The sequence below is a fragment of the Chryseobacterium sp. OV279 genome (assembly GCF_900128945.1).
In the GTDB taxonomy this organism is placed as follows: Bacteria; Bacteroidota; Bacteroidia; order Flavobacteriales; family Weeksellaceae; genus Chryseobacterium.
The window spans coordinates 519,043-749,728 of record NZ_FQUD01000003.1 but is presented as its reverse complement, the minus strand read 5'-3'; the positions used below and the strand labels follow the sequence as shown (position 1 = coordinate 749,728).

Here is a 230,686-nt window from a genome sequence, read left to right as displayed (position 1 = left end):
AAGAGGAAGCTGAATTCAATAACATTATTAAAGACATTGAAAAAGTGGATACTGACGGTATTAAAAAAGGAAAAGAAGTTAAGCAGGCAGCGGTGGGTTATTATGTTGTGCTGAAAGAACTTTTTATGTTTTCAAGAAAAGAAATTGAACAGGAAAAACTGATGCGCTACAGCAAGGATGAAAAAGTAATCCGTGCTTCACAGGACAAGATGCTTGAACTGGGTCGCGAAAAACAAAAACTCTATCAGAAGGTTTTCAAAGCAGATGAAAAACGCTTTACGCTACAGAGGCAGTTTGAATCTGAGAATCAGTTGAAATAGTTTAATCAGGCTGGAAGAGGGAAGAAAGGGGATGGAAGTTTATCCATGTTAAGGTTGAAATCCTTGACATGGATTTTTTTTGCTGTATTTTCGATGACAGTTAATAAAAAACTGTGTTGTAGCTATGTTTTGGACTCCAATAACTTCCCTCTTCCAGCTTCCAACTTCCTGACAATAATCAATCAAACCACTTTTGCTTTACGCACAATTCTGGCCAACAGACCTGGAAAAAATCTCTTCAGATAAGTTCCCATCACTTCCTGACCGCCAATAGCCGCCTGGTTTTTCTTTTTCTCTATTGCAGCAAGCATCTTTCCGGCAAAAACATCAGCAGGCATACCTTTTCCTGTAGCATCGTCCATTGTTCCCTGCAAAGAGCCGTCACCCGTCACTGCATTAACGGAAATATTAGTCTGTATAAAGCCTGGACAGATCAAAGTAACCAGAATTTTTTTGGTATATAATTCTGCACGCAGCGTATCAAAAAAACCATGAAGGGCATGTTTTGCCGCGGCATAACTGCTTCTCATCGGAGCTCCGAAAACGCCCATAAGGCTTGTTACCACAGCAATCTGACCACCATTATCCCTGATCATATAAGGAAGAACGGCTTTGGTAAGTGCTACAGTGCCTAAAAAATCAACATCCATCAGCCTTTTGTCTACTTCAATATCCGTTTCAATAGCAAGAGACCGTTGTGAAAGTCCAGCATTGTTGATCAGGATATCAATTTTTCCAAATGTCTCTATCGCTTCGGCTGCGATATCCAGCATTTTCTTATAATCTTCCAGATCCAATGGCAGTACCGCAAAACGGGAAGCATCCAGTCCTGCTTTTTTTGCAACGGCATACAGTTGTTCTTTATTTCTTGAGGAAAGAATCAATTTCGCACTGCTTTTGGCAGCCAGTTCATTCACCAGCGCTTCTCCAATTCCTGATGAAGCGCCTGTAATCCAAACGACTTTATGATCAAAATATCTGCTCATTGTATGGGTATTTAAAATCTTGGTTATTGGCTCGTGCTTCTTGAATCTATTATTCATCATTCATGTGCAAAGCAAAATTCATCATTGATATTTAACATTCGAATTCTCTAAAGTCCGGCAATATATTTCCCGGCTGTCATTCCTGAAAAGATACATCCGCCCAGAAATGTTCCTTCCAGTGCTCGGTAGCCATGCATTCCACCACCTCCGAAGCCTGCGGCTTCTCCCGCAGCATAAAGACCTTCAATAACACTGTCGTCTTCCCTTAAAACCTGTCCGTTGAGATTGGTCTTAATTCCTCCCAGAGTTTTCCGGGTAAGAATATTGAGACGGACAGCGATGAGAGGGCCATTTTCAGGGGCTAATATTTTATGCGGAGCGGCTACACGGCCTAATTTATCCCCTAAATAATTCCGTGTATTTCTGATGTAATTAACCTGGGTATCTTTTGAATACTTATTATCCAGCTCACGGTCTCTGGCTTCGATCTGTTCTTTAATTTTTTCATATTTCAAAAGATGCTCGCCAGACAGTTGGTTCATTCTTTCCACCAAATCTTTCAGGTCATTGGAAACAATAAAATCTTTTCCGTGCTCCTTAAAAGCTTCCACAGGTCCCGGTGCTTTTTTTCCAAAGATTCTTTTTAGAAACAAGCCATAATCTTTATTCGTAATATCCGGATTCTGTTCTGATCCGGACAGGGCAAATTCTTTCTTGATGATCTTCTGCGTCAGAATAAACCAGGAATAGGAAAATCCTGTATCCTGTATATGCTTCAGTGTTCCCAACGTATCAAATCCGGGCAGGAAAGGAGCGGGGAGACGGTTTCCTTTAGCATCAAACCATAATGAAGACGGGCCGGGTAATATTCTGATGCCGTGTTTGGGCCATATCGGGTTCCAGTTCTGTATGCCTTCCGTATAATGCCACATTCTGTCGGGATTGATAATGTGCGCTCCGGAATTTTCTGTAATCCCAATCATTTTACCATCCACATAAGCAGGGACACCACAAACCATATTTTCAGGCGCTTTTCCTAATCTTTCCGGCCAGTTTTTCCTTACCAATTCATGATTGGCACCTATTCCTCCGGATGCCACAATGATATGGGGAGCGTGATATTCAAATGCAGCGATCACATTTCTGCTGGTTTCAGCACCTCTTTCTTTGTTATCATTTTCAAGAATATCGCCTTTAAGACCTTTAATTTTACCGTTTTCTGTGATCAGTTCAGTCACTCTATGCCTGAATTTCATCTGTAGAAGACCTTTTTCTTTAGCCTCGTAAGCTTTATCCACAAAGGGTTTTATTACGCCCGTTCCGGTTCCCCAACTGACATGAAACCGGGGGACGGAATTCCCATGGCCGGTTGCTGATCCGTCACCACGTTCTGCCCAGCCTACCATAAACATAAGCTTGATCCCCAGTTTAGAAATGTAAGCGTACTTCTCATGGGCCGCGAATTTTAAATAAGCCTCTGCCCATTTTCGGGGCCAGTAATCTTCTTCACGGTCAAAACCAGCTGTGCCTTTCCAGTCCTGAAGGGCAAGTTCATAGGAATCCTTAATCCCCATCCTGCGCTGTTGTGGGGAATTGATCAGAAATAGTCCTCCGAATGACCAGAATGCCTGCCCACCGATGTTCTGTTCTGTTTCCTGATCCAGAAGAAGCACTTTTTTGCCAACATTGGTAATTTCCATAGCAGCCGTAAGTCCTGCCAATCCGGTTCCTATAATAATGACGTCAGGCTGGAAATTTTCTTCCATGGTATTGATTGGGTTTGATTGTACTTTGATGATATATCCTACAATAAATATATAAAATTTTTACGCTCAGATGGATTAAAACAGATCAAACTTCCTTATGCTTATCATAGAGCTGATGGCTAATTTTATATCTTTGTTAAAAATAGAAGAATGAAATATTTGTTTATCATGGCATTCATGGTCTGTTCCATGTTCAGCCAGTTTTCCGCACAGCAGACACAGGATCCGTGGAATGAAAGTCAACTGATGGATCCGGCACTTTTAGCCGCAAGAATCACAGAAAACAAAGCAAAAGATGTAGTAATCATTTCTGTAGGTCCTGAAGCTATTATCAAAGGCTCCGTGGATATTGGTCCGACACATGAACCTGAAAATCTTGAAAAATTAAGAAATTACCTTAAAAACATCCCTAAAGGAAAAGAAGTCGTGATTTATTGCGGATGCTGTCCTTTTGTGAAATGCCCGAATATCCGTCCTGCATTTAAACTGCTACAAGAAATGGGCTTCAAAAATGCCAAACTTTTAAACCTTCCAAAAAACATCAAAGTGGATTGGCTGGATAAAGATTATCCTACAAATGATTAATATGAGAGCTTTTCTTACTTTATTTTCTGTGCTCATTCTTACAGGATATACCGCTGCACAGCAATCTAAAATCGAGGTTGGAGAACAGGCTCCTGAAATTACCTTATCAAAACCGGACGACAGCTCATTTTCTCTTTCATCATTAAAGGGAAAAGTGGTCCTGATTGATTTCTGGGCGACCTGGTGTGCACCGTGTGTTGGTGAGCAGCCGGAACTTAAAACTTTATATAATACTTTTTCTGATCAGGTTAAAGGGCAAGAATTTGAAATACTGGGTGTTTCTTTAGATAAAAATAAAGAGAGCTGGCAAAAAGCGATTGACCGTTTCGGGATCAGCTGGATTCAGGTGAGTGATCTGAAATTCTGGAAAAGCCCGGTAGCTAAAGCATACAATATTGAGGAACTTCCTTTTAATGTTATTATTGATGGAGAGGGGAAGATTATGGCTAAAAACCTTCATGGGAAGGAGCTGGAGGAGTTTATTGGGAAATATTTTAATCAGAAAAAATAAAAGGATAATCAACTTGAATATAAAATTCCATAATTATTCTTTAATTGAATATGTTCTTTTGCCTTGAAGCAAAATGAACCAAAAGTTCAAGACTGGAAACTTTCGCTAAAAATGAAATCTACTCTCTAAAAACTCTAAAACTCGTGCGGCAACAATCTATGTTAAGATTCTATTTTTGTCCCGCACTCAGACATAAGAGTTTTCTTAACGTTCATAGAATTCATTTTCTTAACGCTAAAGTTTCCTAGGTCGCCTTTATTAGTAATAGCCTGATATTTTATAAAATTTATATCATCACAGAGCGGTCGTTGTACCGCTCTTTTTTATTTAGAGATTTTTTATGGGTTAATGAAAATATTCCATCAATATTGGTTTATATTTATGATTCAATATATGTAAAATGGATAGTCCAATATTTAAGCAGATTCTGAATGATTTTGAACTGAACCGCAGTTTAGAAAAGCCTGTTTTTCTTCAGCTTGCCGATCGTATTCTTTTCTTGATAAAGACGGGAAAAATTCAGTCCGGACAGAAGTTGCCCAGCTCAAGACAACTAGCTGACATATTAGCAATCAACAGGATTACCGTTTCCAAGGCTTATGATGAATTACAGACTCAGGGCTGGCTGGAAAGCTTTGTAGGAAAGGGAACATTTATCTCCTCCTATCTTCCAGAATACAAACCTGAAACTCTTAAGGAACCGCATCCGTTTATTTCACAAAAACAGGGAGGATTTAAGATTGATCAAAAGGATTATCTTGTAACCTTTTCTCCGGTCAAAGCAAAACTTCATCTGGACGATGGATTTCCGGATCCTACACTAGCTCCGCTTCATGAATTATACCGTGCCTACAGAAATCAGCTGACCCGAAGCGGGCTTTATGACAAATTCGGGAGCTACAGCTATCCGGATGGCTCCGTGTATTACAGAGAAGCCATTTCAAAATATCTGAATGAAACCAGAGGACTGAAAACGACGTTAAACAATATTCTTTCTGTACGGGGTACATTGATGGGCCTCAACACCGTCTGCAGCGGATTGATAGAACCAGGAGACGTTATTGTTTCCGGTTATCCGGGATGGGGAAGGGCAGAAGCGAATTTTGCCCATGCTAAAGCCAATCACATCATGATTCCTGTAGATGAACACGGTCTTGTAATAGATGAATTGAAAAAAATCTGCGAAAAACAACAGGTGAGAATGGTTTATGTAACACCACATCATCATTTTCCGACTACGGTTCCGCTCCGGATCGACAGAAGACTTGAGCTGCTGAGACTGGCAAAAGAATATCAGTTCATCATTTTTGAAGATGATTACGATTTCGATTTTCATTACAGTCATCGTCCCTTGCTGCCATTAGCCAGTGCAGACGAAAACGGGATGGTGATTTATTGCGGTTCATTCAGTAAAACCCTTTCTCCTGCTTTCAGAATGGGCTATCTGGTCGCTTCTGAAAATGTGATTGAATACCTTTCTAAAATACGCCTTCTGCTGGACCGTCAGGGAGATCATATTCTGGATAATGCAATGGGTGAGATTCTGAATGACGGAACAATACAGCGATACCTCAGAAAAACTTTGGTGGTCTACGAAGAAAGAAGAAATTTTTTCTGCCAGCAATTGAACGATGTGCTGAAAGATGTTGTTGAATTTACAGTACCCGCCGGAGGAATGTCTGTCTGGACAAAGTTTGACAGGTCAGTTGACCTTGAAAAATTAGCTAAAAAAGCTCTGGCAAAAGGATTGTACGTTTCGGACGGAAAAGCACACCGGTATCCTCAGTTTGATGAAAATGCCTTAAGACTGGGGTTTGCATCACCTTCTCTTGAAGAACTGGAAAAGAGTGTGGCTATTTTGAAGGAAGTCTTGTAAAATAAAATTGGTCTATCGGTTTTATTTATAATGGACTGTTTGTGGTAACCATTACAGGTTTAATTTTGTACCCGTTAAACCCATAAAATTTATATGATGAATTTTAATATTCAACCCATTTTAGAAAATGAAAAAGTACGTCTTCAGCCATTGGAGAAAGAAGATTTCGAAATACTGTACGCCTTAGCTTCCGATCCCAAAATATGGGAACAGCATCCTCAGAAAAACCGCTGGAAAAAAGAAGAATTCGACAAGTTCTTTGAAGGGGCGATGGTAAGCAAAGGTGCTTTTAAAATGATAGATAAAGAGACCGGTAAAATGATCGGAAGTACCCGTTTTTACGATTATAATGAAGAGGAAGACATTATATTCATCGGTTATACTTTTTTCACAACAGATTATTGGGGAACAGGAATTAATCCTTCGGTGAAATCGCTGATGATGAATTATATTTTACAATTTGTTTCCAAAGTGGGATTTCATGTAGGTGCCCATAATATACGCTCTCAGATAGCGGTAGGCCGCATTGGCGGGGAGAAAACAGCAGAGCAGGAAATAGCTTATTTTGGAGAAAGTCCCCAGATCAATTTCATTTATGAAATTACCAAAAGCAAGTGGGAGTCTATGAATTTATAAAATGTAAAATTCCAGATGTTCCGGTGAGAAGCTATTTCCTGCTGTTTACTGTTATTTTTAAGGATTACAATAATAGATTAAAGTGGTTTTTTACCCGAAATAATATTGTAAAGAACTACAATAATGGCAATAACCAACAGAACATGAACTAAATATCCGGTACTGATTCCCGGTACAATGTTTAACATTCCTAGAAGCCAAACGACAATACAAATGACAGCGACTAACCATAATAAATTTCTCATGACTTTAAATTTTTAATGTTATTTGCTTGATTTAATACACATTCTGTGCCTTTATAGATTAAAAGCTCAAAATGTGGTACCTATAATATTTTATTGATTAAAATTAAACAGGTTATTTTCTATTTTTTATAAATTATTAAAACATTAGCAACCAGTTTATTATAGTAGTCTATTAAAAACTAAAAGGGACAGAAGTGCATGTCTGCCCCTTTTTTCAAATTACTTCTTTCGATCCAGAGAATAGCTGTTATCTTCCTGTCTATTGATCAGAATGTAGAAGAATAAAGCGTAGATCATCTGTATTCCCATCGCTTCCCAGTTTTCAATAGTGCTGCTTCCGAAAAGCAGTGCAATGATGAGTCCTGCTCCCGCAAAATTGGCGATCCTGGTCTTAAAGCTGAGAATAAGCATTGCCCCGATCACAAATTCAAGGAAGGGAAGTGCTATGCTAAACAGGTGTACAAAAGGCTGTGGAAGCCAGCTTTTTTCAAAGCTTTTCTTCATTCCTTCTGCGAAAACAGAAAGTTTGGGGATTCTGGCCACGCCGTGACCCAGAAGGTTTACTCCCATAGATACACGGAGTAGGAAATAGGCTGTGTTTTTATTCATAATGGTTAAAATTTATTGGGATGGAAGCTGGATGATGGGAGAGGGAAGTCTATGGAGGCCGGAAAATCACTTGTAGTCTATTTGTATTTCAATGATGAGACGTAAATAATTCCAATCAAAAATCGGTCAGGTCATCATCGTCTGCCAGTAACCTCCATCTTCCATCTTCGTGCTCCCAAACCTTTAGTTATTATATTTCTCTTCACTGTTGTCCACCGGAGTTTCCGGATCATTCAAGACCATTTTTGCAATATCATCTTTTCGCATGAAAACAACGCCCTGTTTTTCTTTGGTATATTGGATGAATTCTTCCATTGCATGCACCATTGCCGGAGTTCCGCCAATTCTGTCGTGAAAACTGATGCTCATCATTCTTCTTTTTGAACTGCCTTCTTCATACAGACGGTCAAATTCAAATTTCAACTGGTTGAGAAACTGATCCGGACTCCAGTGTTTTCCTTCTATATTGACAATATCATTATTTCGGAGCGTGTAAGGCATGACCACAAAGTTTTTCCCGCTTACTTTGGTGATAAAAGGTTCATCACGGCTAAGATCGTCGATGTGATAAAGAAAGCCAAGTTCCTGCAGTACTTTTAAGGTATTGGGGCTTCTTCTGAGCCAGTTGCAGTTATAACCTACTGCTTTTTGTCCCGTAATTTTTTCGACCACATCCACCCCATCTTTCACGAAACGCAGTTCATCTGCATAATTTTTATTCCACTGGTTATCCCAGGCAATTCCGTGGCCAGCGATCTCATGTCCTCCCGCAGCAATGGCTTTTGCCACATCAGGATATTTTTCGGCAGCAGTTCCTACAACGTGGGAAGTGACTTTGATATCATATTTTTTCCAGAGATCCAGCATGCGGTAAATTCCTTCATTGGCTCCGTAGCGGTACCAGCTTTCTGCCGGCAGATCGGGCTGTCCTTTGGGAAGGGGAGTTCCGCTGAACGGACTTTCTGCCCCTTCCGGCTGTCCACCCGTTTCAAACTGCATCGAAACTGAAATGACCAACTGTGCGCCGTTTGGCCAGTGTTTTTTAGACTTAGTTTCAGGTTTAACAGATGGTGCTGCCTGATTTTTTTTATTTTGATCAAAGCAGGACATCAGGAATACTGCGGAAGCGATCAGTAAAGCAGATTGTTTTAAATATTTCATTTTGAATGGTTTTGTTCTGCAAAATTGTTCAATAAATGAGTGATATCTATTGTAATAATTTATGCTAAATTTGTAAAAATCCATGTTTCATGAAACGTATTGTTAATTTCAGTTCCTTCAACGTATTCAGTATTGAGAAAGAGGTTTGGGACATTGAATACCATAACCATAATTTCTACGAACTGATCGTGATTGAAAGCGGAAAAGGGACACACCATCTGAACGGCGTTACATTTGCCTATAAAAAAGGGGATATTTTTCTGCTTCGGCCCAGTGATGCCCACGAATTTTCTATAAAAAGTACAACCAGATTCATTTATATCAAATTTACAGAACAGCATATCTGGGAAAGTCTGCAGACCGATAAAAAAAGAGAATTGGGTAAGGTTGTCCAAATGCTCATGGAAGACCGTTCTTTCGTCTATGAATCAGCGATAAAAAATAAGGCAGACAGGGAGCATCTTCTGCAGCTTGCCCGAATCCTTCTGCATGAATTCACGGATAAAAACCTGTACAATAAAGAGACGTGTGCAGATCTCTTTTCAGCGATGATGACTATTCTCATCAGAAATACGATGAACAGCGGAGGTTTGGAACAGATTACACAAGGTTTGAATCAGACGGAGAAAATTCTGTATTATATCAATGTGAATGCAATGAATCCGGATAAAATGAAACTGGAACATCTGGCAAAAGAATTCATGCTTTCCCCCAATTATATCAGTATCTACATCAAAAAGCAGACTGGATTTTCCGTACAACAGCATGTCATGCAGCATAAAATAAAAGCCGCCGAAAAGCTTCTGAAACAGAGTAATTATAACATCAACGAAATTGCAGATCAGCTTGGATTTAATGACGCCAGCCATTTTAATAAAATTTTTAAAAGCTATAAAAAAAGATCTCCTTCATCATTCCGCAAAAATGAAAAACCGGTCTGACCATTGATGAGTCTTTTAAAATAATGTATCTTAACGTAATGAAAACAAGTGCCGGTATTTTGCTGTTTAAAAGAGATCAGACTCATTTGTACTACTTTTTGGTGCATCCCGGAGGTCCTTTTTGGAAGCATAAGGATGAGGGGGCCTGGTCTATCCCGAAAGGCGAAATCTCAACCGATGAAGATCCACTCGAACGTGCGCTTATTGAATTTAAAGAAGAAACCGGTCAATCTGTGGAAGGAGAGTTTATCCCATTACAGCCTGTTAAGCAGAAAGGAGGAAAAACGGTGTATGCCTGGGCTTTGGAAAAAGACATGGAAACCTCCGGCCTTTATAGCAATACCGTAGAAATAGAATGGCCCCCTAGATCCTCTACAATGATCGAAATCCCGGAAGTAGATCAATGGGAATGGTTCACGTCGGAAGAGGCGCAAAAGAAGATCAATCTTGCACAGGCAGCATTTATTACAGAACTGGAAAAAATAGTGAAGGAAAAAGAGTAGGCTTTTATTTTTTGATTCCGATAGTCTTTAAAGCCTTAGCTGTTAAAAATATAGACTCAAAAACAGTAAGTGATTCTACATCATAAAACGCAGGCGAGATCAGATCACTTTTATTGAAAGAGAGTTCAATGCTCTGGTCATAAGAAGCTTCAATTCTTACCACAGAATAGCCATTATAGGCTACGATAAAACCATCAAACATACAATTTTGTTCTGCTTTCTGGTATTGGATATTTTCTTCAAATCCGGTTATGTCACTTCTTTTCCCGTCATTATGAGCAAGAGATTTCCAGGCGGAATAATTTTTCGGTTCTTTCAGTGCGTTTCCCTGTGCATCTACAGGAACAAACATTCCAAGACTTAGAGGTTTTCTCAGAAATTGGGCATAGTTTTTCATCAGGCTCAAGGTCTGAAGATCGGCGTATCCTTCGTTGGAGTAATACTCGATAACAAAATCCGTCATCGGAATCAGCTTATGGGAAGCTTCGGTGGGCATATTGGGTGTTTTCTTTTGTGAAAATAAAATTAGCATTTTTATTGGGTTCAAACAAGACTAAGGGTTAGATTAAAGCAGTGTTTCAACCAAATAGGGCTAATTTGTTTTGATTATTAATTGCAACAAAGTTGCGTTATTTAGTTTTTATCTCTACTTTTGCCATAGAATTACAATAAGAAATTTAAATCCCTTTATTTTATGAAATCGAAAATTCTTGATGCAGTTGGAATTTCTGCGGCAGTTCTGTGTCTTATTCATTGTATTGCTTTTCCTTTGTTAATGATCATTCCTTTGGGAATATCACACAATCCTTATATCGATCTGGCCTTCCTTGTGATTGGCGCTGTGGTAGTTTACAGCGTGACAAAACACATGACCAGCCGATGGCTGAAACTGTTGTTCTGGGCTTCCATCTTCCTGATCTCTGTTTCCGTTTTGGCCGACTTTATCTTTGAAGTTCATATTCCTTTGATTTATGCAGGGGCAGCAGGACTGATTGCAGGACATATTATCAATTTTAAAAACCATAAACACTAGATTGTGCGTGTTAGAACGTTAAAGATGTAGAGCAACCCTGTCAAGGTTCAAAACCTTGACAGGGTTTTCATTGATGGAAACTATTCAAAATTATCAACCAAAAGTAACTTCCTTCTTCCAGCTTCCATCCTCTTAATTTAAAATTCACAATTAATTAATGCAACAATATTTCAATAAATAAAATTACTCCCTAACTTACTCTACGAAATTGTATGATCATGGACAGACGTAAATTTTTAAAAGGTTCAGCATTACTGTCAGGCCTTCTTACTATAAACCCGGTTGATTTCTTTGCCAATAATTTGAAAGATATTCCGGATCCTAAGAAAAAAGCAAAGAATATTATTTTCATGGTCAGTGATGGGATGAGTTCCGGAACTTTAGCCATGGCCAATCTGTATTCTCAGAATATCTTGGGCAAAAACGGCAACTGGATGAATCTGTACCAGGAAAATAAAGTTTCACGGGCGCTTATGGATACAGCTTCGGCCAGTTCCATCGTTACAGACTCGGCAGCGGCCAGTTCTTCCTTTGGAGGTGGATTCCGGGTGAAAAACGGGGTCCTGAATGTAGGAGCTAATGGTGAAAAATATGTTCCCATCTGGCAAAAATTCAAAAAAGCAGGGAAGAAGACAGGCTGCGTAACAACGGTAACCATTACCCATGCAACCCCAGCAGGTTTCTGTGTAAATTCCGATAGCAGAAATGCAGAAAGTGAAATTGCGGAAATGTATGCAGAGATTGGTTTTGACGTTATGATGGGCGGTGGTGATGAATTTTTCAATCCTTTAAAAAGAGAAGACAAAAAAGATGTGTATGCTCTGTACAAACAGAAAGGATATCAGATTCTTAAAAATAAAACCGATCTGAAAAGTAGTGAAAAAGGGAAGAAGGTCTTAGGGATCTTCAATTCCGGCGCTTTACCCTATTCCATCGACAGAACTCATATTTCTGAGCTTCAGAGTACGCCCACTCTGGCTGAAATGGCGCAGACAGCCATCGATCAGATGAAAGATCATAAGGAAGGTTTCGTCTTACAGATCGAGGGTGGAAAAGTAGACTGGGCGGCTCACGCCAATGATATTGCGGCTTTAATTCACGACCAGCTTGCTTTTGATGAAGCGGTAAAAACAGCTATAGATTTTGCGGAGAAAGATGGAAATACTTTGGTCATCATCACTACGGACCATGGCAATGCGAATCCGGGAACCATTTATGGAGCGGATGCAACGAAGAATTTTAACAGCATTTCGAATTATAAATACACCAATGAATATATTCTGAATGCGATTCATCCGGATTTTAATCTTCAGAAAATGAAAGACTGGATCTACGAAACCAATACCATAAGTCTTGCTGATGATGATGCCAAGCATTTGCTAAGTTTCTATTCAGGACTCGAAAAGCAGGAAGCCGGAATTTACAATTATAAGAAATTGCCATTCAAAGCGTATTCCGATATTCAGAAGAAGCATAATTCTGTTGGCTGGATCAGTATGGATCATTCGGGAGATTATGTTGAAGTCGCAGTATATGGTCCTGGAAAAGAACTTTTGCCGGCGTTTATCAAAAATACAGATTTACATTATCTGATGTTGAAAGCCGCGCAGATCTAGACATATTTATTTATTCAATTTAATTACTCTTGAAGTTAAGATCTGGGTTTGCTGACATATTTGTTTCCTTTCACATAAAATCGCCACGGCAGCAATGCATCTTCCTGCGCATAGGCAACCCCGATACGTGGTCCTGCGATAATGTCTTCAGAAGTATATCTGATCCCGTGATCTTCAACCCAGATTTCGTTTTCAGTCAGATCTTTTTTGTTAAAAGAACGGTCAATACCTAAAGCCTTAGCCGCAGAACCGGGACCGGATGAGATCGCAACCTTCTCTGCGGGCATATTTCTTCTAAGCTCCATGATTTCCTGACCAACTAATGGTTCTATAGCACGTACCAGAACAGCATGAGGCTCACCATCCACTGAAGTTACCACATTAAACAAATGATGAATTCCGTAGCATAAATAAACATAGGAAATACCGCCCTGGCTGTATAATGTTTCAGTGCGCTCCGTCCGGCGCCCTCCATAGGCGTGGGAAGCTTTATCCACTACACCAAAATAGGCTTCGGTTTCTACAATAATACCTGCCGTAATATCGCCGTTTATTTCTGTGAAAAGTACTTTTCCCAAAAGATCTTTGGCCAGAAAAAGAACATCCTGATTCAGGTAATAGGAAAGGGGCAGCTTTGAATTCATCATTTTAAAATTAAACAAAAATAAACATCTTATAGGTGCTGTCAAAGTGTTTAATGGTTCTAATATATCTCAAACGTCCTTAGCGGCTTTTATTCCGAATTCAGTTTAAAATATATATTCCTTATGGATGAAAATTAATTAAAAAATTCATTAATTTCAAATCTGAATGATGTACTTTAGATACCTTATTGATATTTAAAAATAATTTAAAATTATGGGCAATTATCATTTTTCAGATACCCCGGAACCGGACAACAGTCCTTTTGGAGACAGGCTCGCCAATCTTGTTGCAGATCAATTACAGACAGGGGCAGTTCTGGCCTACGGTCACAGGGATTATTGTGGAATGGGCCTGAAAGTAAATGAAGATCAGAAGTTTATATACGGAGAAGTATATGACGGTGATTTTGATCCCCCAAGAATTTTTGAAACACGGGATTTATTTGTAACCTGGCTTTCCGCTCAGTCTACGGCCTCAATGTCACGATTGGATGATGACGCATTTTTCCAGGGAAATCAGGTGATTACCAAAAAACGCCTGCTCGATTTTATCAGCTGATTAAAATAATACTACAATCTAAACTTCTGTCATGGGAACATCCACTATTTCAACAAGAATAAGCGATATAAAAAGATTGAACAATAAGATTTCTTTTTTAAAAACAATTTCTGTTGTATTATTAACCATTCCAATTATAATTTCCTGTACGCCGGATGTTACAAAAAAGACTGAACAAAAAACAGAACCTCTTTGCTGGAAAGATATCCGGATCGGTGAACTTCCCCCGCAAGGAGCCTATGACGGCATCGACAGTCTGGTGAAAAAATGGAACTTATGTTATGAACGGATAGAAACCGGATGCGAAGTCAACGACAGTATTACCCGGTTACAGAGACAATCCGACCGTTCCAATAGGATGTATTTTAAAAGCCTGGAGAAAAAATTGGGTAAAAACTGGAAACAGCAGTTTGATAAGGAACTTCAGATTGCAGACAGCATTAACTGGATTAAAATTAACAGGGAAATAGACCTTTTAAACCGGTGATATTGGAGTTTTAGCTAAAATTAAATCCTAGAGGACGGAAGAGGAAAGTTCTTATTAGTCAATAACTTCCTCCTTCCAGCCTCTAGCTTGACTTCTTTATTATTTCGCTTTAGTATTAATAGCAGTATCAGCTATTTTACTTAACAACTGGTCACATTTCTTTTCTTCAGTTAATGTAGCCAGCAGATTTTTTAGACAGTCTTTTTCGTTAAGAACTTTAGCATAAGCAGCTAATGATCCGTAGGTTGCAATTTCATAATGCTCCACCTTTTGAGCAGCAGCAATGATACCTGCATCTCTTACCGCTCCCGGTTCAGTTTCTTCCATAATGCCTTTTCCTTCATCCAATAGTCCCTGCATGGCATCGCATTTTTTAGCCTGAGCCTTTTTTCCCAAGGCAGTAAAACATTCTTCCAGTCTTTTTACATGAACCTTAGTTTCATTATAATGTTTTTCAATAGCTATTTTCAGTTTTTTGTCTGTGGCATTTTTATGCATTTTAGGAAGAGCCTTTACGAGAGCTTTTTCTGCCCAGTAAATATCTTTCAATGAATCCTCAAACAAATCTTTCAACTGTTTGGCAGCATCTTTTTTAGCCGGAGTTTTACCTGTTTTTTTCGCCACAGTTTTCGACGTTGTCTTTTTTGCTGTTGTTTTGGTTGCCATAATAATTATAATTTAGTGATTAATACTTAGTGTGTACAATTATAAGACCAGCTTAGTGTTCCGGGTACTGATGTGGTATCTGGGAATATTGATCTTAGAAAAGAAAAGCGAAAACCGCATTTTCATTTACGACATAAATATCGGTTAGTGACTTTCCTCTTCCTTATTGAAGCTGACAACTTCGTACTCATCATTTGAGCAGTATTTTTTGCAGCTGCTGTTATTAAAATCATCAGGCTTTTTAGAAAAGTCTTCAATATACTTTGAACTTTCTCCTGTATCGGCAGGGACGATAATGATGTGATAGCTTTTCACTACAGATTCATCTGCTTTTTTCAAAGCTTCTTTTTTATGGGCTAAGGCTTCGCTGTATTTCATAAGATGTATTTTAGTTTTCAAAGATAAGTCTGCCGTCAAATGGTTCACTCCATTTTATAAAGATCCGGTCATTCAGTCTGGTAATATTGGCCTGTACGGTTTCGAATTCTCCATTTTCTTTTTTCCTTTCAATGGTTAAATTCGATCCCTCGCCGATTTCGTCTTTACCGTATTCCAGCTGATATTGATTTTCATTATTCAATACGAATTCTGCTTTTGTGAAATTTTTACTTAACATGGGACAATGGTTTTATTTTTATGCTTATGAATAAATTATGCCAATGCCAGTGTGATGTTTCATTAAGTAAAAAATAAAGTTTTTATTTGAAAATACCTTGCTGAACCTCAGTGGGATGGAATAATTATTGCCATCTGAAAATAGTCCACAATATCATTTAATCACCTTAAAATATGAAAATAGCAACCTATAACGTGAACGGGATCAATGCCCGGCTGCCCGTACTTTTGCGGTGGCTGGAAGAGGCCCAACCGGATATCGTTTGTCTTCAGGAATTAAAAGCACCCCAGGAGCGTTTTCCTTTTCAGGAAATCAATGCTGCAGGATACCAGGCTCTATGGAAGGGACAGAAAAGCTGGAATGGAGTAGCCATCCTGACCAAAGATCTTGAAATTACTGAAGTTCAGGATACACTGCCCGGAGATCCGGAAGATCTGCAAAGCCGTTATATTGAGGTCATTATTGATCAAATGGTGATATGCTGTCTGTATCTTCCCAATGGAAATCCTTATCCTGGACCCAAATTCGACTATAAACTAGACTGGATCAAGCGTTTAAAAAAGCGAACGAATGAACTGATCAAAATGGAACTTCCCGCCATACTCATCGGTGATTTCAATATTATACCGGAATCTGTAGATGTGTACAAACCGGAACGATGGGAAAATGATGCTTTATACAGAACGGAAGTAAGAAAAGCTTACAGAGAGCTGAAAAATAAAGGCTGGCTGGATTCTATCCGTACGCTGTATCCCGATGAAACAATTTATACTTTCTGGGACTACCTGTACAAAGCCTACGACAGGAATGCAGGAATAAGATTAGATCATATTCTGCTGAGTCCTTATCTGCATTCAGGTTTGAAGTCGGGTGGTGTGGACAGTCATGTCCGTGGATGGACGAAAAGTAGTGATCATGCACCGGTCTGGATTCAGCTGGAAAAATAAAGTGATTTCAGAATAATTTAATCACGACACTTCATGAACGAGCCTGAACGTAAGATTAATTCTTGGCTTCATAGACTTCACAGACTTTGCAATACGGTGTTCCCAATTTTGCTGAAGATCTCCTTTCATAATCAGCAGAGAGCCGTGCTGAAGCGGTAAGCTGTATTTATTCCTGTGATCATCCGCTTTCCGGAAATCGAAATTTCGGACCTGTCCCAAGCTTACGGAAGCAATGACGGGACGTTTCCCCAGTTCACTGTCCTTATCACGATGCCAGGCGACCGAATCATTTCCGTCACGGTATAAATTCAGCAATACGGAATTGAACTTGTGTCCTGATGTTTGCTCTATTTTTTGTTTTAAAGTAAGAAGTTCAGGCAGCCAGGGGTTAACGGTGAAATCATTTCCACTCATTTTGTAGGTTCTGTTTTCCTCTCCGTACCAGGCTGTCAGTCGGGGTGTAAGAACCGTTTTATCATACATTTTCTGTGTTCTCTGTTTCCAGGGAGCATTGCGGATCAGAAGCTCCTCGAGCTGAGAAGCCTCATCGTCCGGCAAAAAGTGTTCTGTATATTCCAGCAGCTCTTCCGGAAAACGGAAGAATTCTTCTGAATCAAATAAACTTAACTGATCCATGGTGCGCTGTGCATTAGAGTTATGAAGACTTTCGCCGTCCTGAAACTTTACGGTCCAGATCTTTGATATCCTGTTTCAGTTCGCGGAACATCTCTTTAAAATTATAGCTTTCATAATCCCCCGGTTCAAAGTCTTCCGGGAAAATTCCTGAAGCGTACTGCCAGATTTCTACAATCTCATTAAACGGAATGTCATAGGGCTCATAGAAAGAATTGTCAGCACTTACACAAACGGAATTTCCTTTTGTTTCTTTAAAACGTTTATACGTAATTCCATCATTTAACGTGATAAATACATACGTTTTCCCAGGTTTCAGCTCACTGATTCCTTCTACATATTTTCCTACGATATACGAACCGTTTCTGAATGGCGGCATAGAGTCCCCGTCTGCCGGAAAAGCCCTATATTTGCCGTTCGTAAGGAAGGGAAGAGCAATTCTCTGCAGACTTTCGATATAGCCGATGTCGCTGTAACCTTCAAGGTATCCCATGGATGCTTTCTGCGGAATGATTTCAATAGTATCATTTCCAAGGTCATCTACCGCTACCGGCAGGACAATTCTGTTGTCCGAAAGTTTCAGCATTTCTTCCATCGGGTATTTGTGGATGTCTACAGATACCAGCAGATCGATGCTGACGTGAAAATATTTGGACATTTTTACAAGCAGCTCAATAGGCGGTTCAGATATTCCGTTCTCATATTTGGAATAACGGACACGGGAAATCTCCAGTTCAGTGGCTACAGCCTGTTGGGAAAGGCTTCTTCGGCCTCTCAAAAAACGAATATTATTTGAAAAAATTGACATTGATACAAAATATATCAACAAAAGTACAAATTTTGATTCAAAATAAGCCTTCATTCTGAATAAATAAATCACACCAATCTATCATTAATGCTGGAAATTATCATACTTTGGGATTATGGAATCAGAACAGCTTATGCATCAGACTTATATTGTAATTTCAATCCAGTTGCCTTCAGGATCTTCTACAATACTTTCATAATATCCGTCTCCTGTAATTCGGGCTTCACCAGCAATTGTACGGCCATCCCTTCTGAATTTTTCAGTTAACAGATCAACGGCTTCCTTACTTCCTACAGAAAGGGCAATATGAGCATATCCCATCGTGTGACCTCTTGTGTTTTTATTTTCTGCAATATCAGGCCGTTTCATCAGTTCGAGTCTGGGAGAAAAAGGGTCTTCAAATGTCAGGAAGTAAGATTCATATTTCTTAGCCTGATTGATATATTTATCATTGCTGCTCATCCCGAAGGCATTCATGTAAAATGTTCTCATCAGTTCTAAATCCTGACACCAGATGGCATAGTGTTCAATTTTAATTTTCATTTAAAATGATTATTTTGAATTAATATTTTGCAAACTTATGCAATTTTGCGTAAATTTGCAAAATGAATATATCAAATGTCATTGACGGAAAGATTGTCAAAGCGAAAAGAGCGACTCAGTTTATATTTTTAGTTTGTGGTCTCGGAATAGCGAGTTGGGCACCTATGGTTCCATTGGCGAAAGACAGATTAGCATTAAATGAAGCGGATTTAGGATTACTTTTATTGCTGTTAGGATGCGGAGCTTTAGTAACGATGCCTTTATCAGGAATACTGATCAGTAAGTTGGGAACCAGGAAAGTGATTTTAGGGAGTGTATTATCAGCGGCTTTATTACTGCCTTGTCTACTGATTATTTCAGACGTTTATATCATGGGAGCCGCGCTTTTTGCTTTCGGATGCAGTATTGGAAGTATAGATGTCGCGATGAACGCTCACGGAGTTCAAGTGCAGAACAGCTATGGAAAACCAATCATGTCATCATTACACGGATTATTCAGTGTGGGAGGTCTGTTTGGTTCACTAGGATTGGGATTTTTAATCAAAGTGGGGCTTAATCCTGTTCATGCAGCCATTACGATCTCTGTTCTGCTGGTATTGCTATTGGTCCTTCAATATAGAAATCTTTTTAATTATCAGACAGAAAAGGAAATCACTCTGAAGTTTTCCCATGTTGATGAAGCTAAAGCTGTTTCCAGCCGTTTTCAATGGTTCAATTCCAGTGTATTGCTTTTAGGACTGATGTGCTTTATTGTTTTCCTTTCAGAAGGAGCTATGCTGGACTGGAGTGCTATATTTTTACGGGATAATAAGAATGTTCAGCCTGAATTTTCAGGAATCGGATATGCTGCTTTCTCTGTAGCCATGGCGGTAATGAGGCTCACAGGAGATGCGATTGTAAGCAAGTTCAGTAGCAAAACAGTGGTTATAGCAGGGAGTATCATCGCTTCATTGGGTATATTTATTTTAACATTAAGTCCCTGGATCGGGCTGTCTCTTGCCGGATTTATCCTGCTTGGTGTCGGGGCAGCCAATATAGTTCCTGTTTTCTTCACAGAAGGAGGGAAAATCAGGGGATTGTCTCCAGCCGTTACCATTCCGGTGATTACTACGATGGGTTATGCGGGCCAGTTGGCGGGTCCTGCACTGCTGGGTTTTATTGCCCATCATTTTTCTTTGACAATCGCTTTTGAAGCCATAGCTTTGCTGTTTATTGCGGTTGCTTTAATTTATAAATTCAGGAAATCATAAACGATCATGTTAAAAGAAGAGCGTTTCGAAATCATACTTAGCCAGTTAAAAGAAAAGAATAAGGTCAAATTTGAAGATTTGGCCTCACTGCTTCAGGTATCCGAAGATACAGTCCGTAGAGATATTGATCTTCTGCATCGCAACGGATTGCTGTCAAAAGCAAGGGGAGGAGCGATATCAAGAGAAAAAGACCCGCTTTCTTTTCATGACAGGCAGTCATTTCTTACCAAAGAAAAAGATATTATTGCTTTAAAAGCACAACCGTTTCTTAAAGATGGAATGACTGTTTTTATGGACGGAGGAACCACTGTTTGTGCCGTCGCCAGCTATATGCCATTGGATATACAGCTCAGAGTGATTACCAATAATTATTCACTTCCTTCTATCATCAGTAAGTTTAAAAATATAGAACTGGTTATGCTGGGCGGATTATACGATCATGAGCTGGCTGTAACCACAGGCGCAACAACCTGTAATGATGCCGCTCAATATATTGCCGATCTCTTTATCATGGGAACCTGTGCTGTAGATTCAAATTTCGGTGTCTCAGCGACATCCATTCCGGATGGAGAAACTAAAAAAGCAATGGTCCGGTCATCAAAAAAAATAATCGCATTAGCCAATCAGAATAAGCTCCGGCGTACAGAAACCTTTAAAATCTGTCCGATTGATGCGATTGACTGCCTGATTACAGATCTCGACTCAACGGATCCTGAACTTGAATCTTTCAGAAATACAAATATTCAGATTATATAAAATTTCGCATGCGAAACGCCTCTTAAACGATTGTTTTAGAGGTATTTTTTTGTGCTGAAATTCCTTTACTAGGATAGAAAGGTTTTAAAGTTAGAAGCTATTTCTTTCATGTCATATATGTAAAAAAACACCTTTGTCATTACGAACCGGTAGGTGAAGCAATCTCAGATTTATACCATAAAAAGTATTTTAAAGATTGCTTCGTCGCATAGCTCCTCGCAATGACATAATATAATTTTATCGGAGATAAAATCTTTGCACCTTAAAAAGAGTTTGATTTATAATTCCTTGCAACTTTGTGTGAAAAACAATGGTTAAGATAAATTCTAATTATATCTCACCTTAAGATCATAAAACAATTCTTCTCTGCCAGTTTCGAAAAGAATGATATTTAGCATATTTCCGATATTATAAGTGTTATTTAATGCATAGCTAATATTAAAATGATAAATTTAGGTAATTAAAGTTCCTGATTACGGCACTTATTTCAATAGGAATGGAGTGTTTTAGGAATTTTAATCCATTCTTAACGAAAGAATTTTTATCAAAATAAAATGACACATAAACCGTTACACAATTTCCATATTCCGGTGATGGGTCTGGCGTATACCATAGACAGCCCGATCCGTGTAGCCCAATATGGAATTTCTTCCGTTATTTCCATTATCGATGATGAGATCCTGGAAAAAATGAAAGGCTTTTATACCAAGAAATTCAATCTTGATTATTTAGGAATTTCAACCAAAACAGAAGATTACAGGGCAAAAAGAATTACGGCTTACCTGGATATGGTAGATGATATCGTGAATGAAAAATTTGAATCTTTCAAACAGGAAATCACTAAAAACAGGGAAGCTTTAAAAAACTTTATGGCCATACTGCCCAATACTTCGGATTTGAAAAGCGGGCTTCAGAATTTGGTCAGCCAAAAAGACAATTTAGGCTCAAACATCAAAAATTTCATTGAAACCAATTTAAAGCCGGGAAGTATCGATGTCAACATCATGACGAAAGTGGATAAAGACAACTATAAAAAAGATGAGCAGCTTCCGGTGATGTTCAATGATGCGCATGCTTCGCTTCGTGGTTTTGCTCAAAGTAAATTATCTTCTTCCATGGTGCTTTCTGCAGGGATGAATCCCCGTTTGTACAGCTATATTGAGGAGTTTGATGATTTCTTCCCAGATCAGAATGGGGTTCTGAAAAAGAAAATTATTCTTAAGGTAAGTGATTTCCGTTCAGCGATGATTCAGGGAAATTTCCTTGCTAAAAAAGGACTGTGGATCTCAGAATACAGGATAGAATCCGGACTGAACTGCGGAGGCCATGCTTTTGCTACGGAAGGGATGCTGCTTGGACCCATCATGGAAGAATTTAAGCAGAAAAAAAATGATCTGATTCAATCTGCCCATTCATTAATGATTGCTGCACTGGAACAAAAGGGGAAGCATTCTGTTTCTGAGCCTCTGGAAATGAAAATTACCGTTCAGGGCGGGGTAGGAACTTCTGAAGAACATGAATTTCTGCTTGACAATTATCAGGTGGACAGTGTAGGATGGGGATCTCCGTTTTTACTGGTTCCTGAAGCGACTTCTGTAGATACCGAAACCAGGAATCTGCTTTTAAAATCAGGAGAAAAAGATTTTTATCTCAGTAATATCTCACCTTTGGGCGTTCCTTTCAATACAGTAAGAGGAACCTCCAATGAGTTATTGAAAGAACAAAAGGAAGCCGCCGGAAAATACGGAAGCTCGTGTCCGAAAAAACTGCTGGCACTCAGCAAAGAATTTTCACCACAGGGAACATGTACTGCTTCTAAAAAGTATCAGGACATTAAATTAAAAGAACTTCAGGAGAATCTTGAAATCACGGTTGAAGAATTTAACAAAAGAAAAACAGAAATCACGGATAAAGCCTGTCTGTGTGTAGGTTTAGTGAATGCTGCCTATATGGAACAGGATCTGGAAATAAAAGGGGAGAAACAAGGCGTAGTGATATGTCCGGGACCTAATCTTGCCTTTTTTGATAAGGAAGTTTCGCTTTCTGAAATGGTACAGCATATTTATGGAAATACTAATATCCTTCCGGATAACCAGCGCCCGAATATGTTCATCAATGAACTGAAAATGTATGTGGATTATCTTAAAAAGGAAATCGCCAACTCTTCAGCACAGATCACCCATTCCCAAACGAAAAAATGGAATGCGTTCAAGAAAAATGTACTGGAAGGCATTGAATATTATCATCAACTGTTTAATACATCAACCTTCTTTAAAAGCGGGTTGAAAACCATAGACCTGCAACTGCAGGAATACAAACTGATGCTGACAGCCATTGAGGTTCCTCAGGTTGAAAAGTAACAGTATTTTTTTTAATTGATAGATCAAACAGCTTTCATGGTGGAAGCTGTTTTTTTATTTAATTCTGACAATATAAAACCTCTTTGTTAATGAAGTTGTTTAAACTTTTATTTTCCTTGAGATTGAAATAGGAAAAGTAATTCGTGTATTTATTCAATTGATATGTAAAGTTTCAAACCTTCATAATAGAGCCGTGAAACGATCCAGCTAAACATTTATGATATTCTTTATAGTTGGAAAAACGCAAAAGACGCAAAGGTTGAACAAAAACTGAGGATATTTTAAGACGCAAGAAAATCAGAGATTTTCAGCAAGTTTATTGGTGCTTATTGATCGGTCTACCATTTTATCGCAGATAAAATCCTAGCGCCTTACAACATAATCTGTTCAAATTTCTTTGCGACCTTTGCGCTTTTCCAACAAAAAAATTAAAAAACTTTAATGATAAAAAAGCAGTAATAATCAGCTTTTCCATTTATAATAACTATAAACCGTATGCTTATTTTGAATCTGGAATCCTCTCCGATATTCCTTACCTTAGATCCTTCTTAAATTTTTAATTAGAATTCATTTTTATGGAAAAAAGGAATATAAAAAACACCGATCTGTCTGTAGCACCTGTTAATTTTGGCGGGAATGTTTTCGGATGGACGCTTGATGAGAAACAGTCTTTTGATATATTGGATCAATTTACAGAGGCCGGATTCAACTTTATAGACACCGCAGATACTTATTCATGGTGGGTGAACGGAAGAGGAGGGCAGTCTGAGGAAATCATCGGAAAATGGATGAAAAGCCGTGGTAACCGTCAGAACATTGTGTTAGCGACAAAAGTAGGATCAGAAACAAAAGAGCACGGTTTTGATATCAGCAAAAAACATATCCTGAAATCGGTAGATGAGTCGTTACAGAGACTTCAGACCGATCATATTGACCTTTATTATACGCATTTTGATGATCATACAACTCCTGTTGAGGAAACACTTTCTGCTTATGATGAGATCATTAAAGCCGGAAAAGTACGGTATATAGCGGCTTCCAATCTTTCTCCAGAGCGTCTGAAAGCATCCTTTGAAGCGGCGGAAAAGAACAATCTTCCCAAATATGTGGCATTGCAGCCTCATTATAATTTAATGGAAAGAGAAGGTTTTGAAAAAAACTACGCTCCATTGGTAGAAGAATTTGATCTGAGCGTCTTTCCCTATTGGTCATTAGCGGCAGGTTTTCTTACCGGAAAATACCGTACAGAAGCTGATTTGGGCAAAAGTCAGAGAGGTGAAGGCGTAAGAAAATACCTGAATGACAAAGGACTTGAAGTGTTAAAAGCTTTGGATCAGGTGAGTGAAAAGCATCAGACGACACAGGGAACAGCTGCTTTGGCGTGGCTTTTAGCTAATCCTCTGATCACAGCACCGATTGTAAGCGCAACCAGTGCGTCTCAGCTGGATACTTTATTTAAGGCTCCGAAACTGGTACTGGATCAGGAAGATATAGAACTGCTTAATCAGGCCAGTAAGTAATTTTTTCTCAGAAACTTTATTTTAACTCAATAGAAAGATCCGTTCGGTAAGGTACTGAACGGATCTTTTGTTTGTGGAGATATCATAACAAAAACAATGATAACTGTATAGATGAATAACCTGTGAATGTACTGTTAAATCTAGGGAAATTAATTATTTTTTATTTCTCATTAATTGGATTTATTAATATATTTGCGCCCTTTAAATACTAAGAACAATGAAAAAAAAATTACTGCCACTCTTTCTTTTGGGAAGTATGCTGGCCTTATTTTCACTGCAGGGGTGTGCTCATGATGCATTAGAAACCGAAACTGAAACCGTGAAGCTTCAGGAAAATCCGCTTTCTTACATCAGAAAAGACTATGTAAAGGATATGGCCGTTATTTCGGGAAAGCAGATCGAATGGGAAAATGCCAGAACTTTCAAACATGAGAACAACGTTATTCTGATCTCGGTTCCGGTAAAAAATGAAAGTGAAAAACTGATTGAAGAACTGACATTCAGAATCGACGGTGACAAGGTTTCCGGACACTTATGGAAATTTGAAGCCAATGAAAAATTTTCTGCAGAAGATCACAGGCTTGGCGCTCATGAGATTATGAAAAAGATGACGGGAAATGTTACCTACATCGCACTGGAAGGTTCTATGAGATACCAAATCAAGGTGGTTGACGGAAAAATCATTTCAGACATTTCCTCTAAATTTTCAGGAGACGGAGATATGGATTCCTGTGGTAAAAAATGCCACGGTTCCATTGAAGAGGTCGTGATCACTGTGCCAAATCCGCCAACCAATCCACAGCCTCCGACAGGTCCGCCGATTCCTCCAATTACGGTCATTCCGCCTACCAATAATCCGAATGATCCCTGTACAAAAGCTCAGGCAGGATCGCAAAAAGCCACAGACAATTCTAAAACACAGAAATTCAGTGATGCGAAACAGGGAATTATGAATAATTTCAATCAAAACGGAAAAGAAAATGGAGTAGGTATGGGAAGAGACACTCCGAACGGTGAGCTTAAGGCAACCGGCGTGCAGGAACTAAATGCCAACAGCGGAAATATTAATAATCCTTACAATTATCCTGAAGCTGATATCCACAACCATCCGGGGAATACGCCGCCTTCTGCAGGAGATGTTTACAGCATGATCAGCTATCACAACAATTATCCAAGTTTTAACACCAGATATATTGTTACTCCCGGCGGTACAGTCTACGCACTGGTCGTTACCAATGCGAATTTATTTGAATCTTTTATATCGAATTATCCTCCAAGTCAGATTCCAGGTTTTGCCCCGAATTTTTCAGGAAGTATGTTTGACGATTATACAGATATTCCAAACAGAGAAACCGGACTGGCGCATGTACTGGATAAATACAATTCAGGGATTGCATTAACCAAGATGGATGCTAATGGTAACTTTAAGAAAATCAATGCCAAGCCGAACAGTAACGGTGGCTATTCTCAAACTCCGTGTCCTTAATCTTTAAATGACAGTTGAATACATAAAAAAAGCGGCCTGAAAAAGGCCGCTTTTGTATTTTAAGCTTTTAAATATCAATGATTAAAATAATTCATTCAATACTTTTGCCAGTCTCAGACCTCCGTAAAGAAGCTGTCTTTCAAGCGTATCATTGAATTTGTACTGATAATCGTAAGATAATTTCGAATCGTTTGGAGTCTGTGCGTAGATCTTGTTGGCGATTTTATGAGAATCGTACAACCAGTCTTCCAGTGTTCCGGTCTGAATCTGTGCCACTTCTTCTTTAGATTTGATGTCTAAAAGGTTAGCGTATTCTGTATAGCTGTATTTCTGAGAGTCTACCAGTTTCCCATCCCATACAGAATGAAGATTGGTTTTGTCCCCGAAATACGTTACATTGATTTTGTTTCCTCCAAGATCTTCTGCTCTTCCTACATGAAGAGGCTGTGCAAGGTCTCCCATAATGTGAATAAGGAAGATGAGAGCGATTTTTCTGTCTTTTGCAGACGTTTTCTCATCCTTGATCTGGCTGGATAACGTGTTCACCTGCGTATAAAGACTTGGACCTGCCTGCATTTTAAGAGTTTGGTCAAACGTTTTAAAATCAGCCATTGGATCTACGTTTACGTAATGCCATGATGAAGCCTGCTTCCATGCACCTGTGGTATCAGATTTGATAAAATCCGGCCAGTTGGCCCAATACGCCAGGCGTTCTTTACCCATTATTTTTTTGATCTCTCTTCTTGCTTTGCCCGACAGATGGTTTTCAGCGATCTCCGCGATCACACGGTGTCCCGTTAATCCCCATGCATAGGAATAAAGTGAAGATGAAATGAATGCTAAAATCAGAATTTTAGAATAAATACTTTTCATTATAAATAACATTTTACAAGGTGCAAAGATACGTTCCGGTTTCCGAACCTGTATCAATTATGACCAATTTCTTGTCAATGGGATGTTAATAAAAATTAATCTAAATAATAAAAGTGGAGTATAAATTTCTATAAATACCGGAAACAAGACATGTTTTGTATTATAAATGCTTATCCCTCAATGATAACCTTTAATTTTTAAATATTCAGCCTTACAGCCTCTACAGTGCAGTATTACCGTATTTTCACGGAATTTGTCACAGATAATTCCTTTTAATGCAGATAAATTAGTATTTTTAAAATAAAATTAGTGGCAAATTATTTTTTCAAACTTACGAGATATATTATCTTTACAAGTCATAATCACAGGAAACACTATGTATGAGAATAATATTGTAGACATGTATTACAATAAACTGCAGACCGACTTCAAAGCGGAAGCTGTAGCGGTGAATCTTTTGAAGTATCAGCGGGCGGTAAGTAATATATTTATAGAACGGATCGGGATCAACGACCGTGCTTACCTCAAGGATATCAAAAGTATTTCGAGCAGTTATTTAGGATTTGATGAAGAAGTCTTCACCATAGAAACGTATAGAGAAGGCATTTATGACTATCTCCCGGAAGGACTTTTCCATCCGCCGTCTTTGGGAGCTTCCAGAAAAAATGTAGATACCGTAGTCCGCGAAATCCGCAAGCAGAAGAAAGTGGAAGAGGATGCCCGGAAGTTTTTCCGTCCTTTTGAGCTGGAGATCTTTTTTACAGAGATCAGTTCCCTGCTTAAGGAATCGGAATTTGATATTTCAAGCAGCACAGATACGCTTTTGGATACCGTAAGTGAGCTCTGGCCGCTTATTAAAATGCTTGATGAGCAGAGCGCTTATATTTTCATCTATATTCTGCCGTTTTTCCACCAGATAAGAGGGGACAAGAGGTGGTTTGAAAGATGCATGACTGCTTTTCTGCAGGTGCCGGTAGAGGTTACTTTCGCACCGAATATCATCGACAGGATAGAGAGAAATGACGATTCTATGTTATTGGGGAATTCAAAATTAGGGGTTACCTATATTCCAAGCGGAAGACATATGGACGGGCAACGGAACTGGGTAGTCAACATAGGCCCGATTCCTTATGAGGATATGAAAAAGTATATTCCCGGAAGTCCGTTCAGAAATGTACTTCATGCTTTATATGATTATTTTCTTCCTGTAACGGTGGATGTGGAGGAGAATTTCATCACCGAGAAACTGGAATATTCATTCAGTCTGGAAGATGATGAAAGAAATGCGAGCCGTCTCGGATACTCTACATTCCTCTAAAATAATTTATTATATTTACAACGACCAACCAAGTATAAATTTGAAAAGAAACTAATGGAAATTTCTTCAGTAAAAGGTATTTTTTTAAGGTATATTTTAATGCCTTTAATCGCTGTGATCATGATGTTTATTCTGGGTATTATCAGAAGAAACAAGCCTGCTATCAAAATTAAGGTAATTATTATATACGTTCTTCTTTGCAGTTTATGTCTTGCACTGCCGGGAATTTTCGGTTTTGCAGGGAATCTTTTTAACCCGTACTGGTATCTTATTGCACAGGTTTTTTACCTTATTTTCGGGATTATTCATGTCAATTTACTGCACAGATATTTCAGAAAGCATATTGATTCTGTGGGGATGAGCATCTTATTTGAATCGATACTTTCTTTGACGTGTATTGCCTTCGGAGGATTTTTATTTACCTTAATCTTTAACTGGATCAGCAAAGGAACAGGATATGCCGTAATGGCTGCCACCAGTATAGTGATCTTTATTGTTCCGATGGTATTTTACTATTGCTACGTTCAGTTTATCAGCATTCCTTTTGATATCTATAAAACGTGGAGATATTCTCCGGATCAGAAGCTACCGGACTTTGAAGGGGCTGATTTTGATCGATTAATGGTATTGAATGTGGAATTGAGTAAAAACCTGGAAGATACAAACCGATTCAGGATCAAAGCTAAAACCTTACCGACCGGAGTCACTTTCGGAGATTGGTTCTATAGAGTAGTAGACGATTACAACCATAAAAATCCGAACTCGATTATTCACCTTTCGGATATGGAAAAAGAACCTTATTACTGGATTTTTTACACCAAAAAATCATTTTTCAGTTTTAGAAAATACCTTGATTTCGACCAGGATATCTCTACGAACGGCATTTCAGAAAATGAAGTGGTGATCTGCAAAAGAGTCATCCAGCATGAGGAAGAAGGACTATTGAAAAAATCATAATCACAGAAAATTTAAAAAGTATTACATATGATACAGCCTATTAAACATTTTGCGATCAATTGGGTTGATGGGATGAAAGTTTCCCAGAGACACCTTAATGATCAGGATAATTTTTTAATTGATACGATCAGAGATTCCAGTTCGCTTGGGATCAACACATATAATTACGGACTTCTGCCTATTTCAAACGAATTTACGGACAAAACTATTTTTGATGTCCATAATACCGCTACCAACGATGTACAGCTTGTTATCAAAAGATGCAGCGCTATCACAATGGCCGGTTACCGTATTGATTTAACAGATAGGAGAGTCAGTGTAAAATCTCTGGCCAGATCTATGAGTGAAGAGCAGGCAGATGGAGATTATTATATCCTGATCTCTGTCAATCCTTTTGATAAAGTGCCTTTCGGAGATATTGATCCTGAAGAAATTCCGCCCCGTCATCCAAGCGCACAGCCGAATCACCACATCGAACTGCTTCCTGTCACTTCACTGAACAGCAGCTATTCGGGAGGAAATTATCTGATCATCGGAAAAGTAGACCTGAAAGCGAATATCGCACAGGTAGATTCCAATTTTATTCCGCCGTGTACTTCTATTCAGAGTCATCCTGTTTTGCTGGATTATTATGGTAGCTATGCAAAATCTATAGGAAATCTGCAGCAGTACGCTTTTAAGATCATTCAGAAAGCATCCCATAAAAATCAAAATACAGCCCTTGCACAGAATGTAAAGTTTCTGTGTACCACTATGGTGAATACTTTTGGAGATATGTATTTCCAGTTCAGAAATATTATTCCATGGCAACCGCCTGTATTTTTGATTGAGGCTTTTGCAAAATTAGCCCTTCATCTATACAATTCTACCCAGCTTCTGGTACCTGCCGAACTGGAAGAAATGCTGAACTACAGTTTAGAGTGGAGTGAAATTGCGCCTCATACTTTACTAAATCAGCTTTCTATCGTGGCAGAAACCAATTATGATCATCACAACTGTGGAGAGCCGTTACTGTACATTCAGCAGATGCTTCGCAGCCTGGAAATTATTTTCTCTAAACTAAGCGAACTTGACTACATCGGTCAGAGAAAAGAAAATATCATCGTTAACGAACAGGAAGTGTCTTCAAACACCAATCCGAAGAGAGGTTGGAGCGTTTTAGATTAATGGAAACATTTTAATATATAAATCCCGGACGTTAATTTTCGGGATTTTTTATGTTTAAAAAGGGAGAATGAAACTGAAATACAAATCATCAATCAATTTTAAAACTAAGTAAAACATGGACCTACATATCATCAGACAGGATACTATTGGCTGTACAGATAAACTATTTTTAAACAGTGCCGGTGGCTCACTGATGCCGGAAATTGTGGTTAAAACAATGACCGATCATATCTATCTGGAACAGGAATACGGAGCCTATGGGGCGGCTGACAGGAATGAAGAAAAGATTCACCAATTTTATGAAGAAGCGGCTCAACTGATTAATGCTAAACCGGAAAATATGGCGTTTACAGTAAGTTCTACTGATGCGTATGCTAAAGCTTTATCAAGCATTCAGTTTGAAAATGGTGATGTTATTATTACAACGAATGATGATTATATCTCCAATCAGATTGCCTTTTTTTCATTACAGAAAAAATCAGGGGTTAAAGTGATCAGGGTTAAAAACCTTTCGGATCATGAATTGGATCTGGAAGATTTGGAAAACCTGGTTAAAAAGCATCATCCGAAACTTGTGGCGGTTACCCACATCCCAACCAATTCCGGACTGATTCAGAATGTAGAAGGAGCGGGGGAGATCTGCCGTCGTTATGATGTGCTGTATCTTGTGGACGCCTGTCAGTCGGTAGGACAGTTGGTGGTAGATGTTAACAAAATAGGCTGCGATTTTCTTACGGCTACAGGCCGGAAATTTATGCGAGGACCACGAGGAACTGGGTTTTTATATGTTTCAGACCGGGTTTTAGAAATGGAAATGGCTCCCGTTTTTTTAGATATGAATGGCGCAGAATGGACGGAATTCAATGATTATAAACTCCTTAAAACAGCCAAAAGATTTGAGCATTGGGAAACTTCCATCAGTTCTATTTTAGGATTTACCGAAGCTGCAAAATACGCAAATGGAATTGGTCTTCAGAATATTGAAATCTATAATAGAAAATTAGCAGAAAAGCTGAGAACAGGGCTTCAGAGCAATGGATTAAGAATACTGGACGAAGGGCGTAATTTAGCAAGTATCGTTACTTTCTGTGCTCCTGACGGAAGTACCGACGGGATTTATAAAATACTGAAAGAGAATAACGTCTATTTCTCGGTAAGCAATAAAAGTAATGCCCTGATTGATTCTACGTTAAAGAATCTGGATCGTGCTATCCGTCTGTCACCGCATTATTTTAATACTTCTGAGGAAATTGAGGAAGTGGTGAGAATGCTGGAGAGATAGGTTAAAGGTGGCTTCGAGTGCCTCAGCCACCCAGTAATTGTTGAGATAGCAGAACTAGAATAATCGTTCATTTCATAGCGTAACTGAACATTGTGGCTTCGGTAGCTTAGTCACCCAGTAATTTTTGGTGATAGCCGAACTAGAATAATCGTTCATTCTATAGCTTAACCGAAGCATTGGTGGCTGAAGCAACTTGAAGCCACCAATGAACCTCTATTTCTTCACTAATATCTTCTCAGTAGCCTTTCTGCTAAGGATTTCCTTATTGTCCCCAATTTCTATCGTCATCGATTTATCAAAATCTTCGATTTTAATCACCTTGATTTTCGTATTCAGGAGGAGTTTTCTTTCATTTAAATAGCTTAGGAATCCGTCGTCTGAAAGGGTAACGGAAGCAAAAATGACGGTTTCTCCGAGTTTACAGGCACTTAGTTTCTGCAGTTCCTGTGAAATAATATTTCCGTCTTTGTCAGGAATAGGCTCTCCATGAGGATCAAACTTAGGATAATCCAGGATTTCGTCCATTTTGTCAAAAAAGACCTGTGAATGAACGTGTTCCAGCTGTTCTGCGATCTCGTGGACATTTTCCCAGCCGAAGTTCATTTTTTTCACAAGGAACATTTCGGTGAGCCTGTGTTTACGGACTACCAGCGCGGCTTCCCGTTTTCCGCTTTCTGTAACTACCAGCGGCTTGTATGTTTCATAAACGACCCATTTTTTGTCGGCAAACTTCTTCATCATGTTATTCACACTCGGCATTTTTACATTTAAAAATTTGCTGAGCTCATTGATCGTTACTTTCCCTTCATTGTCAACTAAATGAAACAAAGCCTTCAGATAATTTTCTTCTGTTAATGTTGTTCTCAAAATGTTAGATGATTTTCAGTACAAATCTAACAAAATATTATGTAAAATCTGCTCTTGTTATTTTAACTTTTTTTAATTTTACTCTATGAAATTTTCTTTTAAAAACGATTATTCCGAGGGGTGTCACCCGAATATTCTACAAGCACTTATACAATCTAATTTGAATCAGCAGGCCGGATATGGCGAAGATGAATATTCTCTTCAGGCCAAAAAACTGATCAAAGAAAAAATTAAAAACGAGAATTCTGACGTTTATCTGGTTTCCGGAGGAACACAGGCGAACCTGATTGTAATTTCTTCCATCTTAAGGCCATATCAATGTGCGATCTCTGCAGCGCCTGGACATATTTTAAATAACGAAACAGGAGCCATTGAAGCAACAGGGCATAAAGTATTAAGCATTGAAACTGAAGACGGTAAACTGAGACCTTCGGATATTGTTCCGGTTCTGGATAGCCACACGAATGTTCCGCATCAGGTCATGCCGAAGCTGGTGTATATTTCAAATTCTACAGAGTTGGGAACGGTTTATCTGGCTCAGGAACTGGAAGAACTTTCAGCATTTTGCCGTCAGAATGGGCTGTATCTGTTTATGGATGGTGCCAGATTAGGACATGGACTGACTTCTGAGATCAGTGATCTGACGCTGGAAAGAGTGGCAGAACTGACAGATATTTTTTATCTGGGCGGTACAAAAAACGGAGCATTGATAGGAGAGGCTATTGTAATTAATAATAAAGATTTACAGCCGGATTTTGCTTTCAATATCAAACAGAAAGGTGCTTTACTGGCTAAAGGACGTCTTCTGGGCATCCAGTTTATGGAACTGATGAAAGATGATCTGTATTTTGATTTGGCGAAACATGCCAATATTCAGGCTATGAAAATTAAAAATGCGATGAAAGAAAGAGGAGTACAATTTCTTTCTGACACCTATACCAATCAGATTTTCCCGATTATCAGCAATGAACTGATTGAAATTCTGTCCGAACATTTTGAATTCTACGTTTGGAAAAAGATAGACGAACACTCTTCTGCGATCCGCCTTATTACCTCATGGAATACAGGTGATGTAGCGGTAGAGCGTTTTATCGAAATGATTAAAAAAGAACTTCAGTAAAAGATAGTAAAAAAGGTGGCCGAGAAATTCGAAGCCACCTTTTTATCTTGTTTGACAGTGATTATTTGTCTTCAGTCAGTATTTTTTTAATTCCCGCAATCACCTCGCTTTCAAATTTTTTGACCTTCTGTTTTTTCATCATCATATAAATGCCGATTGGAAAACAGAAAATAAGGTAAAGGACCGCTGAGTCCAAGCAGGTTTCCGTGCTTACTTTTCCTATTTCAGGATTCGTTGTAATTTTCACGTTTCCGGTTAGAGTAAATCCGCTGGTTCTTACCTGAAGTGCTCCAAAACCGGTCTGAATTTTATATTGAGGAAAAGTTTTCTTTAAGCTCTCCATAAATTCACTTTTTGAAAATGGCTGAAATTGAAAATGCTGCATAATACTACTTTATTGTTGTTTCTAGTGAGACATTTTTATAGCAAATACCATGCAGAGTATATCAAATAGCGGAGAATAATTGATTTTTAAATTATTTTAAAGCTCTTGTAACCACTTTGCAGTCTGCAGGCTCCAGTTTTTGTCCGTCCTTGTAGCTGATCTTTTTTTCATCGGCATATTTAGACTGGCCGTCTTCTTCCTTGTGATCACCAATTCCTTCCGTTAAAGTATTGTCTTTCTGAATAAAGAAAATATCTCTCTTGCTTTTTGTTCCTTCAGATTGGAATTCATACGTCAGTTTTAATGTATCTCCTGATTTAAACCCGGTTACATCTCCTTTTGAACTGTCTTTTTCATTGTTTTTATAGGCCAATTTTCCGGTAATCGTTCCCAGATTGTCATCGATGGATGCAAAGACGCTGTCTTTTCCTGTAACAGCCATATAGCAGAATGATTTTGGTCCCAGTGTATCTACCACAGGTTCAATCACCGCAGCTGTATCAACTTTAGCTGTTGGAGCCGGAGTTTCTGTTTTTTTATTACAGTTCATCAGTAAAACCGATACTGAACCCAGTAAGATTAATTTTTTCATACCCAATGTTGTTATATTAAATTCAAATTTCAATCTACTAAATTAGTAATAGTATTTAAATATGAAAGAAAATTAGATACAAATAGAAATAATTCTCCGTAAACATATTCTGTAATTTCTTCCAAATAAACAGGATTGATAATTTTTATTAAATTTTTTATATGAATCTAAAACCAACTTGGGCACGATAAATGATGACTATTAATCTTTTAATTTCACAGTTATGACACGATTATTTAAGATGGCAGTTTTGGGCTGGCTTGCTTTGGGTTTACAGCTTTTCACAGCACAAACGCCTCAGAATTATATTTACACTTCATCCGGAGACCTGAAAAACATTGAAAAAATGATTACCAGGAAAGATATTGGCGGAGTACAGATCGTGTATAGCTGGAGAGCCTTAGAAACCGCAAAAGATGTTTATGATTTTTCCAGAATTGAAAATGATCTGAACTATTTGTCAGGCCTGAATAGAAAATTATTCATCCAGCTTCAGGACCGCTTCTTTGAACCGGAAGCCAGATATGTCCCGGATTATATTTTAACCGAAAAAGAGTATAACGGAGGTTTGGTTCCTCAATATGATAATCCCGGTGAGAATAAACCTGTCGGAAATGGTTGGGTAACACAGCAGTGGAATCCTACTGTTCAACAGAGATATCAGAAGCTGATAGGAGAACTGGCGAAAAAATTTGATGGGAAAATTCAGGGAATCAATTTACCTGAAACTTCCATAGACATTGATATGAAAAAGGATAAAACGGGCTTCAGCTGTGACCTATATTTTCAGGCTGAACTTGATAATTTAAAGTACGCCAGAAATGCTTTTAAAACTTCCTATGTGCTGCAATATGTGAATTTTTTTCCATGTGAATGGGAGAATGATCATCAGTATATGTCGAGATTATTTGAATTTGCCTATAAAAATAACATCGCATTGGGCGGACCGGACATTGTTCCCAACAAAAATGCTCAGATGAAAAATTCCTATCCGTTTTTCAATCAATATAGAGGAAAACTATCTTTAGTAGCTATGGCGGTGCAGGAACCGACTTTAACGTATAAAAATCCAAAAACGAAGAAGCCTTTTACCAAGGAAGAGTTCGTGGATTATGCTGAGCATTATTTGGGTGTGAATATTATTTTTTGGAGTGTAGAATCGCCGTGGCTTAGAAAGGATTAATTTAATTGGGGCTCTGATAGATCGAGGCATATATTTTTAAGCTCCCGCAGATTTTACAGATTAAACAGATGTTCGCGCTTAATCAACTTAATAGCATGAAAAGAATCTGCATCATCAGCTTGATCTGCGAGAGCTTAAAATCAATATTTTAAAATAAAAGTTTTGAAGAATAATAAGAATCCGAACCTTGTTACACTTTCAACATTCCTCTAAAACCCCTCGCTGCATAATAAGAATCTGCACCATTATGATACATGAAAACCGTGTTGTACCGACGGTCACAGAAGACAGCGCCTCCCAATTCTCTTATGTTTTCGGGTGTTTTAACCCAGCTTGATGTTTTTAAATCAAATTTTCCCAGTTCCTGAAGTTGGCGGTATTGTTCCTCAGTCAGGAGTTCTATTCCCATTTCAGTGGCTTTATCAATGACATTGCTTTCGGGTTTATTGGCTTTGCGGGAGTCCCAGGCCTGGTAATCGTAGCATAGGCTTCTGCGTTTCGGGCTTTCGGCGGAACAATCGAAGAAGATGTATTCATCTGTTTTTTTGTCGTAATCTACTACATCCGGTTCACCTTCTGTTTCTTCCATTGCATTCAATGACCATAGCTTTTCAGGAGCTGCATCCAGTTTTGACTGTATTTTTTCCCAGCTCAGGCCTTTATGGCGGTTCATATTTTTCTCAAAACGGGTTTTTAAGACTTTTAAAAGTTCTCCGCTTTGTTCGGCTGTTAGTTTATTTTTGCTCATATTTTATGTATTAAAGTGATTGTATTTGATGTTTTTTAATCTCTGTTTAATTAAAAGTAGATATTTTTCGGTCTGCAGGTCTGAAATACCATGAAATACCGACTAAAATTAACAATAATAAAGCAGGAAAGGTTCGTCCCAAAGTATCACCAACAATGATGTGAGAGATAAAAGCGCCTGACATAACGAAGAAAAATCCGGCATATGCCCATTCTTTCAATAGCGGCCGTTTTGGGATAAGAACCGCGATGACACCCAGAAGTTTCCAAACGCCGATGATGGTCATCAGGTAAGCGGGGTAACCAAGAGTGGTGAAGTTGGCGAGTTCGTCTTTGTTTTTCATGAGCTGGACGATGGCGGTAGATACCATTCCAAGTGCCATCCAGATCGTGAAGATCCAATAAATGATTCTGTTTCTTTTTTGTGATTTGTTCTGTGTTTCCATAGTCGTTTTTATTATTATGTAAGGAAGTCAGAAGCTCGAAGCGGGAAGTTATTGAAGTCCAAAGATAGAATACAATCTGTTTTTATTAATCTTCTTGGAACTATTTCAAGACATTTAAAAGGAATTGTTAAATACTTACCGGCCAATAGTAACTTCCATCCTCCAGCTTTCATCTTCCTTCCTTTTAATTATAACTTCTTGTTCCGAACTCAGATTAAGTTAATCTTTCAGACCTTTTCCTGTAAGGATCTGAGGAATATATTTTTGAATTCTTTCTTCTCTTGTTTTTGATTGTTTTGCTGAAGAAAAATGGAGCAGGTAGGCTCTTTGTCTCCCGGGAGTAAGGGCTTCGAAAGCTTCCTTTAATTCCGAATTTTGATCTAATTTGTTTTGAAATTCTTCAGGCGTTTCGAAGTCTTTGGTTTTCTTCATCGGAACTTTTATCCCTGATTTTTCAGCTTCTACCGCTTCATACACATAGATTGGAATCACTTTTTCTAGATCAATGATTTCTTTCAGTACTGTAAAACGGATTTGTCGTGCAGCCTGTACATTTTCGGACTGCTGGATCAAAATATGATGGGTGTCATTAAGTAAAGCTCCTTTAAAAAAGAGTAGGGCACAGTATTCTTTAAATCCGTGGATCAGCACGATATTTTTGCCATGATAGGTATAGCATGGACAGCCCCATTTCAGTTCTTCTTCAAGACCTGTATTGAGAAGGATTGTTCTTAACCTTTTGAATTCTTTCTGCCATTGAGTGGCTTCATCGAAGAAAAAATTAACTTTTGGATTCATGGTGGTGAGTTTGAGGGTTTGTGTGTTTGAGAGTATTAGAGTGGGAGGGTTCGAGGGGATTTGAGTTTGAATGTATTAGATTTTGGGGGATGATTTAAAACTGCGACCTTCTAACATCTAATTTCTAATTTCTATTTTCTAAAAATTTCTTCCAATCTGTTATGCGCCATGTTCAGCCCCTGTGCGAAAGGTAGTTTCAGCATTTGATCTCTGACATCAACAGATTTGTAGATAGTTTGGATAGTGAGTTTACTGGTGTGATCTGTGAGTTTTTCAAATTCCAAAAAATCAAGCTGAACAGGGAAAGGGATGTTTTCCATCTGGAAAGTTCTTGTGATTTTCTGCTCGGGAACAAATTCGTGGATGGTTCCATTGGCCCGGAAAACCACATCGCCCTGAGGATTGGATGTTTCAAACTCATAGCCGCCATGTGGTTTGTTTTCAAGCTTCAGAACTTTAGTATTCATCCATTGTTCAACAATTTCTGTTTCGGTATAAGCTTTGAAAAGTAATTCTACCGGAAGATCAAATTCCCTTGTGATGAATATTTCCTGTTTGCCGTCTTCGGCGTGAATTTTTGTTTTGAGTTCCATATTTTGAGTTTGAGTGTTTGAGAGTAGTAGAGTGGGAGAGTGGGAGAGTTTGAGGATTGGTTGTGAAATATTACTTATTGCCCATTACTCATTACTTATCTTTTTCTGATAGGCTTTCATTACACTTTCCAGCTTATTGAACCGGTCGTCCCACATCTGGCGGAAAGGTTCAATAAAATCGGCTATTTCTTTCATTTTATTGGGATTTAGGTGATAGATAATTTCACGGCCGTTCTGTTCAGACCTTAGCAATTCACATTCTGTAAGGATCTGAAGATGTTTGGAAACGGTAGGTCTAGCGGTATCGAAATTGGAAGCGATGGCTCCGGCCGTCATGGACTGTGCGGCCACCAGCATCAGGATAGATCTTCTGGTAGGGTCTGCGATAGCCTGGAATACATCTCTTCTTAAATTCATTGTGTAGTTATTTGACTACAAATTTAAATGAAGTTATTTGACTACGCAAGTTTTTTTTGATAAATTGTTGATTTTAAACAAAGAAGCTCTAGAATAGATGATCCGAGAGCATGTTGTATAAAGGATTGAGCTGTTATTCTTATCTCCCGCAGATCTTGAAGATTGAGCGGATGCTTACGTTTAATTTTTAATAATTTGATATAAGATCGTAGTTAAAATATAATCTGTGTAATTCGTTTAATCTGCGTGAGATTAAATATGCATCCTGTTGGAAACGCAAAGTTTAAATTAATGCTGTTTATTTTAGGGGTGCAAAGAGGAGACAAGTGAACTTGTCTGATGAAGCGAAAGTTAAGCTGGCCGCCTTCGGCGGCCGAGCCTTTTCCCCTTAAATTTGAATGATCTTTTCCTTAGTAATGGATATATAAAGTGCCGTTTATTATTTTATCTTTTTCATCGCAAATATTTCATTCTCTTTTTTGCCTTTGATAGTGCCAGAAATCTCAGCAATTAGAGAATTTTTACTGATTTTTTTATAGGTAATGATTTGTGGAAAGTCGTTCTGTTGGTTTTCAAAGATTAGAGAAGTAGGTTTTGAGCCGGAAGTTGATACAAAATCAACGGGGATTTCATCATGCTGACCTTTTACAGTGACCATATAATGTAGCTTTTTGTCTTTTTCTACCAGCTTTACAAATTCAAACATGATGGTGTCTTTTTTGTTCAGATAATAGCTTTTTGCCTGGAATTCGGTATCGCTTTTTCTGGTCCAGGTTTCATAGAGGCTTCCTTTGGGCGTTTTGGTTTCCCATGTACCGATGAGCCATTCCAGTTTTTGGATTTCATTGTGCTGTAGAGTCCAGGCAGAGAGAATTGCCAGGATAATGGCGGAGAGAATCAGTTTTGTTTTCATTGTCTTGATTTTTATGATGAAGACAAAGTTCAGCATATGATTAAGCTTATAATTGTAAAAATGCGACAAGGTTAATCTGTGCCGAAAAAAAGGAAAGACATTTTCAGATTTTCACCGTAAAATTCTTTAGGAGTCAGTCCCGTGAATTCTTTGAAATCCTTTATAAAATGGGCTTGGTCATAGTATTCGGATTCGTGCGCTAAAGCCGTAAGTGTTGTAAATTCGTTATTGAGTAGGAGTTTCAGCGTTGTTTGCAGTCTTATTGTTTTGGAGAGCTGTTTAGGACTTAAACCTATGGCAGAAGAAAACTTTCGTTCGAGCTGTCTACGGTTGATATTGGTCTGTTTGGAAAGTTCACCGATTGAAATCTGACCATTAGCAGTAATAATAGTATCTATTGTAGAACGTACAATTTTGTCAATGGCACCGGCATCCAGTCTTTTGAGTAAAAAGTCTTCAACAACCTGTATTTTTTCTTCTGGTGTTTTGGTTTTTAGCATATTTTTCTCCAGCTCAATTCCGTCTTTTCCGAAGAGTTTATCGAGGGAAACGGCTTTATCATCCATTTCTTTAATGGGAATTGTGGCAAACGGAATAAAACCCTCATACTGAAAACGTACAGAAAACATTCCTGTAGTCCCCGTAGATTCTATAACCAATGGTTTGGTAAGCTGGCCGAAAACACAGCTCCTGGGCTGAACCACAGCCTGGCCATCATCCATATATTGTTTGTAAAGGTCACCATAATGAAAAATCATTTCCATACAACCGTCCGGAACAATGGTTTGCTGCTGAGGAACGTCTTCCTTAGGGCTTTCCAGGGTCCAATAGCACTTGATAAGAGCGGAGAGTTTAGGACTAGGTTGGAAGGTTTGATAATTCATTATTTAATCTTTTATTTTTCATCAGTCTGACTTTTAAAACTACTGAATAAAATCGAGATAGATAAATCACATAAAATATCACTAATTTGTGATTTATATTTGTTTCTAAAATTAAAAAACGCAGAAGTTTTATATCTTCTGCGTTTCGTTTAGATGGATTAGCTAGATTTTTTTCTCATTGAAATCAATGTCTGCAAAACAACCGAAGTAATAATCAGTGAAATGCCTATATAAAATGCCAGTCTAACTTCTTTGCTTTCCCCGAAAAATAAAAATGCCATAATGATCGCATAAACCGGTTCCAGATTGAACGTTAAATTTACAGTGAAGGCCGGAATTTTCTTTAAAACCTCTGCAAATGCCACATATAAACCAACTGTACAAAAAAGTGCTAAAATGCCCAAATAAGCCGTGTTTTTTAAGTCAGGGACTATGCTATCTGCCGGGAAAATGAGGAGATATATGGGCAAAAATGCTCCGAGGCCTAAAGTTCCGCCCATCATCTGATAAAAGTTGATGACTTTGGTATCAAAGTGTCTCACCAGCCAGTTATTATAAATGGTATAGAGGGCACCAAAAGCGGAAGAAATTACACCTAAAATAATTCCAAGCTGATAAGAAGTGTCGAAATGAAAAATCAGGCTGATCCCAAACAAAGTCAATGTACTGAGAAGCAATTCTGAAATTTTAAATTTTTCCTGATCAATCAAATTGAAATATTGGAGTATTTAATGCTGGCGTAGAAGAAAAGCCAGTGAAGTGTGATGAGCAGCCCAGCTTTCATTATACGTACTTTTTCCTGTGCAGAAATGCTGTAGGGGATTCTCAGCAGTTTTAAAATAACAAATAAAATGATGGACGAAAAGAAAAGTCTGTACCAGACGAGTAGTCCTTCATTTAAAGAGATGAGTTTTCCGAAAATGCCTGTAAAGCCGGCCAGGATAACGGCCAGATGCAATAATAAATATGATTTTTTCATTGAGAATGAACTGTAAAGATTTGTAATACTATTTTTTATCAGAATTTGAAGCATTCATATTTGTGCCGATAAAAATTTAACGGCATGAACATACTTCGAATGGAATTGAAAATATTAGAATCCTGGAGGAGGCAAACAGCTCGCGTGGTTCATATCTATTGTATTGAGATCAAATATAGGTAAAACAGACTAAAACACGATGATTAAGGTCTTAAAAATTATGTAATTTAGTACAGAAAAGAATTTTGTTTTAGATGATATGGAATTACGAAAGGAAATTGAGCCTGATTTTACGACTGCTGAAAAGCTTTATCCTGAGGTATTACGGCTTATTTTAGAATATACGGATTACTGTGATGAGCATGGTGATGAAGATCATTCAGCTTACCAAAAACTTGAGAATACGCTGCATGAAATGACAGGGAAGGAGATGTCCGGATTTAATCTCTGGGAATGGTGGGAAGAGGATGGAGCGGAGAATCTGGCCTTTGATATAGCTTTACCGGAACCTATCATCGTGGAAGGCATCATGAAAACTGAAGTTTCGGAGATCGTAAGACGGCTGAAAACTTTTGAAATACCTGATAAAGAAGATTTTAAATCGCTGTTTTACAGTCATGTATGCTTTGGGAATGGTTATTTTCATCAGTTTTTGAAGCTGAATTTCAGAACGTATAATGTAAAACTGTTCCAAAGAAATAAAGACAAAAACGGGAATTATTTTGAATACAGCCAGGAAGAAACAACGGAAAAGTTGTGGAATGACGGAAAATATTAGCCTGATTTTAAATCTGTTATAATTTCAATTTAACATAATGTATACGAAAATATTAGAAAAATTAAATGTTTTAGGTGCCAATACAGAACACGTACGTGCAGAAAAAACCTTTGCAGAAAACTGGCAAAGCATCCAATTCAGCTCTTATCTGTATGATAAAGAATGGGATGTGTATGGGATTGATGCATTTTACGAAAAGAATAAAGAGACGTATACCGACCATAATGAAAAATTCTACGAAGATTTGGTTGAGCATTATTTTTCAGAGCATGAGCAAACGTATGGACAGGATTTTTATAAAGACTGGCTGTTTACGCCCTTCAAAAAAGATTCAAAAGATGATGGTGAACTTGAGGGATTTGTAGAAGAAGCTGAAGTCAGAGAAACTGTACAGGGAACAGAAATGGATTTTATCTGTATTATCTATTCTTATGGATATCCGGATCATTACTTTGTTTGCTTAACGGATCCAAATCCAATGAACCCGACAGTTTACAGTACAGATCATGAAGTTTATTTCGAGGAGATTGAGAATGAAGGAAGCCTGGAAGACTTTCTGGACAGATACATGACCAAGGAAGAGTTTGTGAACGTTGTCAAAGACTATCTGGAAGAGAAATTCGGAAAGTAGCAGATATTGAATGTTTTTTAAGGTAAAACTCTGTAATTATATTTTGCCTATAATTTATATTATGTTAAATTGTATATTTTACCAGTTTTACATCTGAGATATTTTCCACTGTAAAAAAGAGATTATTAATGGTGAGTTTTATTCGTCAGTCCTATTGGTGGCAATTACTCTATTTTTTCTATTTTATCCTCTAACAGTTTGTATTCTTTAGTCTTATAATTTGCTGTCATTCTATAATAAGAAACCCAAACGTCTTTGTCGTTAATAGTATCCCAACCTTCTACAGATACCTTATAGTCTGTCGTTGAATTTTCAATTGGTGTCATATAATAAACCAGTCCATTGCCTTCTTTATCCATTTGATCATCTCTCTTCCTGATAAAGTCAACTTTGTCTAAAATTGCAGTAATTTGCTTTTCCTTTTCATATTCTTCCCCTATTTCTTTTTCAAATTGAGCATTCCAATTTTTGCCGTATTTCTTTTCAATGTTTTTATTGACTCTGTCATTTATAGTCTTTACACTGTCAACCAATTCTTTTGAAACCACACAACCTGCAACTGATTTGAATTTTATTGCCCACTTTTCGGCAATGATATTTCTTGAATTTTGTCTTTCCATATCAGGTAGTCCATACATCAATAAAGTGTAATCATTTTCTGTTTTCAATGCATCAACTTTTTTTTCTTGTTCGTTACAGGACTGAATTAATATTGTCAATACAATCAGTAAATAGTTCATCCTTATTTTTCTCATTTCGTGTCTTTTATAATGGCTGCCAACTTTCAAATCTACACAAAGTATCAATCTTCTCTATGAAGTTAAATATTGTTTTCCAGTTAATGTTGATGTTTAAAGATAATAATTCTCCTCTATATTTAGCTCTATAGATTAGATCTACTTTTTTCAGGCAAGCGTAATTTTTAAAGTTTCTTTTGACTACGCTGTTAATAGTTTAAATTCTTTATTTAGTGATTCATAATTAATTTTATTTATCTAATATTCAATTATAATTAAAAAAAATAATCAAAAATATTATTTCAATACATGGTGTATTATATTTTTTAGTATTTTTGAGCACTATCAAATTAATTTTAAAATATGAAAAAAGTATTTTTTTTGTCTTTTCTATCTTCTCTATCAATGATTTCATGTTCATTGGAAGGTTCTGAAGAAAACAAACTGACGAGTAACCCATTAGAAGGGCGTACTAACCAATCTATTCCGTCTAAAAGTCAAGCCATTGGTGACTTCAAAAAAGCATTAGCGGATGCCAATAACCCCACACTTGTTAAAGAAGAAATTGCAAACAATTCAGGAAGCCAGGGATTTGGCCCTTCAAGGAAAAAAATCTTATTGGAACCGGCAAAAATGGTTTTACTGTCAACAGGAATGACTAAAGATAAAGTCAATGGTTTAGAGGATGATGCCATTATTTCACAAGCCTTTATTTCAATTTCAAATGAACAAAAACCATAATACATCACATACAATATGAGAAAAATTCTTCCACTGCTTTTAGTTCTTTTAGCTGTCATTATTAAAGCTCAGCAATACCCGTTAGTCGTTTATAATTTCAGTCCTGTTGCTGTTGCTAAATTGAAAATTAAAGTCACAGACCCTACAACATGGCAATCTGATTGCCATCCGATTGCTTCAGGAGAGACATCAGGATTAATTCAACCTGGCACCACGGTTACTTATGATTTGATGAGTACGAGTGGATCAAAAACGCCACCAATAAATCAATGGGATATTATGTCACACTATATAGGTATTCCTGATGCCATATATAACGTAAGTGCCGGGGCATCCATACCAACTGCTATCACATCTATTATTAATTGGCAGAGTATTACAATCGTGTTTGTAAATGGCGAAACAATTGATGTAGGAAGAGGTTGTACACCGCCGGGTAATCCTACATACAATTCGGGAGCCACTCCATCAGGCAGAACCGCTGCTACTAATACTTTGGCTGCACCTGCCCAACAAATTCTTACAATATTCTAAGAATTTTTGATTCTGCCTATAAAAGAAATAGCCCTACAATTGTTTGTTGTAGGGCTATTTTTTAGGGTTTAAATGAAGACTCTGAAGTCTATTTCTTAACTATTTTAGTAAAAGTTGTATGGCCTTTTAACAGATAGTTTCCTGATGGATATCCGGTAAGGTCGATCTGGTTTTTCCCTTTACTTAAAGGTATATTTTTAATCATTTTACCGGTGCTGTCATATAGATAAGCATTTTCGTTTTCAGCAGACTCCACGGTGATCATTCCTGTTGTTGGATTAGGATAAGCCGGAGTTTTTAATTGTGCTGAAGTTTCCACGGTTGATAAACTTCCATTACAAGCAGCATTATACGTATCTCCAATAATGTTAAAACCTTTGTTTACCAATTGAGCTCTTGCCATAATGGCTTGCGGTGTAGAATAGGTCAACCCTGTTGCATCAATGGTTCCGGATGTTATTCCTGAGCTGGCCCATGTAGGATTATTAATGAGAGCAATTAGAAATTTATTATAATTGGTACATGATAAACGTGTATTTTTTAATCCGAAATAGATTGAATTCGAAAGAAAGTTTTGAAGCTTAATATTCCAGGTAGAAATATCCTGATTAAATTGCGAAGCACCATTTAACATATTAAATCCAATATTAATATTAACCTTACTAACATCCCAATTTCCAATAGGCTGATTAAAGGATGTAGCATTCGTAAACATCTGCTCAAAATCTTTTACATTACCTGTATTCCAATTGTTAAGTGGCTGATTAAAGGAGGTGGCATTAGCGAATACATAGCGGAAATTAGTAGCATTTGAGGTATTCCATGAATTTAATGGCTGGTTGAAAGCCACTGCAAATGTAAACATTGAAGAGAAATTGGTTCCGGACACCGTATTCCAGTTAGAAATATTTTGATTAAAAGAAGATGCCAACGCAAACATATCACTGAAATTTGTAACATTCGCCGTATTCCAGGTTCCAATAGGTTGATTAAATAATGTTGCCCTGCTAAACATTCCACTCATATTCGTAATGGTGCCTGTATTCCAGGTAGAAAATGAATTATTGCCAACCAAAGATGGACAATAAGAGAACATTTCAGATAAATTACTAATTTGTGTCAGATTTGGGGCATCTGTAGCAGTGACATCAAGGTTCGGACATCTTGAGAATCCCCTGTTGAATTGCTCCAGCCAAATGATATTTCCCCATTGATTAACTTCGGTGAGTTCCGGGTTTTCAGTGAGAACATTGATATTAGCCTTAAATCCATAAAATAATCCACTGCCATTAGACACCTTCACTTTGTAGGTGGCCTGAACCGGATTGGTGTTTAAAGAGGTGCCAAAAGAAATGATAGTAGGACTGCTGCTGCTGGATGTAACAGAACTGACTACTCCATTATGTTGAGGATATCCTACTTCCTCCCAGTTAATGGTGTAGCTGGTACCGGTACCGCCAAAAGATATGGCATTATCGATTGTACCCGTTACATTGGGTTTCCACGAAGTGATAAATTCAGTCTGTGCATAAGAACTGAAAAATAAAAATAGAAAAATGGTTATTAGCTGTTTTTTATACATAATTTAAAAAATTTCACAAAAATAAGAGTTATTTTAAAAAAAATAAGAAAGTATGGTTAATTTAAAATGAATTATTTCTCTTGCCTGACTGTCAGTTGGCTACCAGTACTCTCCTGTTTCGCCACAAGGATTGTTGGAATTAACTTCACATTCTGAATTTTCATAATCATTATTTTAAGGTTAAAATTAGGTTTGGTAAGACAATAATTTCCCGGGATTGTTTATCTTATCTCTCATACAAAGATATAGACGCACAACGACAGAACATGTCGCAATAAAATTATTACGACATTATTTTGAATATTTTTCGTTATGATATTTGATCAGATTATGATAAAAATAAATATTCATTAAAGGAATGTATTAATTACACTGTAAGCACTATTTTTCCGGCGGTACGGCGCGTTTCTACCTGTTGATGTGCTTCTGCCATAGAAGTAAAAGGGTAAGTTTTAGCAATGCCAGATCTTATCATATCTTTAAAAGTCTTCCTGTTATCGGTTTTTTAAATCTGTTTTCTCTATATAAAGTATGTCTATACTGTTATCTTCAAAACAGTGGATCGTGATAGGCATATTAACATACATTTCATGATAAGGAAGACTGGGTTTTATCACCATTGTTACAGACCAGGAATCTATAGATCTGTATTCTGTCTGGATATTGTATTTAAATCCCTTATTGGTCCAGTTTTTAGAGATGGACAAAATAACGGTATTAACGACCAGTTTATCTTCCCGCTTAAGGTTTTTAAAAGAATTTCTATAAAAAGGAATCACAAACCGGATGAGCAGAAATGTACAAAAAAAGATCATAGCAATGCAAAAATAAGTACCTCCGTCAGGGGTGCCGCTCATGATATCCTGAATGGCTGCGAAACCCATAAGTACGAAAGCCGGAAGAAGAATAGGAATGAAAATCAATCCAATAATCACTCTTGTTTTTAGGACAAACTTTAGTTTTTTCTTTTCTTCGGCGGTAAGGGGCTCTTTTAGTATATGTGTAAACATTATGGGTTACTTCTGTTTTTTGAGATGAATGATTTTATTTACTCTCATCGGATGATAGAGGTATTCTACCACAACTCCATCAACAGGCTGGTTGTGTTCTTTTAAATAATCCAGGACATTGCCATTGGGATCAGCCTGATTTAATTTAGCTATACCTATCAGTTTGCCGTTGGTATCATAACTTTCTACTACTTTGGCCGTAAAATAAGTCTCCTGTCGAATTCCATACCTCATTCCATCATAAATAATTTCCGCGACTAGTTCATCATTCATGCTCATCAAAATGATGTCATAATCCGGAGAGCCTTCAGGATCACCTTTATAATAATACATATCTGAGCTCATCTGTTTATCATTGACATACAAAGCGGTCCCTTTTTTTCTGCCGGTCTCATCAAAGGAATGGATCTTACCATTCAGGACTCCGTTTTTCAGCTCTGAGGATTCTATCAGGCGTCCGTTTTCTGCATAAAATTTAGCCACACCATCAAATTTTCTCTCCGTTTTAGAATTGGACAAAGCTTCAAAATAAAGTTTTCCGGATTTGTAATAATCTTGAAATAAGTACTTTTTCCCGACAGGCTTAGGCACTGGTGTGTAGTAAACCATTTCCTTTTTGGATACGGGCTGCCAGTTTTCGTCGAAATAGATAATCCCTGTCTGATCCGGGAAGCTTCCCAGATAAAGCAGTTTGAACAGGATTAAAAAAGGAATTGTAGGCATAGTAAAATCAGGTTATTGATTGTATTCCAGCACATCTGCAATCAGAAAAGAATTTCCGGAAGGAATTACTTTGATATCTCTTTTATAATTAATCTTAGCTTCCGTATCTGTAATAACAGTTTCAAACAGATACGCATCGCCGATCTTTTTGATGAAAACACAACGGGTCACTTCTATAAATCCGTAATCTGATCCGGAAACCAAATAACCATTACCTATGCCTGCATATTGACAGTTAAAATCTTTAGACCATTTTTTTTCGAATGCTTTCTTTGTCATACCTCCATCCATATCCACTTCTACAGCATCATCTTTATAGGCCATATATCGGGCAGTATAGATGGGTCTATGTTTTCCCTCTGCCTCTTCATTCGTATTTTCTGCCATACCGTTGGCTTTATTTAAAGTATTGGCAACCGTACGGGTGATCCAGGTCTTTGCTTTTTCAATTTCCTTAGCTTCTTTTGTTGCATTTTGCTGAACAACAGGCTTTGTAGCTGGTGCCTTTTTTTGTGCATATGCCTGATTCAGTGTATTTAATGATAGAATGACAGCTGTAATGATAATTTTTTTCATCTTTTTGGGTTGATTTAATGTATTGCAATGTAGTGATTATGGCAGAATTTATACCTGATCAGTAATCAATACAGTACCAATTATTTCCATCACTCTGTATAGTGATTCTGTCACCCGGGCCTTTGGTTCCGGCGGCACCGTTTCCAAGGACGTAAACCTGCGTAGAAGACATCACAGAGCCGTCATCATCTTTTGCATAAATAACAGGTTGGCTTAAAGTTAAACCATATTCTTTAAAAACCGTGAAATCACTGTTCCACTCACCGTGACCATTGGTGCCACCGTTCAGAGAAGTGATTTTGTAGATGCGTCCTTTGTATGTGGCCGGATCTGGTATCGTAAAAGTGACATGGCTTGCTTCGTCTTTTGATACCCCGGTGAAAATGACAGAATAATCTCTGTCGGTAAGGGTATAGTTGTTCTCAGTAGTGACTACAGGCATTGCTAATGATCCGTTTACCTGTAAAACACTGTTCGGAATTGTAGTGCCAATACCCAGATTTCCTCCTGGAGTGAGCACAACATCATTAGCTTGCTGGGCAAGTGTAGGAAGACCGTTTGCGTTGTTATCTTTTCCTCCATCGATGTGAAATGCGCCTTGAGGATTTTGAGTGTTGATACCTATCTGTGCATGTGTAGCGAAGCATACTGATAAAAAGAATGCTGTGAATAATTTGTTTTTCATAATTTTTTAAGATCCCATTTTGTTTTTTGTGCAAAAAGAAGACAAAGAACTGTCTTAATTGGCAATTTGGGCTTGACAAAAATCAAGAATTTGTAAAAAGAGTGTTTTCAGATTGTATGTGCTGAAGAAAATGAGCTGTTTTTTATATTGCAAAGTCAGAGATTCGCACAAAAAAACCGCTCTTTTCAGAGCGGTATAATTTTTAATTTTACTGGCTTGGATTAGCAAGTAGATCCACAAGAAAGGACCTGGATGTGTACAACACCGTTTACAACGCACTGTACCTGGCACAATGTATTCCCTACAAGAACACCTACACCGTTTACAGCACCTCCTACTGTATTGGTAACGCCACCTACAACGCCACCTACGATAGTACCTACACCACCTACTACTCCACCAACTACTCCACCTAGTCCTCCGATAACACCTCCGATGTTATCAAAGATTCCGTCACCTGAAATAGTTTTCAATTCGTTTCTGTTCAATTTTTTGAAATTTTTCATGAGTATAATTTTATGTTGTTATTACATCACTAAGATAAGAATAATTACAATATGTTTATATTATTTCGAAAAAAATAATCAAATATATTTATAACTTAATATTTGATTAATATAAATGATATTTAATGAATATATCATTATTTGAATTATCTTTCATATTTTCATGAAAATGAACAATTTACAGGGTATATTCATTAAAATGAATTTTTCCCCTGAATTTTAAATTCTTATTGAACCATATAATTATTTCTAATTTCTTTTAAAAATTACCACGGAATTCGCTACCCGATTCTCAATCCATTTTCTTTAAAATTGGGTTATTGAAAGAAAACAATCAGGGTTCATTTACGCTTATTGAATTATGTTTTTATTAAAAAATGTTATTTAATTTTTGTATATTTACAAAAATGTCTATTAATACTTTATAAAATAAGTTGTAAACATTCATAATTTTTAAATAAAATAAAATGAGAAATGTTTACCAAAACGAAAGTAATGGGCATAGCATCGGCAACATACCGAAGAAATCTATCACTATTGCGTACTTAATCTTAGTACATCGTTTACCGGACCAATTTAAACGTCTTTTCAAAGCCATTTACGATCCTGCCAACTTTTACCTTATCCATATCGATAAAAAAGCCAACCTGGAAATTGGTGAAGATGTTAATGTGTTTTTACAGAAATATCCGAATGTCCATATCCTTAAAAGTAAAAACGTCGTATGGGGAGGCTACAGCATGGTGCAGGCCGAGCTGGACGGAATGAAATATCTTTTGGAGATGAATATGAAGTGGGATTATTTCATCAATTTAAGCGGCCAGGATTATCCACTAAAATCGCAGGAGATCATCAAAGACTTTCTGTCAAAGAATAATGGAAAGAGCTATATAAAAATTGCTGATCAGAAAAAAAGCAGACCTGAGACCATGAACAGGATCGAGAATTATTTTGAAGAGGCTGATGATAAGATTTCGGAGAAAACCCATACAAGAGGGTTTATGAAAGATGTTATTCCTTATATAGGCGGGCAATGGATGATCCTCACCAGAAGCTGTTGTGAATTTATATGCAACAGTACCGAGGTGAAAAAGTTTGAAGACTATTATCTGAATACCTTAATTGCAGATGAATCTTTCTTCCAGACCGTGCTAATGAATACTTCTTTCGATGGTATTCTGGTAGATGATGACAAAAGAGCAATCATCTGGATTCCTGACGGTGATATTAAACTACGCCCAAAAACGTTTACGGAAACAGATCTGGATTTCCTACAGACCGGCAATCACCTGTTTGCCCGGAAATTTGATGATAATATTGATAAGCAAATCATCGAAGGGATTCAAATTCAATTTAACGAGCCCTTTAAAACATTAATAAAGATAAATGATATAAAAGATATCAGCAAAAGTTTCAACCATTTAAACTAAAATTCTTCATCAGAAACCCTTCATGGATGAATCAACCTTGTATGATTTTACTCTGAAGCGGTAGCTACTTCTGAAAGGTCAGTATTCCTGTACATATAATTTACAGGTGTACTGTCTTCTTTGGAGGAATTGTTTCCGGGCACTTCCATGCCTTTTATAAATCCGTCTTTTATACTTGTAAAATTGATCAGGGTTTCAGAAAATTTCCCACCTCTTGAAAAAGAATATTTATAGTCAAGGACACCTCTATTATTAATAAAAACAGCATAATAGGTATCCCAGTTATTTCCGCCTTCACGCCCTTCTATCGAAAAAGGCATCATGGCATCATCCAAATGATCATCATTTAAATCTCCGATAAGAATGGGCCGCTCCAGATCAAAAATAGATCCGTCCATCTTATTATTGCCATTAAAATCCAATTCTTGGCTAAAAAGTTTTGATTTTTTTGCTTCATTGAAAGCAGTCAATACCGCAGTGGTATCAATAACAGGTATTTTCATATCCGCCACAAGCGTATCCTTGTGCTTTACAGAAATCTTATCGATATGGACCGTATCGCTGGTTTTCTTATTTTTCAGATCTGTCTTTTCAGTGGGACTACAGCCTACCACTACGGCAGTGAAGAGTAATGGGAAGTATTTTTTATTTAAATACATCGTGAGAGGTTTAGGATCTAGATTTGTACCCATTTTTCAATTATTTCTTTTCATCTTCCCGATCAAGTTCTTCCTGAATTTCAACTGAAGCTTTGGCCTGAGGAGATTTTAAACTTCCATGTTTTTCTCCTTCATCCCAGGTTTTAAAAGCTTTCTCTTTCAAACCTAATGCATAATAATAGCTGCCTAATACAGTATATCCTTCAGGTTCTCCAAGTTCTATAATCCTATCGGACAGCAAGATCAATTCAGGATGGGGTTTCAGTTTTTTTGAGGCAATTTTTCCGGGATCAGTCAGAAGATCTGGCGTATATTCCATCATCTTCAATCCGAAAAGATTCATACAGGCTTTAGCCAAACCCTTTCCACAAAGCTTTTCATTAATATCATTCATTTTACCGGAAACCAAAGCATCCAAGTCAAGCCCTGATTTAGATGATGTTTTGGTCTGATCATAATATTCCGCTAAAAGCTCAGCCTTTTTTTTAGCCTTAATCGAATCGTAGAATTTTCCGGTCTCCGGTGCATCTTTTTGATGAGTCCAGCTTCCTTTTTTGACCCAATTGGAAAGACCGATGAGTTTATCTTTTTTAATTTTGAAAATGAATATGCTTTTATCGGGGTAAACAATCAAGCTGTCATTTCTGGTAAAATAATCCCCATAATTCATGTCCGCTATTAAAACTTTTCCATTTCCTTCGAAGCTAAAGCCGTCGTAAAGAGTTTCAGAATTATCAGATTTATAATAGCCATGAAAAGAATTGTCTGCCTTCTGTGCTGACAAAATGCAGCCTGATACAATGAATAATAATCGAAATAATTTGTTTTTCATCACCTGTTAAATTCTAATGTTTTTTCCTTTTGTTTCTACAAAATTATTAAATAGGAACGGATATTGGCTTGATAAATGTCAAGAGGTTTTATTAAATATAATTCTCAGATGATAAATCTAAATCCATACAACACAAACCTCTTTGCAATCCGTGGTTAATTCTATACCAATTATTTAAAACATTAAGATAAATGAAGAAAGTAAGGTTAAATCTTTATCATTTTAAAAATTAAAATTTCAAGAAGAATGAACAGAATTAATACAAATTGATGTAGCTTCGCTTGCTGACGATAAAAAAACACTTCCCGATGAACTTAGATTTCACAAGACTCTTCCTGATTATTTCCTTACTCTTAAGTTTAATCTTCTTTTTTGTGAGTTTGACAGGGTTTACCAATCCTCAGATGTTTAAGAGAAAAGCTTCCCTCAAAGTTCCAAACAGATTTCTTCTGTTATTTATTTTTCTATTGATTTCAATTGGCTTTCTTCTGGCGGCAGTAGGACTTTTTGCAACCCTTCTTCATAGACGGTAATGTGCCTAACCATTTTAAAATTTAATTCATGCATCATCTGGGCCATCTTGTTTTGTAAAACTGGGTGACTAAAGCAGCTCAGAGTCTTCCTAATTTTGTCCTCAGAAAAACAAGATTTATGCAAGATTCTTTTAATATCCCGCAATTACTTTTACGATATGCATTAGGGATTACCTTCTTAACGCCTGTTGCAGACCGCCTGGGAATACTGGGAGCTCCGGGAACCGGAAACATTGAATGGGGAAACTGGAACAACTTTATAGATTACACTTCTACTTTGATGCCGGTATTTGAAAGGCCCATCGTTAATGTCATGGGAAGTATCGCTACAGTCGCTGAATTATGGGTAGGCATTTGTCTTATTATAGGGTTTAAAACCAAATATGCTGCGATCGGTGCTTCACTTATTACCCTGACCTTTATTCTGTTTATGACTCTTTCGGTGGGAATTCAAAAACCCATCAATTACGGGGTATTTACAGCTTCGGCAGCCGGATTTCTACTCTCTTTTATCCCTAATTATAAATGGAGTATTGATCATCTGTTGAATAATAAAGCAAAGTAAATACATCCAAAACAAATACTAAAAATTAAACAAACACATCATACAATGTCAACAAGAATTAAAATGGATCAGGTAGAACCCAATGGCTATAAAGCGATCCTCGGCCTTGAAAAATTCATCGAAAGCACAACCATTTCAAGAACACATAAAGATTTGATCAAGATCAGAGCCTCACAGATCAACGGATGTGCTTTCTGTATCGATATGCACACCAAAGAAGCCAGAAAAGCCGGTGAAACAGAACAGCGGATTTACGCATTGAATGCATGGAGAGACACGCCTTTCTTTACAGAAGAAGAACGCGCTGTTTTAGCCCTCACGGAAGAGGTAACCCTAATCAGTAATCATGTAAAGGATGAAACTTATGCCACTGCAGAAAAGCTGCTGGGAGAAACCTATCTGGCGCAGGTGATTATGGCTATTATCACCATCAATGCATGGAACAGGATCGGAATTACAACGATGTTGGTTCCTGCTCAGTATTAATAAACTAATACCACAGCTGGAAGCCGCTACAGGACAATAATTTTCAACAATTTCTGTAAATATATCCTTGTCAAGGTTCAAAACCTTGACAAGGATAATAATTAATGTAGTTATAAAACCTCAATAGCTTGCCACCCGTTTTTTCAGTACTTCCCTTGATTACTATTTAATTTTGTTATAGATTTAATGAAACTCATAGTACATTTAAATAAACAATCCGGAATGCTGCCTTACAAATCATTAATACAACTGAAGAGAGATTCAAGTGTTGCGCTGTATATTCAGCTGTGTAACAGTTTTATCCATCTGATCACGAATGGAACGCTTCAGCCGTCAGATGTTTTGCCCAGCACCCGTTTGCTGTCAGAATTGACAGGTCTTAACCGGAATACCATAAAATTGGCCTATGAAGAACTGGTCAGCCAAGGCTGGGCAGAGTCTGTGGAAAGAAAAGGAATTTTTGTTTTATCTAAACTTCCGGCACTTCCTGAAAAGAAAAAAGCAGATTTTGAACAAACAATAAACATTAATGAAGAAGCATTTTCATGGACGAATCCTTTTAAGGAAATACAGATCAGTGAAAATTACCAGCAGTCTATGCTTACTATTGATGATGGTTTTCCTGATGTCCGTTTAACTCCGGTTGATCTTTTGATGAGAGAATACCGCAGCATTTCAAGAAAATTCTATGGAAAAAACTTTCTTAAATATGGATTCCCGAAAGGTTCGGAAAACCTGCGTTCAGCGCTATCCCGGTATTTATCTGATACCCGTGGATTAGTTGTACATCCGGACAACCTGCTTATTACCAAAGGAAGTCAGATGGGAATTTATCTGGCTTCACAGCTTTTACTCACCCAATCTGACAGTATTGCGGTAGGCGTATCCAATTACCGTTCTGCCGATGAGATATTCAGATATGTGGGAGCCCATCTTCTGCGTATTCCCGTGGATGAACATGGTATGGATATAGATTTTCTGGAAGACATTTTAAAGAAACAGGTCATCAAAGCAGTATACATCATCCCTCACCATCATTTTCCGACTACGGTAACCATGAGCATTGAGCGCAGATTAAAGCTTTTAAATTTGGCTAAGGAATATCGTTTCGCCATCATTGAAGACGATTACGACTTTGATTTTCATTATGATGCCAAACCCTATATTCCGCTTGCGAGCATTGATCATAACCGGAATGTCATTTATATAGGATCTGTTACCAAAACCTTTGCTCCCGCATTACGCATAGGATTTATGATTGCCCAGCCTGAATTTGTTCAGGCAGCAGCTTCGTTGCGTCAACTGATAGATAAACAGGGAGATTCACTTCTGGAGGAGGCTTTTTCTTCTCTGTTTGATAATGGAGAAATGGAAAGGCATTTTAGAAAATCCCTGAAAATATATAAAAAACGCAGAGACCTGTTTTGTGAGATTCTGCAAAGCAATTTCAGCGGTGTGATTGATTTTAAAATTCCCGAAGGCGGAATGGCCGTCTGGTCAGTTTTTGACCAGTCGGTAAGTCTCCCAAAACTGTCTTTAGATGCCGAAAAAAAGGGACTTAAGATTGCTGACGGATCTTTTTACAATAACGAAGTTTTTGTCCCGAATGGCCTCAGATTAGGTTTTGCATCACTCAATGAAACAGAGATTGTGAAATCACTTGAGCTATTAAGATCGGTCATTTAAAAGCTCCTTTTTTCGTATTAAAATAAAAATAATTATTTCCTAACTTTGTAGTTCCTAAATAATTATTGAACCGTAAATAAAAGACTATGTCTATAACCAATGAACAGGAATTGGCAGGAATGCAGAAAGCAAGTGAAGCTGTTGCCTACACTTTAAAAGAAATGATTCAGTACGCTCAACCCGGCATGACTACGAAAGATCTGGATGAATATGGCGCAAAGATTCTCTCCGGATTTGGAGCGAAATCGGCACCGCATCTCACCTACGGATTTCCCTGCTGGACCTGCATCAGTGTAGACAATGAATTTTGTCACGGAATTCCTACCGACAAAAGAGTTTTGAAAGAAGGAGATCTGATTAATATAGATGTTTCCGCAGAACTTGATGGATACTGGTCGGACAACGGCGGTTCTTTTGTGATCGGAAAAGATATTCATCAGCACCAAAAGCTGGTCAATGCTTCCAAAGAAATTTTACAGAAAGCAATCAACAATATTAAAGGCGGTGTAAAAATAGCAGACATCGGATTTCTAATGGAAACCGAAGCTAAAAAAAGAGGTTTTAAAGTCATCAGAAACCTTGCCGGACATGGCATCGGAAGAAGCCTGCATGAACAACCGGACGAACTGATGAATTACAGAAACCGTTATGATTCCAGAAGATTTAAAAAGAATTCCGTGGTGGCTATTGAAACCTTTATCTCTACAGATTCCAATATTGCAGTAGAACTGAATGACGGCTGGACGATGGTTGGCAACAAAGGCGGCTATATGGCGCAGCACGAACACACCATTGTGGTAACGGATGGAAAACCTATCATTTTAACTGAAATGAATGAGATCTTGAACTAGAGACTGGAAGATGGAAGAAGGATGAGGGAAGTTCTCAAGACATTCATATACTGACACATATTCCTGGAAGGCATCCTGTGTATTCAATAGCAGCGGGCTTCAGCCCGCTTACAGAATATGCGCATGGCAAAAGGCTTTAGCCAAAACTTAGAACTCAGGTTTACATAATAAAAAAGCATCTGTAAAATATACAGATGCTTTTTTATGTTTGTATAATCCGGTGTTATTTGCTTTCCAATTCTACGGTGTATGCTTTTGGAGAATATTTAGTCAGAGAACCTGTTGCAGCATCAATTCCAACGCCAATGGCTCCTCCAAGAAGGATATTAAGCAGGGTTACCGCATTAAAGTTTTTCACAAGCTTCACTTCTTTGGTAGTATAACCTTCTTTTTCGAAGGTAACCGTCTGCTTGCTTAATGACCTTGAAATATCAGCAGTACAAGGCGTAGTACATTTCTCTACACCCTTATGGAATACTTTAGCCCCTTCTGGCGATGATGTAAATGATATTGAATCTTTTGTTCCTGTAAAAATACTTGCACATGAAGTTGTGGAAAGGATAACACCAAAAGACAATACAGTCAATAATTTTTTTCTCATAAATTTTAACGTTAAATAGCGATGAACAGGCACTCTTATTTATTTTCCGTAGCCTATTTCACCGCGGCGCGAACTTACAAAAAAATAATATTAAAGAAAAGTAGGATTGGCAAATGGCTTGATTTTAGATTACAAATAACTAATTATCATTATCAATATTCATCAAAATTATGGATTTATGGAAAAGTTTAAAAAAATAATTTTGAAAATTCTAAAATGGACCGGAATTTCAATAGCAGCCATCTTATTTTTAATGTTTATCATTCCCATCCTTTTTCCGGGAACGATTTCTCAGCAGGTAAAAATATTTGCCAATCGGCATCTTGCGGGTAAACTCGATTATAAAAAGACGCATCTTACCTTCTTCCGCCACTTCCCTTCTCTTACGGTTTCTGTAGATGATCTCGTTTTACAGGGCTCAAAACCTTTTCAGAATGACACGTTACTGACGGCAAAAGAATTAGCAGTGGGAATCAATCTTAAAAATCTGATTTTCAATCGTGAAGTGAAGATTGATGAAATTTATGTTACCGATGCCAATGCCAATGTTTTTGTCAACAGTAAAGGAGAAGCGAATTATAATGTCTACGTCTCCAAACCTTCCGGAAAGCCTAAAGATACTACAGAAACAGGTGCTTCTATCAAACTGGACCTGATCAGACTTAAAAACTGGAATATCAGATACAACGATCATTCTGCAAGAGTTTTAGTAGATGCCAAAGGGCTGAATTATACAGGAAAAGGCGGATTGAGTGAGGATATTTTTGACCTTCAGACGAATCTTGATATTGATAAAGTGGATTTCAGCCTGAACAGAATTTATTACGCCAAACAAAAAACTTTACACGCAGACCTGATCACCAGAATTAATACCAATGCCTTAACTTTTGTCTTAAAAAAGAATGAGTTAAGAATTAATGATTTACCTCTAAGATTTATTGGATTTATGAGTATTCTAAAAGACGGGTACAATATGGACATCAAAGCAGCTTCGGAAAAAACTACAATCCGTGAGATGATTTCCGTGCTTCCTCCGCAATATCTCGACTGGGCAAAAAACACCAAAATAGAAGGTAACAGTGATCTGTATTTTCATATCAAAGGCAGGTTCAGTGATCCTAAAAATGTGAAACCGAGAGTCAAAGTACGTCTTTTGGTTAAAAACGGTTTTGTGTCTAATGGAAAAGCGCCCGTTCCGATGAACCATCTGAATATGGATCTGAATGTGGATTTACCGTCATTAGACACCAATCAGCTTGCCGTAGATTTGAAAAAGCTGAGTTTTGATCTGGGTCCGAATAATAATTTCCGGGCTTATGTGAAAACGAAAGGTTTGAACGAAATGCAGGTGGATGCCAATATAAAAGGCGCTGTAGACCTGAAGACGTTGAGCCAGGCTTTAGGGCTGAAAGATATTGATGTCCGGGGATTGATGGATACCAATATTAAAGCCAATGGAATTTTCAGTCTGGATAAAAAGCTGTTTCCAAAAACCAATGGCTATCTGAACCTTAAAAACGGTTTGGTCAAAACAAAATATTACCCCAACCCTATCCAAAATATCAATTTGGTAGCGAATATTATCAATACGGACGGGACTTTCAAAAGCCTTGGTGTAAAACTGGATCCCTTCAGCTTTGATTTTGAAGGAAATCCTGTTTTTGTGAATGCCGATTTAAAGAATTTCGAAGATCTGCTGTATAAAGTCCGCGCAAAAGGCGTATTGAATGTCGGAAGAATCTATAAAGTTTTTGCGAAAAAAGGATTCGATATCAGCGGATTAATCATGGCGGATCTATCGCTAAATGGCCGGCAGAGTTATGCTACAACCGGGCAGTACAGCAAGTTGGATAACAAAGGAACTTTAATTTTAAAAAACATTAAAGCCACCACAGAATACCTTCCTCAGTCATTTTTTATCAAAGAGGGAAATTTTCAGTTTGAAAATGAAAAAATGTGGTTCAGAAAATTCCTGGCTACCTACGGAAAATCTGATTTTGCACTGAACGGTTATCTCCTCAATACCATCAATTATTTTATTGAAAGAAAAGGAACGCTTCATGGGAAATTCACTTTAAATTCCAATTACATCCTGATCGATGAGTTTATGGCCCTTAAAAGTGGAGACAATACCGATAAATCCATTGAAGTGGAATATGCAAAAGTAGAAAACCCGAAAAGCAGCGGTGTGGTCATCATCCCGAAAAACCTGGATGTTTCCCTGGAAGCTAATGCCAAAAAGGTTGAATTTAAAGGATTGGCGCTTAATCACCTGAAAGGAAATGCTTCGGTGAATAAAGGAGAAGTGTATCTTAAAAACACCTCGTTTGACATTATCGGAAGCCGCATGAATATTGATGCGCGTTATCAGGATGAATCTCCGCTCACGGCTAATTATGATGTAGCCCTTAAAGTTCAGGATTTTGATGTTCAGAGAGCTTATAAAGAGATTGATATGGTTCGTGAAATGGCCACTGCAGCCAAAGATGTCAAAGGAATTGTATCTCTGGATTATAAACTGAAAGGGGATTTTGATAAAAACATGAGCCCGATTTATCCTTCACTGGAAGGCGGTGGAACAGTCAATCTCCGGGATGTTGAAGTGAAAAACCTGAAAATGCTTTCTGCTGTCGGAGATAATATTGGTGCAAAGGCTTTTGATAATCCTGATATGAAGGGCGTAACGATTGAAACCAATATCAAAAACAATTTGATCCACGTAGATAAATTCACCTTTAAAGTTTCCGTTCTGAGACCTTCTATCAGCGGAACAACGAGTTTCAACGGACTGCTGGATTTAAGAGTGAGAGTCGGTCTTCCTCCGGCTGGCTGGATTGGTTTTCCAATTGTAGTCACGGGAACTCACAGCAAACCGAAAATCAAAATTTTCAGTAAAACCGGACAAGGAATTGTAGATGCGCTGTACAATAAAAAGTCGAACAAAGTGATCCGTGAAGAAAAACGGGCTGAGAAAAAATCAAGAAGGCAGCAACGGAAGGAAAAAGAAGCTCAGGAAGAGAAAGCTAAAAATGCGGAAAAGCAGATCAATAAAGATCTTAAGGAGAAATAAAAAAATAAAGACTGCACATTCGGGCAGTCTTTATTTTTATAGTTTAAAACGATATATGATCTACTCCGCTTTATTCTTAAGCATCATCAGAAGGCCGTACGCTCCTTTTTGCACTATTTTTTTATCCTTTAAGAAATCTGCTTTCAGGATTTCCGTAAACTGGTCATCGGAGATTCCTGCTGTAACCGGAATCATCTTATAATTGCCTCTTCCATGGTCTTCAAAAACATAACTTCTGTTTTCAAAAGAAACGACGGACTCATTGGGAAGTCCCGGCGTATTTCTACCACTAATGCTTACTTCTGCATTAATATACATTCCTTTCACAAAATCTGAATTAGGAGAGGAAAGTTTAGCAACCGCCATCGCAGCGCCTCCGTTTTCAATGCTGGGAACTACGCTGACGATTTTCGCGTTCAGTTTAAGATCAGGATTTTCATTGCTGTAGACCAGAATGTCCTGTCCGGTTTTAATATCATTCACATCATTTTCAAAAACTTTAAGTTCGAGCAATAATCCGGCAGGATCAATCAGTTCAAATAAAGTATCAGCCGGATTGATATATTGTCCGTTATTGACCAGAATCTTGCTCACAAATCCATTGAAAGGCGCATAAATACTGATTCTGCTTCTGATATTTCCTGAGCTCAGTCCTTTTGCATTGATGCCTATGATTCTCAGTTTTTCTTCCAGTCCTTTTAAAGTGGCATTCAAAGTGGAATAATCAGCCTGTGCGGTCTGCAGGGTTTTATCGCTGCTGGCTTTGCTGATATTAAGATCTTTCTGACGGCTAAGATTCAGTCTTGCAGATTCCAGCTGAGCTCGGGTCACCAAATAATCCTGTTGTAGCTGTATAAACTGAGGATCTTCCACCACAGCCAGCACCTGACCTTTCTTAAAATGACTTCCACTGATGACATGAATCGACTTGATGTGTCCGCCCATAATGCTGGAAACCGAACTCATATGCGACGGCGCAATCTCTGCTTTTCCGTTTAGTCTGACCAGTTTGTCCATATTCCTGCTTTGAATAATGGTCGTGGTCACACCTACTGTCTGAAGCTGCTTTTCTGAAAGCTTTACCGTATTTTCTTTATTCTTCGCAAATTTTTTATTCTCGTAAATGGTTTTCTCCTCTTCTTTTTTTCCTGAACATGAAGATAAAACAAGAGCTAAACCAAGGCTGTATATAGATATTTTTTTGAATGACATTCCGCTATTATTTTGAAATTAAATAATTGAATTCTGCTGCAATCTGGTTAAGTTTTTCCAGATGATCGATGTAGTCTGCTTTCGTTTTCACAGCCTGATTGACCAATAAAACCCAGGTCATATAATCGATTTCTCCGGCATCCATCTGCTTCTGGGCAGCAGTTAGAATCGTTTCAGATTTCGGAAGCTGTTTCTTTTCATAATTGTCAATAATCTTCTTTTGATTCATGTAATTGCTGATCTGCTGTCCGATTCTGTTTTTAAGCTCAATCTCTTTACGCTGGTATTCATTTTCGGAAACAGCAATTTTAGCCTGAGCAGCTTTGGCCAATGCCCTCTGCCCTTTCGTGAACAACGGAATTCCCACACCGACCTGAACGGAATTAAAACGGTTATTATTGATGTTCTTCATGCTTTGATTCGTGTATCCCACAAGAAGTTCAGGAAGAAGTTTACTTTTTTCAAGCTGTACTTCAGCTTCATTGATTTTAATCTGCTGTTGTAAATACTGGAGTTCAGGATGCTGGCTGATGGTTTCCTCAAAGCGTTGCAGACTGATGTCCATGACAGACTGATCAGCTACAGGTTGATACGGCTTTTCAGACTGAAGCAGTAACTGGAATTGCAGTTTCGCGATATTCAGGTCATTTTCAAGCGTATTCAACTGGATGTCTGCCTGCTCTTTCTGGATGGAACCGGTAGATTCCTCCAGAATATTAGCCTCTCCTTTTTTCAGTCTTAAGCTTGCTTTATCGGCAAAATTCTGATACAGACGGCTGATGTATTCCAGTACTTTTTTCTTTTCCTGAAGAATTAAGATCCTGTAAAAAACATCTGAAACTTCCTTTCTGAGCTGTGCTTTGGTCAGGTTTTGATTCATCACACTAGCCGTCCATGAAGCGTCCAGCATTTGTTTTCTTTTCGAATATACTGTCGGAAAACTGAATCTTTGCGATACCGAGAATGAATTGTCGGTTTCCTGTCCCTGGATCTGTCCGATAGCGCCAGCCACTTCCAGTTGCGGAATATCAAGATAAGTTCCTTTCAGTTTTTCCTGATAATCAGAGATCAGTTTTGAATTTTTAAGCGTCCCGTTTTGTTGATAAGCCTTTTCCAAAGCCTGTTCATAAGTAATATTTTCCTGTGCACTGATTCCACTTACGGAAAGTAATAACAGAATCACCGACAGTTTTTTATAATTAAGTTTTTTAGAGAATTTCATTTTCTTTTTATTAATTCGTTCAAATAAGACATAGAGAATAGGAAGCACAAATAGGGTAAGTAAGGTGGCCAACATCAGTCCGCCAATAACTACCGTTGCCAAAGGCCTTTGTACTTCTGCCCCTGCACCACTGCTGAGTGCCATCGGAAGGAAACCTAATGAAGCAACAAAAGCGGTCATTAAAACCGGACGAAGCCTGATTCTTGTTCCCATCAGGACAATTCTGCTGGTGTTGGTTATCCCGTTCTTTTTTAACCGGTTAAACTCTGATATCAAAACAATTCCGTTAAGTACGGCAACTCCGAAAAGGGCAATAAATCCAACTCCTGCACTGATGCTGAAAGGCATGCCTCTCAACGCCATAAAATATACCCCGCCAATGGCTGATAAAGGAATCGCGGTGTAAATAATCAGACTGTGTTTTACAGAACCGAAAGCAAAGAATAGTAGTAAGAAAATCATCACCAGTGAAATTGGAACGGCAATTCCCAGTCTGGCTTTGGCTTCATTTAAATTCTCAAAGGCACCGCCATAGGAAATCGTATACCCGGAAGACAATTTTAAATCTTTATCCGTCTTCTTCTGAAGCTCTTCCACGATGCTCTGAACATCTCTCCCACGCACGTTAAATCCTACCACAATCCTTCTTTTAGTATCTTCCCTCTGAATCTGATTCGGACTGTTTTTTAATTCCACTTTAGCCAATTGAGATAACGGAATCTGTTCACCTGAAGCGGTAGGAACCAAAAGATTCCGGATGCTGGTGATATCTTTTTTATGTTCGTTATCCATACGGACCACAATATCAAATTTCCTTTCCCCTTCGTATAAAGCTCCTGCGGTTTGTCCTGCAAAAGCCATATTGATCACTCTGTTGATTTCTGCTACGGAAATACGGTGACGTGAAAGTTCTGCCCGGTTGTAATCAATCACCACCTGAGGCGCTCCCACAACAGGTTCCAGATAGAGATCCTGCGCACCTTTCACGGTATTAATGATACTGCCTAGCTTTTTTGCATACAGCGCAAGACTGTCCAGATCTTCACCATAAATTTTACAGACCACATCCTGTCTGGCTCCTGTCATCAGCTCATTGAAACGCATCTGCACAGGAAATTGGAAGCCTGTCGTCAATCCCGGAATGACTTTGAGGGATTCGCTCATCTTAGCTGAAAGTTCAGGAAATGATGTGGCGGATGTCCATTCTTTTTTAGGTTTTAAAACAATAATCATGTCTCCCGCATCCATCGGCATGGGTTCTGTAGGAATTTCCGCACTTCCGATCTTGGTAACTACTTTTTCTACTTCAGGAAACTGTTTCAGAAGAATTCCGGCAGCCTGACTGGTTACCTTTTTTGTTTCATTAATGTTACTTCCCTGCAGAATACGCATTTCAACAGCAAAATCGCCTTCTTCTAATGATGGAATGAATTCACCACCCATTCTGGAAAGAATCACCACAGCGCCTGCAAAAAGGACCAAAACAGTCAGAAGAATTGTTTTTCTGAATTTAAGAGCTTTCATCAGGAATTTCTGATGACCTGCTTCTACTTTGGCCATGACCCTGTCTGAAATATTGTCCTTCTCCTTTTTCTTTTTACTCAAAACAAGCGAGCTCATCATCGGAATATAAGTTAAGGAAAGCAGGAATGCTCCGACCAAAGCAAAAGCAACCGTTTGAGCCATAGGTTTGAACATTTTTCCTTCAATTCCCTGAAGCGTAAAAATCGGAAGGTACACGATCAGGATAATGATTTGCCCGAATACGGCACTGTTCACCATTTTTGAAGCAGAACCGGAAACCTGTTCATCCATTTCCTTCTTGCTGAGCATATTGTCTTTACCAAAATGCTTTTTATGAGCCAGCTGATGGAGAACAGCTTCCACGATAATAACGGCTCCGTCTACAATCAATCCGAAATCAAGGGCTCCGAGACTCATTAGGTTTCCTCCGACCCCAAAAATATTCATCATGATAATGGCAAACAGCATGGCTAAAGGAATCACCGATGCCACCAATAATCCTGCTCTGAAATTCCCAAGGAACAGAACAAGGATAAAAACGACGATCAAAGCTCCTTCCATCAGGTTGGTTTTTACGGTACTGATCGTATTATTCACCATTTTAGCACGGTCAAGGAACGGCTCTACGACAACCCCTTCAGGTAAAGACTCCTGGATTTTTTCAAGTCTCTGCTTTATATTTCCGATGACTTCATTGGCATTTTCACCTTTTAACATTAAAACAATGGCTCCTGATACTTCTCCGGTATCATTGTAAGTCATGGCTCCGTATCTTGTGGCAAAGCCGATCTTAACTGATGCGACATCCTTGATATGAACCGGAATTCCGTCTTTGGTATCGGCAACCTGGATATTTCCGATGTCTTCCACGCTACCTAAAAGGCCTTCACTTCGGATAAAAAGAACGGTTTCTTTCTTCTCGATATAGGCACCTCCGGTATTCTGGTTGTTCTTTTCCAGGGCAGCAAAAACATCATTAATATTAATGTTAAATGCTTGTAATTTATTAGGATTAATCGCTATTTCGTACTGTTTCAACTTCCCCCCGAAACTGCTGACATCTGCTACTCCTTTTGTTCCTAAAAGCTGGCGTCTGATTACCCAATCCTGAATGGTTCTGAGCTCAGTTTCATCATACACATTTTCGTAGCCTTTTTTAGCTCTTACCACATATTGAAAAATCTCTCCCAGTCCGGAAGAAATAGGTCCCAGCTCTGGTTTCCCGATGCCTTCAGGAATATTTTCCTGAACAAGCTGAAGGCGTTCCTGAACCTGTTGACGGGCCCAGTAGACATCCGTTTGATCATCAAAAACGACGGTCACAAGAGAAAGCCCGAAACGTGAAAAACTGCGGAGTTCAGTGATTCCGCTGATGTTGCTGGTAGCCTGTTCTATCGGAAAAGTAACAAGACGTTCGATGTCTGCTGCTCCATAAGAAGGCGCTGTGGTAATGATCTGAACCTGATTATTGGTAATATCCGGCTGGGCATCAATAGGAAGTTTGGTGGTTTCATAGATCCCAAGAAGGATCAGCCCTATGGTAAAAAGAGCGATGATGAGTTTATTCTTTACAGAAAACTCAATAATTTTATTTAACATGGAAAAATTATTAATTGATAAACAAGAAATTGACTGCTTCAGGGCAAAATCCTAAAGCATTAATCTTCAATTCAAAATCAATTAAGAGAGCCGCGGAGGCTGGAAAATACGGGAAAGATAAAGACTTGGAAAGTTTTTCTCCTGATAAGTGCTGTTTTTCTGCGGCACACTGATTTCTTTAGGTTTTTCTATCCGAAAACTGATATCAGGAAGCTGGGCATTCACCATCAGCACAATGGGTGGATTGATAAAAGGAAGTTTCTGGTCTGTAGCCCAATCTGAATCTTCTTTGTGGTTGTCATAGTGCTCCATGACAAACTCTGCGAAGTTTCCTTCATATTCCATAAGATGCTCCACAAACAACGGCACTTTAAGCACTTCCGCCGTATTGGTGGTAGCAAGCACATACATCATTGAACATATTATGGAAAGCCATTTTAACATTGCGGTGCAAATATAGGGCTTAAATTTTTTCTAAAACGGTTCTCTATATTAATTTTATGAGAATAATCCCTGTGTCAGAAGTCTTTCCCGTACATATGTGATATTTCAAAAGATGAATTGTTTTGTAAATAAGTAGAGATCAGCGAACTGATTTCCTCACTTCCGAAAATGTAGACTATCGTATTTTTACTGTTTTCAGGGAATTTTTTCTTTATAATTTCCACAATTTCCTCCGGTGTTAAGGGGTTAATGACATGCGATGTTAACGGAAAACTGTGATCAAGATCGGAAAATACTTCTTCTTTTCGTTCAGTATAAATAAAGCTATCGACTTTCTTACTTATGGCTAATGCCCTGTTGATCTCATACAGATAAGCCAGTGCTTTAACATCTCCGATCAGGAAATAATGACTCCCGGATTCATCTAAAATCAATTCATTAGAAAATTTCCTAAAAAAAATACTGTCGCCTTCCTGAACGGTTTCTATCCATTTTGAAGTCTGATTCATCACATCTGTATGGATGGCAAAATCTGCGGTATGAAAAACCGGTTCGTAATTCCAGAACGCGTACTCCCGGACTTCAGTCTCCGGATTGTAGTAAGGATCAGAAAGGAAAATTTCCGCCGTGTATCCCGCAGCATAGTGAAGCTGCGAAAAATCCCTGCTTTGAATTCTGATGTGAAAAGTGTTTTCTGCAATTTTATTTTTTGAAAGAATATTGCCTGAAAAAAAATCAGAAGGTTTAGGCTTGCTGTTCATAAGAAGCTAAAAATTAAAGATTAGACGGAGAAATTCAGAGAATGACAGAATCAGAGTTTTGATTTTAATCTGCTTAAGGTCTCCTGAGAAATATTGAGGTAGGAAGCTACCATTTTGTTGGAAAGCCTTCGCACAATAATCGGGTTTTCATCCAGTAACTGGCGGTATTTTTCTAGGGCATCCTGTACCAGAAAAGACATTAATCGTCGTGTATTGTTTACATAAGCGCCTTCAAGGTAAATTCTGTAAAATTTTTCCCACTGCGGAATCTGATCCAGTAAATGATAAAAGCTTCCGTGCGTGATGTAATAGATTTCTGAATCTTCCACAGCCTGAATAAATTCATCCGACGGCTCTGAAGTAATAAAACTGACCAAAGCGGTTGCAAACTGATTTTCAAAAGCAAAATACCGGGTAGAGTCCTGCCCTTCTTCATTGATAAAGAAGATGCGGAGACAGCCTTTTACGACAAAGAATGTTCTCTGGCTGGATTGTCCGTTAGCAAGAAGCAGTTCATTCTTTTTCAGTTTCATTGGTTTGAAATGGGAAAGAATGATACTAAGTTCTTCATCGGTTACCGATATTCTGCTTTTGATATATGAAGCTAATAGTTCTTCCATTGATTTAAAATCAGTCGTCAGCAAATGTAGCAATAAATGCTTAATCTCTCTGGTTCTGCCGCTCTTTGGATGTTTCGTCCTCCGACTGACCAGCCTTCCAGTAAGAAACTACATGCATGCCGTGTGCATCCCAGTTTAATTCAGTTTTGAAATAAGTGCGGATTTCTTTTGCCGTAGTATATTCGGTAGCGGCATAGACATATTCTTTCAGGATTCCTTTTGGAAATACAAAGCTTTTGACGATATCTGCCAATTGGCTTCCCTCTTCAGGATGAGAGTTATAAAGCCATTCTACAGATATATCGGCGGCAGAGCACAATATCATTTCATCTTCTTTTCCATGTACCTCCAAAAATATTTTTGCGGTTACAAAAGAAGGCAGCTGTTCTGCGATCGCACTGATAACAGGTAATGCCGTGGCATCTCCAACGAGTAAATAGAAATCTGCATCAGGAATCAATGGCCGTGTGCTTTCTTTCATGCCTATTTCAAGTGAATCACCTAGTTTTGCATTCAATGCCCATGCTGATGCCGGACTGTTTTCCCCATGAGCAATAAAATCAATGGTAAGTTCACGGTTTTCCAGATCAATCTTACGGCTGGTGTAGGTTCTGGTGATGAATACCGGGTCTGACTTTTGGTCTTCTCTGTGAACAGGAATAAATATTTTGTTATTGGATCCGGATCGAACATGGGTTAATAATTCCAGCTGGTTTTCGTCTATTTTAAATCCCACCCGGATAAGATGTGGGGTAAGGTATTTTTTATCTTTAACGGTAAATAAAGAACGTATTTTTCGTGTTGTTATTGAACTTGTTATCATTGTTTTTAAAGAATTATTTTTTGTTAAATAATAGAATAATCATAGAAAGAATGCAGCTGATGGCTCCGAAAAGATAGACAGCCTGATAATTAAACCATCCGGCAGCAAGACCCGCAGCCGGCCCGGCCAATCCCAGCGAAAGATCTACGAAAGCTACATAAGCTCCCAAAGCAGTTCCCCGCATCTGTGGTTTTACTTTCTGAATAGCCAGTACTCCAAGGGCAGGAAAAATAAGGGAAAAACCTATTCCGGTCAGTCCACACCCGATAATCGCTACAGCTTTTGAGGCTGAAGTCCAGATCATGATCTGTCCGGCTGCTTCAATAATCAGCGAAATAAAAGCGACCTTGAAACCTCCAAATTTGTCCGGAAAAGAAGCAAAGAAAATCCGGGTTAATACATAGCATGCCCCGAAAGTCATGAAAGCCAGTGATGCATCACCCCAGTTTTTCTCCATAAAGAAAAGCCCTACAAATGAGGCAATGCAGCCGAAAGCCATAGAGGAAAATGCAAGGCTTAATCCTTGTCCGGCCACTGTTTTGATCACCTTATAAAAAGGAGTTCTGATATGGTCTTTATCCACAGGGATAGCAGGAAGTTTCGCTGTAGAAATCCAGCTGACAAGTGGCAGCAGCATGATCAGAATAAATGCGGGAAGGTCTCCAAAGCCTTTACTCAAACAGATGCTTAACGGAGCTCCGATCGCAATCCCCGCATACATGGCGATACCATTCCAGGTCATTACTTTTCCCGACTTTTCGTGGCCTGCAAGCCCGATTCCCCAGGTTAAAGCTCCTGTAACGAGAAAACTTTCACCTACCCCATGAATGATCCTTGCCAGCAGAAGAAATCCAAGAGCCAACATAGGAGAAGTTTGAAAAAATGCGGCAAGAATATAGGCTGATCCGGCAATGACAGATAATATGATTCCTGACATTTTGCTTTTTTTAGCGCCTTTCGTATCTGTTATTTTTCCGGAATAAGCCCGGGTTAAAAGGGTGGCCAGCGACTGAAGCCCGATCACCAGTCCGATGATAAGGCTGTTGAAACCTAATTTATTCTGAACAAATTGAGGAAGCACGCCTAAGGCAATTCCTATCGTCAGGTATATGGCAAAAACAGACAGGATAATGGGCATAGTTGCCTGATAGAAATTAATGGTCTGTCCCTTTGCTAATGTTGCACTCATAATTTTTGTTTAAATATTTCGGTGCAAATGTCCTGGTACGACAGAAGAAAAACTTTGACTTAGGTCAAAAAAGGAAAAAACGGAATTTCTTTTTATTCAAAATCCAGAAAACCGTCCGAAAGTTTTTTCCATTGGATCTTGGAAACACCTATCATTCCTCCGGCAGCGACCATCAGATTTCTAACAACATCAATCAATCCTGCATCGAAATTCGGTGTTTCATTCCGTCCGTAGACTGCTGCTTTTAAGTGAGTGGCTGTTCTGGAAATCATAAAGGTAGATGTAGCTTTAGCACTGTAAAAATGGGCAATATGTTTACTGTGTTTATCTTCAGGATCCTTTGATGGATTACAGGTGATCATAATACTTTCAGAGATATTGTCTTCCTGGAAGCAGATGTCAGTGATTTCTACCCAGTCATAACCCTTCGCTGCTTTTTCTCCCGGACCGGGAATATCTATTCTTATGAAATCTCCTATCTGAGGAATTCTCACGACTTCATTTCCTTCAGCATCGTACAGCTTAAAATCAGCAAACCCTTCTCCACAATAGCTTTTCCATTGGTTCACCGCGAAAAACCTTTCTTTGAGCAGTTTAAATTTTACAGGAAAAAGTATTGGCTCAAACTGTTTTTGGCTTTCTGTATCGTGAAATCCACCGGATATTTGCTGGGGAACTCTTGGAATCTGCTTTGGTTTCATGGTGTTGAATTTTAGACTAAGTTATAAAAACCGGAAGAATTCCTTTATGAGTGCAATCACAACACTGATTTTTAAACACAAATGACGCAAATACTTTCACAAATAACACTAATGTGACAAAGAGATTCGTATTCCCCGTGAAAAATATTTGTGATATTTTTTAACCACAAATAACACTATGCAACAAATATTATTCGTATCATTTGTGCAAAACATTTGTGCTATTCGTGTTTTAATCATAGAATATAAAAAACCTCTCAATTGAGAGGCTAATGTTAAAACGTAATGTATTAAAATATATGGAGTTTTATAATGCATGCCAAAAGTAAAAAGAATGGATGATGTATTTTATGACTGGAGTCATGTTGTCGTGATTTCATTGTCAATTTGTTAAAGTTTGCTCATTTTACCTTGTTTTTATAAACTAATATTTATTTTTGGATAAAAATTTAAAAGCAACAGCTGTGAAATTGATCTGAACAATTCAGTCTCATGGTCTGTGTGTACGATATGCCTATGATAATCGATGAAGAACTTTTATTGTCCTCGGGAGCCGAACCTGTACGTTATAAGGTCAACGATATTATTTTTAAAGAAGGTGATGTTCCGAAATACTATTTTCAGATCAAAACCGGAACGGTAAAGATCAATAATTACCATGAAGACGGACGTGAAATCATTCACAGCATCCCGTTTGACGGGCATTGTCTGGTAGAGAGCTCCCTGTTCATTGATAAAGATTATCCTGTTAATGCTGTCGCGATGACGGCTTGTGAAATCATAAAGCTGGATAAGGTCAAATTTCTGGCGCTTATCGGAAGCTCGCCCGATCTTCTCTCCAAACTCTATACTTACACAGCAGAAAGGATGTATTACAGGCATGTAATGCTGAATAATATCTCTGCACCCGATCCGGGAACCAAAGTAAAACGCGTGATGGAGTGCCTGAAATCTTACAATCAGTACACCAGCAAATATTCCTATCAGTTTCCGTTTACAAGGCAGCAACTGGCTTCTCTTACGGGCCTATGCGTAGAAACAGTGATCCGGGTTGTGAAAAAAATGGAGAAAGAAGAAATGGTGCGAATAGAGAACGGTAAAATATTCTACTGATCAGAATTTTTTCAGCTGGCTCGGAATTATTCCGAATTTCTTTTTAAAAGCCGTCGAAAAATGACGAGGATTTTTGTAGCCTACCGCATCTGAAACTTCGCTGATGGTCATTTCTTTTTCAAGGATCATTTTTCTGGCTTCATCCATTTTTAGGCCGTTCCAGAATCCGAAAACGGTGGTTCCGAAAAGTTCTTTGAATCCTTTTTTAAGGGTAAATTCATTCGTACCGGCATAATGGGCAAGCTCAATCAGTGAATAATCCGAATGATGGTTTTTCATGATAAAATCCCTCACCGCATGAATCTTGTCGATTTCCGTCCTTTTTAAAGAAGTTTTTATCAGGGACTGATCGGATATCTGTTCAAACTGAAGCAACAGGAGTTCAATGGTTTTGGCTTCAATAAACATCCTTTTGAACATTCCTTTACGTTCACAGTTGATGATTTCATTAATCAATCCATACATCCGGGCATTGATTCTGTTATGTTCAGGGTTCAGCTGGCAACCATTCCCTTTTTCCATCCGGTTTCTGAAAGTTTCAAATAACGGAGATTCATCAGGCAGGAATTTTTTAAAAAAACTGGGTGAAATATTGATCTCAAAAAGTTCAAAATTCCGGCTCTCCCATTCCATCGTTCCTTCCATTCCGGATGCGTAGATAATATTGTTCTGACAATCAGAAAAATCTATATTTTCAGCGAAATTTCCGGAAATGGCACTGCTTTTTCCTTTCAGGGCAAAATGCATTTCCACGGTTTCGTGATCGGTCTCAAAATTCAGAAGAACCTTATCCGCAAGGTTGGCCAGTCCGTATCCGATGTGGATGTCTCCAATGTAAATCTCGTTATAGCTTCCTGTTCCGTAAGGCAGATCCAGCTGAGTTTCACATTCCAGAATGTCCTGATATGGTAATGAGCTGGTGAGCGGATGGTCTCTTTCCATCAGCGGATTTTCAATATCGTCTCCATACAGTTTAAGCGCCATTTGTATTGTTGTATTTCTCCTTTTGACGGAGTTTTTACTCCTTTATACAGACCTTGAAAAGGGAACCGGGCCTCTATATTTGCACAAAGTTAATGATTATTTAGAATCATTCTTAATTATAAGCTATAAATGATGCAGATAAGCCATGTTTTATTCCGTACAGACGATTTAAACCGTGCTGTTCAACAACTGACAGATGCCGGATTCAATGTTGAATACGGAGCCCATCCATCAAAAGCGTACAATGCTTTTATCTGGTTTGAAGAGGGTATTTTTATTGAAATTTTTAAAATTCCTGTCATTCCTCCGCCATTCAGATGGTTCGGGAGATTATTCGGGTACTCCCCTGTTTTGGATAGGATGAAAGTGTGGAACGAAAGCCCGGGCTGGTGCGACTGGTCACTGGAAACCCGGCAGAAAGATCTTAAATACTATCAACTGCTTCTGGAATATTTAGACATCGGATGTAAAGCTTTTAAAAGTAAGAGAAAAGATGTCCACGGAAGAAAGCTCTCATGGCGGCTTGCCGTTCCGGATGATACCCGCTTTCCTTTTCTGATGTCTGCTTATTCTGTAAATCCCAGACTTGGAAAAATTACACACCCGAACGGGATCAAAAGGATAAAAATGATAAAGGTTGGAAAAGAAAAACTGGACACTGTCCTTCTTGATGCACTTCTCGAAGATAAAGAAGCATTGATGCTCATGGAAGGCTGCGAAGGACTTCAGACGGTAGATTTTCTTCATTCAGATCTAAAAATAGAAGACATACTTATATAATGGAAAAGCAGAAACAACTTATTTTAAACGAGAATATGTATCGCGTCATGTGGCAGCTTTCCTGGCCAGCCGTGATTGCTATGGTACTTTATGGATTGAATAATTTTCTGGACGGAATCTTTGTCGGCCATCTGATCAGTACGACAGCTCTTGCGGCAGTAGGTATAGCCTATCCGCTAGCTCAGTTTGCTCAGGGATTCGGTACTCTGATCGGAACAGGAATTGGCTCTGCGGTGAGTATCTGGATCGGAGCGGATGATAAAGAAAAGCTGAATAATTCTTTGGGAACAGCGAATTATCTTACCTTAATTTTCTCTGTCCTGATCACCATTCCATGTTTTATTTTTGGAAAAGAACTGGTGTATATGATGGGCGGAAGAGGTGAAATTCTGTCACTGGGAACCGAATATTTCCGTGCAACGATTCTCGGAAGCTTTTTCTGGATTCATGGTTTAGCTCTGAATATGATGATTCGCGCGGAAGGCCGTATGAAAACCGCTGCATGGATGATTGCTGTCGGGTTGATAGTAGATGTCGCTTTAAAACCTGTCTTCATTCATACTTTTGGCTGGGGCGTTGCAGGGGCTGCCTGGGCTACGAATGTTTCAATGGTCATTTATACCGTTCTAGGGGTTTGGTATTATTCATCGGGAAAAGCGTCTTTCAAAACCAGGTTCTGGTCCCTGAAAAAAGACAAAGCCATTATTAAAGAAGCGCTTTCACTGGGAATGCCGGGATTTATTATGATGATCATGATCGTTATCCAGAATATTGTTGTGTTCAACGTACTGGCGAGGTATGGCAAAGATTCGGACATTACATTTTTCACCGCTGTAAACCGTTTTTATATCCTCCTGAATACGCCGCTTTGGGGTCTGATGCGGGCACTTCAGCCGGTCTCGGGCATGAACTACGGAGCCGGAAAATATGAAAGAAGTATCAACGCTTACCGGATCTTTTCTCTGGTTGGGTTGATGATTCTACTGCCGTTCTGGCTGTTTGTTATGTTTTATCCGTCTGGCGTATTATCGGTGATGATTCCGGATATGGTTTTTATTAACAGTCAACTGACTGATTTTAGAATGTACATGAGTATTCTGCCTGCACTGCCATTTGTTTTTATGGCAATGGTCTGGTTTCCGTCTGTAGATCATGCGAAACCGGCTACGGTGATCAGTATTCTGAGACAGGTTGTATTTTATATCCCTGCACTCCTTATTGTACCCACGATATTTGGAATCAGCGGCATCTATACTGCGAGTGCTGTCATTGATTGGATTATTTTTGGATTGGTGATCTATGCGGTAGGAAAAAATTGTAAAAAAATGAAAGAAAAAGCCCATTAAGAGCACAGCCTATTTTTATGTAGAATTAATAATTTTTGAATATTTATACCTTTATGATGTTTTGCATAATGTAAATTTTACTTATATTTGTGCTTCGAAATAATTTTTTTTCATCATTTGTGTTTTTTTAAGGTCTCCTCATCTAGGGGACCTTTTTCATTATCAGCATACGTAATTGTTTATTTCATGTGTATATGGAAACATAAAATAATGAATTCTCTGGCTAAGTGTAAATACGGTATAATGAATTTGGTACTTTCTACGCTGTTATATATCTCTTTAAAGTGACAACTTTGTGATGTTAAACAACTTAAAAACATTACACCATGTCAAAATTCAAAATCAACATCGTTGCAGGTCCGCTTTGGAGCAACGACGAAGCACAAAAAATCGGAGGTCGTATTGCTGCGGCCCATTTAGGAAAATTCACTGGACAATGGAGCACTATTGTCGAAGGTCAGATGAGCGTTATCGAAGTTGAATACGATACAGAACCATCTGGAAGTACGGAATATACTATGGACGTTTTAGCAGGACCTATCTGGAGCAACGAAGATGCGAAAGAAATTTGTCCTTCTATCTGTGCTTCTTACGGAGGTACCTGGAACGGACAGTGGACTACAGTCGTAGAAGGCAAAATGAGCGTTTGCGGATGCGTATTCAAGTTCTAGGAATATTTAAAATCAGTATAGATCTCCGGGGCAACCCGGAGATTTTTTTTGTTTTAAACTACTGAGTGGTTTTGATAAAATCAGTCGGCTTCGACTGCATCACAGACTGGAAACTTCTGGTAAAAGCCTGTACACTCTTATACCCTACCTGATAGGCTGTTTCCGATATGGTAAGATCTCCGGAACTCAGCAGTTCCAGACTTTTAATAATTCTCAATATCTGCTGGTATTTGCTCAAGGTCATTCCTGTTTCTTTCTTAAAAATCCGCTCCAAAGTACGTAAAGAAAGCAGGAAAATTTCACTAAGGTCTTCTACCCTGATATCTTCGTGATAATGGCTGTGCAGGTAACTGATCGGTTCAGAAAGGCGTTTGTCCTCAGGAAGACGGATGTGAAGTTTCAGAGAATGTTCCACAAAACGGGGAAGCTCATTGAAAAGTGCTTTTAAAAACAATATTTCATCCGAATCTTCTGACATTATTTTGGACCATCTTTCTGCATATTTTATCATTTCCTTTAAAACCGGAGGCACAGAGAATACATTGATTTCATGATGAAAGGAAATATCCGGATCTACATCAGCAAACATGATCATCAGTTTAATTTTCTCAGAATGCGTATTGGTTTTATGGACAGAACCGGGAGGAATCCACGCTGCATGGTTTTGTGGAAGCAGATAGATCTTCCCTTCTATGGTAATATACTGAAAACCGCTTTCCACATAGACCAGCTGGCCTTTTTCATGGGAATGAAGGATATCATCATGGGTCCAGTTGTCTTCAAACCATACAAAATAAGGCTTATCCAATTCTTCAATCACTATTGTGTCGTGTGGATTCATGTCGTTTTAAGTTAAAACTTTGGCAAAATTAAACAAAACAACTGAATTAATTTTGTCATAAATATTTATTGTATGATGAAAAATGAAACAAGAAAGAATGCTTCCTACGTTCTGATGCTGATCAATGTGCTGGTTGTCATACTGGTATCCAGCAATCTGCGGTCTCCTATTATTTCCGTCTCTCCGGTGCTGTCTGAAATACGGAATACTTTGAAACTGGATAGTTTTCAGGTCAGTCTGCTTACTTCTATCCCTTTATTTATGTTTGCGACCTGTTCCGTTTTAGTCAGCAGATTTTCGCATAAATTCAGTATCAGCAGATTTCTGATGTACTCTCTTATTATTTTGAGTTTCGGACTGTTTCTAAGAATTACAGGATCTCTCTGGATGCTTTTTGCAGGATCCGTGTTCATAGGACTTGGAATTTGTATCGGAAATGTGGTGACTCCCGGGTATATTAAAAATAATTTTCCCAAACAGATCGGACTGATGACCGGAATTTTTGCTGTATCCATGAATCTTACCGCAGCTTTAGCTTCAGGTTTTAGTGTGAAAATTGGTGAATGGACAGGATTCGGATGGCGTGGTTCATTAGGAATCTGGCTGGTAATTGCAGGTTTGGGATTGTTTGTTCTGATTCTGGAATTGATATTCAATAAAAAAAATCCGGGTCAGTCCAAAGCAGCTTTGACTGTTTCTGACTTTAATATGTTTAAATCCGCCCAGGCATGGAATATCAGTATTTTTATGGGCCTTCAGTCGTTGTTTTATTACTGTATGATGGCCTGGTTGCCGTCGTTTCTTACCGATTACAATATGCAGGGCGAAAGTACCGGATGGGTTTTATTCGTTATCCAAATTACTATGATTCCTGTGACCTTCTGTGCCCCGATTATTGCAGGGAAAATGAAAGATCAGCGGATTCTGATCGTCCTTATCTGCACCTTAATGTTCGGAAGTACAATGATGTTCGTCTGGCTCCAATCTCAATGGATTTATGCTAATGCAGTTATTATTGGTCTGTCTAATGGTTTGTCTTTCAGCTTATCCATCCTTTTCTTTTCAACAAGAACAAAAAACAGCGCCAATGCCGTGAAAATATCGGGAATGGCACAATCCATAGGCTATCTGATTGCCGCGTTCGGGCCTCCGGTCTTTGGAAAGTTGCATGATTGGGATGTTTCGTGGAAAAGTTCTTTTTACTTTTTAAGTTTTGCCGTCCTTGTTATGTTCTATTTCGGTATGAAGGCAGCAAGAAATCAATGTGTTGAAGATTAAAAATAAAAAAAGTCTCATTAAGAGACTTTTTTTATGCAGAGAAAAGTAATATTAATATTTAAAGATTTTCATGAAAAAATGTTTCCAGTTTTTCAAAAGGAATCAGTTGCGTTTTATCATACAGATCTACATGTCCGGCGTTCGGAACATAAAATAGCTCTTTCGGTTCGGCAGCAAGTTGATAAGCAGCTTCACTGAATTCTTTTGAGTGGGCCTGATCACCCGTAACGAACAGCATGGGTCTGGGAGAAATGGTTTCTATATCATTAAAAGGATAGAAATTCATGAATTTGGTATTGCTGCTCAATGTAGGATGGGTAGTGAACTCCGGAGAGCTTCCTTTCGGAGTATATTCTCCCCTCGAAGTCCTGTAAAAATCATAAAACTCGCGCTGTATAGGAGGTGTATTTTCGTCCAGCTGGTGAACAGTTCCGCTTGTATACCTTGTTTTTCTACCTGTAAATTCTGCGTAACGCTGTTCTGCAGCTTCCTCAATTATTTTCTTTCGCTGTTCGATACTTTGAGAATGATTCAGTGCATTTCGGTTGGCCGCACCCATGTCGTACATACTCACGGTTGCTATCGCTTTCATTCTGGGGTCAATTTTTGCCGCACTGATCACAAAACTTCCACTCCCGCAAATACCGAGAATGCCTATTCTGTTTCTGTCAATGAATGATCTTGTTCCCAGAAAATCAACGGCAGCACTGAAATCTTCTGCATAAATATCAGGAGCCACAGCATTTCTTGGTTCTCCTGCACTTTCTCCCCAAAAGGAGAGATCAATCGCTAAGGTCACAAAACCTTTCCCGGCCATTCTGGATGCGTACAAATCGGCACTCTGCTCCTTTACCGCACCCATCGGATGTCCTACAATGATAGCCGGATATTTTTCATTTTGGTTAAAATTACCTGATATAAAGAGATGTCCGGCAACCTCCATATTGTACTGATTTTTAAAGGTGACTTTATACATCGTAGTACTGCTGTCCACTTTAAAAGTAGTGTATTGGTCGGCGGTGATTTTTTCCATTTTATTTTTTACGGAATCAGGATGATTCTTTTTTACGTTCTGTGATGCTATTTTCCCTGAAAACAGAAGACATAGGACTACTGCCCATATTGATTTTTTCATCATTGATCAATTGATTTAATTATTTTAGCAGGAACTCCCCCGACTACCATATCATCAGGAACATCTTTTGAAACGACTGCCCCGGCTGCAACTACAGCATTTTTTCCAATAGTTACTCCTGGAAGGATGGTAGCTCCCGCACCAATCCATGCTCCTTTTTTTATCAGAATAGGTTGGGTAATGAGTGCTCTTCTGTTTTTGGGATCCAGGGGATGATTTTCTGTAATCAGGTTTACTTTGGGGCCAATCAATACATCATCTTCTATCGTAATTCCGCCCATATCCAGAAAGGAACAGGCATGATTGATAAAAATGTTTTTCCCAAGGGTAATGAATTTTCCGAAATTGGTGTAGAACGGCGGAAATATCGTGGTGCTTTCATCGATGATAACGCCTGTAATTTCACCAATACAATCACGTACCTGATGAATGTCTGTCGCATTATTAAGCTTCTGAGACAGTTCAATCGTTCTGTTTACGATCTCATTAATCCTATCATATTCAGGATCATTGGGATGAATAGCTTCACCTTTTTTCAGCCTTTCCAATATGTTTTTATTTTGCATTTTCATCTTTTTAATACAAAACGAAATTAAATTAAAAACCTCACAAAGACATCTTTTTGAGGCTCAATTAACCTTTCTGAGAAGCTCAAAAGCAAGAAAAAATCAATTATTTAGATGAAACTAAACTCTCTGGTATTGACGTCCGGTGATCATTCCCTGACTACAAAACGGGTCTGGTCTCAACAATAATGAAATAACCGATGCGATCTTTTATAAGCCATTTTCCATTCTGATATACATATTTGTCATCATATTTAACACTATAATCTGTCAGGATATCCTTGCCTTCTGCATCCCGGATCATTTTGATCTGAGAAAAAGAAGTTCCGGTAGCTGTATCTCCATCGATCTCCACCGTGTGCTGTCCGTTCAGGGTGAAGTAGGTTTTCACCTGTGAAGCATGGCCATTAAATTCATTTTCAAGCTTTTCTCTGCCCACAGTATTTCCTGCCAGAAAATCTCCCATATAGGCTTTATAAGTAATATCCACTGTAAATAATTCCATTTGTTCGGCAATCTTTTTTTCATCGCCTAAGGATGCATACGCATCAATTAAGTTTCTTAACTCTTCTTTTGTTTTTAAAATGTCTACTGTCATACTTTTAATTTTAATAAGGTTTAAAAATTTTTATTGGCTTGTTATGGTGTGACAAAACTATAGTATATTTGCTTACAATTTATTAGTTGTTACCAAAAGGTTAGTGACTAATAAAAAGCTTAGTTATGGCAAAAGAGAAAGAAAATCAAGTAGATAGCAGGGCATTTACAGAAGAATGCAACACTGTTTTAGCAGCCGTTTCCGATGCGCTTTATGCCATTGGAGGGAAATGGAAACTGATGATTATTATCGCTATGGCGAGAGGAAATAAAAGATTTACAGAGATTCAAAGACAGGTAAACGGAATATCTGCAAGGGTACTTTCCAGCGAACTGAAAGAATTGGAACTGAACGGATTTATCATAAAGAAAGTTTCTGTTGGCTATCCTGTGAGTATTGAATATGAATTGCTTCCCTACAGCCATACCCTGGAAGAATTGGTAGGAGCAATGACCAGATGGGGAATGCAGCACAGACAGAAAATTAAAAGCGAGATGGCTGCCGGAGGAAAATCTTCCGGTAAAAGATAAAAGTTGGGTAATTATATGTCGGATGGTGAAAAGCCGTATTCTTTTTTAAAAGCTGTAGAAAAATGAGAAGGATTTTTAAATCCCACTTCTATATAAACGTCCTGTACTTTTTTATTTTCTTCTTTTAGCATAAAATAAGCGGCTTCGAGGCGTTTTTTTATCAGCCATTTCTGTGGTGTAAGATTACTTATTTTCTTAAAATCCCGTTTAAATGTGGCGAGACTTCTGCCCGTATAGGAGGCAATCTGTTCCATGGTAAGATCATCCCTATAATTTTCGTTAAGAAATCCAAGAATATCTACTTTCCAGGGCTCTGTAAAATCGAATAGTACAGGATATAATGCTTCAGAACTATTGAGAATGGCATAAATTCCTTCAAGAAGTTTCAGATGAGCAACACCTTCTGTAGGTTGTATCTGGCCATCAAAATAAGGCGTTAAAGACTGAAATAAACTGGTAATATCCGGACGGATTTCAAGTTTAAATATTTTTTTTTCTGAAATTGAGGGTTTGTTTGGTATTTCAGACCTGTTTATTCTGCCGTAAAACTCTCGAAGAACAGATCTTCCAAAAGTAAGTGAGATCCCTTTATATAAATTTTCTCCTATGCTGTTTTTATGCATGATGAGCCTATGATCGCGTCGAATAAAGGCGCACTCTCCTGCCTTGATAACAATTTTTTCTCCTCTGTCCTCTATGATCTGCTCTCCGGAATACAGATACAGCAGAACGTGTTCAGGAGTAGCGTGGATGCATTTTTCACTGTAATCTGAAAAGCAGGAAAGAAATATACCTGAGTAGTTCAAAGTTCTCAATGCGTCTTTCTGTTCCATTTGGCATCCATTATGATTCAATTTACAAATTTAGTAATAAAGTAGTGATAAAGATTTGCTGAGAAGCTCAAATCCTTATTTATGTCACTCTCCTTTTACTGCTTGCTTCTACCCATTCATCTTTCTCGCATTTAGGACAGTTTCCAGCGGTTCCTTCCGGTTTAAATTCGGTATGTCCACAGAATGTACAGGAATAATGGCCTTCGTGAGGAATTATCTTCAATGGATTTTCCAATGAATCAGGCATGATTGGAAGTCCGGATTTCACGGCTTTATCTTCATAAAAAAATATGCTGATTTCTCCGGAACTTTCTACGATAGCCGTTTCAATCTGTCCGAGTTGTGAAACGCCTTTTAATCTAAGCTCGGCAAAGAATTCATCGCTGCCCAGATTTTCTTTTTTGAAATTATCTATAGCAAATTCTCCATCGCGGATCAGGCAGGCAGAAGTACCTTCCACCAGTTTTTCAAAACTTTTGCTCTTGGCGATAAAAATTGTAATGATGGTATATAAAAGAATAATAACGATAAAAACGAGGATTGAAGAGACAATTCCGACATCTTTGTTAAACATTGGGTCGCCTGCTGCAGATCCCAAACCGATGATCACCACCAGTTCGAAAATAGAAAGCTGCTTCACGCCTCTTTTACCCAAAACCCTTAAGCCGATGATAATAGCCAGAAACATAATGGCCGTCCGGAGAATAATCTCTAAAAGAAAAGACCATTCTTCATGTCCCATCAGCAATTCTTTCCAGTTGAGTTCTAAGAGAAATAAGGCTAGCATAGATATTAATTTAGAAAGGATATCCAAAAAATGAGCCATAGCCGTTGGCCAAGGTGGCTTCGAGTGTCTCAGCCACCATTTATTTATTGACCCATTCTTCAGCAAGAATCGCATAAATCACATCATCTACCCAAACACCGTTGATGTGCAGACTTTTAATGAAGTGTCCTTCCTTTCTGAAACCAAGACGTTCCATCAGCTGCATTGAACTGGTATTATCAGGATCAATGGAAGTGATGATCCTGTGTTTCCTCAAATCTTTAAACATGAGGTTAATCAATCCTTTCAATGCTTCGGAAGCATATCCTTTGTGATGATACTTTTTGCTCAGTGTAATTCCAAATTCCACCTGATCACTGTCTATAAAATGAACGCCTACATCACCGATGACTTCTTTCGTCAGCTTATCTGTAATCAAAAGCTGATACCATGTCTCAGGCAGATTGAATTCTTTGGAATTTCTGATGATGAATGCTTCCACTTCTTCCAGTGTTTTGGGAATCCAGCTTTGAAATTGATTGGTTTCCCCATCTGAACGGTACCCGAAAATGGCTTCCTTATTATTCATATCAAGATCTCTGAGAAGCAGTCTTTCTGTTTCAAGAATCATTTTGTCAAAATTTTAATAGGCTAAATTATGAATATTACAGGCATTAAATTCGGATTTGGTAAGATTACTCAAAAGAATATTCTTCACCATCCTGCAAAACAAAACATCGGTCCTGCAATCCGCTTTCTATGATTTTATCCTGAATAAATTTCCGGTCTTCTTTACAGTGACTTACCGCCTCAAGATGAGTTACCAAAACGGTCGCCTCCGGAATATATTCGCACAGTTTAATGATGTCCCGGCTGGTCATAATAATAGGATCTCCCATGACAAAAGTGGCTGCACCGCCTGCAACTACAATATGATGAGGTCTGTGTGTATCAATTTCTGTGGCAATTCCTTCATACCAGATACTGTCGCCAACGATGTAAAGCGTTTTTTCTTCCGCTTTAAAGACAAAACCATTGACTTCTCCCATCTTCTCTCCTATTTCTCCGGTTCCGTGCTGTCCCTGCGTAATGGAAATATTGATATTTTCCCAGATGATGCTGTCTTTAATGGAAATTATATTTTTAAAACCTGACTGCGCAATCTGTTCTGCAATCACTTCAGGACAAATCACGGGAATATCTTTGTTTAAAAGTTCAATCGCTTTTCCGTCCCAGTGATCGGGATGAAGGTGAGTTACCGCTATAGCATCAATTTTTGACAGCTTATCTTTCAATTCCTCTTCACTGAATGGAAGATCAACTAATGGATTCAATAATTCGTTATCCGTCATCGGCAATTTTCCCAGAGAACTTTTTGCTCCAAGCATGGGATCAATTAAAATATTTTTTCCTCCGATTTGGATCAATAATGTGGCATTGCGCCATAATTCCAGTTTCATTTTGTTTAATTTTGTCCTGCAAAACTAGGTTAAATCAAGGCTGGATAATAGACGGTTACCAAAAGGTTCACCACTTATATAAAAGGATCTATGAATTTTGAAGAATTTAAAAACTGCGGGCTCAGACGAAGCCTGGATATTCTTTCCGGAAAATGGAAACCATTAATCCTTCAGAATCTTTTTGAGGAAGAGCAGGTTCGTTTTGTAGAATTGTGGCGTAAAATGCCCCGGGTTTCAAAGAAAGTGCTATCGGAACAGCTGAAACAAATGGAGGAAAATCATATGATTCAACGGATTGAAGTCTACAATTTCCCTCCAGAAGTATATTATAAATTGACGGATAAAGCCCGGAAATTAGGTCCTATTCTCGATCAGCTGCATCAGTGGGGCAAGGATCTGGATTCTTAAAAGTATCCAACACTTCCAGTATATTCTGATAAATAAAATCCAGTTCCTCTGACGTAATGCAATACGGCGGAACCAAATACATGACATTCCCCAGCGGACGCATAATGATTCCACGTTTCAAAAATTCATCATACAAAACCTTTCCAATTTGATTAAAATAAGATGTATTTTGATCAGTTTTATACTCAAAAGCCAGAATAGTTCCGGTCTGTCGTACATTTTCAACATCCGGATGCTTTGAGAGAACTTTGGAAAAATCTGAATGTTGTCTGCTGATACGGTCAATGGCCGATAACGTTTCTTCCTGTAATAAAAGTTCCATGCTGGCCAGTGCCGCCGTACATGCTAAAGGATTCGCCGTAAAAGAATGCCCGTGAAACAACGTTTTATACTTATCATCAGATAAAAAAGCATTGAAAATCTCCTGTGAACACGTCGTAATTCCCATAGGCATCGTTCCGCCGGTAAGGCCTTTTGAAAAGCACATAATATCTGGCATTTCCGTCAGATGGTTAGCGGCAAAGAGCTTTCCTGTTCTTCCAAAACCTGTGAATACTTCGTCCTGAATCATCAGAATTTCTTCAGCTCTACAAAACTTCATCAGTTCATCCAGGTGTTTGGCTTCGTACATCAGCATTCCTGCAGCACCCTGTACCAATGGCTCATAGATAAAACAGGCTGTTTCTTCCGCCAGATCTCTAATCTGAATTTTCAAACTTTCCAGGTTTTCCGCGTTGGGTGTATCAATAAATACGACCTCAAACAGCATACTTCCGAAAGGCTTTGTCCAGACACTTCTTCCACTTACGGACATCGCCCCGAACGTATCACCGTGATATGCATTTTTAAAAGCAAGAATCTTGGTTTTTTCTTTCCCTGAGTTATAGGCATACTGAATACACATCTTCAGCGCCGCTTCCACCGCCGTTGAGCCATTATCAGAATAAAAAACTTTTTTCTGATTTTCAGGAAGGATTTGTAATAAATTTTCGGACAACTGAACAGCCGGTTCATGCGTAAAACCTGCAAAAATAACCTGTTCCAGAGTATTCAGCTGCTGAAAAACACGTTCTGCAATATAAGGATGAGCATGACCGTGCAATGTTACCCACCAGGATGAAACAGCATCAATATACTTTTTCCCATTCTCATCATATAAATAAACTCCTTTTCCATTTACGATAGGCACTGCATCACCAGCTGTTTTCATCTGCGTGTAAGGATGCCAGTTGACGGCTTTATCTCTTGACTGTAGTGATTGTATTACTGTATTCATTTTTTTTTGAATTAGAAGTTAGAAATTAGAAGTTAGAAGATGGTAGTTCTACAGGTCAACCATTAATTTACAGTATAAACCCAAACCCCGTATCCCGAACCTCGTTAACAACAACTCTTTTCTTTCATCTTCATCGGTTTCAGCCCCAGTTTTTCCAGCATCTGCATATCTTCGGAAACTCCCGGATTTGGCGTTACCAATAGGGTTTCTCTTTCTCCCGTAAATATGGAATTGGCTCCGGCCATAAAGCACCAGGCTTGTTCTGTTTCATTCATTTCAATACGTCCTGCGCTTAATCTCACCATGGATGCAGGCATAACAATTCTTGCGGTAGCGATCATTCTGACCATTTCCCAGGTGTCTACTTTCTCGTTGTCTTCAAGCGGTGTACCTGCCACTCTGGCTAAAGCATTGATGGGAACTGATTCCGGGTGTTTTGGCATGGTAGCTAAAGTTAAAAGCATTGAAATCCGGTCTCTATGCGTTTCTCCAAGTCCAATAATTCCTCCGGAACATACCGTTATTCCTGCATTTCTTACGTTATTGATCGTATTAATCCTGTTATCAAAAGTTCTGGTTGAAATAATTTCTTCATAATACTGCTCAGAAGTATCCAGATTGTGGTTGTAAGCGTACAAACCTGCTTCCTGAAGACGGATAGCCTGCTCTTCGGTAAGCATTCCTAAAGTACAGCACACTTCAAGTCCAAGCTCATTCACTCCTTTTACCATATCGATTACCCGGTCAAAATCTCGGTTATTTCGGACTTCACGCCATGCTGCAGCCATACAGAAACGGGATGAACCGCTGTCTTTGGCTTTTTGAGCGTGAGCAATAACGGTTTCTGTCGGAAGCAATGCCTGCACTTTAATATTGGTATGGTAACGCGCCGCCTGACCACAGTAGGAACAGTCTTCAGGACATCCTCCTGTTTTGATGGATAATAAGGTGGAGATCTGTACTTCGGTCGGATCATGCCATTCACGGTGAACGGTGGATGCCTTATAAATCAGTTCCAGCAAAGGCTGGTGGTAAATTTCTTCTATTTCTTCTTTTGTCCAGTTGTTTCTTACGGTTGTTTTTTGGTCCATTATCATAATTTTGTTTTTGTTAATTGTTCTGCGGCAGTTTTAATACTATCTTTTGTGGGTTGGTTAATTTCAGGAATACGAATAATTCTGGTTTCCCTTTTAATAAAGTTGCAGATCACTCTTTCGGTATCCGGAGGGAAAACTCCGTTGAGGATCAGATATTCCAGTTTGAGTTTTTTCTGTTCTAATGCCATGATGGAAAGCAAAGTGTGATTAATACATCCTAAATAATTCCTCACCACCAATGCCACCGGAAGATCCAGTTTTTCTATAAGATCGATCATGAAAATATTATCTGTAAGCGGGACCATAAGCCCTCCGGCTCCTTCTACAATAAAACTGTTCTGTGTTTCAGGCAGATGAAACTGGTCAAGATCAATCTGCACATTTTCTTCCCGTGCCGACTGATGCGGTGATGCAGCCAGCTTAAAACGGTAAGTTTCCGGATGGCAGACTGTATTTTCTGTCCATGATTCTATTTTATGACTGTCCGAACAGTCCAGATCTCCGGATTGTACGGGTTTCCAGTAATCGGCTTTAAAATATTGTGTTAGAACGGCAGAGCAAATTGTTTTTCCTACTTCAGTGCCTATGCCGGTGATGAATAGTTGGGTCATGCGGGTTTCGAGATGCGTGATTCGGGATTTAGGTTTAAATATTAATTTTTGTTTTGTTTAAAGGAATGCTTTGATGAGTCCTGTGAGTTCTATAATTTCTTTTTCAGTATTGAAGCTGTGGAGGCATATTCTGAGTCTTTCAGTTCCTGCTTTTACAGTGGGACTGTAGACGGCATAGGTTAAGAAATTACTGTCAGATAATGTTTTCTGCAGACTTCTTAATTGATGGTTATCAGGAATTAGTACAGCTTGTATCGGACTCAATTCCGAAGATGGTGTTTCTATATTTTGATTTCTGAAAATTTCAATGTTTTGATGAAGCTTTTCTGGCAGTTCCGGTTTATGTTTTAAAAATTCATATCCGGTTTTAATAGCCATCCATAAAAAATCCTGAGCTGCTGTAGTATAGATGAAGGGAGAGGCAAAATTCACTAAATAGGATTTTACGGTTTTATCACAAAGAATAGCCGCGCCATGTGCCCCTAAAGCTTTCCCATAGGTTACTACAGCTGCAAAAACATCCTTTTGCAATTGGTATTTTTCAATCAAACCATATCCGAAAACTCCGAAAGCATGGGCTTCATCTACAATCAGTGCGGCATGATATCTTTTTGCTAAAGCTGCAATTTCCTGAATAGGTGTCAGATCTCCATCCATGGAATAAAGGCTTTCTATAGCAATAAAACAGGGTCCGGTCTGCTTTTTCAGGATACTTTCCAAATCTTGCAGATCATTGTGACGGAATTTTAATTTCCGGGCATGAGACATCCTGCACGCATCATGAACAGAACGGTGGATCTGCTCATCAACAATAATCGTGTCATGACGGTCAGGCAGTGTGGAAAATAAAGCCAGATTCGCATTGTAACCGGAAGAAAAAAGCAGAGCTGCAGGATATTGATGCTGTTCAGCAACGTACTCTTCTGTTTCATCAGTTATATTGCTGTTTCCACTGATCAACCTTGAACCGGAGCTTCCTAAAAGAAGTTTCGGATTTTCCTGAACCTTCTGAAGCAGTTGTGCCTGAAGTTCTTTATTTCCGGCCAATCCAAGATAGTCATTGGAATAAAAATCAATCCCTTCTGATTTTGGTTTTAAAGTTCTTAATATGCCCGCTTCTTTTCTTTTGTCAAGCGCTTCCTGAAATTTTTTAAGCATAATCTAACTCTGAAACTTCCTCTGCGATGGCATTGATCCACTGATCATGCAGTTCTTTTTCTATAGTAAGAATTTTTTCTGCATGTTGCTGCCAGTCAGCGGAAAATTCATTTAACTGATTGATCATTTCCTCAAGATGTCCTTCCTCTTCCAGAATAATAGATTTCACCATAATTCTTGAAGATTCACTGGTCAGAATATCCTGATATACCGGGTACAGTTTATCGGCACGGACTTCAATAGCATACGTCACAAAAAGGTAAGCTACATATTTCAATTCTTCTTTATTCAGGGTAAATACAGTCTGAAGGTATCTACAGGCTTTTACATCCAGCGAATGAAGATACTGTCGGGTAGCGACCGGAGCCAGAAGTTCGTTTGCTTCATAGGTTTTACACAATTCGGGATCTATCTTTAAAATCTGTTTTTTTAGATAATAAGCGTGACGATGCTCTTCAGCAGCGTGTTTCAGCTGGATCAGCGTGACAGAAACCGGATGCTCACTTTTGGAGATCTTTCTGGCACCGGCATTTTCCATGAACGAAAGGGTGTTCAGCCATTTGGCGTGAGTTCCGCCGTCCTGGACGATTTTTTCAAGCAGTTGATGAAATTCCATAGATTTTTATTTTGAACCAAAATTAGTATATTGCCGGACCGTTAAAAGGTGCCAGTTTTAAGATTATGGATAGTCCGGTTAAGATTCCTTACGAAAGTTTTATAGAAATTGACAGAAATTCAGAGACTTCAATCTATATGCAGATCGCCAATCAATTGATCAATGCTATTCAGCGAGGTTTTCTGCCCTATGGCACCAAACTTCCGGGAACCAGAGCCTTCAGTGAAGTTCTGGAAATCCACCGGAATACTGCTGTGGCTGTTTATGACGAATTATCGGCACAGGGCTGGGTAGAAAGCCTTCCGAATAAAGGAACGTTCATCATTGGAGAAAATCAGGAAAAGCCCGTAAAGGTTAAAGATTTTGAAAAGGATAACCTTCAGAATTATCCTGAGACGACAGGTTTTTCATTCAAAACTTCCAATATTTTGGATAATCCATTTGAACATTCAGACTGCCAGTATGTTTTTAATGATGGTGTTCCGGATATCAGACTGACCCAGATCGGGCAGCATTCCAGGTTTTACAGTTCTATTCTTAGAAGAAAATCCAACCAGAAAATGTTGGGACACTACAATCACGACGGAAGTGAGTTTTTTAAAGAACATTTATCTCATTACCTTAATCTGTCCCGAGGCTTACCTATTTCAAAGAACAATCTTCTCATTACCCGAAGCACGGAAATGAGTATTTATATCGTTTCCGAAATTCTCCTTTCTGCAGGAGACACTGTATTAGTAGGCGCTTTAAGCTATTTTTCCGTCAATATGATTTTCCAGAAAGCAGGTGTGAATATTCTCTCTCTGCCGATAGATGAGGAAGGAATTATCGTTGAACATGTCCGGGAAGCCTGTAAAAAGCAGAAAATTCGGATGCTTTATCTCACGCCGCACCACCACTATCCGACTACCGTTGCTTTAAGTGCCCAGCGCAGGCTTGAATTGCTGGATCTTGCCCACGAGTACGGTTTTATCATCCTTGAAGATGATTACGATTATGAGTTTCATTATGACAAAAGCCCCATTCTCCCATTAGCAAGTGCAGATACTAAAGGGATGGTGATTTATATAGGATCTTTTGGAAAGTCATTGGCTCCGGGATTCAGGACCGGGTTTATTGTCGCTCCGGAAAATCTGATGGTTGAGATGAGAAAATACCTTGGAATCATAGACCGTCAGGGTGATATTCTAATGGAAAGAGCTTTGGGTGAAATGATTGAGGAAGGGGAAATACATCGTTATCTGAAAAAATCTTTAAAGGTGTACCAGGAAAGACGTGACCATTTTGCACAACTGCTTAAAGAAAATTTAGATGAATTTATTCAGTTTCAAAAACCTTCGGGAGGTCTTGCTTTCTGGCTGGAATGGAAAGTTCCTGTCAATCTGATGCAGCTAAGCCGGAATTGTGCACAAAATAATCTGTTTATCCCTAAAACACTGCTTTACCAGACAAAAGATCTTACCGCAATGAGGCTGGGATTTGGAAATCTTAACTTTGAGGAAATGGAGAAGAGTATTGAGATTCTTTCTGATCATGCGAGAAAATGATTGTAAAAATGATTTGTTTTTTTTTGAATTAACCACAGATGACACAGATTTTCACAGATGTTTGCCTTTTTTGGGTTTATGATTTTGTGAATTCTGGAAGATCTTAGATGAAAAAAAGTGCAACGGTTAGGTTACACTTATCTATTTTTTTTGTTTTTTTAATTTGTAGGGACTAATACCTTAACTTTCTTTTTCTTTGGTTTCTTCTTTTTTCTGTTGATATAAATAATGAACCCTGTGATAGGAAGTGAAGCGGCAATCAAACCTGCAAAAAGATATAAAATCCTGCCTGTCATTCCAAAGATACTTCCTGTATGAAGGTCATAATTTCTTTCTCTTAACGCAGTTCCATTGCCAATGCTTTTGTCTTTGTAGGATTGATGTTTTAAGATTTTTCCTGAGTATTGATCAAAACTAAACTGCTCATTCTGGTACTGCTTATTTCCATACGTTACCTCAGCATAATAAGTTCCTTCTTCTGTCTTCGGAAAGCTGATGAGTGCAGATTTCTTATCTGCGAGGCTCTGTTCTACCCTGTTTCCAACCATATTCAAGATGTTTTTCTTGTCTGAAGATTCTTCGGCAGGAATGGTACTTTTAGCCTTCTGTTCGGTTTTCGTTTTTCCGTTCAGTGTTTTTTTGACCCATTGATCAACATCTTCAAAATTCCATATCAAAGCAGCGTATGAAATAAGGCATAAAGGAATGACTGCATAAAATCCCAGGACATTGTGCATATCATAATTAACCCTTTTCCATTTGGCTGATGTTTTGATCGTAAACATTCCTTTGACCGCCTTTTTATTCATTTTACGGGGAAACCAGATCACCAATCCTGAAAAAAGCATGATCGCCAATATCAGTGTAGAATATCCGGTAATGGTTTTACCAATTTTCTCCCCTAATAAAAGCCGTCGGTGAAGATCCATGACGATTTCAAAAAAATCATTTTTGGCATTTTCCACTTCAAGAACCTGTCCAGTATAAGGATCTACATACACTCTGTAATAGTGAATATAAGAACCCCAATACGTCAAAGCCTCTTTATCCATTTTCAAAGACCGGAACGCATAGCTTCTGGATGGATCTGAGGATATTTCTACCCTGCTTACCTTTAAACTGTCCGGAAGTGCCTGCTCAGCTTTTAGCTTAAGATCGGAAAATTGTAACTTTTCTTTTTTTATCGTTTTGACGAAATATTTCTCCGGGTGTATGGCATGTTTCAGTTCTTTTTCAAAAGCGAGAATACATCCTGTCACCGCCATTATGACAACTATAAGCCCGGACGTGAGTCCGAGCCATAGATGTAATTGATATGCTGTCTTTCTGAGTATAGAATTCATATTAAAACTTAAGAGTAACCTCTGCCACAAAGTTACGAGGCATTTGGGCAACTATAACACCCTGCCCTGCGAAATACTGCGCATTTCCTAAATTATTCATTTTAAATCCTAGTCTGTATCTTTCTTTTTCAAGAGATACGGAAGCATTCACTAAAGTATAAGCCGGGAATATAAACTGCCCGGTAGCCGAGTTGTCTACACTAATCTGCTCACCCACCCGGTTCACACCAAAACCTAATCCCAGACCTGAAAGTCCCTGGATTGGCAATATATAGCTTACCCATGAATTGAATACATTAGCCGGACCCGAAGAAGACGGACGACGGCCATCTACATTGGCAGCAGCTTTTACAAACTTACTGTCGTTATAAGAATATCCTGCCATAATATTCAGACCCTGAATAGGATTTAAGATGGTTTCAATTTCAATCCCTTTACTTCTCTGTTCTCCGTCCTGGATGGTCACATTATAGTTTGTTCCGCCACGATTCACAATATCTGCTCTTAACATATTGTTGACGAGAATGTCGTAATATCCTACTGTGAAATTCACTCTATTTCTCCAAAGGTTTCCTTTGAATCCTACTTCCCACTGATTAGACCTCTGCGGTTTGAAATCTCCACTGTAGTCTGCAAGTGGCTGTGCAACCGGAGCTAAATTACTGAAACCATTCATGTAGTTAGCGTATGCTGACAAACGCTCTTTAATGATCTGATAAGATAAACCAAATTTTGGAGACAACGCATTCTGATTGAATGGCCCCGAATTAGAATTCTTAACCAAGTCAAGCTGTCCTTTGCTTTCATAATGATCAAAACGTAAACTCAACAAAGTAACCAAACGGTCTGTAATATATACCGCATCGGAAATATAAGCGCCATAAATATTACTTGATGCCGTATTTCGTACTAAAGGTGCTGTAGAAGTCTGAATTTTCTGTAACGCCAAATCTCTGGTTATATTACCATATGTACCTGTTATCGGCGGAGCTATCGGCGCTGTAGGATTTCTGGGATCAATGTAATCAAATACAACAATGGGAGAAAGGTTATTATTCACAGACTGGTTTAAATAATCCAATCCTACAAGAACCTTATTTTTGATTTTTCCTATTTTGAATTCTCCGTTAAAGTTCTGCTGAACGCTGGTAGACGCTCCTTCGCCATTCTGCCACTGGACATTACGTTCTAAAAGATTGTCCGTATTTCCTCTCATGAACTGATACTGGTATAATCCTTCCGTTTTTCTGTAATTTCTTGAGATCAAAGTCTGAGAACTCCACTGATCTGAAATTTTGTAATTAACCTCAGCTTTTACATTGATGGAAGGCGCCTTTAAGCTCATATCATTATTGGAATAAGATCTTTTCCAATCGTATCCAAGCTCATCCGGAGTGGTTGCGATGAATGGTCTGGTTCTCGGTAAAAAGATGATCGGTGTATTCGTTCCTTCATAGGTGTAAATCTGAGCACCCAAATTAAACTTTAACCGGTCATTCACCTGATAGCTGAATGTAGGCGCCACAAACATGGATTTTCTAAACTCAGAATCTCTGAACCCGTTCTGGTACTGATAGGCTGCATTCAAACGGAATAATGTCTTCCTTGACTCCGTGATTGGGCCATATACATCAGCAGTCACACGGTTCAGGTTATAACTTCCCAAAAGATAAGAAGCTTCTCCGCCGAAATAATCTTTCGGCTTTTTCGTCACTACATTAATTAATCCTCCAAAAGAATTAACCGCACCACCATATAAAGTTCCGGAAGGTCCTTTGATTACGTCGATACGTTCAATATCCGCTGGATCAATTTCTGAGTTGGTGGTCGCAGGAACACCATCTACCATAGAAACCCTGGTAGGAAAACCTCTTAAATTGTAGTAGAAACTTCCGTCTCCCGCTCTACCCGCACTTCCCTGCATTTTTACAATACCCGGAACGTTTTTTAAAGCATCTGACATATCATACACCAACTGCTCTTTCAGGATCTGCTGATTGATGCTTGTGTACATTTGTGGGTTTTCAATGTTTCTCAAAGGCATTTTAGAAATTGAAGTACTGTCTCTGTCCAGAAATTTATTTCTGCTGAAAGCGTATACTGTAATTCCTTCGATCACATTGTTTTCTGCTTCCGGATAAATTACCGGAATTTCAAAGACATCTTTTTCAATACGGATCTGCTCACGCATCAATTCAATATCATTTAAAACCACCTGAAGCGTATATTCTCCCGGTGGCACATTATCAAAGTAATATTCTCCTAAACTGTTGGTCTTAGCCTGATACGGTGTATTAACTAATCTTAAAAGTGCATTCTTCACGGGCACTTTTTCAGACAGCATGATCTTTCCGTTAACGCGTTCACTCTGCTGGGCAGAAACAAATAATGGAAGACCGACAAGAAATAAAAGTAATATAGGGGTTTTAAATATTTTCATGCTGTAAGTTTTGTAACAGGGGATAGTTGATTTTGCCGTTTTGTGATAATGGAAATGATTCGATGTGCTCGGTGTGTACATACTGCGGATTGATGCGCAGCTTATTTTTAATGGTTTCTTTAATAGTCTGGGGATCAATTTCGATGTTGTCATACAGAACGATGATTTTTTTGTCATTGCCGTTCAGACAAACCACTGTATTCCCTTCCAGTTCATTCTTAAGGATAAACTCTACCTCATCCAGGTTAAGACGGATCCCGAAAAGCTTCATGATGCGTTTGATTCTTCCTGTGATGTAATACAGTCCGTTCTGCCCTCTTCTGCCTGTGTCTCCTGTATGAAGAAGTTTAGGCTGGTCGTAGGTAGACAGATCTTCAAGCTTGTTGGCATAACCTCCGCTGATACTTGAATGTAAAAATAGGAGTTCATCTGTTTCTTCATCAATCTGGAAGCTTCCTCCGTGTATAGGAGTACCAATAGACGTTTCCTCTTCAAGAAGTCCGTCTGTGGTAAGATAAGCCATTCTTCCGCCTGCTTCGGTCTGTCCGTATTGAGCAAAGAATTGCTTTTCAAACTCAAGGCAGTAATTGAAGATGGTTTTTCTCAACTCAGCATTGATCACCCCTCCTGTATGAGTCATGTATCTCAGGCTGGTGCTGTCTTTTCTGAAGAATCCGATTCTGTTCAGGTTTTCATACAGATAAGGAACGCCTCCCAGCGTGCTGTAACCGTACTCTTCCATTTCGTCCCAGAATGCTTTCTGCATGATGTCTTTGTCCGTACAGACTATTCTTCCCGCACGCATACAGTTGGTGGTAAAAATAGAAAAACCGTACACGAAATTAATCGGTACGTTGAGCGGAACTACATCAGATTCCAGGATAGGCATGTATTGAAGGATGCTCACGGCATTCTGATAAAGGTTTTCATCCGAAAGTTTCACCAGTTTTGGAACTCCGGTAGTTCCGGAAGTACTTAAAAGGATCTTTATATCGGGGTGAATCGTCACTTCCGGCTGGTAATCTTCCTTAGCAAAGATTTTCACCGTTTCCGAAAACTCCTTCAATGAATATCCCTGAACCTCATCTCTTGAAGGATCAAAGATATATTTGGGACGGTATTCTGCTTCCAGACGTTCTTTAAATTCAGGATGCAGTTTCTGTCCCAAAACAGCAATGGCATGCGCGGTTCCATAGAAATTGAGGAGTACTTCAATACTGGGCACCTGATTGTCATTGTACAAAAAGATCAATCCTTTTTCTACAGGATTGAGGCCTAAAGAACGGTACAGGGTTCCAACCGGCGTGGAAGCATCGGTGGAAGCATCTGTAAACAACAAGTTCTTGTTGGCAATTACATTTTCTAAAATTTTCATATACTTAGTTTTCTACGAGTACATCGTATTTTTTCATTTTTTCGCGGATCTTTCCGACGGTTCCCATTTCAAGGATATCGTTAAAGTCAAACTTGACACGGTAGAACTGCTCCAACGCTTCTACAATAAGCAGATGCGACATAGAGTCCCACTCAGGAATCTCCTGATACGTAAGGTTTTCGTCTACTATTTCTTTTTTCACAGCGATTGCTGATGCGATAATTTCATAAAATTCGTCTGTTGTGTGCATTTTAAATTTTTATAGTTTTCCATTTACCATTTTTGAAGATCATGAGGAACAGTACAGCCAGTACGATTTCCGAAGAAACAATAGCGGTGAATATTCCTTTCAGTTCCCATTGAAGTCTTACCCCAAGCAGGTAAGCTAGAGGAAGCTGAATCACATAGAACATGATCATGTACAGCAGGGTTACCTGCATTATATTGCCGGCCGCATTAAGCGCACGGCTGATCACCATTGTAAAACCGAGTAAGAGATAAGCCATAGACACCACATGGATGTACTGTACGGCATATCGCGCTACCTCAGCCTCCTTGGTGAAGAACGTTACCACATATTCCGCAGCAAACTGCCAGAATATAGCGACGGCTATCAGATAGGTCATATTGATTCCTCCGGCTCTCCATACCGTTTTCTCAGCGCGGTCCGGATTTCCGGCTCCTAAATTCTGTCCTGTAAGAACGCCTGCAGCATTTCCTATTCCCCACGCAGGCATCGTGGCCACAGAAGCAATTCTCTGCGCAATAATGTATCCTGCAAGAGCCGTAGTTCCGAAGGTGGCGATGATTTTAACCATAATCAGCCAGCTTGAAGCAGGAATAATATACTGAACCAGTCCTCCAAAAGTAATTTTCAGTATTTTCTTAATTAAAGGCAGATCAAGATGAAACTTGACCAGGATATTCACACTGGTCTTGCGTGTAAGAAGAATAAAGAACTGATATAAAACCGCCAGTAACCGGGATAATATGGTAGCATAAGCCAGTCCCATCAATCCGTAAGCGGGAATAAAACCAAGTCCGAAAACAAGAATCACGGCAAAGACCATACTGGAGATATGACAAAGCCAAAGCGACTTCATCGCCAGATCCGCATCCCCTGCTCCTCTGAAAAGACCATTGATAGACAGACGCAGAATCACCAGACCAATGCTCAGAAAGACCAGTTTGGAAAAAGGAAGTCCGTTATCTACAATCCCAGTATTGAATCCAAGGAAACTGATGATCTCGCCAGCGAAAAGGAATGACAGACCACCAATCAGTAGTGCAAAAGCAGAGGCCAGCAATATGATATAATGTGCTGTCCGGCTCATCCCTTCCTGGTCTTTTTCTCCGGCTCTCCTGGCTGTCAGTGTTGCAGCAGCGATACCCAAACCAATGGCAATCGCATTGGCAAAATTGATATAGTTATCTGCAATTCCCACGAGTCCAAGGACCTTATCTCCCAATCTTGCAATAATTAAAAGATTGATACTGACAAAAACAGATTCCATCACAAGCTCCATCACCATCGGAATGGCAAGGCTGAAGATAGAACGGTTGATACTCCCTGAGGTAAGTTCTACTTTTTTTCCCGCTAAAGCTCCGTACGCAAATACAGAGCCTTCTTTTACAAGATGCAGAAACTTTCTCATACGGTCGCTACAGAGTTTTTATTCGCAATCTGATACAAAGGATTCGGCAGTGCACCGTCTTTCTTTGGAATAGCAAATGCTTTATTTTCACTGTAACCGTTGTTTTTTAAACGAAGACTGTTGATGTAGAACCTTTTGAATGTAGGGACATACAGGTCATATTTTTCATAACGCTCATTCAGATGAGGATTATGATTTTTGTAGTTCTCTATACAGTCGTGAACAAGTGTCCAGAAGGTTTCTTCCTCAAAATTGGAATGCGTATGCAGAACATTGGATAAATATCTGAAGAACGCATCAAAAACACCCAAGAGAATAGACAACGGAACATTTTCCTTGTTGGAAGACTGGATCAGTCCGTCTGCCAGATGATCAGGAAGTTTCTCCCTTGCTTCTGCAGTCAGGACAATATCATCCACAAAATCTTTGATGACAATTCTCTGTGGCACTCCGTTTTTCAATACCACCATGATGTTTTCTCCGTGAGGGGTTACACAAAGAGAATGGGTGTAATAAATGTGAAGCAATGGCGTAAGATAGGCATCCAGATAATCTGTAATCCACTGCTGAATACTGATGCCAGCCTGCTCTGCAAAAGCCTGTACCAATGGAACTCCATTCTGATCTACAAAAAGCAGGGAAGCCATGGTAAACATTTCTTCGTCTTCGTGTAAATAGTTGGAAGCACTTTCGCGCCATAAAGCCCCAAGAAATTCATTGTATTGATAAGGAACACCGGCAATAGCACTGTATTGAGGATGCAGGTAAGCAATAGAAGCTTCTTCTCCTAAAAATATGGTTCCTTTTGTTTCAAGATAAGCATCGCCTTTGATCAGTCCTTTCACCCAATCTGTAATGGAAGGCGCAATTTTCATCTGCTTAGGCGACAGTCCTCTGATATTTCCTGTACTTAAAATAGAAACAGCCGTTTTCAGATATCTTTTTTCAGGATGATCTGTATTAAACAAAGTTCTGATACTCTGTTGCGGGCTATACACATCATTTCCTTCTCCTAATAGAATTAAAATACCGGATGCGATATCGCCTGCAAAATGAATTTTCAGTTTATGCTCCCACTGCCATGGATGAACGGGAATTAAATTATAATCTTCAGGAGACTTTCCGGAATCGATCAGCCTTTGTTGAAATGATTGATACAATTCGTCTCCAATTTCAGAACGGTAAAATCCTTCCTGATCTATATGCTCCAGCGACTGGAAGGCTGATCTGTCCTTATGAGCAGCCAGCCACAACACTTTTAAATCCTCTCCCGCTTCCGGAGCAAACGTTTCAAGATCAGTAGGAGAAAATCCTAACCTGCTTTTGTTAACGATCACCCACGGATGGCCCGTCATCTGATGTTCTACAGTCTGATAATTACTGGATGCTAATTCTTTTGAAGACATAACGCCTCTCGATAAAATTAATGCGTCACAGTATAACGTATGAAGCAATTCTTCGGTATATCGCGCCAGCGTATTGGCATCTAAATCGAATACGGCCTGCATTTCAAGGAAAAACTGTGGAATATTCAGCGCTGAGGTGGGTACTCCATTCTCTATTTTCACGATACTTTCCGTATCAATATGCCAGTAGTCCATCATTCTTTCCTGTCCGCGGAAAACGTATTCTATAGTTTCGATCCCCGTTTCCAGTTTGAAGACCGTAAATCCGGCTTCATCCTCAGTAACAGAAACAGGTTTCAGGCGTTCTTCATGCATTAATTCTGCAATTGTTTTGGCCATAAGATCTCTGTTCGCCTGTAGCCAGATTTCCTGGCTGATTGTATTATTTTTTAAGTGGGTGTTCATTGTTCTGTTATATTTTGACAGTTGATACAGCAGCATGTTTCTCTACATCAAAATCCTGGAAAGCAATTTTCTTTTCGATTTTATAATGTTCTCTTCCCAAAATGTCATTGATGATATAGGAATTACGGTAGGCTGCCATTCCAAGATCGGTAGAAATATAGCTGTGGGTATGTACTTCTGCATGAAGCACATAGATTTCACCGCCGTTATGGTCTATGGAATAATTCCTGTTGACCGCAAATAATCCTGTGGAATCTCTTTTAATTCTGGACTGAATATTTTTAAGGAAAGCAGGTTCATGATAACGGTATCCTGTTCCTACCACCAGATAATCAGCTTCCTGTTCGTAAGGAACCTCTTGTTCCAATTGTGTGAACTCAAGAGTTAAATGATCAGGATTGCTGTTGTCAACTCTATCCAACTGACTGTTTGGAATGATGGTAAGGTTTGGATCAGCGTTATCAATATTCAGGTCGTAGATGAAATCATAGATCTGGTTGATGAGGTCGTAATTGATTCCTTTGAACTGGGCCTGTTGCTTGCTTAATATTGATTTTCTCGCCGCTTCGTCCCTGCTGTAGAAATAATCTACATAATCAGGAGAAGTCAATTCCAGCGTCAGCTTTGAATATTCCATCGGGAAGAAACGGTCCGGACGTGAATACCAGCCCAATTGGGTATTTTCATCACGGCTTTGCAATAAATCATAGAAAACCTCAGCTGCACTCTGCCCTGAACCGATCACGGCAATTTTTTTACCCTGAGCTAAAAGTTCTTCCTTTCGGTACAGATAAGAGCTTGTATGCAGAATACGGGAATCCTCTTTCGGAATAAACGAAGGAATGTGTGGCTGTGTTCCTGTTCCCAGGATCAGTCTTTCTGTTCTGAACACCTCTGTCTCCTTGGTTTTGGTATGAATGGTTGTGATTAAATACAGTCCGTCTTCATACACAATATCAACCACCTGTGTTGAAAAACGACACTGTGGAAGCTGACTGACTACCCATTGACAGTAACGGTTGTATTCTTTACGCGGAATGAAAAAATCTTCCCTGATAAAGAATTTGTACAGCCTGTTCGTTTCTTTCAGATAGTTCAGAAGGCTTAATGGATTCGTAGGATCTGCCATGGATACGCAGTCGCACAGAAAAGGTGTTTGTAGGGTTACGTGGTCGATCATTAATCCCGGATGCCAGTCGAAACCGTCTCTCTGGTCAAGGAAAAGTGTTTTTAATTCAGAAATCGGATTGGATAAAGCGGCAAGTCCCAAATTAAAAGGACCAATCCCTATTCCGATCACGTTATATATCGTGTCGTTATTCATGTTCAGTGGTTTTTACGGTGAATTCTACATCTTTGTTTTGCGGGAATTTTTCCCAGTACCATTCCCTGTAGCAGAAATTAAGATTGGCTTTTTTATGAGGCATTTCTATAACTTTATCTACTTTGAAGCCTACATGGGCTTTATTCATCATAGAAGCCAGAGAATCTACTGAACCTTCCCCTACCATTTTTCCAACCTCAGGCTGGGCGAATACATAATCTACCATAGACTGTGTGGAAGGAGAAACGTATTTCTTCTTCGGGTCTGTTGGTGCGATAAATTGGTGGGTTCCGTAATCGGTAGGCATTACATCATAATAATCGCCGACAATATCTCTGCATGGCCAATACACCTCAATATTACATGTAGGTTCGCCATTGCTCATGACAATGTAGCTGTGTGCTTCATCACCCGGCAGCATTAAACGGTAATAGGTTTCCAGCTCGTCAATCGGCCAGTTCATCTGCCAGATTTTGATCGCGTGTTCACGGTTAAACCACTCATGAAGCATTTCAAGATCTTCATCAAGATCAACAGGTCTCATGGTAACCGTAACATCATCTTTCTGGAAATAACGCTTGAAGAAAGCTTCTTTTCCTTTTGGATGGATCAGCTGATCTGAGAAGTAATGATAGTGAAGAAGATTGGGAACTTTAGCGTAAGAAATCGCTGCAGCGCTTGTAATTCCATCAATTTCATTAGCAACCGCCTTAAAGTTGGTTTTTGTTCCCCAATGGCGGTTATTAAGCGCATAACGCGTAAAATCTGAAGGCATTTCCTGATGAACCTGTGCAAATTCGCTGTGCAGGATATTGATCAGTGTTCTTTCTTTCACCCATCCAGTCTTTCCTAATGACGCCACCAATGCTGAAAGATTACTCACCAGAACATGGTAAGATATAATATCTAAAAGACGTTCATCCCTGATGAAAAGATCTTCAATCTCAGGATACGCTTTGGAAAGCTCCGTATACTGTTCTCTTGCGCTTTCTCTTAACAAATATCCCTGTGCATCTCTTACAAAAAGAGTCTTTGGCAGCAACTGATCATCCAGTTGGATCAGAAGATTCTGTTGATGCGCCTCAGGAGCCATGCCATATTGGCTGTATAAATGGTTTAAAGGAGCAATCAGCAGGTGAATATATTTTGAAAACCAAGTCGTCACCGATTCTTCCGGACTTGTTCCCAGTTTTTCAGAAACATCTGTAAAGAACTTTTGGATAAAATTCTGTCCGTCTGCAGGTTCGTCCTGACATAATCTTGCTAAAAGCAGGATTTTATCTTCCGGCTGGAAAGGATTTTCGCGAATCAGAAGATTAAGGCTTTCAATATTTTTATCCTGATGATAAACGCCTAATGTTACAGGTTCCAAAAGCAGTTTAAACTGGTTGAAATCCTTTTCAAACGCTGCTCCTGCATGTTTTCTCCATAAAGCCGATGCATAACCTCTTTTGAGATCTTTCTCCGTATTGATCCGTATCGATCCTGTTAAAAGAACATTTAAAGAAAACTTAGGCATCCACGGAATTTGAGGACTGTACATACTTCTGATGGAAGAGGTTGAATAAAATTCTTGCCCAAAAGCCCCGATATGGATTAGAGTACGGTCTTTGATCATTTCCGCCCCTTCTTCGATGGACAAAAGATAAGTAGCTTCCCACGGATGGCAAGGAACTGTATAGAAATCAGAAAGTTTTTCGCCTTCCTTAAGGTATTTTGCTTCTAGATCTTCCGGTAATGAAACGATACTCTTTAAAAACTCATTGTAAGGCTGCTCTAAAACCGACTGCTCCTGAACACAGCTTTTGTGCACCAGAAAATACTCCAGCTTAATACCCTTATTGAATTCCGGACCATAAAGAAGCTGTTCTGCTCGGGAGAATCCCATTCTCGCTTTTGTAAACGGATGAAGATTGTGTCCTACAGGAAGCTGTTGTTCAGATTCCAGGAAAGAATATGTCAAAGCATCCTGATCCTGTAAACCTTCTTCCATGATCATTTCCAGATTTCTTAGGCTGCTGTGAATCCTTTTGGTAAATAATTCAAGGCCTTTTTCACTGAACTGCTCAGAAAGTTCGCGGTATACCAATTCAGTAAGCTGATCAACATCCGGTTCATAAACCTTCTGATTGTTATGATCAACCACCCATAAAGGCATTCCATAATTGTGGAAAGCACTTTCAGAACGGTAAGAAACCGGAGCGAATAAAAAGATCTCGCTTTTCTTTAATTCAAATCTTATATGAAGCGGATAGGTACTGTTTTCCAGCGCCTGAGCCGTAAGGGCATCATATTTCGGAACGCCCTGATAAAATTTTCCGTTTCCAAGCTCACGAAGCATTCCGTTGAGCAGGATTCTGACCGTGATTTCCTGTGCTTTTTCCGTAAGCTTAGTTTGCTGTACCAAAGTCTTCTCCATGCGATTGTATTGTATTTAAAATTTGGTGAACGTCTTCTGTCGTAGTGATAGGGTTCAGGAAAGTAAATTTCAGGTAGAAATTCCCATCTACTTTGGTACTAGCCACCAGAATTTCCCCGCTGTAGAAAAGCTTCATTTTGATATGCTGGTTCAAAGCATTCAGGTCTTCAATATCAGGTCTGATATAACGGAAAACCAGAACGCTCAGGTCCGTATCGGAAAGCAGTTCGAAGTGAGGGTTTTCAGTGATCATAGACGCTACGTCTTTGGTAAGGTCTATCACGGTGTCTGTATATTCTGAGAGCTGTTCTTTGCCCATCATTCTTAAAGTAAACCACAGTTTCAGAGCATCGAATCTACGTGTACTCTGGATAATGGATTTGTTGATCTGTGCAGGAATTTCCTCTTCATCCATTTCCGCAGGATTCAGATAGTCTGCGTGGTGTTTCAGGATTCTTAATTCCCTTTTGTTTTTAACGATGAAAGCACTGCTGCTGATCGGTTGGAAGAAAGATTTATGATAATCTATCGTCACAGAATCCGCTCTTTCGATACCGTTGAGAAGATGACGGTACTTTTCGCTTAATAATAAAGCACATCCGTAAGCGGCATCTACATGCATCCAGATATTGTATTGCTCGGCAACATTGGCAATATCTTCCAGTGGATCTACGTTTCCGAAATCTGTGGTTCCGGCCGTAGCCACAATTCCGACAGGAATATTTCCCATCTGCTCTTCTCTCTTAATGTATTTCTTCAGTAAACCGATGTCCATACAGAATCTTTCGTCTGTAGGAACTTTAACGATACATTTTTCGCCCAATCCCATGATAGAGGCGTTCTTTAAGTTGCTGAAGTGAGATTTATCAGAAACAAAAATTCTGAATCTGCCCGCTTCCTGTGGAAGGCCATCCAGCTTAATATTATGGTTGTATCTTTTCTGGGAAAAGCAGTCGCGCATCATCACAAGCCCCATCAGATTGCTCTGTGATCCGCCTGCTGTGAAAACACCGTCGCTGGTTTCCGGATTATATCCTAACTGCTCTGCGGTCCAGTCGATCAGTTTTCTTTCCATGAAAGTTCCTCCTGCACTTTGGTCGTACGTATCCTGTGAAGAATTGATGGCACTTACAAGGATCTCTCCTGCCAATGCAGGAATAACGATAGGACAGTTAAGGTGTGCCACGTATTGTGGAAGGTGAAAAGCAGTCGCATGCTTTACATATATAGTATCTACCTCTTCAAGTAGCTCCTGATACGAAGATAGTTTTTGATTAAGGTCTATCTGCTGTACCATGCCTTTCATTTCTTTGGCTTCTATTCCGCTGAAGGGTTTGTCATTTCTGTGAAGAAAAGTTCCTACAAGGTCTAAAGTTTCTTCGACAGCGGAACGGTAATGATCATAATTGTCAGTATGAAAAATATTTCCAAAATTCCCCGAAATGTGAGGTAAGGAAGCACCCAGGATCTCTCCGGCGGGCATTTGATTGTTGTTCATATGGTATTTGTAAGGTGATTTTTAAAATCAATAAGTAGTGTGAATCTTGTGTAGTATATAGGTGTATATACTTGATTGTCAAGTTTTTATTTTTAGCATTTTTTCAAGTTTTTTTTTGGTGATTGATAAATTATTCCTAAATTTGAACCGTCTATTGTTATTTAGAATAATTAAAAACAAATATAAAAATTATATTAACACACCAAATATTTTTTTAATGAATTCGCTAGAAATTTTAGATAACGACAGTATTACTGCGGTAAAACTGCTTCCAAGAGTCATTGAGATCACCTCTCAGGAAAGAAGAATGATACAAGATGCAGCAGTGCATCTTCAGAGAAAGTATGGCAGCTATGAAAATAGAGACTTCATTACCCACGTTCATCAACTGGCCTCTTATTTCTTGCCGGAAAGAATTCTACATATAGCCGCTGACTTTGCCAGCGACTTCTCAATACACCAATATGGAGCTCTGGTATTCAGAGGATTAATGGATATTGATCAGGAAAGTATCGGGAATACACCACCGAACTGGCAGTCTGCGGATTATTCCAAATTCAATATCTATGGTTTTGCCTGTGCTTTGATTCACGGAGCCCTTCCATCAAAACCTGTACAATACTACTCTCAGCGTAAAGGCGGAGGCTTAATGCACGCCATCATCCCGGACGAAAAAATGAGAGAAACCCAGACCGGATCGGGATCTGCAACAGACCTTTATGTACATACGGAAGATGCCTTCCTGAAACACCAGGCAGACTTTTTAAGCTTTATGTATATCCGTAATGAAGAGCAGGTACCTTCTACCCTGTATTCGATCCGCTCTCACGGAGCTATCGGGGAAAATTTCAGACCTCTTTTTGAGCGTATGTATAAAATACCGAAAGATGCCAATTTAGAAACCGGTATGGAGGAAGAAGAGAAACTGGATGCCGTGTTGTATGGTAATTATGAACTGCCTTTTATGAGGTTTGATGCTGCAGAACAGCTATTCAACCCAAGTATTAAACAGACTGACGATGCCCACAGCCATCTGACAGAATTCTGGGAAGAGGCAAGAGATCTGATCTATTCGGGTTTCACGCCACAGGCCGGAGATGTGATATTGGTGAATAACCATCTATGCGCCCACGGAAGATCGGCTTTCCGTGCCGGGGTAAGAAACATCAACGGCGTAGAACACGAATGCCAAAGAAGAATTATGCTTCGTATGATGAGCAAAGTGAGCCTGATGGAAATGAGAGCCCACACGCTTACAGAAGACCCGTTCTTTGTCATTGAAGAACATTTGGGTAAAAATTTCGAAAACATTTAAAATGTTCTATTAGATATTTATTTGATAATAATTATGATGGATCCTTTTAAGCTTTGTGCTTAAAAGGATTTTTTTTAACCTTAAAAATATTTAAACCATTAAGAGCATTTAAGTTTTTAAGATGATTAAGGTGAGCTTCGCTTTTAAAGGTATGGCTTAAAAAAATCATTTGATTTTTCTTAACTATTCTTATCATCTTAATTCATCTTAATGGTTTAAAGATTTGAACCCTGTTAGCCATGTCAAGGTTTTGAACCTTGACATGGTTAGGAGCGTGGATTTCAACTTCAAATAAAACAACATAAAACACTATAATTAAGATAAATACAGCAATTTATATAAACTCAATTATGGCTTAAAAAATCGGTCAAATAAAGTCAGCTGCTCAGATAAAGATCTGCTCCAATATTTAGGATCATGGATTCCTAAGGACTCAATATAAAGATGTGGAATCTTAAGATCAGTCAGCTTTTTATGAAAATTTCTGTTCATGCCGATCATCTGGGTATCTTCTGTCCCGCAGTCAAAGATGTACTGCTGATCTGCCGAAGCCATTGTTTTCACCTTATTATCCGTAAGAAATTTAGGATTTAACGAAATTACAGGGCCCGCCACTTTATCTACCTGATACTTCATGTACCCTTCTCCAAATGAAGCCAGATCCAGAGCGCCGCAAGAGCTTCCTACGACACCAAATGTTTTATTGTAGGTCGTACCAATGTTCACAGCTCCATAACCTCCCATGCTCCAGCCCAGGATACCACGGAATTTTCTGTCGTTTTTCACAGGATAGTTTTTATTGACAAAATCTACAAGCTCCTGCCCGATAAAAGTCTGGTACTGGGAATCCTTAATCAACGGACTGTCTATGTACCATGAATTGAAATTTCCGTCCGGCAAGACATAGATCATCTTGTACTCCTGTGCTTTCTGAACCAGATCCGGAATATCCTGTTTGATCGTTCTGTCGGGATTTCCGCTGTACCCGTGAAGAATATAAACCGATGGATAAGTTGCGCCCTGCTGGACATCCGGTGTGATGATAATGGTTTTAATGTTCTTATTCATTCTGGCACTGAACACTTCTTTATGAATGATTTTCTGTGCGGAAAGCTGTGCAGATACCGTTATTACACAGATAATGCTTACTATATTTTTCATAGGATATAATTTTAAATCTGATAGGACTGCATCCTATCTAAGGCTAAATCGCCACGTTGTGGCTGGCTACCATACCATTGTTATTGATTTACGGTACAAATATGCGGCCGATAAAATAAAAAAGCCTCAACATATGTTGAAGCTTTTGTCAGTTTATTTCTTTTTTTATGCGGCTCAGCTGGGTGGGTGTTATGCCCAGATAAGAGGCGATATGATGCTGTTTAAGACGGTCATGAAGATGTTTATTCTGCAATAACTGTAAATAGCGCCGTTTGGCTGTTTCATGTTTTAAAGAAATCTCCAGCGGTTCTTTTTTTACCACCCAGTTTTTTTCCAGATAATGGATTTGAAATAATGCCAAATCGTGATACCGGTTGATCAGCTCTCTGAAAGCCTTTGCCGGATATTTGATCACCGAACAGTCTTCCAGGGCAACAATATTAAAATCACTGGGTTTATCCTTGATTACAGCTGCAGTAGAAGCTGCAAAACTCTTTTCTTCAAAGAAAATTTTATACACAGAATCTCCCTGTTCATCCACAGTATAATACCCTACCAGCCCAGATTTTATAAAGTAATAATATCTCGCGGCAGTTCCGGCTTCCTGAAGAAGATCATTTTTACTGAATTTTTCTTCAGTACAGATATTGATCAGAGCCTCAACTGTTTCTGCTGATAATGGGTAATAGGAATTGATTTCTTCTAAAAATTCTTTCAAAGCTGATGGTTATTAATCTAAAATTTTCTTCATCATCAGATCGGTCTGATCATCATTTCCCAATGTGAAAGTATGACTTCCAAATTCCTCAAAACCATTTTTTCTGTAAAAGCTCAGTGCTCTCAGGTTCTTTTCCCAGACCCCTAGCCAAAGATAATTTTTGCTAAGACTTTGAGCGCTTTCTAAAGCTTTATCATACAGTAATTGTCCTACTTTCTGTCCGTGGTGGCTTTTTTTGACGTAAATACGTTCTATTTCCAGAGAAGTATCATCATTCTTCAGTTCAGTTTGTGCCGCTCCGGAGTTCAATTTTAGATAGCCAACAGCATTGTCCTCTTCCCAGGCAATAAAGAAATGAGAGTCGGGATTGGCTAATTCTGATTTTAATTTTTCAGTACTGAAACTTTCATCCAGATACGTTTTCATGGCCTCTTCGGAATTACTTTCCGCAAAGGTTTCGGAGAATGTCTGTCTACCCAGACTCTGTATGGTTTCCAAATCTTCAAGTGAAGCTGTATTAATGATAATAGATGCCATATTTCTTTTTTGTTAAAATAATATTTTCTTAAACGCTTCAGAAGCCAGATGTACCTGAATGGCCCAATCGTCTGCGGCATCACTTCCTGCATCGTCGGAGATATATTTCAGGCACAGGAAAGGGATGTTCTCTTTCTTAGCAATGAGTGCAAGCGGATAGGCTTCCATGTCTACAATATTATATTCCGTTTCAGAATGATTCATCTCAAAACTGTCACCGCTGCCGCAAATTCCTTCTTCCAGGCCATTCATCTGAAGGCCATATTCCAGAACAGGCGGAATTCCGGATAAAGGAGTTTCATAAAGACTGAAGCCGAGACCTCTCACATCCATATCGCGCTGGATAAATTTTGTACAGCAAACGACTTCTCCTTTCCCGAAGCTTTTACTTCCTGCAGACCCCAGATTAACGATCAGTTTGGGTTTTCTTAAATGAATTTCTCTGGTCAGTTCAATTGCAGCATTTACTTTTCCTATTCCTGTAACCAGTTTATTTTTTCCTTCAAAAGCCTTTCCAGCTTCCGAATCCAAAGCAAAGACAAACAGCGTTTCAGAAACCGGATAATGAGCTTCAGTATTGATTTTTATCATTGAACATAAATATTTAAACAAAAATAAGCATTGAACGGCTAAAACGGGAACCTTTTTCCTGTTTTTTATAATCTGTACTGAACAAAAAAAACACCCCGGTTTGAGGTGTTTTTATACTGAATATGCTAAATTATTTTTCATTGAAAACACTAATGTCACTAATCTTTTTCACAAATTCCACGAATGTTGCTGACATTCAATAGTGACATTCGTGAATCTATTAGTGTTATTTGTGGTTAAAAATTTAACCTAATCAGGAAGTTGGAACAGGCAGGCAACTTTAGCGATTTAAGGAATTAACCTTAAAAATTTAATAAAACGGTATTGTCATTCTGTATTTTGAACCTCAATAACTTCCCTCTTCCAGCTTCAGACTTCCATACATTATTAGACACTGCATCCATCCGTATCACAAGATGCACCACCTTCTTTTGAAAGATCTTTAAACGGGCTTACGGTTTCTTTATATGTCTGTTGAAGTGCATCTGCAAAAACTTCAGCAGGTTGTGCTCCCGATACAGCATATTTTCCATTCAGAACAAAGAAAGGAACGCTTGAAATACCATTGTTTTTAGCCTCCTGGATATCCTGGTTAATTTCAGAATCAAACTCATTGGACGTTAAAGCCTGTCTCGCCTCATCCTTATCAATCCCTAAATTCTCAGCAAGAGAAACAAGTTCTTCTATATCCCCAACATTTTTTCCGTCGGTAAAATGAGCAATGAAAAGAGCTTCTTCCATTTCATTGGACTTACCGTATTTTTTAGCAAGATGAAGCAGTTTGTGTTCTGTGAATGTATTGATGATCAAGGCTTTTTCAAAATTAAAATCAATTCCGGCACTTTTCCCCATCTGAGCCACCTGACCAATCATCTGGGATGCCTGTTCTGCAGGAAAACCTTTTTTCTCTTTAAAATATTCAACGGTATTCTGAGGCTTTGAAGCATCTAAACTAGGATCTAACTGGAAGCTCTTCCACTCTACTTCGATTTCGTCTTTAAACGGCAGTTTTTCAAGAGCCTGCTCAAAATTATTCTTTCCGATATAGCAGAACGGACACATAACATCCGACCATATTTCTATTTTCATTTTTTTTGTTTTAATTCTTGATGAAATTATTAATCCATCAAAATTACTGCTTTTCGCCAATGTAACAAAATTTGTTACAATATATTACGGACACGGAATAATGATCTTCTCCTTTGCAGCTCTTTTCTCCAAAATACTTCTCAGGACGATCATCAAAAATGCTAAAGTTCCAAATACAAGGCCTATCCACGGATTGTATGAAGCTCCTTTAGCCACAATCATCCATCCTCCCAAGGTTGTTCCCAGAGTTACTCCGAGGTTTCCAAAAGAAGTTGCTAAACTATTGGCAAATTCAAGAGAATCCGGGACGGAAGAAATCATGTAGGTGGACGCATTCTGAAAACTTGGTGAATACAGAAAACCCCAAACTGCAATACTGATGATATTGGCAGACAGACTGTCTCCGGAAAAATACAGTAAGAACGGCATAATGACAGTCCCGGAAAGGAACAGAGCGGTCGTTTTCGAGACATTCCAGCTCAACATTTTTCCCGCAATCCAGTTTGAAAACACACCAATAATTCCGAACAGAAAAAGCATGTAACTAACCATCGTTCCATCCATTCCTTTGGCTTTATTCAGATAGTCTGCAAAATAACTGTAGGTAGAAAACCAGGCAGTGATCATGAAGAAATTCATGGCTGTACTGATGACAAATGTGGGTTTAGTCAGAATGGTAAGCTGGCTTTTATAAGATTTCTTTTCCTGTACCGGCATTGGAGGAAGTAACAGATAGATCACGGCTAAAGCTACTGTACTCACAATCCCCTGAACGATGAATGAAGATTCCCATATCCATACACTGGCCAGCCACGTCGCAAAAGGAACGGTAGTCACCATAGCCAGAGCTACCCCGATAAAGACAATGCCCATCAACTTATTCGCCTGTTTTTGATCTGCATCGGAGACTGCGACAGACAAAGCCGTGGCAATATAGACCGGCTGTAAAAATGCAGGAAGTATTCTCACCAGCATCAGAAGCCAAAAGGGTGGCGACATCGCCGAAACCACAGCCGTAAACAGGAAGATAGCAATCGCGGTCAACATCATTTTTTTACGGTCAAATCCGGACATCAGCAAAGTCATAAAAGGCCCCGTTAATGCAATAATCAGCGCAAAAGCACTGAGCAGCCAACCGGCTTTGTCAATTCCTATCTGATAATGTTCTGCAATCTGTGGCAGGATTCCTATCACTCCGAATTCTGTAGTAATGACTGCAATGAATCCTAAGCATCCGATGTAGGCATACTTTTTCATGATTCTTTTTCTACAGCTATTTCAAGGTGTTGATGGGCAAAAGCTGTCATTTCATTGGCTGCCTGCTCTACTTCATTCAATACTTCTCCCATATGCATAAAACCATGGACCATATCTTTGTAAAAACTGGTACGAACAGAAATCCCGGCATCTTGCATATGCTTTGCTAACAATTCTCCTTCGTCTCTTAAAGCATCATGTTCAGCAATAAGAACCAATGTAGATGGCGTGTTTTTAAAATCTGTTATCAGTACAGGAACCGCTAATGGATCCGGATTGTTTTTACCATCAGGATAATACCAGTTCCAGGCCTGGATACCGCCTTCTTTATTTAAAACCGGGCCTGTTTCATAGATTTCCCATGATTTTGTATTAAGCTGATTATCCGCTGCCGGATAGATCAGTATCTGAAACTTCAGAAGTTCTCCAACCTGTGTGGAAACGCTGGCTGCAAGAGCTCCACCGGCACTGTCGCCCACAATTCCGATCTGATTTTTATCAATTCCCAGAGATTCTGCATGGTCAGCCACCCATTTTACGGCAGCAATGGAGTCATTTAATCCCGCAGGAAAAGGATGTTCCGGGGCTAAACGGTAATCTACGAATATCACTGCTGATCCTGTTTTATTGGCCAGTTTACGAACTACAGCATCATGGGTTTCAAAACCACCGGCAATAAACCATCCGCCATGTATATAGACAATTGCTGATGATTTCTGAGCTGTTTTTCCTTTCGGGCGGTAAATACGGATCGGGATCTGGTGGTTTTTGATAGGAATACTCAGTTCTTCGATCATTGCAACGGATTCTTTTTTCCCGTTGAGCTGAAGCGACATCGTATCAAGATATTTTCGGGTATCATCTAATGGATTCTGTACATTGAATGACTGTATTTTTTCTAAATGACTGATGATTTGTTTGATGGGTGATATAAATTCCATTTTTTTAAATTTTACTGTTAATACTATTTTCAAGGGAACCTGAGCGCTATTATTCCCAAACTGATTGTTATTTTCAGTTTCTAAGGACAAAATTAATTTTCAAACCTTACATTTGCACTGTATACAGCGAATTGTATGGTACTAACAAATTTGTAAGCTATGGGGAAAATAAAGGAAAATTCGACGAACAACATCAATAAAAAGTACATACAGGAATGTGATCTGTCTTATGCGGTCTGCAAAATCGGTGGAAGATGGAAACTTTTGATTTTAAACAGATTGAAAGACGGAAAACTGCGTTTCAGTGAAGTCAGAGACCGGATCTGCGGAATCACTGAACGGATGCTTACTTTACAGCTGAGAGAACTTGAAAAAGAAGGGTTGGTTAAACGAACCGTACATGCAGAAGTTCCACCAAGAGTAGACTATGAGCTTACGAATATAGCACGGGAGCTGATCCCGATCTGGGAAGACCTGGAAAAATGGGGAAATAAGCACAGAGACTTAGTTCAAAGCAGTGAAGTTGAGGCTAAGGTTTAGGTTGAGACGCATTGACTTTGTTGCAAAACAGAACGTGAGCAATGATCGCAAGCAACCCGAAAGATGCCCCTACCAAGCAGACTCCAGACCATTGAGCATATTGCCAGGCCACAGAAGCCAGCCATGTTCCGAGTGATCCGCCAATAAAATAGGAAACCATATAAACGGTATTTAACCTGTTGACCGCATTGGATTTAATTAAAAAATAGTTAGTCTGGTTCATGATGTGGCTTGACTGTACGCCAAGATCCACCAGAATAACACCAACGATTAGTCCCCAATACGTTTCACCCGCAAAATAAGTGAAAGCCCAGCTTCCTACCACAATAAAAAGTGAATATAATATAATTCGGTTAATGTCCAGATATTTCTGAAGTTTTCCCACTTTTGCGGCTGCCAGTGCGCCCACAGCTCCGGCCAGTCCGAAACTTCCCACTACGGAAGATCCTGCATTAAAAGGAGGTTTTTCCATATGAAAGACCAAGGTTGTAAATAAGGCACACATAGATCCGAATGCCATCGCGCCACGGAATGAAGCCAGCTGCAGAATAGGTTGTGTTTTAGCCAGATGAGCTACAGATTTCATCAATTCTCTGTAAGTTCCTTTAAAATTTGGCTGCATTTCAGGTAACATTTTGTAAACCGCAATCCAAACCAGAATCATCAGTCCTGCCGCAATGCCGAACATCGCTCTCCAACCCCATACATCGCCAACAATTCCACCGATAAAACGGGATAAAAGAATTCCTAACAACAATCCGGACATTACGACTCCGATATTGGAAGATTTTTCTTTATCTGAGGACAATTCAGCGGCGATTGGTATAAATAACTGAGGGATTACAGAAGTAGCTCCAATCAACAGGCTGGCTGCGTACAGCATCCATAGTTGAGTCGCGAATGTCATCCACAATAATGATCCGAAAACTAAAAACAGATCAATCAGAATAAGTTTTTTACGGAAAAATTTATCTCCCAAAGGTACGAGCAGTAACAGACCCAATGCATATCCTATCTGTGTCAGTACAGAAATCCGGCTTGCAGCACTTTCAGAAACATGGAGATCATCGGAAATAAGGGCCAGTAAAGGCTGGTTATAATAATTGTTGGCTACCACAAGTCCCGATATGATGGCCATAAGCCAGATTACCGTTCTTGAAATACCGTTCGTATTGCTCGCCTGCATTGTTGAATTAAAATTTGATTTCAAATGTAAGAATAGAATTAATAAATAAGATGCATTCCAAATTGTTAATCATGAATGATTCAATTAATACATTCAATCGGAAATACCACTTTTTTAAGAAGAACAAAGGTAGTCAAATTTAAAAAAAGAGACCGTTTGAAAACGACCTCTTTCAATCAACTATGGCATTTAATCTTAAAATAATTTACAGGCAGGTAAAGAGGGAGATGTTTTTTCGTCATAACAGCTTTACAGAAAGTCAGCCGTGGATTTTGTGTATATCTGTAACGGAAAAATAGCTGTTAATATTTTGCAGTCCTATTTTTTTATTCTGCTTATTTAACCCAAACCATGATAAATACCTTTATCTAAAGGATTTTTGTTGAAAATTCATTTTTTTTTAGCACATTTGTACTAAACACATTTCACAAGGGTTCCATGGATTCTAAACAACAGCTTTTACAGCAGTCAATCGCGGCCAAAGAGGTTTTCCTTCCTCACATTTCAGCTGATCCGGTTATTTTCGGGTTTGAGCATAATGAACTTAAAGTTCTTCTTTTAAAAACCAATTACAGACAAAAATGGCTGCTTCCCGGCGGTTACGTAAAAAAAGATGAAGATCTGGATGACGCAGTCAAAAGAATTTTGAAAGAAAGATCCGGAGTAACGGATGTGTACCTCGAGGAATTCGGAGTATTTGGAAAGAAAAACAGAAGTGAATTTCATTTCGAGGATTTTGACGATACGCTTTTCCAGAAACAGCGCTTTGTGACCGTAGGATATTACGCATTGTACAGTCCTTCAAGGTTTCGCCTGATTCCCGATGAGTTCAGTGAAACTTGCGAATGGGTCTTTATAAGCCAATTGCCGGAGCTGGAATTTGGGATGGATCATTATGAAATCATTCAGAAAGCTTTATTTACCCTGAGACAGAAAATATCTACAAAACCTATCGGCCGGAATCTTCTTCCGGAAAAATTTACCCTTCCGGAACTGCAGAAATTATATGAAGCTGTTTTAGGAAAAGAGCTGAATCGCGGGAATTTTTACCGTAAAATAAAAAACTTGGGTATTCTGAAAAAACTTGAAGAGCAAAGACGTGGCGGTGCCCACAAAGCACCTGACCTCTACTCTTTTGATGAAGAGAATTACGTTAAAGCTATGGAAAATGGGCTTAACAGCTGGTAACTTCATTGTTTTTTCCGATAGTTTCTATTGAAAAAAAGGTTTTCAGGTTTTAGAAATAATAGGGAAATTTGCAGGATGAAAATTATTCCGCTTAAAGAAGGCAATTTCTCGGCCAGCAGAACAAAAGACTTTACGCTTTTAACGGATGAAAACTTTGATACCGTAAAAGGAATCAGAATGTCTGTGCAGCCCTTTCTGATCATTACAGATCATGATTATATCCTTCTTGATGCCGGTACCGGATGGAAAAATGCAGACGGAAAGACCGCAGTCTCTGAGTTACTGGAACAAGAAAATATCAAGCCTGAACAAATCACCAAGCTCCTGCTTTCGCATCTTCACAAAGATCATATCGACGGCAGTATACAAAAGACTGACAATGGTTTTGTCCCAACGTTTCCGAATGCTCAAATATATATCCAGAAACGCGAACTCGCTTTTGCCATGGAAAATCAAGGAAATCCTTCTTTTGATTTTGATATTCTGGAAAAGCTGATTACCCTGCCTGATATTGTATGGATGGATGAAGATCAGGGGAAAATCAGTGATGAAATTTCTTTTGAAGTGGTGGGCGGTCATACGCCTTTTATGCAGGTATTCTGGATCCGTGAAAATAATGAGACCGTCTTTTATGGGGCTGATGACCTTCCTCAGGAATCCTACCTGAAATACCATCTGGCGTATAAAAGCGATTTCGACGGAAGAAAAGCAATGGAATTAAGGGTTGAATGGCAGAAAAAAGCCGCCGAAGAACAATGGAAAATACTGCTTTACCATGATCTGGACAAAGCAGTAATCCAAATATAATCTGATTCAAAAATTAGGTTTAAAGATCATTAAACCATTTGTAAATATCCAGATCGGAAGGAATATTGAGTTTTTTCCGTATTCTGTTTTTTCTGTTCTGAATGGCTTTTGGAGTCACAAAAGTATAGGTCGCAATTTCCTTTGTGGTAAAGTTGAGTTTCAGGTAAATGCAGAAAATCAGTTCAGAATTTTTGAGATTGGGATGTACATTCGTGATCTTGTCAAAAAAATCAGGATATACTAATCTGAATTTATTCAGCAGGCGTGGAGAATTTTCTTTCGCCAATGCCATGATATCGTCCTGCACTAAAATTTTTTGGTTCAAATCTTCTAAATTGGATTGCGGTTTTTCGTTTTTCATAATATTTTTCTCATCTCTACTTATTTCTGATGCCTTTAAACGGGCAGCACCAGTACAAATTCTTCTTCTCTGGCTATTATATAACAGCTGTTTTTAAAGGGGGGCTTAAGACTGCATGTTTCCATTTCATTTTTTATAACTCAATAATCTGCGTAATACTTTTTATAGTTTCAACATTTATTCTTAAAAATTCTCTAACTGAAGTTCTTCTTTTCAATTATTTTTAAAACAAACAAAGAAATAAAAAATGATTAAAATTTTACACAATTAAAATACCACATACATACCACGCCATGCCTATAAACACTGTATTTGTTCTATTTTGAACCGAGTTTTGAAATTGAACTGCTCATTTATTTATTTTAAACAAATTTAGAAGATTGTAAATTTCGTTTTTATGATCCTAATCAATATTTTTGATGTTTTTATTCTATGCCTGGAATAAGATTTACACGTATTTCCGAACAAGATTTAAGCCTCAGTTCTGTGGTATGTATATGGTACCCGCTTTTGAAAGAAGTGATTAAAATTGAACTTTCTTTACGTTATTGAAATTTGGGGCTTTTCTGTTTATTACATAATGAAGGACATCGATGGTTAAACATTCGTTTAAAATTTTAATTAATCTCTCACATTATGATTGCTGAAGATGTACTCTTTTCATTTGGAGCAGAAACTAAAGAATATAAATCAGGAGATATTATTTTCCGGGAAGGCGAATTTTCTCTGTTTTATTACCAGATTGAAAAAGGACAAATCAAACTCAACAATTATACAGAAGCCGGAAAGGAATTTATTCAGAATATATTTTCCGCAAGCCACAGCTTCGGCGAGTCGCTGCTGTTTGTAGACCGCCCGTATCCCATGAATGCCATTGCTATAAAGGATTCTCATATTATAAGACTTCCCAAATCCAATTTTTTGAATTTAATCAAGGAAAATCAGGACGTCTCCCTGAATGTTTATCAATGCATGGCCGAAAGAATGTACTACAAATACATCATGCTGTATAACCTCTCTTTCCAGAATCCCATGCTGAAACTGAAACAGCTCATGGATTATCTTAAAAGCTATCACGAAGACAAAAGTCCCTACTCTTTTGAAATCCCGCTTACACGACAGCAGCTGGCTTCCCTTACCGGAGTCCGCGTAGAGACCGTTATCAGAACTATAAAAACAATGGAAAAAGAGAAGATTTTGAAGATTGAGAAAAGGAAGATTTTGTACTAGTTTGGGAGAAGGAAAATGGGTGATGGAGGTTCCCTGAAGTCTTCAGGAAAAGTATAAGCCCTTAGATTGATATTTTTCACTTTGAAAAAAGAAAAATGGAAGCTATATACAGACTTCCATTGTTTCTTTAATCCTTATTCCTTATTCTCAGGTCTTCACTCTATTCATTTTCCACAAAATTTAAATTCCGGATAAATTCATTGCAGGCTTTAAAATCGAAATAGCGGTTTTTCAGAAGCTTGATTTGATATTGCAACGGCAGGTATATTCCCCATTTTGAAAAGTTCAGAATATCGGGAGAATGCTCTATCAATTCCGTCAACGCTTCATCGAGATTGACGTTATTTAAATTCAAATCTTTAAGCATATGGATGAATTCAGCTTTCTTAGAGTAATCAAGTTCAAATTCACTTTCACTGTCGTGTAATTGATTACTGATCCCCATTCTGTTCAGTACGAAATGTAAGGTTTTGTTGACCTTAGATCCAGCAAACGAGTAGAACGTAAGTTTGTCATTACCGGAGAACAACGGTCTGTCTGTCAGATAAGACTTGATCCCATACACAGAAAAATCTTTACGCATCTGTCTGATGATTTCCTCACCTGCCTCATCCAGAAAATCATACTTCTCATCAACAATAAGAATTTCCAGCATTTTTTCTCTGATCTTGGCTGCTGTATCCGCGGCATCCCCAAAAAAGAGAGGCTTTTTTCCGTCTTTGGCAGGAATTACTTCTATTTTTTTGGATTGATAATCAATGTCTTTTATTTTCCAGATTCTGGCCGAAAGATATACATTTTGGTCTATGATGGTTTGTGCTGAAAGCGGCAGCTCGCCTATTTTTACTCCCTGGCTGATCACTCTAAAAAACGACGGAGTATGAAAAAGGGTATAAAAATCTTTCGTATTCACCACTTTTTCACTTTCGATTCCAATGATATACTCCTTTCCAAGTTTTTCCAGAAAATCAATTTCGGTAAGATGATGAATGATGTCTGTGATTTCTTCGGCTTTAATATTCTTAAAAGTAACATTACCTTTAAAATCTTCCAAAAGCTGAGCAAGTGTCATCCCCGAAGATCCTTTCACCATCGACATAAGCTGATGAACCAAAACATCATAAGGCTGATCATTAATAAAAACGGGTTCGATATACTGATCTTTAAAAAGCAACCAACACGCCATCGACTGAAGAAGACTCCACCGATCCGTAGCATAAAGAAACAGGTTGCTGGATTTCCCTTCCCTCCGTCCGCTTCTTCCAACTCTCTGAATCAGGGAAGCAATGCTGTGGGTGGCATCGATTTGGGCAACTTCATCCACATTTCCGATATCAATCCCCAGTTCCAGTGTAGATGTACAGGATATACAGAAATTCTCATGTACACTTTTTTTAGCAAAAAATTCAACGTATTCGCGCACTTCTTTGTCTACGGCGGAATGATGGGAAAAATAGTTGGGATGTCCGCCCACTTTTTCTGAGATCCTCCTGAGCTTTACCGCGACTTCTTCCACCCGTCCTCTTGCATTGGGAAAGACCAAAACCTTACTGTCCCTAGTTCTCACATACAGATCCTTCATAAGATCCAACGGAAGTTCACTGGTTGTTCCTTCAAAGTATTTAAAAACGGCATTAATAGGCTTAGGTGTAGTATCTCTGATGACTTTCGTATGTTCAGGATCCCCAAGAAAATCTTTAAGCTCTGCGTATTTATTTTCATCACTTACTGTTGCCGAAAGTGCTACAATATTGAATTTCTTTTTATTGACTTTCTGAAGACGCTGCAACAGAGACTGCAGATGAATCCCTCTATCAGAGCCCAAAAAGGAATGAATTTCATCTATGACCACATATTCAAGTGTAGAAAAAAGATGATGGATATTGTGGGGCTTATTGACAAACATGGCTTCCAGAGATTCTGGAGTGATGAGAACGATTCCTTCCGGAGCTTTGATCAGTCGGTCTTTGGCTCCTTTTGAAGCTTCTCCGTGCCATTTCGTTACAGGAACATCTAGATACGCACAGAGTTTCTCTACCCGCATGAATTGGTCGTTGATCAGGGCAATTAAAGGTGAGATATACAGAACTTTTACGCCTTGCTCCTTAAAATTGACTTTTGAAAGGATCGGCAGAAAAGCAGCCTCAGTTTTACCTGAAGCCGTTCTGGAAATTAAAACATAATTATTATCATTGGGAATAATCTTTTGAATGGCAGCCTCCTGAATAGGCCTCAGACTTTCCCATCTCTGATCACGGATGTATTTTCTGATCGGCTCAGAAAGCATGTCGAATGCGGTCATATTTCCTCAATGCTGTCTAACATTACCAGATCATTCGGTCTCTCATCCGAGATCTCAATTTCCCCGAAAAGCTGCTTTTTATCTACTGCCGGATTCTGTCTGATAATGTTCAGAATATTCAGAAAGTCTCTGATGACTTCCCTGGGAGTCAGAAATTCTGAAGCTCCCGGTTTATTGAACATTTCTTCCATGAAGGCAAAAATTTCATCATCAGTGATATTCAGTTCCGTTTTATAGTTAAAATCAAAAATCAGCTTAAGTTTTTTCAGCAAAACAAAGATTTCATTATGATCTAATGGCGTTAATTTAATCACTGGCTGGGCAAAATCCCTGATCTCAAGTGTTTCAAATTTATTGGTTTCCAGTCTGGATTTTAAAGCCTGATAGCTGAACAGTCCTCTCCTTTCGTTTTCCAGAAATTCTTTTGTTCCTGCAAAATTGATAAAGAGATTGGAAATTTTCCCCTGAAAACAGTCGTTATAAATGGATAAAATTTTCTCGTAATTCTTTTCCCGAGCCGCTGCCGTAGATATTTTGTAAAGGTTGATGGCTTCATCCAGATTAATCATAAACCCGCTGTAGCCCATGCTTACAAAGAATTTGCAGAAGTTCTTAAGCATATCATAAAAATTGGAATCGTTGATGATCTCTCTGACACCCAGATCCTGCCTTGCTTCCGTTTTGGTTTTATATTCACCTTTGAGCCATTTCAGGGCATTTCTGCGAAGCAATTCATCTCCTTTGATATAGCCTTCGTAGTATTTAACGATTACAGAACCGAAATCGAAACCACCAACTTCCGTTATTTCATTGACCGTTTTCATAATAGAATTCTGGATCAAACCCAGATATTGATCATTCCTGATTTCCGACAGTGAAATATGATTGTCTTCCGCTGTTTTCGTAATCACCTGCTCGATCCATTTTTCCAGTAAAGTCTGTAATGCTCCGCCTTCCGGCTTAGTTTGGATGGCAATATTGTCCATAATGGCTGAATAAAGGATCACACTTTTTCCGTCGTTGGAATACAGTCGGTTGTCCGGGGTAAAATCTGCATTGGAAACAACGAATTTCTGTTTCAGGGCAACGGTGTTCAGTAAATGAAGCATAAAAGATTTTCCGCTTCCAAAATCACCGATCCAGAATTTCGCCATGCTGTGGCCATTTTTCACGTCATCCAGAGCGCTTATAAATGCATTAATTTCTTCCGATCTTCCAACGGTTATATGCTGTACCCCTATTTTTGGGACTACTCCGCTCACCAGCGAATTGATAATGGAAGTCGCTTCTTTGGGTTTAATATTGTCAATCATTCTTTAAAAGTTTTTTATAATAATCAGTATTAATCGTAAAATATTCATCCTCTTCTTCAATGAGGACGTCGTCGAGGATTTCAAAACAGAGATCATTAATTGAATCGATGGTAGATCCCATGAAAAGATTTTTAGACTGTAAATAAGCAGCCATTTCACTTTGAGGAATATTAAAACTCTGCTTTTCAAATAAGTCTAAAATCTCCTTCTGAATTTCTGATAAATTCAGTTCCTCAATATATTTCTGAGTATTTGTTTCGGCATTATGATGAGTGATATTCATCGTCAGCTCATCCTCTTCTTCAGTTTCTATTGGTTTTTCAGTTATATTTTCTTGTTCATAATCATCTCTGAGATATTCTTCGAGCAAAGCGACCGTTCCCGAATGCTGTCTCTGAACATTTTCAACAGCATCTCTGTCGATCACTATTTTTTTTCTCTTCGGAAGGTACAGCTGAGAGGCTTTTTCTATCGCTGCTTCAAGATTTCTTGTTGTAATGAATTCGTTTAATATATTTTCAAAATCCGTAAGCTGCTCATTAGTAGAGAACAGGCTCTTCTGAATGTTTTTTGTAAGCTGCTTTCTGTCAAACTGAGAAGAGTTGAGATCTTTTTCAAAATAATGGAGATAAAGCTTTAAAGCACTGATCCGGTCATGCTTTGATATAAATTTTGAAGCTTCAAAAAATATAGTGTCCTGAGAAGGATTTCTAATGTTTACATCCGCCAGCCTGAATATTTCCCTTTCAAAGGCAGGAGCATTGGAAAAATCTTCTTTAATGGTTTCAAATTTTGTCTTCCACCGGCCGGTATTGTTTTCATTCAGAACAATATTGGTTCTGTGATCTGCATCCAGGATCTGATGTTGGTTTTCTGCGAGAAAAACCTCAAGTTTTGAAACGATCTTTCTGCCGTACTGATGCTGAATATCCGGATGGGTATAGTTAAAGTCCGTATTGATCTTCCTTTTAATTCCATACACTTCCCTTACATTATTTTCGCATAATTTTAATATATGGTTGAAAATTTCAGTCTGTACAGCATCATAGGTATAGCGGTAGTTGAGGCTCTCTTTTCTGTAGTTATACTGCAGGCAGACAATAATTTCGGAGAGTTCTTCAATAACCGTTGCATAGGATTTATTGACCGGAACACAATGGATTTGGAGATAATCTATAGCTCTTAAAAACTGTTTTAAAATCTGTATTCTGCAGTATTCAATTTCATTGAAAACATTGTCTGCAAACCACAATCTGTCCAGCATGGCAGCCTGTTCATCATTTAAACTGAGTTTTCTGATGTACTTCTTTCCTATTTTCCAACCTTCAGGATCATACTGTGGTTTTGGAGTATTTTCAACGGCAGGTTCCTGCACATGTAAAGCCGTTCCAAAATCTATTGGAATATCCGCACTTCCGGAGACATCAATGATAGAATCATCATCATGTTCATTCTGCATATTTATATTCGTATTTAAGGTGATATTTTCTGACACATTTTCTCTTCAGATGGCATCAAAAACATCAAACTCATGAACCAGAACAATAGTATGTCCTGATTTTCTAAGATCCAACGCTTTTTCTACCTTCCTTCCATAACAGGAATAACTCCAGCATGCATTATGGGTATCGCCAATAATCAGATAATCTGTTTTTTTAGAAATGGTATTGACCGCAATTCCACCTTTGTCCTGAATCGTTGTCTGCAGTTCACTGCGGTTTCCCCGGCTCAATATTCCCGTAATACAGAATGTTTTGTTCTCAAATATAATTTCAGGATCTACGGCACAGATTCCTGAAATATTTACATCCACAGTATCCCTTTCTATTTTAGCAGCCGTATCAGAGTTTTTCAGCTCGACAAACTGTTTGACAAAAGCCTTAAGTATGGTTCTTTCTTCTTCATCAATGATTTTATCCGAAACAATAGACAATACAAGACTTCTGATCTCATCATAAGGATAATAAGAGCTTAAATGTTCGTTTTCGGAAAGCCATTCGTGAAGTTTGAAGATTTCATGATCATTTAAAATTCCGTCTGCAAGAATACCATGAAAAATCCCCTGTAAAAGCTGAAGATCAGATGTAATTCCATTATAATAAATACTGCCGTGTTCGTATTTCTGACACAGCCAGTACAGATCTTCAACAGCTTCTTTGGCAGGTATTCCATTAGCCGCTGTGTTTTCAATCAAAAGCATAAATTCCCTGAATGGGTTTCTATTGACCAGATCATAATGCTCTTTGGCCCATAATCTGAGTTCTTTCATTTCTATGGCATCTATTACATCATCTGAAATTATTCCCAGAAGAAGGCCTTTTAGTGAATTAATCGCTTTATCTGCTCTGGATTTAGTCGTCAGAATCTTTAAGTCCGGATTTTCAAAATTGGTCATCTTAAATACATTGAGTTTATTGGTTGATTAGTTTGTGTTGACGGTAAAAATCAACGTTCTAATATAGCAATATTATATATTCAAAAATATTCAGAATTAAAAAAAAGACCTTACGGTTTTCCGTAAAGTAAGAGGTTAGAAGTTAGAGAATTGAGATTATGTAAAACAACTTATCATTGATCGTTTATTTTTAACTACCCCGTCTTTTTGCTTCGCAAAAATCCACCCCTTCATGGAATGGGAACTTGGGTTGAGACAAATTGGTTATCATTATCAATTGCTCCTTGCACGAAATATATTAATAGTAGTAATCATGAGCTTGAACCCGAAACAAACTCATTACTTATAATTCCTAACTTATTACTTACAAAACTCTCCATCAAGCTGTCTCTGAAATTCCTCCAGATATTTCGCAAGATGAATACCGTCTGCCAGTCCGTGATGGGCTTCCACAGAAACCGGAAGGTACTTTTTACCGTCGCGGATACTGAATTTCCCGAATGTAATTTTTGGGACAGATTCGGAATTATTGAAGCTGGTAGGATGCAGCAGCGCGCTGAAAGAATTCCAGGGAATGGTTGAATGTCTGATAAGATCTTTTCCAAGTTCGCCGTTATTCATTCTGATCCCAGATGTCCGCTGTACATCTTCTATTTCTTCCTGCATCACTCCATTAAATACGTTAAAGTCTTTTGAAAAAGGGATAAATGCAAAACCAAAAGTACCGTCTGCCCTACCGATCGTAGTTCCAGCGTGAATGGCATCATACAAAACCACCCGATTATCTACGATTCTGAGTTTTAATTCATCTACAGCATTGACAGCTACCATTGACCGGTGAAGATAGGTTGCGAAAAAAGAATGTCCGTTTTCCTTCGCATAGGCATACGCTTTTGTACAGTCCACTTGAGTAGTAAAGCCAAAGTATGGGCTTGCCATTTTGGAGAAAAATTCAAAATGTTCTTTTCGGTTCCAGTTTTCGATGTCTATGATCTTCATTGATTTTATTTGCTGCAAATTTCCGTAAGTTTTCCCGGTTTTAAAAGTTTATCAGGAAAAAAATTATAGAAATTAAACATCAGAGATATAATGAAAACTTAATATTTATGCTTGGTTTTGGTCAGTTTTTTGATGCAAAGAGAATAAGTTTACAATATTAGATCTTATTCTTTACTGTAAATTTCACTAACATTCTTTTGGCTTACTTACTAAAGAAGCCTTACTTAACAATAATTGAACACATACAATATGGAGACAGAAAAAATTGGATTCATCGGATTAGGAAATATGGGCCATCCTATGGCTAAAAACCTTGAAAAAGCTGGGTTTCCGCTCTCGGTTTACAACAGATCACCTGAAAAAGCTGAGGATTTTAAAGAAAAATCAACCGTTTATACTCAAATTCCGGAGCTGGTTCAGAACAACAGCATTATATTCACCATGCTTACCGATGATCGTGCCGCAAAAGCGGTTTATGAAGAAGTTTTAAAATCAGATATCAGCGGAAAACTCTTTATCGATATGAGTACTATTTCTCCGCAAGCAACCGGTGAAATTTCCGGAGCAGTTAAAATAAAAGAAGGATTTTTCATTGATGCTCCGGTAGCAGGAAGCACCACGCCGGCTGCAGAAGGTACGCTGATCATTATGGCAGGTGGTGAAGAAAAAGACCTTCAGAGAGCGATGCCTTATCTGGAAAAACTTGGAAAAGCGGTCAAACATCTGGGCGAAAATGGAAAAGGAATTGCCGGAAAACTTTCGATCAACTATTTTCTTTCCGCTATTTATCAGGGCTTGGCAGAAACCGTTTTGTTTGCTGATAAACTGGGAATTGAACGGACTTCGATGTTAGAAATCATCAATGAAAGTGCAAGCGGAAGTGGTGCCACGAAAGTAAAAACGCCTCTATTGATCAATAGCCAGTATGCTCCTGCTTTTGCCTTGGATCTGATGCTTAAAGATATTCTGTTGGCTCAAAATGCTGGTGCTGACTTTCCATTATCAAAGGTTTTAGGTGAAACGTATCAGGCAGCCCACGATGAAGGTTTTGGTAAAGATGATGTGATCGGCATTATCAATTATCTGAAAAAATAAGCGAAGGAAAAGTTTTGGGTTTTAGAAATAGCATTTAACGATAAACAAGATGGATACACAAAATTTTAAAGGAACCCACTGGTCTGCAAGAAAAACAGGCGCTATTTATATCGTCAGCATCAAAAACCAATCAAGTATCGTTGAGGCTTTGACTGATTTTGTTAAAAGTCAGAATATACAGGCTGGCGAAATCACGGGTATTGGAGCTGTCAGCGAAGCCACCCTTCGATTTTTTAAACCTTCCGATAAAAAGTATGTCGATAAAACTTTTCATGAGCAGATGGAAGTGACCAATATTTCCGGAAATGTTTCTGAAATCGATGGAAAACCGGCGCTTCATATGCATATTACTTTGGGAAGAGAAGATTATACCGCTTTGGCAGGGCATCTTCTGGACGCAAAAATTCGCGGTGCCGGAGAATTTATTTTCTATCCGTTAGATACAAGAGTTGTAAAAGTGAAGAATGAAGAAGTAGGAATCAATTTTTATGATTTTGAAAAATGAAACAGCAGACTGCTTTGAAAGTAGTATTTTTGAATAAATATTTTCCTGATGTTTGACATCCTTCTTTCCCATATCCAAAACAAAGTTGAGCTTTCTGAAGAACAGAGCCATAAGATCCCATCTTTCTTTACGTCCAAAAAATTACGTAAAAAGCAATATCTGTTACAGGAAGGTGATATTTGCAAATGTCTTTCATTTGTAAGTAAAGGCTTGCTCAAATCTTATGTTTTAGATGAAAAAGGAAACAAACGGATCAATATGTTTGCCTTCGAAGGATGGTGGATTTCTGATTTTAACAGTTTTATTCATCAGGAAAAAGCAATTCTGAATATTGATGCTGTAGAAGAAACGGAAGTATTGATGATTACCCTGGAGGATTATGAAAGAATGATGCTGGAAATCCCTGTAATGGATCGCTATTTCAGGATTTTGTATCAAAACAGTCTTGTTACAAAAGATTACAGGCTGATGGTTTCCAACAGCTTTACAGCAGAAGAAAAATACATGCAGTTTGCACAAAAGAACCCGGAAATCATCAAAAGGGTTCCCCATAATCTTATCGCTTCTTATCTTGGCCTTGCTCCCGAAACCGTAAGCAGAATACGAAAAAAATGGTCCCTGAATACTTGATCTGGATCAATACTAATGCATGATGCAGGTCAAGTGTTTCAGCCCTCTCCTGTTCCTAATTTTGTAAAAGAAATTTTACAGAAATGGACAATACAAAAAACATAGCACTGGTAGTGGGTGCAACAGGGATTACAGGCAGCAATCTTGCCGAAGAATTGATTTCACAGGGATGGATCGTTTACGGACTTTCCAGAAATACAAATAACAATATCCCGAAACTTCTTCCGGTAAAGGCTGATTTACTGGATATCGACAGTTTAAATTCAGCATTGGATGGAATCTCACCTACTCATGTGTATTTCACAACATGGATGCGAAATGATACGGAAGAAGAAAACATCCGCGTGAACAGTGCGTTGGTGAGGAATCTACTGGATGTTTTGGCTCAAAAACAATCGGTAAAGCATGTGGCTTTGGTGACAGGTCTGAAACATTATTTAGGACCTTTTGAAGCATATGCCAAAGAAGGAAAACTTCCTGAAACTCCCGTCAGAGAAGAACATCCGCGACTTCCACTTCCTAATTTTTACTATGCCCAGGAAGATGAAGTGTATAAAGCTTCGGAAAGAGACGGATTTACCTGGAGTATTCACAGGCCTCATACGGTAATTGGTTATGCAGTGGGCAATCTGATGAATATGGGAACTACTCTGGCGGCTTATGCCAGTATCTGCAAGGAAAAAGGACAGAAAATGATCTGGCCTGGATCTCCAGAGCAATGGAATGGTATTTCTGACGTAACGGATGCCCGAATTTTAGCCAAACAACTCGTCTGGGCTTCTACTACAGAATCTGCAAGAAATCAGGCTTTCAATATTGTAAACGGAGATGTTTTCCGATGGAAATGGCTTTGGAAAAGGCTTGCAGACTGGTTTGGGATTGAAGCCGAAGATTTTGACGGAACGGTAAGGCCTCTGGAAAATGTATTGAATCATGAAGGCGAAACTTGGAAAGAAATAGCAGAGAAATACGGATTAAAAGAGAATAACCTTGACAGACTGGCTTCTGCATGGCACACGGATCTGGATCTTGGAAGACCTCTGGAAGTGATGTGTGATATGGCTAAAAGCAGAAAGCTCGGTTTTACAGCGTATCAGAATACGGAAGATTCTTTTACGGAACTGTTTGAAAAACTGAAAGCGGAAAGATTGATTCCTTAACTAAGACGGGAAGATGGAAGAGTGAATATACGCGATCCTTGTCAAGGTTTTAAACCTTGACAAGGATAATTATCCAAATATACTGTCCTACAGTTCTGACCGCGGTGTCAATAACTTCCATCTTCCAAACCTCATAAACAAAGGAGCAGTTTATCGCTGCTCCTTTTTTATTATAGATGTGTTTTTTTATTGTTAAATCTCACTGGTAGTCATTCCGAACTTCTGTTTGAACGAATAGTAGAAATGAGAAAGATTTTCAAATCCCAGCTCAAGATAAATATCTGACGGTTTCTTATCTCTGTGCCGGATCAGATAATACGCTTCTTCCAGCCTTTTTTCTTTAAGCCACTGTTTGGGGGTTGTGTTGAATGCTTTGTTAAAATCACGCTTAAATCCCGACAAACTGCGGCCTGTAAGCCTGGCAAAAGTTTCCACCGATACATTGAACATAAAATTTTTATTCATGTATTCTTTCAGATCAATCTTATGTGGTTCAGAAAAGTCAAAAAGGAGGTTTTTAAAATCAGGATTACTTTGCAGAATGAGTTCTATCGCTTCTTTGATCTTTAAAATAACCAATCTGGAAGTTGCTGTTTTAGTCTTGTCAACATAGGGCAGCAACGAAACAAAATATCCTCTGAAAAACTCATCCGGTTCAAAAAACAGCTTTTCGGTATCGGGAAATCTTTCCGCAGCAGCCATTTTATTTTCAGCAGCGTATTGCCGAAGCGTTTCCTGATCCAGCGTTATGGAAAGAAACTCATACTTTTCATTTTTTGAAGGATGTTTTACCGTACGGATCAATTGATTTTTCCGTACGATAACGACTGTATTTTCTTTTATGATGGTTTTTCCTTTGTCATGAAAAGCATGCGTTTCACCGGACAGCTGGAAACCCAGAAAATGATCCGGAATAAATTCCTCATGTCCCCTGTACGTTTCAAAGGCACATGAATACACCAGTTTGTCGAATATGATCTCAGAAGTTCTTTCCATGATACAAATATCTGAAATTTAACCCATAACAGAAGCACCAGCCTCTGCAATCTCTTTGTCCTGCTCGGGAGTTCCCCCGGAAGATGCTATGGCTCCAATGATTTTTCCCTCAACATCTTTGATCACTACTCCACCGGCAATCGTTAAAAGTCCGCCATTGGAATTCAGCATACCATATCCGTGCATATCTGCTCCGGCAATGATACTTCCCATGACATCGCTGTCAACCCCGAACATCACTGCGGTTTTTGCTTTTTTAAGAGCAAAATCAATAACCCCGTAAACGCTGTCCAGCCGTGCCAATGTCATCAAATGTCCGCCATTATCTACCACCACAATACTTACCGGAATATTGATGGATCCAGCCTTTTCTATAGCCGCGTGAAGTGCTTTTGCAGCCTGTTTATAAGTGATGCTCATGATTTAACTTTTTGCCGTCCATGCATCTGCCTGAAGCTGTTTTACAAAATCTTCCGTTTCTTTAGGATGCACATTTCTGAAATTGGAATTTTCATCCAGTGCAACGTTCACAATCACATCAGCCATAGACTGAGGATCCAGCTGATGCGCCAGAGATTCAGCAACGCCATCGAAAGAAGACTCCGGTGTGAAATTCACTTTCGGATCATACCAACGGAAAATCGAATCTACTCCTCTGTCATTGAATCCTGTTCCGAAAACTCCCGGATTACACGTTGCGATCTTGATGTTAAACGGAGCCAGTTCGGTTTTTAAACCTTCTGCAATAGATTCCATAGCGTGTTTCGAAGCACAGTATGCCGCCACGTAAGGTACTGTCCATAAACCTCCCATAGAAGTGGTGAACACAATTTTACCCGGTTTTTTCTGCTCAATGAATTTCTTAACGAAACCCTGTGCAAGTTCCAATCCACCGAAGACATTCACATCAAACATAGAGCGGATAAATTCCAATGGCTGCTCTGCAATAGGGCCACCTTCCATAATACCGGCATTACTGATTAAAATATCAATATCATATTTTTGGTGGATATAAGCGATATCCCTTGAATTGGTCACGTCCAGTTTATCAACGGTTAGTTCAATTCCCAATTCACCCGCCTCACGGATTAAATCACTTACCTGTGGATAAACCTGTGCGGTTGCGATTACTTTGTGTCCTTTTTTAGCAAGATCAAATGCGGCTATCTTCCCGAAACCGCTTGCTGCACCTGTAATTAAAATAGTTTTGCTCATTTTGTATTTCTTATTGTTACAGATACAAATGTCAGGGATTTTGAAGGGAAGATTGTTGGTGTGTGGTTCAATTTTTTGTTGGTGGGAGGCTCAAAATGACACAAGCTCATAAAAATATCTGTATAGAAAACAGACTTTGTCGAATATAAAGAGACGATCATGGAGTAAACCATGATGATAAGGGAAAAATATTTATTGATTTCTGTTATTCAGAAGTACTTTTTTTTAATTCCCGCTTTTGTTTATAAAAATTTTTATCGGCAATGTAGATGGTCTTCTTTATTTCACAGTAAAGGGTGTCCTTATTTTTATCTGTAAGCTGGGTTGTTTTAACAATGACAATTTCCTTTTCGGTTTTTATCCGTTCCGCTATTTCATTAAGCTCTTCTTCTGTATAAACAAACTCAGCATAGAGGTCAATATGAGCAGGACGTTTAAAATAGATTTCTGCAGATTTATCCCAAATAACATATTTGTGATCCGTAAGATAGATCAGCTGAACCATGGGTATTGGATCTACTGAAGAAAACATACTGCCACCAAAAATAGTTCCCATATAATTTTTGTTTCTATAACTGATAGGGAGCTTAATACAAATCTGTGACAAATCCTTGGATACAAATTCTATCCTGGCAGTACTTCTGCGGTACATAGGTGATAAGTTGAATGCCCATTTGAAAAGTTTTGGCAGACCAACGATTTTTGCTCCGTATTTGCTTATATTTTGGTAAAAAGTCATTGTTAAAGTTTTAGATTGTTAATAATTTCATCCATTAAAAGCTGAATTTCATCTTTGCTATATAACCTCCCTATTTGTGCTAACCCAACTAAGAGAGATAAAAGTTCCATTGCCTTTAACTGACAATTCTTGATCATGTGGAATTCTTTTTTATCAATACCGGATTCTAAGATTGCCGTGGTATGAGACAGAATGATTTCATTAAATTCCTTCAGCTTTTCTGTGATGGTTTCATCCAATGAATTATAATCTGAGGCTAAAGTCCCGGTCAGACAGATTTGCTGTTTATCAATTAATGATAGATAGTAATTAAAAAGACCTTGTAATTTTTCTGTTGCTGAAAGTCCATTTTGAGAATGTTTCAGATTAAGGATACGTTGCTGATGTACTTCGATAATGGCCAGACAAAGATCAACTTTAGAAGGAAAGTGATAATGTATAGATGATGTTTTTATGTTGATACTTTTCGAAATATCAGCATAGCTAAAGGCATTATACCCCTTTTCAACCAGAAACTTATTTCCGATTTCAATGATTTTATCTTTCGTGCTCATAAATCTATCTATTAGTAGGTAGATAAAAATACAAAATAAAATTGATTTTAAAAATTAAATTTAAAAGCATCTACAATTTTTAAAGAAAAACAAGGATTGGTTAGGTTTTTGAAGATTAAATATAAACCAATCACACCATTGAAATTAATCACATTCACAAAAAAAGGCATTTACTGTCCACAGGGGAAATTCTATATCGATCCGTGGAGACCCGTTGACCTCGCCGTCATCACACACGGACATGCCGATCATGCCCGCTGGGGAATGAAAAAATACCTTTGCCACCATTATACAAAACCAATTCTGTATCAAAGGATTGGGATAGATATTGAATGCCAGAGTGTAGGATATGGGGAAACGGTGATTCTGAACGGTGTGAAAGTTTCACTGCATCCTGCCGGACATATCATCGGGTCAGCTCAGATCAGACTGGAATACAAAGGATATGTTACCGTTATTTCAGGAGATTATAAAGTACAGGAGGATGGTCTGAGTACTCCGTTTGAACTGGTAAAATGCAATGAATTTGTGACGGAAAGTACTTTCGGACTGCCTATTTACAACTGGCTGGAAGTTCCTGATCTCAATAAAAAACTTCAGACCTGGGTACTTAAAAACCAGGAAAATTCAAAAACTTCAGTATTTATAGGATATTCGTTGGGAAAAGCTCAGCGAATCATGAAAGCTGTGGAAGGTTTAGGAAAAATCTATGTTCATAATTCCATTGGAAGATTGAATGAAGCTTTTGAATCCGTAGGCATCAACCTTCCGGAATACAAAATCGCTGATTTTAAGGAGAACCCAAAAGAAGTCCAGCACGAAATCGTTATTGTTCCTCCGGCTTTACTGGATAGCAATATCATTAAAAAAATACCGGATGCTGCAACAGCGATCTGTTCAGGATGGATGCAGGTACGCGGAGCCAGAAGATGGCGCAGTGCCGATGCAGGATTTGCCATGAGCGATCACGCGGACTGGAAAGGACTTTTGCAGGCCGTAAAAGCTACAGAAGCCGAGATTGTACACGTCACCCACGGACAGACCGAAATCTTCTCAAAATATTTAAATGAAATTGGTATTAAATCCGATGTTGTAGAAACCCTGTTTGGTGAAGACGAAGAAGAATCTGAAAAAGAAATTATTGAAAATCCCGAGCCATGAAACATTTTGCAGATTTAATCAATGCTTTGGAAACGACCAATAAGACCAATGCCAAAATAGATGCTATTATCGATTATCTGGAACGTGCTCCCGATGAAGATAAAGTATGGTTTATTGCGTTGTTTACGGGTAAAAGACCTAAAAGGAATGTCAATACCAATTATATGAAAGAATGGGCCCTGGAGATCACAAAACTGCCTTTTTGGTTATTTCAGGAAAGCTATTCTTCGGTGGGAGATCTGGGCGAAACCATTTCTCTGATTCTTCCTCCGCCTTCGGAAAAAATTGACCGTCCCCTTTCTCAATGGATGTTGGATATTGTCAGTTTAAAGGACAAATCCGAAACAGAAAAGAAAGATTTTGTACTGCAGTCATGGAATGGGTTGGATTATACAGAACGTCTCATATTTAATAAATTATTAGGCGGAAGTTTCAGAATCGGGGTTTCGGATAAAACGCTGATTAATGCTCTTACTAAATTTTCATCTCAGGAATCCAGTACTTTAATGCACAGTCTGATGGGGAAATGGATTCCCGGAGAAGTTTCATTTCAGGAACTGATTTCGGCTGAGAATATCAATCCGGATAATTCAAAACCCTATCCTTTCTGCCTGGCTTATCCGCTGGAAAAAGAACTGGAAGAACTTGGAAATCCTGAAGACTGGCAGATCGAATATAAGTGGGACGGAATCCGCGGACAGATCATCAAAAGGAATGATGAAGTCTTTATTTGGTCAAGAGGCGAAGAACTCGTAACCGATCAGTTTCCGGAAATCAGGGATACCGTACAGGCCATGAAAGGCAACTTTGTTTTAGATGGAGAGATACTTGCGGTAAAGGATTCTAATGTTTTAAATTTTAACGAATTACAGAAAAGATTAAACAGGAAAACTTTAACTAAAAAAATGCTTGCAGACATTCCGATTGAAGTCTTCGTTTATGATCTTCTGGAACTGGAAGGAACCGATCTTCGCGAAAAATCCATCGCAGCCAGACGGGCCATGCTGGAAGAATTACTGCTGAATGAAACTCCTCAAAATATTAAACTTTCCGAAGTTATTAAGTTTGAAAACTGGGAAGACCTGAATGCAATACGGGAAGGCTCAAGAGATATCAACAGTGAAGGGCTTATGCTGAAACAGAAAAATTCCCCTTATCATTCCGGCAGAAAAAAAGGTGACTGGTGGAAGTGGAAAGTAAGTCCGCTCACGATAGATGCGGTCCTGATTTATGCCCAAAAAGGAAGCGGCCGACGAAGCGCTTACTACACAGATTACACATTTGCTGTAAAAAACGGAGATACTCTGGTGACGATTGCGAAAGCCTATTCGGGACTGACGGATAAAGAAATTATGGAAGTGAGCCGGTTTGTCAATAAAAATGCCATTGAAAAATTCGGTCCGGTGCGTACGGTGAAAGCTGAACTGGTCTTTGAAATTGCGTTTGAAGGCATAGGTTTCAGCAGCAGGCATAAAAGTGGTGTGGCCCTGAGATTTCCGAGGATTGTAAGATGGCGGAAAGACAAAACTGTAAACGAAATAGACGAACTTGAAGAAATAAAAAAACTGATCCAATAATTTGAAAGCATTTGAAAATAGCGACGGATTCAAAGTCATTCAGCAATGGATGGCTGATAAAGGCATTTCCCCTTTCAAATTTCAGATCGACACCTGGCAGAAATTCGGCATCGGATACAGCGGAATGGTGGTGGCGCCTACCGGATTCGGAAAGACATTTTCTGTTTTTCTGGCGCTGGTTTCAGACTTTATGAATCATCCTGAAAAGTACAAAAAAGGATTGAAAATGATCTGGATCACTCCCCTGCGTTCCCTGTCCAAAGATATTGCAAAAGCGATGCAGGAAGCCATGGATGAGATCGGCCTCGACTGGACCGTTGGGGTCAGAAACGGAGATACAGACCAGAAAGTAAGACAGCAGCAGGTCAGGAATATGCCAGAAATCCTCGTTGTCACTCCTGAAAGTCTCCATCTGCTTTTAGGCCAGAAAAATCATGAGAGATTCTTTCAGGAATTGAAATGTGTCGCCGTTGATGAATGGCATGAATTGTTAGGTTCAAAACGCGGTGTTATGGTCGAACTGGCCATTTCTCAGCTAAGAAAATATGTTCCAAAAGTAAAAATATGGGGAATTACAGCTACGATAGGAAATCTGGATGAAGCAATGGATGTTTTAATTCCCTACGACATCAAAAGGACAAAGATTACCGCTAAAGAACATAAGAAAATAGACATCCTGCCGGTTATTCCCGATGAGCTGGACATTCTGCCGTGGGCTGGACATTTGGGCGCCAAATTAGCTGGTAAAATCGTTCCCATCATTTTGGATTCAAAATCTACGATCGTTTTTACCAATACCCGGAGTCAAAGTGAAATGTGGTATCAGCTTTTGCTCGATGCCTATCCTGATTTTGCAGGCCAGATTGCGATTCACCACAGTTCCATTGATGCCCATCTCCGGATCTGGATCGAAGAAAATTTAAGTGCAGGAAAATTGAAAGCTGTCGTTTCCACTTCTTCTTTAGATCTAGGAATTGATTTTAAACCTGTCGATACGGTGATCCAAATCGGTTCTGCTAAAGGAGTTGCCAGATTTCTGCAACGTGCCGGGCGAAGTGGCCACTCCCCTTTTGAAACCTCCAAAATCTACTGTGTTCCCACCCATTCTCTCGAACTGATCGAAGTGGCTGCTTTGAAAGAAGCCGTAAAACAGAAAGTAATCGAGCCGCGCGAACCTCAGGTTTTGTGTTTTGATGTACTGGTTCAGTTTCTGATGACTTTGGCGGTCGGTGACGGATTTTATCCCGAAGAAACCTTTGAAAGAATCAAAAAAGTATTTGCTTTCCAGGAAATGACCGATGAAGAATGGAAAAGTATCCTGGATTTTCTCACAATCGGTGGAAGTGTTTTAAAAAGCTATGAAGAATTCCATAAGATCGTCATCATGGAAGACGGTTTATATAAAGTTACTTCACGGAAAATCGCTATGCTCCACCGCATGAATATGGGCGTTATCGTAAGTGATGCCATGCTCAAAGTGAAATTTATTTCCGGCGGTTATATCGGAATGGTAGAAGAATATTTTATCTCAAAATTAAAAAAAGAAGAAAAATTTATTCTAGCCGGCCGAACGCTTGAAGTTGCGATGATCAAAGATATGACTGTCTACGTACGCGCTGCAAAGGGAAGAGCAATTGCTCCGAGTTATCTGGGCGGAAGACTTCCTTTGAGCTCCAATTTAGGACATTTTTTAAGAGAAAAACTCTCCCACGCCTTAAACCCGAAGGCTTCAGAAAAGGAACTGAAATTTTTACATCCGTTATTGGCCAGTCAGGAAAAAAATTCACATATTCCCAAAGAGGATGAATTTCTTGTAGAGTTAATCAAAAACCGCGAAGGGTATCATCTTTTCATGTATCCTTTCGAAGGGCGTTTGGTTCATGAAGTGATGGCAGCATTGATTGCGTACCGTATTTCAAAACTGGCCCCGATTTCTTTTTCAATGGCCATGAATGACTATGGTTTTGAACTCTTCAGCGACAAGGAAATTCCTCTGAACGAAGATAATTTAGCTCAAATTCTAACCCGCGAAAACCTGATGAATGATGTCATCGCAAGTATCAATTCCGCAGAAATGGCAAGAAGAAAATTCCGCGACATTGCTGTGATTTCAGGAATGGTGATTCAGAATTACGCAGGAAAACAGCGTTCGAATAAGTCATTGCAAAGTTCAGCGGGTCTTATTTTTAAAGTTTTGGAAGATTACGACCCGAATCATTTCCTTGTCAGACAAGCCTATACCGAAGTTTTCAATATGCAGCTTCAGGAACCGCGACTGGTAAAAGCTTTTAAAAGAATTGAAAAATCAAAAATCATTTTAAAATATTCCCATACCTTTACTCCACTGAGCTTCCCTATCAAAGTAGACAGCCTCAGACAGACACTTTCGAGTGAAAGTCTGGACGCGAGAATTAAACGGATGGTGGAACAGGCGAGGAAAAGAGGGTTTTAGAGTTTTAGAGTTCAAAGTTATAAATGATGAGTGATGAGTTTGTTGCGGGATTCGGGTTCTATGTCACAATATAAAACTTCTGTTTATCATCTTCCAGGCTTATTAATACACTTTACATCAATACATTTTACAGAAAAAATTGAATATCGCAGTTAAAAATATCACCATCAATAATGAAGTTTTTACTTTGACCAATCAGCGTGCTGCGTTTTGGAAAAAAGAGAAAGCATTGATTTTGTCAGATCTTCACATTGGAAAAACCGCTCATTTCCGGAAAAATGGAATTGCCCTAGCCAATCATATTATGAAAAGTGATTTGGAGAGACTTTCTTTTCTGATTGAATATTTTCAGCCGGAAAAATTCATTGTCGTTGGGGATCTGCTTCATGCCGGAGATAACTCGGATGTGGATGAATTCTGCAGTTGGAGAAACCAGTATCCGGATCTTCAGTTTTATCTGATTAAAGGAAATCATGACCGTTTATCGGCTGCCTTGGAAAAGAAATTATGTTTGAATTTTAAATCTGAAATTCTAACGATTGATGGCTTTACTTTTATTCATGACTTTGACAAAACATTGCCGGAATTTCAGATTACCGGACACATTCACCCGGGCGTTGTCCTGAATTCTTCCGTAAAGAACATCAGACTTCCGTGCTTTGTTCAGACTGATAAACAATTACTGCTTCCGGCATTCAGTGAATTCACAGGACTGGATACCAAAAACATCCCTAAAGGAGGGAAATTCTTTGTATTTACAGATTCTGAGATTCATGAAATATGAGGTTCTGAATATCCATTCAATAGCGATAAGCTTTAGCCCATCTGAACAAGGAAAATATTCCAAGGGCTTTAGCCAAACCCTGAAAATATAGAATTCATTTCATTTTGATCTCTTCGCTGATCTGGCGAATAGAGCAGATTTTTTGTTTCTGATTAAGGCTGAATACATAAAATAAAAGACTGCCCAATAACGGACAGCCCTTGAAAATATAAAAACAGGAAAAATTATTTTTGATTTTTACTTAAACGGATGCTGTAAAGTGTGATCAGCACAGTCGCTACTAAAAATAAAGCTCCGATCCATGGTGTACTGGCCAGCCCCAATGAAGATGTTACAATAAGACCTCCGGTATAAGACCCGATCGCAATTCCTATGTTGAATGCTGCAATATTGATCCCCGAAGCTACATCTTCAGTTCCCGGAAGTTCTTTTTCCGCGATCTGCACCACCAAAAGCTGAAGTCCTGGTACGGATGCAAACGACAAACCTCCTAAAAGAAACAGGGTAATAATACTTAAGATCTGATTTCCTGCTGTAAAATAAAATGCCAGCAATACCACTCCCTGTGCAGCAAACATCCAGAGAAGCGCCTGTAAAGGATTTTTATTCGCAATTTTTCCGCCTAAAAGGTTTCCTAAAGCAATCGCAATTCCGTAAATCAGAAGGATAAAAGTCACCGTAGATTCCTGAAATCCTGTGATCTCCTGTAAGATCGGAGATAAGTAGGTAAATACCACAAATGTTCCGCCATATCCCATAGCAGTCATTAAAAAGGCAAAGATCATACGTCTGTTTCCAAATACTTTGGGAAGACTTTTTAAAGAGGCTGTCTGATCGCTTTTAAGATTTTTCGGAACCAACAGCATGCTCGCTATTAAACCTATAATTCCAAGAATAGAAACTCCTATGAAAGTGGCTCTCCATCCGAAATGCTGTCCTATAAATGTTCCCAGTGGAACTCCGGTGACAATTGCAAGGGTAAGACCGGCAAACATAATTGAAATTGCTGTTGCCCTCTTCTCTTCAGGAACCAGTGATGCCGCAATGGTTGAGCCGATGGAGAAATAAACCCCGTGAGCAAATCCGGTCAGAATCCTGGCCATAACCAATGTGATGAATCCCGGAGCAATAGAAGCCAGTCCGTTCCCAATCACGAATAAAAGCATGATGGAAACCAGTAGTGCTTTTCTAGGAATTTTTCCCGTTAATGCAGTCAGTATCGGAGCACCGATTGCTACTCCGATGGCATAGAGACTTACCAGAAGCCCTGCTGACGGAATACTGATTCCCAGATCTCCTGCCACAGTAGGAAGAAGTCCCACAATCACAAATTCTGTAGTTCCAATTCCAAATGCACTGATGGTTAATGCCCACAAGGCTGCCGGAAGACCTTTACTTTTGACAGTAGGTTCCGTTTTGATCTGTATTTCTTTTTGATAATTCATTGCGTTATAATTTTGTTGAGTTTTGACAGGACAAATTTCCGGCGAATTATCGTATTATAAAAATAAGTTAAATTCTAGCAAACTATCAGAATAATGATAGTTTGTTTTTTTGAACAAAAATTCCGTTCCTTTGCAATAAAGCCAGTTATCCCAATGAAAAAATCGGAAGCCACCCGCCTGAATATCCTCCAGAAAGCCTTTGAACTGATCTATGTGAAAGGATATAAAACCACCAGCGTTGATGAGATCATTGCCACTACACAGGTGACAAAAGGGGCCTTCTATTACCATTTTAAAACGAAAGATGAAATGGGACTAGCCATCATCAATGAACTTCTGAAAACCAACTTCAGAAGCACTTTTATTGAACCTCTCGAAAATACGGATCATCCGTTGGAAAGTATTTATCAGCTGGTTTACGGGATCTTAATGGAGAACGATCTCCTAAAGGTTGAATACGGCTGCCCTACTTCCAATTTAACCCAGGAAATGGCTCCCTGGCATATGGATTTTACCAGAGCACTGAACGAGCTTGCAGAACGCTGGGAAAATGCGATGATCACCTGTATCGAAAACGGAAAGAAAGAAGGTTCGGTAAAAGAACAGGTAGATGCCAAAGAAGTGGCCGTTTTTGTGATGTCCGGGTATTGGGGCGTAAGAAATTTAGGAAAACTGGAGAATTCAAAGTCGGTGTATCTTATTTATTTAAAAGGACTTAAGAATTATTTTCAATCACTGGAATAATTTTTTCTTAAAAAACATACTAGTTGGTATGTTTTTATTATATCTTTGGTGCGTTCAAAAAAGTCATCCATGTACCAGACCCTTACCTTTTTGCACTCCACATTCCGGTGGATCGTTTTATTAAGCCTTGTTTATGCCTTATGGCGAGCTTATAGAGGATATTTTCATCATAAAACATTTTCCAACACAGATGACTCAGTCAGACACTGGACAGCAACCATTGCTCATATCCAGCTGATATTAGGGACCATTCTCTATGTTAAAAGTCCAATCGTTAAGTATTTCTGGAAGAATTTCAGTGAAGCCAAAGAATCTCTGGACCTGCTTTTTTTCGGACTGATTCACATTTCCCTTATGATTACCGCTATTGTACTGATTACGATTGGTTCCGCATTAGCCAAAAGAAAACCTACAGACCGGCAAAAATTCAAAACGATGCTTATATGGTTCGCAGTGGCTCTTGCTGTTATTTTTATAGCGATTCCCTGGCCGTTTTCTCCTTTTGTCAACAGACCTTATTTCAGATAATTATGATACATTTATTAAAAACAAAAATCGGACGCCTGAGAATTCTGGCCATTCTGGAAGGAATCTCTCTGCTGACCCTCGTATTCATTGCCGTTCCCATGAAATACTGGCTTGGAAATCCTGCACTTGTTAAGATGATGGGACCCATCCACGGAACTTTATTTCTCCTTTTCCTGTTTAATACGTTAAGCGTAGGCGTTGAGCAGCACTGGAAGTTTAAGGAAACCACCTGGAAAGTGATTCTCGCTTGTTTTATTCCTTTCGGGACTTTTTATATTGACAGCAAAATTCTGAGTAAACTATGAAAACGATACTGATATTTTTCGGAGCAGCACTAACCATCTATGTCTTATACCGAATTTACAAATATCAGACTTTAGATGACGGCTTGGATCAATTGATTAAAAAAGAGGCTATCATTCTCGATGTAAGAACCGAGAAAGAATATGAAATGGGACATATTGAAGGCTCAGTAAATATTTCTTTGGGAACCATCAGAGAAAGATATGTTGAACTGGATCGTGAAAAAACGTATATCACGGTATGTTCCCACGGACTTCGAAGCGTAAAAGCTGAAAATATTTTAAAAGAAAGAGGATTTAAGCATGTGCATAACGGCGGTGCCTGGACTGATCTTCATGGATTGATAAAGTAAGGAAGTTGGTCATTATTGAGATTGAACTTCTAGCAATAACCATGTCAAGGTTTAAAACCTTGACATGGTTAACTTCCATCCTCCCTCTTCCAGCTTCCAGACTATATAGCACGATCCTTCATCCAAACTACTTTCTGTTCAGAATGATGCTCCCTACCAATAATGTCACGGTACAGTTCCGGTCGTCTCGCTTTTACATATCGGCTTCCACCGGCCTGGGTAAGTTTTTCAGGCGTAAAAACAGCAGTTTCAAAACTGTCATCGAACGAACGGCATTCCGCAACGATATCTCCAAAAGGATCAATGATCATCGAACAACCATTCTTCAACTGATCATCATCCATCCCGATCGGATTGGAGAAAACAGCATAAATTCCGTTGTCATAAGCTCTGGCAGGCAGCCATTTCATCAGCCAGTCGCGTCCTTTCATTCCGTCAAATTCCAGGCGGAGTGATGTAGGATCAGCTTCTCTGTTCTGCCATAATTCAGGATCTACAAATCCGGCTCCCGGCCTTGTGGAAGGCGTACACATCGTCACATGCGGCATAAAAATAATATCTGCCCCTAAAAGTCTCGTAGCTCTTACATTTTCAACGATATTGTTGTCATAGCAGATTAGTATTCCGCATTTCCAGCCATGAATTTCAAAAACACAGTACTCGTTTCCGGGCGTTAGATTTGGATTGATAAATGGGTGAAGTTTTCTGTATTTGGCTTTCAGTCCTGTTTTATCTACACAAACGTAAGCCTTGAAAATATGATCATTTTCGTCTTTTTCAAATAATCCTGCCAAAACAGTAATATCATGCTTCGTTGCAATTTGCTGCAATCTTTGGATGCTTTTTCCATCAGGAATGAATTCTGCGACGTCCAGAAGCTGGTCTTTGGTCAGATTTCGGGCAAAAGTGTAGCCTGTAATTGAACATTCATGAAAAACAATGACTTGTGATCCTTTTGAAGCGGCTTCTGCAGCTAATTTTTCTATAACTGATAGATTATATTCTTTGTCACCGCTTTTATTTTCGAACTGGGCGGTGGAAACTTTGAGATTGTCCATTCTTTTTTTCTGCAAAGCTAGCAGGCACAAACATCCAAAGATTGTACAAAACCGACATTCACTAGGTAAACGGAATTTCGATAAAATTCACAGCCAGCTTATTTTCAGTTTTCAGATACTGACCGGGTGTCAATCCAATTGTATTTTTAAATTCCCTGATCAGATGGGATTGGTCTGAATATCCTGCTTCGTAGGAAAGACTGGCAATGCTGTTCTGATCTGTACTGTTTTTCATCAGACTTAAAAAATGATGAAGACGGATAATGGTACTGTATTTTTTGGGGGATATGCCGATGTTTTCTTCAAACTTTCTTTCAAGATGGCGCTCAGAATATCCTGTGAAATGTTCCAGTTCTTTCAGAGATAAAGCTCCCTTGTTTTGAAGCATATATTGCTGAACCTTCATAAGCCATGAATCCGGATTGTTTTTTTTTGAAATTAGCTTCGTGAAATAGGTATTCAGGGCCGCTATTATGGATTGCGGATCTTCTTTATTGTCCAGCTTTTCCTGAAATGGCAGCAACTGATCTTTTAAAATATCCGAAGCCGAAACGATTTCATTTTTAATGTCTTTGGCAGCCACATCAAACAGCAGATTGAAAAAATAAGGCTGAAAAACGACTGCCAGTAAGGAAAATCGACCTTTTGTACTTAAATCTTTATACTTGGTAGGCTGCCCGTAAAAAAAGGATAATGGCAGATTGCTATCCTGCCCGTCACGCATATTCATATCCGAAGAGATGATTAAGCCTGTATTTCCATCAGCAAATAAGCGCAGATTTTTAGTCATATCTTCCGGATTTTCTAAGAAGATATAGTGCTTGATGTAGTTGGCTAACTGTTTGGGGGGAGAAATCTGCATGATTATAATTTAAGTTTTTTTATAATCCACGGTAAGGTAAGTCCCTGTCCTAAAAGCGAAATCAGCACAACCGCTATGGATAAAAAGACAATTTCACTACGTAAGGGAAAAGGTTCACCGTCATTTAATGTGGCCGGAAGACCCAGCGCAATGGCTAATGAAACAATGCCACGCATCCCTGACCAGGTAATGATAAAGCTTGTTTTGGAATCAAATAAAGCTTCTTCGCTGATTTTTCTTTTTCCCTGAAAGGCTTTCTGAAGATTAAACTGCTGCAAATAGACCCTTGCCATTCTGATCAGTAAAGTCACCAGTACAATAACGACAGCATATCCGGCATAAGTCCAGACCTGAATATGAGGTATTTTCTTGAGGATAATCGGAAATTCCAGACCGATTAATAAAAATATCAATCCATTCAGAAGGAAAATAATGATGTCCCAGAAATTTCTGGACTGCTCCTTCACGTGATCCGGAAATTTATTTCTGCTCAGTTTAGACATTCCCAAACCGAGCACAACCACTGCAATCACGCCTGATACTCCGAAATGTTCTGCAATAAGATAAGTAACGAAAGGCATGAGAAGAATCAAGCTGTTCACCACCATCGCATCCTTACGAAAGAAACCGATGGTAAGAGCCAATGCTTTAAAAATAACCCACCCGACCAAAAGACCGCCTCCTAAAACGACAAAAAACTCCAGTGAGGCTTTCCACGTAACAAAGGTAATTCCCGTAACTGCAGCTACTGCAAAACGATACGCAACCAAAGCCGAAGCATCATTGATCAGGCTTTCCCCTTCCAGAATCGTCATGGTTCTGTGAGACAGCCCCAATCCTTTTGTGACCCCAACCGCAGCTACAGCATCCGTAGCGGACAGAATAGAACCCAATACAAAAGCCAGTGGCCAGGTCATTCCCGGAATTAAATAATACGCAATAACTGCAATTCCGGCTGTCGTTAAAAATACCAGTCCTATAGCCAGTGTCCCGATGGTATTGATATTGGTTTTAAACTGCTGAAAAGAAATATTAAAGGCCGCATCGTACAAAAGCGGTGGCAGAAAAAGCAGCATAATGATCTCGGGATTGATCTCAATTTCAGGCATTGCAGGAACAAAACCGATCATAATGCCAACTATTAAAAGCAGCATCGGTACCGGGATTTTTATTTTACCCGCCAAACCGGATATCCCGATCATTAAGGCCATGATCACTAAAATGACTGCGTAGTTCTCCATCAGATTTTATCGTATTGAAATGGTTCGAATCCCTTTTGAGAGAGGTTCTACCAACAAAAATAATTATTTCTGACGAGCACAAGTCTTTTTTCCGACTTAAATCTATCCGTATCTTCATTCTAATCATTTTGTAAACAAACAAAACTGTGGTAAACTGGTATATTTAATGAGTATTTTTTTACAGAAATATCCTTTTTGGTTAGATTTTTGAACTAAACAAGGCAACAAATGCTGTATTGCATTTCTATTCTAAAATTCCAATCACTAAAATATAGTATTATGTCAACAAAAAATTTAACCCACCTCGAGGCCATTAAAAAGATCCAGGAACTGTCTGAAAAGGCAAGAATATGTATGTTCTGTACCGAACTCGGAACCACACCTCTGAATTCCCGGCCTATGACGCTTCAGGAAACGGATGACAGCGGAAATCTATGGTTCATCAGCAGTGCAACCAGCAATAAGAATTTTGAGATCAAAGATGACCGGAACGTACAGCTTTTCTTTATGAACAACAGCGATTCTCAATATCTGTCGGTTTATGGACAGGCTTCTGTTTATAAGGACAAAGCTACGATTGAAGAAAAATGGTCGCCAATGGCTAAAGCATGGTTTGACGGAAAAGATGATCCGGATGTAAGTATCATTCGTGTAGAACCCAAAGAAACGTACTACTGGGATACCAAAGCAGGAAAACTGGTCAGCCTGTTCAGTTTTGTAGCTTCAGCGCTAACAGGCATTAAAACCAATAACTCCGATGGCGTAGAAGGAAATGCCGTCGTATAAAATAAAGTTGGCTGAGGATTTCCTCAGCCAACTTTTCTACAACATAAATATTAAACTGACATTAAAAAACTGGTGACTTCGGGAGCCTAAGCCTCCATTTTTTTTCACTTTTTCACATACCCTGAAATTGATTAATTGACCAAGGTTTTAATGATACTTCTAAGTTCTTCCGTTTCTTTTTCGGACAGAGGTTTCAGCGGGCTTCTTAAGCTTCCTCCTTCTTCACCTAAAATATTCAGACCTGCTTTTACCGCTCTTGGAAGGCCTTTGTTCACGATGAATTTTAAAAGATCAAACTGTCTGTAGAAAACTTCTTGTGCTTTCTCCAGATCCCCTTCTTCAATAGCTTTATACAAACCAACATTAAGTTCAGGAATCAGATTGGGTGCCGCAGTACACCAGCCTCTTGCTCCGGCAGTGAATGCAGCCAGCGCTAATGGATTGGATCCGTTGTAGAAGGCCGTTTCCTCCCCCAGTTCTTTTCTCAGATAATGCATTCTCTGGATATCTCCCGTACTTTCTTTGATCATAGTAACATTGGAAATCTCCAAAAGCCTTTTCAAAAGTGTCGGAGACATATCTACTCCACTGGTTGCCGGATTGTTATAAGCCATGATAGGAATTGAAATTTTACTGGCTACTGCGTCATAATGGGCTACGATCTCGTCATCGGTTAGCTTCCAGTAGCTCATTGGAATGATCATCACAGCATCGGCACCTGCTTTTTCTGCAAACTGAGCATGATGAACAGTCTTTTCTGTGGTAAGGTTGGATACCCCTACCAATGTGGGCACTCTTCCTTTAGTCTGTTGTATTGAGGCTTCTGTGATCGCTTCTTTTTCTTCATCAGACAGGTAGGGCATTACTCCTGTACTTCCCAACGGAGCAATTCCGTGGCTTCCTGAAACGATGAGTCTTTCTACAAGTTTTTTAAAAAGAGGAATATCTACTTTCTCATTCTGGTCAAAAGGCGTAATGGGATAAGCAATAATGCCTTTGAATGGAACATTTTTCATGTTTTATTTTTTTAAATTAAATGATAACTGAGATTAGGGATTAGGGATTAGGGATTAGGGAAAATTCTTTATTTCCTATTTAAAAAGTGTTTGGTTGGATATGAATGAAGCCGATCAAAGCTTTCTTCTGAATCTTAAATTGAATCCACCTAACCCCTAAATCTTATCCTTAGACTTAATCTTAACCTTCGAATTCTACAGGTCTCTTCCTTCTTCTTCTCTCAGTGCAACGCCTAAGTTCTGAAGCTGTGGAGCATTTTCGCAGGCTAAATATTTTGCAGATTCTGTATCACTAAGATTCTGGTGTTTATGCCAAGCCCAGGAAGGAATATAAACTGCGTCTCCTGCTTCCCAATGTACTCTCTCGTCCTCTACTTCTGTCCATCCTTTCCCTTCGATTACATACAGTACCGTTTCATACGTGTGACGGTGTCTATTGGTCTGCTGCCCCGGAGTTAATCCACCAATCGTCATACTTACATTTTTGCTTGGAAGGTCTACAAAGAAAACCGGGTGCTTTCTTTCCGTTGAAAATTGATTGTGCTCCCCTGCATTTTCTACATTTTTATGAATCAAATGGCTGGGTTTTACGTACTTTGGTCTTGCGAATGTTTCGTGAAAGTCTTTTGAACTGAAATCTTTTTTGTCCATGATGTTTTAAATTTTAATTGTTTGTGCGTTATTGCATGACAAAATTACCTTATCTTTGGACTGTTTAAATGATTCAGTTTTTACATAAACAGGTAGTCCAGATGCTTCGTCCTTGGAAATTAGAACTTGAAATAGATAAAGAGCTTGAAAAAGCCGTGTATCTGCAGATCGCGGATACCATCATTGCGGATATACGTTCCGGAAGACTCAATGCCGGGGATGCACTTCCCGGAAGCCGAAATCTTGCTTTAATGCTGAAGATCAACAGAAATACGGTGGTGGAAGCCTATCAGGTGCTCATCAATGAAGAATGGGTGATCTCCAAAGAAAGAAAAGGAATCTTCGTATCTGACAAACTTCCAGTTGTACAGGAAAGGCAAAGCATAAGGGATCCTGAGGCTGAAGAGGCTTCGTTCGCTTTAAGCAAGCCTATGATCAATTTTGATGATGGTCATCCCGACAGTAAAATAGCGCCCGTAACAGAACTCGCCCGTGCTTACCGCCAAATCTTTAACAGGAAAGCAAAGTGGCAGATGATGGGCTACGGCAATGAACACGGCGATATTGAATTCCGGAAAACCATTTCCCAGATGCTGAACCACCAGCGGGGAATGCATATCAATGAAAATGAAATTTCAATCACGAGGGGAAGCCAGATGGCGATGTTTCTGACCGCTCAATGTCTGTTAAAACCCGGAGATCAGGTTATTGTAGAAAATCCGGGGTACAAACCCGCCTGGAAAGCCTTTGAATATGCCGGGGCAGAACTTCTTCCGGCAGCAGTAGATGAAGAAGGGATTGTTACTAAAGACATTGAAAAGCTTTTAACAGAAAATAAAAATGTAAAAGCGATTTATATTACGCCTCACAGACAATATCCTACAACGGTTACTTTAAGTTTAGCACGAAGACTGGAATTAATTGAATTATCCAACAAACATGGAATGACCATCATTGAAGATGATTATGACAATGAGTTTCATTTTGGATACCGCCCTATCCTTCCGGTTTCCAGCTTTGATGAACTCAACAGCTATGTGTATGTGGGTACACTGAGTAAAGTAGTGGCTCCTGCCCTGCGGATCGGCTATCTGGCATCCAAAGATCCTAATTTGATTCAAAAAATAGGAGACTTGAGGAAGATTATTGATGTTCAGGGTGATGTCATTATGGAACAAGCCGTACTGCAGCTCATTAAAGAAGGTACTGTTAAAAAGCACATTAAAAAAGCCACCGTCCATTACAGAAATAAAAGGGATCTGGTGAACAGTTTTTTAGAAAAGCACTTGAAAGATGTCGCCGATTTTACACTTCCTGAAGGAGGTCTTGCCTTTTGGATTGTCCCGAAAGAAAATCTGGATTGGGATGCTATAACGGCTTCACTGCTTGAAAAAAGCATCAACATCATCCATCCAAAGCAATACAGTTCTGATCGTATTATCAACGGATTCAGACTTAGTTATGGATCTCTTTCCGAAGAACAGTTGGAGGATAGTATAAAAATCATTTCAAAAGTTCTGCAATTTCATACAGGCCGGATAAAATAATTTTATATTTCCAGGTTTTGGCTAAAGCCGTTGTAAGGAGTTTTTTTATTGTTTAGATGGGCTAAAGCCCATCCCTATTGAATATTTAGGAGTGTAATTAGAAATGAAAATCTGCTTTATCTGCCAAATTTGCGAGAAATTAAAATGAAATAAATTCTACATTTAGTGGTTTTGGCTAAAGCCATTGTAAGGAGTTTCCTATTGTTCAGATGGGCTAAAGCCCATCCCTATTGAATATTTAGAAGGTAATCAGAAATAAAAAAATCTGCTCTATTTGCCAGATCAGCGAGAGATTAAAATGAAGTTCTCAGTTCATTTTTCCCGCAGATTAAGCAAATAAAGCAGATTTGTATCGATTTATAAGTGATTTATTCCACTTCAAAAATAGCCTGAATTTCCACCGAAGAATTCACAGGAATAGAGGAAGCTCCCAGAGTCGCTCTCGCATGTTTCCCTTTTTCTCCCAGGATTTCTACCGTCAGGTCTGAAGCTGTATTCATAAGGTCTGCGTGTTTTGTATAATCATCTTTTGTATTAAAGATTCCTGTAAGTTGCACACATTGTTTTACTTTATTAAGATCACCGCCTACCGCTTCTTTTAAAACGGCGATAACGTTCAGCATCGTAGCTTTTGTAGCTTCTTTAACCTGTTGTTCATTTACTTCAACGCCTAATTTTCCCGGGTTTAAAATTTTTCCGTCTTTTAAAGCCACCTGGTTGATAAATACCAGATTTCCGGAACGTACATAAGGCTTATAATTTCCAGCTGGCTGGGGAACTTTTGGAAGGGTAATGTTTTTCTGTTTCAATAGAGCGTTGATATCTTCGGATTTTTCTACAGGAGCAACTGCTGTCACTTTTTTGCTGAATGTTCCTTTTAAAGCTAAAGCTGTTTTAGCAAAATTACTTCCCTGAAGTTCTGCCAGCGCGCGTTCATCTTTTGTGGGTCTTTCCACATCTTTCAGTGAAGCCATGCTTGTCACGCCTAAAACCGTATTACCCTGAGGAATCGCTTTATTAATACTTTCAGTTCCTCTGATTCCGTTGGAAACCAATACCATTCCATGAACGGCTAACGTATTCCAGAATGCATTAAGCGCCAGTTCTTTTCCTGCACCACTTCCTGCAGACATAAAAACGGTTGCGGGCATTCCTTCCAGCGCATGATTGGTCCATAAATTAACGGTCTTCGATAAGAATTCACTCATTCCTGTACTGATATTCCCGAAATAAATGGGTGATCCAAAAGCGATCCCGTCATAAGAAGGCAATTCTTCCACCGATGCTACAGGGATATTTTTCAGTTTTGAGTTTTGTGATTCTTTGACTTGTTTAATGACCGCCGTAGCATTTTTGCTGCTTTCGATGCCGGTTGCTATTTCTTTAGCCAATTCATAGGTTCCTCCATTATCCGAATGAATGAGGACCAGTATTTTAGATTTATTTTCCTGTGCCATGATTGTGGTGATTTTTAATAATAAAATTAATACAAAAACCGTACTTAGTTTTTTCATTTTTAATAGATAAATAATTACCATACAAAATTAGTATTGTCGTTTTTATTAACTTTGCCAAAAATTCTATGCAGAACGACATCATAAAATGTGGTTTAACGGAACAGAGTGACAGCCGATTTGTAGATACCATCGGAAAAGAAGCGTATGTCTGGAGTGAAAAAGACTGGAAGCATGATGATCATGAACATGCCCATCAACGTGCTCAGCTTACCTTTGTGGAAGAAGGTTATCAGTATTTCCATATTGATCGGAAGATCTATCTTGTGCCTCAGTATCATGTGATTTGGGTTCCCTCAGGAAAGGCCCACAGAATCTCTTCAGAAGCAAAAACGGTCAATCTGATGGTTTTCTTATTTAAAACTGTTTTTGAGGATGATTTCTACCGGAATGTTCATGTTTTTGCAGTTCCACCCGTTTTGAAGGAAATGCTTTTGTATGCTTCCAAGTGGAATCAGCTGATAGAAGAAGATGAAGAGCAGGATCTGTTTTTTAAAGCCATTTTGAAAAGTCTACCCAATTTCTGCAGAGAAAGTAGTTATCTTGAAATCCCTGTTCCGTCGGATGCAAGACTCATTCCCGTTTGTACGTATATCAATACCAATTTTAAATACAGCCTGAATGCTGATGAACTGGCAGAAAAGGCTCAAATGTCTGTCCGAAGTCTTCAGAGAATATTTAAGAATGAAACGGGAATTACCCTTCAGAAATACCATCAGCTTGTAAGAATTCTGAAAAGTATTGAGCTTATCGATACCGGAAACTTTACATTAAGCCAGATCGCTTACAAAGTGGGTTACCAGAGTTTATCAGCGTTTACCTCTTCTTATTATGCCATTATGAAATCTAAACCTAAAGTAAAAAAAGTAAGTTAAGGCGTTTCATCATGTGCCATATCTACCGGCTTAGATTCAGGCGATCCTTTTTCACGAAGCCAAATAGAGAGAATAACAATAGAGAAAACCGCCAGAAATTCACTTTGCCAGTTCTGAAAAGATTCAAACCAAAACCGGGAGTCTGATATATAGTGCATAGCGGAAACCGTGGGTTCATGCTTTACCATCTGTTCTTCATTATAGTCTTTGAGACTGCCATAAAAGTGCATTCCAAAGCTTGCCAGAAACAAAAGGGCAAATGCTAAGGATAAGGAATGTTTGTATAGAGCAAGCCACATTCCGCCTTTCTTAACCGGCCATGGAGCTTTTGCATGAGGGTGCGGTTCTTTGTCCACGTCTTCTTTTTCCTCCAGAGATTTTGATTCACTGGAACCTTTTTGTCTTAAAGAAACAGTGAGGACAATATACAGCATCATCTGGAGGAATTCGCTTTCCCAGTTCTCAAATGTAGCCTGTATAAAATGTCCGCTGTGAATATAGTCACCCAGACTGAGCATAGAGCTTCCCTGTTCTGCCAGTTCTTTATTCAGCGTTTTCCATCCTGTAAAAAACTGTCCCAACAGACAGATAAGCATCAATCCAAGAACAACAATACTCAAACTGTTACGGTAAAAGAAACCTTTTTTGGACATGGTAATGAACTTAAAGTTTAACATTAAATTCAGTATGTAGATCTCTGAATTTTTGAGACTGATCTGCCTTACTTTCTTAATGAAATTATTTTAAAATCAACAGCTGATTGATCTCACTTTTAAAACAACCTAAAATAAACTCCGTATAATACATCTGGGCATTCAAAGCCTGTGTTTTGGGATGCAATTCCAGTTTTTTGGTGAGAATAACCTCTCCTTTATATGAAAATGAGAAATACGCGAAAATTTTGTACAATGATTTTCTTATCGGAGTACAATATCCCGTAGTGGCAATGGACCAGTCGGAATTAAAGAGTTTAGCGACATTCAGAGCCATCGTTTTGGCAACATTCTCTGATACACAGTCGCAGTCCTGGGCTTCCTCTCTGTCAACCTGCAAAAGCTCTACTTTCTGAGGCAGTGTATAAGTGGTCATCCCTCCTTTGAAAAATAAAGAAGCATTGGGCATCTGTGAAAAAGCCAGCTGAAGGCATCCTGAAGTAACACTTTCTGCGACCGAGATGGTTTCACCTGCGGTCAGAAGCGACTGGCTGATATATTCTAAAAGATTTTTTTGAAATTCCATAATTTTAAATATTTAGTGATGTGAAGGTGTCTGTGGTATCTACGCGTTTCTTTCCCGTTCAAGATCCCAAACCCTGTGTTTGGAAACAGCTTTGATAAACTGCTGATCAGAATTGTTATCTTTCCAGATCACAACTGCCGGATCTTCATGCTTTTTCTGGGCTATATTGCTATTGTTATAAAGTTGTTCCGTCTCTGCTCCAAAATAGACGGCTTTACAGTGTTTATAAGCTTCATTGATGAATTGCAGCACATGATGTTTGTTCTCAGGAGCCATAAGTTCTTTTGTTGATTTTTCTCCGGCACCAATGTATAAGGCATCAAAGCATACACTGGCAATACTGGTAAGTGAATGTTTCGGCGTAAGGGATGATCCTTCTTTGGTTTTAACGGGAGCAACACTTGGGGCAATCAGCTCTACTTTTGCTCCTTCCGATTCAAGTTTTGATTTTAAATCATTAATTGCATTTCCGTCCGTCCCATTGGCTATGATGAAACCTATCTTCCTGCTTTTAATGGTATCTTTAACCGTATCTTTCATACTCAGCGCATCAGAAATCTTAGTTTTAGGCTCTTTTTCTTCGCTCTGAAGTTCAGCTGGATTTGCGTCTGCCGGTATACTTTGGTTCGGTTCTTTCAGTTTTTTAACTTTCACGCCTACTTTATCCGCTACTTTCTGAGCCAGAGTTTTATCAATAAAAGCAAGCTGTCCTACCATTCTTTCACGGATCTCCGGAATCGTTACTTTTGAAAGTTCAAAAATAAGAGCATTCTGAAGGTGAGTCTGTTCAGGAGCCGACTGGCTATTGTAAAATAATTTGGCCTGTGAATAATGATCCACAAAACTCTCACTTCTTCTTCTGACCTTTTCACCGGAAACCCTTTCTTCCTGAGAAACAAATCCTCCTTCAGACATCATCGCCTGATAAGGACATCCTCCTCCGATTGAATTGGGTTCATAGCTTACTTTTCCTTTTACAATCTGCTGTCTCATATGCCCGTCACGCTGGTTGTTGTGAACGGTATTCACAGATCTGTTGATCGGGATCTCATGGAAATTAGGTGATCCCAATCTGGATAACTGGGTATCGGTATAGGAAAACAATCTTCCCTGGAGCAGAGGGTCATTGGTAAAATCAATCCCGGGAACAAGGTGTCCTGGATGAAAAGCTACCTGCTCAGTTTCAGCAAAAAAGTTGTCCGGATTTCTGTTCAGCGTTAAAGTTCCAAAAATTTCTACGGGAACTTCTTCCTCAGGAATTAATTTGGTAGGATCCAGAAGATCAAAATCAAATAGATGTTCGTCTTCTTCCGGGATCAGCTGTACACCGAAATCCCATTCCGGAAAAGCTCCACTTTCAATGGCTTCCCATAAATCTCTTTTATGAAAATCAGGATCCACTCCGGATATTCTCTGAGCCTCGTCCCAAGCTACAGAATGCACTCCCAGTTTCGGTTTAAAATGAAACTTAACGAAATGTACTTTACCTTCTTCATTAATGAATTTAAAGGAATGTACCCCGAAACCTTCCATCATTCTTAAACTTCTTGGAATGGCTCTGTCACTCATCACCCACATGATCATGTGCATGCTTTCGGGCATCAGCGAAATAAAGTCCCAGAAGGTGTCATGTGCAGAAGCTGCCTGTGGCATTTCATTGTCAGGTTCCGGTTTTACGGCATGGATCAGGTCAGGAAATTTCATCGCATCCTGTATAAAAAAGACAGGCACATTATTACCTACAAGGTCATAATTTCCTTCTTCCGTATAAAATTTAATCGCAAAACCTCTTACGTCTCTTGCCAGATCAGTGCTTCCTTTACTTCCGGCTACTGTTGAAAATCTTACAAAAACAGGAGTTTCATCTCCTACATTATTCAAAAATTTGGCTTTGGTATACGCTTTAAGACTTTTGTTAAGCTTAAAAAGCCCATGAGCCCCCGAACCACGGGCATGAACTACTCTTTCAGGAATTCTTTCATGATCAAAATGGGTAATTTTTTCCCTCAAAATGAAATCTTCCAGCAGTGTGGGACCTCTGTCTCCGGCTTTTAATGAGTCCTGATTGTTGTTAATCCTGAGTCCCTGATCGGTTGTCAGTTTCTCATTTTCATTAGAGGTACTGTGTGTATTCAGCTGGTCTAACTTTTTATTCTTTTGGGTGTCGTTTTTCATATCAATTTTTTGGGTGGTGTGAAGGGTAAAAAGTCAAACAGTATGGATGAGATGTTTATTCCGTCCCTATCCTGTCTTTTTCTAAAGTATTCAGGAGTCTGTTCAGGCATTCTTCTTCTTTTAATACTTTGTAATATGCTGTTTTGGCATATAAAGTAAAAGACGAATTTTCAATTTTAATTTCTGTATCCACTGGTGTTGGAGATACTGTTTTTTCGCCGTGGTATTCACGGATATTCAGAATATACTCTTTGATGTAAGTGTCGATCACATTTTTCAGAATATCGCACTTGGCATTGTTTTTTATCTTTTCCAATGATTTGATCAGAAAAGCAGTGACTCCGTAGGAATTGATAACGCTGGGGAATAACGATTCATTCTCCAGCATATTGTTTTTATCATTCAGCCCGGAATGTTTTAAAGTGTCGTTTTCAAATATCATATGCTCATCGGTTATTAGTTATCGGAAATCTTTAAATATTTCTCAAAATAATGAAGGTCCTCTTTGTCTTTGATCGAAAGATAGAACATAATCTGTTCCGGCTCTTTCAGTCCTATGCTGCTGAAACTGTCAAAATGGGCAATAACGGCCTGAATATTTTCAATCTCAATGTCTTTTAAAATAACAAACAGCAGAAAAATATTATCCTTAATCTCCTTCGCGTATACAGCCGCTCCGTCCTCAAACCAGTTTCCTTTATGGGGCACTTTGATGAAGTCTTTGTGCTTCAGGGTCTTTACTATTTTCTGACAGTCCATATCTGAGTATCGTGGTTTATTGGGTTTTCAGATCAACTTATACAGTTTATTCTGAACCAACTTTCTTATTTCAATTCAACCTTTCAGGACAGTGGTCGCCAAAATCTCCAGTATGCTCAACTGAATTTTTATGAGTTAATATGGAATGATGTTTGCAACCCCGCAACGGTTTGGAATCTGATCATCTCACCCGGAAAGCCTTAGCTTTCATGCTGCCCTTATTGAGGTCTTAAGAATTGTATCGAAACTTGATATCTCAAATATACGCTGAAATAATTCACTTTTTTATGACCTGGATCATAATGGATTCCTATTAATAAACAATTTTCCTGTTTTCAATCGTAATATTTCCTTCCTTTTCCATCTTTTTTAAAGCTCTGATTACTGTTTCTACCCGAAGCCCTACCAGATTGGCGATTTGCTGTCTGGTCAGTTCTATCTGAAAACAACTTCCGCAACTGTCATCATGATAACTTTTAAGATAGTCCAGAAGTCCCTTTAGCCTTGAAATAGGATTCAATGATGCCATACTTTGCAACATAATCGCTTTAAAATAAAGTCTTTGAGACAGGCACGCATTCATTTCCAAAGAAAGATGAGGATATTTTTTGATCAGCTCTAAAAAGCGGTCCTTGGGCACCCTTACAATTTCTGCAGGACTGATACACACGGCATTGGTCGGATAAAATTTATCCACGAAAAGCAATGAATCCCCAAAGCTCTGTTTTCCTCCAAAAATATTGTGGATAAATTCTTTCCCTTCGTCATCATAATTATTGAGCTTCACTTTTCCTTCTTTGATCTGGAAATAATAAAGAGCATGGTCTCCCTCTCTATATATAAGTTCCCCTTTTTTATATGTTTTCACTTCTCCTCCCGATGAATATAACATCTCTTCGTCAATATTCATACAGCTTATTGTTTTCATACGTATCTCTTTAAAATATTTTCAATAAAAAATAGGGAATTTTATTATTGAAACCGCTTTTTTAATATAAAATTTTTCGGTCTCTAATCTGAACAATTTTATTTTTCTCCATATGCTTGATCGTTCTTATCGCTGTTTCTACCCTTAATCCTGTAAGACTGGCCATTTGTTGTCTGGTTAACGGAACCATATAGGAATAAGGACTTTCGTCTTCGTGAAAGCTTTTAAGATAATCCATCAGTCCCTTAAGTCTTGTTTCAGGATTCTGAGAAGATATATTCTGCATCATGATGAATTTGTAATAAAGCCGCTGTGATAAAAAGCTGCTGATCTCAAGGCACAACTTGGCAGATGAGTTTAATAAATTAAAAAAAGCAGACTTATGCAGCCTTAAAACCGTGCATTCCGTAAGCGCCTGGGAATTCATGGGATAAGGCTTGTCGATGAAAAGAATAGACTCTCCACAACTCTGCCCTTGCGAAAGAATGTTCTGTATAAACTCCTTTCCTTCTTCATTGTAATTGTTCAGTTTCACCTCTCCATGGGTGATCTGATAGTAATAAACCGGGCTTTCTCCCTCGTTGAACAGATAGTCCGAGGGTTTATAATGTCTGATTTCCGCCCCCGCTGAATGTAAAATATTTTCGTCGATAACCATGATAGTTTTTATTTAAGTTTTCTACAATCCTTCTCAATCTTTTCTTAGTAAAAATTTCATTGGGAACTTGGTTCTGTATAGCGCATGCAAATATTGAACCTTATCGATTGCACGAAACGTTAAATAAAGTTAAAATAATTACTAAAATTTATTATAATTAAATTATTAGTTGAATTTTCAATACAAATATTATTCATAAATTAAAATATCAGCAAAAAATGAAATTATAACACACGAAACCGATCCTCTCAGTAAGCCGGAGGATATTAAAACCCGCTTTAATACAAAAACGGGTTTTAAAAATCTATGACGGTAAAATTATTTCTTAATCACTTTTGCAGTGTCCACTTCTTTGGCAGCAGTGTCTTTCATATGTAAAGTATCGGAAGGCATAGGAGCAGCAAGTGTATCAGCAGGCATGGTATCAATAACCACACTGTCTGTTTTTGTGGAAGTATCCACTTTAGTTTCTTTTTTGCAGCTCATTACAGTAAAGCCCAAAGACACAAGTAAAATAGCGTATTTCATAATTATTATATTTTGTAGTTGTGTCCAAATATAATTCAATTCCAAAATGTCATTTTATGATCAGAATCATAATGTTTTATTTTTGATTATTTCACAAATTTCTTCGTTCCTGCAACACATAAGATAACACCAATAGTAACCACCACCATTCCTATGCTTACCTGCTCATGAAGGAAGTATGCAGCAAGGCCTAATCCAAAGAAAGGCTGCAACAGCTGAAGCTGTCCTACAGTGGCAATACCACCCTGCGCCAGGCCTTTGTACCAGAATATAAATCCAATGAACATACTGAAAAGTGAAATATATGCCATTCCAAACCAGCCCTGAAAACTCACTGTTTCAATATTTTCGGGAAAATAGATGAAAAATAAAGGAATCATCAGCGGTAAAGCCAACACCAGCGCCCAGGAAATCACCTGCCAACCGCCTAATGTTTTGGAAAGCTTTGCCCCTTCTGCGTAGCCCATTCCACATAAAATAACAGCCAGCAGCATCAGAACATCGCCCACAGGGGAAGCTGAAATTCCTTGTGAAACGGCATATCCGATCACTAAAAGACTTCCGACAACCGAAAAAAACCAAAATACAGGATGCGGCCGTTCGCCACCACGCAAAACTCCAAATACAGCAGTTGCCAATGGAAGCATTCCCAAAAATACGATAGAATGTGCCGAAGTCAAGTACTGAAGGGCCAGCGCAGAAAGAAGCGGAAAACCTACCACACAACCAATGGAAACAAGCAACAACGGAAACAACTGTTTCTTTTCAGGACGTTTTTCTTTACCAATCCATAACACCATCAAAGCTAATATCCCTGCAACAGCTGCACGCACTATCGTTACAAAAATAGGGCTCATTTCCATGACGGCTAATTTGGTTGCCGGTAGTCCTCCGCTAAACAGAACGACCCCAATAAAACCGTTGATCCATCCGTTTAAGCTTTCGTCTTTAACTACTATTTTATCTGTCATCATTGTACTATTTATTTAATACGTCAAAATTAGAAAGATGAAATAAATAAACACAGTCTCAGTTTTGTATATTTGCATGAGCACAGTTACAAAAATATGAACAGAGAATTTATATACAATGAGATCGCAGACGGAATAGCTTCCCAGATCAGGGATGGTGTATTGAAAGCCGGAGATAAGCTTCCTTCGGTAAGAATGATGTGTCAGGAACATCAGGTAAGCATGAATACAGCCAAACGTGTGTTCCTGGAACTGGAATCCCAGTCGCTGATAGAATCCAAACCGCAGTCCGGTTATTTTGTCAGCAGATTAATGTCTGTCAAGCTGCCTCTTTCCGAAGTGAGCCGCCCATCGCTAATGGCTAATAATAATGAGCCGGACGAACTCATCAGTAAGGTTTACGAGAATATGGGTAAAAAAGGAATCACTTTCTTCTCTATCGGAATTCCTTCAGGAGACCTTCTGCCACAGGCTAAATTAAAGAAAGAGATCATTAATGCCACCCGCGAATTAAAAGATGGCGGAACGGAATATGAAGAACTTCAGGGAAATTTAAAGCTCCGGAGAATGATTGCTGTGCGGTCCCTTCAATGGGGCGGAAACCTCAGTGAAAATGATCTCGTGACCACCAATGGCGGGATGAATGCCCTTTCCTTCTGTCTTATGGCTTTGGGAAAACCCGGCGATACAATAGCCATTGAAAGTCCCTGTTATCCGGGAATTCTTCAGCTGGCAAACGGTTTGGGCTTAAATGTACTTGAACTTCCCACACACCCGACCACAGGTATTGAAATTGAAGCGTTGAGAAAAGTAATTCCCAAAATCAATCTGTGTTTATTAATTCCAAATTTCAACTCCCCGCTGGGAAGCTGTATGCCGGATGAAAATAAAAAAGAAATTGTAAGAATTCTGTCTGAAAATAATATTCCTCTGATTGAGGATGATGTGTATGGGGATCTTTATTTTGGCTCTACCCGTCCGAAATGTTGTAAATCTTTTGACAAGGATGGAAATGTTCTGTATTGCAGCTCAATTTCAAAGACATTGGCTCCCGGATACCGCGTCGGATGGATTGCTCCGGGCCGTTATAAAGACAAGATCATGAAACTTAAACTGCTTCATTCTACTTCTTCCATTTCTATTGTGAATGAAGCGGTTGCCAATTTTCTCAAATCAGGACGTTATGAGAAGCACCTTCAGCAGATGAGAAAGGCCGTTCAGAGTAATTATCAGAATTATGTGCAGACCATCGCCGATTATTTCCCTGAAGGTACAAAAACCAGCCGTCCACAGGGAGGTCTGTCTCTCTGGATAGAATTTGATAAAAAGATCCGGACCACTGAGCTGTATGATCTGGCGATTAAACAAAACATCAGCATTGCACCCGGCAGGATGTTTACCCTCCAGGATCAGTTTGAAAACTGCATGCGTCTCTGCATCGGACTACCATGGACGGAGGAAACAAAGCTCTGCCTACAGCAGGTCGGAAATCTTGCGAAAAAGATCTGATATTATTTATCCGGAACGAAATTTTTCCTGGCCAGTTCTTTTCTTACCCGGCTTAAGCTCTCCGGTGTGATGCCAAGATAAGAAGCGATCATCCATTGTGGGACTCTGAGAAGAAGATCCGGGTACATTTTGATGAATTTCATATACCTTTCTTCCGCCGTTTCGCCCAATAGAGAATTGATCCTGTTCTGCAGACTTCTGATGTGTTTCTGCAACAGGAAATCACTTCTTTCGATACTGTTCGGGAACTGTTCTACCAGTTTGTTGAAGAAATCGGGATGAAGAAACAAAACTTCCGTGTCTTCCACCGCTTCTATATAGTAAATGGATTTTTCGTTAAAATATAAACTGCTTCGGTCAGAAATCAGCCAGCTTTCAGGAGCGAACTGTATGATGTGTTCTTTCCCGTTTTTATCGATGGAATACATCTTTAAAAGCCCTTTTTCTACAAAGAATATATGCCTGCATATTTCACCATACTGTAAAAGAAACTGGTTTTTAGGTATTTTCTTTACTTCATAGTGTAAGCTGCACATGTTCACTTTTTCTATGGGAACATTGAGTACTTTAGCTAAATACGTGTTGATATTCTTCATTATACAATCTGGCTTATGGATATATCTTCGTGCGAAGCGCTGTTGATCACCTTCCCGTCTTCAATGATGATCAGCTGCGGGCTTTCATGCCTGATTTCAAGATCCCTGGATATTTTATTTGAAATCGCTCTGTGTTCCAGCAAATCTAGGTAATATAAATCCAGTTTATGATCTAAATTATCTATTTCTCTTTCAAAGTTTTTCAATACCGTTTTGCTGATGAAGCATCGTGTTGAATGTTTGAAGATAGCTATTGTATGGTGATACGAACTTTCAATGGCTTGGGCCAGATCTTCCTCAGATTCTATATTTTTCCAGAAAGATTTACGTTCAGGGGTGCTTTCTTTTCCTCCGAATATTTTATCAAAAAAACTCATACATTAAATTGTTTTAAATGATGATCAAGATGTTTGTACTCTAAAAATCCCCAGTCCTTTTCAGTCATTGTACCGAATAATCTGTGGTGGTCCGGAAGTTCTTTATGTTCAGATGCCGTCCGGAAATCCTTCAGTGTATTCAGCAGATTGGTTTTTGATTCATCAAAATCACATTCAAAATTAACGATTAGTTTTTGAAAAGTGGGCATGTTTCGGGGAATTCCGTTGTTAAAGACCTGCATTTCTATTTTGGTCGCTGCTCCTATCGTCTGGAAAAGGACGTTAATGTGAGGAAGTACAATTTTCCTCAAAGGTACCTTAAGGACAAGCTCACAGTGCTTTAACATCTGGGAAACATTCATTTTCCCCCACCTTTTCGGAGCGTTTTTATTAAGCATGGAAATCCTTTGAATGATCTCTTCAAAATAAACCGGATCGTGCAGACTCTTTTTTACCACCCTTTTTCCTTCTTCAGATTTTCGATGTGAGCAAAATGATGGTTGCAGTGCCAAACATATAAAGCAAGATAATTTCTCAGATCATAATTCTGATTTTGCTCGGGGTGATGAAAAGTCCTCTCGAACTGTTTATTGGTAAGGGTTTTAAGCAAAGCAGCCCATCTCTGGTGCGTTCCTTTAATCATTCTCATAGCCGGTTTTATCGGCATATTCACACTGTCCTGAAGTTCTGCCCATTTGGCCTCGTCATAAGGTCTTATAGTAGGATTATCCTCCGTTAATGCCAGTTTAAGACGTATAAAACTGTTGATATGACTGTCTGCAATGTGGTTGACAAGCTGTCTTACCGTCCATCCTCCTTCTCTGTAAGGGGTGTCCAACTGATCATCAGAGAGGTCTTCTATCAAGGTTTTAAGCTTTTCAGGAAAGTTTTTGATGACTTTAATGTATTCATCAAGTTTAATATCGCAGATGTTCTCAGGCTGTTGGTACTCACCTATCGGAAACCTCTTCTGTTCTAAGTTGCTCATTTTGTTAATTTTAATTTTTAAAGTCTCAGTTTTTGTCCGGTCATTATTTTTTGGACGTTGTGTAGATGGCAGTTTTTGTAAATTTATCAAAAATCCAAGAATCTAAAATGAAAAAAGCGTTAATTATGCTTATTATCCTATAGAAATCCGGAATAATTTACTGATAAAAAAAGCTCCAATTCTATTAAAATTGAAGCTTATTATTTAAATCACTGTGCTAGTAACCGTGCAAATCAATGCCCTCGGTTCTTTGTAACGTTATTTTCTTACCCATTTTCTTTTGAATCACTCTGAAGTGTTGCAGTTCGTCATCCGTCAGAATATTGATCGCCGTTCCTTTTTCATTGGCACGACCTGTTCTACCAATACGGTGAATATAATCTAACGGCGAACGCGGTAACTCATAATTGATCACACATGGTAAAGACTCGATGTGGATACCACGGCCAATAAGATCTGTAGCTACTAAAATCTGAGCTCCGTTTACTTTAAACTCTTCCAGATTATTTCTACGGGCACCCTGTGATTTCTGACTGTGAATGGCTACTGCCTTAATTTTATTCTTTTTAAGTTTTTCCACTAAATTATCCGCAGATCTTGTAGAAGATACAAAGATCAATGCTTTCTCCACTTTCTTTTCCTTAATTAAATAACGCAAGAAAGGTCCTTTGTTTTCAGGAGAAACGTGATAGGCCAGTTGTTCGATATTATCAATTTCAACTTCCTCTTTTTTAATCTCAATCATTGTAGGATTAATGGACAAACGTTCCTTCATTTCAGCTACTTTATCATTTAAAGTCGCCGAAAACAAAGTTGTTTGCCTTCCGACAGGCATCAGAGCAAAAAGTTTATTCATTTCCTCTCCAAAACCTAGCTGAAACATTTTATCCGCTTCATCAATAACCAAATGCTGAATTCCTGAAATACTTAACGCATTATGATCAATCAAATCCAATAAACGGCCTGGTGTCGCGATAAGAACTTCCACCCCAAACATTCCTTTCATCTGCGGATTGATGGAAACCCCTCCATAAACCGCCATCGTACGGATCTCACGCTTCAGATTATCTGTAAAAGCTCTGAAAACTTCATCAATCTGAATCGCCAGTTCACGTGTAGGAACCAGTATTAACACCTGAACATTACGGTCTTTTTTAACTTCTGCGTTTTGTAATTTCTCTAAAATAGGCATCACAAAACAAGCTGTTTTTCCGGAACCGGTCTGTGCAATTCCCATCAGATCTTTTCCCTGCAAAATAACAGGAATAGCCTGCTCCTGAATCGGGAACGGCTTCAGATACCCTAATTTATTGACAGAACGAATAATATTGTGTGATAATCCTAACGACTCAAATGACATAAAATACTTATTTCCTGCAAAGATAAGCTATTGATATTTGGTTTATAACCTGAAACCCAATACTGATTGCAATTATTTTCTTTTTAGGGCGAAAAATTTATATTGCCGATTTGTCCGATAATTCAGTTTTGGACGATTTTTTGAGTATTTTTATCCAAAATTCGAGAAATCTCAATATGAAAAAAGCGTTAATAATCGTAGATGTACAGAATGATTTCTGTGAAGGCGGCGCATTAGCAGTTCCGGAAGCGAATGAAGTGATTCCATACATCAATCTTCTGATGGAGGAAAATGAATATGATCAAATCGTTCTTACTCAGGACTGGCATCCTGCCAATCATAAAAGTTTTGCCAGCAATAACAACAGAAAAGTCGGTGAAAGTATTATCCTGAATGGTGTTCCCCAGTTTATGTGGCCGGATCACTGTGTCCAGGGAACTTTCGGGGCAGAATTCCATAAAGACTTAAACAGAGATAAAGTCACCCATATCATTCAAAAAGGAAAAAACACTGAGATCGACAGCTACAGTGGGTTTCAGGACAACAATCACTTTATGAAAACAGGGCTTGATGATTTCCTTAAATACCATGAGATCCAATTACTTGAAGTGGTAGGTCTTGCGATGGATTATTGTGTGAAATTCACCTGTACAGATGCAGTAGCCAACGGATATATCACTTGTCTTCACTTTAATGGAACCAAAGCGGTTAACGTAAAGCCGGAGAATGGCAGAGATGCTATTTATGAAATGATCCAGAAGGGGGTTACAATTTTGGGATAATTTTTTGATGAATTATCAATGATGAATTATGAGTGATACGTTTTTGGAGTATCCAGATAACTTTCTCCTTATAATTGTATTTAAATAATAAAGACGCAGATTTTTCTGCGTCTTTTTTGTGCCTGCTTACACTGTTCTTATTAACTCATCACTTCAAACCCCAGTTTTCAGATAATTATCTATATTTGAAAGAAATACGCCGAATGAAAAAAAGCATTGTATTGGCAGCATTTTTCACTGCTGTTCTGGGAAAAGCTCAAAACACAACCCATAATGAATTTAAATATCTGGAATATGATATCCAGAAAATTCAAAGTCTTTACAAAGGTCAAAAAACTACCGTAAAAGAAGTCGTAGAGGCTTATCTGAAGCGCATCAATGATGTTGATAAAAACGGAGTCAAGCTTAATTCAATTATCACGGTCAATCCGGATGCGGTCAGAATTGCAGATTCTTTAGATCATATCGGTTCAAAATTTAAAGATAAACCGTTGTTTGGGATCCCTGTTTTATTGAAAGACAATATAGATACCCGCGATAAAATGCCGAATACTGCAGGATCTTTAGCATTAAAGAATTCTTTTCCGCTGCAGGACAGTTATCTGGTTAAAAAATTAAGAGAAGCCGGCGCCGTCATCATCGGAAAAACGAATCTCAGCGAATGGGCCAACTTCCGGGGAATGAAATCTACCAGCGGCTGGAGTGGACTCGGTGGCCTGACAAAAAATCCATATATTTTAGATAGAAATACCTGCGGATCCAGTGCAGGTTCCGGAGCCGCCATTTCTGCCAATCTGGGAATTGTGGCTATTGGTACGGAAACCAACGGATCTATCGTCTGTCCTTCCAGTATCAATGGAATTGTTGGGTTAAAACCAACGGTCGGGTTGATTTCAAGACAGGGAATCATCCCTATTTCAAGCACACAGGACACGCCGGGACCTATGGCAAGAACCGTGAAAGACGTTGCGATAAGTTTGGGAACTATGGTAGGTGAAGATAAAAATGACGTGAAAACCTTTGGAAATACTCCATTTCTTCATAAAGACTACACCCCATTCCTGAATTTAAAAGGATTGAAAGGAAAAAGATTAGGATACGTAAAAGGAATCACCAACGGTGCCAGCAAAAAAGTGGATGAACTGTTTTTACAGACCTTAAAGGTTTTGGAAAGTCAGGGAGCTGTTATGGTAGAAATAGAAAAAGATCTGCTTTCAGGAGAAGTATATGAAAAATCTCTGGAACTGATGATTGATGAATATAAAGATGGGATCAACGATTATCTTGCCTCACTGGGTAAAAATGCACCAGTAAAAAATATAGACGAACTGATTGCTTTCAATAAAAATAATAAAGAAGAGCTAAAATATTTCGGACAGGAATATCTGGAAATGGCTGCAAAAAGTAAAGGCACCAAAGAAGAAGGTTATGCCAAAGCCGTAAAAACAGCACAGGAAGGCAGCCGTGAGAAGGGAATTGATCTCGCTATGAAAAAGTATAATCTGGATGCGGTCATTTCCCCAACAACAACGGAAGCCTGGAAAACCGATTTGAAAAACGGAGATCATTACACGTTCGGAAGTGCAGATGCGGCAGCCATTGCGGGATATCCAAGCATTACGCTGACCATGGGCTATATCGACGGACTTCCTGTCGGGATTTTATTTTCTGCCGAAAAATGGAGTGAAGGAAAACTGATTAATATGGCTTATACTTTTGAACAGGTGAGTCCGCAGAGGAAGGTTCCGCAGTTTTTGAAGGAATAACAGGTTGTGGGTTCTGAGAAGATAAGGGTTTTAGTTTGACTTAAAGTTTAATGGGATTAATTTAAAAACTTGAGGAGCGCATAAGCTTTTTTCACGCAAAGGTCTATTTTAATACCGATGATTTAAGGCTGCAAAGAAGGAATCAATTTCATTGATTCGATTAAGCGGATGTTGTAAACCGATCGCTTCATAAGTGACGCAGTCAAAGTCTTTGCCTTCCTCAAAACTAAACGTCAACAAGATGAAGCTTTGCGTTAAAAAATTTTACCCGCTCCTCAAGCTTTGCAGTTGATCCGTTTTTATTATATAAAAAACAAAAAAGCGCGGAAATAAAATTTCCACGCTTTTTGTACTTTATAATTCTCTTCTAATGCTTAGAATTTAGCTTTCTATTGTGATTCATAACCCAAATCCCGACATCTCGAAACTCCGTACTACGAATCCCACAACGGGCTATTAAAGCATTTTAAGATTATTAACTTCCAGTTCTGTAAGGATTCTCCAGTGTCCACGTTTGATGTTTTTCTTCGTCATTCCGGCAAACATTACTCTGTCCAAAGCTTCCACTTCGTATCCAAGTCTTTGGAAAATTCTTCTGATAACACGGTTCCATCCGATATGAATTTCAATTCCGATTTCATTTTTAGGTTTCCCTTCAATGAATGAAATCTGATCTACTACCGCGATTCCTTCGTCTAGACGAATTCCTTCTACGATAAGTCTCATGTCTTCATTGGTCAGTTTTTTATCCAGTGTCACATGATAGATCTTTTTAGCATCAAAAGATGGATGCGTCAGTTTTTTTGTCATGTGTCCGTCATTCGTTAAAAGAATAACTCCGGTTGTAGAACGGTCAAGTCTTCCAACAGGGAAAAGACGGTACGGTGATGCATTGGCTACCAGATCCATTACGGTTTTTCTGGCTTTGTCATCTTTAGTGGTAGAAATATATCCTTTCGGTTTATTTAAAAGCACATATACCGGTTTTTCAGGCGTAATACCCTGTCCGTCAAAAACTACTTTATCGGTCTTCTGAACCTGATAGCCCATTTCGTTCACCACTACTCCGTTTACTTCTACCAGCCCCTGCGTGATCAGTTCGTCAGCTTCTCTTCTGCTGCAGATCCCGGAGTTTGCGATATACTTATTAAGACGGATGGTGTCTTTATGAACATCTTTTTCAATCTTGTTTAACCTTCTTTTCTGTACAAAAGATCTTGCCTTATCTTCATTTTTGTCATCGCCGGAAGATGGTCTTCTTCCGTATTTCAGGCTGCCTCTTTCATACTTGTCTCTGGTATCAAAACTCTTTGCCCCTGCTCTTTTTGCAGCCGGTTTCCCGAAAGTCTTTCTCTCACGTCCTTCACTTGAATTGGTGATGAAAGCTCTGCTTGCCGTTTTTTCACCAGCTTCTTCATCGCTGCTTTTGGCACTGTCATCACTTCTTTTGAAAGGTTTCTGTCCGAACTTTGAATTACTGCCTTTACTGTCGAAATTTCTTTCGCCTGCTTTAGGAAAAGGTTTCTTAAAAGGTTTTGATCCTGAAGAATTTCCAGATCTGGAAGCACGAGAATCATCAGAATTGTTTCTTGTTGAAGTTCTTGGTCTTTTTGGTCTTTCTGAATTATTATTATCTCTGCTCATTTCTAAAAATTTCTGCAAAGATAGTAATTTAGTTACGAGTTAAAAATTAAGAATCATAACTTTGCAGAATAGTTTTATTTTAATTTTAAAGAAACTCCAATAATGATAACAATATTAAACGATGATTTTTCTCAATTAAACAGTTTTCTACACGAAAAATCTTTCAGTAAAATCTTTATTTTAGTTGATGAAAACACCCATGAATATTGTCTTCCTGTCCTTTTGGGCAATATGGAAACAGACTTAGGTTTTGAAATTTTAGAGATTGAAGCAGGTGAGGAAATGAAAAATATCCAGACGGCGAATCAGCTTTGGGAAATTCTTACAGAAATGCAGGCGGACAGAAAAGCATTGGTCATCAATCTTGGTGGCGGTGTGATCACAGATATGGGTGGTTTTATTGCATCTACCTATAAAAGAGGGGTTCAGTTCATCAATATCCCTACTACCCTTTTATCCATGTGTGATGCTTCTATAGGCGGAAAAACAGGGATAGACCTGATGCATTATAAAAATATGGTGGGAACTTTTGCCTTCCCGGAACAGATCTTTATTTATCCTAAATTTTTAGAAACTCTTCCTTTTAAAGAATTGCGCAGCGGTTTTGCAGAAATGCTGAAACACGGTCTTATCGCTGATAAGGCACATTGGGACAGTTTGATTCAAATACATAAACTGGATGTGGAAACTGTAGTTCCTCATATTCAGACTTCCATGGATATCAAGCAGGATGTTGTAGAAAAGGACTTCCATGAAAAAAATATCAGAAAGACCCTGAATTTTGGACACACAATAGGACATTCAGTAGAGAGCCTTTGCCTGAGCCAGGGAAATCCTATCCTTCACGGGGAGGCAGTCGCTATGGGAATGATCTGCGAGGCGCATCTGGCCCATCTTGAAGATCTTATCACTGAGGAAGATGCCACTTTTATCATCGAAAATATTCAGAGATATTATCCTTACCTTGATATCAGCGACTTTAAGGACGAGCGTATTACGGAACTTCTGCTTAATGATAAAAAGAATTCGGACAGTAAAATCAATTTTTCCCTGCTTACGGGAATAGGATCATGTACGTATGATTATCAGTGCAGTCAGGAAAACATTTTGAAATCTTTAGAATTTTACAGAAAACTGGACAATGTTTAAATACTATCCTTAAGTTTGAATCTGGAAATCATCAAGATACGCCAACTAACCATGTCAAGGTTTTGAACCTTGACATGGTTCTACTAAAGGAAACTATTACAAATTATCAACTTGTACTCCGTCTCCCAGCTTCCATTACTGATTTTCAGATATTTTCAACTGTAAACGTTCTTTAATCGTTTGATAAACCTCTTCCAGCTCGTTGGTATCATTATATAAATAAGGAAGGTAAAAACCTACTCCTTCTACTTTAACTCTTATCTTATTTCCCATCCACTTATCGATTACCATATTGACTGTCAGCTGATCCGTAAAATAGGCTTTCTCCATTTTCGTGCGAAAAAACATAGAGACTGCATGGAAGTTTCGTGTTCCGGTTCCAAAGTCATAGATCGGGAAAAATTCAAAACTATCGTCGTTTATAATAAGCTGTACAATCTTTTTCCGTCGGATGAATAATTTGATCCCGATGAAAATGCTGTACACTGATGCCAGAAATAAAATAATCAGCAAAACCAACATCACAATAAGCGCAGCAGACTTTCCCGTTTGAATTTCTTTTACAATTCCGGGAACCGTGGGAAGTAAAAAATAAATAAAAAACGCGGGCAACACGATCATCACCAGACTGAGCGTTGTGCTTCTGTAAGATGAAATAAAGAACAGTTTCTGTTCGCCAGCATCCCGATGAACTGTCGTCAAAAGTGGAGGAACTGCTGTAAAATAGTCATAGATAAATTTTGCTGTCAAAAGCAGGATCAAAACACCCACGCCTCCCATAATGTAAATAGTAACAGGATAATCAACAATATGTGAAAGCATGACAAACATAGCCACTATTGTCAATCCAACAATGGAAACCATAAACTTTACGATCTTTTTATGTTCCATACTTCAAGTTTTCTTATAGTGCACTAACTATTATTTAGAAATTCAAATGTTCCTTTGCCAAGTTTTCATCAAGCTTAAAAAGCTTAATCTACAATATTACAGCTTATTATGAAATAACATCGTTTTTAATTTATTTTAATAGAATAGTGTACAGTTTTGAAAGGCTCACAATTTAGATTATTTCTAAACAAACGTTTAATAGGGAATATAAAATATTAATAATCAACCAATTAAACATAAATCACCTGAAATCACCACATCTTTCTATACTGACTTTTGTCATGTAAATTATTTTTGGCAAGCAATTTGAAAGATACTCTGCGTTCAACCAAAAAATTGAACGGTAGTAAAATTTAAAATTAAGAATAGTAAAATATTAAAAAATTAAAGTTATGAAAAAGTTAATTTTAGGATTAGCAGTAACTGCAAGTTCACTGGCATTCGCACAACAGACTCCAAAGTCTTCATCTAACCCGGTAACATTTGGTGTAAAAGGTGGGATGAACGTATCTTCTCTTTCTAAAGACGAAGGTTTAGATGATCAAAAATCTAAAATCGGTTTCAATGCAGGTGTATTTGCTAACATTCCAGTTGCAGAATCATTCAGCATTCAGCCGGAGGTTTTATACTCTCAGTATGGTTCAAAATCTGAGTATACTGTATTAGGAAACAAGTATTCTTCTTCAACTAAATTAGATTACATCGCTGTACCGGTAATGTTCCAGTACAACCTTATTCCTAATCTTTTTGTAGAAGCTGGTCCTGAGTTTGGTTTTATGGTGAGTGCAAAAAACAAAATCAAAAATGAAAGTAACGGAAACTCTAGTACTTCTGATAACTACAAAGATGATTTAAAAACATTCAACTTTGGGATCGGTCTTGGAGCAGGATATTACTTCACAGACAACTTCGGAATTACAGCTAGATATGTTGCTGGTTTAACAGACGTAGCTAAAAACAGACCTAACGGATCTGATGCTGTAAGAAACAACACATTCCAGGTAGGATTAGCTTATAAATTCAAATAGTAAGCTTTAACATTCAGATAACAAATTTTATATTCAATAGAAAGCCGGATTATTTATTTAGTCCGGTTTTTTTGTGTGGAAAATTTTCTCCATTCAGCATTTTTGGCAAGAAGTTTGCGTATATCTGAGAAGCCGGAAGACGTTGATGTTTTAGTCAATATCTGAAAGCAAAAAAGTTTCTTCATATACAAATTGATTTCAATAGAAAAGGTCAGGTTTATTCATTTAAGCCTGACCTTTTCGCGTAAAACATGATATTTATCAGTTTAATCCCTTTGGCGGGAATTTTGCTGCAGTGTGGGAACATAAGTTTAAACTTTAAAAATCATGAAAAAACTAATTTTAGGATTAGCATTTGCAGGAAGCCTTTTGGTGAATGCACAGGAAAAAACTAAATCTGCATCTGTATCACCGGTTACTTTCGGAGTTAAAGCTGGATTCAACGCTTCTACCCTTAGTAAAGCTGACCAGTATGACAATGATCAGAAACTGAAGCCAGGTTTTAATGCCGGCGTATTTGTAAACATTCCGGTAGCAGAGAAATTCAGCATTCAGCCTGAACTTCTTTTTAACCAATTGGGTTCAAAAACTGAAGAAAGAGAGGTATACTACAATAATTCTGATAAATACAAAAGAGAAGTTGAGTACAAAAAAACATTGAACTATCTTACGGTTCCTGTAATGGTACAATACAATATCCTTCCTCAGCTTTATGTAGAAGCAGGACCTGAGTTCGGATTTCTTTTAGGAGGAAAAGACAAAGGGGATATTACAACAACTGTAACTTCAGGAAATACTACGACTACACAAACAACAAGCTTTTCTGATAAAATTGTTAAGAATCTTCACAATAAATTCAACTTTGGCATCGGTATCGGAGCGGGATATTATTTTACTCAGAACTTTGGGGTAACCGCCAGATTCACTGCAGGTATTACAGATATTTATAAGGAAAACAGTTCAGATGCCATTAGAAATAATGCATTCCAGGTAGGTGTAGCTTACAAATTCAAATAATCAATATTGATATCATAAAATGCTGGAATTTTATTTAATTCAGTGTTGATAAAAAGATTACAAAAGGTCAGGTTTATTCGTTTAAGCCTGGTCTTTTGATTTATAATAAGACTTTTTTAATTTACTCACTTTGACGGGAATTTTCATTAAAAGCTGAGAAAATAATTTAAACTTTATAATCATGAAAAAAATAATTTTAGGATTGTCCATTTCGCTGAGTGCTCTGGCATTTGCGCAGGAAAAAACAGAAGCTCAATCAAAATCTCCCATTACTTTTGGAGTAAAAGGAGGTATGAACATTTCTACCATTAGCGAAGTATATGACAATGGCTGGATGTATTCTGACCAAAAAGCAAAAATTGGTTTTAATGCCGGAGTTTTTGCCAACATTCCAATCTCAGAAAAATTCAGTCTTCAGCCGGAAATATTATACAGCGGGCTGGGTGCAAAAATAGAAACCAGCAGAATGTTTGATCCCGGCCCTATGACCAAATTAGAAGGAAAGGAAACTCTTTCGTTAAGTTACCTATCCGTACCTGTAATGTTTCAATATAATATCATTCCTGATTTATATGTAGAAGCCGGACCTGAATTTGGGTTTCTTCTAGGCGGAAGATCTAAGGGAGAATGGACTGACACTACAGATAATATCAAGACTACAACAAGCTATTCTGATAAACTTTCAAACGGTTTATTCAATAAATTCAATTTTGGAATCGGGATTGGAGCCGGATATTATTTCACTCAAAATCTTGCAGTGACAGCTAGGTTTACAGCAGGTATTACAGACATCTATAAGCACGGCAATGGAAATGCGGTTAGAAATAATGCATTCCAAGTTGGTTTAGCGTATAAATTCAAATAGAGATATATTATTTTCAAGTTAATGTCGGGTCTTTTCGGAGGTCCGGCATTTTTTATAGACATTAAATAGGACATTAGTATTAGGGAGTATGATGCTATCTGGCTTTCTGTTATCAGGACAGTTAACAGAAAATGTGTTTTTACCTCTAATGGAAAAAAGTCTTTTTTTATCAGTATCTTAACTCATTTAATTGGTAAGAGTCATTATCCTGAAATAAAGCGTTATTTGCTTACGTTGGGACTGTCCACAATTAAATGATTTTAAAATAAATACGATGCTTTTTGCCAAACTTCATATAAAAATAAAGACTATCCTAATTATGCAAAGTATAGCAATGCTAAGTGGCATGACTACGCATCTAATCTGGATAATTAATAATGGATTTTTGTCGGAAAATTATAATGCTCCGTTTTTTACCAGATTTTTTTGGGATAGTTTGACTTTTATTGATCCCATTGCTGCAATCTTATTAATCATCAAGCCCAAAACCGGAATATGGTTGACTTTCGTAATTATTATAGTTGATGTCTTTCACAATTTTATATTATGTTTTAGAAGTATGATTCCGAATTCTAATTATTTCTCTTACTGGATCATTGGCAACTGGATGTTTATGTGTCAGATTTTTTTTCTTGTATTTGTGTCTGTTACCTTTAAAAGTAATTTAAAAGAAGTGAAAATCAGATCTGCAGAGTCATAATACTATAAAGTATCTGGGATTGTTATGTTTTTTTGAGAGGTCGCCTAACACTGAGCTCAGTTCTCTCAACAATTGAGAAATAGAATTATACGCATGAAGAAAAATTTAATAGGTCTATTATATTTATTGATGTTATTGTTTTCATGTAATGACAGTAAAAAAGAGAGCGGGGTAATTGTTGAATCAACAGGCTTTAAGGAAATAACTGGAAAAGCTCAAATTCCAGCTTTTAGAATGCTAACCCATAATGAGCGTGCTCTATTTTGGATTTAAAAATTGCGACTTCACTTAAAAAATTTGGTTAAATTTCTTGTTGGAAAATGCACAGGGTCGCAAAGAAATTCGAAAATATGTTTGCGCCTTCAATATAACATTAATGTACATGGCTTGCTTTTTCTATTTCACTCTTGAAGAAAATAAAAGCTTAGACATCTTCATCAATTATCTTATCTTTTTTTGTCTAATTTTTTCCGGTTTAACACTATGTTAAATCATCAACATAAATGCGTTTTAGCCTAATATCCCAATCAAAAAACTGAATTTCATAATATAATTTTTCATAAAAAATCGTTAAAAGAAGAGAAAAGACAACAGTCAAAACCCTCCCAAAAGCCCTTCAGATAAGGATTTTCCGAGTTTGGCAAGCATTTTGCAAAATAATTCAAGTCTGATTGAAAAACCGGACACGAAGTACAACAGTAAAATTAAAAAATAAAATTATGAAGAAGTTATTTCTAGGGTTGGCAGTTACTGCTGGCATGATGACATTTGCTCAGGAAACAAAAACAGTAACTCCGGAACCTATCAAAAAAGAAAAACAACCGATCAGATTTGGTATCAAAGCAGGGGGAAACTCTTCTTACTTTAGTGAGCAGAAATTAAGCCTTAACAACCAGAAAGTAGGATTCCATGCTGGGGTTTTAGTTAATATTCCAATTTCTCAGAAATTCAGCTTACAACCAGAGGTTTTATATAACCAGTTAGGAGCTAGAAGTGTGATCTCATCTACAGATGTAACTACGGGTGCTACGAACGTTAAAACGAAAAGCGAGTACAAAACTACCATGAACTATATCTCAGTTCCTTTAATGGTACAAATGAGACCTACAGAAAGATTTTATGTAGAGGCAGGTCCTGAATTCAGCTATTTCATCAACGGAAAAAACTCCGGAGACAGCACGATTTCTACGACAACAGGTGGTATTACCACAACTCAGTCGGTATCTAACTCTGAAGACATTAACAAAGATAATGTTAACAAGTTTAATTTAGGATTAGGTTTAGGTCTTGGATATGATATTACTCAAAACCTGGGAATCAACGCAAGATACATCAACAGTCTTACGGATATGAGAAACCAAAAGCCTGAAGGTACAGAACCATTGAACCACAGAGCATTTCAGTTAGGTCTGAATTACAAGTTCTAATAAGAGACAATCAATTATTTAACCTATAGTAAAGTCCGGATTTAAATTTTTAAGTCCGGACTTTCGTTTTTTGATGATGATAGATGTCAGACACCAGATTTCAGATATCAGATATTATCACTGGTGGCTTCGAGGCCCTCAGCCACCAGGTATTTGTCATTCATTCAGCCATTCTGGTGTATTAGATTATGCGCATACTGAAATCCTAAAACTCTCAGACAGTCTAACGCTCAAACCCTAAAACACTCCCACTCTCAAACCTCTTTACCGGTTATTCAAATATCCGCGGATCATCGCTGATCACTCCGTCTATTCCCATATCTTTTAATTCTTTTAATCTTTCTTTGGTATTGACCGTCCATGGGATTACTTTCATCCCTAATGCGTGGCATTCCTGTACCAATTTTGAAGTCACAAGTGTATGTTCAGGACTGTAAATGGTTGGAGTAAAACTCAGAAATTTCATATCTCCTGCCACGCCATTCAAATGGTTCGGATACTGTTTGAATTTTTCGGTGGCTATATTTTCGAAATGAGCCTGTTGTTGCGCTATCTTTTTATCATCCACTTTTTCTACCAGCAGAGCAGTCATGATCTTAGGATATTCTTTATGAATGATTTCCAGTGTTCTGGGATCAAACGACTGAATAATGACCCGGTCCTGAATGCCTTTTTTGAGAATAATCTTCATCATCAGATCTACAAATTCCTTAGGTTCCGGATGAAATATATGATCTGAAAACGGGCGTGTTTTGGTTTCTATATTATAAAAAGGCAGAGGTCTTTTCAGCTCGCGGGAATAAGCCTCACAGGCATCGATTACATCTGCGAAGAGCGGTTTCTGAACCTTCATCTTCTTCTGGTCAGGATAGCGGTCAAGTTTCTTTGAGCCTACGTCAAAGGTCTGAATCTTTGCATAGGACATATCATAAATTTTATAGTAAAACCCGGAGTCTTTAGGAATATAGGTTCCGTTCGGTTTTGTTATTAATTCAGGGGAAAGAAAAGCATCATGAGAAAGGATTACTTTTTTGTCTTTCGTGATCGCAAGGTCCATTTCCAGCGTCGTTACATTCATTTTCAGTGCGTTTTTCATGGCCGGAATTGTATTTTCAGGATATAAGGACTTTCCGCCACGATGCGCCTGATTATCAAAAGTCTGAGAGGAATACCATTGGGCCAGTACCAGAAAAGCACCGGTTAAAAATACGTTCTTCATTTCGCTACATTTTAAGGAAACAAATTTAGAATTTGCCCTTGTACCGTATGATAAAGGAATATTAAGCTTTTGATACATTTATAAAAACAAAAAGAGCCAGACTCAATGTCTGGCTCTTTCTTTTTTATTTCGAATCGTAGATGATTAATTAAATAATTCTATCTCCTCTCCTTTTTCTACCGGATATTCTTCTGTGAAACATCCGAAACAGTGGTTGGAAGATCCTAAAATTTCTTTCAGGTTTTCTGTGCTTAAGAACTCCAAAGAGTCTACACCCAGATAGTCTCTAAGCTCTTCTGTTGTCATATTGGCTGAAATCAGATCATCTTTTGACGGAGTGTCGATTCCTAAGTAGCAAGGAGCAATAATGGGGGGAGAAACACTTCTGAAGTGGATCTCTTTTACGCCTGCATCCTTCAATATTTTCACCAATCTTTTGGAAGTAGTTCCTCTTACGATAGAATCGTCGATGATCACTACTCTTTTATCCTTGATCTCAGAAATGATCGGGTTAAGCTTAAGGTTCACTACCCTTTCTCTCATTTCCTGTGTAGGAACGATAAAACTTCTTCCGATGTATCTGTTTTTGATCAGAACCGGACGGAAAGGTATTCCGGAAGCTTTTGAGAAACCTATGGCAGCCGGAACTCCAGAATCAGGAACCCCGATCACGATATCAGCTTCTACAGGTGCCTGCTCCCAGATCTTTTCACCGGATTTTTCTCTGATTTCATATACGTTGATATTTTCCAAAGTAGAGTCAGGTCTTGCGAAGTAGATGTATTCAAAAGAACAGATTCTCTGCTTTCCTCTTCCTTCATTCACCATATAAGACTGAAGTTTTCCAGGCTCATTTTCATTGGTATAAATGATCTCTCCCGGAAGGATATCACGCACATACTGAGCGCCTACAGCATCTAAAGCAACAGATTCGGAAGCTACCACGTAAGTATTTTCGTCAACAGCTCCTAAAACCAATGGACGGATCCCGTTGAAATCTCTGAATGCAAAGAATTTATTTCTCGTCATCCCTACTACGGAATAAGCACCTTCAATTTTCTCCATGGTGGCTTTGATGGCTCCACGAAGTCCTAAGTCAAGATTTTTCTGGATCAATCTTAAAATAACCTCAGAATCGGAAGTAGCTCTGAAGACAACGCCTTCAGCTTCCAGTTCATTTTTTAATTCTCTCGCATTGGTAAGGTTACCGTTATGCGCTATAGAAAGAATAATCTGGTCGTACTCGTTTTTCGCGAAGAACGGCTGGAAATTATACTTCTTTTTGTCTCCTGCAGTGGTATAACGGGTATGCCCGATTGCAGAATTTCCCATAAAAGCCTCAGGTTCCTGAATTTCTTTATAAACGTCTAAAACCAGTCCTTCGTCTTTCATGTTCGTGATTTTCCCGTCTTTTAAAACGGAAATACCGCAGGCTTCCTGTCCTCTGTGCTGCAGGGCAAAAAGTCCGAACTGTGAAAGCGAAAACGTATCGAGATCATTGTCAGAATACAGTCCGAAGATTCCGCACTCCTCATTGGGAGCATCCAGTCTTTCTTCTTCCTGCGTTCTGAAAAGATTCCTCCCGTAGGTCTGGCCTTTAAACTGTTTTAAATATTCACTTTTATGAATGTCTAAACTTTTCATTTCTATTTTTTCTATTCTAGATCTAAGAAGTCAGATTTCAGATTTCAGACTAAAAACCGACTTCAAATTTTAATTTTGTTTACTAACAAATCATTTTCCAGCGCTTAAAAGTCTAGCATCTGGTGTCTGATATCTGATGTCTAAAATTTACTTACCAAGTAAATTTTTCAGACGGTTGTAGATCTCTACGTAAGCTTCCGTCACTTCTCCAAGATCTCTTCTGAATCTGTCTTTATCCAGTTTCTTCATGGTATCTTTGTCCCAAAGTCTGCATGTATCAGGAGAAATTTCGTCAGCAAGGATGATTTCCCCGTCTGCCGTTTTTCCTAATTCAATTTTGAAATCAACCAGGATGATGTTCATTTTATCAAAAAGATCGATCAGGATTTCGTTGATATCAGAAGTCAGTTCATACATTTCATCCAATTCCTCATACGTTGCTGCTCCTAAGAAAACGGCGTGGTGATCATTGATAAGCGGATCTCCCAACTCGTCTTTTTTGTAGCAGATATCGAAGATGGTCACCGGAGATTTAATTCCTTCTTCCACTCCTAATCTCTGAGCCATACTTCCTGCAGAGTAATTTCTTACCACCATTTCCAATGGAATGATGGATACTTTTTTTACCAGCTGCTCTCTCTCGTCTAATTGTTTGATGAAATGAGTTTTAATCCCTTTTTCATTTAAGTATTCAAAAATCAGCGTGGTGATCGCGTTGTTCATTTCGCCTTTCAAATCAACAGACCCTCTTTTTTGAGCGTTAAATGCTGTAGCGTCGTCTTTAAAACGTACCACTACTTCATTAGGATTATCGGTAGCAAATACCTGTTTTGCTTTACCTTCGTACAACATTTCTTTCTTTTCCATTTCTAAATTCTTGTTAGTTAGATTTATTTTATATTACTTTATTAAAATTCCTGTTAAAACAGCCAATCCGAAACTCAACAGTGTTCCGATCAGTACATATTCCGTAAGTTTTCGCTGTTTAGCCTGCGCCAGATCACTGAATCTGAAGACCGATTTGGCGGCCACCATAAAACCTACGCCTTCCCAGTGGTTCACCATAATAAACGTGAAAACCAGAAGACGTTCCAATATTCCGATATATTTTCCTGCACTCGACAGCGATTCGGTTTGCAGACTGCTTTGTGTCTCCGGAACCGGAGTCCATGAAGACAATAATATTTTGATAAAGATGGATGCTGGTGTTGACAGAAACAATGCCGCCATCCCAATTTTTAAAACTCCCTGATTGCTCAGAAAATCAAAATTAAATTCTTTGAAATAGAATGAGATTCCTGCAATCACAAGAATATGCAGCATCTGGTCAATGAAAAACCATCTCTTTTTATTCTTTACGTTTTGAAAGATCAGTTTTGAGGCATCAATAATAAGATGCGTGATCCCAACCAAAATGGAAACCCACCACAGATCTGTATTCCAAAGGAAAACAAAACTTAAAACAGTATGAATCAAAACATGCAGGTACAAATACGGGCTTTTCAGCTTACGGCGTTCTTTATCTGCAACCCAAGAATCTGGCTGAAGAATAAAATCTCCGAATAGATGTGCCAATATGAGTTTAGTAAAGATCATGCTTACAGTTCTGAGATTTTCTTTCTAAAATATTGATTAGTTTCTACGATAAGTTCGTAGTTGGCGCGTTTCAGCCTCTGACTTACGGAGGACTGTGAGATGGCAAATTTCTTAGCGAGATCTTCCTGTGTGATATCCTGGTTCATGATCATTTCGTGAATGATCTCTGCCGTGGCTACCGTCCAGCTGTCGAAATCTTTTGAAGACCATTTCAGGAGGATGTTTAAATCCCTGTCTACGGCTTCGTTGGAGGTTTTTATAGAAACGGTGTGTCCGTCACTCTTAAGGTCGTCCAGCAACCGCCCGGAATGCACATAAGCCGTTCCGTTGGATTCAGTGATTTTTTCAGAGGAAAAATTCTCTTCACCAATGCCTATGGCAATTCTTACATCTAAATTTTCCTGACTTCTTATAAGGGACTTTATGGCTAGAAAACGCCAGAACACTTCATCAATGCTACACTTAAACTGGAACTCGTCTCCTCTGTAGATTTCCCATGCGAGCGGTGAACTTCCCCAATTTTCCAGGAGATTCTTGAGTCTGGTGATCCAAACTTCCGTGTGTGCATGCTGTGAATTTATAATATCACCGGTTATGACCGCTATCATTGTGCAAATATAAGCATAATTACTTATAAATAAAAAATATAAGCAGAAACACTTATAGATATTGATTATTAGTGAATCTGCTTATATCAATTATGTATTGTTTATAAGCTTTTTAGCAAATATTGATGAGATCGCATCGCTTCTCTCGCAATGACTGACTGGGTATATTTTTTTATTTTTTGATAAACTGATACACTTTTTCATCAAGTTTTAAGAAATAAAAACCTGCAGAAAGATTCTGAAGAGAAATATTCTTCTTGTTTCTGAACGGCTCTTTTTCAGTATAAATCAATTTTCCTGAAACATCCAGTACCTGAGCCATCTTAATATCCTGAGTTTCTCCGCTCACGAAAAGATCATCATGAACCGGGTTCGGATATATTTTAAACTCTTTATTTGAAGTGATAAGATCAGTCGTAGATAAAGTTCCTCCAAGATTCTGACAGTAGTTGATCGCATAAGAATCCCATTCACTTAAAGTAAATGTGCTTGTCGGCTGGTTGATGGTGTTTTTTCTGTAAAGAGAAACATTACCGTTTGCATTAGACGTGCTTTTCAAACCGATTGCATCTACCGTACCAAAACCCTTATAGGCTAATTCTAAATACTGACTTCCTGTATACGTCATAGGAGTAGAAGCCGTAACAAATTTAGCCTGTGAATTGGTATAACATGTGAATGCAGCGTTGGGATTTAAAACCACAAATGTTTGATTATTGGCAATTTTACCCTCAAGCTGAAAACTGTCTGAGAAATAATAACTGGTTCCACTGCTGAACTGAATATTCAGATTGTAATTATTCAGATTAACTTCATGTCCTGTTTTATTGGTAATTTCTATCGCCTTATTATTGCCACTTCCTTCAATATATTTGGTAATCATTAAATCCTTTGCAAAACCATCTGAAGCAATCGTGGCTGCTGTTGCGACGTTACTCATTGGAGATTCCAGATATCCTTTATCATAAGATTTTACCGTAAAAGTATAAGTCGTTGATGGAGTCAGCCTATCAATAGTGATACTATTATTTTTAGTAGTAGCAATAGGCGTTGCGGCACCATTCATATAAATTTTGTACCCTAAAATATCTGTATCTGTACTTGGTGTCCAGCTTAAATTGACAAAATTGGCATTCTGTTGCGCTACCGACAGGTTGATTGGGGCAGAAGGCGAAGTTGTATCAGGCGTTTCAGACCAGATTAAATCAACCCAGCCCGGATTATCAATAAATGGATTTCTATTTTTCTGAATACTGTAGACCGTATTATTTCTGTCTATTTCCCTTTGTGAAACAGGATCCAAAGCATTCCACTGTTTTAACATCGTAATATAAGCAGGTTCAAAAGCACGTTCTTCCGTACCATCCAACTGGGATTCGTCATTGGCCGGAGTGGTTCCTGCATTATAATTAAACGCGTTCAGCTTTCCTTCATATCTTACCGCAAAATACAGCAATGCTCTGGCAACATCTCCTTTAAATTCATTGATTGGCTCATAAACGCGTCCTGTATACGCCAAGCCCGGAGTCGCATCGTTTCCAATTTTTGAGCCATTAGTGAAACTATGATAAATTGTCGATCCCGCTACACCATAAGGGTAATTGGACCTTCTCTGATTGATCCATGCATCAACCGGCACTACATAAAACAGATCAGAATACATAGGATAATTACTGATGCTTCCCGTACTGAATGTACTTTGCGGAACCATATGCTCCCGGTTCCACGCGATTCCTTCTCCTGTAATAGAACCTGATCCCTGCAATTGTGTGGAATTGTACTCATATGAATCTGGTCCGTTCGGAATTTCTGAGTAAATATCTAATAATATATAGTTTCCATTGGAAGGATTATTCGTGTTGTTATGATCGTAATAAACATCTAGATCTGTCTGTTTATAATATTCCTGCAAGTCACCATAGTGCCAGTTGACATTCTTTTCAGCAATAATATCATGCAATTTAGACTTCAGCGCATAGCCTGTAAGTCCCACTGTTCCGTCATAATATCCCGCCGGAGCTTGAGCAGAAATAAATGAGGAGATTAAAATAATAGGTAGTAGAAGTTTTTTCATTCCTTAAAAATTGGGAGGCTAAAATAGTAAATTAAAACACTTAAAGTTCTGAAAAATTTATTAAAAAATCATTAATTATGAAAATATAAAAAATTGATTATTAAAATATTGCGTATATGATCCTATGAGCTAAATAATTATTTTTGGCTTTCCGTCAATTTAATTATCTTTGGGAACTAACTATTTTATCTATATGAACACAGAGACTATTGACAACATTAAAATGATAGCGGAGACAGCAAGAGAATTTGCTGAGAAAAATATCAGACCGAATATTATGGAGTGGGACGAGAGCCAAACATTTCCAAAAGACTTATTTCACCAGTTAGGAGAAATGGGATTTATGGGGATCGTAGTTCCTGAGCAGTACGGAGGTTCCGGTCTGGGTTATCATGAATATGTTACCATTCTGGATGAAATCTCTCAGGTAGACCCTTCTATCGGTCTTTCTGTAGCAGCACACAATTCACTTTGTACCAATCATATCTATGAGTTCGGAAATGAGGAACAGAGACACAGATGGCTTCCACAGCTTGCTTCAGGTAAAGTAATCGGCGCATGGGGACTTACAGAGCACAATACGGGTTCTGATTCAGGAGGTATGTCTACGACTGCTGTAAAAGACGGTGATGACTGGGTGATCAACGGTGCTAAAAACTTCATCACTCACGCGATTTCTGGAGATATTGCCGTAGTAATGACCAGAACAGGTGAAATAGGAGCTAAAAATAACTCTACTGCTTTTGTTCTGGAAAAAGGAATGCCGGGCTTCACGTCAGGAAAAAAAGAAAATAAATTAGGAATGCGTGCTTCTGAAACGGCTGAACTTATTTTCGACAGCGTTCGTGTACCGGATTCTCACAGATTAGGAGAAGTTGGAGAAGGTTTCAAGCAGGCTATGAAAATCTTAGATGGTGGTAGAATTTCTATCGCTGCTTTGAGTTTAGGAACAGCAAGAGGAGCTTACAAAGCTGCTTTAAAATATGCTAAAGAAAGACACCAGTTTGGAAAAGCAATCGCTGAATTCCAGGCCATCAACTTTATGCTTGCTGATATGGCAACAGAAATTGATGCTGCTGAACTTTTGATCCAAAGAGCATCTACATTGAAAAATGCCAAACAAAAAATGACCAAAGAAGGAGCAATGGCTAAATTATACGCTTCTGAGGCTTGTGTAAGAATTTCCAACAATGCCGTACAGATCTTCGGAGGTTACGGATATACAAAGGACTTCCCTGCTGAGAAATTCTACAGAGATTCTAAATTATGCACCATCGGTGAAGGAACTTCAGAAATCCAGAGAATGGTAATCGGAAGAGATATTACAAAATAACTGATGATTTTCAAGTTCTGACCTAAAAATCAGATTGAGAATTATTTCATGAATAAACCAATAGCATACGTATTTTGCGTATGCTATTTTCTTTTTATGAGATAATGTGTTTTCAATAATATTCAATGTATTACATAATATATTAAATGAATACTCCAAATTTTTCTTAAATAATTTTGTTTTTCGTAACATAAAAATCATTAGCTTTGATATTCCACAACCAAAACAAATAATTAATATGAAAAAACAATTATCCATGATTGGAATGCTTCTCATTACGGGCATTTCTTTCGCGCAGACTGACCGTCTCTGGAGCGAAGGTTCAAAAAAAGCACCTTCAGACATTTTTGAAAACAAAACCCAAATCACTAATCCGAAGATTTACAACTTAGATTTTGACGGATTAAAAAATGCACTTGCCAAAGCTCCCAAAAGATTAGCTGCGGGAGAAAAATCAGAAACCATTATTTCTTTTCCCAATTCTGAAGGGAAGATGGAAAACTTTAAAGTAAGGGAAAATTCAAACTTCGACCCTCAGCTTGCCGCGAAATATCCGGATATTAAATCTTATGTAGGCGAAGGCCTTAACGATCCCAATTCAACAGTTTACTTCAGTATTTCTTCACTCGGACTTTCTTCTATGGAGATTTACGGTGATAAATCTGCTGTTTTCATTGAACCGTATGCTAAAGATCTTTCGTCTTATGTAGTATACAGAAAATCAGATAAAAAAGACAACCTCAACAAATTCGAATGTACCGTTATTGATGTGGCTCAAAAAGGAGTATCCAACACCAATATCGCTGCAAGACCCAACGCAGACGATGCCAAACTTAGAACATTCAGACTGGCGCTTTCCACTACCGGAGAATACACTGTATATTTCGGAGGGACTAAAGCCAATGCGCTGGCAGCCATCAACAACACCATGACGCGTGTAAACGGTGTGTTTGAAAAAGATTTTGCCGCAAGAATGGTCCTGATCGCCAATAACGACGCTGTAATCTATACCAACGCTTCCACAGACCCTTACTCTGCCTCTTCAGGAATGAGCAGCTGGAACTCCCAGCTTCAAAGCACCCTGACTTCAGTGATCGGTGAAGCCAACTATGACATCGGACACTTATTCGGAGCTTCCGGAGGTGGCGGAAACGCTGGCTGCATCGGATGTATCTGTACCAACGGTTCTAAAGGAAGCGGATATACTTCTCCGGCAGATGCCATTCCTTCAGGAGACAATTTCGATATTGATTATGTTGCCCACGAAATGGGACATCAGTTCGGAGGAAATCACACCTTCTCTCATGGTAATGAAGGTACCGGAGTCAATATGGAACCGGGCTCAGGATCTACTATCATGGGATATGCGGGAATTACGGCTCAGGATGTTCAACCTCATTCAGATGCGTTCTTCCATGCGGTAAGTATTCAGCAGATTACCAATAATATTAAAGCTAAAACCTGTCCGGTAAGCACTTCTACAGGAAATGCCATTCCTACAGCCAATGCAGGTCTTGATTATACGATTCCAAAAGGAACGCCATTTATGCTGACAGGAACAGGAACTGACGCTAATGGAGATTCATTAACTTATATCTGGGAACAGATGGATAATGCTTCATCGTCACAAACCGGAGCCAGCTCTGCAGCAAGTGCTACGAAAGCATCAGGTCCTACTTTCAGATCATGGACTCCAACAACTTCTCCGGTAAGATATTTCCCTAGAATGTCATCTATCTTAACAGGAGGCACTACTACTGCCGGTACAGAGATCGCAGTGGAAGCTCTATCCAACGTAGCCAGATCATTAAATTTCAGATTTACCGTTCGTGACAACAGAGCCGGAGGTTCAGGAAACAATTCCGACGATGCACTGGTTACGGTAAACGCAACTGCGGGACCATTCAGTGTGTCTTCCCAAAACTCAGCCATATCTTATGCGGCAGGAAGCTCACAGACCGTTACATGGAACGTAGCAGGAACAACAGCCAATAACGTCAATGCTGCTAATGTAGACATCCTTTGGTCCACAGATAGCGGAAATACATGGACTACCCTTCTTGCCGGAACTCCTAATGACGGATCTCAGGCGGTAACGATTCCAAATTCATCTACTACGACAGGAAGAATTATGGTAAAAGGTTCTAATCATATCTTCTTTGATGTGAACAATGCCAATATTACCGTTAATGCAGGTTCAGGTACAGATACCATAGCTCCTACAGCTCCTACCCTTGCTGCTTCCGGAACTACAGCGACGACCACTAATCTTTCCTGGAGCGGCGCTACCGACAACGTAGGCGTTACAGGATATGATGTATATATGAACGGATCCGTGATTGGTAATACTGTGTCTACTACTTATACAGTAACCAGTTTAACCCCTGCAACCACTTACAGCTTCACGGTTAAATCTAAAGATGCGGCAGGAAATGTATCACCTTCAAGTAACACGGTAAGCGTAACAACCCTTACAGGAGGAACTGTGACTTACTGTTCTGCTTCTGCTAACAATACTGCTGACGAAAGAATCGGAAACGTGAAATTCGGAACCATCAACAATACTTCAACAGGTACTGCAGGATATGAGAACTTCACATCCGTTTCTACCAACGTAACAAGAGGAAGCGCATACACCATCTCAGTAACTCCAACGTGGACTTCAACGGTTTACAGCGAGGCTTATGCAGTGTATATTGATTACAACGGTGACGGAGACTTTACAGACAGCGGAGAATTAGCATGGACTAAAACAGGCTCTACTACAACTCCGGTAACGGGAAGTATTACGATTCCTGCTACTGCAACCATTGGCTCTACAAGAATGAGAGTAATGATGCAGTACAGCTCCGTTCCGACATCTTCATGTGGTTCATATACGTATGGCCAGGTTGAAGACTACACCCTTAATATCGTTTCTTCAGGCAGAGGAGAACTTTCTGATACCAAAGATTTAATCGCCGGATTCAGACTGTATCCAAACCCTGTAAAAGATGTATTATATATTTCAAACACGACATCTGAAGATTATAAGATCTTCGATATGGGTGGAAAACTAATCAACTCAGGAAAACTGGAAAGAGGCAGCGTGAATGTAAGCGGATTGATCAAAGGAGCTTACATGATCCAGATTGGAGACAATTCCAAGAGATTCATTAAAAACTAATAACCACAAACCTATTTATTCAATACTGCCTCTTTTGGGGCAGTATTTTTTTTGAATTTTTTTAACCATTTAAATCAAATCTAATGTATTTTTTTCGGTATTGTAAAATTTGAATTATTATTCAACATTAAAACACACAAATTAATGAATGACTATATAAAATGTTGTAGATGAGTGCTTTTCATATAATTTTATTCACTAATTTTAGATTTACCAATTATAATATATTTATATGAAACAACAATTATTCATGATCGGGATGCTTATGATGACAGGCATCACTTTCGCTCAAACAGACCGCGTATGGTCTCAGGCTTCACTCAAAAATTCTTCTGAAGTACTCGAAGACAAAACAGGTATTGAAGATCCAAGAATCTTCAGACTTGACATCAATGGATTAAAGAATACGCTGTCTGCTGCTCCTAAAAGACTGGTCGTAGGACAGAAATCAGAAATCATTATTTCTTTCCCCAATTCTGAAGGAAAGATGGAAAACTTTAAGGTAGCCGAAAATTCAAACCTCGCTCCTGAGCTGGCTGCAAAATACCCGGACATCAAGTCTTACGTGGGACAAGGTATCAATGATGCCAGTTCTACCGTCTATTTCAGCATCTCTCCATTAGGATTATCATCAATGGAAATTTATGGTGATAAGTCGGCTGTTTTCATTGAACCTTACACCAAAGATCTGTCTACGTATGTGGTTTATAAAAAATCAGACAAAAAGGAAAGCCTTAACAAATTCGAATGTACAGTGCTTGATGTAGCACAAAAGGGAACTGCTGTTGCGGCTAAAAATGCCAACGATTCTACTCTGAGAACTTTCAGACTGGCATTGTCGTGTACAGGAGAATACACCACCTATTTCGGAGGGGCTAAAGCCGATGCATTGGCAGCCATGAACAATACGATGACCCGCGTAAATGGTGTTTTTGAAAAAGATTTTGCAGCAAGAATGGTTTTGATTGCCAATAATGACGACGTCATTTATACCAATGCCTCTACGGATCCATATTCAGCATCCTCACAAAAGCAGAAATGGAGCTATGAGCTGATGCAAACTTTAAATTCTACCATCGGAAATGCAAATTTTGATATAGGCCACGTATTCGGGAAAGATGGCGGCGGCGGAAATGCAGGATGCATCGGCTGTTTATGCAGTAATGACACTTCTTATACAACACAGTCTGGTGTGAGATATCCCAACAATTACAAAGGCAGCGGCTATACTTCTCCGGCCAATGGCGTTCCTTCAGGAGATACTTTTGACATCGATTATGTTGCCCACGAAATGGGACATCAGTTTGGCGGAAATCATACCTGGTCTTACGACACACAAGATGGCCTGCAGCCTGTTGAGCCCGGCTCAGGATCTACGATTATGGGATATGCCGGAATTACAAACTATGATGTTCAGCCGAATTCAGATTCCTTTTTTCATGCACTGAGTATTGAGCAGATTACCAACAATATTAAATCAAAAACCTGTTCAGCTGATACCGCTACTAGAAATTCAATACCTACAGCCAATGCAGGAGCAGATTACACCATTCCTAAAAGCACACCGTTTATGCTGACCGGAGTTGGTGCTGATGCCAATGCAGGAGATGTTCTTACCTATATCTGGGAACAGATGGATAAAGGAACCTCTTCCCAAACAGGAGCCACTTCCGCCGCAACTGCAACGAAAACAGCAGGCCCTACTTTCAGATCATGGACGCCAACAGCTTCTCCGGTAAGGTATTTCCCGAGAATGGCATCTGTTTTAGCCGGTTCTACCACGACAGCAGGCACCGACATCAATGTAGAAGCCTTGTCATCAGTAGCCAGAACATTAAACTTCAGATTTACCGTTCGTGACAACAGAGCCGGAGGAGCCGGAAACAGTTCAGATGATACAAAAATCACCGTGAACGGAACGGCCGGACCATTTAATATCACGACTCAGAATTCAGCAGTAACCTATACCGGAGGAACTTCTCAAACGGTAAGCTGGAATGTGGCAGGAACAACAGCCAATGGAGTCAATGCAGCGAATGTAGATATCTTGTGGTCAACAAACAGCGGAAGCACATGGACTACTCTGCTTGCCGGAACTCCTAATGATGGATCTCAGGCAGTAACCATTCCTAATGCAGCGACTACAACGGGAAGAATCATGGTAAAAGGTTCCAATCATATTTTCTTTGATGTCAACAACGCAAACATTAAGGTGAATGCAAGTGTCGCAAAAGCTGTTCAGGAAACCAAGGAAGCCCTTACAGAGTTTAAAGTATATCCAAATCCTGTAAAAGATGTCCTTAATATTTCCAATACTACGTCTGAAGAGTATAAGATCTTCGATATGTCCGGAAAAGTCATCAGTTCAGGAAAACTGGAAAGAGGCAGCGTGAATGTAAGCCAACTGATCAAAGGAGCTTATGTGATCCAGATTGGAGAAGCTACGAAGCGATTTATAAAAAACTAAGTACATTTTAATATCCTTTGAAAGGCCGTTCAGCAATGAGCGGTCTTTTTTCATGAATGATGATTGATACAATATAAATGATACCAATGAAAACAGAAAATGATATTACGATAGTTTTCATCTTCCAACTAAACAGATAAATATTTACTGTTAAAAACGAGTCAATTAACAAATTTCACGCAGTGATAATATTTTATTTTAAAAACATCCACTACAATTTGATTTTTTGATTTAAATTTATCACTCAAAATCATCTTCAATTGTACCCTTGAACCCGCTTCTATATAAAGGAAGTTCAAAACTGAATTTTCTCCAGTGATTGCATTTGCAATTTCTGACAGGTATACTACATCCAATCAGCTTTACTCCTTCTATATTGGATTTTTATACATCTTATCACTACTCCCAACAGAAACCGGAAGGGTGACTGATATAATTCTTCAAAAAAAACTAAAACCATAAAAACTTTTACCATGAAACACTTATTTAAGTACATTTTCTTTTTGGCAATTGCTACGTTTTCAATTGCCTGTAGCTCCGATAACGATGAGGAAATAATCCTCAATCCGGGAGGCGTCACCCACGTATTTTACAAAAATGCGGATGAGTTTGCTCTAACCTATGATACGGCCGGAACTGTAAGCCCGGCAATCAGGAATCAGGCATTTGATTTATACAAGCAAGGCCAATGGAGTGCTCTGGAAGCCCTTTTCAATGCCAATAAGCTGAATGGTGGCTGGCCGCCTGCTAACGGCGGATATAATATCTATGATGATGTTCCTTTCCTGGCCGGGCAAAAATTCGACAGATACAGTGGCGCTGTCGGGAACTATGACGGAAACGGAATTCCTACTTTAGGAGGAAGTTTTACCAGTCCGATTATCAACGGATATGTTTATACTTTTACTCAAAGAGCATTAAACCAACCGGAAAACAAGTATGATTTTTATTATGAAATTGATGTTTTGAATAATCTACTCCCTTTCAAATCTCAGGTAGCAGATGTCATTCCGTGGTTTAATCAAGCGGGAGGCGGAAAACAGACGATGTGGAAAATCCCGATTGATGTAACCACAGGTTATCAGAAAACATGGAATAAACTGGCACAGGAAGGTTATATAAAAATTACCATTAAGAAAAGTCCCAGCGGAAAATATAATAACTTAGTAGGCACAGTTATTCAGCAATAAATAAACGTACATGTATTCAATCTCAAAAAAAATAAATATTGGCCCGCAGGCTCTTATCGCTAAGAATTTTTTCAGCAATGACGAAATCATTCCGGCTGCTGTAACAACATTCACCTGTTGTGACTGTGGCCATACCAATACCATTACAATAAGGCCTTACGAATCCGGATTTCCGATTTTCCAGATTTACAGTGAGGACAAAGTATTATCAAAAACAGAACTATTAAGAAACAAAATGGTCACCGAAACTTCAGCCAGAATGATTCATTTTGGAGCATTAACGGTTACGGATTTACCCACTTTATACTTTGGTGCCCAATGTGAATCCTGTCATGCAAAATACATCGCTGTATTCAGTTATGGGGAAAAGCAACCGGGACTGACCGTTTTAAACATCTCGGGGGTCTGGAAATATGAGGATTCGGAATAATTTATTTTGGATACAATTTATCAATTTACTTCTTGAATAATTTAAAATTCGGAAGATCATTCATAACAAATCCACAGTTTTCACGCTGTGGATTTTTCATGGACCTATGGCCACAATATGCAGTCTCCATTACAAATTTTCCAAAATCGTTTTCTATCTTTGCTGTAAATAATAAAATTCATGGATAAAATTGATAGTCTGAACCAAGTTGCAGAATTCCACACCACTTTTAAAGCCCCTATTTTAGATACACCACAGATCCCTTCTCAGGAAAGATGCAATCTTAGAGTTGAACTTTTGCAGGAAGAATTAAATGAACTGAAGCAGGCTATTGCTGATAATGATATCGTAGAAATTGCTGATGCTCTGTGTGATCTTCAGTATGTATTGAGCGGTGCTGTCCTTGAATTCGGACTTGGCAGTAAATTTGTAGAGCTATTCAACGAAGTACAGCGTTCCAATATGTCAAAAGCTTGTGACAATGAAGAACAGGCAGAGGAAACTGTAGCATTTTATAAAGAAAAAGGAGTAGAATCTTTTTATGAAAAATCAGGAGAGAAATTTAATGTCTACAGAAAAGCAGACCATAAAGTTCTTAAAAATAAGTGCTACTCCCCTGCAGATTTAAAAACAATCATCGAAAAATAATATGAAGAAATTTATTACCAATATTGTTGCCGTTTCAAGTCTTTTTCTGGCTTCGCAGCAGTTCAGCGCCCAGAAGGTGGTGATGAACCGTGAAGTGGAAACTCAGAATGATGGCAAAATGCTTTTGGGAAACCAGTTCAAAGAGCAGTTTTTAAAAGCTCCGTATGCAGACTGGTACGTGAAAGAGCATGACGAATACGCTGTAGACCAGAAAGCTGTAGATCAACTGAGAAAGGCCAAATTCAATACCTATTCACTGGTAGTTTTTATGGGAACCTGGTGTGAGGACAGTCACAGGGATTTCCCAAGGCTGATGAAGATTCTGGAAGATTTAAAATATCCTGACAATAAGGTAACCATCATTGCTGTTAACCGTAAAAAAGAATCTCCTACAGGGGATGAAGTACGTTACAATATTCAGAAGGTTCCTACTATTATCGTAGAAAAATACGGTAAAGAGATCGGAAGGATCATAGAAATGCCTACCTCCGGATACATTGAAAGAGATCTGGTTGAAATTGTGAAAAAAGATGACAGTTCTGTAATCAAAGAAATCTTTGGCAAATAGTGTTGAGAAATTATAAAGTAATTATATCATTCGCAGCGGGAATTCTCGTGATGCTGATTCTGTTCTTCGGACTAAAATCATGTTTTAATCTAAGCGAAAAGACGGAAAAGTCAGATTATTATATCCTGACCAACCAGATTTCCAAGATGAATAAAATGGTGGTCATGGAACAGGACATCTCCAGCATGCAGAAAACGAAAATGGGCTACGAAGTGTTTGGAAAAGAAGTTTCCAACAACAGCATTATCACGTACACCAAAACCAATGCACAGGTTTCCTATGATCTTAACAAAATGAAGATCGAAGTAGATTCCATCAACAAAAAACTGGTGATTACGGCACTTCCTGACGCGGATATCAGAATTACGCCAAGCGTTGAGATTCAGTCGCTGGACGATTCTTTCTTCAACAGGATTTCTGAAAAGGATATTAAAAACGTGACCCAGAAAGCCAAGGAAACCGCGATTAATTCGGTTAATCAGAATCAATTGAGAACCGAAGGGCGCAAACAATTAATGGAAAATCTGAATAATATTTTCGTTTTGGCAAAAGCTTTGAATTATACCATAGAAGATGAAACCGGCAAGCTCGGTGTTTTAGGACTCTAAAAAATGTAAGCTATGAATTCAGAAGACAACAAAAAGAAGGAATCTGCCAATTCAGCAGAAACGAAAAAACAGAATGAGGATTTTCAAAATATTCCTGCTTCCTCAGAGAAAAGCAACCCGCCTGATATTGACAAAGAAGATGTTCAGAAGTCTTCTAAAAACAAATCTGGAAAAACGGATAATACTAAAAAATAAACCAACGGTTCTGCTCATTTGAGTGGAACCTTTTTTATTGATTTTTTTTAACCACAAAAGTCACAAAAGCTTTTTGAACACTTAAGTTTATTTCAAGTTTAAATTCAAGCTGCAGAGAAGAGCACTTAAGTTTTATAAAAATCGAAGATTTTTACTGATGACAGCTAAAAAACACATGATCTGTGTAATCTGATGGAAAGAGAATCTTAATGTTTTAAAAAGCATACATTAAAATCTGTGTCATCTGAGAAATCTGCGGGAGATACGAAAAGTAAGCCGGCAGAAACAGAAAGATTCCGCTCAAATACATGAACAGAACCTTTCTTACTAATCTATTATTATATGGACTTAAATGATCATACGATGGTGGATTTTCCAATTTTAATATTCTCGAAATTGTAATAAGATTTCTCAGAATACTTAATATAATCCGCGATAAAACTTCCCACTTCATTGGTGGAATAATGCTGCTCCGAATTAAGATCTACCGTTACATATCTGTTTTCTATAGCATGCTCCACCGCTCTTCTCAATTTTTCTGCGGCTTCCGGAAGTTCAAGATAATCAAGCATCATGGCTGTACTTAAGATTGAGGCTACAGGATTGGCAATACCTTTTCCTTTTGCCTGTGGATAAGACCCGTGAATAGGCTCAAACAATGCATTCTCCTCACCTATCGACGCCGAAGGAAGAAGCCCGATAGAACCACCGATAACGCTTGCTTCATCAGAAATAATGTCTCCGAACATATTTTCTGTCAGAATCACATCAAACTGTTTCGGATTAAGAATCAGTTGCATCGCTGCGTTATCTACAAACAAATAATCCAGCTGCACATCAGGATACTGAGACGCAATTTTCTGGCAGGTTTTTCTCCAGAGTCTTGAAGTGTCCAAAACATTGGCTTTGTCGATAAGGGTCAGTTTTTTCTTTCTTTTTTCTGCTTCTCTAAAGGCCATGTGTGCGATAGGAATAATATCTTCTGTGCTGTATTTACAGACATCATAAGCGTATTTTCCATCAGGATCTGTAAATTTCTCACCGAAATAGATTCCGCTTACGAGTTCCCTGAAAATCTGAATATCCGTTCCTTCAATAATATCTCTTTTTAAAGGACTCTTGTCAATCAGTGAAGCATACGTTTTCAAAGGTCTGATATTCGCGTATAATCCCAATTCTTTACGAAGTTTCAATAAACCCTGTTCAGGTCTTACTTTAGCTTCAGGATTATTGTCGAACACAGGATCTCCGATGGCTCCGAACAGAACTGCATCAGAATCTCTGCAGATCTTCAATGTTTCATCAGGTAGCGGATCGCCTGTTTTAAAAATAGCTTCAGCCCCCATTAATCCATAGGAAAACTGAAAATTACATTTAAAAACCTCCGCCACTGCATCCAGTATTTTAATGCTTTCGCCGACTACTTCTGGCCCAATCCCGTCTCCGGGTAGGACCGCAATTTTAAAATAACTGTTGCTCATACTTTTGTGTTTTTAGTTCAAACTGTTTTATCGCCTGTTTTTTGCTGATTAAAAAATCAATATCGTCATAGCCGTTGAGAAGGCATATTTTTTTATAGGAGTCAAGTTCAAAAGTTTCTGTTTTTCCGTTAAAACTGATCGTCTGCTGCTCTACATCCACATCGATTTCGGACTCAGGGTTTTCTGTCGTATTTTTTAAAATTTCCTTTAAAAATTCTTCTGAAACTTTTACAGGAAGAAGACCATTATTTAAGGCATTTCCTTTAAAAATATCCGCAAAGTAACTTGATACAATGACTTTGAATCCATAATCCGTCAAAGACCACGCCGCATGCTCTCTGCTGCTTCCGCAACCGAAATTGTTTCCTGCAACCAGGATTTCACCGCTGTATCTGGTATTATTCAACACAAAATCAGGATTAGGTTCTCCTGTATGCATATTAAACCTCCAGTCTCTGAAAAGATTCTCTCCAAAGCCTTTTCTGTCAATGCTTTTCAGGAATCTAGCAGGAATAATCTGGTCTGTATCTATATTTTCTGCCGGTAATGGTACCGCGCGGGATGTTATATGTTTTAATTTTTGCATTACGTCTTGATCTTTTAGTTTAAGCTTTCAAAAGCTGAAATTCTACCTTCTATCGCTGCTTTGGCTGCAGTAAGCGGACTGGCGAGGATCGTTCTTGCTCCTTGTCCCTGTCTGCCTTCGAAATTCCGGTTGGAGGTAGAAACACAATATTCACCTTCAGGAATTTTATCATCATTCATAGCCAAACAGGCTGAACATCCCGGCTGGCGGATCTGAAATCCTGCATCGTTGAAGATTTTATCCAAACCTTCTTCATAAATCTGCTTAACGACCTGCTGAGAACCCGGAACGATCAGGGCTTTTACATTCTCTGATTTATTTTTCCCTTTAATATACTGAGCCGCAGAACGAAAATCTTCTATCCTTGCATTGGTACAGCTTCCGATAAATACATGATGGACTTTAATGCCTGAAACCTCCTGTCCGGCTTTCAGCCCCATATACTGAAGGGCTTTTTCTTCAGATTCATTCTGTGGGACCGGAATAACTTCATGGACTGAAATTCCCATTCCCGGATTGGTTCCGTAAGTAATCATTGGAAATATGTCCGAGGCATCAAAAGTTAATTCTTTGTCAAAAACAGCTCCTTCATCGGTTTTCAACGTTTTCCAATAGCCAAGTTTATCAGTCCATTCCTCACCTTTTGGTGCAAATGTTCTTCCTTTTACATATTCAAACGTGGTTTCGTCCGGCGCAATCATTCCGCCTCTGGCTCCCATTTCAATGCTCATATTGCAGACGGTCATTCTTCCTTCCATAGACATTTCTTCGAAAATGTTTCCGGCATATTCACAGAAATAACCCGTTCCGCCATCGGTTCCGATTTTAGAAATAATATACAGAATCACGTCTTTTGACTGAACATTTTCATTCAGCTTTCCATTGACGGTGATTCTCATCGATTTAGGTTTATTGAGTAACAGACACTGACTGGCAAAAACCTGCGCCACCTGACTGGTTCCGATGCCGAAAGCAATAGCACCAAAAGCACCGTGCGTAGAAGTATGACTGTCTCCGCAAACGATACTCATTCCCGGCTGAGTAATGCCCAATTCAGGGGCAATAATGTGTACAATTCCCTGGTACTGATGCCCCAATCCGAATAATTCAACATTATTCTTTTTGCAGTTTTCCGTAAGCTGCTCCACCTGATTTCTTGATAATTCATCCCGGATAGGCTGTTCCTGATTCAGAGTCGGAACATTGTGATCTGCCGTAGCTACAATCTGTTTAGGTCTGAAAACTTCAAGATTTCTGGCTTCAAGTTCGGCAAAAGCCTGAGGACTGGTTACCTCATGAATCAGATGTTTGTCTATATAAATGATTTGAGGTCCGTCCGGGACCGTTTCCACAACGTGAGCATCCCAAACTTTATCAAAAAGTGTCTTTCTATTATTATCCATATTCAATATTAAAATCAATCCCTATACTATTTTACGGCTGCAGACTTCCATGATCATGTACAGATCGTCGTTTTTCACTTCTTTTTTCATATCGGCAACCTTTAAAAACTCCTGATATAAGAAATCAAGTTCGTTTTTCGTGATATCGAAACCGATATGCTTGAAACGGTAAGCTAATGCTGAACGACCGCTTCTCGCGGTAAGGATAATCGATGAAGCATTTACGCCTACTTCCCCAGGATCTATAATTTCGTATGTTTCTCTGTTTTTAATCACCCCATCCTGGTGAATTCCCGAACTGTGGGCAAAAGCATTGGCTCCGACAATAGCTTTGTTAGGCTGTACCGGCATTCCCATCAGATCAGAAACCATCACACTCATTTCATTCAGCATTTTTGAATTGATATCGGTGTGAAAGTTTAAATCTTTATGCTGTTTTAAGATCATCACCACTTCTTCCAAAGCTGTATTTCCGGCTCTTTCTCCCAATCCGTTGATGGTACATTCGATCTGGCGGGCTCCATTGACTGCTCCTGCAATGGAGTTAGCGGTTGCAAGTCCTAAATCATTATGGCAATGGCACGAAATAATTGCTTTTTCAATACCTTTTACATTTTCTTTCAGGTATTTGATTTTCTGACCGTATTCTTCCGGAAGGCAATATCCTGTAGTGTCCGGAATATTTAAAACGGTGGCTCCTGCCTTGATCACTTCTTCACAAACCCTTGCCAGATAGGCATTGTCTGTTCTTCCGGCATCTTCAGCATAAAATTCAACATCTTCTACATAGCTTTTGGCATATTTTACAGCTTCAACGGCACGTTCCAGAATATTTTCACGGGTTGAGTTGAATTTAAACTGAATATGAGAATCAGAGGTACCGATTCCTGTATGGATGCGCGGCCTTTTAGCATATCGCAATGCTTCCGCGGCTACATCTATGTCTTTTTTATTAGCTCTTGTCAGTCCGCAGACTTTCGCATTTTTGACCAGCTTTGAAATTTCTGACACCGATTCAAAATCTCCGGGACTTGAAATCGGGAAACCAGCTTCTATTACATCAATCCCTAGCTTATCGAGCCTTTCTGCGATCATCAGCTTTTGCTTTGTATTCAGTTTACATCCGGGAACCTGTTCCCCATCCCTCAGCGTAGTATCAAAAATTTCGATTTTTTCGGAATTCATAATGAAGTTTTTTACTTAATTTTGATCAAAACTACAGCTTACAATATTTTTGCGTTTTCATCTTTTCTGAAAATTACAATATTCAACAGCCGACCAAATAGCCGCATTCATTTAATAATCAATTTATTACATTTTATAAATTTACAATGGCAGAATTGCAGAAAGATTTTTTGTTTGTCCTGATTAAGTCATTAACCACTTCTGAAAAACGTCAGTTCAGGCTCTACGTGAACCGTCTCGGCATTAATGTCGATGCTAAATTTCTGCTCCTTTTTTCGGAACTGGATAAGATGAAAGAATATGACGAGCAGATCATTATCGAGAAAAAAATTTCCACCAAACAGCAGCTTTCGAACCTGAAAGCTCATCTGTACAAACAAATTCTGGTGAGCTTACGAATGAATCCAAGTCATCAGAACTACAGGATACAGCTACGTGAACAGCTTGATTTTGCCAATATTCTTTACCAGAAAGGACTTTATAAGCAGGCTTTAAAAATACTGGACAAAACCAAACAGTCTGCCCTGGAGCTGGATGAAAAAAGCATTGCATCAGAGATCATCAACCTTGAAAAAGTCATTGAATCACAATTCATTACCAGAAGTATTGAAGGCCGTGCCTATGAACTGATCGAGCAGTCTACCGAAATCAGCCGGCAGAATCATTATGCGACGGAACTGTCCAATCTTTCGCTAAAATTATACAGTGAAATGCTGACATACGGTTATGTAAAAAATGATACAGACCGGGAAAAGGTATTACACCTGTTCAATGATCAGATTCAGAAAATTAAACTTGATAAACTGAATTTCACAGAAAAACTTTGGTATTTCAAAGCCCATGTCTGGAAAAACCAGTTGCTGCAGGATTACAAATATACCCTGAAATACGCCTATCAGTGGGTAGATCTGTTTCATAAAAAACCTGAAATGATCATCAGTCATCCGGTGTGGTATATCAAGGGAAACACGTATCTGTTGAAAATCCTGTTCCTATACGGAAATATTGACATTCTTGAGGAGCATTTTGAGAATTTCAATGCGATGGTGAATTCCCAGAATTTTGCCCAGAATGAAAACCTGCAGTCCCTGATTTTTCTTACCCATTACAATACTTTAATGAACATTCATTTTGTAAAAGGTGAATTTTTTACAGGAACTAAACTTATTCCTGAGATTGAGCTGAAGATGGAAAGACTTCGGGAAAGGATTGATGAACACCATTTTATGATTCTTTATCTGAAAATGGCAGCGATGTTTTTCGGAAGCAAAAAGTTTAAAAAATCAATCGAATATTCCATGAAGGTTGTGGAATGTAAAGGCAACGTCCAGGAAGATCTTCTTTTCCACACAAGAATCCTGATCTTAATGGCGAAATACGAGTCTGGAAATGATGAAGACTATGATGAATTCATCAATTCTACCAGAAAGTTTGCCCGGAAAATGAAAAAACCTGAAGCATTTCATTTTGAAAGCATTGAGTTTTTCAAAAACATTAATAACCTGGTATTAGATCAGCACCAGAAAGCTTTTGAGGCTTTTGATGAAGTGCTTGACGGATTCTCTAAAAATGAATATTACAGGAGATCACTGTTCTATATTGATATCCATGGATGGGTACAGTCTAAAGTGAAAAATGTGGATGTGATTGAGATTATTAAGCAGAAAGTAAAGTATAAGAGGAAGAGTTAAAAAACGGTATTTGCTGAAGTGTTATGGTGGCTTCGAGTCCCTCAGCCATCAATTGGAATGCCAGTTATTCCTTGAAATATTCATTTGAAATACAGCATAATGGTGGCTTCGGGTTCCTCAGCCACCATTTCCTTATATTCTATATTCTTTCAATAAAATTCAAAGCATTTTTATAGCTGATCTTTTCCATCAATTCTGTGGAGAAGTCTTTTTCAAGTCTTTCATTGATTGAATTCAAAGCTGAAGCATCATCATACCCTTCAAAGAAAAACGGGAAACGTGATTTATCAGGATGGTTTTTACAAAAGAAGAAATCGGCACCATAAGCAATGGCATCTTTTCCTCCCAGATCCAGTCCGTACTGAACGTGTTCATACAATACCTCAGGATTGGTTTCATCTACACAGTTCCGTATAAAATTCAGACCAATCAGGCCTTTTCTTTTAATCACTTCTTTCGCCAGCTCATCAGGAAGGTTTCTGTTTTTATCATGAACCACACGGTAATTGGAATGGCTGGCCAGAATAGGAATATTGTAATTTTTCTGATCTATATAATTAAGAATGCCATAAGCCAGCTGATCACTTGTATGCGCGAGATCAATAGGAATTCTTTTGTCTGAAATATAATCGATCAGTACTTTTCCGTCCTCTTTTAATCCCGCATCCGTATTGTTGCCGCCTCCAAAACGGTTTTCAGTGTGATGGGTAATTCCAAGATAAACAATTTTCTGTGTTTTTTCAATCATTGCATCCAGATTTTTAAACCCGGAATCCAGGGAATCATCTTCTCCGCAAAACCCCGAAGCGTTTTCAATAGAAGCAATCACTCCCACCCTGTTTTCATTCTCAGGATTTTTATAGTTTTCGCCTTCAAACAGGAAGAAGTTTTCATTATTCAACAGGTCAGAAAAGAGTTCAGCCTGCTTAGCTCCGTAAGCTGTACTACCGGCTCCCGTTGCCGAATAAATAGCCATCACCTGGAGTTTTACATGCCCTTCTTTCAAATAAGGAAGTGAACATCCCAGCTCTTTATCATCAATTGTAGCGCCCGGGCTTAATAAATGGCATAACAGATCGCAGTGCAGATCAATATTAAAGTTTCTCATATCATCGTACATTTTATCATTTCTTTTTCTCAAATTCATACAGGATTTCAAAGCGAATCAATCTCATTTCCAAAGCCTTATTATTGCAAAATATTGAAAATTGCAGGCTGTTTTTTTCTGAAAAATTTAAATGGGGAAGGAATACATTTAAAATCATGAATCGAAATTTGGAGATTCAACCGTAATTCTTATTTCAAATATACTTTAAAAATAGCATATTATTTAAAAAATGCGTATTTTTGCATCTTAAAATTTCTTAGTAAACAATGATAAAAATTACACTTCCAGACAATAGTGTCAAAGAATTCGAAGGAGAAGTTACTCCTTTAGATGTGGCAAAATCTATCAGTGAGGGATTGGCTAGAAATACCATTTCCGCAGTTGTAAACGGCAAACAAGTAGAAACGACCACACCTATAACCACGGATTCAACGGTACAATTGTTAACATGGAATGATGATCTTGGAAAGAAAGCGTTCTGGCATTCTTCTGCCCACTTGCTGGCGCAGGCTATCCTTGAATTTTATCCTAATGCTAAACTAACCATCGGACCTGCTATTGACAGTGGATTCTATTATGATGTAGATTTCGGGGACGAGAATTTATCAGAAAAGGATTTCGAGAAAATTGAAAAGAAAGTTCTGGAAAATGCCAAGAAAGGTTCAACATTCGCTCTATACCCTGTTTCTAAAGAAGAAGCATTAAAAACGTATGCAGATAACCCTTACAAAGTAGAATTGATCTCTAATCTTAATGATGGAGAAATCACTTTTGTAACCCACGATAACTTCACCGATTTATGTCGTGGAGGACACATTCCTAACACAGGAATCGTGAAAGCGGTTAAGATTTTAAATGCAGCCGGAGCTTACTGGAGAGGAAATGAAAAAAATCCTCAGTTGACAAGAGTTTATGGTATTTCTTTCCCTAAACAGAAAGAACTTACTGAATATCTTGAAAGACTTGAAGAAGCTAAAAGAAGAGACCACAGAAAACTGGGGAAAGAACTTGGAATTTTTGCTTTCTCTGAAAAGGTTGGTGCTGGTCTTCCATTATGGTTACCAAAAGGGACTGCTTTAAGAAGAAAATTAGAGAATTTCCTTTCTGACGCTCAGAAAAAAGGAGGTTATGAATTTGTAATGTCTCCTCATATCGGTTCAAAAGAATTATATGTAACTTCAGGACACTGGGATAAATATGGTGCAGACAGCTTCCAGCCTATTAAAACTCCAAATGAAGGAGAAGAATTCATGCTGAAGCCTATGAACTGCCCTCACCACTGTGAGATCTATAAAACTTCACAATGGAGCTACAGAGATCTTCCGAAGAGATATGCAGAATTCGGTACGGTTTACAGATATGAGCAAAGTGGAGAGCTTCACGGATTGACAAGAGTTCGTGGATTTACTCAGGATGATGCTCACCTTTTCTGTACTCCGGATCAGCTTTCAGAGGAATTTGAAAAAGTAATTGATTTAACGCTTTATGTGTTCAAATCATTAGGTTTTGAAGATTTTGTAACTCAGGTTTCATTGAGAGATCCTGATAACAGAGAAAAATATATCGGTTCTGATGAAAATTGGGAGAAAGCCGAAAACGCCATCATCAATGCGGCAGAGAAAAAAGGATTGAAGACTATCGTGGAATACGGCGAAGCTGCATTCTACGGTCCGAAACTGGATTTCATGGTGAAAGATGCTTTGGGAAGAAAATGGCAGCTTGGAACAATCCAGGTAGATTACAACTTACCGGAAAGATTTGATCTTCACTATATCGGAAGCGATAATGAGAAGCACAGACCGGTGATGATCCACAGAGCGCCATTTGGTTCTATGGAGCGTTTTATCGCGATCCTGCTTGAGAATACTGCCGGTGATTTCCCGTTATGGCTAAGCCCGGATCAGTTCACTATTCTACCAATCAGTGAAAAGTACGTAGATTATGCAAAAAAAGTTTCACAATTTTTGGAAAATCACGATATTAGCGGTCTGATTGACGACAGAAATGAGAAAACAGGGAAAAAAATCCGTGACGCGGAATTGAAGAAGATCCCATTCATGCTGGTTGTAGGTGAAAATGAAGAGAAAGAAGGCACCATTTCTGTAAGAAGACGTGGCGAAGGTGACCTTGGAGCCATGAATATGGAAGATTTTGTAGCTTACTTTAAAAAAGAAGCAGCGATATAAAATTTAAATTATTAAAAGATTTAAGAATTTAAAAAATTTAAAGATTATTGAGTTTAGATTAATCTTTAAATTTAGAAAGATAGATAAGTAATTAACCAATAAAATTATAATACAATAGCACAAAGATTTAACAACAGGGGCCCACAGAGACGTCCTGTACAGGAGGACTTACACTTGATCAACGATAAAATTCGTGTGAGAGAGCTTCGTTTAGTGGGCGATAACGTAGAGCCGGGAATTTTTCCAATCGACAAAGCAAGACAACTTGCTACGGAACAAGAATTGGATTTAGTAGTAATTTCGGATAAGGCTGAACCTTTCATTGCAAGGATATTAGACTATAAAAAGTTTTTATACGAGCAAAAGAAAAAGCAGAAGGAACTAAAAGCTAAGCAAATAAAAGTGGTTGTCAAGGAGATCCGTTTCGGACCTCAGACAGATGATCATGATTATGAATTTAAGAAGAAACATGCTGAGAAATTCCTTGAAGAAGGGTCAAAATTGAAAACCTACGTATTTTTTAAGGGACGTTCAATTATCTTTAAAGACCAGGGAGAAATTTTGCTTCTAAAACTTGCTCAGGAACTGGAGCACGTTGGAAAAGTAGATCAGCTGCCTAAGCTTGAAGGAAAGAGAATGATCATGATGATGAGTCCTAAAAAACCAGCTAAATAGTTTTAACAGACGGAATGTCTGTTTCCTATATATAAAACCTCAAAGAAATTTGAGGTTTTTTATTTTTTATAGATTCCTAGTTTCCTTTAATGATAAAAGAGCGGGCTTATTTTTTTAACGCAAAGTCTGATCTTGACAATGAATATTTTGAAGGATGCAAAGAGTAAATCAATTATATCGATTTATTCAGGCCCTTAACCGTGTCAAGGTTTTGAACCTTGACACGGTTAAAAAATTGCAAAATTTGGATCTTTGATGTAGACTATTTTTAGAAATTCACGCATAGATCATTTGCATTGATTTAACTAAGCAACATTTCATTCACCAATAAAAATCAGCAACAAGTTCTTTTTGGAATAAAAAATGATATCTAAAGAGTACAATACGCTGAAAAACTGATTTTCATTTTCAAAGGTTTGATAAAAAACCGAAGGATTTTGAAAGCGTTCAGCTTCCCGTAAAAAACTAAGTTCAGAATTTTAAATTATCATTAAATATTATCCTATATCAATATCCAATGAAAGATATAAGTATACATTTGCATAGTAATTAACAAACAACATTATTTATTATAATATTAATAACTTAAACAGGAAAACAATGAGCACACTTACATTAAAAGACGGAACGGAAATCTATTACAAAGACTGGGGAAAAGGACAACCTGTATTTTTCCATCACGGATGGCCATTATCCAGTGATGACTGGGATGCGCAGATGTTATTCTTTTTAGAAAAGGGCTACAGAGTAATTGCCCACGACAGAAGAGGCCACGGAAGGTCTGAACAGACTCCTGAAGGACATGATATGGATACGTACGCATCAGATGTTGACGAAATTGTAACCGCATTAAACCTTACCGATGTCATTCACGTAGGACATTCTACAGGAGGTGGTGAAGTGATCCGATATGTAGCACAACACGGAAAAGGAAGAGTGGCAAAAGCTGTTTTAATAAGTGCCGTGACTCCAATTATGGTTCAAAACGAAAACAACCCGAATGGTGTCCCTATTTCTGTTTTCGATGATATCCGTAACAATACGGCCCATCACAGACAACAATTCTATATTGATCTTACTTTCCCTTTTTACGGATACAACAGAGAAGGTGCTAAAGTTTCCGAAGGCATCCAGAGAAACTGGTGGAGACAGGGAATGATGGGGTCTATCAAAGCTCATTATGACTGTGTAAAAGCTTTTTCTGAAACCGATTTTACAGAAGATCTTAAAAATACTGATGTTCCTGTCTTGGTATTGCACGGTGAAGATGACCAAATTGTTCCTTTTGAAACTACCGGCAAAGTGGCCGCTACCCTTCTTAAAAACGGAAAATTAATTTCTTATCCAGGTTTTCCTCATGGAATGCCTACGACAGAAGCAGAAACAATCAATAAAGATTTATTATCATTTTTTCAGTCATAATAAATTTGTACTATAAATTTTTGAAACCGTCATTTAAAACAATGGCGGTTTTTTATTTAATTACACTTAAAGGTGTCTTAATTACAATCGTTAACTACCATCAATAAACACTTTATTGCAATTAACTTAATCTCGTATTTGTGATTTAATATTGTATTTTCTATATTTGCAGCGTTAAATTATACTAATGAAAATTAAATTACTGACTTTATTAAGTCTTCCGGTGCTTCTTGCATCTTGTGCTCAGGATGATGTTCTTGATAGCACGAATATGAATGTACAAGCTGAAAAGCATACTACTCTTGATAAAAGCAATACATCCCGTGGTATTCTGGATCTCAACCGTTACAAGCTTTTAAAGGAAAGCACCAATCATCCTCAGGTATTGGAAGCGGGACAATCCATCAGCATGGAATATAACGGCAGTACTTACCGATTCATTATGCAGACGGATAATAATCTGGTATTATACAGAGAAAGGCCAGGGCTTAATGATGTAATCTGGCACTCCAATACATACAGAAGCTCAGGTACTCCAAGGCTTATTGTACAAAACGATGGAAATATGGTTATTTACAGGGACGGAAATCCTCTTTGGAGCTCCAATACGGCAGTTAATTATCATGTTGCTAATCCGCATGTTAAGCTTCAGCTCTATTCAAGAACAGGAGCAGCAATTGAATCAGGATTCAGAATTAAAGTTATTTTAGGTGGAAATAATGAAGAAAGAAACGACATCATCGTTGAAGACTTCTTATAAACCTTAATTTTTTACTCACAGCCGTTTCTCACAAGAGGCGGCTTTTTCATATCTCTGATAAAATCACAGATAATGAAAGTTTGGATTAATTTTTTTTGTATCTTTGCCAACTGTAATTCCTGAGTATTACAAAGGAATCAAGGACAAGATATTGATAACAAAACAATAAAAAAGCAGAACAATGCCAAAATTAAAAACGAAATCAGGTGCTAAAAAGCGTTTTAAACTTACCGGAACTGGGAAGATTAAAAGAAAAAATGCTTTCAAAAGCCACATCTTAACTAAGAAAGAAACTAAGCAGAAGAGAAATCTTACGCAGACTTCTTATGTTGCCGCTGTGGATACAAAAAGCGTTCTACGTCAATTAGCAATTAAGTAGTTTTTATAAATCTATATTCGGTTTATAAGAATTCAAAACAAATTCAACAATTTAACCCTGAAATGGAGCCACTAAGAGTAATGAAACAATTGCCGCACATTTCAAAAAAACAATTTAAATTATGCCAAGATCAGTAAATGCAGTAGCTTCAAGAGCTCGCAGAAAGAAAATTATTAAGCAAGCTAAAGGTTTTTTCGGTAGAAGAAAGAACGTTTGGACTGTAGCTAAAAACGCGGTAGAAAAAGCAATGCAATATGCTTACCGTGGAAGAAAAGAGAAAAAGAGAAACTTCAGATCACTTTGGATTACTCGTATCAACGCGGGTGCCAGAGAGCATGGAATGTCTTACTCTCAATTTATGGGAGCTCTTAAAAAGAACAACGTTGAGCTTAACAGAAAAGTTTTAGCTGATTTAGCAATGAATCACCCTGAAGCTTTCAAAGCAGTTGTAGATCAAGTAAAATAATGTAGAATTTTTTGTTATCAATATAATCCCGGGCTATGCTCGGGATTTTTTTTGTTTTCAGTAATGCTAATTATTATTTTTCATTAAAAAACACATATAATAGATTAAATTTCATCACTTTAAATCTATCGAAAAAAATACAGTTATATAAGTGAATTTTCTTTTTTGCATAAAATAAAATTGGTTTTTATTATCTACATTTGTTGAATTATTAAATCTTTAAAACTTTAGTGAAAAGTGAAAAAAATAACGACTGTTTTACTCCTTTCTTTATCAGCTTATAGTCTTCAGGGCCAGAATTTTATACAGGCTTATCAAACCAGGGTTGATAAAGTATCTCAAGCCAATATTACAACCAACCTTCAGGGTTTTGGAAATCTCGGCATCAAAACTACGGGTTCTCCGGAGAACACCAATGCTCTGGAATGGCTTAAAGCAAAATACCAAGCCTATGGATACAGCGCAAGTCAGATCACGGAAGACAGCTTCACCTATGGAGGCAACACTTCCAAAAATTTAATCATCACCAAAACAGGAACCGTCTACCCTAATACCTATGTGATCATTTGTGGTCATTACGATACTGTAAACGGGCCAGGAGTAAGTGATAATGGCAGCGGAACCTCTATTTTGCTTGAAGCGGCAAGGATTTTAAAAGATGTACCTACAGAATATTCCATCAAATTTATTCACTTTTCCGGAGAGGAACAGGGGTATCTGGGAAGCTCCCATTACGTAAACAACGTTGTTTTTCAGAATAACGCACGACAGCTCACCCTGAAAGTTGTTTTCAACATCGATCAGGTAGGCGGAAAAATAGGGAATGCGAACACGAATATCAACTGTGAAAGCGATCAGAATGGTCAGTCCGGAAACAATGCAGCTTCATTAGCTATGACCCAACAGCTGGCTAACTGTACCACTCTTTACTCCCCGCTTCAGCCTACGATGTCCTATGCATACAATTCAGATTATGTGCCATTTGAAAATAAGGGAGACATTATTACCGGCTTTTATGAAACGACAAGAAGTAATAACGAGCACACTCCCAATGATACATTTGCCAATGTAGATCCCGTATATGTTTTCAATGCAGGGAAAGCCGCTCTGGGAGCATTACAGCACTTTGCAGTGGCTTCAGCTACTACTTTAGCTACAGATGATGTTCAGGCTGAAAATTCATTGGAATCCATTAAAATTTATCCTAATCCGGCGAATGATGTTCTTCATATTGAACTTCCGAAGGATCACAAAGACTTCAAGGTAGAAATCAGCGATATGAACGGACGATTGATTTTAAATACAGAAAACGAAAAGAAACTGAATACTTCCAGTCTCACCAACGGAACGTATATCGTGACTGTAAAATCTGATCAGAGCAGTGTATCTAGAAAGATCATTATTGAAAAATAAAGAAAACCACACCAAATCCAAAATATAATTTAATATGAAAAAACTAACACCATTTTTATGTACTGCATTAGCGGTGGGGAGCCTCGGTGCCCAAACCCTGATTCAGACTTACAAAAACAGAGCCGATCTGGTTTCCCAAACCAACATCACCAACAATCTTCAGGAATTCTCCAATTTAGGGATCAAGACCACAGGATCGGTGAATAATGCCAATACTCTTACCTGGATCAAAAACAAGTATACGTCTTTCGGATACTCTGCCAGCCAGATTGTAGAAAACCCTTTCACTTTTGGAAGCACAAGCTCAAAAAATCTGGTCATTACCAAAACGGGAACACTTTACCCGGATAAATTTGTGATTATCTGCGGGCATTATGATACCATCACAGGTCCCGGTACCAGTGATAATGGCAGCGGAACTTCGGTTATCCTGGAGGTGGCGAGAATTCTAAAAGATGTGCCTACGGAATATTCCATCAAGTTTATTCATTTCTCCGGAGAAGAACAGGGCTTGTATGGAAGCTCCAATTACGCCAATAATATCGCGTACCAAAACGGCGTGAAAAAGCTAGATATCAAGGTGGTATTCAATCTTGATCAGGTAGGTGGTAAGATAGGCAACGTGAACAATAAAATCATCTGTGAAAAAGATACGGGAGGACAGTCAGGAAACAACGCGGCTTCCAATACGATCACGCAGCAACTGGCAACGTGTACTACCCTATACTCTCCTCTTCAGACCAGTATTTCCAATGCCTATTCCTCAGATTATATGCCTTTTGAACAGAAAGGATATGTGATCACAGGTTTTTATGAATACACCAGAAGTTATAATGAACATACGGTCAATGATACATTTGCCAATGTAGATCCGGTATATGTATTTAAAGTTGGAAAAGCGGCTGTGGGCGCTATGCAGCATTTTGCAACGGCATCTATTGCTGCACCAGCTCCACTAGCTAAAGAAAAACCGGTAAAGTCATTAGAAGCTGTAAAAATATATCCCAATCCGGCTAAAGATATTTTAACGGTTGAGTTGCCTGATTCAACCACAAAAAACTTCACGGTTGAAATTACCGATTTGTCGGGACAGTCTTTTCTGAAAGAAGAAAATCAGGCTCAGCTTAATATTTCACGTTTAGCGAAAGGAATTTATTTGTGTACAGTGAATGCAGAAGGTTCCAGCGTTACCAGAAAGATTATTATTGAAAAATAACTATAACTTATAAGTCCTGGTTTTTTATCGGGACTTTTTAGTATGTACATTCATCACCAATCACCACACCATAAATTATTTGATATGAAAAAAACAATTACTATTCTGTCGGTTTGTTTAGCAACATTCGGCGGCAAGGCTCAGAGCTTTATTCAGGCTTATCAGGACAGGGCCAATCTGGTTTCACAGACGAATATTACTACGAACTTACAACAGTTTGCGAACTTAGGAATCAAAACCACGGGTTCCACTAATAATGCCAACGCATTAACCTGGCTGAAAAACAAATACACTGCTTTCGGATATTCGGCCAGCCAGATCGTGGAAGATCCTTTTACTTTCGGAAGTACCAGTTCAAAGAATCTTGTGATTACCAAAACAGGAACGCTTTACCCAAATAAATACGTTATTATTTGCGGGCATTTTGACAGCATCAACGGTCCCGGCGTCAATGACAACGGCAGCGGAACTTCTATTATCTTAGAAGCAGCAAGGATCCTAAGAAATATTCCAACTGAATATTCTATCAAATTCATCCATTTCTCCGGAGAGGAACAGGGATTGAGAGGCAGTACCCATTACGTGAACAATGTAGCCTACCAGAATGGCGTACGCGTTTTGGACATCAAACTGGTATTCAACCTTGACCAGGTAGGCGGTGTTATGGGCAACAATAACAATACAGTATATTGCGACCAGGATCAGGCCGGACCAACCAGTAATAATGCGGCAGCCGCGGCAGTAACCCAGCAGCTTAGAAACTGTACGACACTATACTCTCCTCTTCAAACGGCTGTAGATCCTGCAGAAGACACCGATTACATTCCTTTTGAAAGAAAGGGCGAAATCATTACCGGTTTTTTTGAAAGAATAAGAAGTACTTATCCGCATACCTCTAATGATACATTTGCCAATACAGATCCTGTGTATATTTTCAAAATAGGAAAAGCAACCGTTGGAGCGCTGCAGCATTTTGCCGTTGCTACATCCTCGAGCTCCCTCGTTATGAGCACCAAAGAGACCGCTACCAACAATTCTCTTGAAGAGGTTTCCATTTATCCTAATCCTTCTAAAGACATCATCAATATTGAACTTCCGCGTACAATCAGTAAAGATTTCAGCTTTGAAATTACAGAACTGTCCGGAAAAGTCCTTTTAAAAAAGAATAATGAAACAACAGTCAATATTTCAGGACTGACTGCCGGAGCATACATCGGTGTGATAAAAGCTGATGGTCAGACAGCTGTGAGAAAAATTTTGATTGAAAGATAAAGAAGTCAGGAAGTTGGGAGCTGGAAGAAGGAAGTTATTGAAGTATGAAGGCATAAGACTGTATCATTAATTTAATACGGCTCAGCCTAAATTATATAGCAGGAAGGATTTCTTCCTGCTTTTTTCATGTAATCTTCTCAATTTATTTATCCCTACTCTGAAGAATTTCCTCAATATCCTCTATAGAAAACCCTTTTGCCTTAAGCAGAATCAGAAAGTGATACATCAAATCTGCCGCTTCATTTTTAAAAAGGTCATCATTATTGTCTTTAGCTTCAATAACAAGCTCTACAGCCTCTTCTCCTACTTTCTGGGCCATCTTGTTGATTCCTCTCTGAAACAGCGAATACGTGTACGAATCTTCGGCCTTACGGTCTATTCTGTCACTTATTTTAGCTTCAAGTTCATACAGAAACCCTTTGGATTCTTTTTCTCCAAAACAACTGAAGCTTCCGGTATGACAAACCATATTCGTCGGAACCGCCTGAATGAGTATCGTATCCTGATCACAATCTATACTGATATTTTTAACAGTCAGGAAATTCCCTGATTCTTCTCCTTTTGTCCAGAGTCTGTTTTTGGAACGGCTGAAAAAAGTGACAATGCCTTCCTTTTCTGTTTTTTCAAAAGCCTCTTCATTCATATAGCCCAGCATCAATACCTGTTGGGTTCTGCTGTCCTGAATGATCACCGGAACCAGGCCGTTATCTTTATTAAAATCTATTTTCATCGTACGGGAATTTTTTGAGTTTTTAATTGTTTTTTTAATTCTTGAATGGGCACTTCATTAAAGTGGAAAATACTGGCTGCCAATGCACCTGTAGCTTTTGTCTCATTAAACACTTTAACAAAATCATCTGTATTTCCAGCTCCTCCGGAAGCAATTACAGGAATACTGACCGCCTCGGAAACCAGCTTTGTAATACGAATATCGAAGCCGTTTTTAGTTCCATCGCCATCCATTGAGGTCAGGAGAATTTCACCGGCACCTAAAGATACCGCTTCTTTCGCCCATGCTACAGTATTTAAGTCTGTAGCCAGTTTTCCTCCTCTGACATACACCAGATCTGATCCATTGGTCAGTCTCGTGTCAATAGCTACAACAATACACTGGCTTCCAAATTCTTGAGATAATTCTTCAATGAGTTTTGGATTTTTAACAGCAGAAGAATTGATACTGATCTTGTCTGCGCCGGCTTCCAGAAGTGTTCTGACATCTTCAATGGAAGAAATCCCGCCTCCAACCGTAAACGGAATGCTCAGTTGTGCCGCAATATCTTTCACCAGTCCCACAAATGTTTTCCGGTCTTCCACTGTTGCTGTAATATCCAGAAAAACCAGTTCATCAGCACCTTCCTGTTCATATTTTACAGCGAGTTCAATAGGATCTCCCGCATTGCGTAAGCCTTCAAAATTCACCCCTTTTACCGTTGTCCCGTCTTTAATATCGAGACATGGAATAATTCTTTTTTTAAGCATTTTCAATAAAGTCCTGAAGTTGTTGTAATGTTATTTTTCCCTCGTAAATCGCTTTTCCGATAATCGTTCCCGAACATCCGATTTCTTTCATTCTGTGGACGTCTTCGATGCACGAAATACCGCCGCTTGCCGTAAGCTTTATTGCAGTTTTCGTCAGAATTTCTTTATACAAATCTGTGGAAGGACCTTCCAGCATTCCATCTTTTGAAATATCCGTGCAAATGGTCTGAATAACTCCTTTTTCTTGGTAATCCAACAGAAAATCAATGATATCTAAATTGCTTTCCTTTTCCCATCCGGATGTTTTTATCTTTCGGTTTTCACAGTCTGCGCCTAAAATAATCTTTTCACTGCCGTATTTTTGGATCATTTCAAAACAGAATTCACGATCCTGTACCGCAATACTTCCAAGGGTGATCTGTTTCGCTCCCGAATTAAAAGCCGTTTCTATATCATTCCCGGTTTTTAATCCGCCTCCAAAATCAATATGAAGCGATGTTTCCCGGGCAATATTTTCCAATACCTTCTGATTGACGATATGTTTGGAACGGGCTCCGTCAAGATCCACAAGATGCAGAAACTGAATTCCATAGCTTTCAAATTCTCTGGCCGTTTTTACCGGATCTTCGCTGTATATTTTTTTGGTCGAATAATCTCCTTTTGAAAGACGGACACATTTTCCGTCGATAATGTCAATAGCTGGAATAATTTTCATCATTTACAGTTTTATAAAGTTATTTAATATGCTGCTGCCTGCCATTCCTGATTTCTCCGGGTGAAACTGTACCGCAAAGAAATTATCCTTCTGCAGCGCTGCACTGAACGGGAGAATATAATCGCATACTGCAATGGTAGAATCAGCCAGTCCGCAATAATAGCTGTGTACAAAATAAACATCATTAGTTTCTTCAATTCCCGAAAACAAAGGATTTTTAAGATCTAAAAGCGTATTCCATCCCATGTGGGGAACCAGATCTTCCGGCGGAAACCTTTTAACATCAACATCAAATATTCCCATTCCTCTTACATTGCCTTCTTCATTGTCACCGCACATCAGCTGCATCCCCAAACAAATCCCGAGAACAGGCTGTTTCAAAGAAGGAATAAGCGTATCAAGCCCTTTTTCTTTCAAGACCTTCATGGTGGAAGAAGCTTCTCCTACACCCGGAAAAATGACTTTATCCGCCTTCAGGATCAATTCCGGATCATCGGTCACTATCGATTCAATATTCAGCCGGGACAATGCGTTCTGGACTGAACTGACATTTCCTCCGTTGTATTTTATTAATGCAATCATCTATAAACTTCCTTTGGTTGATGGTAAATTATAACTGCTATCGGACTGATTCACCGCGATTTTAACAGCTTTTGCAAATGCTTTGAAGACCGCTTCTATTTTGTGGTGTTCATTGCCGCCTTCTGCCTTGATATTCAGATTAGACCGGGAAGAATCTGTAAATGATTTGAAAAAGTGAACAAACATTTCTGTAGGCACATCCCCAATTTTTTCTCTTTTAAAATCAACATCCCAAACCAGCCACGGCCTGCCTCCGAAATCAATGGCAGCCTGAGCCAGACAGTCGTCCATAGGAAGCAGAAAACCATACCTCTCGATTCCTTTCTTGTTTCCCAATGCTTTTAGGAAAGCTTCTCCTAATGCAATTCCTGTATCTTCAATCGTGTGGTGCTCATCGACCTGAAGATCTCCGTTCACTTTAATTGTAAGGTCTAAATTTCCGTGTCTGGCAATTTGGTCCAGCATATGATCAAAAAAATGAAGCCCGGTTGAAATTTCAGAAACTCCTTTTCCATTGAGATCAATTTCAATATCAATCTCTGTTTCATTGGTTTTTCTGTAGACTTTTGCCTTTCTGGATTCCTGTTTTAAAAACGAATAAATCCCGTTCCAGCTGTCTGTACTGAGCGTCGCTTCTTCATTAAAGCTTTCATTCAGATAAATAGATTTAGTTTCCAAATTAACAGCCAGTTGTACGTCCGTACTTCGATCACCAATTACATATGAATTTTCAAGATCATACTTTCCGTAAATGTATTTTGAAAGCATCCCGATTCCCGGTTTTCTGGTAGGGAGATTTTCATGTTCAAAGCTTTTATCGATCAGAATGTCATTGAAAACAATTCCTTCATTTTCGAAGGCTTTCAACATTTTTTCGTGAGGTTGTATAAAATCTTCAAAAGGAAAACTCTCGGTACCCAAGCCATCCTGATTGGTTACCATCACCAGTTCGTAATCCATTTCTCTGACAATTCTGGCAAGGTTCTGAAAAACTCCTGGATAAAATTCCAGCTTCTCCAGAGCATCTACCTGAAAATCTTCCGGCGGTTCTACGATCAGGGTTCCGTCTCGGTCTATGAACAGTACTTTTTTCATGATGGTATTCCTTTTAAAACGTTAATCAACTTTTCATTTTCTTCACGGTTTCCTACATTGATTCTAATGCAATCTGGAATGGCAGGCGCTCTCTGGCTCGTTAAAACTTCTTCTTCAAGCATTTTCTCATATACTTTTTTCCCGTCTCTCATTTTGATCAGAAAGAAATTGGCGTCTGTCGGAAATACTTTTTCAATGCATTCAATGGTTTTAAACTGTTCTTCCAGCCAAGATCTCTCCTTTAACACATTTTCCACGTTTTCTTTAAGCTTATTTTCATCATCCAGAATACTCAAAATAAGTTCCTGGCTCAAAGAATTAACGTTATAAGGTGCTTTTACCGTATTGATAAAACGGATGATCTCTTCGGAGGCGTAAGCTGTTCCTACCCTTGCTCCTGCCGTTCCCCATGCTTTTGAAAAAGTCTGAAGCACAATGACATTAGGATATTGAGTCAGCAATTCAATGCCTGATCTGTTTCCCGAAAATTCGATATATGCTTCATCAATGACCACAATACCGTTAAAATTTTGGATGAAAAATTCCATGTCTTCTACGCTGTTTCCGGTTGGATTATTCGGAGAACACAGGAAGAAAATTTTAATCTCCCTTTCCTGAGTGATCTTTAGAAAATCGTCTTTTACAATTTCAAAATTTTCATCCAAATCAAGCTTAATCACTTCATTTTCATTTACTGTTGCGTAGAAACCGTACATCGCAAAAGAAGGATTCATCATCAGAATGGCGTCCTTTTTAGGTTCGCAGAAGATTTTAATGATCAGATCGATCAGTTCATCGCTTCCGTTTCCTATAGCGATCTGCGCCGGTGAAAGACCTTTAAGCTCTGCCAATTTATTTTTAAGCTTTTTCTGAGAAGAATCCGGATATCTGTTGAACTCTCCAAACGGACATTCATTGGCATCCAGCAACACCGGAGCATTGAACTCATTGTGATCTCTGAAACTGATATAAGGCTGTAGTTTTAATATATTTTCTCTCACTAAACTGTTGGTATTGAATTCTTTCATTGTATTATTTTAATCTGATAGATACTGCATTTTTGTGGGCAATAAGACCTTCCGCCTCTGCCATAAGTTCGATAGTTTTTCCTATATTTTTAAGACCTTCCTTAGAAAGGTGCTGGAATGTAATTTTCTTAACAAAACTGTCCAGAGAAACTCCGCTGTAGTTCTTTGCATAAGCATTCGTAGGAAGCGTGTGATTGGTTCCGCTGGCATAATCCCCGGCACTTTCACAGGAGTAATTTCCAAGGAAAACAGATCCTGCATTGCTGATCATCGGAATGTATTGTTCAAAATCCTCCAAAGCCAGAATAAGGTGCTCCGGAGCATACAGATTACTGAATTCCAAAGCTTCCTCGATAGACTGAGCCAGCATAAAAAGGCTGTGATCCAGTGCCTGTTGGGCCATTTCATTTCTTGGAAGCTTTTTGATCTGCTTTTCTACGGCTTCAATGGTTTGTTCAAAAATTTTGAACTCAGTCGTGATAAAAACGACTTGGCTGTCACTTCCGTGTTCCGTCTGGGAAAGGAGATCTGCTGCACAGAACTCAGGAACCGCCTTACTGTCTGCAATGACAAGAACTTCGCTGGGACCTGCCGGCATATCGATAGCTACACCAAAACGCTGCGCATATTCTTTAGCCGCAACCACAAACTGATTTCCCGGTCCGAAAATTTTATACACCTTGGGAATACTTTCTGTTCCTAACGTCATGGCAGCGATAGCCTGTGCGCCACCTGTTTTGAATATTTTAGTAATTCCACAGAGTTTCGCCGTGAATAGAATAGCCGGATTAATATTCCCGTTGCTGTCAGGAGGAGTACAAAGAATAATCTCTTTACATCCCGCCAGATTTGCAGGCACTGCAAGCATAAGTACAGTGGAAAATAAAGGAGCTGTTCCACCGGGAATATAGATACCGACCTTTTCTACAGCACGGTTTTCTCTCCAGCAGGTTACGCCTTTTACCGTTTCAATTTTCTCTGTTTCCGTGATCTGAGCCGCGTGGAATTTGGAAATATTTTCTTTCGCCTGTCTGATGGCTTTCTTTAATTCTTCAGAAACTTCGTTTTCAGCATTCTCAACTTCTGTATCTGAAACCAAAATTTCCAGAGTTATTGCTTTGTCAAATTTTTTATTAAACTCAATAAGCGCTTGATCACCGTCTTTTTCTACTTTTTCAAATATTTGCGCAATCAATTCTGAGATCTCTTCACGCTTCAATACCGGCCGTTTTACAAGGTCTGGCCAGATTTTTCTTTCCGGATATCTGTATATTTTCATCATTAAATAACCATTTTATCGATTGGAATAATAAGAATGTCCTGCGCTCCGTTTTCTTTCAGCTCATCAATGACGTCCCAGAATCTTTCTTCATCAATCACCGAATGAATGCTGCTCCAGCCTTCTTCCGCCAAAGGAATAACCGTAGGACTCTTTAGTACAGGAAGGACGGATGCGATATCACTGATCTTGTCATTGGGAACATTCATCAGGATGTATTTTGAATTTTTTGCTCTTAAAACGGATTGTATACGGAACAGAAATTTATTAAGAACCATCTCTTTCTCAGAATTGAGTACGGATGTTTTTGCTAAAACCGCTTCCGATTTCAAAAGGGTCACCGTTTCTCTCAAACCGTTTTTAAATAAGGTACTTCCGGAGCTTACAATATCACAGATTCCATCTGCCAGACCAATATTCGGAGCTATTTCAACGGAGCCGGAAATGATGTGAATATCGGAAGTGATGCCTTCACGGTCAAGGAAATTTTTAAGGGTGTTGGGATAAGAAGTAGCAATTTTTTTACCCTGGAAGAAGGAAAGATCATCCGTTTCCACTTCTTTGGGGACAGCCAGCGAAACCCTGCATTTTGAAAATCCAAGCTTCTCCACGATCTGGATATTCTTTTGTTTTTCGGCTAAAAGATTTTCACCTACAATGGCGATATCTACCACTCCGTCTTCAAGGTATTGGGGAATGTCTGAATTTCTGAGATACATGATCTCCATGGGGAAGTTGTCTACAGAGACTTTCAGCTGGTCTTTTCCGTTGTTGACGAAGATCCCGCAGTCTTTCAGGAGCTGTAAAGATTCTTCGTAGAGCCGGCCGCTTTTCTGGATCGCAATTTTTAATTTACTCATTGTATTGTTTTGGGGTCTGAGTAAATAAAAACTGATCTGTTGGATATTTCCGGGGAAATCCGGGAAACAAAAAAACCGTCTGTTTACTCAGACGGTTTTAATTATTTTTGATTTTAACACATGTTTATATCAATCAATTCCGTCTTAGCAGAGATGATGATAATAATGATGAAGTGTTAAAAAATTCGGTTTCATTGTTTTGAATTGTGGTACAAATGTAGGACTTATTTTTAAACTGCAAAGTTTTTTTACAGAATTTTTTTGTAGAGATCCATCAGCTGAGCTGCAATGGGTTCGTCATTAAATTTCTGAACAAACGTGAAACTCTTTTCTGCACGGCGTTTCCTCTCGGATTCATTTTCCCATAAAAATTTTATTTTGGCTCCGATATCTTCAAAACTTTTCGGATCTACATAAACGGAGTATTCCCCTCCCGCTTCCGGAAGACAGCTGACATTGCTCGTAATAACAGCCGTTTTTGAAAAAATCGCTTCTATCACAGGGATTCCGAAGCCTTCAAAAAAGCTCGGGTAGACAAAAACATCAGCCAGTTTATAGATCACAGCCAGTTCATCCATGGAAACTCCTTCCAGAAAGAGCACCTGCTTTTCCATTTTGTTTTTTCTGATGAATGCCTCTACTTTTTTATAGTAATTCGTCTTTCTTCCAACAACAACCAACGGGATTTCCGTTCCATTGATTCCTTTGACAATGTTTAAAAGATTCTTACGGTCTTCAATGGTTCCAACGTTTAAAATAAAGCGCTCAGGAAGATTAAATTTCTCTTTGGTCAGCTGAATAAACTCAGCCGACTGCTGTTCTTTAAAAGCTTTGTGGCAGCCCTGATAAATGACTTCAATTTTGGTTTCGGGAACTTTTAAATAGGTGATGATATCTCTTTTGGTCTGCTCAGAAATGGCGATGATCTTATCTGCAGAAACAGCCGCTTTTTTAAATTTCCAAAGGTGTATTTTCCTGTCAAAGAAGGAATAATACTGCGGATATCTCATGAAAATCAGATCATGGATCGTCACTATTTTTTTGATGGGTTCTTTGCCCCACTTCAAAGGCAGCTCACCGGATAAGCCATGAAATATCTGTGCGCCTTCCTTCTGTGCATCTTTACCCATTTTAAACTGTCGGGAGAGATTTCCTTTTGAGGTTTCCACAAAACGGACATCGGGTCTTTCGAGGATGTCTTTTCCTCTTTCTGAACGGTTTTTGTTCAGCAGCAGGTATTCGTTTTCCGGATAGTACTGAGAAAGAATCCTGACCAGATCTCTTGAATAATTGCCCAATCCGGACGTATTATGAAAAAAACGTTTTGCGTCGAAGGCAATCTTCATATCCATGTTTTTAGTAAGATTTTTTAAGCGGTTTAAAGGTATAAATAAAATAAACCCTAAATGACTATTCAGGGTTTATTGTATAAATTTTAAAATCAATCTTTAAAATTTAGAGAAAACAAAGCTTATACAGCTACATTGTTCTCTCTTAAAGCATCATTAAGAGATGTTTTTTTATCTGTTGATTCTTTTCTCTGACCGATGATCAATGCACAAGGAACCTGGTATTCTCCGGCAGGATACTGTTTGGTATAACTTCCCGGGATTACTACTGAACGTGCAGGAACTCTTCCTTTGATTTCAATAGGCTGGTCACCTGTAACATCAATGATTTTTGTAGAAGCTGTCAATACGACATTCGCACCCAATACGGCTTCTTTTTCTACGTGAACCCCTTCGACCACGATACATCTTGAACCGATGAAACAGTCGTCCTCAATGATCACAGGAGCTGCCTGTAACGGCTCCAATACACCACCGATACCTACACCACCACTCAGGTGAACGTTTTTACCGATCTGTGCACAGCTTCCAACCGTAGCCCAAGTGTCTACCATTGTTCCTGAATCTACATACGCTCCGATATTCACGTAAGAAGGCATCAAAATAACGCCTGAAGCTACGAAAGATCCTTCTCTGGCGATCGCATGCGGTACAACTCTCACTCCTTTTTCAGCATAATTTCTCTTCAAAGGAATTTTGTCATGAAATTCAAACGGACCTACTTCAATAGTTTCCATCTTCTGGATCGGGAAATACATTACTACGGCTTTCTTCACCCACTCATTCACCTGCCATCCGTTTTCCGTAGGCTCAGCAACACGAAGTTCTCCGGAATCCAATAAAGAAATAACCTCTCTTATCGCCTTCTGGCTGTCTTCATTCTGTAATAAATCTCTATGATCCCAAATGTTTTCAATTGTTTGTTGTAACGACATGTTTCTTATTTGATTTTAGTATAAATTATCCCTGCAGCTTCCCACAGTTCCGAAGGTCAAAAGTACAAAAGATTGTTCTAGTATACAAGTTTGGAAATAAGTCTTCAACGGGAATTATTTACGGTTATCTGCAGCTACATTACTCGCAAATAATGAACTCCATCGTCTTCTCAACGTGTTTTTGCTCAATAATACCTTTTGAATATTTGAGATTGGGGCCTGTATTATATTTTGTTAAATAAGCCCTATTAATATCAGATGTAAGTTCTTTGAGATCATCAGGAACGAATGCCTTTATATTAAAAATCTCTTCTCCGCATCTGATCTGTCCTTCCGGATCTTCTAAAAAAGTATGGTACCAGCTTTTTTCTGCGAGGCCCCATGATCTGGCGAAAATTCTGTCATTAACGGTTACCATCCAGATTTCAAGGAAAGTGCTTCTATGGCTTCCTGCTTTTATTTCGGTAAGATTGTGACTGTTGATGTAGTCAAGTGCTCTGTTTTTATTCATTTTATTTTTTAGCGAATGTAAAATGAATGGAGTAGTTGAACCAATTTATTATTTGGTGTGAAGGAAATATTATTCAGAATGGTGATTTTCTGATGTTTTCTTTTTCAGAGCAATATTTCTTCGAAATATTAAATGGAACCTGAAACCCTGTCAAGGTTCAAAACCTTGACAGGGTTTTTAACGACGAGTGATGTAAAATAGTAGTTTTTTTTACGCTTATTTTATTAAAGCATCATTTTATCAAGTGTCGTAATCAGACAATCTTTGTAGCTTTTCGCCACAGCAATTTTCTGATCCTGGCACACAAGCTGGTTGTCTTCGAAATATTCGATATTCGTTAAATTGACAATGTAAGAATTGTGGACCCTCATGAATTCATCCGGAAGACTTTCAATCAAATCTTTAAGGGCTTTGTAGTAGATGTATTTTTTATGGGATGTGGTATTGATTTCCACATAGTTTCCCAAACCTTTGATGATGGTAATGTCTTTAAAGAACAGTTTTACCAGTTTTTTATCTGTTTTAATAAAAGCAAAGGTGCGGTTCTCCATATCAATGATCAGTTTAAATAATGTTTTATAAAACCCTCTGAGCGTGAAGATAAGCTTTGTTCCAGTATTTTTCGTTCAATGAAGAAATCATCACTCCTTTTGAGGTAGACGCATGGATGAACTTCACTTCTCCGTCAGCACCGATATCGTGGACGATTCCCACATGAGAAACTCTGCTTCCTCCGGCTGTCGCAAAAAACAGAAGATCACCTGGTTTTACTTCTTTGATATCAATTTTTTGTCCGGCATCAGCCTGGTCTGTAGATCTTCGTGGCAAAGAGAAATCATTTTCCTCAAACACTTTTACGGTGAATCCGGAGCAGTCGAAACCTGAAGAGGTATTTCCACCAAATTTGTATGGTGTTCCAATGTATTTTTCAGCGTCTTTCAGAATATCGCTGACGGATCTGGAGATCTTTCCATCAAATCTGGAATCCAGTTTTCTTAGATTTTCGGCTTTAGTAACGCTTTTGGTTCCTGTATTTTTTTTGGAGGATACATTTTTGGAAGATCCGCAGGAAACGATCATCGCCGAGGCAATGAGCAGAACAGAAATCTGCTTTATTCTTAAGTTTTTTTCAAATAATCCCGGTTTCATAGTCATCTGATTTTAAATGAAGTAACTAATTATGCACAAATATACATTTTATATTTAAATTATAAAATAAGTATACTACAACTATATGATAAATATATGTTAAAATTATAATTTCGCTTATTTATTAGTATATTTGAATTCAATTTTGTGATATGGCGACGTACGAAAGTTTAATAAAGATCAACGGAAGCGTAGGCGATCTGGTTTTTTACAGCCTGAACGGGAAAAATGTGGTGCGAAAAAAAAGCGGATTCAATAAAACGGCGTTCAAAAAAAGTCCTTCCTATGAGAAAGTAAGGCAGAATAGCTCTGAATTCGGACACTGTTCCAAGACCGGGAAAATACTACGAAGCTGCATTGAAAGCTATACGAAAGAAGCCGGTGATCCTGTACTCTACCAGAAGTTTGCCAAGTTGATGACCGTGATCAAAGATCTTGATACGGTTTCAGAACGGGGGAAAAGAACGGTACAGAATGGCCTTATAAACCCGGAAGGATTAAAACTGCTGAAAGAATTCCGGTTTGGAGAAAAAGAAAATATTCATCCGGAAGCTTATGTTTCGGAGGAAAAAGAGTATAGAATTCTAAATTTTGGAAATCAATTTTCAGGAGATGAAATGATCATGATAACCATACAGCCTGATTTTGATGCTTATACTGCGGAATATATTGAAGAAAAACTTCAGGTGGAAGCAGGTAAAGAAATTCTCTTTAAAAAGCATTTTTCAGAAGCCACGCTCCTACTCTACTTTTTGGTGATAAGGAATAAAGAGGGAATTACTCAGATGGGATTTGTTGGGATGTAGATCTAGATTTCAGATATGAGACATCAGACATCAGACTAAGATTGTTAAGGTTATGGAAACTTGTATTACTAGTCACTCTGCACAGCTCCGGAATTCTAAATGCCTGAAATTTTCCGAAGCTTAAATTTGTATCACGTAACTTCCCATCCTCTAAGTTTTAATTTAATTATCCAATAAAAAAGCCTGCAGATAAATCTGCAGGCTTTCTGTTTTATTTTTTGTCTCCTGTCCAGGTACCGTATCTTGCGGGTGTAGGAACAGCGTTTGACCAGTTTCCTTCTCCTTTTTTCTCTCTTGAAAGGGTTCCTTTAAATTCTCCATCGGAAGGAAGCCCGATTACAGCGGTAAGATCGCCGGTTTCAGTTAAGTGTCCGGAAATATTATAATTTTCGTCATTTACTGTAGAATGCATGGTTCCGGTTACTTTTCCGTCGCTGGCTACCACAAGGTTCCAGGTTCCGTCATCGCTTCCTGTATACTTTCCTGCCCAAGTTCCTATATAATCATAAATAGTATCGTCATCAGAACTGCATCCGACAAATAAAAAAGCTGTAAAAAGAAGTAAAAAAAGTTTCTTCATAGTTTCTAATAGTTTTATAACCTAATCAAATTTATTATTATTCGTTTATATTCTCCTCCTATAATAGAGAATTGAAAACATATTCATTATTTTTTTCGCCTTGTTCCGTGCAAATCTACTAATTTTTTCATTCAGATTATCTGAATTTTAATCAGCTGTTTATATTTTTATGAATTCAGCCTATATTTTGGCTAAAATACAATTATTTCCCAAATGGAAACAAGCAAACAGACAGTCTCCTTTCAAAAAAACGAGCCAATTCAGAGATTAGCAATATTTGAAAATAATATGTTTATTTTACTCTATTTTTTTATTATAAATTATTTTTATTCTAATATTTATAATTTAAATGAAATTTGTTTTCACAATAATAAATATTTCTTAATTTAGTGAAAAATCTAAGAACTCATTAAAACCTAATAAATAACATGAAAACAAGAATTATCTTTTTTGTTGCAGTCGTTTTTTTCAGCAGTCTGAAATCTCAGGTAGGGATTAATACTACCACACCTTCCCATACTTTGGATGTCGACGGGCTGGTTAGAGTAAGAGGCCTGTCCAATGCTGAGAACAAAATAGTGGCCGCCAACGCACAGGGAGTTTTAACCCTTCTCTCTCCTGAAGAAATTTTTTCTCCGAAAGCATTACTGAACACTTCTACATCACCCGCCGAACAAAGGCTGACGATCTATGAAGGACAATGTTTCCAGCCTACAGACAACGCTTCTTCCTGTACGGTAAGAGTCAATCATTACAGTTCATGCGCAGGTTTTACCAGAGCGGTAGACACTCAGATTGTGGTAGGACAAACCATTAATACCGGTAACGGACAGTTTCAGGGAACATGGGCTTCCCGATTCATCGACCACAAAGGATATGTGGGAGGGGCAACCGCTGCTGAACAAGTCGCACCGGATTATCCAAGAGTCTCTTATCCTACGACCAATTCTGCCAATTATTTAGGGAGTGGTAGTTTTTCCGGACAATGTAACGCAGATATTGTAACGACAATTAACCAAACCACCGGTGAAGTCAAAATAGAATCTGTGAAGAGAAGTATGTTTGCGCATCTGGTATATCTTTTATCTATATCGCGCTCAAGAAGTAACTAGAAACAAATCTTTTTCAAATATAAGAATAGCTGCATTGTCATGATGCAGCTATTTTTTATCAGTAAACGAGCTTTTCGATCATTTAAACACAAAATCCATCGTCTCTTTTTTTTATATTTGGATAATGATTATTAGTCATTTAAAAAAATAATACCATGAAAATACTAAAGGCTGCTGAAGCATTTGACAAATCGGCAAAAATCTATCAGGATAAATTCATGGATGTAAGTTTGTTTGCGGAAACCTTCAATCTTTTCTGTAACCATATAGAAGCGGATAATGCTGACATCCTGGATATAGCCTGCGGTCCGGGAAATATCACGAAATATATACTGGACAGAAAACCAGATTATAAAGTATTGGGAATTGATCTGTCGCCAAAAATGTTAGATCTCGCTCAGGCTAATAATCCTACTGCACTATTTCAACTTATGGACTGCCGGGAAATCAGGAAGATTGACAGACGGTTTGACGGAATCATTTGTGGCTTTTGTCTGCCCTATCTGGTTCGTGAGGAAGCTGTTGATCTGATCTCTCATGTATCCCAACTATTAAAACAAGGAGGTGTATTTTATCTGAGTACTATGGAAGATGATTATTCAAAATCCAGATTTCAAACCTCCAGTACCGGCGATCAGGTGTATGTGAACTATCACCAGGAGGATTATTTAACAGAAGCTTTTCAGGCGAACAATTTTGAGATCATCCATATAGAACGCTTTACTTCTTATGATAGAGATAATGTTATGATTACAGATCTTGTATTAACCGGAAAATTGATTTAAACTTACCGTATGGGAGTCAGTTCATTGCTTCCCGCTTTTTTGTGCAGCAGAAAAGAAACCTGAATATCTTCATTCGGAGTCTGGGCATGAATGGCAGAGAGATAGTCTTTATACATTTCATCCGTTGGCTGCAAGGCTACTATTTTTCCTCCGGCATAAAGAACCATTTTAAAACCTTTCAATGGGAGAATCTCCCTTTTTTCGAGAATAATACTGCTCATTTCGTTCCACCGATTCTCAGAATCTGAAGGTTTATTCCAGTAAAAAGCTTTGGCAAGTTCTGCTTCTTTGTCATACATCAGTGATGCATAAGCTTTCGTATCTTTTTTGATCAGGATATTTCTAAAATTGTTGTAAGCGGCTACTGCTTCTTTCAATAACAGATCCTGATTTTCTTTGCTCAAATCTTTGGAATGACGCCAGCCTTCCAGCTGATAAGGAACCTTTGCATTAAAAACACCTTTAAATTCAAAAACCTTTTGTCCGCTGGCCTGAAACTTTTCAGTTCCCGGTTGATTGGCCGTATTGAATTCAAAAACCGCTTGATTGTCTTCCAGTGGTCCATTATTTTGACGATGAATTACTTTAATTTTAAAATTGGACGCATCTACCAAAACCGGTGACCAGCTTCCATCCAAAAGCATCGGTGGGAATAAACGTATGGTAATTTCCTGTTTTCCACTGAGCAGAATATGATCATTAATCGGAATGCGCTGCTCATTCACAGAACCGGACAACAGATAACGATGCACCGGTACATCATTGATCAAAATCTCATAGCCGCAGGCATCCTGGCTGAATTCAATTTCATATCGCGGATCATCATCAGATGTCTTTACCTGCTTGTAAATATCCAACATCTTCCAGGTTACCTCTTTATCCTGATTTTTATTAATGACCACATCAGACTGCTTCTCCTGACCGACACTTAAGCCCGACAGGAAAAGTAAACCTGATAGTATTAGTTTTTTCATTATTAATTTTAATGATGATCAGGACATCGGACGGATTCAGTTACTTGATCAGAAACCTGAACTTATTGATGTTCTTAAGTGCAATCCCAGTTCCACGTACAACAGCTCTCAACGGATCTTCTGCTACACAAACCGGCAATCCTGTTTTCAGGTGAATCCTGTCTGCCAGACCATTCAGCAATGCGCCTCCTCCTGCAAGGAAAATACCTGTTTTATAGATATCTGATGCCAGTTCCGGCGGCGTAATGGCAAGCGTTTCCATAATAGCATCTTCAATTCTCATGATGGATTTATCAATGGCTTTAAAGACTTCTTTATAGCTGACCATAATTTCTTTTGGCTTACCCGTAATCAGGTCTCTACCCTGTACCGGAATATCTTCAAGAGGAAAATCCAGCTCCTCCAGTGCTGAACCTATTTCAATTTTTATTCTTTCTGCCGTTCTCTCTCCAATATCCAGATTATACTGAGATCTGATAAAGTAGGCAATATCATTGGTGAAAACATCTCCAGCGATCTTCAACGACCTGTCGCAGACAATTCCGCCCAGTGCGATGACCGCAATTTCGGTAGTTCCTCCACCTATATCAACGATCATATTTCCTTCCGGATTTTCAACATCAATACCGGCTCCGATAGCGGCTGCCATTGGTTCATAGATCAGTTTTACTTCTTTTGCATTTACTTTTAATGCTGAATCCTTCACCGCTCTTTTCTCTACTTCAGTAATTCCCGAAGGAATACAGATCACAATTCTAAGGGCCGGCTGCATAAACTTTCCTCCAATATCAGGAATCTGCTTAATAAATTCCTTAATCATATGTTCAGATGCATGAAAATCTGCAATCACTCCGTCTTTTAAGGGACGTACCGTTTTAATATTTTCGTGGGTTTTTCCCTGCATAAGCTTCGCCTGTGCCCCTACCGCAATAGGTTTTCCCGTAGTCCGATCAATAGCAACAATAGAGGGCTCGTCTATGACAATCTTATTGTTGTATATGATCAGGGTATTAGCTGTTCCAAGATCAATAGCAATCTCCCGTGTAAACATATCAAACAATCCCATATTCCATTATTTTATTCACCGCAAAAGTACGGTATTACTGAGGATATCGGTGGCCGCCGAAAATATAATTAGAGTTAAACTTAAGTTAAAGTATGTGCAAAGGCTGATGACAGTTGAATTTTTTTATCGCAACAGATGCTGATTTTTTTTACACTTAATCAATTTTTAAATTAATATATTTCCCATATGAAGCACAGGTAATGTTGTATGAAAATCTTTAAATTTCTGCCGGTTGAACTTCTTATCATTTATCCGTTAAGCGATTACTTCTTTCCTGCACGAGTTCCTGTAAGCCCGCAAACTGACTCCATGGTGTCGTTTAAAAAACTTGTTCACATGGCTTTCATCAGCAAATCCAAACTCATCGGCTATTTCATGTACTCTTTTATCACTGAAGCGTAGCCGATGTTCAATAAGCCTTATGCGGTAGGAAGAGATATATTGCTGTATAGATTCACCGCATTGTTTACGGAAATAGCTTCCCAAATAGGTAGGAGACAATCCGAATTTTTCCGCGATCGTGGCAATTTTTAAAAATTCCGGCTGGTATATATGTTCCTGCACATAGTCCAGTATCTGCAATATCCGGACATCGGTATTGGCGGAGATTTCCTGTGACTTGATGACTGCCATATTTCTGGCTGCAATAACGATAATGGCATTCACAAGATGCCGGATAAGATCTTCACTGTACATGGCCTGATGTGTTGTCGCCTGTTGCAGATTCTGCACCAACAAACCTACCATCTGTCTGTCGTCATGATGAACCACTACAGATCCTGACAGATGGGATGCATAATGTAATAGACATTCTATATGGTCTATGCTTTTCCACTGATATTCCCTGACATAGCCTTCCCCGAAACGGATGACCATAAATTCGCAGGTTCCTTCCAGATTAAATCCGTGGCAGTCATTGGGTGTGATCAGAAATAAATCACCAGAAGCATAAGGAAAACTGTTTCCATTCACTGTGTGATTCCCCACTCCTGAAATGACGTATACAAGTTCAAAAAAATTAAACTTCCTGTCCCGTAAAGGACAATCGTCCACTTTTTCATAAAATACTTCAAGCGACTGATGCATATTTTCTCTTGCCATGTTGTAAAGATACTCAAATAAGCTTTACATGTACCTGTTTTCACGCCTTTTCCCGGTCTATTTTTGTGGTCAATAATTAAATAACAGCATGAAAGCAATTGTATTGGAAAAGTTTGGAGAGGTTAAGCATCTCGTTTATAAGGATATCAAAAAACCTAAGATAAAAACTGACGAAGTACTCATCAAAGTGAAAGCAATCAGTATCAATCCGGTAGATGTAAAGGTTCGCAGCAGACAGGCTCCCTTGGCAGAAGAACTGGCACAGTATAATCCCCTGATCTTGGGCTGGGACATTTCAGGAGAGGTTGTGGAAACCGGAAACAGAGTTACCGGATTTCAAATCGGTGATGAAGTTTTCGGAATGATCAATTTTGTTGGACATGGTCAGGGTTATGCGGAATATGCAGCTGCTCCGGCTGCTCATCTTGCTTTAAAACCCGGGAATATCAGTCATGTGGAGGCTGCTGCCAGTACTTTGGCTGCTCTGACTGCCTGGCAGGCATTTGACCGTTATGGCAAGCTGAGACCGACAGATAAAATACTGATCCATAGCGCTTCGGGTGGTGTAGGTCATTTTGCAGTGCAGATCGCTAAACACATTGGAGCTTACGTCATCGGTACCTCATCATCTGCAAACCGGGATTTTGTCCTTCAATTAGGCGCTGATGAGCACATCGACTACCGGACTACTTCATTTGAGGACGTTCTCAGCGATATTGATTTCGTTCTGGAATCCGTTGGCGGAGAAAACTTTCAAAAATCCATACAGGTATTGAAGCCTTTCGGAACGATTGTCACGCTCCCATCCGGACATACTGAGGAGGATGAATTAAAAGCACGGAAAAAACAGATACATGCCTGCTATTTTATGGCTGTTTATTCTAATGGTGAAGATATGAAACACATCGCTTCCCTTCTGAAAAGCGGAATACTGAAACCTTATGTTTCCCATGTATTTGAATTTGAAGAAATGCATCAGGCTCATCTGCAGGTTGAAACCGGACGTACAGTCGGAAAAGTAGTGATCAGAATGTAATGGAAATATTCAATCAAATTTTAGAAGAAAAGAAGTAAGAAATATTATTTATTATTTTCATGAGATAAAATACAAAAAACAGCCTCTTACAAGGCTGCTTTTTTATAAAAAAACGTTATATTCTTAACGCTAATAATTCGTAAAAGCAATGTATGCATAAATTGCCAATAAGATAGTAGCCAAAATTAATTTTATCTGCTTTTGTATTGTAAGGTATTTATACACCAGAAAGATATGCACAATTCCAGTTAAAAAATATCCTGTCATTATATATTTACCATAAGTCTTTACATAAATATCCGCTCCATTTCCTGATCCATGGGCAAAAAATATATAAAATATAATTAAGAGATACAATAAAGGGGGAATGCTGATATTTAATATAACCAGTCCTATTTGTTTAATATTTTTCATAATGCTTAATTTTTAATCTCTGAAAGTTACCGTAATACCATACGTATCTTTCATCATTTTTATAAAATTATCAATTACATCCTGTTTATTTTTTGCTTTTGTAAAAGATCTTGTAAATGCTGTTATGTCATTTGCAAATGTAGGAATTCTATGTCCACCGCCCAGGTTCCCTCCTTCTTTACTTGTAAAAGCAGCCTTAACACCAGCCTTAGCATTATCAGAAAGCGGATCTCCAAACCAGGTACCGGCATGATCCATTGTATACGTGGAAACACCTTTTACGCTGCTAAGGTAATCCGACTGATGCGGTGCCATATCAAATACAAATTCAATAACATTATTGGCGTCTGCAAATTGATTTGCATTAGCTTTAATTAAATTGATCAGCTGTTCTGTATACCCTTCTCCAAAAGCGCCCCCTCTGCTATGGGTATAAATCTGTATTTTCTCTGTGATCTTTCCAGTCTTGGGATCTTTCTGCAATTTTGAAAGAATTGTACTCCAGTCTGCTTTGGCCTGTCTTCTTCCACCTTCTGTTCTATCCTGAGGGTATACTGAAGCCTGCTTGGTCATTTCATTTCTAAAATTGACTCCTCTGTCACCGTCTACGAAATGAAACTGGCCACCCGGGTTGGGAATTCCAGACCCTTTTATTGCATTAATAACACCAGCAGACCAATAGGTTGGGCTTGCTCTTTCGCTGTCTTTATCTACTTTTCCATTGATCAGGATCGGTAATTCTCCATCTTTATCAATGTATAATATGGGGCTGTTCAGGGCATAGACATATGGTGATGCGCTTTCCAGAAGTTCACTTTTAGGATCCGTAATCCCCCATCTTCCCAGCTCCGGCATATACATTCTTGATCCAAAGTCATACATTTTGTTTTCAGCCTGAAACTCTTTCCCGTTATATGCGTAGGTATAATTTGGTGATAATGAACCAAATATATTTACGCCGTTATCACCAAAAGTAAGCCCAAATGGATAATAATCAGCTGTTCTGTCTATCACTGCAGCATTGTTGCTGTCTTTATAGAAAGATAATCTTATGTTTCCCAACTGATCCTTGTACTGGTAAAAATATTTATTTTGAACAAAATCGAAATATCCTTCAGAAGTTGGAACAAATTGCAGCTGCATAGGCTGAGGTGTCCAGGGATCTAAAATTATCCCAGATACCGTTCCGTTATACTGAAATCCATCTAAATAATCTACAATAGTCGAAGTTCTATTATTATTTCTTCCTGAAAAAGAGTTATACGTTTTATTAACCTTCACACCGTCCGCTCTATAAAGAAAGCCGGCTCTTTCTTCTAAATAATTCCCAAAGGGATCGGAAATTGTGGTCTTCATTCTTATATTACTTGGTAAATTAAGTGGATTATAAGTGATAGCAGAAATTCTCTTATCATTATGATCTGTCATATTACCATTATTATCATAATGAATCAATGTGCCTGAAGTATCCGGATAACCAAAATGATTTTGACTGGAATCCGTTACGGTATCAAGTCTGTTTCCTGTGTACACGTATGTCAGATTATCGATAAGTTCAGCGCCTATATTAGCTGCATTTCTGTTTCTCTGGAGATTTGTAATGTTTCCGTTAAGATCATAGCTGGCACTTTCATTATAGTAACCGTTCTGCGGAACTGAATTATTAGGCTCCGAATACGCTCCCTGGGTTAATCTGTTCAAAGGATCGTATGAATAATTATATCTTTTTAAAGAATTATCCCTTGAAGTCATCCAGTCAATCTCTGCAATATTTCCATTAAATTTACCTAAAGAAACATTTGAATAAACAGGATTCGTATATTTAATCTCATATCCAAATAATTTTCCATTCAGATTTTCCGGATCGTTTATCTTAGTCATCCAGCCCCGGATATTATACCTGTAATCTATACTCTGAATAAAGCCGCCGCCGCTTAAAGAAGGATATCCGCCTACTTTTTTATTACTTAGCTGTCCGAGATCATTGTACGTATTTTGAGATAACGTTTCTACAAAACCATGATCTACCTGATGGCTATGGGTCAGTAACCTGTTTTTAAGGTCGTATGTGAAGTTTTCTTTAATCTGCCTGTCGATATCAATATCCAGTCTCTTGTGTTGGGTAATCGTTTGATCAGCTGATCCTGCAAAATTCAATTTTGAATCTATCTTCGTTCTTCCTCCCAGATGATTGATTGAATACGAGCTTATTGCTCGTCCTTTTTTGTCATAATAAATATAATTTTTAGTCCACTGATCATCTTCAATATTTTTGATCAGCGTCATTACTGGAAGGCTTTTTGTACTTCTGAGCTCTGCAGATGAAGCATCTGTCAAGGTCGGCTCATTTAAAATATTTGGCGGAAAAGCAGGATTAAAACTATAAGAGGGATAGGTATCATAATAATGAACACTTAAAAGTTTGGTAATAGTGCCTGGATAGCTACTACTCGTAAGGTTATCGTAATAAACATCCATGCCGTTCGATGTGAAACCAATCCCGGAGCCTCTGGTCACGTTATTACTTCCTTTTGAATCTACATTAACCTGCTCTGCAAGTCTTCCTGCACTTCCATAGCTTTGAGAACTTGTGTATACTCCGGTATAAGCTTTACGCCCATATTGGTCATATTTGGTAAACATCCAGTTTCCTTCCGCTCCCATATTGGCATCCTGAGTCATTACCAGCCTATCCTGTTTATCGTAAACCATATATTCCCATTCTTTCCCGGGAAGTTTTTTCTCTACCAATCTTTTTCTGGTATCGTATCTATACTGAAAACATAAATCCTTCAATATTGGCTCGCCAATGGTATACCCTTCACCTATTGCACTCCCTTTTAAAAGTCCCATTGCCTTTGGTGGAATGACAAAAGCAAGCAAGTTATATTCATTGTAGACATAATACGTATCAGCATTTTCTGTCGCACTGATTATTCTCCTTACCATTAAAAGCTGTCCTTCGCCATTTTTAAATTCAATCGTCTGATTTCCATCCTCATCAGTCACTATATTCTTGTATAATTTATTTGCTTTGTAAAATCCTGAAGAGGTATTAGCTGAATTTAAGGCAGTTTTTAAAGCTGAATGGGTAGCTCCGTTTGAAAAAGAGGTGGCGGTGATAAACTTATATACCTCACTGTCAAGATTGGAATCATATCCAAACTGAACGGCATGCCCCTGCCATTCCGCACCAGGCTGTATTTGTGATACGATTCTGTTTAATGGTGAGCGGTCAAGAAGTTTATGGCCAAATGGATTATTATCACCATAAAATGTTATTCCTGATGTGTCTACGCCCGATTGAATGCCTCCATTGAGAGATGTCATCGGAATGGGGAGCCAGGAATCTACAGGTCTTCCAAAACCGTCGTATGGGATGGTAGTCAC

General features: G+C 38.6%; 233 protein-coding genes (2 of these 233 running past the window's edge). 93 read left to right on the top strand and 140 right to left on the bottom strand.

The features are described from left to right. Positions 1-320, top strand: the 3' portion of a protein-coding gene (locus tag BUA72_RS15865) for a hypothetical protein (RefSeq protein WP_072923844.1). The gene continues 217 nt to the left of window position 1, outside the view; 320 of the gene's 537 nt are visible here — the last part of the coding sequence; its start codon lies beyond the left edge, outside the window; its stop codon occupies positions 318-320. 182 nt (positions 321-502) lie between these two features. Here the strand turns inward: BUA72_RS15865 and BUA72_RS15860 are convergent, their stop codons facing one another. Next, positions 503-1,306, bottom strand: coding sequence for an SDR family oxidoreductase (locus tag BUA72_RS15860; RefSeq protein ID WP_072924166.1), 804 nt, complete (start codon positions 1,304-1,306; stop codon positions 503-505). Positions 1,307-1,413: 107 nt separating this feature from the next. Beyond that, on the bottom strand, positions 1,414-3,072 hold the full coding sequence (locus tag BUA72_RS15855; RefSeq protein WP_072923842.1) for an FAD-binding dehydrogenase: 1,659 nt from the start codon (positions 3,070-3,072) through the stop codon (positions 1,414-1,416). A 150-nt stretch (positions 3,073-3,222) separates the two neighbouring features. Here BUA72_RS15855 and BUA72_RS15850 point away from each other — a divergent pair, with 150 nt between their 5' ends. The 4 genes from BUA72_RS15850 to BUA72_RS15835 all read left to right on the top strand — a co-directional run bounded on the left by BUA72_RS15850 (position 3,223) and on the right by BUA72_RS15835 (position 6,680). Next, positions 3,223-3,657 (top strand): rhodanese-like domain-containing protein, encoded by a 435-nt coding sequence (locus BUA72_RS15850; RefSeq protein ID WP_072923841.1) that lies wholly within the window; start codon positions 3,223-3,225, stop codon positions 3,655-3,657. A 1-nt stretch (position 3,658) separates the two neighbouring features. After that, positions 3,659-4,168, top strand: coding sequence for a TlpA family protein disulfide reductase (locus BUA72_RS15845; protein WP_228407900.1), 510 nt, complete (start codon positions 3,659-3,661; stop codon positions 4,166-4,168). 400 nt (positions 4,169-4,568) lie between these two features. Then, positions 4,569-6,044 carry an aminotransferase-like domain-containing protein gene (locus BUA72_RS15840; RefSeq protein WP_072923837.1) on the top strand — a complete coding sequence of 492 codons (1,476 nt, stop codon included), beginning with the start codon at positions 4,569-4,571 and terminating at the stop codon, positions 6,042-6,044. A 96-nt stretch (positions 6,045-6,140) separates the two neighbouring features. Continuing rightward, on the top strand, positions 6,141-6,680 hold the full coding sequence (locus BUA72_RS15835; RefSeq protein WP_072924163.1) for a GNAT family N-acetyltransferase: 540 nt from the start codon (positions 6,141-6,143) through the stop codon (positions 6,678-6,680). A 77-nt stretch (positions 6,681-6,757) separates the two neighbouring features. Here the strand turns inward: BUA72_RS15835 and BUA72_RS24240 are convergent, their stop codons facing one another. From BUA72_RS24240 to BUA72_RS15825, 3 genes are all read right to left on the bottom strand, one after another. Next, a complete protein-coding gene (locus BUA72_RS24240; RefSeq protein ID WP_139222110.1) occupies positions 6,758-6,925 on the bottom strand; it encodes a lmo0937 family membrane protein in 168 nt (55 codons plus the stop codon). A 219-nt stretch (positions 6,926-7,144) separates the two neighbouring features. Then, positions 7,145-7,534 (bottom strand): DoxX family protein, encoded by a 390-nt coding sequence (locus tag BUA72_RS15830; RefSeq protein WP_072923836.1) that lies wholly within the window; start codon positions 7,532-7,534, stop codon positions 7,145-7,147. Between the two features lie 183 nt (positions 7,535-7,717). After that, the gene (locus BUA72_RS15825; protein ID WP_072923834.1) at positions 7,718-8,695 is read right to left on the bottom strand and encodes a polysaccharide deacetylase family protein; all 978 of its coding nucleotides are present in this window, start codon (positions 8,693-8,695) and stop codon (positions 7,718-7,720) included. A gap of 89 nt (positions 8,696-8,784) precedes the next feature. On the opposite strand from BUA72_RS15825, the gene BUA72_RS15820 reads away from it, so the two are divergent. Together BUA72_RS15820 and BUA72_RS15815 are read left to right on the top strand one after the other, a co-directional pair. Further along, complete coding sequence (locus tag BUA72_RS15820; protein WP_072923832.1) at positions 8,785-9,636, top strand: AraC family transcriptional regulator; 852 nt, start codon at positions 8,785-8,787, stop codon at positions 9,634-9,636. A 23-nt stretch (positions 9,637-9,659) separates the two neighbouring features. Then, positions 9,660-10,139, top strand: coding sequence for an NUDIX hydrolase (locus BUA72_RS15815; protein ID WP_228407899.1), 480 nt, complete (start codon positions 9,660-9,662; stop codon positions 10,137-10,139). Positions 10,140-10,143: 4 nt separating this feature from the next. Here the strand turns inward: BUA72_RS15815 and BUA72_RS15810 are convergent, their stop codons facing one another. Further along, on the bottom strand, positions 10,144-10,671 hold the full coding sequence (locus BUA72_RS15810) for a hypothetical protein (RefSeq protein WP_139259628.1): 528 nt from the start codon (positions 10,669-10,671) through the stop codon (positions 10,144-10,146). A 162-nt stretch (positions 10,672-10,833) separates the two neighbouring features. On the opposite strand from BUA72_RS15810, the gene BUA72_RS15805 reads away from it, so the two are divergent. Then, complete coding sequence (locus BUA72_RS15805) at positions 10,834-11,172, top strand: MerC domain-containing protein (RefSeq protein WP_072923827.1); 339 nt, start codon at positions 10,834-10,836, stop codon at positions 11,170-11,172. 218 nt (positions 11,173-11,390) lie between these two features. After that, on the top strand, positions 11,391-12,788 hold the full coding sequence (locus BUA72_RS15800; RefSeq protein ID WP_072923826.1) for an alkaline phosphatase: 1,398 nt from the start codon (positions 11,391-11,393) through the stop codon (positions 12,786-12,788). Between the two features lie 35 nt (positions 12,789-12,823). Here the strand turns inward: BUA72_RS15800 and BUA72_RS15795 are convergent, their stop codons facing one another. Beyond that, positions 12,824-13,435 carry a DNA-3-methyladenine glycosylase gene (locus BUA72_RS15795; protein ID WP_072923824.1) on the bottom strand — a complete coding sequence of 204 codons (612 nt, stop codon included), beginning with the start codon at positions 13,433-13,435 and terminating at the stop codon, positions 12,824-12,826. 211 nt (positions 13,436-13,646) lie between these two features. Here BUA72_RS15795 and BUA72_RS15790 point away from each other — a divergent pair, with 211 nt between their 5' ends. Both BUA72_RS15790 and BUA72_RS15785 read left to right on the top strand, forming a co-directional pair. Next, complete coding sequence (locus BUA72_RS15790) at positions 13,647-13,991, top strand: hypothetical protein (RefSeq protein ID WP_072923822.1); 345 nt, start codon at positions 13,647-13,649, stop codon at positions 13,989-13,991. A gap of 31 nt (positions 13,992-14,022) precedes the next feature. After that, positions 14,023-14,478: a hypothetical protein gene (locus BUA72_RS15785; protein ID WP_072923821.1), complete on the top strand. Its 456-nt coding sequence runs from the start codon at positions 14,023-14,025 to the stop codon at positions 14,476-14,478. A gap of 99 nt (positions 14,479-14,577) precedes the next feature. Here BUA72_RS15785 and BUA72_RS15780 read toward each other — a convergent pair whose 3' ends face one another. The 3 genes from BUA72_RS15780 to BUA72_RS15770 form a co-directional block, all read right to left on the bottom strand. Next, positions 14,578-15,144 carry a YciE/YciF ferroxidase family protein gene (locus tag BUA72_RS15780; RefSeq protein ID WP_047455301.1) on the bottom strand — a complete coding sequence of 189 codons (567 nt, stop codon included), beginning with the start codon at positions 15,142-15,144 and terminating at the stop codon, positions 14,578-14,580. Positions 15,145-15,288: 144 nt separating this feature from the next. Beyond that, positions 15,289-15,522 (bottom strand): hypothetical protein, encoded by a 234-nt coding sequence (locus tag BUA72_RS15775; protein ID WP_072923819.1) that lies wholly within the window; start codon positions 15,520-15,522, stop codon positions 15,289-15,291. Between the two features lie 10 nt (positions 15,523-15,532). After that, positions 15,533-15,760: a hypothetical protein gene (locus tag BUA72_RS15770; RefSeq protein ID WP_034725526.1), complete on the bottom strand. Its 228-nt coding sequence runs from the start codon at positions 15,758-15,760 to the stop codon at positions 15,533-15,535. 173 nt (positions 15,761-15,933) lie between these two features. On the opposite strand from BUA72_RS15770, the gene xth reads away from it, so the two are divergent. Further along, positions 15,934-16,707, top strand: coding sequence for an exodeoxyribonuclease III (gene xth, locus BUA72_RS15765; RefSeq protein ID WP_072923817.1), 774 nt, complete (start codon positions 15,934-15,936; stop codon positions 16,705-16,707). A gap of 21 nt (positions 16,708-16,728) precedes the next feature. Here the strand turns inward: xth and BUA72_RS15760 are convergent, their stop codons facing one another. From BUA72_RS15760 to BUA72_RS15750, 3 genes are all read right to left on the bottom strand, one after another. Then, entirely contained in the window at positions 16,729-17,343 is a 615-nt protein-coding gene (locus tag BUA72_RS15760) for an alpha-ketoglutarate-dependent dioxygenase AlkB family protein (protein ID WP_072923816.1), read from the bottom strand. Between the two features lie 19 nt (positions 17,344-17,362). Next, positions 17,363-18,148, bottom strand: coding sequence for an XRE family transcriptional regulator (locus BUA72_RS15755; protein WP_072923814.1), 786 nt, complete (start codon positions 18,146-18,148; stop codon positions 17,363-17,365). Positions 18,149-18,292: 144 nt separating this feature from the next. Next, the gene (locus BUA72_RS15750; RefSeq protein WP_228407898.1) at positions 18,293-18,691 is read right to left on the bottom strand and encodes a VOC family protein; all 399 of its coding nucleotides are present in this window, start codon (positions 18,689-18,691) and stop codon (positions 18,293-18,295) included. Between the two features lie 62 nt (positions 18,692-18,753). Here BUA72_RS15750 and BUA72_RS15745 point away from each other — a divergent pair, with 62 nt between their 5' ends. The 5 genes from BUA72_RS15745 (at position 18,754) to BUA72_RS15725 (ending at position 26,063) form a co-directional block, all read left to right on the top strand. Next, the gene (locus tag BUA72_RS15745) at positions 18,754-19,941 is read left to right on the top strand and encodes an MFS transporter (protein ID WP_072923812.1); all 1,188 of its coding nucleotides are present in this window, start codon (positions 18,754-18,756) and stop codon (positions 19,939-19,941) included. Positions 19,942-19,947: 6 nt separating this feature from the next. Continuing rightward, positions 19,948-20,697 (top strand): DeoR/GlpR family DNA-binding transcription regulator, encoded by a 750-nt coding sequence (locus BUA72_RS15740; RefSeq protein WP_072923810.1) that lies wholly within the window; start codon positions 19,948-19,950, stop codon positions 20,695-20,697. A 554-nt stretch (positions 20,698-21,251) separates the two neighbouring features. Next, positions 21,252-23,057: a hypothetical protein gene (locus BUA72_RS15735; RefSeq protein WP_072923809.1), complete on the top strand. Its 1,806-nt coding sequence runs from the start codon at positions 21,252-21,254 to the stop codon at positions 23,055-23,057. Between the two features lie 575 nt (positions 23,058-23,632). Next, positions 23,633-24,577 (top strand): aldo/keto reductase, encoded by a 945-nt coding sequence (locus tag BUA72_RS15730; RefSeq protein WP_072923807.1) that lies wholly within the window; start codon positions 23,633-23,635, stop codon positions 24,575-24,577. Between the two features lie 217 nt (positions 24,578-24,794). Then, positions 24,795-26,063 carry a hypothetical protein gene (locus BUA72_RS15725; protein WP_072923805.1) on the top strand — a complete coding sequence of 423 codons (1,269 nt, stop codon included), beginning with the start codon at positions 24,795-24,797 and terminating at the stop codon, positions 26,061-26,063. An 81-nt stretch (positions 26,064-26,144) separates the two neighbouring features. Here BUA72_RS15725 and BUA72_RS15720 read toward each other — a convergent pair whose 3' ends face one another. After that, on the bottom strand, positions 26,145-26,936 hold the full coding sequence (locus BUA72_RS15720; RefSeq protein WP_047455284.1) for a S1/P1 nuclease: 792 nt from the start codon (positions 26,934-26,936) through the stop codon (positions 26,145-26,147). 400 nt (positions 26,937-27,336) lie between these two features. Here BUA72_RS15720 and BUA72_RS15715 point away from each other — a divergent pair, with 400 nt between their 5' ends. The 4 genes from BUA72_RS15715 to BUA72_RS15700 all read left to right on the top strand — a co-directional run bounded on the left by BUA72_RS15715 (position 27,337) and on the right by BUA72_RS15700 (position 31,660). After that, positions 27,337-28,254 (top strand): type VI secretion system baseplate subunit TssG, encoded by a 918-nt coding sequence (locus BUA72_RS15715; protein ID WP_228407897.1) that lies wholly within the window; start codon positions 27,337-27,339, stop codon positions 28,252-28,254. A 54-nt stretch (positions 28,255-28,308) separates the two neighbouring features. Then, positions 28,309-29,211, top strand: coding sequence for a TssN family type VI secretion system protein (locus BUA72_RS15710; protein ID WP_047455280.1), 903 nt, complete (start codon positions 28,309-28,311; stop codon positions 29,209-29,211). Between the two features lie 27 nt (positions 29,212-29,238). Further along, positions 29,239-30,378, top strand: a complete 1,140-nt coding sequence (locus tag BUA72_RS15705; RefSeq protein WP_034725537.1) for a hypothetical protein — start codon at positions 29,239-29,241, stop codon at positions 30,376-30,378. Positions 30,379-30,493: 115 nt separating this feature from the next. After that, positions 30,494-31,660 carry an aminotransferase class V-fold PLP-dependent enzyme gene (locus tag BUA72_RS15700; RefSeq protein ID WP_072923802.1) on the top strand — a complete coding sequence of 389 codons (1,167 nt, stop codon included), beginning with the start codon at positions 30,494-30,496 and terminating at the stop codon, positions 31,658-31,660. Positions 31,661-31,873: 213 nt separating this feature from the next. Here the strand turns inward: BUA72_RS15700 and BUA72_RS15695 are convergent, their stop codons facing one another. Beyond that, entirely contained in the window at positions 31,874-32,527 is a 654-nt protein-coding gene (locus tag BUA72_RS15695; protein WP_047455276.1) for a metal-dependent transcriptional regulator, read from the bottom strand. Between the two features lie 85 nt (positions 32,528-32,612). On the opposite strand from BUA72_RS15695, the gene BUA72_RS15690 reads away from it, so the two are divergent. Then, a complete protein-coding gene (locus tag BUA72_RS15690) occupies positions 32,613-33,647 on the top strand; it encodes a threonine aldolase family protein (RefSeq protein WP_072923801.1) in 1,035 nt (344 codons plus the stop codon). Positions 33,648-33,708: 61 nt separating this feature from the next. On the opposite strand, the gene BUA72_RS15685 is transcribed toward BUA72_RS15690, so the two are convergent. After that, positions 33,709-33,990 carry a hypothetical protein gene (locus tag BUA72_RS15685; protein WP_072923799.1) on the bottom strand — a complete coding sequence of 94 codons (282 nt, stop codon included), beginning with the start codon at positions 33,988-33,990 and terminating at the stop codon, positions 33,709-33,711. Between the two features lie 133 nt (positions 33,991-34,123). Beyond that, complete coding sequence (locus tag BUA72_RS15680; RefSeq protein ID WP_072923797.1) at positions 34,124-34,624, bottom strand: hypothetical protein; 501 nt, start codon at positions 34,622-34,624, stop codon at positions 34,124-34,126. 223 nt (positions 34,625-34,847) lie between these two features. On the opposite strand from BUA72_RS15680, the gene BUA72_RS15675 reads away from it, so the two are divergent. Continuing rightward, on the top strand, positions 34,848-35,807 hold the full coding sequence (locus tag BUA72_RS15675) for a hypothetical protein (RefSeq protein ID WP_072923795.1): 960 nt from the start codon (positions 34,848-34,850) through the stop codon (positions 35,805-35,807). Positions 35,808-35,997: 190 nt separating this feature from the next. Here the strand turns inward: BUA72_RS15675 and BUA72_RS15670 are convergent, their stop codons facing one another. The 9 genes from BUA72_RS15670 to BUA72_RS24670 all read right to left on the bottom strand — a co-directional run bounded on the left by BUA72_RS15670 (position 35,998) and on the right by BUA72_RS24670 (position 41,584). Continuing rightward, positions 35,998-36,555 (bottom strand): DUF4256 domain-containing protein, encoded by a 558-nt coding sequence (locus tag BUA72_RS15670; protein ID WP_072923794.1) that lies wholly within the window; start codon positions 36,553-36,555, stop codon positions 35,998-36,000. Positions 36,556-36,601: 46 nt separating this feature from the next. After that, the gene (locus BUA72_RS15665; protein ID WP_047455535.1) at positions 36,602-37,000 is read right to left on the bottom strand and encodes a DoxX family protein; all 399 of its coding nucleotides are present in this window, start codon (positions 36,998-37,000) and stop codon (positions 36,602-36,604) included. 219 nt (positions 37,001-37,219) lie between these two features. Then, on the bottom strand, positions 37,220-37,798 hold the full coding sequence (locus BUA72_RS15660) for a YdeI/OmpD-associated family protein (protein WP_072923792.1): 579 nt from the start codon (positions 37,796-37,798) through the stop codon (positions 37,220-37,222). A gap of 131 nt (positions 37,799-37,929) precedes the next feature. After that, a complete protein-coding gene (locus tag BUA72_RS15655) occupies positions 37,930-38,391 on the bottom strand; it encodes an SRPBCC family protein (RefSeq protein WP_072923791.1) in 462 nt (153 codons plus the stop codon). An 84-nt stretch (positions 38,392-38,475) separates the two neighbouring features. Next, on the bottom strand, positions 38,476-38,808 hold the full coding sequence (locus tag BUA72_RS15650; protein WP_034725549.1) for an ArsR/SmtB family transcription factor: 333 nt from the start codon (positions 38,806-38,808) through the stop codon (positions 38,476-38,478). 439 nt (positions 38,809-39,247) lie between these two features. Beyond that, positions 39,248-39,721 (bottom strand): DUF6265 family protein, encoded by a 474-nt coding sequence (locus BUA72_RS15645; RefSeq protein WP_139259627.1) that lies wholly within the window; start codon positions 39,719-39,721, stop codon positions 39,248-39,250. Between the two features lie 71 nt (positions 39,722-39,792). Next, complete coding sequence (locus BUA72_RS15640) at positions 39,793-40,605, bottom strand: helix-turn-helix domain-containing protein (RefSeq protein WP_072923789.1); 813 nt, start codon at positions 40,603-40,605, stop codon at positions 39,793-39,795. Between the two features lie 158 nt (positions 40,606-40,763). Next, positions 40,764-41,315, bottom strand: coding sequence for a DMT family transporter (locus BUA72_RS15635; protein WP_228407896.1), 552 nt, complete (start codon positions 41,313-41,315; stop codon positions 40,764-40,766). Further along, entirely contained in the window at positions 41,312-41,584 is a 273-nt protein-coding gene (locus BUA72_RS24670) for a DMT family transporter (protein WP_228407895.1), read from the bottom strand. The genes BUA72_RS15635 and BUA72_RS24670 overlap by 4 nt, the downstream gene beginning before the upstream one ends. A 259-nt stretch (positions 41,585-41,843) precedes the next feature. On the opposite strand from BUA72_RS24670, the gene BUA72_RS15630 reads away from it, so the two are divergent. Together BUA72_RS15630 and BUA72_RS15625 are read left to right on the top strand one after the other, a co-directional pair. Beyond that, entirely contained in the window at positions 41,844-42,362 is a 519-nt protein-coding gene (locus tag BUA72_RS15630) for a hypothetical protein (RefSeq protein WP_072923788.1), read from the top strand. 37 nt (positions 42,363-42,399) lie between these two features. Then, positions 42,400-42,993 (top strand): hypothetical protein, encoded by a 594-nt coding sequence (locus BUA72_RS15625; protein WP_072923786.1) that lies wholly within the window; start codon positions 42,400-42,402, stop codon positions 42,991-42,993. Positions 42,994-43,157: 164 nt separating this feature from the next. Here BUA72_RS15625 and BUA72_RS15620 read toward each other — a convergent pair whose 3' ends face one another. Next, positions 43,158-43,748 carry an FEKKY domain-containing protein gene (locus BUA72_RS15620; protein WP_072923785.1) on the bottom strand — a complete coding sequence of 197 codons (591 nt, stop codon included), beginning with the start codon at positions 43,746-43,748 and terminating at the stop codon, positions 43,158-43,160. 345 nt (positions 43,749-44,093) lie between these two features. Here BUA72_RS15620 and BUA72_RS15615 point away from each other — a divergent pair, with 345 nt between their 5' ends. Then, positions 44,094-44,471 carry a hypothetical protein gene (locus tag BUA72_RS15615; protein ID WP_139259626.1) on the top strand — a complete coding sequence of 126 codons (378 nt, stop codon included), beginning with the start codon at positions 44,094-44,096 and terminating at the stop codon, positions 44,469-44,471. A 15-nt stretch (positions 44,472-44,486) separates the two neighbouring features. Then, positions 44,487-45,005: a hypothetical protein gene (locus BUA72_RS15610; RefSeq protein ID WP_047455549.1), complete on the top strand. Its 519-nt coding sequence runs from the start codon at positions 44,487-44,489 to the stop codon at positions 45,003-45,005. A gap of 88 nt (positions 45,006-45,093) precedes the next feature. On the opposite strand, the gene BUA72_RS15605 is transcribed toward BUA72_RS15610, so the two are convergent. The 7 genes from BUA72_RS15605 to BUA72_RS24505 form a co-directional block, all read right to left on the bottom strand. Further along, positions 45,094-46,587, bottom strand: a complete 1,494-nt coding sequence (locus BUA72_RS15605) for a BspA family leucine-rich repeat surface protein (RefSeq protein ID WP_072923781.1) — start codon at positions 46,585-46,587, stop codon at positions 45,094-45,096. A 367-nt stretch (positions 46,588-46,954) separates the two neighbouring features. Further along, complete coding sequence (locus BUA72_RS24850) at positions 46,955-47,062, bottom strand: zinc-binding dehydrogenase (RefSeq protein ID WP_072923780.1); 108 nt, start codon at positions 47,060-47,062, stop codon at positions 46,955-46,957. A 19-nt stretch (positions 47,063-47,081) separates the two neighbouring features. Beyond that, complete coding sequence (locus tag BUA72_RS15595) at positions 47,082-47,597, bottom strand: hypothetical protein (RefSeq protein ID WP_139259625.1); 516 nt, start codon at positions 47,595-47,597, stop codon at positions 47,082-47,084. Between the two features lie 6 nt (positions 47,598-47,603). Continuing rightward, complete coding sequence (locus BUA72_RS15590; protein ID WP_072923777.1) at positions 47,604-48,320, bottom strand: toxin-antitoxin system YwqK family antitoxin; 717 nt, start codon at positions 48,318-48,320, stop codon at positions 47,604-47,606. A 12-nt stretch (positions 48,321-48,332) separates the two neighbouring features. Beyond that, the gene (locus BUA72_RS15585) at positions 48,333-48,896 is read right to left on the bottom strand and encodes a hypothetical protein (protein WP_072923775.1); all 564 of its coding nucleotides are present in this window, start codon (positions 48,894-48,896) and stop codon (positions 48,333-48,335) included. A gap of 58 nt (positions 48,897-48,954) precedes the next feature. Further along, positions 48,955-49,581, bottom strand: coding sequence for a hypothetical protein (locus tag BUA72_RS15580; RefSeq protein WP_072923773.1), 627 nt, complete (start codon positions 49,579-49,581; stop codon positions 48,955-48,957). A gap of 221 nt (positions 49,582-49,802) precedes the next feature. Continuing rightward, entirely contained in the window at positions 49,803-50,087 is a 285-nt protein-coding gene (locus tag BUA72_RS24505) for a bacteriocin-like protein (protein WP_034725567.1), read from the bottom strand. A gap of 467 nt (positions 50,088-50,554) precedes the next feature. On the opposite strand from BUA72_RS24505, the gene BUA72_RS15570 reads away from it, so the two are divergent. Continuing rightward, positions 50,555-51,517, top strand: a complete 963-nt coding sequence (locus BUA72_RS15570) for a beta-1,6-N-acetylglucosaminyltransferase (RefSeq protein WP_083544230.1) — start codon at positions 50,555-50,557, stop codon at positions 51,515-51,517. A gap of 47 nt (positions 51,518-51,564) precedes the next feature. Here the strand turns inward: BUA72_RS15570 and BUA72_RS15565 are convergent, their stop codons facing one another. Continuing rightward, positions 51,565-52,209, bottom strand: a complete 645-nt coding sequence (locus BUA72_RS15565; RefSeq protein ID WP_072923771.1) for a hypothetical protein — start codon at positions 52,207-52,209, stop codon at positions 51,565-51,567. Between the two features lie 7 nt (positions 52,210-52,216). Further along, a complete protein-coding gene (locus tag BUA72_RS15560) occupies positions 52,217-53,008 on the bottom strand; it encodes a hypothetical protein (protein ID WP_072924152.1) in 792 nt (263 codons plus the stop codon). Positions 53,009-53,659: 651 nt separating this feature from the next. On the opposite strand from BUA72_RS15560, the gene BUA72_RS15555 reads away from it, so the two are divergent. The 4 genes from BUA72_RS15555 (at position 53,660) to map (ending at position 57,129) form a co-directional block, all read left to right on the top strand. Beyond that, the gene (locus BUA72_RS15555; RefSeq protein ID WP_072924149.1) at positions 53,660-54,106 is read left to right on the top strand and encodes a DoxX family protein; all 447 of its coding nucleotides are present in this window, start codon (positions 53,660-53,662) and stop codon (positions 54,104-54,106) included. A 45-nt stretch (positions 54,107-54,151) separates the two neighbouring features. Beyond that, complete coding sequence (locus BUA72_RS15550; protein ID WP_072923770.1) at positions 54,152-54,592, top strand: carboxymuconolactone decarboxylase family protein; 441 nt, start codon at positions 54,152-54,154, stop codon at positions 54,590-54,592. Positions 54,593-54,778: 186 nt separating this feature from the next. Next, entirely contained in the window at positions 54,779-56,278 is a 1,500-nt protein-coding gene (locus tag BUA72_RS15545; protein ID WP_083544228.1) for a MocR-like pyridoxine biosynthesis transcription factor PdxR, read from the top strand. A gap of 86 nt (positions 56,279-56,364) precedes the next feature. Further along, complete coding sequence (map, locus tag BUA72_RS15540; protein ID WP_072923768.1) at positions 56,365-57,129, top strand: type I methionyl aminopeptidase; 765 nt, start codon at positions 56,365-56,367, stop codon at positions 57,127-57,129. A 223-nt stretch (positions 57,130-57,352) separates the two neighbouring features. On the opposite strand, the gene BUA72_RS15535 is transcribed toward map, so the two are convergent. Further along, a complete protein-coding gene (locus BUA72_RS15535) occupies positions 57,353-57,730 on the bottom strand; it encodes a PEGA domain-containing protein (RefSeq protein ID WP_052202571.1) in 378 nt (125 codons plus the stop codon). A gap of 178 nt (positions 57,731-57,908) precedes the next feature. Here BUA72_RS15535 and BUA72_RS15530 point away from each other — a divergent pair, with 178 nt between their 5' ends. Beyond that, a complete protein-coding gene (locus tag BUA72_RS15530) occupies positions 57,909-60,800 on the top strand; it encodes an AsmA-like C-terminal region-containing protein (protein ID WP_072923767.1) in 2,892 nt (963 codons plus the stop codon). A 60-nt stretch (positions 60,801-60,860) separates the two neighbouring features. On the opposite strand, the gene BUA72_RS15525 is transcribed toward BUA72_RS15530, so the two are convergent. From BUA72_RS15525 to BUA72_RS15490, 8 genes are all read right to left on the bottom strand, one after another. Continuing rightward, positions 60,861-62,012, bottom strand: a complete 1,152-nt coding sequence (locus tag BUA72_RS15525; RefSeq protein WP_072923765.1) for an efflux RND transporter periplasmic adaptor subunit — start codon at positions 62,010-62,012, stop codon at positions 60,861-60,863. A 7-nt stretch (positions 62,013-62,019) separates the two neighbouring features. Next, a complete protein-coding gene (locus BUA72_RS15520) occupies positions 62,020-66,357 on the bottom strand; it encodes a CusA/CzcA family heavy metal efflux RND transporter (protein ID WP_072923764.1) in 4,338 nt (1,445 codons plus the stop codon). Between the two features lie 81 nt (positions 66,358-66,438). Next, positions 66,439-66,771: a hypothetical protein gene (locus BUA72_RS15515; protein WP_139259624.1), complete on the bottom strand. Its 333-nt coding sequence runs from the start codon at positions 66,769-66,771 to the stop codon at positions 66,439-66,441. Between the two features lie 104 nt (positions 66,772-66,875). Further along, on the bottom strand, positions 66,876-67,562 hold the full coding sequence (locus tag BUA72_RS15510) for a hypothetical protein (protein ID WP_072923760.1): 687 nt from the start codon (positions 67,560-67,562) through the stop codon (positions 66,876-66,878). A gap of 50 nt (positions 67,563-67,612) precedes the next feature. Beyond that, positions 67,613-68,182, bottom strand: a complete 570-nt coding sequence (locus tag BUA72_RS15505; protein ID WP_072923759.1) for a Crp/Fnr family transcriptional regulator — start codon at positions 68,180-68,182, stop codon at positions 67,613-67,615. A 40-nt stretch (positions 68,183-68,222) separates the two neighbouring features. After that, a complete protein-coding gene (locus BUA72_RS15500) occupies positions 68,223-69,005 on the bottom strand; it encodes a siderophore-interacting protein (RefSeq protein WP_072923757.1) in 783 nt (260 codons plus the stop codon). 13 nt (positions 69,006-69,018) lie between these two features. Beyond that, positions 69,019-70,194 (bottom strand): MFS transporter, encoded by a 1,176-nt coding sequence (locus BUA72_RS15495; RefSeq protein WP_072923755.1) that lies wholly within the window; start codon positions 70,192-70,194, stop codon positions 69,019-69,021. Positions 70,195-70,286: 92 nt separating this feature from the next. Then, entirely contained in the window at positions 70,287-70,895 is a 609-nt protein-coding gene (locus BUA72_RS15490) for a hypothetical protein (RefSeq protein WP_072923753.1), read from the bottom strand. Positions 70,896-71,387: 492 nt separating this feature from the next. Here BUA72_RS15490 and BUA72_RS15485 point away from each other — a divergent pair, with 492 nt between their 5' ends. Continuing rightward, entirely contained in the window at positions 71,388-72,008 is a 621-nt protein-coding gene (locus BUA72_RS15485) for a Crp/Fnr family transcriptional regulator (protein WP_228407894.1), read from the top strand. On the opposite strand, the gene BUA72_RS15480 is transcribed toward BUA72_RS15485, so the two are convergent. After that, positions 72,009-72,992, bottom strand: a complete 984-nt coding sequence (locus tag BUA72_RS15480; protein WP_072923752.1) for a helix-turn-helix domain-containing protein — start codon at positions 72,990-72,992, stop codon at positions 72,009-72,011. A 129-nt stretch (positions 72,993-73,121) separates the two neighbouring features. Between BUA72_RS15480 and BUA72_RS15475 the strand changes: the two genes are divergently transcribed. From BUA72_RS15475 to BUA72_RS15465, 3 genes are all read left to right on the top strand, one after another. Then, positions 73,122-73,772, top strand: a complete 651-nt coding sequence (locus BUA72_RS15475; protein WP_083544227.1) for a VOC family protein — start codon at positions 73,122-73,124, stop codon at positions 73,770-73,772. Further along, positions 73,772-75,118, top strand: coding sequence for an MATE family efflux transporter (locus tag BUA72_RS15470; RefSeq protein ID WP_072923748.1), 1,347 nt, complete (start codon positions 73,772-73,774; stop codon positions 75,116-75,118). The genes BUA72_RS15475 and BUA72_RS15470 overlap by 1 nt, the downstream gene beginning before the upstream one ends. A gap of 326 nt (positions 75,119-75,444) precedes the next feature. Then, the gene (locus BUA72_RS15465; RefSeq protein WP_034725582.1) at positions 75,445-75,789 is read left to right on the top strand and encodes a mannan-binding lectin; all 345 of its coding nucleotides are present in this window, start codon (positions 75,445-75,447) and stop codon (positions 75,787-75,789) included. 58 nt (positions 75,790-75,847) lie between these two features. On the opposite strand, the gene BUA72_RS15460 is transcribed toward BUA72_RS15465, so the two are convergent. Then, positions 75,848-76,630: a helix-turn-helix domain-containing protein gene (locus tag BUA72_RS15460; RefSeq protein WP_072923747.1), complete on the bottom strand. Its 783-nt coding sequence runs from the start codon at positions 76,628-76,630 to the stop codon at positions 75,848-75,850. Positions 76,631-76,702: 72 nt separating this feature from the next. On the opposite strand from BUA72_RS15460, the gene BUA72_RS15455 reads away from it, so the two are divergent. Further along, positions 76,703-77,908 (top strand): CynX/NimT family MFS transporter, encoded by a 1,206-nt coding sequence (locus BUA72_RS15455; protein WP_228407893.1) that lies wholly within the window; start codon positions 76,703-76,705, stop codon positions 77,906-77,908. Between the two features lie 58 nt (positions 77,909-77,966). Here the strand turns inward: BUA72_RS15455 and BUA72_RS15450 are convergent, their stop codons facing one another. From BUA72_RS15450 to BUA72_RS15440, 3 genes are all read right to left on the bottom strand, one after another. Continuing rightward, a complete protein-coding gene (locus BUA72_RS15450) occupies positions 77,967-79,046 on the bottom strand; it encodes an alpha/beta hydrolase (protein ID WP_228407892.1) in 1,080 nt (359 codons plus the stop codon). Continuing rightward, a complete protein-coding gene (locus BUA72_RS15445) occupies positions 79,043-79,609 on the bottom strand; it encodes a DapH/DapD/GlmU-related protein (RefSeq protein ID WP_072924136.1) in 567 nt (188 codons plus the stop codon). The genes BUA72_RS15450 and BUA72_RS15445 overlap by 4 nt, the downstream gene beginning before the upstream one ends. Positions 79,610-79,769: 160 nt before the next feature. After that, positions 79,770-80,207 carry a nuclear transport factor 2 family protein gene (locus BUA72_RS15440; RefSeq protein ID WP_072923745.1) on the bottom strand — a complete coding sequence of 146 codons (438 nt, stop codon included), beginning with the start codon at positions 80,205-80,207 and terminating at the stop codon, positions 79,770-79,772. 125 nt (positions 80,208-80,332) lie between these two features. Between BUA72_RS15440 and BUA72_RS15435 the strand changes: the two genes are divergently transcribed. Next, positions 80,333-80,737, top strand: coding sequence for a winged helix-turn-helix transcriptional regulator (locus tag BUA72_RS15435; RefSeq protein ID WP_072923744.1), 405 nt, complete (start codon positions 80,333-80,335; stop codon positions 80,735-80,737). An 11-nt stretch (positions 80,738-80,748) separates the two neighbouring features. Here BUA72_RS15435 and BUA72_RS15430 read toward each other — a convergent pair whose 3' ends face one another. The 4 genes from BUA72_RS15430 to BUA72_RS15415 all read right to left on the bottom strand — a co-directional run bounded on the left by BUA72_RS15430 (position 80,749) and on the right by BUA72_RS15415 (position 83,796). Then, positions 80,749-81,570 (bottom strand): helix-turn-helix domain-containing protein, encoded by an 822-nt coding sequence (locus BUA72_RS15430; RefSeq protein ID WP_072923742.1) that lies wholly within the window; start codon positions 81,568-81,570, stop codon positions 80,749-80,751. Between the two features lie 79 nt (positions 81,571-81,649). Further along, positions 81,650-82,357: a DUF421 domain-containing protein gene (locus BUA72_RS15425; protein WP_228407890.1), complete on the bottom strand. Its 708-nt coding sequence runs from the start codon at positions 82,355-82,357 to the stop codon at positions 81,650-81,652. Positions 82,358-82,436: 79 nt separating this feature from the next. Beyond that, positions 82,437-82,967 (bottom strand): GNAT family N-acetyltransferase, encoded by a 531-nt coding sequence (locus BUA72_RS15420; RefSeq protein ID WP_072923741.1) that lies wholly within the window; start codon positions 82,965-82,967, stop codon positions 82,437-82,439. 64 nt (positions 82,968-83,031) lie between these two features. After that, entirely contained in the window at positions 83,032-83,796 is a 765-nt protein-coding gene (locus BUA72_RS15415; RefSeq protein ID WP_072923739.1) for an MBL fold metallo-hydrolase, read from the bottom strand. 90 nt (positions 83,797-83,886) lie between these two features. On the opposite strand from BUA72_RS15415, the gene BUA72_RS15410 reads away from it, so the two are divergent. Then, positions 83,887-84,204, top strand: a complete 318-nt coding sequence (locus BUA72_RS15410; protein ID WP_072923737.1) for a winged helix-turn-helix transcriptional regulator — start codon at positions 83,887-83,889, stop codon at positions 84,202-84,204. Here the strand turns inward: BUA72_RS15410 and bioA are convergent. The 5 genes from bioA to BUA72_RS15385 form a co-directional block, all read right to left on the bottom strand. After that, positions 84,158-85,480 (bottom strand): adenosylmethionine--8-amino-7-oxononanoate transaminase, encoded by a 1,323-nt coding sequence (gene bioA / locus BUA72_RS15405; RefSeq protein ID WP_072923735.1) that lies wholly within the window; start codon positions 85,478-85,480, stop codon positions 84,158-84,160. The genes BUA72_RS15410 and bioA overlap by 47 nt on opposite strands. A gap of 104 nt (positions 85,481-85,584) precedes the next feature. Next, positions 85,585-86,571, bottom strand: a complete 987-nt coding sequence (gene bioB / locus BUA72_RS15400) for a biotin synthase BioB (RefSeq protein ID WP_072923734.1) — start codon at positions 86,569-86,571, stop codon at positions 85,585-85,587. Positions 86,572-86,573: 2 nt separating this feature from the next. Next, positions 86,574-87,188 carry a dethiobiotin synthase gene (gene bioD, locus BUA72_RS15395; protein WP_072923732.1) on the bottom strand — a complete coding sequence of 205 codons (615 nt, stop codon included), beginning with the start codon at positions 87,186-87,188 and terminating at the stop codon, positions 86,574-86,576. A gap of 57 nt (positions 87,189-87,245) precedes the next feature. Next, positions 87,246-88,346, bottom strand: a complete 1,101-nt coding sequence (locus tag BUA72_RS15390; RefSeq protein WP_072923731.1) for an aminotransferase class I/II-fold pyridoxal phosphate-dependent enzyme — start codon at positions 88,344-88,346, stop codon at positions 87,246-87,248. Then, positions 88,339-88,962 (bottom strand): hypothetical protein, encoded by a 624-nt coding sequence (locus tag BUA72_RS15385; RefSeq protein WP_072923729.1) that lies wholly within the window; start codon positions 88,960-88,962, stop codon positions 88,339-88,341. Before BUA72_RS15385 ends, BUA72_RS15390 begins: the two co-directional genes overlap by 8 nt. Before the next feature lie 65 nt (positions 88,963-89,027). Here BUA72_RS15385 and BUA72_RS15380 point away from each other — a divergent pair, with 65 nt between their 5' ends. After that, a complete protein-coding gene (locus BUA72_RS15380; RefSeq protein ID WP_072923727.1) occupies positions 89,028-90,509 on the top strand; it encodes an aminotransferase-like domain-containing protein in 1,482 nt (493 codons plus the stop codon). 158 nt (positions 90,510-90,667) lie between these two features. Here BUA72_RS15380 and BUA72_RS15375 read toward each other — a convergent pair whose 3' ends face one another. Genes BUA72_RS15375 through BUA72_RS15335 form a run of 9 tightly spaced genes read right to left on the bottom strand, consistent with a single transcriptional unit; the run spans position 90,668 to position 104,374 of the window. Next, positions 90,668-91,852 (bottom strand): PepSY-associated TM helix domain-containing protein, encoded by a 1,185-nt coding sequence (locus tag BUA72_RS15375; protein ID WP_072923726.1) that lies wholly within the window; start codon positions 91,850-91,852, stop codon positions 90,668-90,670. A gap of 1 nt (position 91,853) precedes the next feature. Next, positions 91,854-94,292 (bottom strand): TonB-dependent receptor, encoded by a 2,439-nt coding sequence (locus tag BUA72_RS15370; RefSeq protein ID WP_083544226.1) that lies wholly within the window; start codon positions 94,290-94,292, stop codon positions 91,854-91,856. Further along, a complete protein-coding gene (locus BUA72_RS15365) occupies positions 94,279-95,667 on the bottom strand; it encodes an AMP-binding protein (protein WP_072923724.1) in 1,389 nt (462 codons plus the stop codon). The genes BUA72_RS15370 and BUA72_RS15365 overlap by 14 nt, the downstream gene beginning before the upstream one ends. A gap of 4 nt (positions 95,668-95,671) precedes the next feature. Beyond that, on the bottom strand, positions 95,672-95,917 hold the full coding sequence (locus BUA72_RS15360) for an acyl carrier protein (RefSeq protein WP_034730354.1): 246 nt from the start codon (positions 95,915-95,917) through the stop codon (positions 95,672-95,674). 1 nt (position 95,918) lies between these two features. Further along, on the bottom strand, positions 95,919-97,322 hold the full coding sequence (locus BUA72_RS15355) for an MATE family efflux transporter (protein ID WP_072923723.1): 1,404 nt from the start codon (positions 97,320-97,322) through the stop codon (positions 95,919-95,921). Next, entirely contained in the window at positions 97,319-99,133 is a 1,815-nt protein-coding gene (locus tag BUA72_RS15350) for an IucA/IucC family protein (protein WP_072924127.1), read from the bottom strand. The genes BUA72_RS15355 and BUA72_RS15350 overlap by 4 nt, the downstream gene beginning before the upstream one ends. A gap of 7 nt (positions 99,134-99,140) precedes the next feature. After that, positions 99,141-100,457 (bottom strand): lysine N(6)-hydroxylase/L-ornithine N(5)-oxygenase family protein, encoded by a 1,317-nt coding sequence (locus BUA72_RS15345; protein WP_081873991.1) that lies wholly within the window; start codon positions 100,455-100,457, stop codon positions 99,141-99,143. Continuing rightward, positions 100,450-102,876: a GNAT family N-acetyltransferase gene (locus tag BUA72_RS15340; RefSeq protein ID WP_072923721.1), complete on the bottom strand. Its 2,427-nt coding sequence runs from the start codon at positions 102,874-102,876 to the stop codon at positions 100,450-100,452. Before BUA72_RS15340 ends, BUA72_RS15345 begins: the two co-directional genes overlap by 8 nt. After that, positions 102,848-104,374 carry a pyridoxal phosphate-dependent decarboxylase family protein gene (locus tag BUA72_RS15335; RefSeq protein ID WP_072923719.1) on the bottom strand — a complete coding sequence of 509 codons (1,527 nt, stop codon included), beginning with the start codon at positions 104,372-104,374 and terminating at the stop codon, positions 102,848-102,850. Before BUA72_RS15335 ends, BUA72_RS15340 begins: the two co-directional genes overlap by 29 nt. A gap of 217 nt (positions 104,375-104,591) precedes the next feature. On the opposite strand from BUA72_RS15335, the gene BUA72_RS15330 reads away from it, so the two are divergent. After that, positions 104,592-105,689, top strand: a complete 1,098-nt coding sequence (locus tag BUA72_RS15330; RefSeq protein WP_072923718.1) for a Fe(II)-2OG oxygenase family protein — start codon at positions 104,592-104,594, stop codon at positions 105,687-105,689. Positions 105,690-106,037: 348 nt separating this feature from the next. On the opposite strand, the gene BUA72_RS15325 is transcribed toward BUA72_RS15330, so the two are convergent. From BUA72_RS15325 to BUA72_RS15295, 7 genes are all read right to left on the bottom strand, one after another. After that, the gene (locus BUA72_RS15325; protein WP_072923716.1) at positions 106,038-106,850 is read right to left on the bottom strand and encodes an alpha/beta hydrolase; all 813 of its coding nucleotides are present in this window, start codon (positions 106,848-106,850) and stop codon (positions 106,038-106,040) included. A 148-nt stretch (positions 106,851-106,998) separates the two neighbouring features. Then, positions 106,999-107,568, bottom strand: a complete 570-nt coding sequence (locus tag BUA72_RS15320) for a Crp/Fnr family transcriptional regulator (protein WP_072923714.1) — start codon at positions 107,566-107,568, stop codon at positions 106,999-107,001. Between the two features lie 12 nt (positions 107,569-107,580). Next, on the bottom strand, positions 107,581-108,105 hold the full coding sequence (locus BUA72_RS15315) for a GNAT family N-acetyltransferase (RefSeq protein WP_072923713.1): 525 nt from the start codon (positions 108,103-108,105) through the stop codon (positions 107,581-107,583). Between the two features lie 12 nt (positions 108,106-108,117). Then, positions 108,118-108,696, bottom strand: a complete 579-nt coding sequence (locus BUA72_RS15310) for a 5'-methylthioadenosine/S-adenosylhomocysteine nucleosidase family protein (protein ID WP_072923711.1) — start codon at positions 108,694-108,696, stop codon at positions 108,118-108,120. 387 nt (positions 108,697-109,083) lie between these two features. Further along, on the bottom strand, positions 109,084-109,785 hold the full coding sequence (locus BUA72_RS15305) for a DsbA family oxidoreductase (RefSeq protein ID WP_072924126.1): 702 nt from the start codon (positions 109,783-109,785) through the stop codon (positions 109,084-109,086). Positions 109,786-109,869: 84 nt separating this feature from the next. Then, positions 109,870-111,042 carry an MFS transporter gene (locus tag BUA72_RS15300; protein ID WP_072923710.1) on the bottom strand — a complete coding sequence of 391 codons (1,173 nt, stop codon included), beginning with the start codon at positions 111,040-111,042 and terminating at the stop codon, positions 109,870-109,872. Then, entirely contained in the window at positions 111,039-111,983 is a 945-nt protein-coding gene (locus BUA72_RS15295) for an alpha/beta hydrolase (RefSeq protein ID WP_072924124.1), read from the bottom strand. Before BUA72_RS15295 ends, BUA72_RS15300 begins: the two co-directional genes overlap by 4 nt. 159 nt (positions 111,984-112,142) lie before the next feature. Here BUA72_RS15295 and BUA72_RS15290 point away from each other — a divergent pair, with 159 nt between their 5' ends. After that, positions 112,143-112,523 (top strand): winged helix-turn-helix transcriptional regulator, encoded by a 381-nt coding sequence (locus BUA72_RS15290; protein WP_072923708.1) that lies wholly within the window; start codon positions 112,143-112,145, stop codon positions 112,521-112,523. On the opposite strand, the gene BUA72_RS15285 is transcribed toward BUA72_RS15290, so the two are convergent. After that, positions 112,513-113,709, bottom strand: a complete 1,197-nt coding sequence (locus BUA72_RS15285; RefSeq protein WP_072923706.1) for an MFS transporter — start codon at positions 113,707-113,709, stop codon at positions 112,513-112,515. The two genes, BUA72_RS15290 and BUA72_RS15285, sit on opposite strands and share 11 nt — an antisense overlap. Before the next feature lie 438 nt (positions 113,710-114,147). Here BUA72_RS15285 and BUA72_RS15280 point away from each other — a divergent pair, with 438 nt between their 5' ends. Next, the gene (locus BUA72_RS15280) at positions 114,148-114,897 is read left to right on the top strand and encodes an NUDIX hydrolase (protein WP_034730318.1); all 750 of its coding nucleotides are present in this window, start codon (positions 114,148-114,150) and stop codon (positions 114,895-114,897) included. A 75-nt stretch (positions 114,898-114,972) separates the two neighbouring features. After that, the gene (locus tag BUA72_RS15275) at positions 114,973-115,704 is read left to right on the top strand and encodes an MBL fold metallo-hydrolase (RefSeq protein ID WP_072923705.1); all 732 of its coding nucleotides are present in this window, start codon (positions 114,973-114,975) and stop codon (positions 115,702-115,704) included. Positions 115,705-115,723: 19 nt separating this feature from the next. Here the strand turns inward: BUA72_RS15275 and BUA72_RS15270 are convergent, their stop codons facing one another. Continuing rightward, a complete protein-coding gene (locus BUA72_RS15270; protein WP_052202576.1) occupies positions 115,724-116,065 on the bottom strand; it encodes a helix-turn-helix transcriptional regulator in 342 nt (113 codons plus the stop codon). 636 nt (positions 116,066-116,701) lie between these two features. Here BUA72_RS15270 and BUA72_RS15265 point away from each other — a divergent pair. After that, complete coding sequence (locus tag BUA72_RS15265) at positions 116,702-117,295, top strand: Crp/Fnr family transcriptional regulator (protein WP_047455649.1); 594 nt, start codon at positions 116,702-116,704, stop codon at positions 117,293-117,295. 160 nt (positions 117,296-117,455) lie between these two features. Here BUA72_RS15265 and BUA72_RS15260 read toward each other — a convergent pair whose 3' ends face one another. From BUA72_RS15260 to BUA72_RS15240, 5 genes are all read right to left on the bottom strand, one after another. Next, on the bottom strand, positions 117,456-119,597 hold the full coding sequence (locus BUA72_RS15260; protein WP_072923703.1) for a DEAD/DEAH box helicase: 2,142 nt from the start codon (positions 119,595-119,597) through the stop codon (positions 117,456-117,458). Next, a complete protein-coding gene (locus tag BUA72_RS15255; protein ID WP_072923701.1) occupies positions 119,594-120,910 on the bottom strand; it encodes an ATP-binding protein in 1,317 nt (438 codons plus the stop codon). Before BUA72_RS15255 ends, BUA72_RS15260 begins: the two co-directional genes overlap by 4 nt. Continuing rightward, positions 120,903-122,369, bottom strand: a complete 1,467-nt coding sequence (locus BUA72_RS15250) for a tellurite resistance TerB C-terminal domain-containing protein (RefSeq protein ID WP_139259623.1) — start codon at positions 122,367-122,369, stop codon at positions 120,903-120,905. Before BUA72_RS15250 ends, BUA72_RS15255 begins: the two co-directional genes overlap by 8 nt. Positions 122,370-122,414: 45 nt before the next feature. Next, positions 122,415-123,305 carry a BRCT domain-containing protein gene (locus tag BUA72_RS15245; RefSeq protein WP_072923698.1) on the bottom strand — a complete coding sequence of 297 codons (891 nt, stop codon included), beginning with the start codon at positions 123,303-123,305 and terminating at the stop codon, positions 122,415-122,417. Between the two features lie 360 nt (positions 123,306-123,665). After that, the gene (locus tag BUA72_RS15240) at positions 123,666-124,304 is read right to left on the bottom strand and encodes a chloramphenicol acetyltransferase (protein WP_072923697.1); all 639 of its coding nucleotides are present in this window, start codon (positions 124,302-124,304) and stop codon (positions 123,666-123,668) included. A 249-nt stretch (positions 124,305-124,553) separates the two neighbouring features. Between BUA72_RS15240 and BUA72_RS15235 the strand changes: the two genes are divergently transcribed. From BUA72_RS15235 to BUA72_RS15220, 4 genes are all read left to right on the top strand, one after another. Further along, positions 124,554-125,399 (top strand): NAD(P)-dependent oxidoreductase, encoded by an 846-nt coding sequence (locus tag BUA72_RS15235; RefSeq protein WP_072923695.1) that lies wholly within the window; start codon positions 124,554-124,556, stop codon positions 125,397-125,399. 49 nt (positions 125,400-125,448) lie between these two features. After that, the gene (locus BUA72_RS15230) at positions 125,449-125,904 is read left to right on the top strand and encodes a PPC domain-containing DNA-binding protein (protein WP_072923693.1); all 456 of its coding nucleotides are present in this window, start codon (positions 125,449-125,451) and stop codon (positions 125,902-125,904) included. A gap of 48 nt (positions 125,905-125,952) precedes the next feature. Beyond that, entirely contained in the window at positions 125,953-126,534 is a 582-nt protein-coding gene (locus tag BUA72_RS15225; protein WP_072923692.1) for a Crp/Fnr family transcriptional regulator, read from the top strand. Between the two features lie 83 nt (positions 126,535-126,617). After that, positions 126,618-127,694, top strand: a complete 1,077-nt coding sequence (locus BUA72_RS15220; RefSeq protein WP_072923690.1) for an SDR family oxidoreductase — start codon at positions 126,618-126,620, stop codon at positions 127,692-127,694. A gap of 192 nt (positions 127,695-127,886) precedes the next feature. On the opposite strand, the gene BUA72_RS15215 is transcribed toward BUA72_RS15220, so the two are convergent. The 5 genes from BUA72_RS15215 to BUA72_RS15195 form a co-directional block, all read right to left on the bottom strand. Further along, positions 127,887-128,690 (bottom strand): helix-turn-helix domain-containing protein, encoded by an 804-nt coding sequence (locus tag BUA72_RS15215; protein ID WP_047455667.1) that lies wholly within the window; start codon positions 128,688-128,690, stop codon positions 127,887-127,889. An 18-nt stretch (positions 128,691-128,708) separates the two neighbouring features. Next, positions 128,709-129,110, bottom strand: coding sequence for a GlcG/HbpS family heme-binding protein (locus tag BUA72_RS15210; RefSeq protein ID WP_072923689.1), 402 nt, complete (start codon positions 129,108-129,110; stop codon positions 128,709-128,711). A 3-nt stretch (positions 129,111-129,113) separates the two neighbouring features. Beyond that, positions 129,114-129,905: an SDR family oxidoreductase gene (locus BUA72_RS15205; RefSeq protein ID WP_034730308.1), complete on the bottom strand. Its 792-nt coding sequence runs from the start codon at positions 129,903-129,905 to the stop codon at positions 129,114-129,116. A gap of 205 nt (positions 129,906-130,110) precedes the next feature. Continuing rightward, the gene (locus BUA72_RS15200; RefSeq protein WP_072923687.1) at positions 130,111-130,644 is read right to left on the bottom strand and encodes a DUF4442 domain-containing protein; all 534 of its coding nucleotides are present in this window, start codon (positions 130,642-130,644) and stop codon (positions 130,111-130,113) included. 2 nt (positions 130,645-130,646) lie between these two features. Then, a complete protein-coding gene (locus tag BUA72_RS15195; protein WP_072923686.1) occupies positions 130,647-131,198 on the bottom strand; it encodes a TetR/AcrR family transcriptional regulator in 552 nt (183 codons plus the stop codon). A gap of 138 nt (positions 131,199-131,336) precedes the next feature. Between BUA72_RS15195 and BUA72_RS15190 the strand changes: the two genes are divergently transcribed. The 4 genes from BUA72_RS15190 to pdeM all read left to right on the top strand — a co-directional run bounded on the left by BUA72_RS15190 (position 131,337) and on the right by pdeM (position 137,172). Then, positions 131,337-132,359, top strand: coding sequence for a ligase-associated DNA damage response exonuclease (locus tag BUA72_RS15190; RefSeq protein WP_072923684.1), 1,023 nt, complete (start codon positions 131,337-131,339; stop codon positions 132,357-132,359). Then, the gene (locus tag BUA72_RS15185; protein ID WP_072923683.1) at positions 132,356-133,936 is read left to right on the top strand and encodes an ATP-dependent DNA ligase; all 1,581 of its coding nucleotides are present in this window, start codon (positions 132,356-132,358) and stop codon (positions 133,934-133,936) included. The genes BUA72_RS15190 and BUA72_RS15185 overlap by 4 nt, the downstream gene beginning before the upstream one ends. Before the next feature lies 1 nt (position 133,937). Continuing rightward, on the top strand, positions 133,938-136,388 hold the full coding sequence (locus tag BUA72_RS15180; RefSeq protein WP_047455677.1) for a ligase-associated DNA damage response DEXH box helicase: 2,451 nt from the start codon (positions 133,938-133,940) through the stop codon (positions 136,386-136,388). Between the two features lie 139 nt (positions 136,389-136,527). Continuing rightward, a complete protein-coding gene (pdeM, locus tag BUA72_RS15175; RefSeq protein WP_072923681.1) occupies positions 136,528-137,172 on the top strand; it encodes a ligase-associated DNA damage response endonuclease PdeM in 645 nt (214 codons plus the stop codon). A gap of 224 nt (positions 137,173-137,396) precedes the next feature. Here the strand turns inward: pdeM and BUA72_RS15170 are convergent, their stop codons facing one another. Then, positions 137,397-138,617 (bottom strand): MFS transporter, encoded by a 1,221-nt coding sequence (locus BUA72_RS15170; RefSeq protein ID WP_072923680.1) that lies wholly within the window; start codon positions 138,615-138,617, stop codon positions 137,397-137,399. 153 nt (positions 138,618-138,770) lie between these two features. Here BUA72_RS15170 and BUA72_RS15165 point away from each other — a divergent pair, with 153 nt between their 5' ends. From BUA72_RS15165 to BUA72_RS15150, 4 genes are all read left to right on the top strand, one after another. Continuing rightward, positions 138,771-139,361, top strand: coding sequence for a TetR/AcrR family transcriptional regulator (locus BUA72_RS15165; protein WP_072923678.1), 591 nt, complete (start codon positions 138,771-138,773; stop codon positions 139,359-139,361). A 69-nt stretch (positions 139,362-139,430) separates the two neighbouring features. After that, on the top strand, positions 139,431-139,889 hold the full coding sequence (locus BUA72_RS15160) for a hypothetical protein (protein WP_072923677.1): 459 nt from the start codon (positions 139,431-139,433) through the stop codon (positions 139,887-139,889). A 2-nt stretch (positions 139,890-139,891) separates the two neighbouring features. Continuing rightward, positions 139,892-140,194, top strand: a complete 303-nt coding sequence (locus BUA72_RS15155) for a DUF3817 domain-containing protein (protein WP_072923675.1) — start codon at positions 139,892-139,894, stop codon at positions 140,192-140,194. Beyond that, a complete protein-coding gene (locus tag BUA72_RS15150) occupies positions 140,191-140,544 on the top strand; it encodes a rhodanese-like domain-containing protein (RefSeq protein WP_072923674.1) in 354 nt (117 codons plus the stop codon). Before BUA72_RS15155 ends, BUA72_RS15150 begins: the two co-directional genes overlap by 4 nt. 101 nt (positions 140,545-140,645) lie before the next feature. Here the strand turns inward: BUA72_RS15150 and BUA72_RS15145 are convergent, their stop codons facing one another. From BUA72_RS15145 to BUA72_RS15135, 3 genes are all read right to left on the bottom strand, one after another. Continuing rightward, on the bottom strand, positions 140,646-141,602 hold the full coding sequence (locus BUA72_RS15145; RefSeq protein WP_072923672.1) for a nitrilase family protein: 957 nt from the start codon (positions 141,600-141,602) through the stop codon (positions 140,646-140,648). A gap of 61 nt (positions 141,603-141,663) precedes the next feature. After that, positions 141,664-142,464 (bottom strand): AraC family transcriptional regulator, encoded by an 801-nt coding sequence (locus tag BUA72_RS15140; RefSeq protein ID WP_072923670.1) that lies wholly within the window; start codon positions 142,462-142,464, stop codon positions 141,664-141,666. Positions 142,465-142,466: 2 nt separating this feature from the next. Continuing rightward, positions 142,467-143,705 carry a Na+/H+ antiporter gene (locus tag BUA72_RS15135; protein WP_072923668.1) on the bottom strand — a complete coding sequence of 413 codons (1,239 nt, stop codon included), beginning with the start codon at positions 143,703-143,705 and terminating at the stop codon, positions 142,467-142,469. Positions 143,706-143,984: 279 nt separating this feature from the next. Between BUA72_RS15135 and BUA72_RS15130 the strand changes: the two genes are divergently transcribed. Continuing rightward, the gene (locus BUA72_RS15130; protein WP_047455696.1) at positions 143,985-144,491 is read left to right on the top strand and encodes a pyridoxamine 5'-phosphate oxidase family protein; all 507 of its coding nucleotides are present in this window, start codon (positions 143,985-143,987) and stop codon (positions 144,489-144,491) included. A gap of 131 nt (positions 144,492-144,622) precedes the next feature. Here the strand turns inward: BUA72_RS15130 and BUA72_RS15125 are convergent, their stop codons facing one another. Beyond that, entirely contained in the window at positions 144,623-145,507 is an 885-nt protein-coding gene (locus tag BUA72_RS15125; RefSeq protein ID WP_072923667.1) for a dihydrodipicolinate synthase family protein, read from the bottom strand. 195 nt (positions 145,508-145,702) lie between these two features. Beyond that, positions 145,703-146,158 (bottom strand): cupin domain-containing protein, encoded by a 456-nt coding sequence (locus tag BUA72_RS15120; RefSeq protein ID WP_034730275.1) that lies wholly within the window; start codon positions 146,156-146,158, stop codon positions 145,703-145,705. A gap of 101 nt (positions 146,159-146,259) precedes the next feature. Here BUA72_RS15120 and BUA72_RS15115 point away from each other — a divergent pair, with 101 nt between their 5' ends. Further along, the gene (locus BUA72_RS15115; RefSeq protein ID WP_072924123.1) at positions 146,260-147,705 is read left to right on the top strand and encodes a MocR-like pyridoxine biosynthesis transcription factor PdxR; all 1,446 of its coding nucleotides are present in this window, start codon (positions 146,260-146,262) and stop codon (positions 147,703-147,705) included. Between the two features lie 368 nt (positions 147,706-148,073). Here the strand turns inward: BUA72_RS15115 and BUA72_RS15110 are convergent, their stop codons facing one another. Then, positions 148,074-149,219, bottom strand: coding sequence for an Atu1372/SO_1960 family protein (locus tag BUA72_RS15110; RefSeq protein ID WP_072923665.1), 1,146 nt, complete (start codon positions 149,217-149,219; stop codon positions 148,074-148,076). Positions 149,220-149,287: 68 nt separating this feature from the next. Here BUA72_RS15110 and BUA72_RS15105 point away from each other — a divergent pair, with 68 nt between their 5' ends. Next, on the top strand, positions 149,288-150,094 hold the full coding sequence (locus tag BUA72_RS15105) for a helix-turn-helix domain-containing protein (RefSeq protein WP_072923663.1): 807 nt from the start codon (positions 149,288-149,290) through the stop codon (positions 150,092-150,094). Here the strand turns inward: BUA72_RS15105 and BUA72_RS15100 are convergent. The 9 genes from BUA72_RS15100 to BUA72_RS15060 form a co-directional block, all read right to left on the bottom strand. Next, a complete protein-coding gene (locus BUA72_RS15100; protein WP_228384079.1) occupies positions 150,091-150,771 on the bottom strand; it encodes a DUF6766 family protein in 681 nt (226 codons plus the stop codon). The genes BUA72_RS15105 and BUA72_RS15100 overlap by 4 nt on opposite strands. A gap of 61 nt (positions 150,772-150,832) precedes the next feature. Next, entirely contained in the window at positions 150,833-151,333 is a 501-nt protein-coding gene (locus tag BUA72_RS15095) for a CinA family protein (protein WP_047455710.1), read from the bottom strand. A gap of 39 nt (positions 151,334-151,372) precedes the next feature. Further along, positions 151,373-153,508, bottom strand: coding sequence for a catalase (locus tag BUA72_RS15090; protein WP_072923662.1), 2,136 nt, complete (start codon positions 153,506-153,508; stop codon positions 151,373-151,375). A 55-nt stretch (positions 153,509-153,563) separates the two neighbouring features. Further along, a complete protein-coding gene (locus BUA72_RS15085; RefSeq protein ID WP_047455714.1) occupies positions 153,564-153,950 on the bottom strand; it encodes a hypothetical protein in 387 nt (128 codons plus the stop codon). A 14-nt stretch (positions 153,951-153,964) separates the two neighbouring features. Next, a complete protein-coding gene (locus BUA72_RS15080; protein ID WP_047455716.1) occupies positions 153,965-154,267 on the bottom strand; it encodes a hypothetical protein in 303 nt (100 codons plus the stop codon). 313 nt (positions 154,268-154,580) lie between these two features. Then, the gene (locus BUA72_RS15075; RefSeq protein WP_228407889.1) at positions 154,581-155,195 is read right to left on the bottom strand and encodes a Crp/Fnr family transcriptional regulator; all 615 of its coding nucleotides are present in this window, start codon (positions 155,193-155,195) and stop codon (positions 154,581-154,583) included. Positions 155,196-155,256: 61 nt separating this feature from the next. Then, positions 155,257-155,853, bottom strand: coding sequence for a Crp/Fnr family transcriptional regulator (locus BUA72_RS15070; RefSeq protein WP_072923661.1), 597 nt, complete (start codon positions 155,851-155,853; stop codon positions 155,257-155,259). A gap of 318 nt (positions 155,854-156,171) precedes the next feature. After that, positions 156,172-156,381: a hypothetical protein gene (locus tag BUA72_RS15065; protein ID WP_047455719.1), complete on the bottom strand. Its 210-nt coding sequence runs from the start codon at positions 156,379-156,381 to the stop codon at positions 156,172-156,174. 86 nt (positions 156,382-156,467) lie between these two features. Next, a complete protein-coding gene (locus BUA72_RS15060) occupies positions 156,468-157,355 on the bottom strand; it encodes a DMT family transporter (RefSeq protein WP_139259622.1) in 888 nt (295 codons plus the stop codon). A gap of 93 nt (positions 157,356-157,448) precedes the next feature. Between BUA72_RS15060 and BUA72_RS15055 the strand changes: the two genes are divergently transcribed. After that, on the top strand, positions 157,449-158,861 hold the full coding sequence (locus tag BUA72_RS15055; protein ID WP_072923658.1) for an aminotransferase-like domain-containing protein: 1,413 nt from the start codon (positions 157,449-157,451) through the stop codon (positions 158,859-158,861). Positions 158,862-158,863: 2 nt separating this feature from the next. Here BUA72_RS15055 and BUA72_RS15050 read toward each other — a convergent pair whose 3' ends face one another. From BUA72_RS15050 to BUA72_RS15030, 5 genes are all read right to left on the bottom strand, one after another. Then, on the bottom strand, positions 158,864-159,457 hold the full coding sequence (locus tag BUA72_RS15050; protein ID WP_034730236.1) for a Crp/Fnr family transcriptional regulator: 594 nt from the start codon (positions 159,455-159,457) through the stop codon (positions 158,864-158,866). Next, positions 159,457-159,834: a bacillithiol system redox-active protein YtxJ gene (gene ytxJ, locus BUA72_RS15045; protein WP_047455723.1), complete on the bottom strand. Its 378-nt coding sequence runs from the start codon at positions 159,832-159,834 to the stop codon at positions 159,457-159,459. The genes BUA72_RS15050 and ytxJ overlap by 1 nt, the downstream gene beginning before the upstream one ends. After that, entirely contained in the window at positions 159,831-160,292 is a 462-nt protein-coding gene (locus tag BUA72_RS15040) for a DUF1569 domain-containing protein (protein WP_228407888.1), read from the bottom strand. Before BUA72_RS15040 ends, ytxJ begins: the two co-directional genes overlap by 4 nt. Next, on the bottom strand, positions 160,286-160,822 hold the full coding sequence (locus tag BUA72_RS15035; protein ID WP_047455725.1) for a YfiT family bacillithiol transferase: 537 nt from the start codon (positions 160,820-160,822) through the stop codon (positions 160,286-160,288). The genes BUA72_RS15040 and BUA72_RS15035 overlap by 7 nt, the downstream gene beginning before the upstream one ends. 217 nt (positions 160,823-161,039) lie before the next feature. Further along, positions 161,040-162,182: a DEAD/DEAH box helicase gene (locus tag BUA72_RS15030; RefSeq protein WP_034730230.1), complete on the bottom strand. Its 1,143-nt coding sequence runs from the start codon at positions 162,180-162,182 to the stop codon at positions 161,040-161,042. Positions 162,183-162,358: 176 nt separating this feature from the next. Here BUA72_RS15030 and pncA point away from each other — a divergent pair, with 176 nt between their 5' ends. Together pncA and BUA72_RS15020 are read left to right on the top strand one after the other, a co-directional pair. Then, a complete protein-coding gene (pncA, locus tag BUA72_RS15025; protein WP_047455730.1) occupies positions 162,359-162,964 on the top strand; it encodes a bifunctional nicotinamidase/pyrazinamidase in 606 nt (201 codons plus the stop codon). A gap of 203 nt (positions 162,965-163,167) precedes the next feature. Further along, on the top strand, positions 163,168-164,730 hold the full coding sequence (locus BUA72_RS15020) for an amidase (RefSeq protein ID WP_072923656.1): 1,563 nt from the start codon (positions 163,168-163,170) through the stop codon (positions 164,728-164,730). Positions 164,731-165,186: 456 nt separating this feature from the next. Here the strand turns inward: BUA72_RS15020 and BUA72_RS15015 are convergent, their stop codons facing one another. After that, on the bottom strand, positions 165,187-166,374 hold the full coding sequence (locus BUA72_RS15015; protein WP_047455733.1) for a pseudouridine synthase: 1,188 nt from the start codon (positions 166,372-166,374) through the stop codon (positions 165,187-165,189). A gap of 102 nt (positions 166,375-166,476) precedes the next feature. Between BUA72_RS15015 and aroB the strand changes: the two genes are divergently transcribed. Further along, positions 166,477-167,523, top strand: coding sequence for a 3-dehydroquinate synthase (gene aroB / locus BUA72_RS15010; protein ID WP_047455735.1), 1,047 nt, complete (start codon positions 166,477-166,479; stop codon positions 167,521-167,523). A 135-nt stretch (positions 167,524-167,658) separates the two neighbouring features. On the opposite strand, the gene BUA72_RS15005 is transcribed toward aroB, so the two are convergent. Further along, entirely contained in the window at positions 167,659-168,414 is a 756-nt protein-coding gene (locus tag BUA72_RS15005; RefSeq protein ID WP_072923654.1) for a hypothetical protein, read from the bottom strand. 392 nt (positions 168,415-168,806) lie between these two features. On the opposite strand from BUA72_RS15005, the gene BUA72_RS15000 reads away from it, so the two are divergent. The 5 genes from BUA72_RS15000 (at position 168,807) to BUA72_RS14975 (ending at position 173,451) form a co-directional block, all read left to right on the top strand. After that, entirely contained in the window at positions 168,807-169,442 is a 636-nt protein-coding gene (locus BUA72_RS15000; RefSeq protein WP_047455738.1) for a porin family protein, read from the top strand. Positions 169,443-169,769: 327 nt separating this feature from the next. Further along, on the top strand, positions 169,770-170,459 hold the full coding sequence (locus BUA72_RS14995) for a porin family protein (RefSeq protein ID WP_072923653.1): 690 nt from the start codon (positions 169,770-169,772) through the stop codon (positions 170,457-170,459). Positions 170,460-170,640: 181 nt separating this feature from the next. Then, the gene (locus BUA72_RS14990) at positions 170,641-171,324 is read left to right on the top strand and encodes a porin family protein (protein WP_072923651.1); all 684 of its coding nucleotides are present in this window, start codon (positions 170,641-170,643) and stop codon (positions 171,322-171,324) included. A gap of 793 nt (positions 171,325-172,117) precedes the next feature. Further along, on the top strand, positions 172,118-172,297 hold the full coding sequence (locus BUA72_RS14980; protein ID WP_072923648.1) for a hypothetical protein: 180 nt from the start codon (positions 172,118-172,120) through the stop codon (positions 172,295-172,297). Positions 172,298-172,743: 446 nt separating this feature from the next. After that, positions 172,744-173,451: a porin family protein gene (locus BUA72_RS14975; RefSeq protein ID WP_051891324.1), complete on the top strand. Its 708-nt coding sequence runs from the start codon at positions 172,744-172,746 to the stop codon at positions 173,449-173,451. A 271-nt stretch (positions 173,452-173,722) separates the two neighbouring features. On the opposite strand, the gene BUA72_RS14970 is transcribed toward BUA72_RS14975, so the two are convergent. From BUA72_RS14970 to BUA72_RS14945, 6 genes are all read right to left on the bottom strand, one after another. Next, a complete protein-coding gene (locus BUA72_RS14970; protein ID WP_072924119.1) occupies positions 173,723-174,670 on the bottom strand; it encodes a glycerophosphodiester phosphodiesterase family protein in 948 nt (315 codons plus the stop codon). Positions 174,671-174,814: 144 nt separating this feature from the next. Then, the gene (purF, locus tag BUA72_RS14965; protein ID WP_034730199.1) at positions 174,815-176,314 is read right to left on the bottom strand and encodes an amidophosphoribosyltransferase; all 1,500 of its coding nucleotides are present in this window, start codon (positions 176,312-176,314) and stop codon (positions 174,815-174,817) included. 147 nt (positions 176,315-176,461) lie between these two features. Beyond that, positions 176,462-177,181 carry a phosphoribosylaminoimidazolesuccinocarboxamide synthase gene (gene purC / locus BUA72_RS14960; RefSeq protein ID WP_034730194.1) on the bottom strand — a complete coding sequence of 240 codons (720 nt, stop codon included), beginning with the start codon at positions 177,179-177,181 and terminating at the stop codon, positions 176,462-176,464. A gap of 33 nt (positions 177,182-177,214) precedes the next feature. Then, positions 177,215-177,910 (bottom strand): DUF3307 domain-containing protein, encoded by a 696-nt coding sequence (locus tag BUA72_RS14955; protein ID WP_047455747.1) that lies wholly within the window; start codon positions 177,908-177,910, stop codon positions 177,215-177,217. Between the two features lie 2 nt (positions 177,911-177,912). Beyond that, positions 177,913-178,518, bottom strand: coding sequence for a SatD family protein (locus BUA72_RS14950; protein ID WP_072923646.1), 606 nt, complete (start codon positions 178,516-178,518; stop codon positions 177,913-177,915). Positions 178,519-178,690: 172 nt separating this feature from the next. Continuing rightward, the gene (locus tag BUA72_RS14945; protein ID WP_072923645.1) at positions 178,691-180,592 is read right to left on the bottom strand and encodes an endonuclease; all 1,902 of its coding nucleotides are present in this window, start codon (positions 180,590-180,592) and stop codon (positions 178,691-178,693) included. Positions 180,593-180,785: 193 nt separating this feature from the next. Between BUA72_RS14945 and BUA72_RS14940 the strand changes: the two genes are divergently transcribed. The 9 genes from BUA72_RS14940 to BUA72_RS14900 all read left to right on the top strand — a co-directional run bounded on the left by BUA72_RS14940 (position 180,786) and on the right by BUA72_RS14900 (position 191,197). Next, positions 180,786-181,925, top strand: a complete 1,140-nt coding sequence (locus BUA72_RS14940) for an acyl-CoA dehydrogenase family protein (protein ID WP_034730182.1) — start codon at positions 180,786-180,788, stop codon at positions 181,923-181,925. A gap of 238 nt (positions 181,926-182,163) precedes the next feature. After that, on the top strand, positions 182,164-185,091 hold the full coding sequence (locus BUA72_RS14935; protein WP_072923643.1) for a reprolysin-like metallopeptidase: 2,928 nt from the start codon (positions 182,164-182,166) through the stop codon (positions 185,089-185,091). 232 nt (positions 185,092-185,323) lie between these two features. Continuing rightward, entirely contained in the window at positions 185,324-187,558 is a 2,235-nt protein-coding gene (locus BUA72_RS14930; RefSeq protein WP_072923642.1) for a zinc-dependent metalloprotease, read from the top strand. Positions 187,559-188,031: 473 nt separating this feature from the next. Next, on the top strand, positions 188,032-188,748 hold the full coding sequence (locus BUA72_RS14925; protein ID WP_047455758.1) for a glycohydrolase toxin TNT-related protein: 717 nt from the start codon (positions 188,032-188,034) through the stop codon (positions 188,746-188,748). Positions 188,749-188,758: 10 nt separating this feature from the next. Next, positions 188,759-189,178 (top strand): hypothetical protein, encoded by a 420-nt coding sequence (locus BUA72_RS14920; RefSeq protein WP_072923640.1) that lies wholly within the window; start codon positions 188,759-188,761, stop codon positions 189,176-189,178. Positions 189,179-189,358: 180 nt separating this feature from the next. Further along, entirely contained in the window at positions 189,359-189,826 is a 468-nt protein-coding gene (locus BUA72_RS14915) for a pyrophosphohydrolase domain-containing protein (protein ID WP_072923638.1), read from the top strand. 1 nt (position 189,827) lies between these two features. Next, a complete protein-coding gene (locus BUA72_RS14910; RefSeq protein WP_072923636.1) occupies positions 189,828-190,394 on the top strand; it encodes a TlpA family protein disulfide reductase in 567 nt (188 codons plus the stop codon). A gap of 2 nt (positions 190,395-190,396) precedes the next feature. After that, positions 190,397-191,002: a DUF4230 domain-containing protein gene (locus BUA72_RS14905; protein ID WP_072923635.1), complete on the top strand. Its 606-nt coding sequence runs from the start codon at positions 190,397-190,399 to the stop codon at positions 191,000-191,002. Between the two features lie 12 nt (positions 191,003-191,014). After that, complete coding sequence (locus BUA72_RS14900) at positions 191,015-191,197, top strand: hypothetical protein (RefSeq protein WP_047455765.1); 183 nt, start codon at positions 191,015-191,017, stop codon at positions 191,195-191,197. Between the two features lie 356 nt (positions 191,198-191,553). Here BUA72_RS14900 and leuB read toward each other — a convergent pair whose 3' ends face one another. From leuB to BUA72_RS14880, 4 genes are read right to left on the bottom strand one after another with little or no spacing between them, the layout of a single operon-like run. Further along, positions 191,554-192,678, bottom strand: coding sequence for a 3-isopropylmalate dehydrogenase (gene leuB / locus BUA72_RS14895; protein WP_072923633.1), 1,125 nt, complete (start codon positions 192,676-192,678; stop codon positions 191,554-191,556). After that, positions 192,659-193,264: a 3-isopropylmalate dehydratase small subunit gene (gene leuD / locus BUA72_RS14890; protein ID WP_034730152.1), complete on the bottom strand. Its 606-nt coding sequence runs from the start codon at positions 193,262-193,264 to the stop codon at positions 192,659-192,661. Before leuD ends, leuB begins: the two co-directional genes overlap by 20 nt. 14 nt (positions 193,265-193,278) lie before the next feature. Continuing rightward, the gene (gene leuC, locus BUA72_RS14885) at positions 193,279-194,667 is read right to left on the bottom strand and encodes a 3-isopropylmalate dehydratase large subunit (protein WP_072923631.1); all 1,389 of its coding nucleotides are present in this window, start codon (positions 194,665-194,667) and stop codon (positions 193,279-193,281) included. Positions 194,668-194,688: 21 nt separating this feature from the next. Next, entirely contained in the window at positions 194,689-195,852 is a 1,164-nt protein-coding gene (locus BUA72_RS14880; protein WP_072923630.1) for a 2-isopropylmalate synthase, read from the bottom strand. A 146-nt stretch (positions 195,853-195,998) separates the two neighbouring features. Here BUA72_RS14880 and BUA72_RS14875 point away from each other — a divergent pair, with 146 nt between their 5' ends. Beyond that, the gene (locus BUA72_RS14875; protein WP_034730146.1) at positions 195,999-197,543 is read left to right on the top strand and encodes a hypothetical protein; all 1,545 of its coding nucleotides are present in this window, start codon (positions 195,999-196,001) and stop codon (positions 197,541-197,543) included. A gap of 139 nt (positions 197,544-197,682) precedes the next feature. Here BUA72_RS14875 and BUA72_RS14870 read toward each other — a convergent pair whose 3' ends face one another. Continuing rightward, a complete protein-coding gene (locus tag BUA72_RS14870) occupies positions 197,683-198,690 on the bottom strand; it encodes a dipeptidase (protein WP_228407887.1) in 1,008 nt (335 codons plus the stop codon). Between the two features lie 227 nt (positions 198,691-198,917). On the opposite strand from BUA72_RS14870, the gene thrS reads away from it, so the two are divergent. The 9 genes from thrS (at position 198,918) to BUA72_RS14825 (ending at position 208,440) form a co-directional block, all read left to right on the top strand. Further along, positions 198,918-200,837, top strand: a complete 1,920-nt coding sequence (thrS, locus tag BUA72_RS14865; RefSeq protein WP_072923628.1) for a threonine--tRNA ligase — start codon at positions 198,918-198,920, stop codon at positions 200,835-200,837. Between the two features lie 174 nt (positions 200,838-201,011). After that, positions 201,012-201,512, top strand: a complete 501-nt coding sequence (gene infC, locus BUA72_RS14860; protein WP_175548907.1) for a translation initiation factor IF-3 — start codon at positions 201,012-201,014, stop codon at positions 201,510-201,512. 600 nt (positions 201,513-202,112) lie between these two features. After that, positions 202,113-202,934 carry an alpha/beta fold hydrolase gene (locus BUA72_RS14855; RefSeq protein ID WP_072923625.1) on the top strand — a complete coding sequence of 274 codons (822 nt, stop codon included), beginning with the start codon at positions 202,113-202,115 and terminating at the stop codon, positions 202,932-202,934. 187 nt (positions 202,935-203,121) lie between these two features. Then, positions 203,122-203,694, top strand: coding sequence for a hypothetical protein (locus tag BUA72_RS14850; protein WP_072923623.1), 573 nt, complete (start codon positions 203,122-203,124; stop codon positions 203,692-203,694). 181 nt (positions 203,695-203,875) lie between these two features. After that, positions 203,876-204,073 (top strand): 50S ribosomal protein L35, encoded by a 198-nt coding sequence (gene rpmI, locus BUA72_RS14845; protein ID WP_047453167.1) that lies wholly within the window; start codon positions 203,876-203,878, stop codon positions 204,071-204,073. A 121-nt stretch (positions 204,074-204,194) separates the two neighbouring features. After that, complete coding sequence (gene rplT, locus BUA72_RS14840) at positions 204,195-204,539, top strand: 50S ribosomal protein L20 (RefSeq protein ID WP_034705993.1); 345 nt, start codon at positions 204,195-204,197, stop codon at positions 204,537-204,539. A gap of 237 nt (positions 204,540-204,776) precedes the next feature. Next, the gene (locus tag BUA72_RS14835; protein WP_072923622.1) at positions 204,777-205,952 is read left to right on the top strand and encodes a M28 family peptidase; all 1,176 of its coding nucleotides are present in this window, start codon (positions 204,777-204,779) and stop codon (positions 205,950-205,952) included. Positions 205,953-205,986: 34 nt separating this feature from the next. After that, positions 205,987-207,168 carry a M28 family peptidase gene (locus tag BUA72_RS14830; protein ID WP_072923620.1) on the top strand — a complete coding sequence of 394 codons (1,182 nt, stop codon included), beginning with the start codon at positions 205,987-205,989 and terminating at the stop codon, positions 207,166-207,168. 84 nt (positions 207,169-207,252) lie between these two features. Beyond that, the gene (locus tag BUA72_RS14825; RefSeq protein WP_072923619.1) at positions 207,253-208,440 is read left to right on the top strand and encodes a M28 family peptidase; all 1,188 of its coding nucleotides are present in this window, start codon (positions 207,253-207,255) and stop codon (positions 208,438-208,440) included. A gap of 142 nt (positions 208,441-208,582) precedes the next feature. Here the strand turns inward: BUA72_RS14825 and hisIE are convergent, their stop codons facing one another. From hisIE to BUA72_RS14760, 13 genes are all read right to left on the bottom strand, one after another. Further along, a complete protein-coding gene (gene hisIE, locus BUA72_RS14820) occupies positions 208,583-209,170 on the bottom strand; it encodes a bifunctional phosphoribosyl-AMP cyclohydrolase/phosphoribosyl-ATP diphosphatase HisIE (protein WP_072923617.1) in 588 nt (195 codons plus the stop codon). Then, on the bottom strand, positions 209,167-209,919 hold the full coding sequence (hisF, locus tag BUA72_RS14815; protein ID WP_072923615.1) for an imidazole glycerol phosphate synthase subunit HisF: 753 nt from the start codon (positions 209,917-209,919) through the stop codon (positions 209,167-209,169). The genes hisIE and hisF overlap by 4 nt, the downstream gene beginning before the upstream one ends. After that, positions 209,912-210,634, bottom strand: a complete 723-nt coding sequence (hisA, locus tag BUA72_RS14810) for a 1-(5-phosphoribosyl)-5-[(5-phosphoribosylamino)methylideneamino]imidazole-4-carboxamide isomerase (protein WP_072924116.1) — start codon at positions 210,632-210,634, stop codon at positions 209,912-209,914. Before hisA ends, hisF begins: the two co-directional genes overlap by 8 nt. A 3-nt stretch (positions 210,635-210,637) precedes the next feature. After that, positions 210,638-211,216: an imidazole glycerol phosphate synthase subunit HisH gene (hisH, locus tag BUA72_RS14805; RefSeq protein WP_072923614.1), complete on the bottom strand. Its 579-nt coding sequence runs from the start codon at positions 211,214-211,216 to the stop codon at positions 210,638-210,640. Next, positions 211,217-212,311, bottom strand: a complete 1,095-nt coding sequence (hisB, locus tag BUA72_RS14800) for a bifunctional histidinol-phosphatase/imidazoleglycerol-phosphate dehydratase HisB (RefSeq protein WP_072923612.1) — start codon at positions 212,309-212,311, stop codon at positions 211,217-211,219. Beyond that, positions 212,308-213,339, bottom strand: a complete 1,032-nt coding sequence (hisC, locus tag BUA72_RS14795) for a histidinol-phosphate transaminase (RefSeq protein WP_072923611.1) — start codon at positions 213,337-213,339, stop codon at positions 212,308-212,310. The genes hisB and hisC overlap by 4 nt, the downstream gene beginning before the upstream one ends. 4 nt (positions 213,340-213,343) lie before the next feature. Further along, positions 213,344-214,621 carry a histidinol dehydrogenase gene (gene hisD / locus BUA72_RS14790; RefSeq protein WP_175548906.1) on the bottom strand — a complete coding sequence of 426 codons (1,278 nt, stop codon included), beginning with the start codon at positions 214,619-214,621 and terminating at the stop codon, positions 213,344-213,346. After that, positions 214,621-215,478, bottom strand: coding sequence for an ATP phosphoribosyltransferase (hisG, locus tag BUA72_RS14785; RefSeq protein WP_072923609.1), 858 nt, complete (start codon positions 215,476-215,478; stop codon positions 214,621-214,623). The genes hisD and hisG overlap by 1 nt, the downstream gene beginning before the upstream one ends. 248 nt (positions 215,479-215,726) lie before the next feature. After that, positions 215,727-216,824 carry a glycosyltransferase family 4 protein gene (locus tag BUA72_RS14780; RefSeq protein WP_072924113.1) on the bottom strand — a complete coding sequence of 366 codons (1,098 nt, stop codon included), beginning with the start codon at positions 216,822-216,824 and terminating at the stop codon, positions 215,727-215,729. A 125-nt stretch (positions 216,825-216,949) separates the two neighbouring features. After that, the gene (locus tag BUA72_RS14775) at positions 216,950-217,762 is read right to left on the bottom strand and encodes a 2,3,4,5-tetrahydropyridine-2,6-dicarboxylate N-succinyltransferase (RefSeq protein ID WP_034731252.1); all 813 of its coding nucleotides are present in this window, start codon (positions 217,760-217,762) and stop codon (positions 216,950-216,952) included. Positions 217,763-217,901: 139 nt separating this feature from the next. Then, entirely contained in the window at positions 217,902-218,273 is a 372-nt protein-coding gene (locus BUA72_RS14770) for a DUF2255 family protein (protein WP_072923607.1), read from the bottom strand. A gap of 224 nt (positions 218,274-218,497) precedes the next feature. Then, entirely contained in the window at positions 218,498-218,824 is a 327-nt protein-coding gene (locus BUA72_RS14765; RefSeq protein WP_072923606.1) for a LytR/AlgR family response regulator transcription factor, read from the bottom strand. 25 nt (positions 218,825-218,849) lie between these two features. Next, positions 218,850-219,422 carry a C40 family peptidase gene (locus BUA72_RS14760; protein WP_139259621.1) on the bottom strand — a complete coding sequence of 191 codons (573 nt, stop codon included), beginning with the start codon at positions 219,420-219,422 and terminating at the stop codon, positions 218,850-218,852. Positions 219,423-219,574: 152 nt separating this feature from the next. Between BUA72_RS14760 and BUA72_RS14755 the strand changes: the two genes are divergently transcribed. After that, positions 219,575-220,228 carry a hypothetical protein gene (locus BUA72_RS14755; RefSeq protein WP_072923604.1) on the top strand — a complete coding sequence of 218 codons (654 nt, stop codon included), beginning with the start codon at positions 219,575-219,577 and terminating at the stop codon, positions 220,226-220,228. A 211-nt stretch (positions 220,229-220,439) separates the two neighbouring features. Here BUA72_RS14755 and BUA72_RS14750 read toward each other — a convergent pair whose 3' ends face one another. Then, a complete protein-coding gene (locus BUA72_RS14750) occupies positions 220,440-220,808 on the bottom strand; it encodes a hypothetical protein (RefSeq protein WP_072923603.1) in 369 nt (122 codons plus the stop codon). Between the two features lie 428 nt (positions 220,809-221,236). Here BUA72_RS14750 and BUA72_RS14745 point away from each other — a divergent pair, with 428 nt between their 5' ends. Both BUA72_RS14745 and BUA72_RS14740 read left to right on the top strand, forming a co-directional pair. Then, a complete protein-coding gene (locus tag BUA72_RS14745; RefSeq protein WP_072923601.1) occupies positions 221,237-221,920 on the top strand; it encodes a hypothetical protein in 684 nt (227 codons plus the stop codon). Positions 221,921-222,075: 155 nt separating this feature from the next. Further along, the gene (locus BUA72_RS14740) at positions 222,076-222,705 is read left to right on the top strand and encodes a class I SAM-dependent methyltransferase (protein ID WP_072923599.1); all 630 of its coding nucleotides are present in this window, start codon (positions 222,076-222,078) and stop codon (positions 222,703-222,705) included. Positions 222,706-222,707: 2 nt separating this feature from the next. Here BUA72_RS14740 and BUA72_RS14735 read toward each other — a convergent pair whose 3' ends face one another. From BUA72_RS14735 to BUA72_RS14725, 3 genes are all read right to left on the bottom strand, one after another. Then, positions 222,708-223,679, bottom strand: a complete 972-nt coding sequence (locus tag BUA72_RS14735; protein WP_072923598.1) for a hypothetical protein — start codon at positions 223,677-223,679, stop codon at positions 222,708-222,710. Positions 223,680-223,719: 40 nt separating this feature from the next. Beyond that, complete coding sequence (locus BUA72_RS14730) at positions 223,720-224,745, bottom strand: rod shape-determining protein (RefSeq protein WP_034731267.1); 1,026 nt, start codon at positions 224,743-224,745, stop codon at positions 223,720-223,722. A gap of 255 nt (positions 224,746-225,000) precedes the next feature. Further along, the gene (locus tag BUA72_RS14725) at positions 225,001-225,846 is read right to left on the bottom strand and encodes an AraC family transcriptional regulator (protein WP_072923596.1); all 846 of its coding nucleotides are present in this window, start codon (positions 225,844-225,846) and stop codon (positions 225,001-225,003) included. An 88-nt stretch (positions 225,847-225,934) separates the two neighbouring features. On the opposite strand from BUA72_RS14725, the gene BUA72_RS14720 reads away from it, so the two are divergent. Then, a complete protein-coding gene (locus BUA72_RS14720) occupies positions 225,935-226,882 on the top strand; it encodes an NADP-dependent oxidoreductase (RefSeq protein ID WP_072923594.1) in 948 nt (315 codons plus the stop codon). Positions 226,883-227,011: 129 nt separating this feature from the next. Here BUA72_RS14720 and BUA72_RS14715 read toward each other — a convergent pair whose 3' ends face one another. Further along, positions 227,012-227,296, bottom strand: coding sequence for a hypothetical protein (locus BUA72_RS14715; protein ID WP_072923593.1), 285 nt, complete (start codon positions 227,294-227,296; stop codon positions 227,012-227,014). Between the two features lie 12 nt (positions 227,297-227,308). Then, positions 227,309-230,686: the 3' portion of a DUF6443 domain-containing protein gene (locus BUA72_RS14710; RefSeq protein ID WP_072923591.1), read on the bottom strand. It continues 222 nt past the right edge of the window; the window shows 3,378 of its 3,600 coding nt (coding positions 223-3,600); the start codon falls outside the window, past its right edge; the stop codon is at positions 227,309-227,311.

What these genes read in the sequence shown, in the direction of transcription:
- BUA72_RS15510 (WP_072923760.1), bottom strand. Translation starts at nt 67,562, where the DNA reads ATGAACAGCAAGCCTAAACCTTCTGATTTTTTTTCAGGCAATATTCTT.
- BUA72_RS15495 (WP_072923755.1), bottom strand. Translation starts at nt 70,194, where the DNA reads ATGAGTGCAACATTAGCAAAGGGACAGACCATTAATTTCTATCAGGCA.
- BUA72_RS14720 (WP_072923594.1), top strand. Translation starts at nt 225,935, where the DNA reads ATGAAAGCAATTGTATTGGAAAAGTTTGGAGAGGTTAAGCATCTCGTT.
- BUA72_RS15275 (WP_072923705.1), top strand. Translation starts at nt 114,973, where the DNA reads ATGAAAATTATTCCGCTTAAAGAAGGCAATTTCTCGGCCAGCAGAACA.
- BUA72_RS15810 (WP_139259628.1), bottom strand. Translation starts at nt 10,671, where the DNA reads ATGCTAATTTTATTTTCACAAAAGAAAACACCCAATATGCCCACCGAA.
- BUA72_RS15105 (WP_072923663.1), top strand. Translation starts at nt 149,288, where the DNA reads ATGCAGAACGACATCATAAAATGTGGTTTAACGGAACAGAGTGACAGC.
- BUA72_RS14950 (WP_072923646.1), bottom strand. Translation starts at nt 178,518, where the DNA reads ATGATAGCGGTCATAACCGGTGATATTATAAATTCACAGCATGCACAC.
- BUA72_RS15240 (WP_072923697.1), bottom strand. Translation starts at nt 124,304, where the DNA reads ATGAAGATCATAGACATCGAAAACTGGAACCGAAAAGAACATTTTGAA.
- BUA72_RS15535 (WP_052202571.1), bottom strand. Translation starts at nt 57,730, where the DNA reads ATGAGAAAAAAATTATTGACTGTATTGTCTTTTGGTGTTATCCTTTCC.
- BUA72_RS15795 (WP_072923824.1), bottom strand. Translation starts at nt 13,435, where the DNA reads ATGATGAATTCAAAGCTGCCCCTTTCCTATTACCTGAATCAGGATGTT.
- BUA72_RS14755 (WP_072923604.1), top strand. Translation starts at nt 219,575, where the DNA reads ATGGCGACGTACGAAAGTTTAATAAAGATCAACGGAAGCGTAGGCGAT.
- BUA72_RS15070 (WP_072923661.1), bottom strand. Translation starts at nt 155,853, where the DNA reads ATGGTTATCGACGAAAATATTTTACATTCAGCGGGGGCGGAAATCAGA.
- BUA72_RS15195 (WP_072923686.1), bottom strand. Translation starts at nt 131,198, where the DNA reads ATGAGCACGAAAGATAAAATCATTGAAATCGGAAATAAGTTTCTGGTT.
- BUA72_RS24850 (WP_072923780.1), bottom strand. Translation starts at nt 47,062, where the DNA reads ATGATAAGATCTGGCATTGCTAAAACTTACCCTTTTACTTCTATGGCA.
- BUA72_RS15685 (WP_072923799.1), bottom strand. Translation starts at nt 33,990, where the DNA reads ATGGAGAGCTTAAAGAAAACTTTTCCTCAATATAAAATTCAGACCGGT.
- BUA72_RS15740 (WP_072923810.1), top strand. Translation starts at nt 19,948, where the DNA reads ATGTTAAAAGAAGAGCGTTTCGAAATCATACTTAGCCAGTTAAAAGAA.
- BUA72_RS15620 (WP_072923785.1), bottom strand. Translation starts at nt 43,748, where the DNA reads ATGAGAAAAATAAGGATGAACTATTTACTGATTGTATTGACAATATTA.
- hisF (WP_072923615.1), bottom strand. Translation starts at nt 209,919, where the DNA reads ATGCTTAAAAAAAGAATTATTCCATGTCTCGATATTAAAGACGGGACA.
- BUA72_RS15290 (WP_072923708.1), top strand. Translation starts at nt 112,143, where the DNA reads ATGGGGAAAATAAAGGAAAATTCGACGAACAACATCAATAAAAAGTAC.
- BUA72_RS15110 (WP_072923665.1), bottom strand. Translation starts at nt 149,219, where the DNA reads ATGAAAAAACTAAGTACGGTTTTTGTATTAATTTTATTATTAAAAATC.
- BUA72_RS15350 (WP_072924127.1), bottom strand. Translation starts at nt 99,133, where the DNA reads ATGAACACCCACTTAAAAAATAATACAATCAGCCAGGAAATCTGGCTA.
- BUA72_RS15465 (WP_034725582.1), top strand. Translation starts at nt 75,445, where the DNA reads ATGTCAAAATTCAAAATCAACATCGTTGCAGGTCCGCTTTGGAGCAAC.
- BUA72_RS15375 (WP_072923726.1), bottom strand. Translation starts at nt 91,852, where the DNA reads ATGAATTCTATACTCAGAAAGACAGCATATCAATTACATCTATGGCTC.
- BUA72_RS15415 (WP_072923739.1), bottom strand. Translation starts at nt 83,796, where the DNA reads ATGAAACTGGAATTATGGCGCAATGCCACATTATTGATCCAAATCGGA.
- BUA72_RS15755 (WP_072923814.1), bottom strand. Translation starts at nt 18,148, where the DNA reads ATGTCAATTTTTTCAAATAATATTCGTTTTTTGAGAGGCCGAAGAAGC.
- BUA72_RS15080 (WP_047455716.1), bottom strand. Translation starts at nt 154,267, where the DNA reads ATGGACTGTCAGAAAATAGTAAAGACCCTGAAGCACAAAGACTTCATC.
- BUA72_RS15790 (WP_072923822.1), top strand. Translation starts at nt 13,647, where the DNA reads ATGGGCAATTATCATTTTTCAGATACCCCGGAACCGGACAACAGTCCT.
- BUA72_RS15820 (WP_072923832.1), top strand. Translation starts at nt 8,785, where the DNA reads ATGAAACGTATTGTTAATTTCAGTTCCTTCAACGTATTCAGTATTGAG.
- BUA72_RS14730 (WP_034731267.1), bottom strand. Translation starts at nt 224,745, where the DNA reads ATGGGATTGTTTGATATGTTTACACGGGAGATTGCTATTGATCTTGGA.
- BUA72_RS14760 (WP_139259621.1), bottom strand. Translation starts at nt 219,422, where the DNA reads ATGAAACCGGGATTATTTGAAAAAAACTTAAGAATAAAGCAGATTTCT.
- BUA72_RS14990 (WP_072923651.1), top strand. Translation starts at nt 170,641, where the DNA reads ATGAAAAAAATAATTTTAGGATTGTCCATTTCGCTGAGTGCTCTGGCA.
- BUA72_RS14825 (WP_072923619.1), top strand. Translation starts at nt 207,253, where the DNA reads ATGAAAAAAACAATTACTATTCTGTCGGTTTGTTTAGCAACATTCGGC.
- BUA72_RS15640 (WP_072923789.1), bottom strand. Translation starts at nt 40,605, where the DNA reads ATGAATTATCAAACCTTCCAACCTAGTCCTAAACTCTCCGCTCTTATC.
- BUA72_RS15550 (WP_072923770.1), top strand. Translation starts at nt 54,152, where the DNA reads ATGTCAACAAGAATTAAAATGGATCAGGTAGAACCCAATGGCTATAAA.
- hisD (WP_175548906.1), bottom strand. Translation starts at nt 214,621, where the DNA reads ATGATGAAAATATACAGATATCCGGAAAGAAAAATCTGGCCAGACCTT.
- BUA72_RS15200 (WP_072923687.1), bottom strand. Translation starts at nt 130,644, where the DNA reads ATGACTTTTTACCAAAATATAAGCAAATACGGAGCAAAAATCGTTGGT.
- BUA72_RS15390 (WP_072923731.1), bottom strand. Translation starts at nt 88,346, where the DNA reads ATGCTTAAAAAATTTCAGGAAGCGCTTGACAAAAGAAAAGAAGCGGGC.
- BUA72_RS14740 (WP_072923599.1), top strand. Translation starts at nt 222,076, where the DNA reads ATGAAAATACTAAAGGCTGCTGAAGCATTTGACAAATCGGCAAAAATC.
- BUA72_RS15245 (WP_072923698.1), bottom strand. Translation starts at nt 123,305, where the DNA reads ATGACCAATTTTGAAAATCCGGACTTAAAGATTCTGACGACTAAATCC.
- BUA72_RS15455 (WP_228407893.1), top strand. Translation starts at nt 76,703, where the DNA reads ATGATGAAAAATGAAACAAGAAAGAATGCTTCCTACGTTCTGATGCTG.
- BUA72_RS14735 (WP_072923598.1), bottom strand. Translation starts at nt 223,679, where the DNA reads ATGAAAAAACTAATACTATCAGGTTTACTTTTCCTGTCGGGCTTAAGT.
- BUA72_RS14910 (WP_072923636.1), top strand. Translation starts at nt 189,828, where the DNA reads ATGAAGAAATTTATTACCAATATTGTTGCCGTTTCAAGTCTTTTTCTG.
- BUA72_RS15805 (WP_072923827.1), top strand. Translation starts at nt 10,834, where the DNA reads ATGAAATCGAAAATTCTTGATGCAGTTGGAATTTCTGCGGCAGTTCTG.
- BUA72_RS15330 (WP_072923718.1), top strand. Translation starts at nt 104,592, where the DNA reads ATGAATTCGCTAGAAATTTTAGATAACGACAGTATTACTGCGGTAAAA.
- BUA72_RS15440 (WP_072923745.1), bottom strand. Translation starts at nt 80,207, where the DNA reads ATGACAGTAGACATTTTAAAAACAAAAGAAGAGTTAAGAAACTTAATT.
- BUA72_RS14750 (WP_072923603.1), bottom strand. Translation starts at nt 220,808, where the DNA reads ATGAAGAAACTTTTTTTACTTCTTTTTACAGCTTTTTTATTTGTCGGA.
- BUA72_RS15225 (WP_072923692.1), top strand. Translation starts at nt 125,953, where the DNA reads ATGTTTGACATCCTTCTTTCCCATATCCAAAACAAAGTTGAGCTTTCT.
- BUA72_RS15560 (WP_072924152.1), bottom strand. Translation starts at nt 53,008, where the DNA reads ATGAAAAACAAATTATTTCGATTATTATTCATTGTATCAGGCTGCATT.
- leuD (WP_034730152.1), bottom strand. Translation starts at nt 193,264, where the DNA reads ATGCAAAAATTAAAACATATAACATCCCGCGCGGTACCATTACCGGCA.
- BUA72_RS15545 (WP_083544228.1), top strand. Translation starts at nt 54,779, where the DNA reads ATGAAACTCATAGTACATTTAAATAAACAATCCGGAATGCTGCCTTAC.
- BUA72_RS15760 (WP_072923816.1), bottom strand. Translation starts at nt 17,343, where the DNA reads ATGGATCAGTTAAGTTTATTTGATTCAGAAGAATTCTTCCGTTTTCCG.
- BUA72_RS14770 (WP_072923607.1), bottom strand. Translation starts at nt 218,273, where the DNA reads ATGAATAAAAACAGAGCACTTGACTACATCAACAGTCACAATCTTACC.
- purF (WP_034730199.1), bottom strand. Translation starts at nt 176,314, where the DNA reads ATGAAAAGTTTAGACATTCATAAAAGTGAATATTTAAAACAGTTTAAA.
- BUA72_RS15055 (WP_072923658.1), top strand. Translation starts at nt 157,449, where the DNA reads ATGAACAGAGAATTTATATACAATGAGATCGCAGACGGAATAGCTTCC.
- BUA72_RS15150 (WP_072923674.1), top strand. Translation starts at nt 140,191, where the DNA reads ATGAAAACGATACTGATATTTTTCGGAGCAGCACTAACCATCTATGTC.
- BUA72_RS15615 (WP_139259626.1), top strand. Translation starts at nt 44,094, where the DNA reads ATGAAAAAAGTATTTTTTTTGTCTTTTCTATCTTCTCTATCAATGATT.
- BUA72_RS15365 (WP_072923724.1), bottom strand. Translation starts at nt 95,667, where the DNA reads ATGAAAATTTTAGAAAATGTAATTGCCAACAAGAACTTGTTGTTTACA.
- ytxJ (WP_047455723.1), bottom strand. Translation starts at nt 159,834, where the DNA reads ATGAGTTTTTTTGATAAAATATTCGGAGGAAAAGAAAGCACCCCTGAA.
- BUA72_RS15770 (WP_034725526.1), bottom strand. Translation starts at nt 15,760, where the DNA reads ATGTTAAGTAAAAATTTCACAAAAGCAGAATTCGTATTGAATAATGAA.
- BUA72_RS14920 (WP_072923640.1), top strand. Translation starts at nt 188,759, where the DNA reads ATGTATTCAATCTCAAAAAAAATAAATATTGGCCCGCAGGCTCTTATC.
- BUA72_RS14945 (WP_072923645.1), bottom strand. Translation starts at nt 180,592, where the DNA reads ATGAAAAAACTTCTACTACCTATTATTTTAATCTCCTCATTTATTTCT.
- BUA72_RS15480 (WP_072923752.1), bottom strand. Translation starts at nt 72,992, where the DNA reads ATGGCGCTTAAACTGTATGGAGACGATATTGAAAATCCGCTGATGGAA.
- BUA72_RS15115 (WP_072924123.1), top strand. Translation starts at nt 146,260, where the DNA reads ATGCTTCGTCCTTGGAAATTAGAACTTGAAATAGATAAAGAGCTTGAA.
- BUA72_RS15565 (WP_072923771.1), bottom strand. Translation starts at nt 52,209, where the DNA reads ATGGGTACAAATCTAGATCCTAAACCTCTCACGATGTATTTAAATAAA.
- BUA72_RS15305 (WP_072924126.1), bottom strand. Translation starts at nt 109,785, where the DNA reads ATGAAAATAGAAATATGGTCGGATGTTATGTGTCCGTTCTGCTATATC.
- BUA72_RS14715 (WP_072923593.1), bottom strand. Translation starts at nt 227,296, where the DNA reads ATGAAAAATATTAAACAAATAGGACTGGTTATATTAAATATCAGCATT.
- BUA72_RS15750 (WP_228407898.1), bottom strand. Translation starts at nt 18,691, where the DNA reads ATGAAAATTAAAATTGAACACTATGCCATCTGGTGTCAGGATTTAGAA.
- BUA72_RS14875 (WP_034730146.1), top strand. Translation starts at nt 195,999, where the DNA reads ATGGCAGAATTGCAGAAAGATTTTTTGTTTGTCCTGATTAAGTCATTA.
- leuC (WP_072923631.1), bottom strand. Translation starts at nt 194,667, where the DNA reads ATGGATAATAATAGAAAGACACTTTTTGATAAAGTTTGGGATGCTCAC.
- BUA72_RS15425 (WP_228407890.1), bottom strand. Translation starts at nt 82,357, where the DNA reads ATGCTAGCCTTATTTCTCTTAGAACTCAACTGGAAAGAATTGCTGATG.
- BUA72_RS15605 (WP_072923781.1), bottom strand. Translation starts at nt 46,587, where the DNA reads ATGTATAAAAAACAGCTAATAACCATTTTTCTATTTTTATTTTTCAGT.
- BUA72_RS15380 (WP_072923727.1), top strand. Translation starts at nt 89,028, where the DNA reads ATGGATAGTCCGGTTAAGATTCCTTACGAAAGTTTTATAGAAATTGAC.
- BUA72_RS15500 (WP_072923757.1), bottom strand. Translation starts at nt 69,005, where the DNA reads ATGATAACAAGTTCAATAACAACACGAAAAATACGTTCTTTATTTACC.
- BUA72_RS15420 (WP_072923741.1), bottom strand. Translation starts at nt 82,967, where the DNA reads ATGATTCTTGAAACAGAAAGACTGCTTCTCAGAGATCTTGATATGAAT.
- BUA72_RS15170 (WP_072923680.1), bottom strand. Translation starts at nt 138,617, where the DNA reads ATGAATTATCAAAAAGAAATACAGATCAAAACGGAACCTACTGTCAAA.
- BUA72_RS15265 (WP_047455649.1), top strand. Translation starts at nt 116,702, where the DNA reads ATGATTGCTGAAGATGTACTCTTTTCATTTGGAGCAGAAACTAAAGAA.
- BUA72_RS15000 (WP_047455738.1), top strand. Translation starts at nt 168,807, where the DNA reads ATGAAAAAGTTAATTTTAGGATTAGCAGTAACTGCAAGTTCACTGGCA.
- BUA72_RS15735 (WP_072923809.1), top strand. Translation starts at nt 21,252, where the DNA reads ATGACACATAAACCGTTACACAATTTCCATATTCCGGTGATGGGTCTG.
- BUA72_RS15075 (WP_228407889.1), bottom strand. Translation starts at nt 155,195, where the DNA reads ATGAAAACAATAAGCTGTATGAATATTGACGAAGAGATGTTATATTCA.
- hisG (WP_072923609.1), bottom strand. Translation starts at nt 215,478, where the DNA reads ATGAGTAAATTAAAAATTGCGATCCAGAAAAGCGGCCGGCTCTACGAA.
- BUA72_RS14970 (WP_072924119.1), bottom strand. Translation starts at nt 174,670, where the DNA reads ATGAAGAACGTATTTTTAACCGGTGCTTTTCTGGTACTGGCCCAATGG.
- BUA72_RS15520 (WP_072923764.1), bottom strand. Translation starts at nt 66,357, where the DNA reads ATGTTAAATAAAATTATTGAGTTTTCTGTAAAGAATAAACTCATCATC.
- BUA72_RS15650 (WP_034725549.1), bottom strand. Translation starts at nt 38,808, where the DNA reads ATGAATTTAAGAAGAGATGTATTCCAGGCTATCGCAGACCCTACCAGA.
- bioB (WP_072923734.1), bottom strand. Translation starts at nt 86,571, where the DNA reads ATGGACCAAAAAACAACCGTAAGAAACAACTGGACAAAAGAAGAAATA.
- BUA72_RS14850 (WP_072923623.1), top strand. Translation starts at nt 203,122, where the DNA reads ATGAAAATTAAATTACTGACTTTATTAAGTCTTCCGGTGCTTCTTGCA.
- BUA72_RS24670 (WP_228407895.1), bottom strand. Translation starts at nt 41,584, where the DNA reads ATGAAAAAATCATATTTATTATTGCATCTGGCCGTTATCCTGGCCGGC.
- BUA72_RS15315 (WP_072923713.1), bottom strand. Translation starts at nt 108,105, where the DNA reads ATGGCATCTATTATCATTAATACAGCTTCACTTGAAGATTTGGAAACC.
- BUA72_RS15700 (WP_072923802.1), top strand. Translation starts at nt 30,494, where the DNA reads ATGGACCTACATATCATCAGACAGGATACTATTGGCTGTACAGATAAA.
- BUA72_RS15725 (WP_072923805.1), top strand. Translation starts at nt 24,795, where the DNA reads ATGAAAAAAAAATTACTGCCACTCTTTCTTTTGGGAAGTATGCTGGCC.
- rpmI (WP_047453167.1), top strand. Translation starts at nt 203,876, where the DNA reads ATGCCAAAATTAAAAACGAAATCAGGTGCTAAAAAGCGTTTTAAACTT.
- BUA72_RS15780 (WP_047455301.1), bottom strand. Translation starts at nt 15,144, where the DNA reads ATGGCAACCAAAACAACAGCAAAAAAGACAACGTCGAAAACTGTGGCG.
- BUA72_RS15250 (WP_139259623.1), bottom strand. Translation starts at nt 122,369, where the DNA reads ATGCAGAATGAACATGATGATGATTCTATCATTGATGTCTCCGGAAGT.
- BUA72_RS15050 (WP_034730236.1), bottom strand. Translation starts at nt 159,457, where the DNA reads ATGAAGAATATCAACACGTATTTAGCTAAAGTACTCAATGTTCCCATA.
- BUA72_RS14870 (WP_228407887.1), bottom strand. Translation starts at nt 198,690, where the DNA reads ATGAATTTGAGAAAAAGAAATGATAAAATGTACGATGATATGAGAAAC.
- BUA72_RS15430 (WP_072923742.1), bottom strand. Translation starts at nt 81,570, where the DNA reads ATGGAACAGAAAGACGCATTGAGAACTTTGAACTACTCAGGTATATTT.
- BUA72_RS15145 (WP_072923672.1), bottom strand. Translation starts at nt 141,602, where the DNA reads ATGGACAATCTCAAAGTTTCCACCGCCCAGTTCGAAAATAAAAGCGGT.
- BUA72_RS15340 (WP_072923721.1), bottom strand. Translation starts at nt 102,876, where the DNA reads ATGGAGAAGACTTTGGTACAGCAAACTAAGCTTACGGAAAAAGCACAG.
- aroB (WP_047455735.1), top strand. Translation starts at nt 166,477, where the DNA reads ATGATAACAATATTAAACGATGATTTTTCTCAATTAAACAGTTTTCTA.
- BUA72_RS15160 (WP_072923677.1), top strand. Translation starts at nt 139,431, where the DNA reads ATGTACCAGACCCTTACCTTTTTGCACTCCACATTCCGGTGGATCGTT.
- BUA72_RS15815 (WP_228407899.1), top strand. Translation starts at nt 9,660, where the DNA reads ATGTATCTTAACGTAATGAAAACAAGTGCCGGTATTTTGCTGTTTAAA.
- BUA72_RS15840 (WP_072923837.1), top strand. Translation starts at nt 4,569, where the DNA reads ATGGATAGTCCAATATTTAAGCAGATTCTGAATGATTTTGAACTGAAC.
- hisC (WP_072923611.1), bottom strand. Translation starts at nt 213,339, where the DNA reads ATGAAAGAATTCAATACCAACAGTTTAGTGAGAGAAAATATATTAAAA.
- BUA72_RS15665 (WP_047455535.1), bottom strand. Translation starts at nt 37,000, where the DNA reads ATGGAAACACAGAACAAATCACAAAAAAGAAACAGAATCATTTATTGG.
- BUA72_RS14780 (WP_072924113.1), bottom strand. Translation starts at nt 216,824, where the DNA reads ATGAAGATTGCCTTCGACGCAAAACGTTTTTTTCATAATACGTCCGGA.
- BUA72_RS15860 (WP_072924166.1), bottom strand. Translation starts at nt 1,306, where the DNA reads ATGAGCAGATATTTTGATCATAAAGTCGTTTGGATTACAGGCGCTTCA.
- BUA72_RS14880 (WP_072923630.1), bottom strand. Translation starts at nt 195,852, where the DNA reads ATGAATTCCGAAAAAATCGAAATTTTTGATACTACGCTGAGGGATGGG.
- BUA72_RS24505 (WP_034725567.1), bottom strand. Translation starts at nt 50,087, where the DNA reads ATGAAAAATTTCAAAAAATTGAACAGAAACGAATTGAAAACTATTTCA.
- BUA72_RS15515 (WP_139259624.1), bottom strand. Translation starts at nt 66,771, where the DNA reads ATGATGTATGTGCTTGCTACCACCAATACGGCGGAAGTGCTTAAAGTG.
- BUA72_RS15345 (WP_081873991.1), bottom strand. Translation starts at nt 100,457, where the DNA reads ATGAATAACGACACGATATATAACGTGATCGGAATAGGGATTGGTCCT.
- BUA72_RS15230 (WP_072923693.1), top strand. Translation starts at nt 125,449, where the DNA reads ATGGATACACAAAATTTTAAAGGAACCCACTGGTCTGCAAGAAAAACA.
- BUA72_RS15210 (WP_072923689.1), bottom strand. Translation starts at nt 129,110, where the DNA reads ATGAGCATCACTTATAAACAGGCTGCAAAAGCACTTCACGCGGCTATA.
- BUA72_RS15715 (WP_228407897.1), top strand. Translation starts at nt 27,337, where the DNA reads ATGTATTACAATAAACTGCAGACCGACTTCAAAGCGGAAGCTGTAGCG.
- BUA72_RS15355 (WP_072923723.1), bottom strand. Translation starts at nt 97,322, where the DNA reads ATGAGAAAGTTTCTGCATCTTGTAAAAGAAGGCTCTGTATTTGCGTAC.
- BUA72_RS15835 (WP_072924163.1), top strand. Translation starts at nt 6,141, where the DNA reads ATGAATTTTAATATTCAACCCATTTTAGAAAATGAAAAAGTACGTCTT.
- BUA72_RS15445 (WP_072924136.1), bottom strand. Translation starts at nt 79,609, where the DNA reads ATGCAAAATAAAAACATATTGGAAAGGCTGAAAAAAGGTGAAGCTATT.
- BUA72_RS15460 (WP_072923747.1), bottom strand. Translation starts at nt 76,630, where the DNA reads ATGAATCCACACGACACAATAGTGATTGAAGAATTGGATAAGCCTTAT.
- BUA72_RS14915 (WP_072923638.1), top strand. Translation starts at nt 189,359, where the DNA reads ATGGATAAAATTGATAGTCTGAACCAAGTTGCAGAATTCCACACCACT.
- BUA72_RS15285 (WP_072923706.1), bottom strand. Translation starts at nt 113,709, where the DNA reads ATGCAGGCGAGCAATACGAACGGTATTTCAAGAACGGTAATCTGGCTT.
- BUA72_RS15060 (WP_139259622.1), bottom strand. Translation starts at nt 157,355, where the DNA reads ATGATGACAGATAAAATAGTAGTTAAAGACGAAAGCTTAAACGGATGG.
- BUA72_RS15220 (WP_072923690.1), top strand. Translation starts at nt 126,618, where the DNA reads ATGGACAATACAAAAAACATAGCACTGGTAGTGGGTGCAACAGGGATT.
- hisA (WP_072924116.1), bottom strand. Translation starts at nt 210,634, where the DNA reads ATGAAAATTATTCCAGCTATTGACATTATCGACGGAAAATGTGTCCGT.
- BUA72_RS14940 (WP_034730182.1), top strand. Translation starts at nt 180,786, where the DNA reads ATGAACACAGAGACTATTGACAACATTAAAATGATAGCGGAGACAGCA.
- BUA72_RS14900 (WP_047455765.1), top strand. Translation starts at nt 191,015, where the DNA reads ATGAATTCAGAAGACAACAAAAAGAAGGAATCTGCCAATTCAGCAGAA.
- BUA72_RS15120 (WP_034730275.1), bottom strand. Translation starts at nt 146,158, where the DNA reads ATGGACAAAAAAGATTTCAGTTCAAAAGACTTTCACGAAACATTCGCA.
- BUA72_RS24240 (WP_139222110.1), bottom strand. Translation starts at nt 6,925, where the DNA reads ATGAGAAATTTATTATGGTTAGTCGCTGTCATTTGTATTGTCGTTTGG.
- BUA72_RS15205 (WP_034730308.1), bottom strand. Translation starts at nt 129,905, where the DNA reads ATGAGCAAAACTATTTTAATTACAGGTGCAGCAAGCGGTTTCGGGAAG.
- BUA72_RS15720 (WP_047455284.1), bottom strand. Translation starts at nt 26,936, where the DNA reads ATGAAAAGTATTTATTCTAAAATTCTGATTTTAGCATTCATTTCATCT.
- BUA72_RS15690 (WP_072923801.1), top strand. Translation starts at nt 32,613, where the DNA reads ATGAAATTTTCTTTTAAAAACGATTATTCCGAGGGGTGTCACCCGAAT.
- purC (WP_034730194.1), bottom strand. Translation starts at nt 177,181, where the DNA reads ATGGAAAAGAAAGAAATGTTGTACGAAGGTAAAGCAAAACAGGTATTT.
- BUA72_RS15185 (WP_072923683.1), top strand. Translation starts at nt 132,356, where the DNA reads ATGAAACATTTTGCAGATTTAATCAATGCTTTGGAAACGACCAATAAG.
- BUA72_RS15035 (WP_047455725.1), bottom strand. Translation starts at nt 160,822, where the DNA reads ATGAGCAACTTAGAACAGAAGAGGTTTCCGATAGGTGAGTACCAACAG.
- BUA72_RS15130 (WP_047455696.1), top strand. Translation starts at nt 143,985, where the DNA reads ATGTCAACAAAAAATTTAACCCACCTCGAGGCCATTAAAAAGATCCAG.
- BUA72_RS15800 (WP_072923826.1), top strand. Translation starts at nt 11,391, where the DNA reads ATGGACAGACGTAAATTTTTAAAAGGTTCAGCATTACTGTCAGGCCTT.
- BUA72_RS15850 (WP_072923841.1), top strand. Translation starts at nt 3,223, where the DNA reads ATGAAATATTTGTTTATCATGGCATTCATGGTCTGTTCCATGTTCAGC.
- BUA72_RS15675 (WP_072923795.1), top strand. Translation starts at nt 34,848, where the DNA reads ATGACACGATTATTTAAGATGGCAGTTTTGGGCTGGCTTGCTTTGGGT.
- BUA72_RS15680 (WP_072923797.1), bottom strand. Translation starts at nt 34,624, where the DNA reads ATGAAAAAATTAATCTTACTGGGTTCAGTATCGGTTTTACTGATGAAC.
- BUA72_RS15370 (WP_083544226.1), bottom strand. Translation starts at nt 94,292, where the DNA reads ATGAAAATATTTAAAACCCCTATATTACTTTTATTTCTTGTCGGTCTT.
- BUA72_RS15255 (WP_072923701.1), bottom strand. Translation starts at nt 120,910, where the DNA reads ATGATTGACAATATTAAACCCAAAGAAGCGACTTCCATTATCAATTCG.
- BUA72_RS15590 (WP_072923777.1), bottom strand. Translation starts at nt 48,320, where the DNA reads ATGCCTACAATTCCTTTTTTAATCCTGTTCAAACTGCTTTATCTGGGA.
- BUA72_RS15830 (WP_072923836.1), bottom strand. Translation starts at nt 7,534, where the DNA reads ATGAATAAAAACACAGCCTATTTCCTACTCCGTGTATCTATGGGAGTA.
- BUA72_RS15005 (WP_072923654.1), bottom strand. Translation starts at nt 168,414, where the DNA reads ATGGAACATAAAAAGATCGTAAAGTTTATGGTTTCCATTGTTGGATTG.
- BUA72_RS15235 (WP_072923695.1), top strand. Translation starts at nt 124,554, where the DNA reads ATGGAGACAGAAAAAATTGGATTCATCGGATTAGGAAATATGGGCCAT.
- BUA72_RS14955 (WP_047455747.1), bottom strand. Translation starts at nt 177,910, where the DNA reads ATGATCTTTACTAAACTCATATTGGCACATCTATTCGGAGATTTTATT.
- BUA72_RS15030 (WP_034730230.1), bottom strand. Translation starts at nt 162,182, where the DNA reads ATGTCATTTGAGTCGTTAGGATTATCACACAATATTATTCGTTCTGTC.
- BUA72_RS15530 (WP_072923767.1), top strand. Translation starts at nt 57,909, where the DNA reads ATGGAAAAGTTTAAAAAAATAATTTTGAAAATTCTAAAATGGACCGGA.
- BUA72_RS15645 (WP_139259627.1), bottom strand. Translation starts at nt 39,721, where the DNA reads ATGAAAACAAAACTGATTCTCTCCGCCATTATCCTGGCAATTCTCTCT.
- BUA72_RS14855 (WP_072923625.1), top strand. Translation starts at nt 202,113, where the DNA reads ATGAGCACACTTACATTAAAAGACGGAACGGAAATCTATTACAAAGAC.
- BUA72_RS15215 (WP_047455667.1), bottom strand. Translation starts at nt 128,690, where the DNA reads ATGGAAAGAACTTCTGAGATCATATTCGACAAACTGGTGTATTCATGT.
- BUA72_RS15470 (WP_072923748.1), top strand. Translation starts at nt 73,772, where the DNA reads ATGGAAAAGCAGAAACAACTTATTTTAAACGAGAATATGTATCGCGTC.
- BUA72_RS15125 (WP_072923667.1), bottom strand. Translation starts at nt 145,507, where the DNA reads ATGAAAAATGTTCCATTCAAAGGCATTATTGCTTATCCCATTACGCCT.
- BUA72_RS15505 (WP_072923759.1), bottom strand. Translation starts at nt 68,182, where the DNA reads ATGGAAGAACTATTAGCTTCATATATCAAAAGCAGAATATCGGTAACC.
- BUA72_RS15165 (WP_072923678.1), top strand. Translation starts at nt 138,771, where the DNA reads ATGAAAAAATCGGAAGCCACCCGCCTGAATATCCTCCAGAAAGCCTTT.
- BUA72_RS15295 (WP_072924124.1), bottom strand. Translation starts at nt 111,983, where the DNA reads ATGGAATTTATATCACCCATCAAACAAATCATCAGTCATTTAGAAAAA.
- BUA72_RS15450 (WP_228407892.1), bottom strand. Translation starts at nt 79,046, where the DNA reads ATGATGAAAAAATCAATATGGGCAGTAGTCCTATGTCTTCTGTTTTCA.
- BUA72_RS15020 (WP_072923656.1), top strand. Translation starts at nt 163,168, where the DNA reads ATGAAAAAAAGCATTGTATTGGCAGCATTTTTCACTGCTGTTCTGGGA.
- BUA72_RS15435 (WP_072923744.1), top strand. Translation starts at nt 80,333, where the DNA reads ATGGCAAAAGAGAAAGAAAATCAAGTAGATAGCAGGGCATTTACAGAA.
- BUA72_RS15660 (WP_072923792.1), bottom strand. Translation starts at nt 37,798, where the DNA reads ATGAATCCAAAAGTTAATTTTTTCTTCGATGAAGCCACTCAATGGCAG.
- map (WP_072923768.1), top strand. Translation starts at nt 56,365, where the DNA reads ATGTCTATAACCAATGAACAGGAATTGGCAGGAATGCAGAAAGCAAGT.
- BUA72_RS15825 (WP_072923834.1), bottom strand. Translation starts at nt 8,695, where the DNA reads ATGAAATATTTAAAACAATCTGCTTTACTGATCGCTTCCGCAGTATTC.
- BUA72_RS15300 (WP_072923710.1), bottom strand. Translation starts at nt 111,042, where the DNA reads ATGAAAAAGTATGCCTACATCGGATGCTTAGGATTCATTGCAGTCATT.
- bioD (WP_072923732.1), bottom strand. Translation starts at nt 87,188, where the DNA reads ATGACCCAACTATTCATCACCGGCATAGGCACTGAAGTAGGAAAAACA.
- BUA72_RS15490 (WP_072923753.1), bottom strand. Translation starts at nt 70,895, where the DNA reads ATGAAACCAAAGCAGATTCCAAGAGTTCCCCAGCAAATATCCGGTGGA.
- BUA72_RS14765 (WP_072923606.1), bottom strand. Translation starts at nt 218,824, where the DNA reads ATGGAGAACCGCACCTTTGCTTTTATTAAAACAGATAAAAAACTGGTA.
- BUA72_RS15745 (WP_072923812.1), top strand. Translation starts at nt 18,754, where the DNA reads ATGAATATATCAAATGTCATTGACGGAAAGATTGTCAAAGCGAAAAGA.
- BUA72_RS15525 (WP_072923765.1), bottom strand. Translation starts at nt 62,012, where the DNA reads ATGTCATTCAAAAAAATATCTATATACAGCCTTGGTTTAGCTCTTGTT.
- BUA72_RS15065 (WP_047455719.1), bottom strand. Translation starts at nt 156,381, where the DNA reads ATGAAATACGCTATTTTACTTGTGTCTTTGGGCTTTACTGTAATGAGC.
- BUA72_RS15085 (WP_047455714.1), bottom strand. Translation starts at nt 153,950, where the DNA reads ATGATATTTGAAAACGACACTTTAAAACATTCCGGGCTGAATGATAAA.
- BUA72_RS14975 (WP_051891324.1), top strand. Translation starts at nt 172,744, where the DNA reads ATGAAGAAGTTATTTCTAGGGTTGGCAGTTACTGCTGGCATGATGACA.
- BUA72_RS14775 (WP_034731252.1), bottom strand. Translation starts at nt 217,762, where the DNA reads ATGTCGTTACAACAAACAATTGAAAACATTTGGGATCATAGAGATTTA.
- thrS (WP_072923628.1), top strand. Translation starts at nt 198,918, where the DNA reads ATGATAAAAATTACACTTCCAGACAATAGTGTCAAAGAATTCGAAGGA.
- hisIE (WP_072923617.1), bottom strand. Translation starts at nt 209,170, where the DNA reads ATGAAAATAGATTTTAATAAAGATAACGGCCTGGTTCCGGTGATCATT.
- rplT (WP_034705993.1), top strand. Translation starts at nt 204,195, where the DNA reads ATGCCAAGATCAGTAAATGCAGTAGCTTCAAGAGCTCGCAGAAAGAAA.
- BUA72_RS15705 (WP_034725537.1), top strand. Translation starts at nt 29,239, where the DNA reads ATGATACAGCCTATTAAACATTTTGCGATCAATTGGGTTGATGGGATG.
- BUA72_RS15775 (WP_072923819.1), bottom strand. Translation starts at nt 15,522, where the DNA reads ATGAAATACAGCGAAGCCTTAGCCCATAAAAAAGAAGCTTTGAAAAAA.
- BUA72_RS15610 (WP_047455549.1), top strand. Translation starts at nt 44,487, where the DNA reads ATGAGAAAAATTCTTCCACTGCTTTTAGTTCTTTTAGCTGTCATTATT.
- hisH (WP_072923614.1), bottom strand. Translation starts at nt 211,216, where the DNA reads ATGATTGCATTAATAAAATACAACGGAGGAAATGTCAGTTCAGTCCAG.
- BUA72_RS14830 (WP_072923620.1), top strand. Translation starts at nt 205,987, where the DNA reads ATGAAAAAACTAACACCATTTTTATGTACTGCATTAGCGGTGGGGAGC.
- BUA72_RS15155 (WP_072923675.1), top strand. Translation starts at nt 139,892, where the DNA reads ATGATACATTTATTAAAAACAAAAATCGGACGCCTGAGAATTCTGGCC.
- pncA (WP_047455730.1), top strand. Translation starts at nt 162,359, where the DNA reads ATGAAAAAAGCGTTAATAATCGTAGATGTACAGAATGATTTCTGTGAA.
- BUA72_RS14925 (WP_047455758.1), top strand. Translation starts at nt 188,032, where the DNA reads ATGAAACACTTATTTAAGTACATTTTCTTTTTGGCAATTGCTACGTTT.
- leuB (WP_072923633.1), bottom strand. Translation starts at nt 192,678, where the DNA reads ATGAGCAACAGTTATTTTAAAATTGCGGTCCTACCCGGAGACGGGATT.
- BUA72_RS15655 (WP_072923791.1), bottom strand. Translation starts at nt 38,391, where the DNA reads ATGGAACTCAAAACAAAAATTCACGCCGAAGACGGCAAACAGGAAATA.
- BUA72_RS15485 (WP_228407894.1), top strand. Translation starts at nt 71,388, where the DNA reads ATGGTCTGTGTGTACGATATGCCTATGATAATCGATGAAGAACTTTTA.
- bioA (WP_072923735.1), bottom strand. Translation starts at nt 85,480, where the DNA reads ATGAATACAGTAATACAATCACTACAGTCAAGAGATAAAGCCGTCAAC.
- BUA72_RS15855 (WP_072923842.1), bottom strand. Translation starts at nt 3,072, where the DNA reads ATGGAAGAAAATTTCCAGCCTGACGTCATTATTATAGGAACCGGATTG.
- BUA72_RS15015 (WP_047455733.1), bottom strand. Translation starts at nt 166,374, where the DNA reads ATGAGCAGAGATAATAATAATTCAGAAAGACCAAAAAGACCAAGAACT.
- BUA72_RS15475 (WP_083544227.1), top strand. Translation starts at nt 73,122, where the DNA reads ATGATGCAGATAAGCCATGTTTTATTCCGTACAGACGATTTAAACCGT.
- BUA72_RS15270 (WP_052202576.1), bottom strand. Translation starts at nt 116,065, where the DNA reads ATGAAAAACGAAAAACCGCAATCCAATTTAGAAGATTTGAACCAAAAA.
- BUA72_RS15570 (WP_083544230.1), top strand. Translation starts at nt 50,555, where the DNA reads ATGAGAAATGTTTACCAAAACGAAAGTAATGGGCATAGCATCGGCAAC.
- BUA72_RS15135 (WP_072923668.1), bottom strand. Translation starts at nt 143,705, where the DNA reads ATGGAGAACTACGCAGTCATTTTAGTGATCATGGCCTTAATGATCGGG.
- BUA72_RS15785 (WP_072923821.1), top strand. Translation starts at nt 14,023, where the DNA reads ATGGGAACATCCACTATTTCAACAAGAATAAGCGATATAAAAAGATTG.
- BUA72_RS15310 (WP_072923711.1), bottom strand. Translation starts at nt 108,696, where the DNA reads ATGATAAAAATCAATACTGAAGCTCATTATCCGGTTTCTGAAACGCTG.
- BUA72_RS14745 (WP_072923601.1), top strand. Translation starts at nt 221,237, where the DNA reads ATGAAAACAAGAATTATCTTTTTTGTTGCAGTCGTTTTTTTCAGCAGT.
- BUA72_RS15280 (WP_034730318.1), top strand. Translation starts at nt 114,148, where the DNA reads ATGGATTCTAAACAACAGCTTTTACAGCAGTCAATCGCGGCCAAAGAG.
- BUA72_RS15090 (WP_072923662.1), bottom strand. Translation starts at nt 153,508, where the DNA reads ATGAAAAACGACACCCAAAAGAATAAAAAGTTAGACCAGCTGAATACA.
- BUA72_RS15845 (WP_228407900.1), top strand. Translation starts at nt 3,659, where the DNA reads ATGAGAGCTTTTCTTACTTTATTTTCTGTGCTCATTCTTACAGGATAT.
- BUA72_RS14725 (WP_072923596.1), bottom strand. Translation starts at nt 225,846, where the DNA reads ATGGCAAGAGAAAATATGCATCAGTCGCTTGAAGTATTTTATGAAAAA.
- BUA72_RS15670 (WP_072923794.1), bottom strand. Translation starts at nt 36,555, where the DNA reads ATGAGCAAAAATAAACTAACAGCCGAACAAAGCGGAGAACTTTTAAAA.
- BUA72_RS15385 (WP_072923729.1), bottom strand. Translation starts at nt 88,962, where the DNA reads ATGGAATTTCATCAACTGCTTGAAAAAATCGTCCAGGACGGCGGAACT.
- BUA72_RS14980 (WP_072923648.1), top strand. Translation starts at nt 172,118, where the DNA reads ATGAAGAAAAATTTAATAGGTCTATTATATTTATTGATGTTATTGTTT.
- BUA72_RS15140 (WP_072923670.1), bottom strand. Translation starts at nt 142,464, where the DNA reads ATGCAGATTTCTCCCCCCAAACAGTTAGCCAACTACATCAAGCACTAT.
- BUA72_RS14995 (WP_072923653.1), top strand. Translation starts at nt 169,770, where the DNA reads ATGAAAAAACTAATTTTAGGATTAGCATTTGCAGGAAGCCTTTTGGTG.
- BUA72_RS14930 (WP_072923642.1), top strand. Translation starts at nt 185,324, where the DNA reads ATGAAACAACAATTATTCATGATCGGGATGCTTATGATGACAGGCATC.
- BUA72_RS15555 (WP_072924149.1), top strand. Translation starts at nt 53,660, where the DNA reads ATGCAAGATTCTTTTAATATCCCGCAATTACTTTTACGATATGCATTA.
- BUA72_RS15410 (WP_072923737.1), top strand. Translation starts at nt 83,887, where the DNA reads ATGAATTTTGAAGAATTTAAAAACTGCGGGCTCAGACGAAGCCTGGAT.
- BUA72_RS15325 (WP_072923716.1), bottom strand. Translation starts at nt 106,850, where the DNA reads ATGAAAAATATAGTAAGCATTATCTGTGTAATAACGGTATCTGCACAG.
- BUA72_RS15100 (WP_228384079.1), bottom strand. Translation starts at nt 150,771, where the DNA reads ATGTTAAACTTTAAGTTCATTACCATGTCCAAAAAAGGTTTCTTTTAC.
- BUA72_RS15585 (WP_072923775.1), bottom strand. Translation starts at nt 48,896, where the DNA reads ATGAAAAAAATTATCATTACAGCTGTCATTCTATCATTAAATACACTG.
- BUA72_RS15625 (WP_072923786.1), top strand. Translation starts at nt 42,400, where the DNA reads ATGTATACGAAAATATTAGAAAAATTAAATGTTTTAGGTGCCAATACA.
- BUA72_RS15595 (WP_139259625.1), bottom strand. Translation starts at nt 47,597, where the DNA reads ATGTTTACACATATACTAAAAGAGCCCCTTACCGCCGAAGAAAAGAAA.
- hisB (WP_072923612.1), bottom strand. Translation starts at nt 212,311, where the DNA reads ATGAAAAAAGTACTGTTCATAGACCGAGACGGAACCCTGATCGTAGAA.
- BUA72_RS15335 (WP_072923719.1), bottom strand. Translation starts at nt 104,374, where the DNA reads ATGAACAACAATCAAATGCCCGCCGGAGAGATCCTGGGTGCTTCCTTA.
- BUA72_RS15260 (WP_072923703.1), bottom strand. Translation starts at nt 119,597, where the DNA reads ATGACCGCATTCGACATGCTTTCTGAGCCGATCAGAAAATACATCCGT.
- BUA72_RS15580 (WP_072923773.1), bottom strand. Translation starts at nt 49,581, where the DNA reads ATGAAAAACAAATTATTCACAGCATTCTTTTTATCAGTATGCTTCGCT.
- BUA72_RS15360 (WP_034730354.1), bottom strand. Translation starts at nt 95,917, where the DNA reads ATGCACACAACAGACGAATTTTATGAAATTATCGCATCAGCAATCGCT.
- BUA72_RS15710 (WP_047455280.1), top strand. Translation starts at nt 28,309, where the DNA reads ATGGAAATTTCTTCAGTAAAAGGTATTTTTTTAAGGTATATTTTAATG.
- BUA72_RS14935 (WP_072923643.1), top strand. Translation starts at nt 182,164, where the DNA reads ATGAAAAAACAATTATCCATGATTGGAATGCTTCTCATTACGGGCATT.
- BUA72_RS15095 (WP_047455710.1), bottom strand. Translation starts at nt 151,333, where the DNA reads ATGGAATTTCAAAAAAATCTTTTAGAATATATCAGCCAGTCGCTTCTG.
- BUA72_RS15730 (WP_072923807.1), top strand. Translation starts at nt 23,633, where the DNA reads ATGGAAAAAAGGAATATAAAAAACACCGATCTGTCTGTAGCACCTGTT.
- xth (WP_072923817.1), top strand. Translation starts at nt 15,934, where the DNA reads ATGAAAATAGCAACCTATAACGTGAACGGGATCAATGCCCGGCTGCCC.
- BUA72_RS15630 (WP_072923788.1), top strand. Translation starts at nt 41,844, where the DNA reads ATGGAATTACGAAAGGAAATTGAGCCTGATTTTACGACTGCTGAAAAG.